The 227,450-nt window shown below is 60.5% G+C and carries 209 protein-coding genes, 11 tRNA genes, 1 pseudogene and 1 riboswitch (2 of these 222 cut by a window edge); of the genes and pseudogenes, 156 read left to right on the top strand and 65 right to left on the bottom strand.

Translation table 11 applies throughout. The features are described from left to right. From astA to astE, 5 genes are all read left to right on the top strand, one after another. On the top strand, positions 1-592 hold the 3' portion of the coding sequence (gene astA / locus CAF63_RS04910) for an arginine N-succinyltransferase (protein WP_011335534.1). Its footprint begins 434 nt before the window's first position; only the last 592 of its 1,026 coding nucleotides appear in the window; the start codon falls outside the window, past its left edge; its stop codon occupies positions 590-592. Then, complete coding sequence (gene astD, locus CAF63_RS04905) at positions 589-2,058, top strand: succinylglutamate-semialdehyde dehydrogenase (RefSeq protein WP_178081265.1); 1,470 nt, start codon at positions 589-591, stop codon at positions 2,056-2,058. The genes astA and astD overlap by 4 nt, the downstream gene beginning before the upstream one ends. A 163-nt stretch (positions 2,059-2,221) precedes the next feature. Then, entirely contained in the window at positions 2,222-3,568 is a 1,347-nt protein-coding gene (gene astB, locus CAF63_RS04900) for an N-succinylarginine dihydrolase (protein WP_085607454.1), read from the top strand. A 59-nt stretch (positions 3,569-3,627) separates the two neighbouring features. Beyond that, complete coding sequence (locus tag CAF63_RS04895) at positions 3,628-3,918, top strand: hypothetical protein (RefSeq protein WP_011335531.1); 291 nt, start codon at positions 3,628-3,630, stop codon at positions 3,916-3,918. Between the two features lie 12 nt (positions 3,919-3,930). Beyond that, a complete protein-coding gene (gene astE, locus CAF63_RS04890) occupies positions 3,931-4,941 on the top strand; it encodes a succinylglutamate desuccinylase (protein ID WP_085683604.1) in 1,011 nt (336 codons plus the stop codon). Between the two features lie 120 nt (positions 4,942-5,061). On the opposite strand, the gene CAF63_RS04885 is transcribed toward astE, so the two are convergent. Next, positions 5,062-5,571, bottom strand: coding sequence for a 6,7-dimethyl-8-ribityllumazine synthase (locus tag CAF63_RS04885; protein ID WP_039772077.1), 510 nt, complete (start codon positions 5,569-5,571; stop codon positions 5,062-5,064). A gap of 102 nt (positions 5,572-5,673) precedes the next feature. Continuing rightward, positions 5,674-5,845, bottom strand: a riboswitch (FMN riboswitch). A gap of 196 nt (positions 5,846-6,041) precedes the next feature. Between CAF63_RS04885 and ltaE the strand changes: the two genes are divergently transcribed. The 8 genes from ltaE (at position 6,042) to CAF63_RS04845 (ending at position 12,146) form a co-directional block, all read left to right on the top strand. After that, complete coding sequence (gene ltaE / locus CAF63_RS04880; protein WP_085683603.1) at positions 6,042-7,046, top strand: low-specificity L-threonine aldolase; 1,005 nt, start codon at positions 6,042-6,044, stop codon at positions 7,044-7,046. A gap of 146 nt (positions 7,047-7,192) precedes the next feature. Continuing rightward, positions 7,193-9,817 carry an alanine--tRNA ligase gene (gene alaS, locus CAF63_RS04875; protein ID WP_085683602.1) on the top strand — a complete coding sequence of 875 codons (2,625 nt, stop codon included), beginning with the start codon at positions 7,193-7,195 and terminating at the stop codon, positions 9,815-9,817. A 90-nt stretch (positions 9,818-9,907) separates the two neighbouring features. Further along, on the top strand, positions 9,908-11,149 hold the full coding sequence (locus tag CAF63_RS04870) for an aspartate kinase (RefSeq protein ID WP_007951048.1): 1,242 nt from the start codon (positions 9,908-9,910) through the stop codon (positions 11,147-11,149). Positions 11,150-11,323: 174 nt separating this feature from the next. Continuing rightward, positions 11,324-11,512 carry a carbon storage regulator CsrA gene (csrA, locus tag CAF63_RS04865; protein WP_002554426.1) on the top strand — a complete coding sequence of 63 codons (189 nt, stop codon included), beginning with the start codon at positions 11,324-11,326 and terminating at the stop codon, positions 11,510-11,512. 62 nt (positions 11,513-11,574) lie between these two features. After that, positions 11,575-11,665, top strand: a tRNA-Ser gene (locus CAF63_RS04860). A 107-nt stretch (positions 11,666-11,772) separates the two neighbouring features. After that, positions 11,773-11,849: transfer RNA gene (locus CAF63_RS04855), tRNA-Arg, on the top strand. Positions 11,850-11,920: 71 nt separating this feature from the next. Next, positions 11,921-11,997 (top strand) — tRNA-Arg (locus CAF63_RS04850). Positions 11,998-12,069: 72 nt separating this feature from the next. Next, positions 12,070-12,146, top strand: a tRNA-Arg gene (locus CAF63_RS04845). Between the two features lie 19 nt (positions 12,147-12,165). On the opposite strand, the gene CAF63_RS04840 is transcribed toward CAF63_RS04845, so the two are convergent. Continuing rightward, the gene (locus CAF63_RS04840) at positions 12,166-12,684 is read right to left on the bottom strand and encodes a cell envelope protein SmpA (RefSeq protein ID WP_085683601.1); all 519 of its coding nucleotides are present in this window, start codon (positions 12,682-12,684) and stop codon (positions 12,166-12,168) included. A gap of 320 nt (positions 12,685-13,004) precedes the next feature. Between CAF63_RS04840 and mgtE the strand changes: the two genes are divergently transcribed. Next, complete coding sequence (mgtE, locus tag CAF63_RS04835) at positions 13,005-14,447, top strand: magnesium transporter (protein ID WP_011335525.1); 1,443 nt, start codon at positions 13,005-13,007, stop codon at positions 14,445-14,447. A 114-nt stretch (positions 14,448-14,561) separates the two neighbouring features. Here mgtE and CAF63_RS04830 read toward each other — a convergent pair whose 3' ends face one another. Further along, the gene (locus tag CAF63_RS04830; RefSeq protein ID WP_003178899.1) at positions 14,562-14,888 is read right to left on the bottom strand and encodes an Arc family DNA-binding protein; all 327 of its coding nucleotides are present in this window, start codon (positions 14,886-14,888) and stop codon (positions 14,562-14,564) included. 112 nt (positions 14,889-15,000) lie between these two features. Between CAF63_RS04830 and CAF63_RS28790 the strand changes: the two genes are divergently transcribed. Both CAF63_RS28790 and phnN read left to right on the top strand, forming a co-directional pair. Continuing rightward, a complete protein-coding gene (locus CAF63_RS28790; protein WP_178081861.1) occupies positions 15,001-15,156 on the top strand; it encodes a hypothetical protein in 156 nt (51 codons plus the stop codon). 120 nt (positions 15,157-15,276) lie between these two features. Then, the gene (gene phnN / locus CAF63_RS04825) at positions 15,277-15,846 is read left to right on the top strand and encodes a phosphonate metabolism protein/1,5-bisphosphokinase (PRPP-forming) PhnN (RefSeq protein WP_085683600.1); all 570 of its coding nucleotides are present in this window, start codon (positions 15,277-15,279) and stop codon (positions 15,844-15,846) included. Here the strand turns inward: phnN and CAF63_RS04820 are convergent. Beyond that, positions 15,821-16,000 (bottom strand): PA3371 family protein, encoded by a 180-nt coding sequence (locus CAF63_RS04820; protein ID WP_085683599.1) that lies wholly within the window; start codon positions 15,998-16,000, stop codon positions 15,821-15,823. The genes phnN and CAF63_RS04820 overlap by 26 nt on opposite strands. Before the next feature lie 20 nt (positions 16,001-16,020). Next, positions 16,021-16,248, bottom strand: coding sequence for a hypothetical protein (locus CAF63_RS04815; RefSeq protein ID WP_085683598.1), 228 nt, complete (start codon positions 16,246-16,248; stop codon positions 16,021-16,023). Positions 16,249-16,532: 284 nt separating this feature from the next. Here CAF63_RS04815 and CAF63_RS04805 point away from each other — a divergent pair. Then, a tRNA-Arg gene (locus CAF63_RS04805) sits at positions 16,533-16,609 on the top strand. A gap of 43 nt (positions 16,610-16,652) precedes the next feature. On the opposite strand, the gene CAF63_RS04800 is transcribed toward CAF63_RS04805, so the two are convergent. Continuing rightward, positions 16,653-18,023 carry a lysozyme inhibitor LprI family protein gene (locus CAF63_RS04800; protein ID WP_085683597.1) on the bottom strand — a complete coding sequence of 457 codons (1,371 nt, stop codon included), beginning with the start codon at positions 18,021-18,023 and terminating at the stop codon, positions 16,653-16,655. Positions 18,024-18,245: 222 nt separating this feature from the next. Between CAF63_RS04800 and CAF63_RS04795 the strand changes: the two genes are divergently transcribed. The 4 genes from CAF63_RS04795 (at position 18,246) to CAF63_RS04780 (ending at position 23,451) form a co-directional block, all read left to right on the top strand. Beyond that, the gene (locus CAF63_RS04795) at positions 18,246-19,850 is read left to right on the top strand and encodes a tetratricopeptide repeat-containing response regulator (protein ID WP_085683596.1); all 1,605 of its coding nucleotides are present in this window, start codon (positions 18,246-18,248) and stop codon (positions 19,848-19,850) included. After that, positions 19,847-20,539, top strand: coding sequence for a sensor histidine kinase KdpD (locus CAF63_RS04790; protein WP_085683595.1), 693 nt, complete (start codon positions 19,847-19,849; stop codon positions 20,537-20,539). The genes CAF63_RS04795 and CAF63_RS04790 overlap by 4 nt, the downstream gene beginning before the upstream one ends. 219 nt (positions 20,540-20,758) lie before the next feature. Further along, positions 20,759-22,000 (top strand): glutamine synthetase family protein, encoded by a 1,242-nt coding sequence (locus CAF63_RS04785; RefSeq protein ID WP_178081264.1) that lies wholly within the window; start codon positions 20,759-20,761, stop codon positions 21,998-22,000. Positions 22,001-22,068: 68 nt separating this feature from the next. Beyond that, positions 22,069-23,451: an MFS transporter gene (locus tag CAF63_RS04780; RefSeq protein ID WP_085683593.1), complete on the top strand. Its 1,383-nt coding sequence runs from the start codon at positions 22,069-22,071 to the stop codon at positions 23,449-23,451. A gap of 59 nt (positions 23,452-23,510) precedes the next feature. On the opposite strand, the gene CAF63_RS04775 is transcribed toward CAF63_RS04780, so the two are convergent. From CAF63_RS04775 to flgA, 4 genes are all read right to left on the bottom strand, one after another. Further along, positions 23,511-24,257 carry a flagellar brake protein gene (locus tag CAF63_RS04775; RefSeq protein WP_085683592.1) on the bottom strand — a complete coding sequence of 249 codons (747 nt, stop codon included), beginning with the start codon at positions 24,255-24,257 and terminating at the stop codon, positions 23,511-23,513. Between the two features lie 95 nt (positions 24,258-24,352). Next, the gene (locus tag CAF63_RS04770; protein ID WP_085683591.1) at positions 24,353-24,820 is read right to left on the bottom strand and encodes a flagella synthesis protein FlgN; all 468 of its coding nucleotides are present in this window, start codon (positions 24,818-24,820) and stop codon (positions 24,353-24,355) included. A gap of 48 nt (positions 24,821-24,868) precedes the next feature. Next, positions 24,869-25,195 (bottom strand): flagellar biosynthesis anti-sigma factor FlgM, encoded by a 327-nt coding sequence (gene flgM / locus CAF63_RS04765; RefSeq protein WP_007960324.1) that lies wholly within the window; start codon positions 25,193-25,195, stop codon positions 24,869-24,871. Between the two features lie 205 nt (positions 25,196-25,400). Further along, positions 25,401-26,162, bottom strand: a complete 762-nt coding sequence (flgA, locus tag CAF63_RS04760; RefSeq protein ID WP_085683590.1) for a flagellar basal body P-ring formation chaperone FlgA — start codon at positions 26,160-26,162, stop codon at positions 25,401-25,403. An 82-nt stretch (positions 26,163-26,244) separates the two neighbouring features. On the opposite strand from flgA, the gene CAF63_RS04755 reads away from it, so the two are divergent. From CAF63_RS04755 to CAF63_RS04725, 7 genes are all read left to right on the top strand, one after another. Further along, positions 26,245-27,177, top strand: coding sequence for a chemotaxis protein CheV (locus CAF63_RS04755; protein WP_007960326.1), 933 nt, complete (start codon positions 26,245-26,247; stop codon positions 27,175-27,177). A 46-nt stretch (positions 27,178-27,223) separates the two neighbouring features. Next, entirely contained in the window at positions 27,224-28,051 is an 828-nt protein-coding gene (cheR, locus tag CAF63_RS04750; protein ID WP_085683589.1) for a protein-glutamate O-methyltransferase CheR, read from the top strand. 242 nt (positions 28,052-28,293) lie between these two features. Then, the gene (gene flgB, locus CAF63_RS04745) at positions 28,294-28,701 is read left to right on the top strand and encodes a flagellar basal body rod protein FlgB (protein ID WP_007960328.1); all 408 of its coding nucleotides are present in this window, start codon (positions 28,294-28,296) and stop codon (positions 28,699-28,701) included. A gap of 3 nt (positions 28,702-28,704) precedes the next feature. Then, positions 28,705-29,148 carry a flagellar basal body rod protein FlgC gene (gene flgC, locus CAF63_RS04740; protein ID WP_054593596.1) on the top strand — a complete coding sequence of 148 codons (444 nt, stop codon included), beginning with the start codon at positions 28,705-28,707 and terminating at the stop codon, positions 29,146-29,148. Between the two features lie 15 nt (positions 29,149-29,163). Beyond that, positions 29,164-29,892 carry a flagellar hook assembly protein FlgD gene (gene flgD, locus CAF63_RS04735; protein ID WP_085683588.1) on the top strand — a complete coding sequence of 243 codons (729 nt, stop codon included), beginning with the start codon at positions 29,164-29,166 and terminating at the stop codon, positions 29,890-29,892. 30 nt (positions 29,893-29,922) lie between these two features. Next, entirely contained in the window at positions 29,923-31,239 is a 1,317-nt protein-coding gene (flgE, locus tag CAF63_RS04730; protein ID WP_085683587.1) for a flagellar hook protein FlgE, read from the top strand. A 209-nt stretch (positions 31,240-31,448) separates the two neighbouring features. Then, entirely contained in the window at positions 31,449-34,079 is a 2,631-nt protein-coding gene (locus CAF63_RS04725) for a calcium-binding protein (protein ID WP_085683586.1), read from the top strand. Positions 34,080-34,243: 164 nt separating this feature from the next. On the opposite strand, the gene CAF63_RS04720 is transcribed toward CAF63_RS04725, so the two are convergent. Further along, positions 34,244-37,138, bottom strand: coding sequence for a ribonucleoside-diphosphate reductase subunit alpha (locus CAF63_RS04720; protein ID WP_085683585.1), 2,895 nt, complete (start codon positions 37,136-37,138; stop codon positions 34,244-34,246). Positions 37,139-37,873: 735 nt separating this feature from the next. Between CAF63_RS04720 and CAF63_RS04715 the strand changes: the two genes are divergently transcribed. Together CAF63_RS04715 and CAF63_RS04710 are read left to right on the top strand one after the other, a co-directional pair. Then, positions 37,874-38,596: a response regulator gene (locus CAF63_RS04715; protein ID WP_085683584.1), complete on the top strand. Its 723-nt coding sequence runs from the start codon at positions 37,874-37,876 to the stop codon at positions 38,594-38,596. Beyond that, entirely contained in the window at positions 38,593-40,203 is a 1,611-nt protein-coding gene (locus CAF63_RS04710) for an ATP-binding protein (protein ID WP_085683583.1), read from the top strand. The genes CAF63_RS04715 and CAF63_RS04710 overlap by 4 nt, the downstream gene beginning before the upstream one ends. A gap of 114 nt (positions 40,204-40,317) precedes the next feature. Here CAF63_RS04710 and CAF63_RS04705 read toward each other — a convergent pair whose 3' ends face one another. Together CAF63_RS04705 and CAF63_RS04700 are read right to left on the bottom strand one after the other, a co-directional pair. Further along, positions 40,318-41,043, bottom strand: a complete 726-nt coding sequence (locus CAF63_RS04705) for a 4'-phosphopantetheinyl transferase (protein WP_085683667.1) — start codon at positions 41,041-41,043, stop codon at positions 40,318-40,320. Positions 41,044-41,220: 177 nt separating this feature from the next. Continuing rightward, positions 41,221-42,012, bottom strand: a complete 792-nt coding sequence (locus CAF63_RS04700) for a dienelactone hydrolase family protein (RefSeq protein ID WP_085683582.1) — start codon at positions 42,010-42,012, stop codon at positions 41,221-41,223. A gap of 140 nt (positions 42,013-42,152) precedes the next feature. Here CAF63_RS04700 and CAF63_RS04695 point away from each other — a divergent pair, with 140 nt between their 5' ends. The 3 genes from CAF63_RS04695 to CAF63_RS04685 all read left to right on the top strand — a co-directional run bounded on the left by CAF63_RS04695 (position 42,153) and on the right by CAF63_RS04685 (position 44,930). Then, on the top strand, positions 42,153-42,758 hold the full coding sequence (locus CAF63_RS04695) for a hypothetical protein (protein WP_085683581.1): 606 nt from the start codon (positions 42,153-42,155) through the stop codon (positions 42,756-42,758). A gap of 151 nt (positions 42,759-42,909) precedes the next feature. After that, a complete protein-coding gene (locus tag CAF63_RS04690; protein ID WP_085683580.1) occupies positions 42,910-43,587 on the top strand; it encodes a response regulator transcription factor in 678 nt (225 codons plus the stop codon). Then, the gene (locus tag CAF63_RS04685) at positions 43,584-44,930 is read left to right on the top strand and encodes an ATP-binding protein (RefSeq protein WP_085683579.1); all 1,347 of its coding nucleotides are present in this window, start codon (positions 43,584-43,586) and stop codon (positions 44,928-44,930) included. The genes CAF63_RS04690 and CAF63_RS04685 overlap by 4 nt, the downstream gene beginning before the upstream one ends. 4 nt (positions 44,931-44,934) lie before the next feature. On the opposite strand, the gene CAF63_RS04680 is transcribed toward CAF63_RS04685, so the two are convergent. Further along, a complete protein-coding gene (locus CAF63_RS04680; protein WP_085683578.1) occupies positions 44,935-45,933 on the bottom strand; it encodes an AraC family transcriptional regulator in 999 nt (332 codons plus the stop codon). Between the two features lie 352 nt (positions 45,934-46,285). Here CAF63_RS04680 and CAF63_RS04675 point away from each other — a divergent pair, with 352 nt between their 5' ends. Both CAF63_RS04675 and CAF63_RS04670 read left to right on the top strand, forming a co-directional pair. Continuing rightward, positions 46,286-47,620, top strand: coding sequence for a dicarboxylate/amino acid:cation symporter (locus CAF63_RS04675; RefSeq protein ID WP_085683577.1), 1,335 nt, complete (start codon positions 46,286-46,288; stop codon positions 47,618-47,620). Positions 47,621-47,765: 145 nt separating this feature from the next. Further along, positions 47,766-48,947, top strand: coding sequence for a CaiB/BaiF CoA-transferase family protein (locus tag CAF63_RS04670; protein ID WP_085683576.1), 1,182 nt, complete (start codon positions 47,766-47,768; stop codon positions 48,945-48,947). A gap of 131 nt (positions 48,948-49,078) precedes the next feature. Here CAF63_RS04670 and CAF63_RS04660 read toward each other — a convergent pair whose 3' ends face one another. Then, positions 49,079-49,573 (bottom strand): SprT family zinc-dependent metalloprotease, encoded by a 495-nt coding sequence (locus CAF63_RS04660; RefSeq protein WP_007957760.1) that lies wholly within the window; start codon positions 49,571-49,573, stop codon positions 49,079-49,081. Positions 49,574-49,730: 157 nt separating this feature from the next. Continuing rightward, positions 49,731-50,333 (bottom strand): Yip1 family protein, encoded by a 603-nt coding sequence (locus CAF63_RS04655; protein ID WP_007957761.1) that lies wholly within the window; start codon positions 50,331-50,333, stop codon positions 49,731-49,733. A 289-nt stretch (positions 50,334-50,622) separates the two neighbouring features. Here CAF63_RS04655 and ttcA point away from each other — a divergent pair, with 289 nt between their 5' ends. After that, complete coding sequence (gene ttcA, locus CAF63_RS04650; RefSeq protein WP_011335493.1) at positions 50,623-51,447, top strand: tRNA 2-thiocytidine(32) synthetase TtcA; 825 nt, start codon at positions 50,623-50,625, stop codon at positions 51,445-51,447. A gap of 132 nt (positions 51,448-51,579) precedes the next feature. Beyond that, complete coding sequence (locus tag CAF63_RS04645; protein WP_085683575.1) at positions 51,580-52,254, top strand: DNA-3-methyladenine glycosylase I; 675 nt, start codon at positions 51,580-51,582, stop codon at positions 52,252-52,254. Positions 52,255-52,407: 153 nt separating this feature from the next. Here CAF63_RS04645 and CAF63_RS04640 read toward each other — a convergent pair whose 3' ends face one another. From CAF63_RS04640 to arsC, 3 genes are read right to left on the bottom strand one after another with little or no spacing between them, the layout of a single operon-like run. Further along, positions 52,408-52,833 carry a DUF2069 domain-containing protein gene (locus CAF63_RS04640; RefSeq protein WP_039772886.1) on the bottom strand — a complete coding sequence of 142 codons (426 nt, stop codon included), beginning with the start codon at positions 52,831-52,833 and terminating at the stop codon, positions 52,408-52,410. 1 nt (position 52,834) lies between these two features. Then, positions 52,835-53,431 carry an NAD(P)H:quinone oxidoreductase gene (wrbA, locus tag CAF63_RS04635; protein ID WP_085683574.1) on the bottom strand — a complete coding sequence of 199 codons (597 nt, stop codon included), beginning with the start codon at positions 53,429-53,431 and terminating at the stop codon, positions 52,835-52,837. Beyond that, positions 53,428-53,781: an arsenate reductase (glutaredoxin) gene (gene arsC / locus CAF63_RS04630; protein ID WP_085683573.1), complete on the bottom strand. Its 354-nt coding sequence runs from the start codon at positions 53,779-53,781 to the stop codon at positions 53,428-53,430. Before arsC ends, wrbA begins: the two co-directional genes overlap by 4 nt. Positions 53,782-53,895: 114 nt before the next feature. Here arsC and CAF63_RS04625 point away from each other — a divergent pair, with 114 nt between their 5' ends. Then, the gene (locus CAF63_RS04625; RefSeq protein ID WP_085683572.1) at positions 53,896-54,363 is read left to right on the top strand and encodes a TlpA disulfide reductase family protein; all 468 of its coding nucleotides are present in this window, start codon (positions 53,896-53,898) and stop codon (positions 54,361-54,363) included. 162 nt (positions 54,364-54,525) lie between these two features. On the opposite strand, the gene CAF63_RS04615 is transcribed toward CAF63_RS04625, so the two are convergent. Together CAF63_RS04615 and CAF63_RS04610 are read right to left on the bottom strand one after the other, a co-directional pair. Then, positions 54,526-54,930: an META domain-containing protein gene (locus CAF63_RS04615; protein ID WP_007957769.1), complete on the bottom strand. Its 405-nt coding sequence runs from the start codon at positions 54,928-54,930 to the stop codon at positions 54,526-54,528. Next, a complete protein-coding gene (locus CAF63_RS04610; protein ID WP_085683570.1) occupies positions 54,930-55,364 on the bottom strand; it encodes a hypothetical protein in 435 nt (144 codons plus the stop codon). Before CAF63_RS04610 ends, CAF63_RS04615 begins: the two co-directional genes overlap by 1 nt. A gap of 133 nt (positions 55,365-55,497) precedes the next feature. On the opposite strand from CAF63_RS04610, the gene CAF63_RS04605 reads away from it, so the two are divergent. Continuing rightward, positions 55,498-55,938: a hypothetical protein gene (locus CAF63_RS04605; RefSeq protein WP_085683569.1), complete on the top strand. Its 441-nt coding sequence runs from the start codon at positions 55,498-55,500 to the stop codon at positions 55,936-55,938. 10 nt (positions 55,939-55,948) lie between these two features. On the opposite strand, the gene CAF63_RS04600 is transcribed toward CAF63_RS04605, so the two are convergent. After that, positions 55,949-56,938: a 2-hydroxyacid dehydrogenase gene (locus CAF63_RS04600; protein ID WP_085683568.1), complete on the bottom strand. Its 990-nt coding sequence runs from the start codon at positions 56,936-56,938 to the stop codon at positions 55,949-55,951. Between the two features lie 83 nt (positions 56,939-57,021). Then, the gene (locus CAF63_RS04595) at positions 57,022-59,775 is read right to left on the bottom strand and encodes a response regulator (protein WP_085683665.1); all 2,754 of its coding nucleotides are present in this window, start codon (positions 59,773-59,775) and stop codon (positions 57,022-57,024) included. 216 nt (positions 59,776-59,991) lie between these two features. Between CAF63_RS04595 and CAF63_RS04590 the strand changes: the two genes are divergently transcribed. The 7 genes from CAF63_RS04590 to CAF63_RS04560 all read left to right on the top strand — a co-directional run bounded on the left by CAF63_RS04590 (position 59,992) and on the right by CAF63_RS04560 (position 68,294). After that, positions 59,992-60,714 carry a response regulator transcription factor gene (locus CAF63_RS04590; protein WP_085683567.1) on the top strand — a complete coding sequence of 241 codons (723 nt, stop codon included), beginning with the start codon at positions 59,992-59,994 and terminating at the stop codon, positions 60,712-60,714. Beyond that, positions 60,701-62,125, top strand: coding sequence for a sensor histidine kinase (locus tag CAF63_RS04585; RefSeq protein ID WP_085683566.1), 1,425 nt, complete (start codon positions 60,701-60,703; stop codon positions 62,123-62,125). Before CAF63_RS04590 ends, CAF63_RS04585 begins: the two co-directional genes overlap by 14 nt. A 141-nt stretch (positions 62,126-62,266) precedes the next feature. Next, complete coding sequence (gene cysM / locus CAF63_RS04580) at positions 62,267-63,169, top strand: cysteine synthase CysM (RefSeq protein WP_045121847.1); 903 nt, start codon at positions 62,267-62,269, stop codon at positions 63,167-63,169. Next, positions 63,169-64,554, top strand: coding sequence for a 23S rRNA (uracil(1939)-C(5))-methyltransferase RlmD (rlmD, locus tag CAF63_RS04575; protein ID WP_085683565.1), 1,386 nt, complete (start codon positions 63,169-63,171; stop codon positions 64,552-64,554). Before cysM ends, rlmD begins: the two co-directional genes overlap by 1 nt. Before the next feature lie 88 nt (positions 64,555-64,642). Beyond that, positions 64,643-66,886, top strand: a complete 2,244-nt coding sequence (gene relA / locus CAF63_RS04570) for a GTP diphosphokinase (RefSeq protein ID WP_085683564.1) — start codon at positions 64,643-64,645, stop codon at positions 66,884-66,886. Between the two features lie 5 nt (positions 66,887-66,891). After that, entirely contained in the window at positions 66,892-67,725 is an 834-nt protein-coding gene (mazG, locus tag CAF63_RS04565; protein WP_085683664.1) for a nucleoside triphosphate pyrophosphohydrolase, read from the top strand. 26 nt (positions 67,726-67,751) lie between these two features. Continuing rightward, a complete protein-coding gene (locus CAF63_RS04560) occupies positions 67,752-68,294 on the top strand; it encodes a DUF2058 domain-containing protein (protein WP_011335479.1) in 543 nt (180 codons plus the stop codon). 96 nt (positions 68,295-68,390) lie between these two features. Here CAF63_RS04560 and CAF63_RS04555 read toward each other — a convergent pair whose 3' ends face one another. The 6 genes from CAF63_RS04555 to CAF63_RS04530 form a co-directional block, all read right to left on the bottom strand. Further along, positions 68,391-68,579, bottom strand: coding sequence for a hypothetical protein (locus CAF63_RS04555; protein ID WP_039772867.1), 189 nt, complete (start codon positions 68,577-68,579; stop codon positions 68,391-68,393). Positions 68,580-68,973: 394 nt separating this feature from the next. Then, the gene (gene fabB / locus CAF63_RS04550) at positions 68,974-70,194 is read right to left on the bottom strand and encodes a beta-ketoacyl-ACP synthase I (RefSeq protein WP_007957797.1); all 1,221 of its coding nucleotides are present in this window, start codon (positions 70,192-70,194) and stop codon (positions 68,974-68,976) included. An 11-nt stretch (positions 70,195-70,205) separates the two neighbouring features. Continuing rightward, positions 70,206-70,721 carry a 3-hydroxyacyl-[acyl-carrier-protein] dehydratase FabA gene (gene fabA, locus CAF63_RS04545; RefSeq protein ID WP_003227150.1) on the bottom strand — a complete coding sequence of 172 codons (516 nt, stop codon included), beginning with the start codon at positions 70,719-70,721 and terminating at the stop codon, positions 70,206-70,208. Between the two features lie 247 nt (positions 70,722-70,968). Beyond that, the gene (locus CAF63_RS04540; protein WP_085683563.1) at positions 70,969-72,870 is read right to left on the bottom strand and encodes an ATP-binding protein; all 1,902 of its coding nucleotides are present in this window, start codon (positions 72,868-72,870) and stop codon (positions 70,969-70,971) included. Beyond that, positions 72,867-73,799 (bottom strand): ABC transporter substrate-binding protein, encoded by a 933-nt coding sequence (locus CAF63_RS04535; protein ID WP_085683562.1) that lies wholly within the window; start codon positions 73,797-73,799, stop codon positions 72,867-72,869. Before CAF63_RS04535 ends, CAF63_RS04540 begins: the two co-directional genes overlap by 4 nt. Beyond that, positions 73,800-75,863 carry a TonB-dependent receptor plug domain-containing protein gene (locus tag CAF63_RS04530; RefSeq protein WP_371807390.1) on the bottom strand — a complete coding sequence of 688 codons (2,064 nt, stop codon included), beginning with the start codon at positions 75,861-75,863 and terminating at the stop codon, positions 73,800-73,802. Positions 75,864-76,119: 256 nt separating this feature from the next. Here CAF63_RS04530 and CAF63_RS04525 point away from each other — a divergent pair, with 256 nt between their 5' ends. From CAF63_RS04525 to CAF63_RS04485, 9 genes are all read left to right on the top strand, one after another. Next, positions 76,120-77,145, top strand: coding sequence for an NAD(P)H-dependent glycerol-3-phosphate dehydrogenase (locus CAF63_RS04525; protein WP_007957803.1), 1,026 nt, complete (start codon positions 76,120-76,122; stop codon positions 77,143-77,145). 18 nt (positions 77,146-77,163) lie between these two features. Further along, the gene (locus CAF63_RS04520; RefSeq protein WP_007957804.1) at positions 77,164-77,511 is read left to right on the top strand and encodes a DUF4389 domain-containing protein; all 348 of its coding nucleotides are present in this window, start codon (positions 77,164-77,166) and stop codon (positions 77,509-77,511) included. Next, the gene (gene sixA, locus CAF63_RS04515; protein ID WP_007957806.1) at positions 77,508-77,960 is read left to right on the top strand and encodes a phosphohistidine phosphatase SixA; all 453 of its coding nucleotides are present in this window, start codon (positions 77,508-77,510) and stop codon (positions 77,958-77,960) included. Before CAF63_RS04520 ends, sixA begins: the two co-directional genes overlap by 4 nt. An 81-nt stretch (positions 77,961-78,041) precedes the next feature. Continuing rightward, the gene (locus tag CAF63_RS04510) at positions 78,042-79,697 is read left to right on the top strand and encodes an AMP-binding protein (RefSeq protein WP_085683560.1); all 1,656 of its coding nucleotides are present in this window, start codon (positions 78,042-78,044) and stop codon (positions 79,695-79,697) included. Positions 79,698-79,728: 31 nt separating this feature from the next. Further along, positions 79,729-80,172 (top strand): hotdog fold thioesterase, encoded by a 444-nt coding sequence (locus tag CAF63_RS04505; RefSeq protein ID WP_007957810.1) that lies wholly within the window; start codon positions 79,729-79,731, stop codon positions 80,170-80,172. A gap of 117 nt (positions 80,173-80,289) precedes the next feature. Then, a complete protein-coding gene (locus tag CAF63_RS04500; protein WP_085683559.1) occupies positions 80,290-81,096 on the top strand; it encodes an alpha/beta fold hydrolase in 807 nt (268 codons plus the stop codon). Next, positions 81,093-81,947: an alpha/beta hydrolase gene (locus tag CAF63_RS04495; protein WP_007957814.1), complete on the top strand. Its 855-nt coding sequence runs from the start codon at positions 81,093-81,095 to the stop codon at positions 81,945-81,947. The genes CAF63_RS04500 and CAF63_RS04495 overlap by 4 nt, the downstream gene beginning before the upstream one ends. Positions 81,948-82,074: 127 nt before the next feature. Further along, complete coding sequence (locus tag CAF63_RS04490; RefSeq protein WP_085683558.1) at positions 82,075-82,881, top strand: DUF4892 domain-containing protein; 807 nt, start codon at positions 82,075-82,077, stop codon at positions 82,879-82,881. A gap of 69 nt (positions 82,882-82,950) precedes the next feature. Next, positions 82,951-84,003: an AI-2E family transporter gene (locus tag CAF63_RS04485; RefSeq protein ID WP_064598612.1), complete on the top strand. Its 1,053-nt coding sequence runs from the start codon at positions 82,951-82,953 to the stop codon at positions 84,001-84,003. A gap of 496 nt (positions 84,004-84,499) precedes the next feature. Here CAF63_RS04485 and xopAW read toward each other — a convergent pair whose 3' ends face one another. The 3 genes from xopAW to CAF63_RS04470 form a co-directional block, all read right to left on the bottom strand. Continuing rightward, positions 84,500-85,357, bottom strand: a complete 858-nt coding sequence (xopAW, locus tag CAF63_RS04480; RefSeq protein WP_085722082.1) for a XopAW family type III secretion system calcium-binding effector — start codon at positions 85,355-85,357, stop codon at positions 84,500-84,502. Between the two features lie 110 nt (positions 85,358-85,467). After that, a complete protein-coding gene (locus CAF63_RS04475; protein WP_085683556.1) occupies positions 85,468-86,517 on the bottom strand; it encodes a cell wall metabolism sensor histidine kinase WalK in 1,050 nt (349 codons plus the stop codon). Beyond that, positions 86,517-87,266, bottom strand: coding sequence for a response regulator (locus tag CAF63_RS04470; protein ID WP_085607468.1), 750 nt, complete (start codon positions 87,264-87,266; stop codon positions 86,517-86,519). Before CAF63_RS04470 ends, CAF63_RS04475 begins: the two co-directional genes overlap by 1 nt. A 295-nt stretch (positions 87,267-87,561) precedes the next feature. Here CAF63_RS04470 and pyrF point away from each other — a divergent pair, with 295 nt between their 5' ends. Beyond that, positions 87,562-88,260 carry an orotidine-5'-phosphate decarboxylase gene (gene pyrF, locus CAF63_RS04465; protein ID WP_007960372.1) on the top strand — a complete coding sequence of 233 codons (699 nt, stop codon included), beginning with the start codon at positions 87,562-87,564 and terminating at the stop codon, positions 88,258-88,260. Positions 88,261-88,312: 52 nt separating this feature from the next. Here pyrF and CAF63_RS04460 read toward each other — a convergent pair whose 3' ends face one another. Further along, positions 88,313-89,317 carry an NADP-dependent oxidoreductase gene (locus tag CAF63_RS04460; RefSeq protein ID WP_085683555.1) on the bottom strand — a complete coding sequence of 335 codons (1,005 nt, stop codon included), beginning with the start codon at positions 89,315-89,317 and terminating at the stop codon, positions 88,313-88,315. Positions 89,318-89,545: 228 nt separating this feature from the next. On the opposite strand from CAF63_RS04460, the gene CAF63_RS04455 reads away from it, so the two are divergent. The 4 genes and pseudogenes from CAF63_RS04455 to CAF63_RS29140 all read left to right on the top strand — a co-directional run bounded on the left by CAF63_RS04455 (position 89,546) and on the right by CAF63_RS29140 (position 93,976). Further along, a complete protein-coding gene (locus tag CAF63_RS04455) occupies positions 89,546-90,307 on the top strand; it encodes an SDR family oxidoreductase (protein ID WP_085683554.1) in 762 nt (253 codons plus the stop codon). Between the two features lie 195 nt (positions 90,308-90,502). Then, the gene (locus CAF63_RS04450) at positions 90,503-91,903 is read left to right on the top strand and encodes a PLP-dependent aminotransferase family protein (RefSeq protein ID WP_085683553.1); all 1,401 of its coding nucleotides are present in this window, start codon (positions 90,503-90,505) and stop codon (positions 91,901-91,903) included. A 108-nt stretch (positions 91,904-92,011) separates the two neighbouring features. Next, positions 92,012-93,115: pseudogene (locus tag CAF63_RS29145) on the top strand (HAMP domain-containing protein); the annotation flags it as partial. Then, positions 93,095-93,976: a methyl-accepting chemotaxis protein gene (locus CAF63_RS29140; protein ID WP_371807389.1), complete on the top strand. Its 882-nt coding sequence runs from the start codon at positions 93,095-93,097 to the stop codon at positions 93,974-93,976. The pseudogene CAF63_RS29145 and the gene CAF63_RS29140, both read left to right, overlap by 21 nt. Before the next feature lie 517 nt (positions 93,977-94,493). Here the strand turns inward: CAF63_RS29140 and CAF63_RS04440 are convergent. Next, positions 94,494-95,252, bottom strand: a complete 759-nt coding sequence (locus CAF63_RS04440) for a hypothetical protein (protein ID WP_011335462.1) — start codon at positions 95,250-95,252, stop codon at positions 94,494-94,496. 389 nt (positions 95,253-95,641) lie between these two features. Here CAF63_RS04440 and CAF63_RS04435 point away from each other — a divergent pair. From CAF63_RS04435 to CAF63_RS04410, 6 genes are all read left to right on the top strand, one after another. Further along, a tRNA-Glu gene (locus CAF63_RS04435) sits at positions 95,642-95,717 on the top strand. 2 nt (positions 95,718-95,719) lie between these two features. Then, a tRNA-Gly gene (locus tag CAF63_RS04430) sits at positions 95,720-95,795 on the top strand. 104 nt (positions 95,796-95,899) lie between these two features. Beyond that, a tRNA-Glu gene (locus CAF63_RS04425) sits at positions 95,900-95,975 on the top strand. A 3-nt stretch (positions 95,976-95,978) separates the two neighbouring features. Continuing rightward, a tRNA-Gly gene (locus CAF63_RS04420) sits at positions 95,979-96,054 on the top strand. A gap of 60 nt (positions 96,055-96,114) precedes the next feature. Continuing rightward, positions 96,115-96,190 (top strand) — tRNA-Glu (locus CAF63_RS04415). Between the two features lie 2 nt (positions 96,191-96,192). Further along, positions 96,193-96,268: transfer RNA gene (locus CAF63_RS04410), tRNA-Gly, on the top strand. Positions 96,269-96,393: 125 nt separating this feature from the next. Here CAF63_RS04410 and CAF63_RS04405 read toward each other — a convergent pair. The 4 genes from CAF63_RS04405 to CAF63_RS04390 all read right to left on the bottom strand — a co-directional run bounded on the left by CAF63_RS04405 (position 96,394) and on the right by CAF63_RS04390 (position 100,456). Next, on the bottom strand, positions 96,394-98,133 hold the full coding sequence (locus tag CAF63_RS04405) for a dipeptidase (protein ID WP_085683551.1): 1,740 nt from the start codon (positions 98,131-98,133) through the stop codon (positions 96,394-96,396). A 195-nt stretch (positions 98,134-98,328) separates the two neighbouring features. Further along, positions 98,329-98,967 (bottom strand): LysE family translocator, encoded by a 639-nt coding sequence (locus tag CAF63_RS04400; RefSeq protein WP_085683550.1) that lies wholly within the window; start codon positions 98,965-98,967, stop codon positions 98,329-98,331. A gap of 1 nt (position 98,968) precedes the next feature. Further along, complete coding sequence (locus CAF63_RS04395; RefSeq protein WP_085683549.1) at positions 98,969-99,739, bottom strand: 2OG-Fe(II) oxygenase; 771 nt, start codon at positions 99,737-99,739, stop codon at positions 98,969-98,971. A 90-nt stretch (positions 99,740-99,829) separates the two neighbouring features. Then, positions 99,830-100,456 (bottom strand): hypothetical protein, encoded by a 627-nt coding sequence (locus CAF63_RS04390; RefSeq protein ID WP_085683548.1) that lies wholly within the window; start codon positions 100,454-100,456, stop codon positions 99,830-99,832. Between the two features lie 90 nt (positions 100,457-100,546). Here CAF63_RS04390 and CAF63_RS04385 point away from each other — a divergent pair, with 90 nt between their 5' ends. Further along, complete coding sequence (locus CAF63_RS04385) at positions 100,547-101,542, top strand: LysR family transcriptional regulator (RefSeq protein ID WP_085683547.1); 996 nt, start codon at positions 100,547-100,549, stop codon at positions 101,540-101,542. A 59-nt stretch (positions 101,543-101,601) separates the two neighbouring features. Here CAF63_RS04385 and CAF63_RS04380 read toward each other — a convergent pair whose 3' ends face one another. Together CAF63_RS04380 and CAF63_RS04375 are read right to left on the bottom strand one after the other, a co-directional pair. Further along, on the bottom strand, positions 101,602-102,009 hold the full coding sequence (locus CAF63_RS04380; RefSeq protein WP_007950758.1) for a PA2817 family protein: 408 nt from the start codon (positions 102,007-102,009) through the stop codon (positions 101,602-101,604). Positions 102,010-102,083: 74 nt separating this feature from the next. Further along, complete coding sequence (locus CAF63_RS04375; protein WP_085683546.1) at positions 102,084-104,531, bottom strand: acyl-CoA dehydrogenase; 2,448 nt, start codon at positions 104,529-104,531, stop codon at positions 102,084-102,086. A 248-nt stretch (positions 104,532-104,779) separates the two neighbouring features. On the opposite strand from CAF63_RS04375, the gene CAF63_RS04370 reads away from it, so the two are divergent. The 4 genes from CAF63_RS04370 to CAF63_RS04355 all read left to right on the top strand — a co-directional run bounded on the left by CAF63_RS04370 (position 104,780) and on the right by CAF63_RS04355 (position 107,948). Then, complete coding sequence (locus CAF63_RS04370) at positions 104,780-105,439, top strand: transglutaminase family protein (RefSeq protein ID WP_085683545.1); 660 nt, start codon at positions 104,780-104,782, stop codon at positions 105,437-105,439. Positions 105,440-105,482: 43 nt separating this feature from the next. Beyond that, positions 105,483-106,106: a glutathione S-transferase family protein gene (locus CAF63_RS04365; protein WP_085683544.1), complete on the top strand. Its 624-nt coding sequence runs from the start codon at positions 105,483-105,485 to the stop codon at positions 106,104-106,106. Positions 106,107-106,239: 133 nt separating this feature from the next. Beyond that, on the top strand, positions 106,240-107,172 hold the full coding sequence (locus CAF63_RS04360; protein ID WP_085683663.1) for an ABC transporter ATP-binding protein: 933 nt from the start codon (positions 106,240-106,242) through the stop codon (positions 107,170-107,172). Beyond that, the gene (locus CAF63_RS04355; RefSeq protein WP_007950763.1) at positions 107,169-107,948 is read left to right on the top strand and encodes an ABC transporter permease; all 780 of its coding nucleotides are present in this window, start codon (positions 107,169-107,171) and stop codon (positions 107,946-107,948) included. Before CAF63_RS04360 ends, CAF63_RS04355 begins: the two co-directional genes overlap by 4 nt. A gap of 54 nt (positions 107,949-108,002) precedes the next feature. Here CAF63_RS04355 and CAF63_RS04350 read toward each other — a convergent pair whose 3' ends face one another. Next, the gene (locus CAF63_RS04350; RefSeq protein ID WP_007950764.1) at positions 108,003-108,521 is read right to left on the bottom strand and encodes a DUF2062 domain-containing protein; all 519 of its coding nucleotides are present in this window, start codon (positions 108,519-108,521) and stop codon (positions 108,003-108,005) included. 136 nt (positions 108,522-108,657) lie between these two features. On the opposite strand from CAF63_RS04350, the gene CAF63_RS04345 reads away from it, so the two are divergent. The 12 genes from CAF63_RS04345 to CAF63_RS04290 all read left to right on the top strand — a co-directional run bounded on the left by CAF63_RS04345 (position 108,658) and on the right by CAF63_RS04290 (position 120,109). Beyond that, complete coding sequence (locus CAF63_RS04345; RefSeq protein ID WP_085683543.1) at positions 108,658-110,901, top strand: DNA internalization-related competence protein ComEC/Rec2; 2,244 nt, start codon at positions 108,658-108,660, stop codon at positions 110,899-110,901. A 78-nt stretch (positions 110,902-110,979) separates the two neighbouring features. After that, positions 110,980-111,615, top strand: coding sequence for a MotA/TolQ/ExbB proton channel family protein (locus CAF63_RS04340; protein WP_162803506.1), 636 nt, complete (start codon positions 110,980-110,982; stop codon positions 111,613-111,615). Continuing rightward, complete coding sequence (locus tag CAF63_RS04335; protein ID WP_064383505.1) at positions 111,612-112,040, top strand: biopolymer transporter ExbD; 429 nt, start codon at positions 111,612-111,614, stop codon at positions 112,038-112,040. The genes CAF63_RS04340 and CAF63_RS04335 overlap by 4 nt, the downstream gene beginning before the upstream one ends. Continuing rightward, complete coding sequence (gene lpxK, locus CAF63_RS04330; RefSeq protein ID WP_085683541.1) at positions 112,040-113,050, top strand: tetraacyldisaccharide 4'-kinase; 1,011 nt, start codon at positions 112,040-112,042, stop codon at positions 113,048-113,050. The genes CAF63_RS04335 and lpxK overlap by 1 nt, the downstream gene beginning before the upstream one ends. Before the next feature lie 24 nt (positions 113,051-113,074). Further along, entirely contained in the window at positions 113,075-113,260 is a 186-nt protein-coding gene (locus tag CAF63_RS04325) for a Trm112 family protein (RefSeq protein WP_003179363.1), read from the top strand. Beyond that, the gene (kdsB, locus tag CAF63_RS04320; protein ID WP_064383500.1) at positions 113,257-114,021 is read left to right on the top strand and encodes a 3-deoxy-manno-octulosonate cytidylyltransferase; all 765 of its coding nucleotides are present in this window, start codon (positions 113,257-113,259) and stop codon (positions 114,019-114,021) included. The genes CAF63_RS04325 and kdsB overlap by 4 nt, the downstream gene beginning before the upstream one ends. Then, positions 114,021-114,485, top strand: coding sequence for a low molecular weight protein-tyrosine-phosphatase (locus CAF63_RS04315; RefSeq protein ID WP_085683540.1), 465 nt, complete (start codon positions 114,021-114,023; stop codon positions 114,483-114,485). The genes kdsB and CAF63_RS04315 overlap by 1 nt, the downstream gene beginning before the upstream one ends. Beyond that, positions 114,482-115,501, top strand: coding sequence for a UDP-N-acetylmuramate dehydrogenase (gene murB / locus CAF63_RS04310; RefSeq protein ID WP_085683539.1), 1,020 nt, complete (start codon positions 114,482-114,484; stop codon positions 115,499-115,501). Before CAF63_RS04315 ends, murB begins: the two co-directional genes overlap by 4 nt. Positions 115,502-115,747: 246 nt before the next feature. Beyond that, positions 115,748-116,218 carry a (2Fe-2S)-binding protein gene (locus CAF63_RS04305; RefSeq protein ID WP_039770687.1) on the top strand — a complete coding sequence of 157 codons (471 nt, stop codon included), beginning with the start codon at positions 115,748-115,750 and terminating at the stop codon, positions 116,216-116,218. Continuing rightward, entirely contained in the window at positions 116,215-118,536 is a 2,322-nt protein-coding gene (locus CAF63_RS04300) for a xanthine dehydrogenase family protein molybdopterin-binding subunit (protein WP_085683538.1), read from the top strand. Before CAF63_RS04305 ends, CAF63_RS04300 begins: the two co-directional genes overlap by 4 nt. Further along, entirely contained in the window at positions 118,536-119,516 is a 981-nt protein-coding gene (locus CAF63_RS04295; protein ID WP_085683537.1) for an XdhC family protein, read from the top strand. The genes CAF63_RS04300 and CAF63_RS04295 overlap by 1 nt, the downstream gene beginning before the upstream one ends. Then, the gene (locus CAF63_RS04290) at positions 119,513-120,109 is read left to right on the top strand and encodes a nucleotidyltransferase family protein (protein WP_085683536.1); all 597 of its coding nucleotides are present in this window, start codon (positions 119,513-119,515) and stop codon (positions 120,107-120,109) included. Before CAF63_RS04295 ends, CAF63_RS04290 begins: the two co-directional genes overlap by 4 nt. Positions 120,110-120,290: 181 nt before the next feature. On the opposite strand, the gene rne is transcribed toward CAF63_RS04290, so the two are convergent. Next, the gene (rne, locus tag CAF63_RS04285; protein WP_085683535.1) at positions 120,291-123,527 is read right to left on the bottom strand and encodes a ribonuclease E; all 3,237 of its coding nucleotides are present in this window, start codon (positions 123,525-123,527) and stop codon (positions 120,291-120,293) included. 698 nt (positions 123,528-124,225) lie between these two features. Here rne and rluC point away from each other — a divergent pair. From rluC to CAF63_RS04270, 3 genes are read left to right on the top strand one after another with little or no spacing between them, the layout of a single operon-like run. After that, positions 124,226-125,188 carry a 23S rRNA pseudouridine(955/2504/2580) synthase RluC gene (gene rluC, locus CAF63_RS04280; protein WP_085683534.1) on the top strand — a complete coding sequence of 321 codons (963 nt, stop codon included), beginning with the start codon at positions 124,226-124,228 and terminating at the stop codon, positions 125,186-125,188. Beyond that, positions 125,175-125,837, top strand: a complete 663-nt coding sequence (locus tag CAF63_RS04275; RefSeq protein ID WP_064383488.1) for an HAD-IA family hydrolase — start codon at positions 125,175-125,177, stop codon at positions 125,835-125,837. The genes rluC and CAF63_RS04275 overlap by 14 nt, the downstream gene beginning before the upstream one ends. 25 nt (positions 125,838-125,862) lie before the next feature. Continuing rightward, complete coding sequence (locus CAF63_RS04270; RefSeq protein ID WP_085683533.1) at positions 125,863-126,852, top strand: S49 family peptidase; 990 nt, start codon at positions 125,863-125,865, stop codon at positions 126,850-126,852. Between the two features lie 46 nt (positions 126,853-126,898). Here CAF63_RS04270 and CAF63_RS04265 read toward each other — a convergent pair whose 3' ends face one another. Beyond that, positions 126,899-127,477, bottom strand: coding sequence for a nucleoside triphosphate pyrophosphatase (locus tag CAF63_RS04265; protein WP_085683532.1), 579 nt, complete (start codon positions 127,475-127,477; stop codon positions 126,899-126,901). 106 nt (positions 127,478-127,583) lie between these two features. On the opposite strand from CAF63_RS04265, the gene CAF63_RS04260 reads away from it, so the two are divergent. The 27 genes from CAF63_RS04260 to CAF63_RS04130 all read left to right on the top strand — a co-directional run bounded on the left by CAF63_RS04260 (position 127,584) and on the right by CAF63_RS04130 (position 152,288). Then, a complete protein-coding gene (locus CAF63_RS04260) occupies positions 127,584-128,111 on the top strand; it encodes a YceD family protein (protein WP_085683531.1) in 528 nt (175 codons plus the stop codon). Between the two features lie 13 nt (positions 128,112-128,124). Continuing rightward, entirely contained in the window at positions 128,125-128,307 is a 183-nt protein-coding gene (rpmF, locus tag CAF63_RS04255) for a 50S ribosomal protein L32 (protein ID WP_003179396.1), read from the top strand. 4 nt (positions 128,308-128,311) lie between these two features. Further along, positions 128,312-129,322 carry a phosphate acyltransferase PlsX gene (plsX, locus tag CAF63_RS04250; protein ID WP_085683530.1) on the top strand — a complete coding sequence of 337 codons (1,011 nt, stop codon included), beginning with the start codon at positions 128,312-128,314 and terminating at the stop codon, positions 129,320-129,322. A 125-nt stretch (positions 129,323-129,447) separates the two neighbouring features. After that, positions 129,448-130,386 carry an ACP S-malonyltransferase gene (fabD, locus tag CAF63_RS04245; RefSeq protein ID WP_007950787.1) on the top strand — a complete coding sequence of 313 codons (939 nt, stop codon included), beginning with the start codon at positions 129,448-129,450 and terminating at the stop codon, positions 130,384-130,386. A 16-nt stretch (positions 130,387-130,402) separates the two neighbouring features. Continuing rightward, positions 130,403-131,146 (top strand): 3-oxoacyl-ACP reductase FabG, encoded by a 744-nt coding sequence (fabG, locus tag CAF63_RS04240; protein ID WP_065257231.1) that lies wholly within the window; start codon positions 130,403-130,405, stop codon positions 131,144-131,146. A gap of 196 nt (positions 131,147-131,342) precedes the next feature. Next, positions 131,343-131,579, top strand: coding sequence for an acyl carrier protein (gene acpP, locus CAF63_RS04235; protein ID WP_003175607.1), 237 nt, complete (start codon positions 131,343-131,345; stop codon positions 131,577-131,579). Between the two features lie 108 nt (positions 131,580-131,687). Further along, the gene (gene fabF / locus CAF63_RS04230) at positions 131,688-132,932 is read left to right on the top strand and encodes a beta-ketoacyl-ACP synthase II (RefSeq protein WP_007908259.1); all 1,245 of its coding nucleotides are present in this window, start codon (positions 131,688-131,690) and stop codon (positions 132,930-132,932) included. Further along, a complete protein-coding gene (pabC, locus tag CAF63_RS04225; RefSeq protein WP_085683529.1) occupies positions 132,932-133,747 on the top strand; it encodes an aminodeoxychorismate lyase in 816 nt (271 codons plus the stop codon). Before fabF ends, pabC begins: the two co-directional genes overlap by 1 nt. A gap of 3 nt (positions 133,748-133,750) precedes the next feature. After that, positions 133,751-134,932, top strand: a complete 1,182-nt coding sequence (gene mltG, locus CAF63_RS04220) for an endolytic transglycosylase MltG (protein WP_085683528.1) — start codon at positions 133,751-133,753, stop codon at positions 134,930-134,932. A 19-nt stretch (positions 134,933-134,951) separates the two neighbouring features. Then, positions 134,952-135,584 (top strand): dTMP kinase, encoded by a 633-nt coding sequence (gene tmk / locus CAF63_RS04215; protein ID WP_007950797.1) that lies wholly within the window; start codon positions 134,952-134,954, stop codon positions 135,582-135,584. After that, a complete protein-coding gene (locus CAF63_RS04210) occupies positions 135,577-136,560 on the top strand; it encodes a DNA polymerase III subunit delta' (protein WP_085683527.1) in 984 nt (327 codons plus the stop codon). The genes tmk and CAF63_RS04210 overlap by 8 nt, the downstream gene beginning before the upstream one ends. 42 nt (positions 136,561-136,602) lie before the next feature. Beyond that, positions 136,603-136,959, top strand: coding sequence for a PilZ domain-containing protein (locus CAF63_RS04205; protein ID WP_039770657.1), 357 nt, complete (start codon positions 136,603-136,605; stop codon positions 136,957-136,959). 15 nt (positions 136,960-136,974) lie between these two features. Continuing rightward, entirely contained in the window at positions 136,975-137,760 is a 786-nt protein-coding gene (locus tag CAF63_RS04200; protein WP_064383477.1) for a TatD family hydrolase, read from the top strand. Positions 137,761-138,101: 341 nt separating this feature from the next. Next, the gene (locus CAF63_RS04195; RefSeq protein WP_007950805.1) at positions 138,102-138,740 is read left to right on the top strand and encodes a TetR/AcrR family transcriptional regulator; all 639 of its coding nucleotides are present in this window, start codon (positions 138,102-138,104) and stop codon (positions 138,738-138,740) included. 138 nt (positions 138,741-138,878) lie between these two features. Beyond that, on the top strand, positions 138,879-139,847 hold the full coding sequence (locus tag CAF63_RS04190) for a GTP 3',8-cyclase MoaA (RefSeq protein ID WP_085683526.1): 969 nt from the start codon (positions 138,879-138,881) through the stop codon (positions 139,845-139,847). A 168-nt stretch (positions 139,848-140,015) separates the two neighbouring features. Continuing rightward, complete coding sequence (locus CAF63_RS04185) at positions 140,016-140,621, top strand: DUF4823 domain-containing protein (RefSeq protein WP_007950810.1); 606 nt, start codon at positions 140,016-140,018, stop codon at positions 140,619-140,621. Positions 140,622-140,636: 15 nt separating this feature from the next. After that, positions 140,637-141,197 (top strand): DUF1285 domain-containing protein, encoded by a 561-nt coding sequence (locus tag CAF63_RS04180; RefSeq protein WP_085683525.1) that lies wholly within the window; start codon positions 140,637-140,639, stop codon positions 141,195-141,197. A 101-nt stretch (positions 141,198-141,298) separates the two neighbouring features. Continuing rightward, on the top strand, positions 141,299-142,015 hold the full coding sequence (locus CAF63_RS04175) for a FadR/GntR family transcriptional regulator (protein ID WP_064383471.1): 717 nt from the start codon (positions 141,299-141,301) through the stop codon (positions 142,013-142,015). A gap of 25 nt (positions 142,016-142,040) precedes the next feature. After that, positions 142,041-142,916, top strand: coding sequence for an SMP-30/gluconolactonase/LRE family protein (locus tag CAF63_RS04170; RefSeq protein WP_085683524.1), 876 nt, complete (start codon positions 142,041-142,043; stop codon positions 142,914-142,916). Between the two features lie 270 nt (positions 142,917-143,186). Continuing rightward, the gene (locus CAF63_RS04165; protein ID WP_011335425.1) at positions 143,187-144,005 is read left to right on the top strand and encodes an SDR family oxidoreductase; all 819 of its coding nucleotides are present in this window, start codon (positions 143,187-143,189) and stop codon (positions 144,003-144,005) included. Positions 144,006-144,148: 143 nt separating this feature from the next. Beyond that, positions 144,149-145,153 (top strand): substrate-binding domain-containing protein, encoded by a 1,005-nt coding sequence (locus tag CAF63_RS04160; RefSeq protein ID WP_085683523.1) that lies wholly within the window; start codon positions 144,149-144,151, stop codon positions 145,151-145,153. A 56-nt stretch (positions 145,154-145,209) separates the two neighbouring features. Further along, entirely contained in the window at positions 145,210-146,754 is a 1,545-nt protein-coding gene (gene araG, locus CAF63_RS04155; RefSeq protein ID WP_007950823.1) for an L-arabinose ABC transporter ATP-binding protein AraG, read from the top strand. A gap of 12 nt (positions 146,755-146,766) precedes the next feature. Next, positions 146,767-147,735 (top strand): L-arabinose ABC transporter permease AraH, encoded by a 969-nt coding sequence (araH, locus tag CAF63_RS04150; protein ID WP_011335422.1) that lies wholly within the window; start codon positions 146,767-146,769, stop codon positions 147,733-147,735. Positions 147,736-147,919: 184 nt separating this feature from the next. Next, positions 147,920-148,633, top strand: coding sequence for a GntR family transcriptional regulator (locus tag CAF63_RS04145; protein WP_085683522.1), 714 nt, complete (start codon positions 147,920-147,922; stop codon positions 148,631-148,633). Beyond that, positions 148,630-149,628 carry an ADP-ribosylglycohydrolase family protein gene (locus tag CAF63_RS04140; RefSeq protein ID WP_085683521.1) on the top strand — a complete coding sequence of 333 codons (999 nt, stop codon included), beginning with the start codon at positions 148,630-148,632 and terminating at the stop codon, positions 149,626-149,628. The genes CAF63_RS04145 and CAF63_RS04140 overlap by 4 nt, the downstream gene beginning before the upstream one ends. Positions 149,629-149,899: 271 nt before the next feature. Next, positions 149,900-151,366, top strand: coding sequence for a cytosine permease (locus CAF63_RS04135; RefSeq protein ID WP_085683520.1), 1,467 nt, complete (start codon positions 149,900-149,902; stop codon positions 151,364-151,366). Continuing rightward, positions 151,359-152,288 carry a PfkB family carbohydrate kinase gene (locus CAF63_RS04130; RefSeq protein ID WP_085683519.1) on the top strand — a complete coding sequence of 310 codons (930 nt, stop codon included), beginning with the start codon at positions 151,359-151,361 and terminating at the stop codon, positions 152,286-152,288. Before CAF63_RS04135 ends, CAF63_RS04130 begins: the two co-directional genes overlap by 8 nt. A 114-nt stretch (positions 152,289-152,402) precedes the next feature. Here the strand turns inward: CAF63_RS04130 and CAF63_RS04125 are convergent, their stop codons facing one another. The 5 genes from CAF63_RS04125 to CAF63_RS04105 all read right to left on the bottom strand — a co-directional run bounded on the left by CAF63_RS04125 (position 152,403) and on the right by CAF63_RS04105 (position 155,494). Continuing rightward, positions 152,403-152,783: a Rho termination factor N-terminal domain-containing protein gene (locus CAF63_RS04125; RefSeq protein ID WP_085683518.1), complete on the bottom strand. Its 381-nt coding sequence runs from the start codon at positions 152,781-152,783 to the stop codon at positions 152,403-152,405. A gap of 36 nt (positions 152,784-152,819) precedes the next feature. Next, positions 152,820-153,074, bottom strand: a complete 255-nt coding sequence (locus tag CAF63_RS04120) for a hypothetical protein (RefSeq protein WP_085683517.1) — start codon at positions 153,072-153,074, stop codon at positions 152,820-152,822. A 43-nt stretch (positions 153,075-153,117) separates the two neighbouring features. Further along, on the bottom strand, positions 153,118-153,450 hold the full coding sequence (locus CAF63_RS04115) for a hypothetical protein (protein WP_085683516.1): 333 nt from the start codon (positions 153,448-153,450) through the stop codon (positions 153,118-153,120). Between the two features lie 82 nt (positions 153,451-153,532). Beyond that, positions 153,533-154,729: an MFS transporter gene (locus CAF63_RS04110; RefSeq protein ID WP_085683515.1), complete on the bottom strand. Its 1,197-nt coding sequence runs from the start codon at positions 154,727-154,729 to the stop codon at positions 153,533-153,535. A 111-nt stretch (positions 154,730-154,840) separates the two neighbouring features. Then, complete coding sequence (locus CAF63_RS04105) at positions 154,841-155,494, bottom strand: HD domain-containing protein (RefSeq protein WP_085683514.1); 654 nt, start codon at positions 155,492-155,494, stop codon at positions 154,841-154,843. Between the two features lie 228 nt (positions 155,495-155,722). Here CAF63_RS04105 and CAF63_RS04100 point away from each other — a divergent pair, with 228 nt between their 5' ends. Then, a complete protein-coding gene (locus CAF63_RS04100) occupies positions 155,723-156,202 on the top strand; it encodes a GNAT family N-acetyltransferase (RefSeq protein ID WP_085607298.1) in 480 nt (159 codons plus the stop codon). Positions 156,203-156,205: 3 nt separating this feature from the next. On the opposite strand, the gene CAF63_RS04095 is transcribed toward CAF63_RS04100, so the two are convergent. Next, the gene (locus tag CAF63_RS04095) at positions 156,206-156,676 is read right to left on the bottom strand and encodes a hypothetical protein (protein ID WP_085683513.1); all 471 of its coding nucleotides are present in this window, start codon (positions 156,674-156,676) and stop codon (positions 156,206-156,208) included. A 190-nt stretch (positions 156,677-156,866) separates the two neighbouring features. On the opposite strand from CAF63_RS04095, the gene CAF63_RS04090 reads away from it, so the two are divergent. From CAF63_RS04090 to CAF63_RS04070, 5 genes are all read left to right on the top strand, one after another. Further along, on the top strand, positions 156,867-157,856 hold the full coding sequence (locus CAF63_RS04090) for a 2-dehydro-3-deoxygalactonokinase (RefSeq protein WP_085683512.1): 990 nt from the start codon (positions 156,867-156,869) through the stop codon (positions 157,854-157,856). Positions 157,857-157,875: 19 nt separating this feature from the next. Continuing rightward, positions 157,876-158,496: a 2-dehydro-3-deoxy-6-phosphogalactonate aldolase gene (locus tag CAF63_RS04085; RefSeq protein ID WP_085683511.1), complete on the top strand. Its 621-nt coding sequence runs from the start codon at positions 157,876-157,878 to the stop codon at positions 158,494-158,496. Between the two features lie 48 nt (positions 158,497-158,544). Further along, a complete protein-coding gene (gene dgoD, locus CAF63_RS04080) occupies positions 158,545-159,693 on the top strand; it encodes a galactonate dehydratase (RefSeq protein ID WP_007950849.1) in 1,149 nt (382 codons plus the stop codon). A gap of 185 nt (positions 159,694-159,878) precedes the next feature. Next, entirely contained in the window at positions 159,879-161,189 is a 1,311-nt protein-coding gene (locus CAF63_RS04075) for an MFS transporter (protein WP_011335406.1), read from the top strand. Positions 161,190-161,249: 60 nt separating this feature from the next. After that, the gene (locus CAF63_RS04070) at positions 161,250-162,053 is read left to right on the top strand and encodes an IclR family transcriptional regulator (RefSeq protein ID WP_007950852.1); all 804 of its coding nucleotides are present in this window, start codon (positions 161,250-161,252) and stop codon (positions 162,051-162,053) included. Here the strand turns inward: CAF63_RS04070 and CAF63_RS04065 are convergent. Then, complete coding sequence (locus tag CAF63_RS04065; protein ID WP_011335405.1) at positions 162,050-163,102, bottom strand: NAD(P)-dependent alcohol dehydrogenase; 1,053 nt, start codon at positions 163,100-163,102, stop codon at positions 162,050-162,052. The genes CAF63_RS04070 and CAF63_RS04065 overlap by 4 nt on opposite strands. Before the next feature lie 190 nt (positions 163,103-163,292). Here CAF63_RS04065 and CAF63_RS04060 point away from each other — a divergent pair, with 190 nt between their 5' ends. Then, positions 163,293-164,183 carry an AraC family transcriptional regulator gene (locus CAF63_RS04060; protein ID WP_011335404.1) on the top strand — a complete coding sequence of 297 codons (891 nt, stop codon included), beginning with the start codon at positions 163,293-163,295 and terminating at the stop codon, positions 164,181-164,183. Between the two features lie 182 nt (positions 164,184-164,365). On the opposite strand, the gene CAF63_RS04055 is transcribed toward CAF63_RS04060, so the two are convergent. Continuing rightward, positions 164,366-166,030 (bottom strand): electron transfer flavoprotein-ubiquinone oxidoreductase, encoded by a 1,665-nt coding sequence (locus tag CAF63_RS04055; protein WP_007950858.1) that lies wholly within the window; start codon positions 166,028-166,030, stop codon positions 164,366-164,368. A gap of 525 nt (positions 166,031-166,555) precedes the next feature. Between CAF63_RS04055 and CAF63_RS04050 the strand changes: the two genes are divergently transcribed. From CAF63_RS04050 to CAF63_RS04005, 10 genes are all read left to right on the top strand, one after another. Beyond that, positions 166,556-167,305 carry an electron transfer flavoprotein subunit beta/FixA family protein gene (locus CAF63_RS04050; protein WP_085683510.1) on the top strand — a complete coding sequence of 250 codons (750 nt, stop codon included), beginning with the start codon at positions 166,556-166,558 and terminating at the stop codon, positions 167,303-167,305. A 2-nt stretch (positions 167,306-167,307) separates the two neighbouring features. Continuing rightward, positions 167,308-168,237, top strand: a complete 930-nt coding sequence (locus tag CAF63_RS04045) for an electron transfer flavoprotein subunit alpha/FixB family protein (RefSeq protein WP_011335403.1) — start codon at positions 167,308-167,310, stop codon at positions 168,235-168,237. A gap of 80 nt (positions 168,238-168,317) precedes the next feature. Continuing rightward, positions 168,318-169,154, top strand: coding sequence for an ABC transporter substrate-binding protein (locus CAF63_RS04040; RefSeq protein ID WP_085683509.1), 837 nt, complete (start codon positions 168,318-168,320; stop codon positions 169,152-169,154). Positions 169,155-169,163: 9 nt separating this feature from the next. Then, a complete protein-coding gene (locus tag CAF63_RS04035) occupies positions 169,164-169,520 on the top strand; it encodes a DUF4398 domain-containing protein (RefSeq protein WP_170929392.1) in 357 nt (118 codons plus the stop codon). Continuing rightward, positions 169,517-170,329 carry an OmpA family protein gene (locus CAF63_RS04030; RefSeq protein ID WP_085683508.1) on the top strand — a complete coding sequence of 271 codons (813 nt, stop codon included), beginning with the start codon at positions 169,517-169,519 and terminating at the stop codon, positions 170,327-170,329. Before CAF63_RS04035 ends, CAF63_RS04030 begins: the two co-directional genes overlap by 4 nt. A 201-nt stretch (positions 170,330-170,530) precedes the next feature. Continuing rightward, the gene (locus tag CAF63_RS04025; protein WP_007950868.1) at positions 170,531-171,970 is read left to right on the top strand and encodes a PLP-dependent aminotransferase family protein; all 1,440 of its coding nucleotides are present in this window, start codon (positions 170,531-170,533) and stop codon (positions 171,968-171,970) included. Between the two features lie 74 nt (positions 171,971-172,044). After that, positions 172,045-172,524: a translation initiation factor 2 gene (locus tag CAF63_RS04020; RefSeq protein WP_085683507.1), complete on the top strand. Its 480-nt coding sequence runs from the start codon at positions 172,045-172,047 to the stop codon at positions 172,522-172,524. A 166-nt stretch (positions 172,525-172,690) separates the two neighbouring features. Continuing rightward, positions 172,691-172,945 (top strand): YkgJ family cysteine cluster protein, encoded by a 255-nt coding sequence (locus CAF63_RS04015; RefSeq protein ID WP_085683506.1) that lies wholly within the window; start codon positions 172,691-172,693, stop codon positions 172,943-172,945. A 41-nt stretch (positions 172,946-172,986) separates the two neighbouring features. Continuing rightward, entirely contained in the window at positions 172,987-173,592 is a 606-nt protein-coding gene (locus CAF63_RS04010; RefSeq protein WP_085683505.1) for an START domain-containing protein, read from the top strand. A 314-nt stretch (positions 173,593-173,906) separates the two neighbouring features. Next, positions 173,907-176,000 (top strand): LTA synthase family protein, encoded by a 2,094-nt coding sequence (locus CAF63_RS04005; protein WP_085683504.1) that lies wholly within the window; start codon positions 173,907-173,909, stop codon positions 175,998-176,000. Positions 176,001-176,060: 60 nt separating this feature from the next. Here CAF63_RS04005 and CAF63_RS04000 read toward each other — a convergent pair whose 3' ends face one another. Next, positions 176,061-176,219: a DUF3309 family protein gene (locus CAF63_RS04000; protein WP_169432680.1), complete on the bottom strand. Its 159-nt coding sequence runs from the start codon at positions 176,217-176,219 to the stop codon at positions 176,061-176,063. A 256-nt stretch (positions 176,220-176,475) separates the two neighbouring features. On the opposite strand from CAF63_RS04000, the gene CAF63_RS03995 reads away from it, so the two are divergent. From CAF63_RS03995 to csrA (CAF63_RS03985), 3 genes are all read left to right on the top strand, one after another. Beyond that, positions 176,476-177,291 carry an SDR family oxidoreductase gene (locus CAF63_RS03995; protein ID WP_085683503.1) on the top strand — a complete coding sequence of 272 codons (816 nt, stop codon included), beginning with the start codon at positions 176,476-176,478 and terminating at the stop codon, positions 177,289-177,291. Between the two features lie 64 nt (positions 177,292-177,355). Then, positions 177,356-177,688 carry a YnfA family protein gene (locus tag CAF63_RS03990; RefSeq protein ID WP_085683502.1) on the top strand — a complete coding sequence of 111 codons (333 nt, stop codon included), beginning with the start codon at positions 177,356-177,358 and terminating at the stop codon, positions 177,686-177,688. A 136-nt stretch (positions 177,689-177,824) separates the two neighbouring features. Next, positions 177,825-178,010: a carbon storage regulator CsrA gene (gene csrA, locus CAF63_RS03985; protein ID WP_085683501.1), complete on the top strand. Its 186-nt coding sequence runs from the start codon at positions 177,825-177,827 to the stop codon at positions 178,008-178,010. A gap of 5 nt (positions 178,011-178,015) precedes the next feature. Here the strand turns inward: csrA (CAF63_RS03985) and CAF63_RS03980 are convergent, their stop codons facing one another. The 4 genes from CAF63_RS03980 to CAF63_RS03965 all read right to left on the bottom strand — a co-directional run bounded on the left by CAF63_RS03980 (position 178,016) and on the right by CAF63_RS03965 (position 183,214). After that, positions 178,016-178,243 carry a YheU family protein gene (locus CAF63_RS03980; protein WP_003192759.1) on the bottom strand — a complete coding sequence of 76 codons (228 nt, stop codon included), beginning with the start codon at positions 178,241-178,243 and terminating at the stop codon, positions 178,016-178,018. Between the two features lie 59 nt (positions 178,244-178,302). Then, on the bottom strand, positions 178,303-179,493 hold the full coding sequence (locus tag CAF63_RS03975) for an osmoprotectant NAGGN system M42 family peptidase (protein ID WP_085683500.1): 1,191 nt from the start codon (positions 179,491-179,493) through the stop codon (positions 178,303-178,305). Between the two features lie 196 nt (positions 179,494-179,689). Continuing rightward, positions 179,690-181,438 carry an N-acetylglutaminylglutamine synthetase gene (gene ngg, locus CAF63_RS03970; protein WP_085683499.1) on the bottom strand — a complete coding sequence of 583 codons (1,749 nt, stop codon included), beginning with the start codon at positions 181,436-181,438 and terminating at the stop codon, positions 179,690-179,692. A gap of 3 nt (positions 181,439-181,441) precedes the next feature. After that, positions 181,442-183,214, bottom strand: coding sequence for an N-acetylglutaminylglutamine amidotransferase (locus tag CAF63_RS03965; protein ID WP_085683498.1), 1,773 nt, complete (start codon positions 183,212-183,214; stop codon positions 181,442-181,444). A gap of 296 nt (positions 183,215-183,510) precedes the next feature. Here CAF63_RS03965 and CAF63_RS03960 point away from each other — a divergent pair, with 296 nt between their 5' ends. Further along, positions 183,511-188,343: an NEL-type E3 ubiquitin ligase domain-containing protein gene (locus CAF63_RS03960; RefSeq protein ID WP_085683497.1), complete on the top strand. Its 4,833-nt coding sequence runs from the start codon at positions 183,511-183,513 to the stop codon at positions 188,341-188,343. A 20-nt stretch (positions 188,344-188,363) separates the two neighbouring features. Here CAF63_RS03960 and mnmC read toward each other — a convergent pair whose 3' ends face one another. After that, positions 188,364-190,343, bottom strand: a complete 1,980-nt coding sequence (gene mnmC, locus CAF63_RS03955; protein ID WP_085683496.1) for a bifunctional tRNA (5-methylaminomethyl-2-thiouridine)(34)-methyltransferase MnmD/FAD-dependent 5-carboxymethylaminomethyl-2-thiouridine(34) oxidoreductase MnmC — start codon at positions 190,341-190,343, stop codon at positions 188,364-188,366. A 173-nt stretch (positions 190,344-190,516) separates the two neighbouring features. Between mnmC and pap the strand changes: the two genes are divergently transcribed. Both pap and CAF63_RS03945 read left to right on the top strand, forming a co-directional pair. After that, positions 190,517-192,031 carry a polyphosphate:AMP phosphotransferase gene (pap, locus tag CAF63_RS03950; protein WP_085683495.1) on the top strand — a complete coding sequence of 505 codons (1,515 nt, stop codon included), beginning with the start codon at positions 190,517-190,519 and terminating at the stop codon, positions 192,029-192,031. Between the two features lie 102 nt (positions 192,032-192,133). Further along, entirely contained in the window at positions 192,134-193,318 is a 1,185-nt protein-coding gene (locus tag CAF63_RS03945) for a thiolase family protein (protein WP_085683494.1), read from the top strand. A gap of 129 nt (positions 193,319-193,447) precedes the next feature. On the opposite strand, the gene CAF63_RS03940 is transcribed toward CAF63_RS03945, so the two are convergent. Then, positions 193,448-193,642 carry a DUF6316 family protein gene (locus CAF63_RS03940; RefSeq protein ID WP_085683493.1) on the bottom strand — a complete coding sequence of 65 codons (195 nt, stop codon included), beginning with the start codon at positions 193,640-193,642 and terminating at the stop codon, positions 193,448-193,450. 213 nt (positions 193,643-193,855) lie between these two features. Between CAF63_RS03940 and CAF63_RS03935 the strand changes: the two genes are divergently transcribed. Continuing rightward, positions 193,856-194,815, top strand: a complete 960-nt coding sequence (locus CAF63_RS03935; RefSeq protein WP_085683492.1) for a DMT family transporter — start codon at positions 193,856-193,858, stop codon at positions 194,813-194,815. A 124-nt stretch (positions 194,816-194,939) separates the two neighbouring features. Here CAF63_RS03935 and CAF63_RS03930 read toward each other — a convergent pair whose 3' ends face one another. Continuing rightward, complete coding sequence (locus tag CAF63_RS03930; RefSeq protein WP_085683491.1) at positions 194,940-196,334, bottom strand: class II fumarate hydratase; 1,395 nt, start codon at positions 196,332-196,334, stop codon at positions 194,940-194,942. Between the two features lie 193 nt (positions 196,335-196,527). On the opposite strand from CAF63_RS03930, the gene CAF63_RS03925 reads away from it, so the two are divergent. The 5 genes from CAF63_RS03925 (at position 196,528) to CAF63_RS03905 (ending at position 200,874) form a co-directional block, all read left to right on the top strand. Next, on the top strand, positions 196,528-197,046 hold the full coding sequence (locus CAF63_RS03925) for a DUF2059 domain-containing protein (RefSeq protein ID WP_085683490.1): 519 nt from the start codon (positions 196,528-196,530) through the stop codon (positions 197,044-197,046). 12 nt (positions 197,047-197,058) lie between these two features. Next, positions 197,059-197,358, top strand: coding sequence for a BolA family transcriptional regulator (locus tag CAF63_RS03920; RefSeq protein ID WP_007950896.1), 300 nt, complete (start codon positions 197,059-197,061; stop codon positions 197,356-197,358). Between the two features lie 117 nt (positions 197,359-197,475). Next, the gene (locus tag CAF63_RS03915; protein ID WP_085683489.1) at positions 197,476-198,426 is read left to right on the top strand and encodes a rhodanese-related sulfurtransferase; all 951 of its coding nucleotides are present in this window, start codon (positions 197,476-197,478) and stop codon (positions 198,424-198,426) included. 35 nt (positions 198,427-198,461) lie between these two features. Then, positions 198,462-199,064 carry a DsbA family protein gene (locus CAF63_RS03910; RefSeq protein WP_178081263.1) on the top strand — a complete coding sequence of 201 codons (603 nt, stop codon included), beginning with the start codon at positions 198,462-198,464 and terminating at the stop codon, positions 199,062-199,064. Continuing rightward, complete coding sequence (locus CAF63_RS03905) at positions 199,057-200,874, top strand: ABC transporter ATP-binding protein (RefSeq protein ID WP_085683487.1); 1,818 nt, start codon at positions 199,057-199,059, stop codon at positions 200,872-200,874. Before CAF63_RS03910 ends, CAF63_RS03905 begins: the two co-directional genes overlap by 8 nt. A 1-nt stretch (position 200,875) precedes the next feature. Here the strand turns inward: CAF63_RS03905 and CAF63_RS03900 are convergent, their stop codons facing one another. Next, positions 200,876-205,009: a hypothetical protein gene (locus CAF63_RS03900; protein WP_085683486.1), complete on the bottom strand. Its 4,134-nt coding sequence runs from the start codon at positions 205,007-205,009 to the stop codon at positions 200,876-200,878. Positions 205,010-205,219: 210 nt separating this feature from the next. On the opposite strand from CAF63_RS03900, the gene CAF63_RS03895 reads away from it, so the two are divergent. Next, positions 205,220-207,682: an EAL domain-containing protein gene (locus tag CAF63_RS03895; RefSeq protein WP_085683485.1), complete on the top strand. Its 2,463-nt coding sequence runs from the start codon at positions 205,220-205,222 to the stop codon at positions 207,680-207,682. A gap of 46 nt (positions 207,683-207,728) precedes the next feature. Next, complete coding sequence (locus CAF63_RS03890; protein ID WP_085683484.1) at positions 207,729-208,523, top strand: TenA family transcriptional regulator; 795 nt, start codon at positions 207,729-207,731, stop codon at positions 208,521-208,523. A 62-nt stretch (positions 208,524-208,585) separates the two neighbouring features. Here CAF63_RS03890 and CAF63_RS03885 read toward each other — a convergent pair whose 3' ends face one another. From CAF63_RS03885 to CAF63_RS03865, 5 genes are all read right to left on the bottom strand, one after another. Next, on the bottom strand, positions 208,586-209,512 hold the full coding sequence (locus CAF63_RS03885; protein WP_085683483.1) for a GGDEF domain-containing protein: 927 nt from the start codon (positions 209,510-209,512) through the stop codon (positions 208,586-208,588). 362 nt (positions 209,513-209,874) lie between these two features. After that, positions 209,875-210,615: a YciK family oxidoreductase gene (locus CAF63_RS03880; RefSeq protein WP_085683482.1), complete on the bottom strand. Its 741-nt coding sequence runs from the start codon at positions 210,613-210,615 to the stop codon at positions 209,875-209,877. Between the two features lie 80 nt (positions 210,616-210,695). After that, positions 210,696-211,367: an N-acetylmuramic acid 6-phosphate phosphatase MupP gene (mupP, locus tag CAF63_RS03875; RefSeq protein ID WP_074688036.1), complete on the bottom strand. Its 672-nt coding sequence runs from the start codon at positions 211,365-211,367 to the stop codon at positions 210,696-210,698. Between the two features lie 4 nt (positions 211,368-211,371). After that, on the bottom strand, positions 211,372-212,070 hold the full coding sequence (gene ubiG, locus CAF63_RS03870; RefSeq protein WP_085683481.1) for a bifunctional 2-polyprenyl-6-hydroxyphenol methylase/3-demethylubiquinol 3-O-methyltransferase UbiG: 699 nt from the start codon (positions 212,068-212,070) through the stop codon (positions 211,372-211,374). Positions 212,071-212,127: 57 nt separating this feature from the next. Then, positions 212,128-213,462: a TRZ/ATZ family hydrolase gene (locus CAF63_RS03865; RefSeq protein WP_085683480.1), complete on the bottom strand. Its 1,335-nt coding sequence runs from the start codon at positions 213,460-213,462 to the stop codon at positions 212,128-212,130. A 108-nt stretch (positions 213,463-213,570) separates the two neighbouring features. Between CAF63_RS03865 and mtnA the strand changes: the two genes are divergently transcribed. The 12 genes from mtnA to rfbB all read left to right on the top strand — a co-directional run. After that, the gene (gene mtnA, locus CAF63_RS03860; protein WP_011335374.1) at positions 213,571-214,647 is read left to right on the top strand and encodes an S-methyl-5-thioribose-1-phosphate isomerase; all 1,077 of its coding nucleotides are present in this window, start codon (positions 213,571-213,573) and stop codon (positions 214,645-214,647) included. Between the two features lie 424 nt (positions 214,648-215,071). Next, positions 215,072-217,855, top strand: coding sequence for a DNA gyrase subunit A (gene gyrA, locus CAF63_RS03855; protein WP_085683479.1), 2,784 nt, complete (start codon positions 215,072-215,074; stop codon positions 217,853-217,855). Positions 217,856-217,919: 64 nt separating this feature from the next. Then, positions 217,920-219,005, top strand: a complete 1,086-nt coding sequence (gene serC / locus CAF63_RS03850) for a 3-phosphoserine/phosphohydroxythreonine transaminase (RefSeq protein WP_085683478.1) — start codon at positions 217,920-217,922, stop codon at positions 219,003-219,005. Continuing rightward, positions 219,005-220,099, top strand: coding sequence for a prephenate dehydratase (pheA, locus tag CAF63_RS03845; protein WP_007950913.1), 1,095 nt, complete (start codon positions 219,005-219,007; stop codon positions 220,097-220,099). The genes serC and pheA overlap by 1 nt, the downstream gene beginning before the upstream one ends. A 12-nt stretch (positions 220,100-220,111) precedes the next feature. Further along, positions 220,112-221,224, top strand: a complete 1,113-nt coding sequence (gene hisC, locus CAF63_RS03840; RefSeq protein WP_085683477.1) for a histidinol-phosphate transaminase — start codon at positions 220,112-220,114, stop codon at positions 221,222-221,224. 28 nt (positions 221,225-221,252) lie between these two features. After that, on the top strand, positions 221,253-223,460 hold the full coding sequence (locus CAF63_RS03835) for a bifunctional prephenate dehydrogenase/3-phosphoshikimate 1-carboxyvinyltransferase (protein WP_256574482.1): 2,208 nt from the start codon (positions 221,253-221,255) through the stop codon (positions 223,458-223,460). After that, positions 223,457-224,146 (top strand): (d)CMP kinase, encoded by a 690-nt coding sequence (gene cmk, locus CAF63_RS03830; RefSeq protein WP_085647507.1) that lies wholly within the window; start codon positions 223,457-223,459, stop codon positions 224,144-224,146. The genes CAF63_RS03835 and cmk overlap by 4 nt, the downstream gene beginning before the upstream one ends. 120 nt (positions 224,147-224,266) lie before the next feature. Next, positions 224,267-225,952, top strand: coding sequence for a 30S ribosomal protein S1 (rpsA, locus tag CAF63_RS03825; protein ID WP_085683475.1), 1,686 nt, complete (start codon positions 224,267-224,269; stop codon positions 225,950-225,952). Between the two features lie 203 nt (positions 225,953-226,155). Beyond that, positions 226,156-226,434 (top strand): hypothetical protein, encoded by a 279-nt coding sequence (locus CAF63_RS03820; protein WP_085683474.1) that lies wholly within the window; start codon positions 226,156-226,158, stop codon positions 226,432-226,434. A 152-nt stretch (positions 226,435-226,586) separates the two neighbouring features. Beyond that, positions 226,587-226,883 (top strand): integration host factor subunit beta, encoded by a 297-nt coding sequence (gene ihfB, locus CAF63_RS03815; RefSeq protein WP_007950920.1) that lies wholly within the window; start codon positions 226,587-226,589, stop codon positions 226,881-226,883. 27 nt (positions 226,884-226,910) lie between these two features. Further along, positions 226,911-227,150, top strand: coding sequence for a LapA family protein (locus CAF63_RS03810; protein ID WP_085683473.1), 240 nt, complete (start codon positions 226,911-226,913; stop codon positions 227,148-227,150). 230 nt (positions 227,151-227,380) lie between these two features. Next, positions 227,381-227,450, top strand: the 5' end (the start) of a protein-coding gene (gene rfbB / locus CAF63_RS03805) for a dTDP-glucose 4,6-dehydratase (RefSeq protein ID WP_085683472.1). It continues 1,007 nt past the right edge of the window; 70 of the gene's 1,077 nt are visible here — the first part of the coding sequence; its start codon is at positions 227,381-227,383; its stop codon lies beyond the right edge, outside the window.

The raw sequence follows: 227,450 nt of genomic DNA, 5'->3' as shown, positions 1-227,450 counted from the left end.
CATCGCCGAATTCCCTGAATTGTTCGGCAACAAGATCATTGCCGAGATGCGCGGTGTGTCGGATGACGCTGGCCGTTCGCCGTTCTGGGAAAGCCTGGGCCGTCACTTCTTCAAGATGGAATTCAGTCAGGCCGATTACCTGACCGGCGTCGGCAACAAGGCATTCATCGCTGAACTGATGCCGAAATTCCCGCTGTACACCTGCTTCCTGTCGCCAGACGCACGCAACGTCATCGGCCAGGTGCACCCGGACACCGAGCCTGCGCTGGCGATGCTCAAGAGCGAAGGCTTCAGCTATCAGGGTTACGTCGACATCTTCGACGCCGGCCCGGCCATCGAGTGCGAGACCAGCAAGATCCGCGCAGTGCGTGACAGTGAGGCGCTGGTACTGGCCATCGGCACGCCGGGCGACGACGCCACGCCGTTCATCATCCATAACCGCAAACGCGAAGACTGCCGCATCACGGCTGCGCCGGCTCGTCTGGCCGCCGGTACGCTGGTGGTCGATCCGCTGACCGCCAAACGTCTTCAACTCAACGCTGGCGATCAGGTTCGCGCCGTGGCGTTGTCCGCTGCACGGGAGTCGAAATAATGAATTCGCTATACATCGCAGGTGAGTGGCTGGCCGGTCAGGGCGAGGCCTTTCAATCGCTGAACCCGGTGAGCCAGCAAGTGCTGTGGTCGGGGGAGGGCGCTACCGCCGCTCAGGTCGAGTCCGCCGTGCAGGCTGCGCGCCAGGCGTTCGCGGGCTGGGCCCGTCGTTCCCTGGAAGATCGCATCAGCGTGCTCGAAGCGTTCGCCGCCGCACTGAAAAACCACGCCGACGAACTGGCCCGTACCATCGGTGAGGAAACCGGCAAACCGCTGTGGGAAGCCGCGACCGAAGTCACCAGCATGGTCAACAAGATCGCGATCTCGGTGCAGAGCTACCGCGAACGTACTGGAGAGAAGAGCGGCCCGTTGGGCGACGCCACTGCCGTGTTGCGCCACAAGCCGCATGGCGTGGTCGCGGTGTTCGGCCCTTACAACTTCCCCGGCCATTTGCCGAACGGCCACATCGTGCCGGCGCTGCTGGCCGGTAACAGCGTGCTGTTCAAGCCAAGCGAGCTGACCCCGAAAGTCGCCGAACTGACGGTCAAGTGCTGGATCGAGGCCGGTCTGCCGGCCGGCGTGCTGAACCTGCTGCAAGGTGCCCGCGAAACCGGTATCGCACTGGCGGCGAACCCGGGTATCGACGGTCTGTTCTTCACCGGCTCGAGCCGTACCGGCAATCACCTGCATCAGCAGTTCGCCGGTCGTCCGGACAAGATTCTTGCGCTGGAGATGGGTGGCAACAACCCGCTGGTGGTCGATCAGGTCGCTGACCTCGACGCCGCGGTGTACACGATCATTCAGTCGGCGTTCATTTCTGCCGGTCAGCGTTGCACCTGCGCCCGTCGTTTGTTGGTGCCGGAAGGCACGTGGGGCGACAGCCTGCTCAAGCGTCTGGTGGAAGTCAGCTCGACCATCGAGGTCGGCGCGTTCGATCAGCAGCCGGCGCCGTTCATGGGCTCGGTGGTTTCCCTCGGCGCGGCAAAAGCGTTGATGGATGCCCAGGCGCATCTGCTGGCCAATGGCGCAGTGTCGTTGCTGGCGATGACTCAACCTCAGGCGCAGTCGGCGCTGCTGACCCCCGGCATCGTTGATGTGACGGCGGTTGCCGATCGCTCCGATGAAGAACTGTTCGGCCCCCTGTTGCAGGTGATCCGCTACGCCGACTTCGCGGCGGCGATTGCCGAAGCCAATAACACCGCGTTTGGCCTGGCCGCCGGCCTGCTGTCGGATTCCGAAGAGCGCTACCAGCAGTTCTGGCTGGAAAGCCGTGCCGGGATCGTCAACTGGAACAAGCAACTGACGGGGGCTGCGAGCAGCGCACCGTTCGGCGGTGTCGGCGCTTCGGGCAACCACCGCGCCAGCGCCTACTACGCGGCGGATTACTGCGCGTACCCGGTGGCCTCGCTGGAAACCCCGAGCCTGGTGCTGCCGGCGGCCCTGACGCCTGGCGTGAAGATGGCGTGATGCTAATCGCCAGCAGGCTGGCTCCCACAGGATGGGCTGCGGACACGAATTTTGTGAACGACACAATCCACTGTGGGGGCCAGCCTGCTGGCGATGGCCGCGCCGCGGTCGTACTGAATAGTTACTGAAGCCTATAACAACAGATTCTCGTGGAGCCTCGCTGATGAAATCCTATGAAGTCAATTTTGACGGTCTAGTGGGGCCGACCCATAACTACGGTGGTCTGTCCTACGGCAACGTTGCGTCCCAGAGCAACAGCCAGCAGTCTTCGAATCCGAAGGAAGCGGCGCTGCAAGGCCTGGCGAAAATGAAAGCGCTGATGGAAATGGGCTTTCAGCAGGGCGTCCTCGCACCGCAGGAACGGCCGGACGTGGCAGCCTTGCGCCGTCTGGGTTTCAGCGGCACCGACGCTCAGGTGATCGAGCGCGCTGCAAAAGAAGCGATGCCGCTGCTGGTCGCCAGCTGCTCGGCGTCGAGCATGTGGGTGGCCAACGCCGCCACGGTCAGCCCGAGCGCCGACACCGCTGACGGTCGCGTGCACTTCACCGCCGCCAACCTGAACTGCAAATACCACCGCAGCATCGAACACCCGACCACCAGTCGCGTGCTGGGCGCGATGTTCGCCAACCAGCAACACTTCGCTCACCATGCCGCATTGCCGGCGGTGGCGCAGTTCGGCGACGAAGGCGCAGCCAACCACACGCGTTTCTGCCGTGAGTACGGCGAGGCCGGTGTCGAGTTCTTCGTGTTCGGTCGCAGTGCGTTCGACACCCGCTACCCTGCACCGCAGAAATACCCGGCGCGCCAGACCCTCGAAGCGTCGCAAGCGGTTGCCCGTCTGCACGGCCTGCGTGACGACGGCGTGGTCTACGCGCAGCAGAACCCGGCGGTGATCGATCAGGGCGTGTTCCACAACGACGTGATCGCGGTGGGCAACGGCGAGGTGCTGTTCTATCACGAGGACGCGTTCCTCGACACCGATCAGATGCTGGCTGAACTGCAAGCCAAACTGGCCAAGGTCGGCGGCAACTTCCAGTCGGTCTGCGTGCCGCGTTCGGCGGTCACTGTGGACGACGCGGTACGTTCCTACCTGTTCAACAGCCAGTTGCTGTCGCGTCCAGACGGTTCGATGCTGCTGATCGTGCCGGAAGAGTGCCGTGGCAACGAGCGCGTGTGGAATTACCTGCAAGGCCTGACCAGCTCCGGCGGCCTGATTCGCGAAGTGAAAGTCTTCGATCTCAAGCAAAGCATGCAGAACGGCGGTGGCCCGGCGTGCCTGCGACTGCGCGTCGCGCTCAACGAAACCGAGCTGGCGGCCGTCAACCCAGGGGTTATCATGACCGCCCCGTTGTACGGTTCGTTGACCGCATGGGTTGAAAAGCACTATCGCGACCGCCTGACCGAAAGTGATCTGGCGGATCCGCAATTGCTGCTTGAATGCCGGACGGCACTGGATGAACTGACGCAAATCCTTAAACTGGGCGCGGTTTATCCATTCCAGATCAATTGATGACCGGTGCGCCGCTTCGTCGCGGTGCACGGTTCCATCTCCCCAAGAGAGCGTAAAACATGAGCGATTCCCTGCAGCTGATCCTTGAAGACACTGACGGCACGCAACTGCAAACTTCCTGCACCCGCGTCGCGGTCATGTGGCAAGGCAAAGAGCTGTGGATCCAGCAGGACGGCCGCGGCCAACTGTTGATCGGCGTGGACGTCGAAGAGGGCGACGAAGAGTACGCCAACCTGCTGTTGCGCCCATTGGCGACTAATCTGGTAAGTCTGCAACTGGAGATGGAACCGGCTGATCTCGGCGACGATGACGGCCATGTGCACGGCCCGGATTGCAATCACGACCACTAAGGAAACCGCTCTATGCTCGCCCTCGGCAAACTGCTTGAACTGACCCTCGCCGGCCGCGAACCGGCGGAGAAGACTCAACTGACTGTCGAAGGCGTGCGCATGCGCTGGTTGAGCGAGGGTGCGCTGGAAGTCCGGCCACCCGAAGCACGCGACAATGGCCTGGACCTGCTGCTGTCGGCAGGCATCCACGGCAATGAAACGGCACCGATCGAATTGCTCGACCGGTTGCTGCATGACATCGCCCGCGGCGATCTGAAGCCGCGCGCACGTATTCTGTTCCTGTTCGGTAACCCGGAAGCGATTCGCAAGGGCGAGCGTTTCATCGAGCAGGACGTCAATCGGCTGTTCAACGGCCGTCACGAACAAAGCAGCGGTTCCGAAGCCCTGCGCGCCTGCGAGCTGGAACGTCTGGCGGCGAGTTTCTTCAGCCTTCCTGATCGTCAGCGCCTGCACTACGACCTGCACACCGCGATTCGCGGTTCGAAGATCGAGCAGTTCGCCCTGTATCCGTGGAAGGAAGGTCGCCAGCATTCCCGTCTTGAGCTGGCCCGTCTGCGCGCCGCCGGCATGGAAGCGGTGCTGTTGCAGAACAAACCGTCGATCGTCTTCAGTTCCTACACCTACGACAAGCTCGGGGCCGAGTCCTTCACGCTGGAACTGGGCAAGGCGCGGCCGTTCGGCCAGAACGCCGGGGTCAATGTGTCGCTGCTGGAGACCCGTCTGAAGCAGATCATCGAAGGCACGGAACCTGAGATGGCCGAGCAAGGCCTGGACGGTCTGCAACTGTTCAGCGTGGCACGGGAAATCATCAAGCACAGCGATGCGTTCCGCCTGAATCTGCCGGCGGACATCGAAAACTTTTCGGAACTGGACATGGGCTATGTGCTGGCCGAAGACCTGGCCAATACCCGCTGGATCATCGAAGAGCAGGGCGCGCGGATCATCTTCCCCAACCCCAAGGTCAAGAACGGCCTGCGGGCGGGCATACTGATCGTGCCGACCACTGACGAAAATCTTGCCTGATAGCACCGTATCACCAATGTGGGAGCGAGCTTGCTCGCGAATGCGATCTGATATTCAACACTGATGTTGACTGTCAGTCCGCTTTCGCGAGCAAGCTCGCTCCCACAGTTTTTATGATGCTTAGACCGCGACAGCACGCGGCTCGGTACGGCGCAACGCACGCACTTTCTGCAACGTGTCGGCGCATGTCTTCGCCGCTTCCTGACCCTTGTGCACGAAATGCTCGAAGAAGAACTTCTGGTGTTCTTCGCCGGCATGGAAGTGGTGCGGGGTCAGCGACACCGAGAACACCGGCACTTCGGTTTCCAGCTGAACCTGCATCAGGCCGCTGACCACCGACTGGGCAACGAACTCGTGACGGTAAATTCCGCCGTCCACCACCAGGGCGGCGGCAACGATACCGGCATAACGACCGGTCTTGGCCAGCAGCTTGGCGTGCAGGGGCATTTCAAAGGCGCCGCCGACTTCGAAGAAGTCGATGTCCGATTCTTGATAGCCCTGAGCGATCATTTCGGCGAGGAAACCTTTACGGCTCTGGTCGACGATTTCCTTGTGCCAGCAGGCCTGGATGAACGCGACGCGCTCGCCGTGAGGGTGTTTGCTTTTGCTGTCGATAGCGGTGGGTTGCATGTTCTGACTCCTGTTTGTGTGAAAAACAGGGCGTTATGAATCGAAAGGGATTCAAGGGTACGCACGCTCGCGCGAACACGGCGGGCGGCCCTTTGGCGTCAATCCCGTTCTCTCTTCATCCGGACTGTGACCGTCGGCCCCGGAATCACACCGGGTCTGCTGACCTTGCCGCCGCTCACGGCATTTGCCGTGTACGTCACCAAGCGCTCGCGGGCTATGCGCATTGCGCGCAATTACCGCCGGTGGGGAATTGCACCCCGCCCTGAGAACGTTTCGCCGCCCTTTATCGGGCGGCGCAGCGTTTTTAACACAGATTTCCGGGCAGTGCATTGCGCCTTTGTGATGTTGCCATCGAGTTTTTCGAAGCGCGCAAACGACTTTTCCTTGCTCAAGGGTTGATTAATCCGCGCCATGCCCGCAGTAATTCGTCTTCGTAAAGGGATTTCCCCTGCTGACCAGAGGCCAGGTTCATGAGCGTTATCGATCTTCGCAGCGACACCGTCACCCAACCGACTCCCGCCATGCTCGATGCGATGACTCGCGCCGATACCGGCGACGACGTGTATGGCGAAGATCCGACGGTCAATCGTCTGGAGACCGAACTGGCAAAACGGCTGGGTTTTGCTGCGGCGCTGTTCGTCCCGACCGGCACCATGAGCAACCTGCTGGGGTTGATGGCGCACTGCGAGCGCGGCGACGAATACATCGTCGGTCAACAGGCACACACCTATAAATACGAAGGCGGCGGCGCAGCGGTGCTCGGCTCGATTCAGCCGCAGCCGCTGGAAGTGCAGGCCGATGGCTCGCTGGACCTGGATCAGGTGGCAGCGGCGATCAAGCCTGACGACTTCCACTTTGCCCGCACCCGTCTGCTGGCGCTGGAAAACACCATGCAGGGAAAAGTGCTGCCGCTGGACTATCTGGCCCGGGCCCGCCAGTTCACTCGAGACAACGGCCTGCAACTGCATCTGGACGGCGCGCGGCTGTACAACGCAGCGGTCAAGCTCGGGGTCGATGCCCGGGAAATCACCCAATATTTTGATTCGGTCTCGGTGTGCCTGTCCAAAGGTCTTGGTGCGCCGGTCGGTTCGGTGCTGTGCGGTTCGTCGGCGTTGATTGCAAAGGCCCGGCGCCTGCGCAAAATGGTCGGTGGCGGTATGCGTCAGGCCGGATTGCTGGCGGCGGCGGGGCTGTATGCGCTGGATCACAACGTCGAGCGTCTGGCGGATGACCATGCCAACGCGCAGTTGCTGGCCGAAGGTCTGTGCGAGGCCGGTTTCAGCGTCGAGCCGGTGCAGACCAACATGGTTTACGTGCAGATGGGCGATCGTGCCGAGGCGATCAAGGCATTCGCTGCCGAGCGCGGGATCAAATTGAGCGCTGCGGCCCGGCTGCGGATGGTCACTCACATGGACGTCAACCGCGCGCAAATCGAGCAAGTGGTCGCGACATTCGTCGAGTTTTCGCGCAAGTGACAGCGTTAGCCACCCAATTGACCGTTTCTATCGTATAAACACGCTGTACCCCGCGCGCAGGGCCGATATAATGCGGCCCTTTGCCGTCGTTTCGTCTGTTGACGTTTCGTACAGGCCTTTGGCCGCAGCCTCCGTGGAAGAACCTAATGAAAAGCGCAGAAATCCGTGAAGCCTTCCTTCGCTTCTTCGAAGAGCAAGGCCACACCCGTGTAGCCTCCAGCTCTTTGATTCCGGGCAACGACCCAACCCTGCTGTTCACCAACGCGGGGATGAACCAGTTCAAGGACTGCTTCCTGGGCCAGGAAAAGCGCGCGTACACCCGCGCCGTCTCCAGCCAGAAATGCGTGCGCGCCGGCGGCAAGCACAACGACCTGGAAAACGTCGGTTACACCGCCCGTCACCACACCTTCTTCGAAATGCTGGGTAACTTCAGCTTCGGCGACTACTTCAAGCGTGATGCCATCACCTACGCCTGGAACTTCCTGACCTCCGAAAAGTGGCTGAACCTGCCGAAGGAAAAGCTGTGGGTCACCGTCTACGCCAGCGATGACGAGGCCTACGACATCTGGACCAAGGAAGTCGGTGTGCCGGCCGAGCGCATGGTGCGTATCGGCGACAACAAGGGCGCGCCTTACGCCTCCGACAACTTCTGGACCATGGGCGATACCGGCCCGTGCGGTCCTTGCACCGAGATTTTCTACGATCACGGCGCCGACATCTGGGGCGGCCCACCGGGCTCGCCGGAAGAAGACGGCGACCGTTACATCGAAATCTGGAACAACGTGTTCATGCAGTTCAACCGCACCGCCGATGGCGTGTTGCACCCGCTGCCAGCCCCGTCGGTGGACACCGGCATGGGCCTTGAGCGGATCAGTGCCGTGCTGCAGCACGTTCACTCGAACTATGAAATCGACCTGTTCCAGAGCCTGCTGGCCGCTTCGGCCAAGGCCATCGGTTGCAGCAACGACAATCAGGCGTCTCTGAAAGTCGTGGCTGACCACATCCGTTCCTGCGGCTTCCTGATTGCCGACGGCGTGCTGCCGTCCAACGAAGGTCGCGGCTACGTGCTGCGCCGGATCATTCGTCGCGCTTGCCGTCACGGCAACAAGCTGGGCGCCAAGGGCAGCTTCTTCTACCAGATCGTTGCCGCACTCGTGGCCGAGATGGGCGATGCCTTCCCTGAGCTGAAATCCCAACAGGCGCACATCGAGCGCGTACTGAAAGCCGAAGAAGAGCAATTCGCCAAGACCCTGGAGCAGGGCCTGAAGATTCTCGAGCAGGATCTGGCCGAGCTCAAAGGTGACGTAGTTCCGGGCGACGTGGTGTTCAAACTCTACGACACCTACGGTTTCCCGATGGACCTGACCGCGGACATCGCCCGCGAGCGCAGCCTGACCATCGACGAAGCCGGTTTCGAGCGTGAAATGGAAGCCCAGCGCGTCCGTGCACGTTCCGCCAGCTCGTTCGGTCTGGACTACAACAGCCTGGTCAAGGTTGACGTCGACACCGAGTTCACCGGATATCACGCCACCAGTGGTTCGGCGAAAGTCGTTGCTCTCTATAAAGATGGCCAGTCCGTGGACGTCTTGAGTGAAGGGCAGGAAGGCGTTGTGGTGCTGAACCAGACCCCGTTCTACGCCGAATCCGGTGGCCAGGTTGGCGATTGCGGTTACCTGCAGGCCGGCAACAGCCGTTTCGACGTGCGCGACACCACCAAGACCGGCGGCGCGTTCCTGCACCACGGCGTACTGGCGTCGGGCAGCCTGATCGTTGGTGCACCGGTGGAAACCCACGTCGAAGCCGACGTGCGTCACGCCACCTCGCTGAACCACTCGGCCACTCACTTGCTGCACGCTGCACTGCGCAAAGTGCTGGGCGATCACGTTCAACAGAAAGGCTCGCTGGTCGACAGTCAGCGCCTGCGCTTCGACTTCAGCCACTTCGAAGCGATCAAGCCTGAGCAGATCAAGGCGCTGGAAGACATCGTCAACGCCGAGATCCGCAAGAACTCCGCCGTTGAAACCGAAGAAACCGACATCGAAACCGCCAAGCAGAAAGGCGCGATGGCGCTGTTCGGCGAGAAGTACGGCGACAACGTGCGCGTGCTGAGCATGGGCGGTGATTTCTCCGTCGAGCTGTGCGGCGGTATCCACGCCAACCGTACCGGCGACATCGGCCTGCTGAAAATCATCAGTGAAGGCGGTGTGGCATCGGGCGTGCGTCGTATCGAAGCGGTCACCGGCGCTGCGGCGCTGGCTTACTTGAACGCTGCTGAAGAACAACTCAAGGAAGCGGCCAGCCTGGTCAAGGGCAGCCGCGACAACCTGATCGACAAGCTGTCGGCTGTGCTGGAGCGCAACCGTGCGCTTGAAAAGCAGCTCGAGCAGTTGCAGGCCAAGGCCGCTGCTGCAGCAGGCGACGATCTGTCGGCTTCGGCCGTGGACGTCAAGGGCGTGAAAGTGCTGGCCGTGCGTCTGGATGGTCAGGACGGCAAGGCGCTGCTGGCGCTGGTCGATCAGCTGAAAAACAAACTCGGCCGCGCAGTGATCCTGCTCGGCAGTGTCCATGAGGAAAAGGTCGTACTGGTTGCAGGCGTAACCAAGGACCTGACTGGCCAACTCAAAGCCGGTGATTTGATGAAACAGGCTGCTGCGGCAGTGGGCGGGAAGGGCGGTGGTCGTCCGGACATGGCGCAGGGCGGCGGTGTCGACGCCGGTGCACTGGATGGCGCACTGGCGCTGACCGTTCCATTCGTCGAGCAGGGTTTATAAGACGGCCCGTCGGGCCCGCAGTCTAGTGGCGGGCCCGGCGGCTGTTTGAGTGATTATTGGGCGCCCTTCATGGGCAGAGGCGGCTTTGAAATGGCTTTGATCGTACAGAAATTTGGAGGCACCTCGGTCGGCACTGTCGAGAGAATCGAGCAGGTCGCCGACAAGGTTAAGAAATTCCGCGATGCCGGCGATGACCTGGTGGTTGTGCTGTCTGCAATGAGCGGCGAAACCAACCGTCTGATCGATCTGGCCAAGCAAATCAGTGGCGAAGATCAACCGGTTCCGCGTGAACTGGACGTGATCGTTTCCACCGGTGAGCAGGTGACGATCGCCCTGTTGGCCATGGCGCTGATCAAGCGCGGTGTGCCGGCGGTGTCGTACACCGGCAACCAGGTGCGAATCCTGACGGACAGCGCGCACAATAAAGCGCGTATCTTGCAGATTGATGACCAGAAGATTCGCGGTGACCTGAAAGCAGGTCGCGTGGTGGTGGTCGCCGGTTTCCAGGGCGTCGACGAGCACGGCAACATCACGACCCTGGGGCGTGGCGGTTCCGACACCACCGGTGTGGCGCTGGCCGCTGCGCTGAAGGCTGACGAGTGCCAGATCTACACCGACGTCGATGGTGTCTACACCACTGACCCGCGCGTGGTCTCGGTTGCTCAGCGTCTGGACAAGATCACCTTCGAAGAGATGCTGGAAATGGCCAGCCTCGGTTCCAAGGTGCTGCAGATCCGCGCGGTGGAGTTCGCCGGCAAGTACAACGTTCCGCTGCGCGTACTGCACAGCTTCAAGGAGGGTCCGGGCACCCTCATTACTATTGATGAAGAGGAAACCATGGAACAGCCGATCATTTCCGGCATCGCTTTCAACCGCGATGAAGCCAAGCTGACCATCCGTGGCGTGCCAGACACCCCGGGCGTGGCGTTCAAGATTCTCGGCCCGATCAGTGCCGCGAACATCGAAGTCGACATGATCGTGCAGAACGTCGCGCACGATAACACCACCGACTTCACCTTCACGGTGCACCGCAACGACTACCAGTCCGCGCAGACCGTGCTGGAAAACACCGCTCGCGAGATCGGTGCCCGTGAAGTGGTGGGCGACACCAAAATTGCCAAGGTCTCGATCGTCGGCGTCGGCATGCGTTCCCACGCAGGTGTGGCCAGCCGCATGTTCGAATCCCTGGCCAAAGAAAGCATCAACATCCAGATGATCTCGACCTCGGAAATCAAGGTTTCCGTGGTGATCGAAGAGAAGTACCTGGAACTGGCTGTGCGCGCCCTGCACACAGCTTTCGAACTCGACGCTCCGGCCCGTCAGGGCGAGTAAGGCGTTGTCTTGAGGGCGCGGTCTGACCGCGCCCTTTATTTTTGATGGTGCGAAGCGTTTTGCTCGCGCTGGTCAATACTCAGGCATACAGGGCTACGATCGCTCCGGTTGTAGGTCGGGTGCCTTTTTTTTGCAGACTATTGTCCCTGAAATGATTCGCGTGAGGAGAAAGGTATGCTGATTCTGACTCGTCGGTGCGCAGAAAGCCTGATTATCGGTGATGGCGAAATCACCGTGACCGTGCTCGGCGTTAAAGGAAATCAAGTGCGTATCGGCGTCAACGCCCCGAAAGAGGTGGCCGTGCACCGTGAGGAAATTTACCTGCGTATAAAGAAAGAGAAGGACGAAGAACCAAGCCATTAATTTTTATCGATTTTTATGTTTGCAAACGGGGAAGAAGCTGGTTAATATACGCCCCGTGTTGCGGAGAGCTGGCCGAGTGGCCGAAGGCGCTCCCCTGCTAAGGGAGTACACCTCACAAGGGTGTCGGGGGTTCGAATCCCCCGTTCTCCGCCATTATTTGCTTAGTACGTTGTAATCTGGCTTTTTCTGTAAGTTGTTGAAATTTATAGAAAAAGTGGTTGGAATAGAGATTAGACGGGCTATAATGCGGCGCAACAAATGCACTCGTAGCTCAGCTGGATAGAGTACTCGGCTACGAACCGAGCGGTCACAGGTTCGAATCCTGTCGAGTGCACCATTTAAGAGTCATTTATAGCAATGTAAGTGACTCGGCTTCAGCCAGTTGTGATCTGGTTTAAAAACACAAATGCACTCGTAGCTCAGCTGGATAGAGTACTCGGCTACGAACCGAGCGGTCACAGGTTCGAATCCTGTCGAGTGCACCATTTAAGAGTTATTTATAGCAATGTAAGTAGCTCGGGTTCAGCCAGTTGTGGTCTGGTCTAAAAACACAAATTGCACTCGTAGCTCAGCTGGATAGAGTACTCGGCTACGAACCGAGCGGTCACAGGTTCGAATCCTGTCGAGTGCACCATATACCGAAAAGCCCGCGTTTAACGCGGGCTTTTTGCTGTCCGGGATTTGGCTTTTTCCGTCACGCATCCTTTCTCATCAAAATCGATTTGAGCACTGCGGCCTCGCTTGAGGTCGTAACGATAACTCGTTGCCGAATTACGGATGTTCACCTTGTCGGGTTTGCCCAGCGCGCTTTCAACATCCTGTTGGCTCATGCCGGCGATGATTCGTTGATTGATGATCGCCTCGCGTTTCTGTCGCGCGTCGATCAAATCTCCACATTTGTCCTGGGTGCGCCCGACGACGGCCATTTCTCGCTTTCTGATATTCATACCGGATATTTCTTCGTGCCGGGCTTCGGGTATCAGGGTGACTGTCGAGCCGGGCGAGTAGGGGTGAACTTCCTGCAATGAAAGGTGCTCATCGTTCGCGCAGCTCAATGTCGTGAACGTGACGCTACCATCAGAAGCTTCGCAGCGATGAAGTGTTGTTGCGCTCCCGACGGTGGGCAGGCAGAGCAGGGTGGTCAGCATTAATCGGGATGTTTTTGTTGGCATTTGGCGTCCTCCTTGACGATCCTCCTCAAGCGTAGCCGGCAGTTTTTTCACTGCCGGTGTGTTTTCTTTTCAGGATGAGTCGTCGCAATCAGAAGAGTCAGGACAGCGCTCAGCTTTGTCTCGCAAGCGCTTGTTTCAGCCACTATTTTTTAACGTTTAAAAACGGCAAGCGGTGTATCATTGCGCCCGTCAGCCCCGCCGGGGCTTATGGAAAAATTCCATGGACTTACCCAGTAGTTACTCAATAGCCCGTTTCACCAATCATGAATTGACTGATTGATCCTTCCGGCGTGCCCCGCTGCTGGGAGTGGAGTTCGCCTATGTCCGAAATCGAAGTAAAGAAAACACAGGAAAGCCTGCAGGATCGCTTGGCTCAGGTCGTCGAGCTGCTGCAGCGCCAGCGGGTCGTCGAAGACCTGACTCATCGCCAGGAAGGCCCGCATCATGACCGGGTCGAGAACCTGGTCCACCGGCAAAACCTCGTCGAGCTGCAACGCAAGCTCGATGATCTGCACTCCGCCGACGTCGCCTACATTCTTGAAGCCCTGCCGCTGGACGATCGTCTGACGCTCTGGCAGCTGGTCAAGGCCGATCGCGACGGCGACATTCTTCTCGAAGTATCCGATTCCGTCCGCGAGACGCTGATCGCCGACATGGACGATCACGAGCTCCTGGCTGCGGCCAAGGACATGGATGCCGACGAACTTGCTGACCTGGCCTCCGAGCTGCCGCGAGACGTCGTCCATGAACTGATGGAGACTCTGGATCAGCAGCAACGCGAACGTGTGCGTTCGGCGCTCTCCTACGACGAAGAGCAGGTCGGTGCGCTGATGGACTTCGAGATGGTGACCATCCGTGAGGATGTCAGTCTCGAAGTGGTTCTGCGTTACCTGCGCCGCCTCAAAGAGCTGCCGGGCCATACCGACAAACTGTTCGTGGTCGACTACGACGGCGTGCTCAAGGGCGTGCTGCCGATCAAACGTTTGCTGGTCAATGATCCGGAGAAACAGGTTTCCGAAGTCATGGCGAGTGACCCGGTGAGTTTTCACCCGGACGAAGACGCCTATGACGCCGCTCAGGCGTTCGAACGTTACGACTTGATCTCGGCCCCGGTGGTCGACAAGAACGGCAAGCTGATCGGCCGTCTGACCATCGATGAAATGGTCGACCTGATTCGTGAGGAAAGCGAAAGCGAAGTCCTCAACATGGCGGGTCTGCGTGAAGAGGAAGATATCTTCGCCTCGGTCTGGAAGTCCCTGCGCAACCGTTGGGCGTGGCTGGCGATCAACCTGATCACGGCGTTCGTCGCATCGCGGGTGATCGGCCTGTTCGAAGGTTCGATTGAGAAGCTGGTGGCTCTGGCGGCGCTGATGCCGATTGTGGCGGGCATCGGCGGCAACTCCGGCAACCAGACGATCACCATGATCGTTCGCGCCATGGCGCTCGACCAGGTCAGCACCGGCAACACCTCGCGCCTGATGCGCAAAGAGCTGGCCGTGGCGTTGATTAATGGCCTGGTGTGGGGTGGAGTGATCGGTGTGGTCGCCTACATGCTGTATGGCAGTTGGTCGTTGGGCGTGGTGATGACGGCAGCCATGACGTTGAACCTGCTGCTGGCAGCGTTGATGGGGGTGTTGATCCCGATGACCCTGGCCAAGATGGGCCGCGATCCGGCGATGGGTGCCAGCGTGATGATCACGGCCATGACCGACAGTGGTGGCTTCTTCATCTTCCTGGGGCTGGCGACGATCTTCCTGCTCTGACCGACTGCAATGAAACGGCCCGCCAATTGGCGGGCTTTTTTTCGCCCATGAAAAACCCGAATTGCGGGCAAAAAAAAGCCAGCATTGATGCTGGCTTGAGATGTTCGGTTTGACTCAGGATGCGTCTGCGGCCATTTCGGCGTCGTGGGCGATCAGAGAAACCAGCGCGTTCTGCTGGCGATGGGAGAGTTGGCGGAAGCGTTGCAGCAACTCGCGTTCGTGCAACGACAGCTCCGGGCTGTCCAGGCGCATGCTCAGCTCTTCGCCCAGTGCACCTTCCTGAATAAGACTCTGCTCAAGGCGCGCAATGATCTCGGAGTTCATGCTGCGATGATGATTGCGAGCCACCTCGGCAATGCGTTCACGCATTCCGTCTGGCAGACGTACGACGAACTTGTCAGCCGTACGGCTGGAATAAATTGCCTGTTTCAATGGGCGCATATATTTAACCGGTTAGTTCAGGGGAGCGGTTCTCGGGATTGGCCGCAGGATGTGTGGTAGGACAAGCATCCGCGCCAAATGGTTCAACCTGAATTGTTAAGAGGCGCGCATCATGCCTCAAAATTGCCAGATCATTGGCGTCAATTCTGTGACAAATATTGATCCGGGTAAAGGCGTAATGCCAGCACCAATTATCAGAAATGCGGACTGGTTTGAAAAGAAAGCATCGGCCCGTATCGCTGACCGCGTCCTGAAGCACATCGACTGATGCCCGAAGGCGTCAGAACGTGCATGCTATGCGGGTTGAATCGTTGTTCCTTACCTTGTACAGGATAGTGGCAAATGGCCGATTTACTAGGGCAAATGCCCGCCGGAGGGCGTTTTCAGGATGGATGGCAGGCTGATTTACCTCATGGGACCTTCCGGCTCCGGCAAGGACAGTCTGATCGAGGCTGCGCGTGAACCCTTGCGGGCATTGAACTGTGAAATCATCAGGCGAGTGATCACCCGTTCGGCCGAATCAGTGGGCGAGGATGCGATCGGCGTGACGCCGCAGGAGTTCGAGCAGCGTCAGCGCGCTGGCGAGTTTTCGCTGGCATGGGAGGCCAATGGTCTCGCTTACGGGATTCCGGTGGAAATGGATCAATGGTTGAAAACCGGCAAACACGTCCTGGTGAACGGTTCTCGGGCGAACCTTCGGCAAGCGCTGGAACGCTACCCGACGCTGGTGCCGGTACTGCTGACGGTCAGGGATGATGTCTTGCGTGAGCGCCTGCTCCGGCGTGGTCGGGAGACGCTTGAGCAGATCGATGCGAGGCTGGCCCGTAACACGCTGTTCAAGGACAGGCGTTCAGCAGACAGCCCTGTGCACCTGATCGACAACTCGGGCGACCTGGCCGTTGCCGTCAATCATCTGCTGGAGCTCGTCAGGTTCAGCGCAATACCGGATCAAACTTGATCTTGCGCCCGGCCACCAGCGCCAATACGAACAGTGCCGAAAAGACGCCGCATCCGATCAGGGGCAGGGATATTTCGGTTTCCTCGAATAGCGAAAAATGACTGAGGCCACTCAATAAGGCGAGGATCAGAAATCCTGCAGCTGACTTGGACATGCTGTACTCCTGAAGATATTTCAAAACACCAGACGTTCAGTCGAACGCGCCGGCAACGCCTGTTCAGACTCGCTGACGGCTTGTGGTGCGAAGCTCTGATCGCTCAACACCGCCCATTGCGGCGCCTTCTGCACTTGCAGGTAATGCGGCATGCGCGCGGCCACTTTCTCGTTGTCCTCGGGGACAAAGTGAAAGCCCACCAGGACAGCCAGTGCGATTGCGTTTGCGAACACGAGGGCGCTGTTCATCAGACGAGTCTCCGATTGTTCTTGTATAAGAACCGGTAAAGCAGCCGTCGTGCCAATAGTCTAACCGCTGTTAAGTCCTTTAAAAACAAGCATTTAACAGGGTTTTTCGGAAGGGTCGCATTGCATTCTGCAATGATGGCTTTTTGCGAGGATGCAAATTGCACGGTAAAACGTCCGGCACCCTTGCGAGGCGCCTGCCTACACTTAAAAAGCCCTGCGGACGACATGACAAATCAGGGCCCGGCCGTTAACATGCACGCCGTCTGTCGCACCGACAGTTCTGTGTCTCAGTAGCTCAATTGGATAGAGCATCCCCCTCCTAAGGGGAAGGTTGGCAGTTCGAACCTGCCCTGGGACACCATCTATTGAAAAGCCCCGCGCAGAGCGATCCAGGACGCTAAAGGCTAGATCCCGTCATCCGGCTCGACTTTTCCAATTGAAGTGCTTACTCCGGTCAGATGTCGACGCCCATTAACTTCGTAAGTGCGCCCATCTTCGTCTGAATCCGGTTTACGCAGTGCCAGCTGTGCTGAAAGCCCTCCGTTTTCGCTGTAATTGCCAAACCAGTCAACCAGCGCCCCGATGTAGCAATTGCTTCCGATGAACACGGGTAAATCGGCCACCATTTCGATGGTGTAATGCGTCGGACCATAACTGTAGTAATCGTTTTCCCCGGCTCCTTCTGGAGGAATGGGGCAGAGCGGACTCTTCTGAGCGGTGGCGTTCGCGGAATCGTCTTCGTTCAATTTTGCCAATGCCTGGTTGAGCGTCTGGCGCAGAGTCGGTTCGAGCTCGTAGGTAGTTGCACCATCCTCTTTGTGCTGGGTGAGGGGCACATCAAGGTCATACCGGTAACTCACCGTTAGGGTGGGAACGTCGCTGTTGATTTTCAGGGGGTTGAGCAAGTAGACCTGATCAATACCGTAGGATCCGTTGCGATAGGCCGAATACACTTTGCCGTTGACCTTGATCCATTCGTTGGATTGGTTTGCACCTCGATCGTTGGTGTAAAAAAGATAGCTCTCGGCGCTCTTTTCGGGGCCGAGCGCAACGGCTCTTCGAATGAACCGGTCTTGAGCGCGGCGGTAAGTTTCCGTGTAGGTGAACAACCCCGTGCCGCCGGCATAAGTCGACACAATCAGATCGCGCTGCTCATCGCCATCCAGTTCAATCAGGGTGTATGAGGTCTGCCCGAAATCAACCGCTCCGGTGATATCCGATGCGGTTAGCGCTTTCCACTCGTCCTTCGTGACATTTTTGGGCCGCGTCTTCGGAAAGAGGGTTTGGTCATCTTCACCGGTCTCGCCAGAGAATGAGGTCTCAGTGGTTTTGGTCCGCAGAGATTCAAGAGTTCGTTCCAGTGCAAACTCGGGATGGTTCTTGCTCATCTCCTGAATTTGTTGCTGCAGATCGGCCATTGCCTGTCTATCAGTCTCGTCTGGCTGGTAAGCCAGTACAGCAATCCACTGCGCGTTCAGAATCTTCAAACGCTCCTGATAACGCTGACTCAGGCAACTGACCTCCTCGCCACACCGATCACGCTCCTTCAGCCACTGACGCTGAGCCTTTTTCACTTCGGCCTGCGCCGGTGCAGCCTTCATCAATTTCCGGTAAGCCGCCCCCATCTGCGCATCCAGCTCATACAACGGTTTGTCCGCGCAAATCGCGTTCTCCACAACGCTCGCAGCCTTTGTGCAGTCCATTCCGCTCGCCAGTGCCTGCTGAAAAAACAGCAGCGCACAGGCCGACACGATGTAGCGTCCCTTGATGTACACGATGAATCCTTTGTATTTGGAAGGTTAGAGCAGGCGCGCAGGGTAATAGCAACGCAACGAATCTTGAACCCCCGCTTCAAGAGAACCGCTGATCCGGCCGATAACCCGTTCGGTGACTTCAGAGTCGCGCGAAATCGCTTGATAGCATTTGGCCGGCAGCTATCATCTGCGCGCCTGAATTTTGCCCTCGGCCCATCTACTTCAATTGCCTGGAAATCCTCGATGCTGTCGTATCACCAAAAGAGTTTTCTGATCGTCGATGATTTCTCGGATTTCCGCAGTTCCGTGCGTTCGATGTTGCGCGAGCTGGGCGTCAAGGATGTGGACACCGCCGACACCGGTGAGCAGGCGCTGAAAATGTGTGCGCAGAAGTCCTACGATTTCATCCTCCAGGACTTCCACCTCGGTGACGGCAAGAAGAACGGTCAGCAGGTGCTGGAAGACCTGATGATGGAGAAGCTGATCAGTCACGAAGCGGTGTTCGTGATGGTCACCGCCGAGACCAGTCAGGCGATGGTGCTCAGTGCCCTGGAACACGAGCCGGACGCGTACCTGACCAAGCCGTTCAACCGTATCGGCCTGGCTCAGCGCCTGGAGCGTCTGGAGCAGCGCAAGACCCTGCTCAAGCCGATCTTGCAGGCTCTCGACCGTGGCAAACCGGTCGAAGTGCTCAACGCCTGCATTGCTCTGTGCAAGCAGGACATCCGTTATTCGCCGCTGTGCCTGCGTTATCGCGCCGATGCATTGCGCGACATGAATCAGAACGAAGCGCTCGAGCGCCTCTACGACAGCATCATCGCCGACCGGCCGTTGCCGTGGGCGTTTGCCGGTTTGGGCAAGTTGCTGTTCAAGCGTGGTCAGGTCAGTCAGGCCAAGGGCGTTTACGAGAAAGCCCTGAAAACCTTCCCGATGATGCCGGCGCTGTATGACGGCATGGCTGACGTGCTGGTCGCCGAAGGCGATACCAAAGGCGCGCAACAGGTGCTGGAGGAGGCGATTCGCCTGTCGCCGCTGGCCGTGCGTAGACAGGCGCTGCTGGGCAAACTGGCGATGGCCAACGAAGATTTCGACACCGCCTCCCGGGCTTATCGCCAGGCGGTGAATCAGGGCGCGCAATCGCGGTTCAAGGATCCGGAAAGCAATCTGGGCCTGGCGCACGCGCTGATCAGCAAGGGCAGCGAGCGCGGGCTCGATACCCGTACGCGTCTGGAGATCAACACCACACTGAGTGCGGTGGCGAAAGAAAATCCGACCGATCCGGGCCTGCAGATTCGGGCGCGCCTGATGAAGGCCACGAGCCTGTTGCTCAACGATGCCGAGACCGCCGAAAAACTCACCGAACAAGCACTGATGCGCCTCGACGGCATGGAGCAGTTCATGAGCCCCGAGGCGGCGTTGCTGGTCGCCAAGCAATTGCAGATGCTCGGTCAGGCCGAGGCGGGCACCTCGATGCTCAAGAGCTGTGCGGAAATCTACGGCGATGACCCGACGGTGATGAAAGACATCGCCAAGCTCACCGACGACCCGACTATTCTCAGCTCCAGCAACGCTGCCGCCGACCTCAACCGTCAGGGCGTGCGCGTGTACAAGACCGGCAACCTGGTGGAGGCCCGCGAGGTGTTCCGCAAGGCGCTGAAGATGCAACCGAAGAACATCAGTATCGCGCTGAACATGGCCCAGTCGTTGCTGCACGGCACTGACACCAATGTGCCGTCGGCGGAGCTGGAAGAATGTCGGGCCTGCCTGAAACTGGTGGGCATGATGCCCGATACCGACGCGCGTTATCCGCGTTATCAGAAGCTGAAAAGCAAGGCGTTTGGCGAATGAACCAAGACGAGCAGGCACTGGATTTTTCCACGGTGATCGCCTCCACCGTGCACGACATGAAGAACTCTCTGGCGATGCTGATGCAGGCCCACAGCCAATGGCTGGCGCGTCTGCCCGACGCACAGCGTCAAGGGGCGGAGCAGGGCGTGATCGACTTCGAGTTCGCCCATCTCAACGGCATGCTGGTGCAGCTGCTCGGGCTGTACAAGCTTGGGGTGAATCAGATGCCGTTGCAGCCGGCCTATCATGAGCTGGACGATTTCATCGAGGCGCAACTGGCGGCACATCAGGAAGTGTTCGCCAGTCGTGGAATCATCGCCACTTACGAAGTCGACCCGCTGAGCCCGCTGGGTTTCTTTGATCGCGAACTGATAGCCTCGGTGCTGGGCAACTGCATCAACAATGCGATCCGCTACGCCCGTGAATCGCTGCTGATCACCGTCAGCGACGAAGCCGGGCAATTGGTGCTGAGCATCAATGACGACGGCGACGGTTACCCGGCCGAAATGCTCGAGCGCCAGTCCGATTATGTGCAGGGCATCAACCACAGCAGTGGCAGCACCGGCCTCGGTCTGTACTTCGCCGGACGCATTGCGGCACTGCATCAGCGCAACGGTGTTGGCGGCCGGACCGAGATCCGTAATGGCGGCCCGTTGGGCGGCGGTGTGTTCAGTATTTACCTGCCCTGAATCACGGATTCATCGACCGGAATTCTTTTTGTTGGCTGCTGCTTGATATTCCGAACAGCCGAAGCCTATTTTGTCCGGGTCGCCGTTCGCGGCTCGCACAATAACAAGGATTGCGTCATGACAACCGATGGCCAGCGTTCACTCGCGCAGCGATTGACGGGCATTGATGAGATTGAATGTGTCACGCCGGATTTGAACGGCGTGCCACGTGGCAAGGTAATGACCGCCGAGGGTTTCCTCGAAGGGCGGCGTTTGCAGTTGGCCCGGGGGGTGCTGCTGCAATGCATCATGGGCGGTTATCCCGCCGCGAAGTTCTATGGCAGCGATGACGGCGATCTGGCGCTGGTGGCCGATCCTGCGCAGATCCATCCGTTGCCATGGAGTGAAGAGCCACGGGCCTTTGCAATCTGTGATGCCGACGAGCTGACCGGCGAAAGCTCCAACCTGTCGACCCGTGGTCAGCTCAAGAAAGTCATTGCCCGCTACGCAGCCCTCGGTCTGGCGCCGGTGGTGGCGACCGAACTCGAATTCTTTGTGTTCGCTCCGAACACCGACCCGACCCAGCCGTTCCAGCCGCCCGTCGGTCTCGACGGTCGTCGCGAGGACGGTCATTCAGCGTTCAGCGTCAGCTCCAACAACGGTCTGCGGCCGTTCTTCAGTGAAGTCTATAAATGCATGGCGGCCCTCGGTCTGCCGCGCGATACCTTCATGCATGAAATGGGCGTCAGCCAGTTCGAGATCAACCTGCTGCACGGCGATCCGCTGCTGCTGGCCGACCAGACCTTCCTGTTCAAGCACCTGCTCAAGGAAGTTGCGCTCAAGCACGGCCTGACCGTGGTGTGCATGGCCAAACCGCTGGCGCATACGCCGGGCAGTTCGATGCACATTCACCAGAGCATCGTCGAAATCGGCAGCGGCAAGAATGTGTTCAGCGACGCGGACGGCCAGCCGACCGCGATGTTCCGCCACTTCATCGGCGGGCAGCAGGCGGGCATGGCTGACTTCACTGCGCTGTTTGCGCCGAACGTCAATTCGTACCAGCGCCTGTGCCATCCGTTTGCTTCGCCGAACAACGCTTGCTGGTCCCACGACAACCGCGCTGCCGGGCTGCGTATTCCGGCCAGTTCACCGGTTGCGCGTAGGGTCGAGAACCGTTTGCCGGGCGCCGATGCAAACCCTTATCTGGCGATTGCCGCGAGTCTGGCGGCCGGTCTGCATGGCATTGAGCATGAGCTTGAGCCCAGCGAAGCGATTCAGGGCGAGTTCGAAGTGCCGGACAATCTTTCGCTGCCGTGCACGTTGCACGCGGCGATTGAGCGTTTGAAGCGCAGCCAGCTTGCAAAGGAACTGTTCGGCACGGAGTTCATCGAAGGCTACATCGCTTCGAAGACCATGGAGTTGACCAGTTTCTTTGATGAAATCACTCCCTGGGAACGCCGTGTTCTAGCCGCCCAGGCCTGACGAAATGTTGCCGTCGGGCTATCGTTTGATAGCCCGATACTTACCGCAAGGAGCCGCTCGGAACGCCGATGCGCCAAATCTGGAAATCCTTTCGAGCGCTGTATTTCGCCTCGCTGATGATGTTGATCGGCTCGGGCCTTCTTTCTACTTATCTGGCTTTGCGTCTGGCTGCCGACCATGTCGACGGGTTGTGGGTCGGTGCGTTGATGGCAGCCAACTATTTCGGTCTGGTGCTGGGCGGCAAGATCGGTCACCGCCTGATTGCCCGGGTCGGGCATATCCGCGCTTACTCGGCGTGTGCCGGGATCGTCGGCGCGGCGGTGCTCGGTCATGGTCTGGTGGACTGGCTGCCGGCCTGGCTGGTGCTGCGGACCATCGTCGGCCTCGGCATGATGTGCCAGTACATGGTCATCGAGAGCTGGCTGAACGAGCAGGCCGACGCCAAGCAGCGCGGTCTGGTGTTCAGCGGCTACATGATCGCGTCGTATCTGGGGCTGGTGCTCGGTCAGCTGATTCTGGTCATGCACCCGGGCCTGGGCCTGGAACTGCTGATGTTGGTCGCGCTGTGCTTTGCCCTGTGTCTGGTGCCGGTGGCACTGACCCGGCGGATTCACCCGGCGCCGCTGCATCCGGCGCCGATGGAGCCGCGCTTCTTTATCAAGCGCGTGCCGCAGTCGTTGAGCACGGTGCTCGGGGCAGGGCTGATCATCGGTTCGTTCTACGGTCTGGCGCCGCTGTATGCTTCACAGCAAGGGCTGTCCACCGAGCAGGTCGGTCTGTTCATGGGTAGCTGCATTTTTGCAGGACTGCTGGTGCAGTGGCCGTTGGGTTGGTTGTCCGACCGCTATGACCGGGCGTTGTTGATCCGCAGCTTTGCGCTGGTGCTGGCGGTGGCCGCATTGCCGTTGGCGATACTGCCGCAGGTGCCGCTGGAAGTGCTCTTCATCGTTGGCTTCCTGTGCTCGCTGGTGCAGTTCTGTCTGTACCCGTTGGCGGTGGCGTTCTCCAATGACCATGTCGAAGGCGAGCGCCGGGTGTCGCTGACGGCGATGTTGCTGGTGACCTACGGCGTGGGTGCCAGTGTCGGGCCGCTGGCGGCCGGGGTGCTGATGAAGCTGTTCGGGCCACAGAGCCTGTATGCGTTCTTCACCTTTTTCGCGCTGGTACTGGTGTGGCGGATCCGGCCGAAAGCCGTGACCAATCTGCATCAGGTCGACGATGCGCCGCTACATCACGTGGCGATGCCGGACAGCATGTCCAGTTCGCCGCTGGTGGCAGCGCTTGACCCACGGGTCGACGAGCAGGTGGTGCAGGAGCAGATGCAGAATACGGTCGCTCCAGAACCTGAACCTGAACCTGAACCGGAGCCTAAGCCCGAGCCAGAACCTGTCACGCCAACCGACTCGACAGTCGAGGGCGAAGGGCCGGACATCAGCCCCGCCAGGCCTTGATCCGGGCATAAAAAAACGGGCAGTCACCGCAATGACTGCCCGTTTTTCATGCCTTCCGATCAGAAGTCGTCTTTATCAAACCGACGCGCTTCGCGTTGTAGCTGATAAACGAAACGCTCCACGTTGCGGGCCGCCGGGCCGCTGATGTTGTGAAAGCGCAGGCCGGCGAAGGTGATGTTGAGTTTTTCTTCGAAGTGCAGGTAGCGCAGCTCGACCGAGGCCGGTTGGTTGCCGAACAGCGGTGCGGCGATCAGGCGATCGTAGACCTGGCCCAGTTGCAGGCGGTCGGTGATGTCGCCTTCGAAACGCAGTTTGCAGCCAGTGGCGGAGATATCCAGCAGCTTGCCGTCGATCGGTGACTTGAGCTTTTCGCCACCGAGCACGACGCTGACCAGATCGGTCAGCTTCAGGGCTGCGCGGAAGGCGTTGCGGCGCTGGTGATAAACCACTTCGGAGGGCAGGTCGCCGGTGTAGAAGCGGTCGCCACTGGATTCTTCGATGTTCAGCTTGCCGTCGCATTCCCAGGCAATGCGCACGCCGTCATGAAAACCTTCGACCTTGAACGGTTCGCCGGCGAGCAGGAAGCGTTCGCCATCGCGCGGGATCATTTCGTCCAGGGCAATCGTGGCGGTTTCCCGATCAACCTTGATCAGGTAACTCTGGAAGCGCTGGCTGCGCTCGTGGAAGGTGATGATCAGCGGATCGTGGCTCTCTTGCAGCTGGCGCAGGTTGCTGGAGATTTCCAGAGGTGTGGTGAGCACCTTTGGGGGCTGCGGAGCATCATCCGCGCTGAGGACGTTGGACACGTTAAATCAATCTCCAGACAAAATTTGACTACGGCTGGCCAGTATTTTGCCAGCATGTTTCGCACGTTGATAGGGCGCAAGCATAGAAGAAAGCATCACGCCTGGCTGAGCGCGCGTGGTTTCTGCAGTTTGGAGAAGGTGCCACTGGCATCGTAGAGCGCGGGAGGCTCGCCGCCGGTGAGGATTTTCAGCTGATTGGCCGTGGCGGCCTGCTGCATGATGATCGACTGGCCGTTCTTGGCGTTGGCTGCCTGGCACTGGGCAATCAGGTCGGTCAGGACATCGCTCTGGCTCAGCAACTGGTCGCCGATGCTCGACTGGCTGGCCAGTTGTTCCAGGCCTGCGCGGTCGAGCGACAGATTGAGACTGGCGAGGATTTCGCTGCGCTTGCGGCCATGCTGTTCGAGCAGAATGATCAATGCCTGCTTGCGCGCCAGAATTTCTTCCAGCAGAGGCATGTCGCGACCGTGCAAGGCGAGGGACTCGGTTTGCAGTAACTCCAGCAATTGTTGCGCTGGAGCAAAGTCGTCGGTGATCAGTTGCAATAAATTAGTGTCGTGCATGGCTGGCCTTGGGTTTTAAGCGTCCAAAAGCCTGGCGCTGACCGAGGCCTAGCGCTGGGCTTCGAAATTAAGCAGTTTGCTGGCTACACGGTTGCTGTCGACCTTGTAGCTGCCATCGGCAATCGCTGCTTTCAACTCGGCCACGCGGGCCTTGTCGACGGCAGGCTGATCGCGCAGCTTGTCAGTGACCTTCTGCAACTGTTGAGCCTCATTGCTGAGGTGTACCGATTCCCCGCTTTTTGCGGTACTGGCCTGTTCGGCCGGGGTATTCAGCGGCGCGGAGGTGCCGGTTTCGGCGGTTTCCTTGGCGTTGCTGGTACGTGTACTGCCCGTAAGTGACGAGGAGCTGTTCAAACGGCTGAAATCGATGACCATGTTAAAAACCTCTGGGAATTTGGACGCTTGCCATGTTTTCGGCTATCCCCTGGAAAACTTTAGGCTCATTTGCCAATGAGCTTGCATGCGCCGTAGCAAACCCTGCTGCGGCACAGTTTAGGGAACAGCTCTGGTCAGCGCCAGTTTTCTGCCCGGGTGATTACGGTCTCCTCGTCTATCCGCCACGCCGCGCACTCACAGGCTCTCACATCGCCACTTCCACCTGGCCCGGCGCGATGACCTGCGCCTTGATGACCCGTTGGGAGTTGAGGTTTTTCACGCGAATCTGTTCTCTCAAGCCACCATTGGACAGGGCTTCGCCTGGCATGCGCACGGCGAGGGTGCCGCTGCGGGCCGTGATCACGACTTGATCACCTTTGCGAACCACTTCCGCCTGTTCCATGTGCACCAGGGTCAGTACCTGATCAGCGACCGTTGGTCGGGTTAATTTTTGCCCGATGGCTTCGTTTACCGACGTCAGGAAGCCCTGATTGATCTGACTCACATCATGCTCGCGCAAGGTCACATCCTGAGGCTCGATTATTCCGGCGCGCTTGAGGGGGCGAGTGGTGGTCACCACCTCGCGAAACAGGCGGACTTGAGCGGGCACGAACACTGTCCAGGGGGCAGCGCCTTCACAGCGGACCTTGACGGTCACGCGACCCAAAGGACGCCCCGGGCTTTCCAGCGAGGCTGTCAATTCCTTGTCGCACATGGGCATGCGCATGCGTGGATCGAGCTGCTTGACCTCGATTTCATAACGGCCTTCCGTTTGACTGGTAGCCAGATAGTCTTCTACGGTGAATTCAAGAAAGCCCTGAGTGACGCCGATAAGCATGTCAGGCAAGGTAACCGCATCAGCAACGGCAGGGCTGCCAGCGAAGCAGAGCCAAATGGCGGACACTGCACAGAGCCCTCTGCGGAGAGGGGATGTCAGGCGTCGGAAAAATGTCGTTTGAGCGTTCATACGAGTTAAAAAGCAAGCGCCGTGCCGTTTAGTAATGAATGTGCGTCGCAACAACACTTGGCGTTGGTGTAGGAGTCTGGGCATGGCTGGTGTAATGGATTCGGTGAACCAGCGCACGCAACTGGTGGGGCAGAATCGCCTGGAGCTGTTGTTGTTCCGTCTCGACGGCCAGCAGCTCTACGGGATCAACGTTTTCAAGGTTCGGGAAGTGCTGCAATGCCCGCAACTGACGCTGATGCCCAAGTCCAGTCCTGTCGTGTGCGGGGTGGCGAATATCCGGGGGGCGACCATTCCGATCCTTGATCTGGCGATGGCGACCGGCTCCGGTGCTTTGAAAGACAAGAACAGTCCGTTCGTGATCATCACGGAATACAACACCAAGACCCAGGGTTTCCTGGTGCGCTCGGTGGAACGTATCGTGAACATGAACTGGGAAGAGATTCATCCGCCGCCCAAGGGCACTGGGCGCGATCATTATCTGACTGCTGTGACTCGGGTCGACAATCAGTTAGTCGAAATCATCGACGTCGAGAAGGTGCTGGCGGAAGTCGCGCCGACGCCGGAAGCGATTTCGGTCGGCGTGGTGGATGTCGAGACCCAGAGCAAGGCATTGTCGTTGCGGGTGCTGACGGTCGATGACTCGTCGGTGGCGCGCAAGCAGGTGACGCGTTGCCTGCAGACGGTCGGCGTCGAAGTGGTGGCGTTGAACGACGGCAAGCAGGCGCTGGATTACCTGCGCAAGCTGGTCGACGAGGGCAAAAAGCCGGAAGAAGAGTTCCTGATGATGATCTCCGACATCGAAATGCCGGAGATGGACGGGTACACCCTGACGGCCGAGATCCGCAGCGACCCTCGCATGCAAAAGCTTCATATCATCCTGCATACTTCGTTGTCGGGTGTGTTCAATCAGGCGATGGTAAAGAAAGTCGGTGCCGATGACTTCCTGGCCAAGTTCCGTCCTGATGACCTGGCATCCCGGGTAGTCGACCGGATCAAAGCAGCAGATATCAGCTAAGGGCCTTCTGCCCTGGCGTTCAACACGATTTAAGAGGCGGCATCATTTGTCTACGGGTAATTTGGATTTCGAACAGTTCCGGGTCTTCCTGGAAAAAGCCTGTGGCATTTTGCTCGGTGAAAACAAGCAGTACCTGGTGTCGAGCCGTCTCAACAAACTGATGGAGCAGCAAGGCATCAAGTCCCTGGGTGAGCTGGTTCAGCGTATCCAGACCCAGCCGCGCAGCGGTTTGCGCGAGCAGGTGGTCGATGCCATGACGACCAACGAAACCCTGTGGTTTCGCGATACCTATCCGTTTGAAGTCTTGAAGAACAAGGTGCTGCCCGAGGCGATCAAGGCCAGCCCCAACCAGCGTCTGCGGATCTGGTCGGCGGCCTGCTCATCGGGTCAGGAACCCTATTCGCTGTCGATGTCGATCGATGAGTTCGAGCGGACCAACATCGGTCAGTTGAAGATGGGCGTGCAGATCGTTGCCACCGATCTGTCCGGCAGCATGCTGACCAACTGCAAGACCGGCGAGTACGACAGCCTGGCGATCGGTCGCGGTCTGTCCGCCGATCGTCTGCAGCGCTACTTCGACCCGAAAGGGCCGGGGCGCTGGGTGATCAAGGCGCCGATCAAGAACCGGGTGGAATTCCGCTCGTTCAACCTGCTCGACAGCTACGCAAGTCTGGGCAAGTTCGACATCGTGTTCTGCCGCAACGTGCTGATCTACTTCTCCGCCGAGGTGAAGAAGGACATCCTGTTGCGTATCCACAGCACGTTGAAGCCAGGCGGTTATCTGTTCCTTGGTGCTTCCGAAGCGCTGAACGGTTTGCCGGATCATTACCAGATGGTTCAGTGCAGCCCGGGGATCATCTACCAGGCGAAGTGATCAAGACCGGCAACACAAGAAGCGGGAGTCCTCAGGGGCTCTCGTTTTTTTATGCCTGAAGGTTTTGCCGGTGGTGGCAGGGCGGCAGAAAAGCGGCATCCGGCGGAAACCGGTTGCCGCTTTTCTGGCATTGCCGCGTTGCCGATTCCATGCAAAGCCCCGGATTATGGGGCTTTCTCAAACTGGCACGCCGCTTGCTACAACCCTGTTACGAAAAATCCGGTCACCTGAAGGTTCCCGACATGAGCATCAGCTTCGATAAAGCGCTCGGCATTCACGAAAAGGCTTTGGGCTTCCGCGCCCAGCGTGCCGAAGTGCTGGCCAACAACATCGCCAACGCCGACACCCCGAACTACAAGGCACGGGATCTGGAGTTCTCCAAAGTGCTCGAAGCACAGAGCCAGAAGAACGCCAACGGCACCATCGCCCTGAACATGACCAACAGCCGTCACATCGAAGCTGAAGGCCTGGGCAATGGCGACGAGTCGCTGATGTATCGCACGCCGATGCAGCCGTCGATCGACCAGAACACCGTGGACGCCCAACTGGAACAGTCGAACTACGCAGAAAACGCCGTCGGCTTCCAGGCCAGCTTCACCCTGCTCAACAGCAAATTCAAAGGGCTGGTGTCAGCCCTGCGCGGAGAGTAATCCATGTCCCTGTCCAGCGTTTTCAACATTGCCGGCAGCGGCATGAGCGCCCAGACCACCCGTCTCAACACCGTGGCGTCGAACATCGCCAACGCCGAGACCGTCTCGTCGAGCATCGACCAGACCTACCGTGCCCGTCACCCGGTATTCGCCACCATGTTCCAGGGCGGCCAGAGCGGCGGCAGCAATTCGTTGTTCCAGAACCAGGATGCAGCCGGTCAAGGCGTGCAAGTGCTTGGCGTGGTCGAAGACCAGAGCAACCTCGAAGCGCGCTACGAGCCGAACCATCCGGCGGCCGATGCCAAGGGCTACGTCTACTACCCGAATGTCAACGTGGTGGAAGAAATGGCTGACATGATTTCCGCGAGCCGGTCGTTCCAGACCAACGCCGAGATGATGAACACCGCCAAGACCATGATGCAGAAGGTACTGACCCTCGGTCAGTAATAAGGGGCGACTGCCATGAGTGTTACCGATACCACCAGCAGCCTGACGATGAACGACATACTGGCCAACTCTTCGAAGAAGACCAGTAGCACGACCACCGGCGGCATCGCTTCGGCCACCAACAGCTCGACTGGCGGCCAGGCCCTGGGCAAGGACGCGTTCCTGCAACTGCTGGTTACCCAGCTGAAGAACCAGAACCCGCTCGACCCGCAGGACAACAGCGCATTCGTTGCCCAGCTGGCGCAGTTCAGCAGCCTTGAGGGGATCACCACCCTCAACAGCACCGTCAGCTCGCTGGCCGGCAACTACAACTCGTCGCAAGCCCTGCAGGCTTCTTCGCTGGTGGGTCGCAACGTGATCGTGCAGACCAACACTGTTCAGCTGGATGACCCGAGCAAAGGCATGACGGGTTCGGTCACCGTTCCGTCGTCGATCGCCGGCGGTACCGTCTCCATCACCGACAGCAGCGGCGCCGTTGTTCGCACCATCGATCTGGGCAGTCGCGCCGCAGGCAATGCGAGCTTCACATGGGATGGCAAGGACAAGGACGGCAACCTGGTGAAAACCGGTACCTACACCGTCAAGGCGAACGCCTCGATCAACGGCACCGCGACCGATATGGCGACCTACCTGCCAGCCACGGTCACCAGCGTGACGATCAGCCAGACCGGCGGCGAGCTGATGCTCAACCTGTCCGGCAAGGGCACCGTTGCCCTGTCCAAAGTACAAACCATTGGTATATAGAGCCGACTAACCGGCACAAAGGAGTGGAATATGTCTTTCAATATCGGCCTTAGCGGTCTCTATGCAGCCAACAAACAACTGGACGTGACCGGCAACAACATCGCCAACGTCGCGACCGCCGGTTTCAAATCGTCCCGTGCAGAATTCGAAGACGTCTACTCGGCCACTCGCCTGGGTAGCGGCAGCAAGGTCATCGGTAACGGTGTGCGTCTGGCCAACGTTTCCCAGCAGTTCACCCAGGGCGACATCAACAACACCGGCAACGTGCTGGACATGGGCATCAACGGTTCGGGTTTCTTCACTCTGAGCAACAACGGTTCGATCTCCTACACCCGTGCCGGTACGTTCAAGGTCGACAAGGACGGTTTCATCACCAACACCGACTACACCTCGCGTCTGCAAGGCTACGGTGTGGACTCCAACGGCAAGATCATCAACGGCGTGTTGACCGATCTGAAGATCGACACCTCGAACCTGGCACCGAAGTCCACCTCGCTGGTGACCTCGACCATCAACCTGAACTCGACCGCTCCGGTGATCGACGATACGGCCGCAACTGGCGTACCGTTCGATCCAACGAATACCGCGTCTTACACCAAGTCATTCAGCACGCCTATCTATGACAGCCAGGGCAACCAGCACACCATGGATCAATACATGGTCAAGACCGGTGCCAACACCTGGAAGGTCTACACCCTGGTGGACGGTCGTAACCCGGACGCTACCGGCAGTGATCCAAAGGTCACCGCGCCAGTGGCTTCCACCATGACCTTCGACTCCACTGGCAAACTGACTCAGGTCAGCACTCCACCGGCTACGATCAGCAGTGACCTGAAGCTCACCGGCTGGGTGCCTGGGAGTGTGACCAACGGTGTATGGACTGCCAACGGCGCTTCGGCGAACCCGGCCGGCATCACCATCTCCATGGCCAAGACCACTCAGTACAACGCTGACACCGCGCGATCGATCCCGACTCAGGATGGCTACGCCACCGGCCAGATTACCAACCTGACCATCGATGGCACCGGTACGCTGTTCGCCAACTTCAGCAACAACCAGAGCAAGGCCATCGGCCAGGTTGCGCTGGCCAGCTTCACCAACGAACAGGGCCTGCAGCCTATCGGCGGTACCAGCTGGAAAGAGACTTTCGCTTCGGGTATCCCGGGCTACGACGCACCGGAAACCGGCACCCTGGGTTCGGTCGTATCCAACTCGCTGGAAGAGTCGAACGTTAACCTGACCAATGAGCTGGTTGATCTGATCAAGGGTCAGAGCAACTATCAGGCGAACGCCAAGACCATTTCGACCCAGAGCACTATAATGCAGACCATTATTCAGATGACCTGAGGCAAGGTACTCGCGACAAGGAAAACCGACGCTGTGGCGTCGGTTTTTTTATGTCTTTTTTTTGTGGAACTCATGACCTTTGCCGATAACGATTCGTGCGTATCGAATCCTGGTGCGCAACCTGCTCCATTGAGCCGGGAGATTATTCTGCGAGATGGAGATCAGGCATTTTTAGCCCTTCTGCTTCACACTTAAACAAGGACGATGTAATGGCGATAATCAACGGAACTCCCGGTGCAGATACTCTGACAGGAACTGCGGACGCTGATCAGATGCGAGGTTTAGCGGGGAATGATGTTCTGAATGCCGGAGACGGTAACGATGTATTAATGGGAGGGGACGGCGCTGACCAACTCATTGGCGGCGCAGGTTTTGACATCGCCAGTTATGAGGATGTGCCCACCAGCGTGGGTGTGAGCCTGAACCTGAAAACCGGTGTGCATACCGGCTTCGCGGCAGGCGATACCTTTGTCGGTATCGAAAGCTATCGAGGTTCGAACTACAACGATACGTTCTACGCCAGTGCTGCGGCCGACAACCTCGACGGCTACAACGGCACCGACACGCTGAGTTACGCGCAGTCGGAACAGGGCATCAACATCACCATGACGGCCGCGCGGTCGGGTACCGGTCTGGGTGGCGACGCTCAGGGCGACACTTTCTCCGACTTCGAAAACATTATCGGTACGAACTACAACGACGTGTTTACCGCATCGGCTGGTACCACAACCTTCTACGGCGGCGCCGGCAACGACGTGTACATCATCAACGGTTCCGCCAGTCAGAACGTGGTGGAAATGGCCGGTGGTGGTGATGATGAAGTCCGTACCACCCTGAACGTTATCACCCTGGTGTCGGAGGTCGAGCGCCTTACGTTCACCGGGACAGGTAATTTCATCGGGCGTGGCAATGCATCGGACAACGTCATCACCGGTGGTGCCGGAAATGACACCCTGATGGGCGGCGCAGGTGCCGACCAACTGATTGGCGGTGCAGGTTTTGACATCGCCAGTTATGAGGATGTGCCCACCAGCGTGGGTGTGAGCCTGAACCTGAAAACCGGTGTTCATACCGGCTTCGCAGCAGGCGATACCTTTGTCGGTATCGAAAGCTATCGAGGTTCGAACTACAACGATACGTTCTACGCCAGTGCTGCGGCCGACAACCTCGACGGCTACAACGGCACCGACACGCTGAGTTACGCGCAGTCGGAACAGGGCATCAACATCACCATGACGGCCGCGCGGTCGGGTACCGGTCTGGGTGGCGACGCTCAGGGCGACACTTTCTCCGACTTCGAAAACATCATCGGTACGAACTACAACGACGTGTTTACCGCATCATCTGGTACCACAACCTTCTACGGCGGCGCCGGCAACGACGTGTACATCATCAACGGTTCCGCCAGTCAGAACGTGGTGGAAATGGCCGGTGGTGGTGATGATGAAGTCCGCACCACCTTGAACATCATCACCCTGGCTCCAGAGGTCGAGCGCTTGACGTTCACCGGGACAGGTAACTTTATCGGTACTGGCAACGCATCCGATAACATCATTACCGGCGGTGCCGGCAATGACACCCTGAAGGGGGGGGCAGGTGCCGACCAGTTCAACGGTGGAGAGGGTTTCGACACAGTAAGTTATGCCGATAGCACGACAGGATTAACCATCAACACGAAAACCGGTCTTCATACCGGAATTGCGGCCGGCGATGTCTACTCCAGTATTGAAGCCATCATTGGTTCGAACTTCAGTGATGTGTTTGTTGGGGACGCGGGGGTCAACCGCTTCGACGGCGGTAGCGGCATGGACATGCTGAGCTTCGCCGACGAGAGTACCGGCATTGTTCTTGATTTGAGTGCGCCGATTCTGACCGGGATTGCTGCGGGCGATATCTATTCGTCCATCGAAATATTCCAGGGAACTTCTCAGACTGACAGTTTTACCGGCAGCGCGGCAGCAGCGGAAAACTTTGTCGGTGGCGCGGGCGCGGATCTTTTGACGGGCGTGGGACGAGGTGATGGTGCCTGGTATCTGACAAGTGCAGGGAGCGTGCAAATCAATTTGCTGGATGGAACTGCTTCGGGCGGTGACGCTCAAGGTGATGTATTAATCAATATCGATAATCTGATGGGGTCGAACTTCAACGATTCGCTGACGGGCAATGCCTATTCGAACAAGCTGGAAGGTGGAGCCGGTAACGACGTTATTTATGGCGGTGACGGAGATGACGTTATCTACGGCGGCACTGCCACCGATACCAGCGCTTTTGGTGGCCAGCCAATCAGAGGTGTTCAAGCCGATATGCTCTACGGTGGTAACGGCAACGACACAATGCGAAGCGCTGACGATGACGCTGGTAGCGTTCTATATGGCGAATCCGGGAATGACAATATCACTGTGTCGTCCGCAATTGCCGATGGCGGTGACGGCAACGATACATTGACCGGCACGGGGTATGGTTATGTGCTCCAGGGTGGGGCCGGTTCAGATATGTTGAACTTGCATGGTTCTGGTGACGCTTTGGGGGGCGAGGGTGGTGATGCTTACATCGTCTTCTCCAAAACTATGGTTGGTATTCAAGACCTGGGGAGCACGGGTATCGATACCGTTACCCTGAAGAACATCCAGAGCCTCAGTGAGGTCCGGATCGTCAAAAATGATCTGGGAGCTTATATCTTCAACGCAGCTGACCTGCAAAGCGGTAATCTGGACTCCGGCGTGTTCCTCAAAGACTGGTACAAAGGCGCCAACACAATCGAAACTTTCTACACCAACAACGGTGAGTCATTCACCATTCCGGTAGTAGGGCAGGCATCGGCCGAGCTGTCGATGGTCTGACGGTAAGTCGCTACTCGCAAAAAAACGGCGAACCTGTGATTCAGGGTTCGCCGTTTTTTTTTGCCTTGAGTTGTTTTCACCGGGCAAAAGAAACCCCCGACAAACCGGAAGTCTGTCGGGGGTTTCTCGGATCAGGCGTTTCGCAACGCCCGATTCAGCTCAGCTTATTGGCAAGCTTCGCAATCCGGCTCGTCGATGGCGCAAGCCTTCGGCACTGGAGCCGGGCCGGCAGGGGCTGCCAGGACCGAGTCGTCGCCGTGGTTGCCACCGGCGGAAACAGCGTTCAGCTTGCCGGTGTTGATGGTCGACTTCTCGGTGCTGGTCGCGGCCAGGGCACGGAGGTAGTAGGTGGTTTTCAGACCACGGTACCAAGCCATGCGGTAGGTCACGTCGAGTTTCTTGCCCGATGCGCCGGCGATGTACAGGTTCAGCGACTGGGCCTGGTCGATCCACTTCTGACGACGGCTGGCGGCGTCAACGATCCACTTGGTGTCCACTTCGAACGCGGTCGCGTAGAGCTCTTTGAGTTCTTGCGGGATGCGCTCGATCTGCTGAACCGAACCGTCGTAGTACTTCAGGTCGTTGATCATGACCGAGTCCCACAGACCGCGAGCCTTCAGGTCGCGAACCAGGTACGGGTTGATCACGGTGAATTCGCCCGACAGGTTCGATTTCACATACAGGTTCTGGTAGGTCGGTTCGATCGACTGCGATACGCCGGTGATGTTGGCGATGGTCGCGGTCGGTGCGATGGCCATGATGTTCGAGTTACGGATGCCTTTCTGCACACGGGCGCGAACCGGTGCCCAGTCCAGGGACTCGGTCAGGTCGACGTCGATGTACTTCTGGCCACGTGCTTCGATCAGGATCTGTTGCGAATCCAGCGGCAGTACGCCTTTGGACCACAGCGAACCCTGGAACGTCTCGTACGAGCCGCGCTCGTCGGCCAGGTCGCAGGAAGCCTGGATCGCGTAGTAGCTGACCGCTTCCATCGACTTGTCGGCGAACTCGACGGCAGCGTCGGAACCGTAAGGGATGTGCTGCAGGTACAGCGCGTCCTGGAAGCCCATGATGCCCAGGCCGACCGGACGGTGACGGAAGTTGGAGTTCTTCGCCTGCGGAACCGAGTAGTAGTTGATGTCGATCACGTTGTCGAGCATGCGCACGGCGACGTCGATGGTGCGCTTGAGCTTGGCGGTGTCCAGCTTGCCGTCGACGATGTGGTTCGGCAGGTTGATCGAGCCCAGGTTGCAGACCGCGATCTCGTCCTTGTTGGTGTTCAGGGTGATCTCGGTGCACAGGTTCGAGCTGTGAACAACGCCGACGTGCTGCTGCGGGCTACGCAGGTTGCACGGGTCTTTGAAAGTCAGCCATGGGTGGCCGGTTTCGAACAGCATCGACAGCATCTTGCGCCACAGGTCTTTGGCCTGGATGGTCTTGAACAGTTTGACCTTGCCCGGGTACTCGGTCAGGGCTTCATAGTACTCGTAGCGCTCTTCGAAGGCCTTGCCGGTCAGGTCGTGCAGGTCCGGTACTTCGGACGGCGAGAACAGGGTCCACTTGCCGTCATCGAAGACGCGCTTCATGAACAGGTCAGGGATCCAGTTGGCAGTGTTCATGTCGTGGGTACGACGACGGTCATCACCGGTGTTCTTGCGCAGCTCGATGAACTCTTCGATGTCCATGTGCCAGGTTTCCAGGTAGGCACACACAGCGCCTTTGCGCTTGCCACCCTGGTTAACGGCGACGGCGGTGTCGTTCACCACTTTGAGGAACGGAACCACGCCTTGCGATTTGCCGTTGGTGCCCTTGATGTACGAACCCAGCGCACGCACCGGAGTCCAGTCGTTGCCCAGGCCGCCGGCGAATTTCGACAGCATGGCGTTGTCGTGGATCGCGTGGTAGATGCCCGACAGGTCATCCGGAACGGTGGTCAGGTAGCAGCTCGACAGCTGTGGACGCAGGGTGCCGGCGTTGAACAGGGTCGGGGTCGACGCCATGTAGTCGAACGAGGACAGCAGGTTGTAGAACTCGATCGCACGGTCTTCTTTCTGCTTCTCTTCGATCGCCAGGCCCATGGCCACACGCATGAAGAAGATCTGCGGCAGTTCGAAACGCACGCCATCCTTGTGGATGAAGTAACGGTCGTACAGGGTCTGCAGGCCCAGGTAGGTGAATTGCTGGTCGCGCTCGTGGTTGATCGCCTTGCCCAGTTTTTCCAGGTCGAAGTCGGCCAGCACAGGGTTCAGCAGTTCGAACTCGATACCTTTGGCGACGTAGGCCGGCAGGGCCTTGGCGTACAGGTCGGCCATCTCGTGGTGAGTGGCGCTTTCGGCGACGTTCAGGAAGCCCAGGCCTTCGGCACGCAGGGTGTCCATCAGCAGGCGGGCAGTCACGAACGAGTAGTTCGGCTCGCGCTCGACCAGGGTGCGCGCGGTCATTACCAGGGCGGTGTTGACGTCGTTCAGGGCCACGCCGTCGTACAGGTTCTTCAGGGTTTCGCGCTGGATCAGGTCGCCGTCGACTTCGGCCAGACCTTCGCAGGCTTCGGTGACGATGGTGTTCAGGCGGCCCATGTCCAGAGGCGCAAGGCTGCCGTCGGCGCGGGTGATGCGGATCGACGGGTGAGCCTGGACCGGGGTTTCGGCGGTGGTGCGGGTGGCGCGCTCTTTCGAACGGGCGTCACGGTAGATCACGTAGTCGCGAGCCACTTTCTGCTCGCCGGCGCGCATCAGGGCCAGTTCGACCTGGTCCTGGATTTCTTCGATGTGGATGGTGCCGCCCGATGGCATGCGACGCTTGAAGGTCGCGGTGACCTGTTCGGTCAGGCGGGCAACGGTGTCGTGGATTCGCGACGAAGCGGCAGCGGTGCCGCCCTCAACTGCGAGAAACGCTTTGGTGATAGCGACGGTGATCTTGTCATCGGTGTAAGGAACGACAGTGCCATTACGCTTGATCACGCGCAGTTGGCCAGGCGCGGTGGCAGCCAGATCCGAATTCGAATCGGCGGCCTGCGGCAAGGTGCCCTGCGGGTTCTCGCGAGTTGTGTCGGTTTGCATGGGTGTCTCCACGTTCTCTATGTTTGTTTGGGCACCATCACGGTGCCCACCGTTCCGTCCTGAAGCACTACGACCGGCAGTTGCCGGGTAACGACTTCGGAACAGTTCAGGAAGGGGGCCTTGTGGGCGCCGCTTCCATGCCGAAGTCTTCGGTTCGCGCGATACGCGTGAAACCGCATTCCGTTCTGGGGGCAGTTTCGGACTGCAACACCCGTACCGTTATCGTCGTGGTCGACTGAAAAACGGCAGCCATCCGCAGGAGCGGTTTGGTCTACTGAAAATCTGTTTGGTTCCACCCGACAATGGCAATAAAAAGGCTTGAACTCACTGCCGGGTTTGTGATTGGTTTTTTAACGCCAACCCCTACATGTAGGGTTTTTTTTAGCGCGGGCTACAAGATAATGCGTTTTGGGGGGCGATTGCAACGGACAGCCTGTGGATAACCCTGTGCGTAAATTGTGTGCGAAACAGGGAAAACCTTTGTAGGCCGTGAACCTGCTGAGCTAGACCGTTTGTCACTGTTTTTTCTTCGGGAAAAACGCTTCAGCGGATTTTTAAGGGCGCGAACCCTATCACAGAATCCGAGCTTCTCCGAACGCATTTACCGACTTGTTTTCTCGCTGTACGCCGTTTATACAATCGGCCCATGCGCACGCATTCTTATCCTCCTTAAAGATGACAAAAAGACGGGAGGATCCTTCCTTTATAAGCAGCATCGGCAAGCAGAGGTCACCCGTGGAGCAAGAAGCCTGGCAGGTATTGATAGTCGAGGACGACCAGCGTCTGGCCGAACTGACCCGCGAATACCTGCAAGCCAACGGATTGCGCGTGGAGATCGAAGGCAACGGTGCACTGGCGGCGGCGCGGATCATCAAGGAACAGCCGGACCTGGTGATCCTCGACCTGATGCTGCCCGGTGAAGACGGCCTGAGCATTTGCCGCAAAGTACGCGACAAGTACGACGGGCCGATCCTGATGCTCACCGCTCGCACTGACGATGCCGACCAGATCCTCGGTCTCGATATCGGTGCTGATGACTATGTCTGCAAACCGGTGCGCCCACGACTGTTGCTGGCGCGCATCCAGGCGTTGCTGCGACGCAGTGACACACCGGAACCCGTTTCGGGGAATCCGCGCCGTCTGCAATTCGGCCCGCTGGTGGTGGACAACGCCTTGCGCGAAGCCTGGCTGAGCGACAGCGGCATCGAGCTGACCAGCGCCGAATTCGATCTGCTGTGGCTGCTGGTGTCCAACGCCGGACGGATCCTGTCCCGGGAAGAAATTTTCACCGCGCTGCGCGGCATCGGCTACGACGGCCAGGACCGCTCGATCGATGTGCGCATCTCGCGCATCCGTCCGAAGATCGGCGATGACCCCGATCACCCGCGCTTGATCAAGACCATCCGCAGCAAAGGCTACCTGTTCGTGCCGGAAGCCTGCGCAGACCTGCCGCTGTGAATTCGATCTTCCTGCGCATCTATGGCGGCATGTGCGCGGCGCTGATTCTGGTGGCGGTGCTCGGTGTGCTGGCGCTGCACCTGCTCAATCAGGTGCGCAGCGAGCAATACCGCGAGCGTCTGGCCCACGGCACATTTTCGCTGATGGCCGACAACCTGCAACCGATGAACGAAACAGAGCGCCATCGCGCCTTGCTGGTGTGGGAGCGGCTGCTCGGGATTCCGCTGGCGCTGAAGACCTTTGCCCAGACCGACCTCGACCTGACCCAGCGCACTCGGGTGCAGCGCGGGCAGGCGCTGGTCGAACAGACCGGCCCGCATGCGGCCAAGGTCTATCGACTGGTCAGCGACAAGGATCAACTGGTGCTGGTGGGCGAGGTGCAGCAGATCAGCGAGCAACTGGCCCGGGCAACCATTTACTTGTTGGCCGATGAACTGGTGCGGGTGCCGGTGGGCGAGCAGCCCAAACGGCTGGCGCAATTGAAGGAAGACAAAGGCTTCGGTTTCGACTTGCGGCTGGTCACCGTCAGCGATGCCGACATGGACGAAGACCAGAGCCGTCGGGTGGCCGAGGGCGATACGGTGATGGCGCTGGGCAAGGGCGGCGATTCGATCCGGGTGTTCGCCGGCATGGTCGGCACGCCGTGGGTGCTGGAAATCGGGCCGTTGTATCAGATGAATCCGTACCCGCCGGAGTGGCTGGTGCTGATCGCCGCCCTCGGCCTGACCCTGATCGGCCTGATCGTCTATTTATTGGTGCGCCAGCTCGAGCGACGTTTGCGCGGGCTCGAAGCCGCTGCCACGCGAATCGCCAAAGGCAGCCTGGAAACTCGCGTACCGGCCCGGGGTGCCGACTCGGTGGGCAAACTGGCAGCGGCGTTCAACGGCATGGCCGAGCACTTGCAGCAGTTGCTCGCCATTCAACGTGAACTGGTGCGCGCGGTGTCCCACGAATTGCGCACGCCGGTGGCGCGTCTGCGTTTCGGTCTGGAGATGATCGGCTCGGCCACCACCCCGCAGGCGCTGGAAAAATACCGCGAGGGCATGGATCACGACATCGAGGACCTCGACAAACTGGTCGACGAAATGCTCACGTACGCCCGGCTGGAGCAGGGGTCGCCGGCGCTGACGTTCCAGCGCATCGATCTGGATGCACTGGTCAATCAGGTGATCGAAGAGTTGGCGCCTCTACGCGCCGAAGTCACGGTGCAGCGCGGCCTGTGTCTGTCGGCAGCCGATTGCGACGATGCCTGGGTCGAGGCCGAGCCGCGCTATCTGCATCGGGCCCTGCAGAATCTGGTGGGTAATGCCATGCGCCATGCGCGCTCGAAGGTCACGGTCAGTTTTCAGGTCGGGCAGATGCGTTGCCGGGTGGATGTCGAGGACGACGGCCCCGGTGTGCCGGAAACCGCCTGGGAGAAAATCTTCACGCCGTTTTTGCGCCTGGACGACAGTCGTACCCGCGCGTCCGGTGGGCATGGCCTAGGCCTGTCGATCGTGCGCCGGATCATCCACTGGCATGACGGCCGGGCGCTGATCGGCAAGAGCAAGAGTCTGGGCGGGGCGTGCTTCAGCCTGAGCTGGCCGAGGAATCAGGAGCGGCGCTGAATCTCGCATTGGTCAAGCTGACCCATTCGCGAGCAAGCTCGCTCCTACAGGTCAGCGGGCTTCGGGTGGGAGCGAGCTTGCTCGCGATAGGGCCATTCCAAACAGTACAAACCTTCAGGCAGGAATGCTGACCAGGCTCAGCAACTGCCCGTCCTGCACCCCGAATTGCGCATCGAGTTCGGTGCCGTTGCGCCATTCGCTGGAAAGGTCCGTCAGCAACCGCAAACGCACATGACCGTGCTCATTCCACTCCAGCACCTCGGCGTGTTCGAAGTAGAAGCGCTGCTGCACGATCGGGTACAGCGCCTTGAACAGGCTTTCTTTCACCGAAAAGGTCAGGGTCACCCAGAGCGCGATCTGATCTCGAGAACCGGCGGCCATGCGCTGCATTTCCGGTGGGGTCAGGATCTCTGCGGCCAGTCGCTCGGCGCGTTCGGCGTTGAGCAGGTTTTCCAGGTCCATGCCCAGCCCGCGCCAGTGCTGTTTGTTGGCGACAATCGCCGCCGCGCGGCCGGTGCTGTGGGTGATCGAGCCGCAGATGTGTGCCGGCCAAATGGGCGCGCGATCCTCGCCGATCGCCGGAACGCTGCTTGAGCCTTCCAGCTGCTGCAACGCCGCCCGGGCGCAAATCCGCCCGGCGAGGAATTCCGCCTGCCGCTTGGCCACCGAACGCTGGATACTCGGCGGTGGCTCGATGGCGCTGCGGCGAAAGTCATCGCCGAGCAGTTGTGACGGATCGAAATGGGTGCTCAGCAGCACAGTGTCGGGCAATACCGTCGGCAGCGGCCAATGGGCATCGAGCGGCGTGCAGCAGGCGGGGAGGAATGGGCTGGCAGTCATGTCGGGCATTTTGCCGGGTTGTCTTCTGGCTGGATAGTGCCGACATGATCGTTCCCACGCTCTGCGTGGGAATGCCGCCCGGGACGCTCCGCGTCCCTTCGCCGGGTGACGCAGAGCGTCACTGTATGCATTCCCACGCAGAGCGTGGGAACGATCAGCGTTTGAGGGCGACCGGGTTCAGCCGAAAATCTTCTTGAAGAACGCCTGCATGTCCGCCCAGGATTTTTCATCGGCAGCCTTGTTGTAGCCGATATCCGGGCCACCGTGATCGCCGTGGCTCAGGCGATCCGCGTCGGGATTGCTGAACCCGTGCTTGGCGCCGTCGAGGCTGACGAATTGATAGTCGGCGCCGGCCTTGTCCATTTCCGACTTGAACGCCGCGACGTTGTCCGGGGTGACCATGCTGTCCAGCGCGCCGTGCTCGACGAGGACTTTCGCCTTCACGCTGCCAGGCGTGGCTGGGGTCTTGGTGGCCAGCGCACCGTGGAAACTCACCACACCGGCCAGCGGCACACCCTGACGCGCCGCATTCAGCACCACGCCACCGCCGAAGCAGTAACCGATGGCGGCGACTTTATCCTTGTCGGTCTGCGGCTGTTTCTTCAACAGATCCAGCCCGGCCTGAAAGCGCTTGCTGGCCGCATCAGCGTTTTGCGTAGCCGCCTGCATGAACGCCATCGCATCTTTCGGGTGCTCGGTGTTCTTGCCCTCACCGTACATGTCGATGGCCAGCGCGCTGTAGCCAAGCCCGGCGAGATCCCGGGCGCGGCGCTTGGCGTAGTCGTTCAGGCCCCACCATTCATGCACCACCACCACGCCGGGGCGCGGGCCCTTGATCGCGTCGTCGTAGGCGTAGTAACCGATCAGCTTCGTGCCGTCGGCACTCTGATAGGGGATTTCCTCGGTCTTGATCGCAGCCTGGCTGAGGCCGCTGAAGACGAGCAGGGCGAGGGTTAATAGCAGGCGCATGATCGGGTCTCCTGACAATAAAGGGTCAAAACAGCCTAGTTCATTTCATTCAGGCGAGGTTCAGAGAGCGTTCAGGGGCGGTACAGGGGAGGGCCAGTAACCTTGCGCCATACCCGAAGAGCACAACTGAGGAACACTCAATGACTCGTTTGAACAAACTGCTGCTGGCTTTCACCGTCATGAGCGCAAGCATCGCCGCCCATGCCGACACCACCACCAATTTCGCCGGCCTGACCTTTGGCCAGACCAGCGACAAGATCAAAAAATCCAACGCCCTGAACGACAACCTCGGCCACCCGGATGCCACTGCGGCCATCGACGGCAATAACACCTACGGCCTGCGCCTGGGTCAGCAAAATAGCCAGGGTCGCTACTACGCCACCTACGACAACGTGTCCGGCTCGCACAATGGCATTAAACTGCGCCAGGAAAACCTGCTGGGCAGCTACGATCTGTTCTACCCGGTGGGCGGCAGCACCAAGCTGTTCGGCGGTGCGACCGCGGGCCTGACCAAGCTGACTCAGGATTCGCCGGGCTACAGCCGCGACAGCGACATCGGTTACGCCGTCGGCGGCCAGTTCGGTGTGCTGCAGCAAGTCTCGCAGAACACCTCGGTCGAACTCGGTTACCGTTATCTGCGCAGCAACGCCAGCACCGAGATGAAAGAGAGCGGCGGCAGCAAGCAAGGCTCGCTGGATTTGACCAGCAGCGCCCAGACTTACCTGTCGGCCAACTACGCTTTCTAAAGCGCGGTTTGCTCTGGCCCCTGTGGGAGCGGGCTTGCTCGCGAAAGCGGTCTGTCAGTCGACAACAATGTTGGCTGATACATCGCCTTCGCGAGCAGGCCCGCTCCCGCAGGCGGTTGTCTGGAGATTTCGTTTTACCCGGGAGAAGGTTATGAAACTGTTGGTCGTCGAAGATGAAGCGCTGTTGCGCCATCACCTGCAAACCCGCCTGACGGAGAGCGGTCACGTGGTCGAGTCCGTGGCCAACGCCGAAGAGGCGTTGTACCAGACCGGGCAATTCAACTTTGACCTGGCGGTGATCGACCTCGGCCTGCCGGGCATGGGCGGGCTCGACCTGATCCGCCAGTTGCGCTCGGGCGGCAAGACCTTTCCGATCCTGATCCTCACCGCGCGCGGCAACTGGCAGGACAAGGTCGAAGGCCTGGCCGCCGGCGCCGACGATTACGTGGTCAAGCCGTTCCAGTTCGAAGAACTCGAAGCGCGGCTCAATGCGTTGCTGCGCCGTTCCAGCGGTTTCACCCAGTCGACCATCATCGCCGGCCCGCTGTTGCTGGATCTGAATCGCAAGCAGGCGACCCTTGATGAGCAACCGCTGGCACTGACCGCCTACGAATACCGGATCCTCGAATACCTCATGCGTCATCACCAGCAAGTGGTGCCCAAGGATCGGTTGATGGAGCAGTTGTACCCGGATGACGACGAGCGCGATCCGAACGTGATCGAAGTGCTGGTCGGCCGTCTGCGCCGCAAGCTCGAAGGCCCGGCGGGGTTCAAGCCGATCGACACCGTGCGCGGCCTCGGCTATCTGTTCAATGAGCGCTGCACTTGATCCGTTCCCTTCGCGTCCGGTTGATGCTCGCCGCCACCACCCTGGCGGTGTTGTTCATGCTCGCGTTGCTCCCGGCGATGCAGGGCGCGTTCAGCCTGGCGCTGCAGGACTCGATCGAGCAGCGGCTGGCGTCGGACGTCACCACGCTGATCTCCGCCGCGCGGGTTGAAAACAACCGCTTGATGATGCCGGCACAGTTGCCCGACGAGCGCTTCAACCTTACTGACAATCGCCTGCTCGGTTACATCTATGACCGCGAAGGGCATCTGGTCTGGCGTTCGAAGGGCACCCAGGAAGAGAAGATCAACTACACGCCGCGCTACGATGGCCTCGGCAACGAGTTCGCGCGGATCCGTGAGGCCAACGGTCAGGAATTCTTCGTCTACGACGTTGAAGTCAAACTGCTCGGCGGCAAGAGCGCGGCCTTCAGTATCGTGGCCCTGCAACCGGTGCGCGAATACGAAACCACCCTCGAAGGTCTGCGCGAAAATCTCTACCTCGGTTTTGGTGCGGCGCTGTTGGTGCTGCTCGCCTTGCTGTGGATCGGCCTGACCTGGGGCTTGAAAGCCTTGCGCCGGCTCAGTCAGGAACTCGACGAAATCGAAGGCGGAACCCTCGAAAGCCTCAGCGAACAGCACCCGCGCGAACTGCTGCGCCTGACCGGTTCCCTCAACCGCCTGCTGCACAGCGAGCGTCAACAGCGCAGCCGTTACCGCGATTCCCTCGACGATCTGGCCCACAGCCTGAAAACCCCGCTGGCGGTGTTGCAAGGTGTCAGCGAAGACATGGCCCAGCGTCCTGAAGACCGCGATCAGGCCTGGGTGCTGCAGACCCAGATCGAACGCATGAGCCAGCAGATCGGCTACCAGTTGCAACGCGCCAGCCTGCGCAAAAGTGGCCTGGTGCGCCATCAGGTTCGCCTGCGGCCGGTGCTGCAAAGCCTGTGCGACACACTGGACAAGGTCTACCGCGACAAACACGTACGCGTCGCCTTCGATCTGCCGGAGCACTGCTACGTGCCGATCGAGCAGGGCGCCTTGCTGGAAATGATGGGCAATCTGCTGGAAAACGCCTATCGCCTGTGCCTGGGCGAAGTGCGTATCAGCGTGCGCGAAAGCCATTCCGGAAGCGAACTGTGCATCGAAGACGACGGCCCCGGCGTACCACCGGATCAGCGTGCGCGCATTCTCGAGCGTGGCGAACGGCTGGATCGCCAGCACCCGGGGCAGGGCATCGGGCTTGCGGTAGTCAAGGACATCATCGAGAGCTACAGCGCCAAATTGACCCTAGGGGACTCGCCGATGGGCGGGGCGGCGTTCAGGATTCATTTTCCGGCGGTGTGACGGCCTACTGCTCCTGCGCCCGATACGCCCCCGGCGTCAGCCCCGTCCATTTCTTGAACGCCCGATGAAACGCCGACGGCTCGGAGAACCCGAGCTGTTCGGCGATCTGTTGCAACGACAGATCCGCTCGCCCCAGGTGATAAATCGCGATGTCCCGGCGCAACTGATCCTTCAATTCCTGAAAGCTGGTGCCTTCTTCGCGCAAATGCCGGCGCAGGGTTTGCGGGCTGATGTGCAGGTGCGCGGCCACCGCTTCGAGGTCCGGCCAGCGTGCGCTGTCATGGCTGAGCAAGCGTCGCAGTCGGCTGCTCAGGCTGTTGCCGTCGTCCGGGCGGGACAGCAGGTCGGCGGGGGAGCGTTCGAGGAAATGCTTGAGGGTGCGTTCATCCTGCAACAGCGGCATGTGCAGATAGCGGCTGTGAAACACCAGGCTGCTGTGCGTTGCCGAAAATTCCAGCGGGCAGGAAAACAGCAGATCGTATTCCGCCCCGTGCGCCGGTTTCGGGTAGCTGAAGCTCGCCTGTTCCAGACGAATCCGCTGGCCGATCAGCCAACTGCCGAGGCGATGCCAGATCACCAGCAGGCTCTCGCTGAGAAAGTGATCCGGGTCCCATAACTGCGCATCGTCGAGGCTCAGGCGCACCCATTCGTCTTCATGGGTCAGGGTCAGACGCGGGGCTTCGGGGAATAGGCTATAAAACAATAAGCCGCGTTGCAGAGCCTTCTCCAGGCTACGGCAATGAATGATGGCGTGGCACATCATGGCGAAGCTGCCGGGTTTGCTCGGTGCATTGCCAAAGCCCAGGTATTCGTCGTCCAGGGCCAGCCACAGGTTCTGGATCAGTTGGGTGAATTGCTCCGGGGCGATCCGCGCGCGCGGCTCGTCGAGCAGTTCGGGGCTGATGCCCAGTTGCTGCAGCAGGTCCGAATAGTCGTAACCCGAGCGCCGTGCGCCACCGAGGGCGGCGCGGGCAAAGTGACTGGCGATGGTGCGTTCGCGCATGGGCGGCAGATCCTTCCTCTGGCGACCGATGGTAGCGGCTGCCTTTGATCGGTAACAAGGCGGATTTCCGCCAAATTGTAGGACGAGGTCGGGTGAGTTGGCGGAAATCCGCCACACTCGAGTAACCGGTTAGTGACAAAAAAATACCCGCATCCCCTGATATCAAAAGGCTTGCAGCGATTTGCACCAAAGTGGCACGACGTTTGCGATAAGAGCGACAGAAGCGTGCGCCGAGCCGGTCCGGAAAGCGCCGTTCGACACAACAAATCCCTCCAGTGCAGGAGGGTTCGCAATTCAAGTGTCGCGTTCAACAGATGGATGTTGCTACGCGGGACTCTTGAGGAACTTTGCAATGACGACTCGTCAGCCACTGTACAAATCCCTGTATTTCCAGGTGATCGTCGCAATTTGTATCGGTATCGCGCTCGGCCACTATTACCCGCAGTTCGGCGTGGCGGTAAAACCGCTGGGTGACGGGTTCATCAAACTGATCAAAATGATCATCGCCCCGATCATCTTCTGCACCGTGGTCAGCGGCATCGCCGGCATGCAAAGCATGAAATCGGTTGGCAAGACCGGCGGTTATGCACTCCTGTACTTCGAGATCGTTTCGACCATCGCCCTGCTGGTCGGCTTGATCGTGGTCAACATCGTGCAACCGGGCAACGGCATGCACGTCGATGTCAGCACGCTGGACGCCTCGAAAGTCGCGACCTATGTACAACAAGGTGCTGACCAGAGCGTCGTCGGCTTCCTGCTCAACGTAATCCCGAACACCATCGTCGGCGCGTTCGCCACCGGTGACATCCTGCAAGTGCTGATGTTCTCGGTGATCTTCGGTTTTGCCCTGCACCGCCTGGGCGCCTACGGCAAGCCGATCCTGGACTTCATCGATCGCTTCGCCCACGTGATGTTCAACATCATCAACATGATCATGAAGCTCGCGCCGATCGGTGCCTTCGGTGCGATGGCGTTCACTATCGGTGCCTACGGCGTCGGCTCGCTGGTGCAGCTGGGTCAACTGATGATCTGCTTCTACATCACCTGCCTGGCGTTCATCCTGATCGTGCTCGGCGGTATCGCCCGCATGCACGGCTTCAGCGTGCTGAAGATGATCCGCTACATCCGTGAAGAACTGCTGATCGTGCTGGGTACTTCCTCGTCGGAATCGGTACTGCCACGCATGCTGATCAAGATGGAGCGTCTGGGCGCGAAGAAATCGGTAGTGGGTCTGGTGATCCCGACCGGCTACTCGTTCAACCTCGACGGCACCGCGATCTACCTGACCATGGCGGCCGTGTTCATCGCTCAGGCGACCGACACCCACATGGACATCACTCACCAGATCACTCTGCTGGTGGTGTTGCTGTTGTCCTCCAAAGGCGCAGCCGGTGTGACCGGTTCTGGCTTCATCGTACTGGCGGCCACCCTGTCGGCGGTAGGTCACCTGCCGGTGGCCGGTCTGGCGCTGATCCTGGGTATCGACCGCTTCATGTCCGAAGCCCGTGCCTTGACCAACCTGGTCGGCAACGCCGTTGCAACCATCGTTGTGGCCAAGTGGGTCAAGGAACTGGACACCGACGTGCTGGATGCCGAGCTGGCGTCGGGCGGTCGCGGTATCGCCGATACCCGGCCTGAAGATGACCTGGGCGTGGCCGAAGGCCCGACCCCGAGCAATGTGAAGTAAGCATCGCTTGAATGGAAAAACCCGCTTCGGCGGGTTTTTTCTTGCCTGCTGTATGAGCGCAACGGTCAGCGCAACTGATGGATCCGGTAATTGCCCCATCGCCGATGGCTGCCTAGGCTGCATGCATCGTTGATGGAGATCGCCCATGTCTGCACCGTTGGCCTCACTGAAGATTCTGGATTTCTCGACCCTATTGCCGGGGCCGTTCGCCTCGCTGCTGCTGGCGGACATGGGCGCCGACGTGCTGCGCATCGAATCGCCGACCCGCCTCGACCTGGTGCGGGTCTTGCCGCCCCACGATCACGGCGTTTCGGCCAGTCATGCCTATCTCAACCGCAACAAGCGCAGCCTGGCACTGGACCTTAAGCAGCCCGAAGCGCTTGAGCTGGTGAAGCAGTTACTGGCGGATTACGACATCGTGCTGGAGCAGTTTCGCCCCGGTGTGATGGAGCGGCTGGGGCTGGGTTACGAGGCGCTGAAGGCGATCAATCCGAAGCTGATTTATCTGTCGATCACCGGTTACGGCCAGACCGGGCCGTACAAGGATCGCGCCGGCCACGACATCAACTATCTGGCCCTGGCCGGGCTCTCCAGTTACACCGGGCGCGCCGACAGCGGGCCGTTGCCGCTGGGCATGCAGGTGGCGGATGTTGCGGGCGGCTCGCTGCACGGGGTGATCGGCCTGTTAGCGGCGGTAATTTCTCGCCAGCAGACCGGGCAGGGCACCCATCTGGACGTGAGCATGACCGACTGTGCATTCAGCCTCAACGCCATGGCCGGTGCCGGGTATCTGGCGTGCGGCGAGGAGCCGGGTTGGGAGGATCAGATGCTCAATGGCGGCAGCTTCTACGACTATTACCGCTCCCGCGACGGGCGCTGGATGTCGGTGGGCAGTCTGGAGCCAGCCTTCATGCAGCAACTGTGTGCGGCGTTGGGCCGGCCTGAGTTGGCGGCGCAGGGCTTGTCACCCAAGCCTGAGCAACAACGCGCGCTGAAGGACGCCTTGAAGGTCGAGTTCGAAAAGCATGATTTTGCCGAACTGTGCGAGCTGTTCGCCGGGATCGATGCCTGCGTCGAACCGGTGTTGAACCTGGGGGAAGCGGTGCAGCATCCGCAATTGCAGGCGCGGGAACTGGTGACGCAGGTGCCGCGTGGGGATGGCTCGGCGCAGGCGCAGATCGCTTGCCCGTTGAAGTTCTCCGAAGCATTGCCGGCGCCGCGGCATGTCGGCGCGGCGCTGGGGCAGCATACGGATCAGGTGTTGGCGGAGTTGGGGTTGAGTGCTGAGCGGATTGCCGAATTACGTGCCGCGAAAGTCGTCGCGTAGCTCGCGGCTCCCAGTTAGCGGATCATTCCCACGCTCTGCGTGGGAATGTATCCCGTGACGCTCTGCGTCACAGTGGACGCGGAGCGTCCATGGCGGCATTCCCACGCAGAGCGTGGGAACGAGATGGGGACTTACTCGACCCGCATCTCGCCACTGAACACCAATGTGTTCCGGCATCTGCGGCACAAATACCGCCGCCCCTGCCGGACCAGACTGTGACGCTGCGCCGAAAACGGAAAATCGCTATCCGCACACGGGCATTTATAGATGTAACGGGTCACGCTGCGGCGCTTGACTTCATAGGTATGGCAGCGGTCCGGCGGCAACTCATAGACCCCGCGCATGATCAATTGCCACTCCTCGCCATGGGGCTGGATGCGGTCGCCGAACAGTTGATGGGCGATCAGGTGCGCGACTTCGTGGGCCACGGTCTGCTTGAGGAAATGTTCGGTGTTTTCCCGGTACAGCTGCGGATTGAAGCGCAGCAGGTTCTCGTGCAGATGCGCGACCCCGGCTTTTTGCCCGCGCAGCTTGAGGCTCACCACGGGGCGTTTGAAGGGACGTTTGAAAAAGGATTCAGCGAGTTGGAAACAGTCTTCGACGCGGGTATTGAGTTGCTCGGGCATGCTTGATGGATCTCCAGAGGTTTGGAGTATGCCGCAACCGTCCGGTCTTGCGCATCGCCAGACTGCCGAATGGTCGCAACGTCTCTTTCAGGCATGAGAAGGCCGCCTCGCGGCGGCCTGTGTTGGCGGATCTTGTTCTTTTCGGCGTTGCAGCCAGCTAATTCGTGTAGACGGGACCCACGCCCAGTCCCCAGACAATCACGGTAAACGCCATGATGGCGACCAGCACCACCAGACCCACCGCCAGCACCGAGCTGGAAAACAGGAAACCCTCATCGGACGGAATGTTCATGAAGGTCGGCAGCCCCACATACAGCAGGTACACCGTGTAGCAGATGGCCGCCGTGCCGACGATCATCCCCAGCCACATGTGCGGATACAGCGCTGCCAGCCCGCCGACGAACAACGGTGTCGCGGTGTAGGTGGCAAATGCCACGCAACGGGCCAGGCTCGGGTTGGCGTCATAGGTGCGGGCCATCCAGTGCACGAAGGCACCCATGACCGCGACCCCGCCGAGCATTGCCAGGTAAGACATGATCGTCATCCACAACGCGCTTTCGACGGTGAGCATCACCGGTGCGCGGTTGCCGATCACCCAGCCGACCTGAGTGGTGCCGATAAAGGCCGAAACAGCGGGGATCGCCGCCAGAATCAGCGTGTGCGTCAGGTACATGTGGCTGATGCTTTCCTCTTGGTCGCCACGGATTTCCTTCCATTCCTGATCGGGGTGGGTAAAAAGTCCCACTACGTGATGGATCATGCCAGTCACTCCTCTCGTTATTGCCATCGCCCCCCAGCGGAGCGCCTACGGGCCAATGTGGCCCAGCAAATACAGGTCTTCAGATTGTGTGCGACCTTATGTCGCAGTATAGAAAGGTCTTAACCGCACAGGTGATAGGGGCTTAGAGCAAATCGCGCTGTAAAACCTCGGGGTAATCGCGTCGGGGTCTGTGCGGACGGGCATTTGAGGGGGCGACAACCTGTGGCCACAAACCCAGTGTTTTTGCGTAAAATGCCCGCCTTTCGTCACACCTCACGGATTTCGCGTCATGGGCACTCTTACGGTCAACCAGAACAAACTGCAAAAGCGCCTGCGCCGCCTGGCCGGCGAAGCCGTCACCGACTTCAACATGATCGAAGACGGCGACAAGGTCATGGTCTGCCTGTCCGGGGGCAAGGACAGCTACACCATGCTCGACGTGCTGATGCACCTGCAGAAGGTTGCACCGATCAAGTTCGAGATCGTCGCCGTGAACATGGACCAGAAGCAGCCGGGTTTCCCCGAGCACGTGCTGCCGGCCTATCTGAAAGAGCTGGGCATCGAGTACCACATTGTCGAGAAGGACACTTACTCGGTGGTCAAGGAGCTGATCCCGGAAGGCAAGACCACCTGCTCGCTGTGCTCGCGCCTGCGTCGCGGCACGCTGTACACCTTCGCCGACGAAATCGGCGCGACCAAAATGGCCCTCGGTCATCACCGCGACGACATCGTCGAGACGTTCTTCCTCAACATGTTCTTCAACGGCAGCCTAAAGGCGATGCCGCCGAAGCTGCGCGCCGACGACGGCCGCAACGTGGTGATCCGTCCGCTGGCCTACTGCAACGAGAAAGACATCCAGGCCTACTCGGACTTCAAGCAATTCCCGATCATCCCGTGCAACCTCTGTGGTTCTCAGGAAAACCTGCAACGTCAGGTGGTCAAGGAAATGCTCCAGGACTGGGAACGCAAGACCCCGGGCCGCACCGAAAGCATTTTCCGCAGCCTGCAGAACGTGATCCCGTCGCAGCTGGCTGACCGTAACCTGTTTGACTTCACCAGCCTGAAGATCGATGAAACCGCTGCTTCGCGTTTCGTCAACGTCGTAAACCTGTAAACACGATCCAAGTGGGAGCGGGCTTGCTCGCGAAGGCGGCGTACCAGTCGATGCATGAGTCGACTGACACTCAGTCTTCGCGAGCAAGCCCGCTCCCACATTGGTTTTTCGTTTCATTCAAAAGGAGAGGGCATGCGCGACTACAAGTGGCTGCACGAATACTGTCTGAACCGCTTCGGTTCGGCGGCTGAACTGGAAGCCCATCTGCCCGTTCCCAAGACCCCGGCGCAACTGCGCAAGATCAGCGACGACCGTTATCTCTCGACCATGGCTCTGCGGGTGTTTCGCGCCGGACTCAAGCACAGTCTGGTGGACGCCAAGTGGCCGGCCTTCGAGGAAGTGTTCTTCAAGTTCGACCCGGAAAAGGTCGTGCTGATGAGCGCCGAACACCTTGAGCGATTGATGCAGGATGCGCGGATCATCCGCCACCTGGGCAAGCTCAAAAGCGTGCCGCGCAATGCGCAGTTCATTCTGGATGTCGAGAAAGAGAAGGGCAGTTTCGGTGCATTGCTCGCCGACTGGCCGGTGACCGACATCGTCGGTTTGTGGACGTACCTGAAAAAGCACGGCCATCAATTGGGTGGGTTGTCGGCGCCACGGTTTTTGCGGATGGTTGGCAAGGACACGTTCGTGCCGAGCTACGACGTGGTCGCGGCGCTGAATGCGCAGAAGATCGTCGACAAGGTGCCGAGCAGTCTGCGGGATCTGGCCACCGTGCAGAACGCGTTCAACCAGTGGCATGAAGAGAGTGGTGGGCGGCCGATGAGCCAGATTTCGATGATGCTGGCTTACACCGTCAATCATTGAATTTAAAGCGATCGTTCCCACGCTCCGCGTGGGAATGCATAAAGAGACGCTCCGCGTCTCAGGGACGCAGAGCGTCCCGGGCGGCATTCCCACGCAGAGCGTGGGAACGATCCCGAAACCTGTGGGAGCTGGCTTGCCAGCGATAGCGGTCTGTCAGGCGACAGAGATTTCGCCTTCGCCCGCCAGTTTGCGATTCAACTGATACCGCCACCGCACATACAGCAACGCCGAGCAGAACACCGCCAGACTGGCAATCATCTCCAGCACGCCAAACAGCTGCCGGCTCGGGTCATACGCGGCCAGTGCGCCCTTGATGAAATACAGATTCACCACAAAGCACATCCACGAGTGCCCCCGTGCGCTGCCCATGATCATGCCCGGTGCGAGCACGATCCACGGGATCAGCTCGATCAGCAGAATCACCCACGGCCGCGCGCCGTGCAGGTCGGCGAACACCAGGTAATAAGCGGCGAGCAGTCCGGCCAGGCCGAAAAAGCACAGCAGACTGATCACCCGCATCGCCCGCACCCGTGGCTCCAGCCATTCGACGGCGGGCAGGACTTTCGGCTTTCTGGCCATCTCAGTTCCCCAGTTTCTGGGCCGTCTTGGCCAGGCGAGCGCCAAGAGCGCGGCACAGCGCCACTTCGTGCTGATCGAGACCGCTTTTACCGTCGGCCCCGGCGTGATGGCTGGCGCCGTAAGGCGTGCCGCCGCCCTGGGTTTCCAGCAGCGCCGATTCGCTGTAGGGCAGGCCGGTGATCAGCATGCCGTGGTGCAGCAGCGGCAGCATCATCGACAGCAGAGTGGTTTCCTGACCGCCGTGCAGGCTGGCGGTGGAGGTGAACACTCCGGCCGGCTTGCCGACCAGCGCGCCGGTCAGCCACAGGTTGCTGGTGCCATCGAGGAAATACTTAAGCGGCGCGGCCATGTTGCCGAAACGGGTCGGGCTGCCGAGGGCCAGGCCGGCACAGTTCTTCAGGTCATCCAAAGTGGCGTACAGCGCGCCTTCATCCGGAATGTCCGGCGACACCGCTTCGCACTCGGTGGAGATTGCCGGCACGGTGCGCAGGCGCGCTTCGAGGCCGGCCTGTTCGACGCCACGGGCGATTTGCCGGGCCATCTCGTTGGTCGAGCCGCTGCGGCTGTAATAGAGAACCAGAATGTACGGCGCACTCACGGCAGCAGCTCCAGGATCTGCTCCGGTGGACGGCCGATGACGGCTTTGTCGCCGGCTTCAAGAATCGGTCGCTCCATCAGCTTCGGATGTGCGGCGATCGCGTCGATCAATTGTTTCTCGGTGAGACTGGCATCGGCCAGGTTCAGGGTCTTGTATTCGTCTTCGCCGGTGCGCAGCAGTTGCCGTGCGCTGATTCCCAGCTTGCCGAGCAAGGCCTTGATCTGCACGGCGTCCAGCGGCGTTTCGAGGTAGCGCACCACGTTCGGCGTCAGGCCACGGGCTTCGAGCAGTTCGAGCGCACCGCGGGATTTCGAGCAGCGCGGGTTGTGATAAAGCGTCAGATCGGTCATGGGCGGGTCGCTTCTTGCGTAGAGTGGCGGCTATTCTAACTGTGCAGCGCGCAATCCAGAACCTTGAGAGGCGATGGGTCGCAGGCGCATTCAATTTTGCACAAGGAACACGACATGACACGGGCACTGGCAGCGGCATTGACGATCATCGGGGCGTTGATGCTCGGGGGCTGCGGTAACGACTACGGCATCGACCAGAACGGGCAGAAAGTGGCGTCCGAGCGCCTCGACAAACAATGGGTGGTAATCAATTACTGGGCCGAATGGTGTGGCCCGTGCCGCACGGAAATTCCGGAACTCAATCATCTGGCCGATGAACTCAAGGGCAAGAAGATCGGTGTGTTCGGGGTCAATTTCGACAACGTGCAGGGTGAAGAGCTGAAGAGCGCCAGCGAAAAACTGGGCATCAAATTCACCGTGCTGGCGCAGGATCCGGCGGATCTGTTCGAACTGCCGCGCAGTGAAGCCTTGCCGGTGACCTACATCATTGACAACAAGGGCAAGGTACGGGAACAGTTGATGGGCGAGCAGACGGCGGCGGGGGTGATGGCGAAGCTTGAGGCGTTGCAGGCGACCAACTGATTCGCACTTGATGATCGCTGGTCTTCGCTGATCGTTCCCACGCTCTGCGTGGTAACGCCGCCCCGGACGCTCCGCGTCCGCTGTGACGCAGAGCGTCACTGGATGCATTCCCACGCGGAGCGTGGGAACGATCAAGCGCTATGCGTGGGAATGATCTAAGGATCAGCCTTCTTCCAGCCACCAGCGCAACGGCTTGCCTTCAGCCGGCCAGAAGCGCATCTGCTCGATCGGCGAGATGTCCCAGCGCTCCACGTGCTCCAGGGCCTGGAGGAAGCGTTGCTCCTGCTCCATGAGCGCCGGTGCGCAGAGTTTGCGGGTCTTGCCGATCTTGCCGAAGCTCAGCTTGTCGCCTTCCAGGGTGTACGGCGCAAACCAATGGTTGCAGCCGCCATTGCCATACGCCCGGCCATCATCGCCGAGGGTCACGGTCAGGTGGCTGTAGTCCATCAGCGGACGCTCGCCGATCCATTCCAGAATGTAGCTGCGGTTCTGTTGCAGTTGCACAGGCTCCGCGGCGCAACCCATCAGGCCGGCGCCGACAGCGGCGGTCAGGGCCAGGTGTTTCATCACGCCGGCTCCTGGCATTTCGGACACAGGTGCTTGTCGCCGACAGCTTTCCAGCCCAGTTCCGCGATGCGTGCCGTGGCGGCCGGTTTTTCCGCAGGCTTGCCCAGCTTGGCGTCCACCGCGAATTCGAAGCTCAGCTCCTTGGCGCAGCTGTCGCAGTTGACCTGCCAGGTGTGGATCGCCAGCTCACCGAACATCGGGCCGGTGGTCATGGCAGTCCATTGACCCGGCGGGTTGATCAGGTGGCGGACGGTGTCGACGGTCAGGCGCATGGACAAGTCCTTGCTGCCTTTGAGGGTCACGACCAGCACGTCGCCGATGCGGATCGAGCCACCGTTGCCGGTGACCTGATAACGGCCCGGAACCAGGGCGCGGCATTCGGTGAGAGTGTGTTGCGGGTTCATCAGGGTGTAGCGGAAATCGTGTTCGACCATGGGTCCTCCAAATATGCGCGACATGCTAGCACGGGCTTGATTGCAGAATGATGCGCACGTGCGACCTTCGATCCGGTTCAAATCGACACCGCAGTCGTGGCAAACTGCCGCCTTCATTTTCAAGGAACGGAACATGGCGCTGATCGAATGTTATGAATGCAAGCGGAGTATCAGTTCCGAAGCCACGGCGTGCATTCATTGCGGGGCTCCGCTGGCAGAGGCGCAGGCGCCTCAAGCCGAAAAAGGCACGTCGACGATTTCCTTTGGCAGCCTGCCGCGTAACAAGGCTGTGCCCGAGGCGCACGTTCCGCCGCCGGCCCCCGAACGGCCGAAGATCATGCCGGCCGCTGCGGGGCGACGCCGTCGAGCGCAGCTTGTCGAACCGGTGGTGAACCCGGATGGTTCGCGCCCGGTGGAAGGCTGGCTGAAGATCATGGCGTTTCTGATGCCGCTGGTGTTTGTCTGGTTCCTGCTGCGCAGCGGGCACTCCCTCAAGCAACGTTTACTGGGGTTCGGCTGGCTGGCGCTGTTGATCCTGTGTGTGGCGATTACCCCGACGCCGCCCCCGGTCTGAGTCCGATCGCTCAGCCTTCGACCTGGTTCTGCGGCGTACCCGCCGCCCAGGTCGCGATGTTGTGCAAGGTGGTCGCGGCAATCGCGCCCAGCGCCTCATGGGTCAGGAATGCCTGATGCGCGGTGACGATCACATTGGGGAACGTCAGCAGCCGCGCCAGCACGTCGTCCTGTAGCGGCAGGTCGGAACGGTCCTCGAAGAACAGCTGCGCTTCCTCTTCATACACATCCAGTCCCAGATAACCGAGCTGGCCGTCCTTCAGGGCGTCGATCAGCGCCGGCGTGTCTACCAGACCGCCGCGCCCGGTGTTGATCAGCATCGCCCCCGGTTGCATGTGCGCCAGCGAATCGCGGTTGATCAGGTGTTTGCTCTGTTCGTTGAGCGGGCAGTGCAGGCTGATGATCCGCGCTTGCGCCAGCAGATCCGGCAGGCTCAGGTAGCGCGCGCCCAACGCTTCGACGGCAGGATTTGGATACGGGTCGTAGGCCAGCAGCTCGCAGCCGAAACCGTGCATGATTTTCGCGAAGGTCGCGCCGATCTGTCCGGTGCCGACGATACCGACCGTTTTGCCCACCAGATCGAAACCGGTAAGACCGTGCAGGCTGAAGTCGCCTTCGCGGGTGCGGTTGTAGGCACGGTGCAGACGGCGGTTGAGGGAGAGGATCAACGCCACCGCATGCTCGGCCACCGCGTGGGGCGAGTAGGCCGGTACGCGCACGACGGCCAGTCCCAGACGTTTGGCGACGGCCAGATCCACATGGTTGTAGCCGGCCGAACGCAAGGCGATCAGGCGTGTGCCACCGGCGGCCAGACGTTCCAGCACCGGGGCGCTCAGGTCATCGTTGATGAAGGCGCAGACCACCTCGTGATGTTCGGCCAGCGCCGCCGTGTCGAGGCTGAGCCGGGCCGGCTGGAAATGCAGTTCGATCCCGGACGGGCGATCGGCGGCGAGGAAACTGTCGCGGTCATAGGTCTGGCTGCTGAAAACGATCGTGCGCATGAAATCCTCCTGGAGCATCGACGCGGGCGCAAATCACCCGCGACAACTGTAGCCGCGTCGGCGTTGACCGGCATTGCCGTGGATCAGGCGCTGATCTTCGCCTGGGCCGCCAGACGATTGATCGCCCGTTCCAGCTCGTCCAGGGCGGTCGAGGCCTTGGGGTCCTGCTGCTTGAGCAGGGTTTCGCTGCGCTGGCAGGCGGCGCGCAATTGCGGTACGCCGCAGTAACGGGTGGCGCCATGCAGGCGGTGCACCCGCTCCAGCAGACCGTTCTGATCCTGATTGTCGCGGGCGGTGCGGATGGCTTCGCGGTCGGCCTCGAGCGAAGCCAGCAGCATCGCCAGCATGTCTGCCGCCAGATCCGCCTTGCCGGCAGCCAGGCGCAGACCTTCCTCGTGATCGAGTATCGGCAGTTCCTGATTGCCCAGCAGACTCTCACCGCCACGTTCCGGCGCCTGATTGCGCAACGCAAGGCCCGTCCACTTCAGCACCACCTGCGCCAGTTGCCGCTCGCTGATCGGCTTGGTCAGGTAGTCGTCCATGCCGCTTTGCAGCAGCGCGCGTTTTTCATTGGCCATGGCGTGGGCGGTGAGGGCGACGATCGGCAACGGCGTGCAGTGCCGCTCGCTTTCCCACTGGCGAATGGTTTCGGTGCTCTGGCGTCCGTCCATGCCGGGCATCTGCACGTCCATCAGCACCAGATCGAAGGTTTCGTTCTGCACCGCCTTGACCGCCGCGTAACCACTTTCCACGGCCAGCACCTTGGCGCCCATGTCTTCGAGCAGCGTCTGCACCAGCAAAAGGTTGGCCGGGTTGTCGTCGACGCACAGCACTTTCGGCGCACGGCTCGACAACGGTTCGCCGGGTTCGCTGCGCGGCTGGCGCGGGTTGACCATGTCCGACAAGGCCCGGCGCAGTTTGCGGGTGCAGGCCGGTTTCGATTGCAGTTGGCTGTGAGGGTTGGGCACCGACAGGTGATACAGCGTCAGTTCGGTGGTCGGGCATAACACCAGAACCCGGCAGCCGAGGTGCTCGAGGTCCCAGATGTGTTGGTTGAGGCGTTCGGGCGGCATGTCGTTGCTGGTGATGCCGAGTACCGCCAGATCGATCGCCTGATCGGTCTGATGGGCGCCGGTGACGCCATTGGTCAGGCTTTCCAGGGTATTGAACGGTGTGACATCGAGGCCGCAATCCTCCAGTTGATGCTGCAGGGCCTGACGCGCCAGTTCGTGGTTTTCCAGCACCGCCACCCGGCGCCCGAGCAATGGCGCGGAAGGCAGGTCTTCGGCATCGTCGCGGGTCTTGGGCAGGTTCAGGCTGATCCAGAATTCCGAGCCTTCGCCCGGCGTGCTGTCGACGCCGATTTCGCCGCCCATCTGTTCGATCAGGCGCTTGGAAATCACCAGCCCCAGTCCGGTGCCGCCGGGTTGGCGCGACAGCGAGTTGTCAGCCTGGCTGAACGCCTGGAACAAGGCGCGCACGTCCTGGTTCGACAGGCCGATGCCGGTGTCCTGAATGCTGATGCGCAACTGCACGCTGTCGTCGTTTTCCTCTTCGAGCATGGCGCGGGCGACGATGGTGCCTTCGCGGGTGAACTTGATCGCGTTGCTCACCAGGTTGGTCAGGATCTGCTTGAGGCGCAGCGGATCGCCGACCAGCGACAGCGGCGTGTCGCGGTACACCAGACTCACCAGTTCCAGCTGCTTGGCGTGGGCAGCGGGGGCGAGGATGGTCAGTGTGTCCTGCAACAGGTCGCGCAGGTTGAACGGAATATGGTCGAGCACCAGTTTGCCGGCCTCGATCTTCGAGAAATCGAGGATCTCGTTGATGATCCCCAGCAGGCTGTCGGCGGATTTTTCGATGGTGCCCAGATAGTCGAGCTGGCGCGGGGTCAGCTCGCTTTTCTGCAACAGGTGGGTGAAACCGAGAATGCCATTGAGCGGCGTGCGGATCTCGTGGCTCATGTTGGCGAGGAATTCGGATTTGATCCGGCTCGCTTCCAGCGCTTCCTTGCGGGCCAGGTCCAGCTCGATGTTCTGGATCTCGATGGTTTCCAGGTTCTGGCGCACGTCTTCGGTGGCCTGATCGACACTGTGCTGCAATTCTTCGCGGGCGTTTTGCAGGGTACCGGCCATGCGGTTGATGCCGGACGCCAGTTCATCCAGTTCCTGACTGCCCAGCGGTGGCAGACGGGTTTCCAGGTGACCGTCCTTGAGCTGCGCGACGGCCTGTTTGATCTGGCTCAGCGGGCGGTTGATCGTGCGGCCCATGCGCAAGGCCAGTAGCGCGGCGCCGGCCAGTCCTGCGCCGATCAGCAGCAGGCTGGCGAACAGGCTTCGATAGCCGCGCAACAGCATGCCGTTGTGCGACAGCTCCAGTTCGACCCAGCCGAGCAGGCGGTCGGACTCTTGCGGGATCAGTTCGCCGGCGAGGTTGCGGTGTTTGCCGAACACCGGCAGCAGATAGCGGGTGGCGTCGTTGCCGCTGCGCCGCAACAATTGGGTGCTGTCACCGCTCGGTGCCTGATTGAGCATGGTCGGACCGGCATGCGCCAGAGGAGAACGGTCGGGCGCGAGGAACGTCACGGCGCGCACGTCCGGTTGTTCGAGGGACTGGGTGGCGATGCGCTCGAGCAGTTCGGCATCGCCATGGCCCATGGCCGGCGCCACCAGCGGAGCCAGTTGTTCGGCGATCATTTCGCCGCGCTGCATCAGTTGGGCTTGCAGGTCGGACTGCTGCGTCCAGGTGAAATACCCGCCCAGCACCAGTGCCATCAGGCTGGTCGGCAACAGGGTCAGCAACAATACGCGACCTTTGATTCCCAGTTTCTTGAGCACGCCTTTCTCCTGCATCCCGCTGATCGTTGACTCACACGTGCGTCCGGCACGCGGTATCGGCGCAGTGTAGCGATTTGCTCAGGGACGTTGTCGGGAAAAATGATGTCGTTGTTCTTCGCTTGGGCACCTGTCATCTGTCCGACAGGTCAAGCTTGGGTTGCCGGGCGCGGGGCAATCTTGAATAATCGCCCAACTGAGAATTATTTGCAGATAGTCATGACTCCTGTCTCTATTGGCCAACCCCGCATTCTTTCCATCGAAGATGATCCCGTCCTCGGTGCCTATGTCCATGAACAACTGGGTCGCAGCGGCTTCCAGGTCACCTGGTGCCAGAACGGCAGCGAAGGCCTGAGCATCGCCCGGCGCCAGCCGTTCGACGTGGTGTTGATGGATATTCTGTTGCCGGGACTCGACGGATTGAATGTCCTGACCCAACTGCGTCAGAGCCATTCCACGCCGGTGCTGCTGATGTCAGCCCTCGGTGCCGAAGCCGACCGTATCAGTGGGTTTCGCCTCGGTGCCGACGACTATCTGCCCAAACCCTTCAGCATGGCCGAGCTGCATGTGCGGATCGAAGCGATCCTGCGCCGTGTTGCTCTCGATCGTCGTCCGGCTGCCGTCACCCCAGTGGTGCCAGTCGGCGGGCTGCGTTTCGACGACGATCAATGCGACGTGTTCTACCTCGACCAGCCCGCCGGCCTGACCCGCAGCGAATACCGCCTGCTGGAAACCCTCAACCGCAACGACGAGGAAGTGCTGAGCAAGGCCTTCCTTTATCAGCACGTTCTTCAGCGCGGTTACGCGGCCCACGATCGCAGCCTCGACATGCACATCAGCCAGATCCGCCGCAAACTCAAGTCGGTCGGCTACACCGAGCGGGAAGTGCGCACGGTGTGGGGCAAGGGTTACGTCCTGAGTGCCGTCGATGAAAGTGTCTGACCTGCCGGGCCGGCACTCGCTGTTCTGGAAACTCGCCTGTCTGCTGGTGGCGTTCTGTCTGCTGATGATCTGGCTGAGCTGGTCCTGGGGCCGGTACATGGAACAGCGCAATCAGTTCCTCTCCGATGACGCCCGTCGCACGCTGAGCCGTTATGCCGCCGAGGCCGAGCGCGCCTGGCAGCAGGGCGAGCGTGATGGCATCGATAGCTGGTTGCAGAGCATGGAGTTGCGCGAAGCCGGCTGGGTCGGCGTGATCGGTGGCAACCTGCAGTCGCTGGGCAGCCAGCCGTTCAATGCTCAGGAGCTTCAGCACCTGACCTTCCTTCGAGGCCTTGACTGGCCGATTCACAAAAAGGGTCGGCCGTGGCTGCGCGTACCGTTCCCCACTGACCCGACTGCCGGCAGTCTGGTCATCGAGTTGCCCGAGCGTTTCCTGCCGGGGAAATACCGGGTTTTCTGGCGCGTCATCACCAACGGTGTGATTCCCGGTCTGTTCACCTTGCTGCTGTGCGTCGGCCTGTATCGCCTGCTGGTTGTCCCGCTGAACAATCTGCGCGAGCAGGCCAATGCGTGGCGCGCCGATCAACTGAATGTGCGATTGTCGAGCGGCATCACCCAGCGCCCTGATGAGCTCGGTGAACTGGCCCGCGCCTTCGACTCGATGTCCGAACGCTTGCAGTCCACCGTGGCCCTGCAACAGCAATTGCTGCGCGACCTGTCCCACGAACTGCGCACGCCCCTGAGCCGGTTGCGAGTTGCCAGCGAAAGCGAGCAGCAGCTGCAACCGTTGCGCGAACGCATCGGTCGCGAAGTCGACGTGATGCAGCGATTGGTGGAGGACACCCTGCAACTGGCCTGGCTCGACACCGAGCGCGCACCGTTGCCGGACGAAGCGATCCAGATTCAGGCGCTGTGGGAAATGCTCACGGAAAACGCCTGTTACGAAAGCTGCTGTCCGGTGGGGCAGTTGCAGTGCGCGGTGGAAGCTTCCTGCTGGGTGCGCGGCAATCTCAACACCCTGGCCCAGGCCCTGGAAAACATTCTGCGCAACGCCGTTCGTCATTCGCCAGTGGGCGGTATCGTGCGACTCGATGGTCGACGGGACGGCGATTACTGGCACCTGTGGCTGGAGGACGAGGGTGGCGGCGTGGCCGAGGCGGATCTGGAGCGGATCTTCTCGCCCTTCATCCGACTCGACGGTTCGCGGCCGGGGGACGGCGGATTTGGTCTGGGGCTGAGCATCGCGAGGAACGCGGTGCAACGCCAGGGCGGAACATTGTGGGCCGAGAACGGGCCATCGGGATTGCGACTGAATCTGCGGTTGGTGGCGGATGACAGTGCTGTCAGTCCCGACGTCTTCGCTGGCAAGCCAGCTCCCACAGTGGACATGGGCCGCCCGCAGATTGTGTGAGCGGTACAGGAAAGTCTCACCGCTGGTGAGACTTTTACTGCTTATTCCAAGAAACCATAAGCACCACACTTTGCGTGATATGGCCTGCGCAGGTTTGCCGGTATGATAGGCGCCCCCGCTGTCCGGATTGCGAAAAACGCCATGACCTTGCAGTACCCAACCATCGCCGATTGCGTCGGCAACACGCCGCTGGTGCGTTTGCAGCGCCTGCCCGGTGTCACCAGCAACACCCTTTTGCTCAAGCTCGAAGGGAACAACCCGGCGGGTTCGGTCAAGGATCGTCCGGCGCTGTCGATGATCACCCGTGCCGAGTTGCGCGGGCAGATCCACGAAGGCGATACGCTGATCGAAGCGACCTCGGGCAACACCGGGATCGCCCTGGCGATGGCCGCCGCGATCAAGGGTTACAAGATGATCCTGATCATGCCGGACAACTCCAGTGCCGAACGTAAAGCGGCGATGACCGCGTACGGCGCGGAGCTGATTCTGGTCAGCCAGGAAGAGGGCATGGAAGGCGCTCGCGATCTCGCCCAGCGGATGGAAGCCGAAGGCCGTGGCAAGGTGCTGGATCAGTTCGCCAACGGCGACAATCCTGAAGCGCACTACACGACCACCGGCCCGGAAATCTGGCGTCAGACCCAGGGCTCCATCACCCATTTCGTCAGCTCCATGGGCACCACCGGCACCATCATGGGCGTGTCGCGCTACCTCAAGGAGCAGAACGACAACGTGCAGATCGTCGGCCTGCAACCGATGGAAGGCTCGGCCATTCCCGGCATTCGCCGCTGGCCGCAGGAATACCTGCCGAAGATCTATCAGGCCGAGCGCGTCGACCGCATCGTCGACATGGCGCAAAGCGAAGCCGAGGACGTCACCCGTCGTCTGGCCCGCGAAGAAGGCATTTTCTGTGGCGTGTCCTCGGGCGGTGCGGTGGCAGCGATGCTGCGCCTGTCCAAAGAAGTTGAAAACGCGGTGATCGTCGCGATCATCTGCGACCGTGGCGACCGTTACCTGTCGACCGGCATTTTCGACGCGCCCAACTGATGGCCAAGCACGAGAGAGGCCTGCGTTTCCAGCCCACCGGCGGCAGCAAGGCCCCGCAAATCCCGACCGGCAAAAAGCAGCGCTTGAGCATCGAGCGCCTGGCCAATGACGGTCGCGGCATCGCGTTTTTTGAAGGCAAAACCTGGTTCGTCCTCGGCGCCCTCGCCGGTGAAGAGGTCGAAGCGCGGGTGCTCGGCGCCCACGGCAAAGTGGTCGAGGCGCGCACCGAACGAGTGTTCAGCTCCAGTGAATTGCGTCGTCCCGCACCTTGTCAGCACGCCGGCCGTTGCGGCGGTTGCAGCGTTCAGCATCTGCCCCACAACGAACAGCTTGCCCTGAAACAGCGCATGCTCGCCGAGCAGTTGTCGCGAGTCGCCGGTGCCGAACCGGAGGAGTGGGCGGCGCCGTTGACCGGTCCCGAATTCGGCTACCGTCGCCGCGCCCGGATCGCCGTGCGCTGGGACAGCAAGGCCAAAAAGCTTGAAGTCGGTTTCCGTGCCGCCGGCAGCCAGGACATTGTCGCGATCAGCGAATGCCCGGTGCTGGTACAGCCCTTGCAGCCGATCATGACCCGCTTGCCGGAGATGCTTCGTCGCCTGAGCAAACCTCAGGCGCTGGGGCATGTCGAATTGTTCAGTGGCTCGTCACTCGCCGTTCTGCTGCGTCACGTGGCGCCGCTGTCCGAGGCTGACCTGGCGATCCTCAAGGATTTCTGCGCGTTCCATGAAGCGCAGCTCTGGTTGCATGGCGAAGGCGAACCGCAGCCGGTGGATGAGGCGCAGTCGCTCGGTTACCGCCTGGAACAATGGGACCTGCAACTGGCCTATCGGCCGGGGGATTTCATCCAGGTCAATGCCGGGGTCAACGAGGCCATGGTGGCGCAAGCGCTGGACTGGTTGAAACCGAAGAGCGATGAGCGCGTACTCGATCTGTTTTGCGGTCTGGGCAACTTCGCCCTGCCGCTGGCGAAAGCCGCGCGTGAAGTGGTGGCGGTCGAAGGCGTGCAGACCATGGTCGATCGCGCGGCGGCGAATGCCGCTAGCAACAATTTGCATAACACAAAGTTTTTTCAGGCCGATTTATCCCAGCCTTTGACCGATGCCCAGTGGATCGGAAACGGCTTTTCTGCGGTACTCTTGGACCCACCGCGCGACGGTGCTTTCGAGGTGGTGCGCAAACTGGCGACCCTGGGCGCCGAACGGTTGGTGTACGTGTCGTGCAACCCTGCAACTCTGGCGCGCGATACGGTCGAATTGATCAAGCAGGGCTACCGGTTAAAACGTGCCGGGATTCTCGATATGTTTCCTCAGACGGCGCATGTCGAGGCCATGGCGTTATTTGAAGCGAGCCAGGATGGCTCGTCTGATCCGACTGGTCGTCCGTAGCGCTCGCATTGGCCCCGCGAGCGCGAACGGGCATTGAAGGTCAGTGATTTGACGCATTGAATCTGCGTCGTAGGGAAGGTAAAGCAAGATGGTACAGGTGAGAGCACACCAGCCGATCAACACTGACGGCAGTATCAATCTCGAGGCTTGGCTCGATCATGCGGTCAGTGTCGATCTGGCACTGGATCGCGAAGCCTTGAAAGAGGCCTGCGAGTACGCTCGCCAGGCCGAGCAGCAATCCAATGCGGCGAAGAATCTCTGGTCCGAAGGCAGCGGCAGTTTCAGCACGGGCCTTGAGATCGCCGAGATCCTTGCCGACCTCAAGCTCGATCAGGATTCGCTGGTGGCTGCGGTTCTCTATCGCGGCGTGCGCGAAGGCCAGATCGAGCTCGCGGCGGTCAGCCAGCGCTTCGGGCCGGTGGTCGCCAAACTGATCGACGGCGTGCTGCGCATGGCGGCAATCAGTGCCAGCCTAAGCCCCCGCCAGTCGATGGTGCTCGGCACCCAGGGCCAGGTGGAAAACCTGCGCAAAATGCTGGTGGCGATGGTCGACGACGTGCGTGTCGCGCTGATCAAGCTCGCCGAACGAACCTGCGCGATCCGCGCGGTGAAAACCGCCGACGACGAAAAACGTAACCGGGTCGCCCGGGAAGTGTTCGACATCTATGCGCCGCTCGCGCATCGACTCGGCATCGGTCATATCAAATGGGAGCTGGAGGACTTGTCCTTCCGTTACCTTGAACCCGATCAATACAAACAGATTGCCAAGCTGCTGCACGAGCGGCGGCTGGATCGTGAGCGTTTCATCTCTGACGTGATGACCCAGCTCAAGGACGAATTGCAGGCCACTGGCGTCGAAGCCGACATCAGCGGCCGGGCGAAACACATCTATTCGATCTGGCGCAAAATGCAGCGCAAGGGTCTGGAATTCAGCCAGATCTACGACGTGCGTGCGGTCCGCGTGCTGGTGCCGGAAATGCGCGACTGCTACACCGCGCTCGGCATCGTCCACACCCTGTGGCGGCACATCCCGAAAGAGTTCGACGACTACATCGCCAACCCGAAAGAAAACGGCTACCGCTCGCTGCACACGGCGGTGATCGGTCCGGAAGGCAAGGTGCTGGAAGTCCAGATCCGGACCCATTCGATGCACGAAGAGGCCGAGCTCGGCGTCTGCGCGCACTGGCGCTACAAGGGCACTGACGTCAAGTCCGGCTCGAATCACTACGAAGAGAAAATCTCCTGGCTGCGTCAGGTCCTCGAGTGGCACGAAGAGCTGGGTGACATCGGCGGTCTCGCCGAACAGCTGCGGGTCGATATCGAGCCGGACCGGGTCTACATCTTCACCCCGGACGGTCACGCCATCGACTTGCCGAAAGGCGCGACGCCGCTGGACTTCGCCTACCGTGTGCACACCGAAATCGGCCATAACTGCCGTGGCGCGAAGATCAACGGGCGCATCGTTCCGCTCAACTACAGCCTGCAGACCGGTGAACAGGTCGAGATCATCACCAGCAAGCACGGTACGCCGAGCCGTGACTGGCTGAACTCGAACCTCGGTTACGTCACCACGTCCCGGGCGCGGGCCAAGATCGTTCACTGGTTCAAGTTGCAGGCCCGCGATCAAAACGTTGCGGCCGGCAAGACTCTGCTCGAACGAGAACTCACTCGCCTCGGCCTGCCGGCGGTGGATTTCGACAAGCTGGCCGACAAGGCCAACATGAAAACCGCCGAAGACATGTTCGCCGCCCTCGGGGCCGGCGACCTGCGTCTGGCGCAACTGGTCAACCTGGCGCAACAGCTGGTCGAGCCGGAACGCGGCAACGAACAGCTGGAACTGATTCCGCGCAAGGCGACCGGCTACAAACCGGGCAAGCGCGGCGACATTCAAATCCAGGGCGTCGGCAACCTGATGACCCAGATGGCCGGCTGCTGCCAGCCGTTGCCGGGCGATGCGATCGTCGGCTACATCACCCAGGGCCGTGGCGTGAGCATTCACCGTCAGGACTGCGCCTCGGTGCTGCAACTGGCCGGGCGCGAGCCGGAGCGGATCATCCAGGTCAGCTGGGGCCCGGTGCCGGTGCTCACCTATCCGGTGGACATCGTCATCCGCGCCTACGACCGTTCCGGTCTGTTGCGTGACGTCTCGCAGGTGCTGCTCAACGAGCGGATCAACGTGCTGGCGGTCAACACCCGCTCGAACAAGGAGGACAACACCGCACTGATGTCCCTGACCATCGAGATCCCGGGGCTGGACGCGCTGGGGCGGTTGCTGGGGCGGATTTCCCAATTGCCGAACATTATCGAAACGCGGCGTAACCGGACTCCATGAAACCGATCTACAGCCTTGAAGACCTGTTGCACTTGATGAACCGTCTGCGCGACCCGCAATACGGTTGCCCATGGGACATCAAACAGACTTACACGACTATCGTCCCGCACACCCTTGAAGAGGCCTACGAAGTCGCCGACGCCATCGAGCGCGGCGACTTCGATCACTTGCAGGGCGAGTTGGGCGATCTGTTGTTTCAGGTGGTGTATTACAGCCAGTTGGCGCGGGAGGAGGGGCGGTTCGAATTCGCCGGCGTGGTCGACAGCATCACCCGCAAACTGATCCGTCGCCATCCGCATGTGTTCCCCACCGGCGATCTATACGCGCCGCTGGATGTGCCGCGCCTGAACGAAGAGCAGGTCAAGCAGCGTTGGGAGGAGATCAAGGCCGAAGAGCGCGCCGAGAAATCCGCCGAGCCGCAGCAACTGTCACTGCTCGACGATGTGCCGGCTGCGTTGCCGGCGTTGTCCCGCTCGGCCAAGTTGCAGAAGCGCGCAGGGCAGGTCGGTTTCGACTGGCCGGATGCGTTGCCGGTGCTGGACAAGGTCCGTGAAGAGCTTGATGAAGTGCTCGAAGCCATGTCCGAAAATGACCCGCAAGCGGTGGCCGACGAGATCGGCGACCTGCTGTTTTCCGTGGTCAATCTGGCCCGGCATCTGAAGGTCGATCCGGAAACCGCATTGCGTGGCGCCAACGCCAAGTTCGAGCGACGTTTCCGTTTTATCGAACAGGCATTGCGCGACACCCACCGACCCATGGAAGATTGCACCCTCGAAGAGTTGGACGCCCTGTGGGGCGAAGCCAAACGTCAGGAAAAGAATTTGCCCAGCTGCGGCTGAGCCGTTGCCCAAGTGAGTAAGCATCAATGAGCCTTTCCCTTCGCGATCAGTTGCTCAAGGCAGGACTGGTCAACCAAAAGCAGGCCAAACAGGTCAGCAAAGACAAACAGAAACAGCAGCGTCTGGCCCACAAAGGCCAGATCGAACTGGACGACTCCCAGCAGCGTGCTGCCCAGGAAGCCATGGCCGAGAAGGTCAAGCGCGACCAGGAGCTGAACCGTCAGCAGCAGGAGAAGGCTGAGGCCAAGGCCCGCGCCGCCCAGGTCAAGCAGTTGATCGAAGTCTCGCGTCTGCCGAAGCTGACCACCGAGGACTACTACAACTTCGTCGACGACAAGAAGGTCAAGCGCATCTCCGTCAACACGCTGATGCGCAACAAGCTCAGCAGCGGTTCGCTGGCGATCGTGCACCATGCCGGCGGCTACGAAGTGATTCCTCGTGAGGCGGCCCTGAAGATTCAGGAGCGCGATCCACAGCGCATCGTACAGCTCAACGAGAAGGTCGAAGAGGTCAATGCCGAGGACGATCCGTACGCGGCCTACGTGATCCCTGATGATCTGATGTGGTAATCGGGTCTCGCCGGGCTGCGAAGCGGCCCTGAAGCACTCAACAACGACAAACCCCGCTCTGGCGGGGTTTGTCGTTTTCAATGCTGTGGTTTTGTTTCAGGCGGATTTCCGATCCCGCTGCTGTTCCTGCAGTTCCAGTTCGGCCTTGTAGTTGTGGGCATCGATCTCGTTGTGGAACATGCCGACCAGCAAGTCTTGTTGATGCACATCCCAGATCCGTACGCCGGCGGCTACGCCTTCATGGGACATGTGTGAATCGTCGCGTTCAGTTACTTTTACAGTCATCTGCTAGCTCCAAATCTCAAGTTATCTGCAGCAAGGCGTGTGCAGGACTCTGTTATAGATTTTGTTAGCCTGCTAAGTAAACGCCCGATTCGTGCAATGTATTCTTGCGAAATCTGCAACAGCGCTGGAGCCCGCAGAAACCGCGACATTCAGTCGCAGGGCATTGAGTTCCATGACAAAAGCTTCATGTTCCTGACGGCGATTTTCAAGCAATACACCGACCCTGTGGGAGCGGGCTTGCTCGCGAATGCGATTTAACATTCAACATTTTTGTCGACTGACCCACCGCTTTCGCGAGCAAGCCCGCTCCCACAGGAGGTTGTGTTTATGGCTGGCGAAAAAAAACGCCCCGAACCAGTCGGGGCGTTTTCATGTGCGGCTCAGCGGGAGGGAATTACTTGCCTTCCCAGCGCTTCAGTACGAGGGTGGCGTTGGTGCCACCGAAGCCGAAGCTGTTGCTCATCACGGTGTTGATGGTGGCGTTTTCGCGGGTCTTGGTCAGCACCGGCAGATCGGCCACTTCAGGGTCCAGTTCGTCGATGTTGGCGGAGCCGGCGATGAAGTTGCCTTCCATCATCAGCATGCAGTAGATCGCTTCGTGAACGCCGGCGGCGCCCAAGGAGTGACCCGACAGGCTCTTGGTGGAGCTGATGGCCGGGGCCTTGTCGCCGAACACTTCACGCACACCTTTCATTTCCGCGACGTCGCCGACCGGAGTCGAAGTGCCGTGGGTGTTCAGGTAGTCGATCGGGGTGTCGACGGTGGACAGCGCCTGCTGCATGCAGCGGATTGCGCCTTCGCCGCTTGGAGCCACCATGTCGTAGCCGTCGGAAGTCGCGCCGTAGCCAACGATCTCCGCGTAGATCTTCGCGCCACGGGCCAGAGCGTGTTCCAGCTCCTCGACCACGACCATGCCGCCACCGCCAGCGATGACGAAACCGTCACGGTCGGCGTCGTAGGCGCGGGAGGCTTGTTCCGGGGTGTCGTTACGCTTGCTGGACAGAGCGCCCATTGCGTCGAACAGGAACGACTGGCTCCAGTGCTCTTCTTCACCGCCACCGGCGAACACGATGTCCTGCTTGCCCATCTGGATCTGTTCCATGGCGGTACCGATGCAGTGAGCACTGGTGGCGCAGGCAGAAGCGATGGAGTAGTTCAGGCCCTTGATCTTGAACGGCGTGGCCAGGCAAGCCGAAACGGTGCTGCTCATGGTCCGCGTTACACGGTATGGGCCGACGCGCTTGACGCCTTTCTCGCGCAGGATGTCCAGCGCTTCCATCTGGTTCAGGGTCGACGCGCCGCCGGAACCTGCGATCAGGCCGGTACGCGGGTTGGACACCTGCTCTTCGGTCAGGCCGGAGTCAGCGATGGCGTCTTTCATGGCCAGGTAGGCGTAAGCCGCTGCGTGGCCGACGAAGCGATAGATCTTGCGATCGATCAGCTCTTCAAGGTTGAGGTCGATGGAGCCGGAAACCTGGCTACGCAGACCCATTTCGGCATATTCCGGGTTGAACCGGATGCCAGGGCGGCTTGCACGCAGGTTAGCGGAGACGGTCTCTTTGTCATTGCCCAGGCACGAAACAATGCCCAGACCAGTGATAACGACGCGGCGCATGCGAATAACCCTTAGAAGTTGTCAGTGGAGGTGAACACGCCGACGCGAAGGCCTTCGGCGGTGTAGATTTCGCGACCGTCGACAGTCACCGAACCGTCGGCAATGGCCAGGTTCAGCTTGCCCTTGAGGACGCGCTTGATATGAATGTTGTAGGTGACTTTCTTGGCGGTCGGCAGGACCTGGCCGAAAAATTTCACTTCGCCCGAACCCAGCGCACGGCCGCGGCCCGGCAGACCTTGCCAGCCCAGGAAGAAGCCGACCAGTTGCCACATGGCGTCCAGACCCAGGCAGCCCGGCATCACCGGATCGCCTTCGAAGTGGCACGCGAAGAACCACAGGTCAGGGTTGATATCCAGCTCGGCGACCAATTCACCTTTGCCGTACTTGCCGCCTTCTTCGCTGATCAGGGTGATGCGATCCACCATCAGCATGTTCGGGGCGGGCAGTTGCGCGTTACCTGGGCCGAACAGCTCACCGCGACTGCAGCGCAGCAGGTCTTCCCGAGTAAAGGCGTTTTGTTTGGTCATGCGAGCTCCTCAATAATCCCATGCGGCAGGTGGGGCAAATCTTCCCGGCCGATCGACGCGTTCATGCCTCGAACCGGCAGCCTACTCATAGACTATTGCGTTGTGGTGAAAGTCACAGCACCAAGGACATGAATGTACACTTGTGCACTGAAATTTTTAATCAAGCCCCTTTTGAGGCTCGTTCGGGTGCCTAAGACTGCCGCACTTTCGCTTTTCATGCCAGTCGCAGATGGTCGAAAGGGCTTCACTACTGCACCCAACGCTGCAGAATCTGCTGCAGATCATTGCGTTTGAATGGCTTGGCCAGGTAATCGTTCATGCCCGCCGACAGGCAGTTTTCGCGATCACCCTGCAACGCATTGGCGGTCAGGGCGATGATCGGCACCTGACCGCCGCCGGGCAGGCCCCGGATCTGCCGGGTCGCCTCGTAACCGTCGATGATCGGTAGCCGGCAATCCATCAGGATGGCTTCGAAACGGTTTTCCCCGGCACTTCGCACCGCCTGCAAACCATCGGTGGCGACGCTGACAGTAAACCCCAGACTGCGCAGCATGGCTTCGATCACTGTCTGGTTGACCGGGTTGTCTTCCACCAGCAGTACATTACGGCCCTCGCCGTGGCCGGTACCGTTCAGCGTGCGGGGTGCGTCCAGCGCGGGCAGGTCCTGCTTATATAAAGCCAGTGGTATTTCCAGGGTGAATACTGATCCGCGACCTTCCTCGCTCTGAGCGCGCAAGGTGCCGCCCATCCGTTCGGCGAGGGTGCGGGCAATCGGCAGGCCTAGACCGGTGCCGCCATAACGACGGGAAATCGAACTGTCGGCCTGCTGGAACGCGTTGAACATCAGCTCAAGGCTCTCCGAGGAAATACCGATGCCGCTGTCACGCACCGCGCAGGTGAACCACAGCAATTCGTGATCCAGCGACTGCCACTGCGCCTCGATGCTGACGCGCCCCTGTTCGGTGAACTTCAGCGCATTGCCGACCAGGTTGACCAGAATCTGCCGGATCCGCGTCGGATCGCCCTGTACCTGCAAGTCGCGCATGTCTTCGGGGATTCGCAGTTGCAGGGCCAGCCCGCGTTGCGCCGCGCTGTGCTGGAATGACTGGGCGCACGCGCCGATCAGGTCGGCGAGGTTGAACGGAATGTGCTCCAGCTCCAGTTCCGAACGCTCGATGCGCGAGAAATCGAGAATATCGTTGATCACCTTGAGCAAATGCTCGGTGGACTCCGAAGCCAGCGCCGCATACTCGACCTGCTCCTCGGTCATGTCGGTGGTTTCCAGCAATTGCAGCATGCCCAGCACGCCGTTCATCGGGGTGCGCAGCTCATGGCTCATCATCGCCAGGAAATCCGATTTGGCGTTGTTGGCCTTTTCCGCCTCTTCGCGGGTCTGGATCAGTTGCGCCATCGCCTGATGCTGTTCGCGGCTGGCCTGCTCCAGCGCCTGGGCCAGGTTGTTGATGTGCTGGGACAGTGCGCCCAGCTCGGTGTCATCGACGATCGGCAGCGGGGTCTTGTAGTCGCCCTCCTGAATCGCCTTGACCGCATTGCCGATGTCGCGGATCGGCTGCGACAGGCTGCCGGCCAGTCGCCGCGCCAGAACAAAGGTGAAGAGCAGGGCGAACAAGGCCAGAATCCCGGCCTTGAGCAGGATCTCCTGTTGGCGCTGACTGAAGGCATCGTTGGACAGACCGACGATCACCCGCCCCAGATAATCCTCGCTGGCCACCCCGGAGCTGCTCTTGCCGTCCTGAAAGAAATCGTTGTGCAAGGCGATGCGTTGCAGCCGCACCGGCGCCTGAAACACTTCGACCTGATGCGGACGGTTGTGCGCATCCGCCGGCTGTTCGACGTAGGCCAGAATCCGGTTGGCGCTGTCCTGCACTTCCAGAAACCGCACGTTCGGCGTGGCCAGCGTGGCCTTGAGCAGGCTTTCCAGGACTTCGTTGTTGCCGGAAATCACCCCGTACTCGGTGGCCGGTGCGAGTTGGTTGGCGATCAACTGGCCGGTGTGGTTCAGCTCCTGACGCAAATCCTGAATGCGCACGAAGGTGAAAAAGCTGATCAGCAGCAAGGTCAGCAACAGCGCAGGGCCCAGACTGATCAACTGAGTGCGGGTGTTGATGTCCCAACGGCGGAAAATCATGGGCGGCGCTCTCCTTCGGCCAGCTCTGCGGCGACAGACGCTTCATTGATCGGTTCTATCCCTAAGGAACGAGCCACCTGCGCATTACTTGAGACTTTAAAACGCCCGGGGTAGAGCGTGCGCGGCCAGGTGCCCGGTGGCCGGTCCAGCAATTCGTCGAGGACGGCCAGCCAGTCGTTCTGATCGCTGTAGGTACTGGCCAGGCTGCCGGCGCGAACGAACGCGATATTCGGCCCGATCAGCGCCAGTTGCCGAGAGTAACTGCTGAGCAACAGGTTCTTCGCGGTTTTCGGGTTGTACAGGTCGGGGTCGTCGAGGCCCAGTAGCACGTCGCTGCTTTTCAGCACGGTCTGCAAGGGGCGGCTGTCATGGGTGTTGTCCCAGCGCTGCGGGACGATTTGCAGATTCAGCGGCTGGGCGGCCGATTGCAGCTCCTTGAGCAGGAACTCGCTGTGCTGATCGAACAGCACGCCGACGCGCCCGGCCTGGGGCAGGATCCGGCGGATCAGTTGCAACTGACGGCTCAGCGGCGGATCGGCCCACAGCAGGCTCAAGTGGGGTGGTTGCGCGTCGCCGAAGCGTTGCCGGGCTTGCAGGCGGCTGATGCGCAGGACCAACGTCGCCGGGCCTTGGCTTTCCTGCATGCGCCAGTCGAGACTCGGGAGATCCAGCAGGATCAGGCGCAGGCTCGACGGCAACTTGCCCGGCGCCGGCAAACTGGCCAGCGGCTGGAAATGCACGCGGTCGGTCGGGCGCAGTTCGCTCAGGGCCTGAACGAAGGACTGCACGCCGGGGCTTTCCTCGGCGCCGGTCAGCAAAATGTCGGCCGCCTGCACCGCCACGCCATGCAGCCACGCTGTCAGGAACAGACAAAGCCCGGCCAGCCATTGGCCGAGTGTTGGCATCTTCCGTGACATGGCGTAGCGCATCTAGAACTCCAGCTCGGCGCTGAAATACACCACGCGGCGTTCGTCGTAATTGTTGTCGACGAAGGTGGTCGGCTCATGGTCGAGGCGTTGTTGCAGCACGCCGGCCAGTTGCAGTTGGGCCTTGCCCAAGGCGATGCGTTTGGCGATGCGCGTGTCGACCCGCTCGAAGCGGTAACCGTTGAGCGCGTTGTCACCGTAATAGAAGAGGGCGCTGTTCCAGCCGTGGCCCCAATCGCGCAGCCAGCCCGCCGAGCCGCTGTTGCGCGCGGTGAATTGCTGGTCCAGTGGGTTGCTCGCCTCGGCGTCGACGAAGGCGTAGGTCAGGCGCAGGCGGTCGGCCGCACTCAGGCGCCAGTCCAGTTGCGTCTCAGTGCCGCGAAAGCGCGAATCGTTGGCGTTGCTGGCAATGTATTGATTGTTGCGCAGCGGCTCGCTGATCATCCCGGTGATTTCGTCGTAGAACAGCTTCACATCCAGCGCCAGGCCCCATTCCGGGAAAAAGCCGTTGTAGCCCAGTTCCCGCGAGCGCATGTGTTCCTGGTCCAGATCGCCGGGGCCCCGGGTCTTGACGAAGTAGCGGGCCGAAGACTGGCCATAGGCGGCGGGCCGCAGGTTGGTCACCTGATAACTCCAGTTGACGTTGTTCTCGAACATGTCCGGCGAACGGATGGCTTCCGAATACACCGCGCGCAGGCTGTGGCGCGGATTGAACAGGTAGTTGACCGCAAACCGGGGCGTCAGCGAGCTGCCGATCAATTGCGTGTCTTCGAACATGGTGCCGCCCTGCAACAGCCAGTGTTCGCTGGCGCGCCATTCCAGCTGGCCGAAGGCGCGCCAGGTGGTGTCGTCCAGCGTGCCGTTGAAATAGGTCTCGGAATCGGCACGGTCGTAACGATAGTTCAGGCCGCTGACCAGACGCAGGCTATCGGACAGGCTGAGGGTGTCCTGCAACTCCAGGTCGTAGCGCGATTCCCGGGCACTCTGGTCGATGTCGCCGCACAGGGTCTGGCGCGCGCCGTTGCGCCACTGATCCAGCACCTGATTGGCCAGGGCCATTTCCTGCGGCGTGCCGGCGGGTGCGCCGGGGCCGGTGAACAGGGTCATGTTGCGGGCCAGGCGTTCGGTGTAGTTCGGGTTGAGTTGCCACAGCTCCGTGAGCTGCGGGCTGAACGACACCTCGGCGTCACAGGCGCGCCAGGTTTGCTGACGATCCCAGTGTTGTGCCGAGCCCTGCACATAAAGACTGTGATCGGGGTTGAGGTCCAGATTCCAGCGCACCGAACCGGCATAGTCCTTGGCAACCACGTCGGAATTGTTCCCGGCAGCCGTAATCCCGGAGAACACCGGACGGTAGGTATAGGGCCGTTGATTGGCCCCGTCCTTGGCGTTGATCTGCCAGTCCAGGCTCTGGTTGTCGCTCAGGGTCTGGCTGACGGCGAGGCTGAAGCGGTTCAAGCGGCGGCTGTCGCGGTAATCGGCGCCGGTGCGGTCGCTGTCGAAGCCGTCGTCTTCCTGGCCGGACAGCGACAGACGCAGGTCGCCGCCATTCCAGCCGGTGCTCTGGCTGGCATAGAAGTCGTTGATGCCGCGTTGGCCGCGCGTCAGCTTCAGCCGCGTGCCGTGGCTGTCCGCCGGGTTGCGGGTGATGATATTAACCACTGCCATCAGCGCGTTGGCGCCGTAGCTGACGGTGTTGGGGCCGCGAAAGACTTCGATGCGCTCAATGTCTTCCATCGCCACCGGGATGTCGCTCCAGTCCACGGTCGCCAGACCGGCGCGGTACACCGAACGGCCGTCGATCAACACTTGCATGCGTCGGGCTTCAGTGGCGTTGGTCCCGTGGTAGTTCACCGCCGCCTGATTGCCGCTGATATTGCCGACCATCATCCCCGGCACCAGCCGCAACAGTTCGCTGATGTCCCGGGCACCGCTGGCGGCGATCAGTTCGCTGTCCAGTACGGTCATGCTGCCCGGGACTTCCGCCGGCGACTGTTTCAGGCGCGTGGCGGTCAGGATCTGCGGCAAGGCCTCACTGTCGACAAACAGGTCGTCCGCCAGCAGCATCGGGCTGAACAGCAGCGCCAGCAGCAGGGACGAACGCGGGGAAGGGGGGCCAGAAAACACGACGCAGCCTTGATAGCAAAGAATTGGCGCGCATGTTAACTGAGGTCGACGACTTTTCCAGTCACGTTGCAGGCATTTTCCTCGGTTTTATTGGTCTTCTTCCTACAAGTGCGGGTAATTGACGCCGGGGCTGTCCGAGAAGGGGACGCTCCGTATAATGCCGGCATCGCCACTGGTATGGATTAACGGATTACATATGACTGAACAGCGCCCGATTGCGGTCCTGGGAGGCGGAAGTTTCGGTACCGCCGTGGCCAATCTGTTGGCCGAGAACGGCCATCAAGTCCGGCAGTGGATGCGTGACCCCGAACAGGCCGAGGCCATCCGGGTCAATCGCGAGAACCCGCGTTACCTCAAAGGCATCAAGATTCTGCCGGGCGTGACCGCGGTCACCGACCTGCAGGAAACCCTCGACGCCTGCGATTTGTGTTTCGTCGCGTTGCCGTCCAGCGCGCTGCGTACGGTACTGGCGGCGCACGCCGAACGCCTGAGCGGCAAGATGCTGGTCAGCCTGACCAAGGGCATCGAAGCCCACACCTTCAAACTGATGAGCCAGATCCTCGAAGAGATTGCCCCGCAGGCGCGCATCGGCGTGCTGTCCGGGCCGAACCTGGCGCGGGAAATCGCCGAGCACGCACTGACCGCCACCGTAGTCGCCAGCGAAGACGAAGAACTCTGCAAAGCCGTGCAGGCTGCATTGCATGGCCGCACCTTCCGTGTCTACGCCAGCGCCGACCGCTTTGGCGTGGAGCTGGGCGGCGCACTGAAAAACGTCTACGCGATCATTGCCGGCATGGCAGTCGCGCTGGAGATGGGCGAGAACACCAAGAGCATGCTGATCACCCGTGCACTGGCCGAGATGACCCGGTTTGCGGTGAATCAGGGCGCAAACCCGATGACCTTCCTCGGTCTGGCCGGAGTTGGTGACCTGATCGTCACCTGCTCGTCGCCGAAAAGCCGCAACTATCAGGTCGGTTTCGCCCTCGGTCAGGGCTTGAGCCTCGACGAAGCGGTGTCGCGCCTCGGCGAAGTGGCCGAAGGGGTCAACACCCTGAAAGTGCTCAAGGCCAAGTCCCAGGACGTCGGCGTGTACATGCCGCTGGTCGCCGGACTGCATGCAATCCTGTTCGAAGGGCGCACGCTTGAACAGGTGATCGGTCTTCTGATGAGAGGCGAGCCGAAAACCGACGTCGACTTTATTTCCACCAGTGGTTTCAACTGATTCAGCAGGGAGCAGGGCATGAACGATCCGAAAACCGAAGCCAAATATGAATCCATCCTCCTGCGGGTGTTGTGGATGATCGTCTACGTGCTGGTCTGGCAGGTAGCGCAGTTCATCCTCGGCGCGGTGGTGCTGGTGCAGTTGATCTATCGTTTGATCTATGGCGCCCCGAGCGCCAGCCTGATGAATTTCGGCGACAGCCTGAGCCAGTTTCTGGCGCAGATCGGTCGTTTCGGCAGTTTCCACAGCGACCAGAAACCCTGGCCGTTCGCCGACTGGCCGACGCCGCGTACCCCGGAAGGTGAAGCGCCACACGTTGTCGCGCCGGCACCGCATCCGGCCCGGGATGAGGAACCCAAGCTATGAAACTCTGGGTATTGCGTCACGGTGAGGCCGAGCCCTATGGCTCGCGTCCCGACTCCGAGCGGGAACTGACCGCCCACGGTCGCAAGGAAGTGTTGAGCAGCGCGGCCCGTTTGATGGGCCAGCCTCTGACCGCCATCTACGCCAGCCCGTACCTGCGGGCGCAGCAGACGGCGCAACTGGTGCGCGAAGCCCTGGGCTTCGAGCCGGAGATCCGCACAGTCGAGTGGCTGACCCCGGAAGTTGACCCGGACCGTGTGGCCGAACAACTGGTGTCGGTGAGCAACGTGCTGTTGGTCAGCCACAATCCGCTGGTGGGAAACCTGCTCAGCTACCTGCAACACGGTGCGGGCTATCCGCCGGAAAAGGTCAGCACCGCCGGGTTGGCCGAGCTTGAACACAGCGAATTGCTGATCGGTTCGATGACGCTCAACAGCCTTAAACATCCCTGAAATTTTTTGTACGAAATAGTCAACCAAGCACTTGCTTGGTTGACTACGCTTGCTCCAGACCAAAAAACAGGAGCGAGTCGAATGTCTTCCGCCTTCCGTTTGCCGCTGGACGTGTTTTACGAACGCGAGGCCCGGCACCCGCGTCAGCGTTTCCTGGTGCAGCCGATCGGCGGCGGGCAGGTCGAGACGCTGACCTGGGCCGACGTCGGCCATCAGGCCCGCTGCGCCGCGCACTGGTTACGGTCCCGGGAATTGCCGCAAGGCAGCCACATCGCCCTGATCTCGAAAAACTGTGCGCACTGGATCATCGCCGACCTGGCGATCTGGATGGCCGGGCATGTCTCGGTGCCGCTCTATCCGAACCTCACCGCCGAATCCGTGAATCAGGTGCTGACTCACTCGGAAAGCGTGCTGGCGTTCATCGGTAAGCTCGATGACTGGCCGGGCATGTCGCCAGGCGTGCCGGCCGGCCTGACCACCGTCAGCCTGCCGCTGCATCCGCCGGGTACGTTCGATTTCAACTGGGACGATGTGCAGCGCAGCTCGCCGATCCAGGACGATCCGCGTCCCGCCGCCGAGCAACTGGCGACCATCATTTACACCTCCGGCACCACCGGCCTGCCCAAGGGCGTGATGCACAGTTTTGCCAACCTCGGGTTTGCGACGACGCGTGGCACGCAGTTGTTCGGTCTTAATGAAAACGACCGGCTACTTTCATATTTGCCGCTGTGCCATGTGGCCGAGCGGATGTTCGTCGAGCTGGCTTCGATCTACACCGGGCAGACGGTGTTTTTCGCCGAGAGTCTCGACACCTTCCTCGCCGATCTCAAGCGGGCGCGGCCGACGGCGATGTTCGGTGTGCCGCGGATCTGGACCAAGTTCCAGATGGGCGTCTACAGCAAGATCCCGGCGAAACGTCTGGATTTCCTCCTCGGTCTACCCTTCATCGGCAAGCGGATAGGCCACAAGGTGTTGGCCGGGTTGGGGCTGGATGCCCTGCGCGTGGCGCTGTCCGGTGCGGCGCCGGTGCCGCTGACCCTGTTGCGCTGGTATCAGAAACTCGGGCTCGACGTGCTGGAGGTCTACGGCATGACTGAAAGCTGCGGGTATTCGCACATCTGCCTGCCGGGGCAATACAAGGAAGGCTGGATCGGTCGGCCGTGCCCCGAAGTTGAGGTGCGGATCGACGAGTCCGGCGAAGTGCAGGTGCGCAGCCAGGCGAACATGCTCGGCTATTTCAAGGAACCGCAGAAAACCTCCGAGACCCTCACCGAAGACGGTTTCCTGCGCACCGGCGACAAGGGCGAGCAGGACGCTGAAGGACGTTTGCGCCTGACCGGGCGGCTCAAGGAAATCTTCAAGACCAGCAAGGGCAAATACGTCGCCCCGGCGCCGATCGAAAATCGGCTGGCGGTGCACTCGCGGATCGAGCAGGTGTGCGTGGTCGGCGATGGCCTGAGCGCGCCGCTGGGGTTGTGCGTGCTGTCGGCCGTGGGCCGGGAAGAGGCCCGCGCGCCGCTGCATTCGAGCCTGGAAAAACTGCTGGAGGAGGTCAACGCCGTACTCGACAAGCACGAGCGCCTGCGCCGGCTGGTGGTGGTCAAGGACAGCTGGGCGGTGGAGAACGGTTTTCTCACGCCGACTTTGAAGATCAAACGCAACATCATCGAAGACACCTACGGAGCACGTTTCGAAGAATGGAGCGAGCGCAGCGAGGCGGTGCTGTGGCAGGATTGAGCGTCGATCAAAACAACAAAGGAAGCCTGCGATGACCTTGTGGCGCACCACTCCGAACATCGAGCAGTTGAACGCAATCCAGAAAAACACCATCGGCGAAGTGCTGGACATCCGCTTCGAATCCTTCGACGAGGAGTCGCTGACGGCCAGCATGGTCATCGACCATCGCACCCATCAGCCTTACGGCTTGTTGCACGGCGGCGCCTCGGTGGTGCTGGCGGAAACCGTCGGTTCGATGGCCAGTTACCTGTGCATCGACGCCAGCAAGTTCTATTGCGTGGGCCTGGAAATCAACGCCAACCATTTGCGCGGCCTGCGCAGCGGACGGGTGACGGCGGTGGCCAAGCCGATTCACATCGGCCGCACCACCCACGTCTGGGACATCCGCCTGACCAGCGATGAAGGCAAGGCCAGCTGTGTATCGCGCCTGACCATGGCGGTGGTGCCGCTGGGAGAACAACCGCCGGCGCGTTGATGCCGAAGCGTCATAGCCCTGACCGGACTGTCATCATTCCTGGCAGTTACGGTCATTGCTGTAGGACGCGGTCTTACGGACAATCAACGCCTGTTTTCCGCTCATGGATTTGCCGGTATGTCGCAACCGATCTTCTTCGCCCACGCCAACGGTTTCCCTTCGGGCACCTACGGCAAACTGTTCGCGGCGCTGGCGCCCGAGTACCGGGTCGCGCATCTGGAACAACACGCCCATGACCCGCGTTTCCCGGCGGGTGACAACTGGTACCACCTGGTCGATGAGCTCATCCACCACCTGCAACAGCAAGATGAACCGGTGTGGGGCGTCGGCCATTCCTTCGGCGGCATGCTGCATTTGCACGCCGCACTGCGTTGCCCTGAACTGTATCGGGGCGTGGTAATGCTCGACTCACCGGTGCTGACTCGCACCGATCAATGGGTGATCCGCGCCGCCAAGCGTTTTGGTTTCATCGACAAACTGACCCCGGCCGGCCGCACGCTGGGGCGCCGCGAAGAGTTTGCCGATCTGGACAGTGCCCGTGGTTATTTCGCTGGCAAGACGTTGTTCCGCAGCTTTGATCCGGAATGTTTCGATGCCTACCTGCAGCACGGTCTGCACAAGGTCGGTGACAAGCTGCGTCTGCGCTTCGATCCCGCGACCGAGATCAGTATCTATCGCGGCGTGCCGCACACCAGTCCTGCGCATACCCGGCAATTGAAAGTGCCGCTGGCGGTGGTACGTGGACACAAGAGCCGCGTGGTGATGAACCACCACACCCGGTTTGTCGGACGCCTGCCTCAGGGCGAATCGCTGACTGTGCCTGGCGGGCACATGTTTCCGCTTGAACGCCCACAGGACACCGCACAATTACTGAAAAACCTGTTCGATCGCTGGGAGCGCCGGCAAGACAAGGATTGCGCATGAACCCCGCCGTCGAAGAAGTGCGCCTGAGCCTGCCGCATATCGAACTGGCGGCGCACCTGTTCGGCCCGGAAGACGGGTTGCCGGTGATCGCCCTGCACGGCTGGCTGGACAACGCCAACAGCTTCGCGCGCCTGGCGCCGAAGCTCAAAGGCTTGCGCATCGTGGCGCTGGACATGGCCGGTCACGGGCACTCCGGGCACCGCCCGAACGGCGCCGGTTACGCACTGTGGGATTACGCCCATGACGTGCTGCAGGTCGCCGAACAACTGGGCTGGAAACGTTTCGGCCTGCTGGGGCATTCCATGGGCGCGATCGTGTCGCTGGTGCTGGCCGGCTCGTTGCCCGAACGCATCACCCATCTGGCGTTGATCGACGGGGTGATTCCTCCTACCGACAAAGGCGAAAACGCCGCCGAGCGCATGGGAATGGCCCTGCAGGCGCAGCTCGATCTTCGGGAAAAGCGCAAACCGGTCTACAACACCCTCGACCGGGCCATCGAAGCGCGGATGAAAGGGTTGGTGGCGGTCAGTCGCGAAGCCGCCGAACTGCTGGCGCAACGCGGTCTGATGCCGGTGCCCGGCGGTTACACCTGGCGCACCGACAACCGCCTGACCTTGCCGTCGCCGCTGCGTCTGACCCAGGAACAGGCGATGGCGTTCGTGCAGCGCATTGCCTGCCCCGCGCAATTGGTGGTTGCCGCCGACGGCATGCTGGCCAAACATCCGGAGCTGCTGGAGCGTCTACCCTTTGACCGGGAACAGCTGCCGGGCGGGCACCATCTGCACCTGAACGATGAGGCCGGGGCCGACCTTGTCGCAGACTGTTTCAATCGGTTCTTCGCCATTCCTTGACTTGCTCCCGGCAACTGTCGAGGCTGGGCGGGTTGAAATGGGAGACAACCAAGATGGATTTCTACACCGCTGCGACTTCGAACTGCCCCAAAGGCACCCAGGCCATGCCCCTGCGATGAGCCTGTCCATGCGATCTATCAGTCTGCTGGCGCTGTGCTGTTTCAGTCCCTTTCTATTCGCTGCCGACTTGCCGGGCAGTCAGGACCTGCCGATCGTGCCGCGTGTGGCCGATGCGCAGATCGTCGACTATCGCCCCGCCGTGGAGCTGGAGCGGATCTACCCGCTCGGCTCGATCCGCAAGATCAGCGGCCAGTTGCGTTTCGACGGCCAGGTCAGCGCCCGGGGGCAAACCACCTCGGTGACCTATGAATTGCCGCCGGAACATTCCGCCACCGAAGCTTTCACCCTCGCTCGCGAAGCCCTGCAAAAGCAGGATGCCCAGCTGTTGTTCTGGTGTCAGGCCCGGGATTGCGGCGAGAGCAGCCTGTGGGCCAACGAGGTGTTCGGCAACGCCAAGCTGTACGGTGCCGACGAGCAGCAGGCCTATCTGCTGTTGAGGCTCGCGGCCCCGCACGACAACACGCTGGTGGCGCTGTACAGCATCACCCGCGGCAATCGCAAAGCTTATCTGCACGTTGAACAGTTTGAAGCACTGGCACCGCTCGGTGAGCTGCTGCCGACCTCGGCCACGCTGCTGCGGGAGCTGAAAAGCACCGGCGAACTGGATTTTCCAAAGCTGGCTGGCGATCCGGATGACACCTGGCTGCGCTTGTTGTCCCGTGGTCTGAACCTCGACACCACGTTGCGGGTGACAGTGTCCGGGCCGAAAGCCGAGGCCTGGCGGCAGGCGCTGATCGGGCAGGGCGTGCGCGCCGCGCGAATGGAAACCGGCAGTGTCGACGGCGAAGGCCTGCGCATCGATCTGTTGCGATAAGGTGTCTTTGGCGGACACGCTCGACGTGTTCGCCTACTCTTTGCCTGACTGATTTTTTCGAGATTTCACATGCCCAACAATGATCGTCTACTGGTGCAGATTCTGTTGCTGGTGCTGTTTGGTGCCAGTTTCTGGGTGATGGCGCCGTTCTGGTCGGCGCTGTTCTGGGGCGCGGTGCTGGCGTTTGCCAGCTGGCCGCTGATGCGCTTGCTGACCCGCTGGCTCAATGGCCGGGAATCCCTCGCGGCTCTGGTTCTGACCATGGGCTGGATGTTGCTGGTGGCGGGGCCGCTGGTGTGGCTCGGCTTTAACCTGGCCGATCACGTGCGTGATGCCACGGCGTTTATCAAGGATGTGCAGGTCGACGGATTGCCAGAGGCGCCGAGTTGGCTGGGCGGCGTGCCGTTGGTGGGTGAGCGTCTTGTCGGGATCTGGAACAGCATCGATCAGCAGGGCGCGGCGCTGATGGTGACTGTAAAACCTTATCTGGGGCAGGTCGGCAACTGGTTGCTGGCGCGCAGTGCGCAGATCGGCAGCGGGATTCTCGAGCTGACCCTGAGCATTGTCTTCGTGTTCTTTTTCTACCGCGACGGGCCGCGACTGGCGGCGTTCGTGCACAGTCTGCTGGAGCGTTTGATCGGTGATCGGGCCGGGTACTACATCGATCTGGTGGCGGGTACGGTGCAGCGGGTGGTCAACGGGGTGATCGGTACGGCGGCTGCGCAAGCGGTGCTGGCGCTGATCGGGTTCCTGATCGCCGGGGTGCCCGGGGCGCTGGTGCTGGGGATTGTGACGTTCCTGCTCAGCCTGATTCCGATGGGGCCGCCGCTGGTGTGGATTCCGGCCACGGCGTGGCTGGCCTGGAAGGGCGAGTACGGGATGGCGGTGTTTCTCGGGATCTGGGGGACGTTCATCATCAGTGGCGTGGATAACGTGCTCAAGCCGTATCTGATCAGCCGGGGCGGGAATCTGCCGTTGGTGATTGTGCTGCTTGGGGTGTTTGGCGGGTTGATTGCGTTTGGGTTTATCGGGTTGTTTATCGGGCCTACGCTTTTGGCTGTTGCTTATAGTTTGTTGACGGATTGGAGTAAGAGTCAGGCTCGGGTCGACGATCGGCGTTGATGGTGAACCTTGGCGGCCGTTGGGCCGGCCAGGCTCTGGTTCTACTGTGTACATATCCGTTTCTACGGGTGCTGCCGCTGACGGTTTCGCCCTTACGGCGAGTCCCTTTTTCAAACGCCAAAAAGGAACCAAAAGGCTGGGCCCCTGCGTTCGGCCTCTCGCTGAGGCTCGAGGTTCCTTCGTTCCGGGATTCATCCGCGGGCATCGCCTACGGTTTGCTTCGCTGCACCTCCTCTCGATGCATGCGGCTGCGCCGCACGGTCGCTGCGCTCCCACCCCCGGATAAATCCCTCCACTCAGCCTTCCAATGGGGCCGGTACGTCAAGAGCGATACTCGAGCTAACGCTCATTGTGTTGAGTGGTGAGGGGCTTTTGCTCTTGCTCTTATGTGGGAGCTGGCTTGCCAGCGATGGCTGCGTGACAGTCAGGCCATGTCCAGCTGAATGTACGCTCCCCTGCAGGAATCGCTGCAGGGGAAGCGTTTTAACTCATGGCTTCAGGTCGCCACATTCAAATACTTGCCCACCGATGCGGTGTTTTCGAGCGAGTACTGCTTGCTCAGGTTGGCGATCATGCGGTTCAGCGCTTCGGTGGTGGTCTGGGTGGTGCTGGCGGTTTGTTCGTCATCCGGGCGCTCACGACCTGCATGAAGCGCAGCTTTCAGTTCGTCGCTGCTGACGCCTCCGCTGCTGTCGCTGTCCAGAACCTTGAGGAGGGCGGTGGCGGTGTCGGTGGTGTTCGAGGAGGTGCTGTCGCTGATCTGCAACGCGTTGTTCAGTTCGGTGGCGGTAACAGTGCCGTCGCCGTCTGCATCGAGTTGGCTGAACAGTTCGTCGCTGGAGGCTTGCGGCGGTGGGGGTGGCGGTGGGGTGAGGCTGGTGGCGAGTTCGTCCTGGCTGACGACGCCGTCTTCGTTCTTGTCCAGGGCCGAGAAGATTTTGCTGCTGTCGGCGGCGCTGCCGGCGCTGGTCAGGCCGTTGCTCAATTCGTCGCTGCTGATGGCGCCGTCGCCGTCGGCGTCCAGGGCGCTGATCAGGGCGTCGGCCAGTTCGGTGTTGGGGGCCTGGTCGCCTGAGGGTGGTGGGGGTGGGGCCATGGCGGTCATTTCTTCGGCGCTGAGGCTGCCGCTGGCGTCGCTGTCCAGATCGCCGAATTGTTTGCTCAGGCTGACCAGCAGGCCGTCGTTGGACTTTTGCGACAGGGCGCTGCCGAGTTCGTCCTGATCCACCGCGCCGTCGCCGTTGCTGTCGAGTTTGGCGAACAGTTCCTTTTGCAGTTGCTGGCTGCGGGCGTTTTGGGTGGAGGTGCTGCTGGTGCTGGTATAGCTCGTGTAGTTGCTGACGCTACCGATCATCGGGCTCACTCCTTGGACTGGAAAACCGGTGGGTGTACCGGCTTATGCAGCCTCCAGTCGCAAGGTGTCGTGGGTATGTGGGGTTTGTACCGGCCGGTACACAGTCGGGATCAGTGGCGGGGCAGTTGGATCACGGCGGTCAGGCCGCCGCCGGGTGTTTCTTCCAAGGTCAGTTGTCCGCCCTGGCGTTGCGCCGCTTCCCGGGCGATGGTCATGCCCAGACCGACGCCGCCGGAGTTGCGGTTGCGTGAGCCTTCGAGGCGGAAGAACGGCTCGAACACGGCTTCGCGCTTGTCCGCCGCGATGCCTGGGCCGTGGTCGATGACGCGGATCAGCAGTTGTTCGCGCTGGTCTTGCAGTTCGATGTGCGCTTGGCCGGCGTAGCGCAAGGCGTTGTCCATCAGGTTGTTGATGCACGAGCGCAGTGCCATCGGTTGCACCTGCAAAGGAGCGCAGTGGCCGCTGACCTGAACGTCGGCGCCTTGATCCTGGGCGTTTTCGCACAGTGATTCGACCAGTGCCTGCACGTCCATCAACTGCAAGGCTTCGCTGGTGCGCTGTTCGTGCAGGTAGGTGAGGGTGGCGTCGAGCATGCCGATCATGTCGTCCAGATCCTGGCGCATCTGGCCTTGCAGCTTGTCGTCGTTGATGTTTTCCAGGCGCAGTTTCAGTCGCGACAGCGGGGTGCGCAGGTCGTGGGAGACGGCACCGAGCATCCGCGCCCGTTGCTGCACCTGTTCGCGGATGCGCTGCTGCATCAGGTTGAACGTATGCGCAGCCTGCCGTGCTTCCCGAGGGCCGGTTTCGTCCAGCGGCGGGCTGTCGAGGTCTTCGCTCAGGCGTTCGGCTGCGTCGCTCAGGCGCTGGATCGGCCGGGTCAGCAGCTTGGCGCCGTACCAGGCGGCGATGATCAGCGAGATGAACTGGAAGGTCAGCGGCACGATCGGCCCGCCGAACCAGGGTCGCGGCGGACGGGGCGGGTAACGCGGATCCTGAGCTGGCTGTTTGCCGTCGATGTTTTCCGAAAACTCCGGTGGGGGTGGCGGTGGTGGCGGGCCGTAGAGGCGGAACCAGGCAAAGGCCAGCAAGTGCGCCAGGACGATCGCCACCAACAGCACGCCGAACAGGCGGCCGAACAGCGTGTCGAAGCGCGCCCGCATCAGCCGATGTCCCGCGCGTCGAACAGGTAGCCTTCACCGCGAACGGTCTTGATCAGTTGCGGGGCTTTCGGGTCGTCGCCGAGTTTTTGCCGCAGACGCGAGACCAGCAGGTCGATGCTGCGGTCGAAGGCTTCGATCGAGCGGCCACGGGCGGCGTCCAGCAACTGTTCGCGACTGAGCACCCGGCGCGGACGTTCGATGAACACCCAGAGCAGGCGGAACTCGGCGTTGGACAGCGGCACCACCAGGCCATCGTCGGCGATCAATTGGCGCAGGACGCTGTTCAGGCGCCAGTTGTCGAAGCGAATGTTCGCACGCTGTTCGGTACGGTCGTCGCGCACCCGGCGCAGAATCGTCTGGATTCGCGCCACCAGTTCCCGAGGCTCGAACGGTTTGGCCATGTAGTCATCGGCGCCGAGTTCCAGGCCGATGATGCGGTCGGTGGGTTCGCAGCGGGCGGTGAGCATCAGGATCGGGATGTCGGATTCGGCGCGCAGCCAGCGGCACAGCGACAGACCGTCTTCGCCGGGCAGCATCAGGTCGAGCACCACCACGTCGAAATGTTCGGCCTGCATCGCCTGACGCATCGCCGCGCCGTCGGTGACGCCGCTGGCGTGAATGTTGAAGCGGGCCAGGTAGTCGATCATCAGTTCGCGGATCGGCACGTCATCGTCGACGATCAGGGCGCGGATGCTCCAGCGCTTGTCGTCTTTCTGCTCGTCGTTCACGGAGGCTTGGGAGTTGTGCATGAGGCTGTTCATCTGCCAGTAGGCCGCCAACCACAAAGATAGGCTGCGAGGTTGTGGTTTCAGCATAGGCGTCCGGCCGTGAGGCGGGAAGGGCTGCTGTAAGGACTTGTTGCGGCTGGCGAGGCTAGCGCGGGCGCATGTTGCCGGCGTGTCGGTTGTGTATCGGCTTCGACACAATATCCTGCAGGGCTATGCTGATCACGGTTGGCGCGACGATTTACCGATCATCGGGTGCCGCGCCGCCGCCGGTTCCGCTACAATGCGCGCCGATTTCGACTTGCCTGAGAGCCCATCCATGTCCGCCTGCCAGACTCCTATCATCGTCGCCCTGGATTTCCCCACCCGTGACGCCGCACTGAAGCTGGCCGACCAGTTGGACCCGAAACTGTGCCGGGTCAAAGTGGGCAAGGAACTGTTCACCAGTTGCGCCGCGGAAATCGTCGGCACCCTGCGTGACAAGGGTTTCGAAGTATTCCTTGACCTGAAATTCCACGACATTCCCAACACCACGGCAATGGCGGTCAAGGCCGCTGCCGAGATGGGTGTGTGGATGGTCAACGTTCACTGCTCCGGCGGCCTGCGCATGATGGCGGCCTGCCGTGAAGAGCTGGACAAGCGCAGCGGCCCGCAGCCGTTGCTGATCGGCGTGACCGTGCTGACCAGCATGGAACGTGAGGATCTGGCGGGTATCGGTCTGGACATCGAGCCGCAGGAGCAGGTGCTGCGTCTGGCGGCACTGGCCGAGAAGGCCGGGATGGACGGTCTGGTGTGCTCGGCGCTGGAAGCCACTGCGCTGAAAACCGCGCATCCGTCGCTGCAACTGGTGACCCCGGGGATTCGTCCGGCGGGCAGCGCCCAGGACGATCAGCGTCGCATCCTGACCCCGCGTCAGGCGCTGGATGCCGGTTCCGACTATCTGGTGATCGGCCGTCCGATCAGCCAGGCGGCGGATCCGGCCAAGGCACTGGCCTCGGTGGTTGCCGAACTGGCCTGAGCGAACAGCTGAAGCATCAAATAAGGGAGCCCGATAGCTCCCTTCTTTGTTTTCAGACCTTCAACACCAGTTTGCCGAAGTTCTCGCCGCTGAACAGTTTGCCCAGTGTCTCAGGGAAGGTTTCCAGGCCTTCGACGATATCTTCCTTGCTCTTGAGCTGACCCTTGGCCATCCAGCCGGCCATTTCCTGGGCGGCGCTCGCGTATTGTGCGGCGTAATCCATCACCACGAAGCCTTCCATCCGCGCGCGGTTGACCAGCAGCGACAGGTAGTTGGCCGGGCCTTTGACCGCTTCCTTGTTGTTGTACTGGCTGATCGCGCCGCAGATCACCACCCGCGCCTTGAAGTTCAGGCGGCTCAGTACCGCGTCGAGGATGTCGCCGCCGACGTTGTCGAAATACACGTCCACGCCTTTCGGGCATTCGCGTTTAAGGCCGGCCAACACGTCTTCGCTCTTGTAGTCGATGGCGCCGTCGAAGCCCAGTTCATCGATCAGAAACTTGCACTTGTCGGCGCCGCCGGCAATGCCGACCACCCGGCAACCCTTGATTTTGGCAATCTGCCCGGCAATGCTGCCGACCGCGCCCGCTGCACCGGACAACACCACGGTATCGCCGGCCTTCGGTGCGCCGACATCCAGCAGGGCGAAGTAGGCGGTCATGCCGGTCATGCCCAGTGCGGACAGATAAACCGGCAGCGGTGCCAGTTTCGGATCGACCTTGTAGAAACCTCTTGGCTCGCCGAGGAAATAATCCTGCACGCCAATGGCACCGTTGACGTAGTCGCCAACGGCAAACCCCGGATTGTTTGACGCGATGACTTTGCCTACGCCCAAGGCACGCATGACTTCGCCCAGACCCACCGGCGGAATGTAGGACTTGCCTTCATTCATCCAGCCGCGCATGGCCGGGTCGAGGGACAGATATTCGTTCTTGACCAGAATCTGCCCCGCCGCCGGTTCGCCGACCGGTACTTCCTGATAGGTGAAGGTCTCGCGGGTGGCGGCGCCCACCGGGCGTTTGGCGAGCAGGAACTGGCGATTGGTCTGGTTGGTCATGACAGGCACTCGAAATGAATGAAGCCTTGTTGATAGACCTTCATGCGCGATGCCGCAAGGTTGGCTCACGGGGCGAATGCAGGTTGATCCAGTACGGTGATAGTCCCCGGCGGGGTTTCATCACTGCGATTCATGAACGGCTAACCGGCCTTTTGATAGTGCTGACGTCACTCAGGCCCCAGTGGCTATGCTGCCTTCATCAATCCCCCCGCATTCGAGGACATAACAATGAGCATGACGTTTTCCGGTCAGGTAGTCGTCGTCACCGGCGCGGCCAACGGCATCGGCCGCGCGACGGCCCAGGCATTCGCCGCCGAAGGTCTGAAAGTGGTGGTGGCCGATCTGGATGCGGCCGGGGGCGAGGGCACCGTGGCGCTGATTCGTACAGCCGGTGGCGAAGCGACCTTCGTGCGCTGCAACGTGACCGTCGAAAGCGAAGTGAAAAATCTGATGGACGAGGTGATCAATACCTACGGCCGTCTCGACTATGCCTTCAACAACGCCGGGATCGAGATCGAGAAGGGCAAACTGGCCGAAGGCTCGATGGACGAGTTCGACGCGATCATGGGCGTCAACGTCAAAGGCGTCTGGCTGTGCATGAAGTATCAATTGCCCTTGCTGCTGGCCCAGGGCGGTGGGGCGATCGTCAACACTGCGTCGGTAGCTGGATTGGGCGCCGCACCGAAGATGAGCATCTACGCCGCCTCCAAGCATGCGGTGATCGGCCTGACCAAATCGGCTGCGATCGAATACGCCAAGAAGAAAATCCGCGTCAACGCCGTATGCCCGGCGGTGATCAACACGGACATGTTCCGTCGCGCCTATGAGGCAGACCCGAAGAAAGGCGAATTCGCCAACGCGATGCACCCGGTCGGTCGCATCGGCAAGGTTGAGGAAATTGCCAGCGCCGTGCTGTACCTGTGCAGCGACGGTGCAGCCTTCACCACCGGCCATTCGCTGGCGGTGGATGGAGGCGTGACTGCTTTCTAAGATTGCGTCGACTGATACAGAAAAGGACCCGCCCACCGGCGGGTTTTTTTTCGCCTCGGGAGCGGTTCCGTGAATCCGCTAAACAATGTGTTTCAAATGGTGAGAACGGAGGCTTTTGGCGGTTTTGTCGCACAGCCTCAAGAGCGTGGCTGTGATTTACTGCCGCCAGCAAAACGGACAGGAGTTTGCGTGCTCATGGAATTGAGAATTGACCGACTGGCAATGGTGCCGGTCGTACAGCAGATTGTTGACGGGTTGACCGAGTGGATCATGCAGGGGCCGGTGCCGCCGACGACGCGCCTGCCCTCCGTACGAGAGATCGCGCGGTGCAATCTGCTCAGCCAGTCCTGCGTCATGGAGGCTTGCGAGCGTCTGGTGGCGCAAGGGGTTCTGGCCTCGCGTCAGGGCTCGGGTTTCATGGTGGCGGCTTCGTTGCCCGGGTGTTGCAAGGCGGTCGATGGCTCAGGGTGTGAAGGGGAGCGCAGCGGGGGCGATCCAGCCGCCCGATGGCGCGGCGGTTTGACGCTGGGAAGTGGCGTCCTGCCGGAGAGTTGGCGCGAGCCCGATGATCTCGGTTATGCGATCCGCGAGGTGACACGCGCCGACATGGCCAGCCTGTTCAACTACAGCACGCCTCTGGGGCTGCCGGCGTTGCGCGAACAGACCGTCAAACGCCTGGGGTTGCTGAGTATCAAGGCAGTTGAAGAACAGGTGATGACCACCGCTGGCGCCAGCCACGGACTGGATTTGATCGTGCGTACCCTGCTCAAGGCCGGTGATTGCGTCGTGGTCGAGACCCCCGGTTATGCGCCGCTGTTCGATCTCCTGCGCTTGCATGGCGTACGTATGCTGGAGGTTCGCCGCACGCCGGGCGGGCCGGATCTCGAGGCGCTCGAAGCGTTGCTGCAGCAGTTTCGGCCCACCGCGTTGTTCATCAACAGTCACCACCACAATCCCACGGGCAGTTGCCTGCTGCCGGCGGTCGCCCGACGTATCCTGGAGTTGAGCAGGATCTACGATCTGCGGTTGATAGAAGATGATGTCTACGCTGACCTGCACAACGGCAGCGGCACTCGACTGGCAGCGCTGGATGACGAGGGACGGGTGATTTACGTCGGCAGTTTTTCCAAGACCCTGAGCAGTTCGCTGCGGGTGGGTTTCGTGTTGGCCGATGGCGAGCTGATCGAGCGGATGGCGCGGGTCAAAATGATCAGTTGCATGGGCACCTCGAGGTTCTGCGAGGCGGTGCTGGCCGGGATGCTGGCCAGTGGCGCCTATCGCAAACTGGTTCAGCGCCAGCGTCAGCGGCTCAATACCGATCGTGCGGCTGCGTTGCAGGCCCTGGAAGATGCCGATTGGGAAGTATTCGGCAAGCCCACGGGTGGCCTGTTCATCTGGGCGCGCGCGCCGCTGGCCGATGAGTCGCACTTGCGCAGGCAAGCCGCGCGGTGCGGGGTGCAGCTGTCCTGCGCAACCTCGTTCAGCCCCAGTGGCGAAGCCTGCGAATGGCAGCGCATCAACGTGGCTTACGCTTGTGATCCCCGGGCGCGACAGTTTTTTCGCAGCACCACCGTGGATCGACCTCAAGCGTTCTGAAAACGACGCCTGCGTAGCTTTTTGCCATTATTCCGACGCCAGAGACTTGTGCTGGTTCAAGGCCGTTGCGAATCTTCGACAACAGACTATGGCGGGGGGCTACGCGCAATGATTTCGGCCGTGCAAGGACGTTTTGCCAACCTCGGTATGGCAAAAAAACTGGGTATCGGGTTTGTGCTGGTGTTGCTGCTGACTGCTCTGGTGGCAGCCATTGGCGTCTGGTCCCTGCAAACCATCAGTCATCGCTTCGACGGCCTCAAGCAGATGTCATCGCTCAACAGTGGCCTGCTCAAGGTGCGGCTGCTGGAGCAGGACTACGCCTTGCATGGCAACCCGAAAACCGTCGATGCCTTGCACGAGGGTGTCGACGGTCTGATCGCCATGGCCGACCAGCTCAAGATTTTGTCGCCGGGCAATGAGTCGGTCATGAACGACGTCCAACAGTCATTGGGCGCTTACCGCAAGGCGTTCGATGAATTCGTCTCGTTGTCTCAGGCCAAGGATCTGGCGCTGGAGATGGCCAGTTGGTCGGTGTCCAGCGTCGCCAACAATCTCGATGTGTTGCAGGCCGGTCTGGCCGACGACGGTGCTTACACGCTGAAAGACAGCGAGGGCAAGGACGGGTCGCAGTTCATCGAGCAGGCTGGTCAGGTCAGTCAGGTCTCACGCTTGATGTTGCAGGCAATGAACGAGGCGCGGGTACGCCTGGATCAAAGCCGCAAGGGTGATGACAGTGCCGGTCAGGGCAATATCGAGCAGGCTGCCCAGGCTCAGGTTCAGGCTGAACAGCTCAAGTCCACGGTCAAGGACGAGGGTTACCTGACGGTACTCAATGAGGTCTCCGGGCACATCGCCGGTTTCAGCGACAAGCTCGCCGAGTACACCGGGCTGCTGGCCCAGGAAAAGACTGTCTATCAGCAGTTGCACCAGCGGGCCGACGAAGTCGTGGCGCGGGTCGATCAGGCGTATGTCGCGCAAGATGGCGCCATGCAGGGCGAACTGAAAAAGAATTCGGTGCTGATCATTGGCTCATCGGCGCTGGCGTTGCTGGTCGGGCTGATTGCGGCGTGGGTGATTACCCGGTTGATCGTCGCGCCGTTGCGCAGTGTTATTCATGTGGCGCAACAGATTGCGGCTGGCGATTTGAGCGCAACGATCGAGGTCTCCCGACGCGACGAAATCGGCCAGTTGATGCTGGCCATGCAGCAGATGGGCGCGGGTTTGAGCACGATTGTCAGCGGGTTGCAGGCGGGGATCGAACAGTTGGCCAGTTCGGCGCAATCGCTGTCGGCGGTGACCGAGCAGACCAACCTTGAGGTCAGCAGCCAGAAAGAGGAAACCGAACAGGTCGCCACGGCAATGAACCAGATGACTGCCACCGTGCACGATGTGGCGCGCAATGCCGAAGAGGCGGCGCTCGCGGCGCAGACCGCCGATGGCAAGGTCGAAAGCGGCCAGCAGGTGGTGCGTCAGAGCATGGCGCGGATCGAGCAGTTGGCGGATTCGGCGACGTCGGCCAGTTCGAGCATCGAAAGCCTCAGTGCGGAAATCCAGAATATCGGCACGGTGCTTGAGGTGATCAAGAGTGTTGCCGAGCAGACTAACCTGCTGGCGCTCAACGCGGCGATCGAAGCGGCGCGGGCGGGCGAGCAGGGCAGGGGCTTTGCGGTGGTCGCCGATGAAGTGCGGGCGCTGGCTCGGCGCACTCAGCAGTCGACCGAGGAGATCGAGCGGCTGGTCAGTGCCTTGCGTTCGGCGGCGCATTCGTCGGTGCAGCAGATTCAGAGCAGCGGCGAGCTGGTGAAGCTGGCGGTGAGTGATGCGTTGCAGACCGAGAGTGCGTTGGGGAGTATTGCGGCGGCGGTTTCGTTGATTCAGCAGATGAATCAGCAGATTGCGGCGGCGGCGGAGGAGCAGAGTTCGGTGGCGGAGGAGATCAATCGCAGTGTGACGAGTATTCGGGCGAGTGCGGATCAGTCTTCGATTGCCATGCGGGGGAATGCGGCTTCGAGTGTTGAGCTGGCGCAGTTGGGGAGTGAGCTCAAGGGGATGGTTGGGCATTTTCGGCTTTGATTTGGATTTGACCTTGGCGGCCTTTGGGCCGACCAGGTTGCTGGTTGTTTGGTGTGAATATCCGTTGCTTCGGGTGCTGCCGCTGGCGGTTTCGCCCTTACGGCGAGTCCCTTTTTCAGACGCCAAAAAGGAACCAAAAGGCTGGGCCCCGGCGTTCGGCCCCTCGCTGGGGCTCGGGGTTCCTTCGTTCCGGGATTGATCCGGGGGCATCGCCTACGGTTTGCTTCGCTGCACCTCCTCTCGATGCATGCGGCTGCGCCGCACGGTCGCTGCGCTCCCACCCCCGGATAAATCCCTCCACTCAGCCTTCCGATGGGGCCGTCACCTCAAGAGCGGTACTTGAGCTAACGCTCATCGTGGTGAGTGGTGAGGAGTGGGTGCGGGATGCTTTTGCTTTCTGTGGGAGCGAGCTTGCTCGCGAATGCGGTTTGCCAGTCGGCTGAGGGTTATCTGGTTCACTCCGGAACTTAAGCCAATAAAAAAGCCACCTTCCGGTGGCTTCTCTTTTTGACTACACTCAGTCGTAAATCACTTTTTTCTTCCAGTCTGCATCGGCTTCGACATCTTTGAGGCCGGCGGTCAGTTGGTTTTCTTCGCCTTCGACCGGGGCGATTTTGTCCATGACCTGGGCGTTGGCGCGGGCCAGGAGTTTTTCCAGGTATTGGAGTTGTTCGGCGTAGATTTGCGGGTCCTGCTGTTTGCGCAGGTATTGCACGCCGCGTTCGAAGGCGAGGCGGGCCTGGCCTGGCTGATTTTGCTGGAGGGCGTGTTGGCCGAGGTTGTTGAAGAACTCGATGTGCAGCAGCACAAGGATGTGGCGGACTTCGCGGATCCAGTGTTTGGCTTCGTTCGGTGGCAGGAAGCCGTCCTGGGCGGCACGGGTGATCTGGCCGTGGAGGGCTTCGAGGAGGAAGCGAACGTCTTTGGCCTTGGCTTCGGTCTGGATCGGCGCCGGTGGGTTGTTGACCGGGATCGATTCGCCCTGGGCGACGAGGGCGCTCAGTTCGGTGATGCGGGCCTTGGTGGTGGCGCTGGTTTTTTCCAGGTTCAGCAGGCGCTGGCAGACATTCAGCTCAAGGCGGGTCAGCAGCAGCTTGAGGGCCGGGGTCATGAACTGGCCGGGGAAGGTTTCGGTCAGTTCGCCGCAACGGCGCAGGCGGTCGTTGAGTTCGACCTTGGTGCGGGCCTTCTCCAGTTTGGTGTTTTCCACCACATGGTTCATGTAGCCAATGGCGATCAAGATTGCGATCCCGGCTATGACTAGCAGGGTGATCATGAGTGGTGTCACCGGTAAGACCTCTTTATAGGGTTCGCGTGCGAGTGTAGTGGCTTGGCATGGAGGAGCCTAGCGCCGCTCGACGGGTTTGGATCGGCGAAGCTGTTATCTGTATCGGCCAAGGAGCCGCTTATATAAATGCTGGCCCTTGGGGTGCAGATTGCCATCACCTTTGCGGTGGACTATAACGCCTTGGCGAGTGTCGGAATATAGGCGTCAATCGTCGGGCGACGCAAAAGCCGGAAACGGCCGGTAAAGCAGGTCGAAGTCATTGATTTAAATAAATTTATATCTGGGGGTTGACGACCTTTCAATCCATCCATAGAATGCGCGCCACTTGCAGCGTAAAGCACACAGCGAAACGCGGCAGGGAGTGAATGTTGTAGTGTGTCCCCTTCGTCTAGTGGCCTAGGACACCGCCCTTTCACGGCGGTAACAGGGGTTCGAGTCCCCTAGGGGACGCCAATGCGGGAATAGCTCAGTTGGTAGAGCACGACCTTGCCAAGGTCGGGGTCGCGAGTTCGAGTCTCGTTTCCCGCTCCAATTTTAAACAGCAACGCTTTCGGGCGGTGCTGAGTGAAACCAGAACCGAATCTTCGGAGGCGGATCTGGACACCGAAACACACACCATGTGTTCCGGGTAGCGTGTCCCCTTCGTCTAGTGGCCTAGGACACCGCCCTTTCACGGCGGTAACAGGGGTTCGAGTCCCCTAGGGGACGCCATTTGCGGGAATAGCTCAGTTGGTAGAGCACGACCTTGCCAAGGTCGGGGTCGCGAGTTCGAGTCTCGTTTCCCGCTCCAAATTCAAAAAGCGCCGCTTTGCAAAGAGCGGCGTTTTTATTAGTGAAAGTTGTAGCCTGTGTCCCCTTCGTCTAGTGGCCTAGGACACCGCCCTTTCACGGCGGTAACAGGGGTTCGAGTCCCCTAGGGGACGCCATTGCGGGAATAGCTCAGTTGGTAGAGCACGACCTTGCCAAGGTCGGGGTCGCGAGTTCGAGTCTCGTTTCCCGCTCCAAATTCACAAAAACGCCGCTCAGTGATGAGCGGCGTTTTTGTTTGTGCTGTTTTTGTCAGGCAATAGAAAAGGACCTCACGGTCCTTTTTTTGTGGGCCCGCCAATGTGGCGAGCCCGGTACGTGATCAGAGCTTCGGCAACTGCCCGATGCGTCCCATCATTTCGGTGACGATCTGCAGGTCCAGCAGGAACTGGTCAACGGTCTTGAATTCGCCATCGGTGTGACCGGTGTACTTGACCTCGGGTCGCGCCAGGCCGAATTGCACGCCGTTCGGCAGTTCATGCACCGAGGTGGCGCCGGCCGAGGTGCCGAATTCGTGTTTCATGTCCAGGTTTTCGGTGGCCACGGCCAGCAGCGCCTTGACCCACTCACCTTCTGGGTTGCGGTACATCGGTTCGGCGATCGAATAGTCGAAGTTGACCGCGACATGGGTCTTCTTGCTCCAGGCCGCCAGTTTGTCGGCGATTTCGCGCTTGAGCACTTCCGGCGACTTGCCCTTCGGCACGCGCAGGTTGACCGCGAGTTTGAAGGTTTTGTCGTCCATGCCGACGTAGGTCGGGGACGTGGTCAGCGGGCCCATGAAATCATCGGCGAAACCGACGCCCAGCTTGCTGCCCTTGTAATCCAGGCCCCAGTTGTCGGCGGCGTAGTGCGCAGCGTCGGTGATGTGGTTGTGCTTGAAGGCAATCTTGCCATCCACGCTGTGGATGAAGTCGAGCATGCGAGCGACCGGATTGACGCCGGATTCAGGCTCGGACGAATGCGCAGAAACACCGGTGACGGTGAGTTTGACGTCTTTGCCATCGACCTTGGCGTTCACTTCGAAATCGCCGCCATTGCGTTTGGCGTATTCGGTGCCGGCCTTTTGCAGGCTGGCCGCCAGGTCGGCGGGTTTGTCGGTCACCAGCGTGACGACCGAAACAGAAGGGATCTGGTTGGTCGCCAGGCCACCGGTCATCGAGATGAGTTCTGCGCCTTTGCCCTCGGCGTTGCGCTTGGCGAACTTGGCCATGACGGTGCCGTAGCCTTTTTCCGCAATCACTACGGGATAGCCGCCATCCAGTGCCAGGTTGTACTCCGGCGTCGGGTTGCGTTCGAAGTAGTAGGGAATCGCGTCACCGGTGGTTTCTTCGGTGGTGTCCACCAGCAGTTTGAAGTTGCGCGCCAGTGGCAGCTTCTCTTCCTTGATCACCTTCATGGCGTACAGCGTCACAACGATGCCGTTTTTATCGTCCTCGGTGCCGCGGCCGTACATGCGGTCGCCGATCAGCGTGACCTTGAACGGGTCGAGTTTTGTGCCGTCCTTCAGCACCCAGTTCTCCGGCGTTACCGGCACCACGTCGGCGTGTGCATGAATGCCGACGACGTCCTTGCCGTTGCCGTCCAGGGAGATTTCGTAAACGCGGTTGTCGATGTTGCGATACTTCAAGCCGAAAGACTCGGCCAGCTCCTTGATCTTGGCGGCGATCTTGATGAATTCGGGATTGTTGTGCTGATCGACACCGTCCTTGCGGAAGGTCGGGATTTCCACCAGTTCACGCAGGGTTTCCAGGGCGGCTTTGCCGTACTTCACGCGAGTGTAGAGACCGAGCAGGCGATGGATTTCGTTCTGCTGTTCGGCAGTCAGCGTCTTGTTGTCGAGGAAAGCGCTGATGGCTGGACGCAGATCGTCGGCCTTGCTCAGGTCGTTCTTGGCCAGATCACCGAGAAATGCTCTGAAATCACTGACCTTTGCCTCATTGAATGTCTTGAGGATGGTCGCGCTCTGCTGCTCGGTAAGGTTGGCGTGGGCTGGCAGTGTGACAGACGAAAGGCTGGCCAGAATCAGCGTCGACGCGGCCAGTTGCTTGAGTGAAAAGTCCATTGCTAAGGGCATTCCTTTGCAGGCAGTGAGTAGGAGGTGTCTGATCGAAGCGTCAGACGGTTTCGCAAACTAACACCACCAGCGAGTGATAGGGGAGCCCCCGAAGTGGGACGCGTCGCACAGAAATGCAAAAGCGGCGCAGAAATGAAAAAGCCCGTCCAATCCGTCTGGATCGGGCTTCTCCGATCAATGCGCTTACATCGACAACACCAGCCGCCCGGCAAACAGGATCAGAATCACCCCCATGCTGCGTTCGAACCAGTGCCCCATGCGCATGAACAGCACGCGCACTTTGTTGCTGGAAAAGAACAGCGCGACGATCACGAACCACAGCGCATTCACCCCGCACATCCACAACCCGTACAGGGCCTGGATTTGCAGCGGCGTGCTGGCGCTGATGATTGTGGTGAAGATCGCCAGGAAAAACAGCGTGGCCTTGGGGTTGGTGGCGTTGGTCAGGAAACCGGTGGAAAACGCCTTGAACAGCGATTGCTCGACCAGCGGTTCGTCGCTGGTCTTTTCGCCTTCCATTGTCGTCTTCGGTTTGCTGCGGATCAGGCTGACGCCCAAGTAAAGTATGTAAGCACCGCCGACCACTTTGGCGACGGTCAGCAGCCAGGGCGTGGTGTGCATCAAGGCGCCGACGCCCAACAGGGTGTACAGCACGTGCACGGAAATTCCCGCGCCGATGCCCAATGCCGTGCAGATGCCGACCAAGCGGCCGAAACGCACACTCTGGCGTATGGTCACGGCGAAGTCCGGTCCGGGAGCGACTACGGCCAGAAAGTGGATGGTGGCCAGCGCCAGAAACTCGCCCAGGTAATTCGATGTCATTTCAGCTCCAGAAAGTCAGGGGTGAAGCATTGCCGCGATAGCCGACAAAAAACGAAAGGCTCAAGCGCGGGTCGGCCACGCCCGGCGTGACCGAGTGCATGCGACGCGAATTGAACATGATGAAATCCCCCGGTTCCGGGCGCACTTCGAGGGCGGGCGGGCCGAGCAGCGCCGGGTCGATGCCGTAGCTGTCGCCGCGCATTTCGTCGAAGCGGTCCGGCGAGATGTCGTCTTCCCACATCTGCAACGCGCCGCCCTCGGTCGGCATGTTCAGGTAGACGTTGCAGGCGAACTGCGCCTCCAGACTACGGGCCTGAAAACTCTCCGGCGCGTCCTTGGCGAAGATGTCGTGGTGGGCCAGGAAGCACACGCCAGGTTTCACTACTCGGGACAGGCCGACATACATCTTGCGACCGTAGAGGTTTTCCAGGTGGGCGCCCGCCGGCCAGGATTCGTCGAGCATGCAGCGCAGGGTGTCGACCGGCGACGAGTAGGGCGCGCAGCGGTTACGCAGTTCGGCGATGTTGCTGGTGGCGCGCTCGAAGTAGTCTTCGATCAGCAGGGGCTGGTTCTCCGCCTCGTAGAACGCCATGCCGATGCGACCGATGCTGGGCGCGTTGATGTAGCCCTCGAAGCCGGGGGCGAGGATCTTGTCGCCAATCCGGATCGCCTGCGCCTGGGGCAGAAAACCTTTGACGCGGATGGCGAGGACTTCTTCGTTGGCCAGTTTTTTTATGCACGTCTCATCGAGACGCTCGACGTCAAGCATCATGGTGTCAGGTCCATCTATCGAATAGTCAACGGAACCGGCGAATGCGGTTCCCCCGGCGTCGGACGCTGCATCTGGCAGCGTCCGAAATCCTCAATCCACGCTGTAGTGGACGGACAGCGTGCCTTTCTTCTGCGAAAGGGACGCGATCGTGACTGTGCCCAGATCCTTCAGGCTGCGTACATGGGTGCCACCGCAGCCATAGGCTGGCAGTTCACCGAAACCGATTTCCCGCGCGCCTTCGCGCAGGGACGTCAGGCGTGGCAGATCGTGCTCGATCCACTGGCCGATGCCGTATTGAACGATTTGTGCATCGACTTCCTGGGCAGAATCACCGGGTTTGAACTGCACCCGGCCCTCGTCCGGCCAGTGGTGGGCCTTGATCGGCATCCAGCCCATGGCCTGGACAAAGTGGCCGATCAAATGCCCGGCAGAGTGCATGCGGGTGTTGAAGCGGCGACGATCTTCGTCGACGCGAATCTGGGTCATGCCCAGCGGCACCGGTTGATCGACGAAATGAATGATCCGGTCCGGTTCCTGGACGACCCGCAGCACCTGGCTGTCGCCAATCCAGCCGGTATCACAGGGTTGGCCACCGCCCTGGGGATGAAAAAGCGTGGCGCGCAACACAACGGCGAATTCGTTCTCGTGGGGCGTGCAGTCGAGGACTTCCACATTGGCCTTGAGGTCATCACTATGGAAAAAGAGGCGAAGCGTCATATTCCATGCCCTTATTAAAGTTTCTTTTTTAATTATATGAATCGTGCAATAACGTGATAATCCGTTCAAACATCAAAGGACTGTTGCGCTGTGAGCATAAATCTCCCACTGCCGCTGCTCGGTGAAATGGCGATTTTCGTCAAGGTCGTCGAGACCGGCAGCTTCTCCGAAGCCGCTCGCCAATTGGGCTCATCGCCGTCGGCGGTCAGCCGCAGCATTTCCCGGCTGGAGAAGGCGCTGGCCACGCGGCTGCTGCAACGCACCACGCGCAAACTGCGCTTGAGCGATGGCGGGGAAGAGGTGTTCAAGCGCTGCCAGGAAATGGTCAGCGCGGCGAAGTCGGTGATGGAGATCAGCGGCCAGTTCACCCACGAAGCCGAAGGTCTGGTGCGGGTCAGCGTGCCGAAAGCGGTGGGGCGCTTCGTGATTCATCCGCACATGCCGGAATTTCTGCGGCGCTATCCTAAGGTTGATGTGGAGTTGTTGCTGGAAGACCGCCAGGTGGACTTGATCGACGACCATGTCGACCTGGCGATTCGTATTACGGAGCGGCCGCCGGCCGGACTGGTCGGGCGACAGTTGCTGACCATCGACCATTTGCTCTGCGCGACGCCGCAATACCTGGCCGAACATGGCACACCGACGCATCCCCATGACTTGCTCAATCACAGTTGCATCTATCTGGGCGAAACCCCGAGCGATGCGCGCTGGAAATTCAAGAAAGGCACGAAAGCCGTCACCGTCGGCGTGCGCGGGCGCTATGCCGCCAATCACACCGGCGTGCGTCTGGGCGCGGTGTTGCAGCACATCGGTATTGGCAGCTTGCCGTATTTCACCGCGCGTTATGCCCTGGAGCAGGGGCTGATCGTGCAGGTGCTGCCGGACTGGACATTCCTGGCGTCGTACCACGGCGGATTGTGGTTGCTGCATTCGCCGACGCGCTATCTGCCGCCGAAGTTGCGGGTGTTCATCGACTATCTTGTGGAATGCCTGGAGAAAGAGCCGACATTGAGTAAACCGGGGAAAACCACCGGTTCAAAAGCGTTGGCTGAATATGAATTGCCCGAGAGTGAAGGGCTGCTTTAACAGATCAAAAAAAGGCCCGCATGGATCACCATGCGGGCCTTTTCCTTACCGGGCGAAAATCAGTGCTTGCTGTCCTGGGCGGACATCGCCAGCAGCTGCTTTTCCTGATTCCAGTCGAACGGCTCGTCGTTCTGTTCGGCTTCGTAGCGGCGTTCTTCCAGCGCCTGATACATGTCGATTTCTTCGTCGGACAGGTAATGCAGGCAGTCGCCGGCGAAGAACCACAGCAGATCTCGCGGGATCAGGTGGGCAATTTGCGGGTAACGGGTAATCACTTGAGTCAGGATGTCCTGGCCCAGATATTGGCTTTCGATCGGCTCGATCGGCAGTGACGCCAGCAGTTCGTCGAAACGCTCCAGGAACAGGGCATGGCTTTCTTCGGGAACCTGATCGGCCTCACCTACGGCGACCAGGATACTGCGCAGGTGGTCGAGCAAAACCAGATGATCGGCAACGACGTTGGACACGAGATAAGTCCTCAAGAGCAAAACGGGCGCGGGAGTATAAAGCCCCTGCGCCCGTTTTTCACTGATTGAAGGGATCAGCGGATTTTGCCTTCCGCGGGTTTCAGTTGCTCCTTGTCGAAATCATCGACATCGATCACCTTGCGTCGCGCCGCTTCGGCATCACGCAGGGTCTGGGCTTCCACGGCTTGCAACACCCCGGCTTCCAGTGCCGCATCGATGGCGTGTTCGCCAGCTACCGGTTTGACCTGACCGCTTTTGAGCGAGGTGTGCAGTTTCTTGTGCAACGGTTGCGCCGCGTTCAACTGATCGCAGGCGTGTTGCAGCGCACCGACCGCATCGTCGGCCGATTGCGGGCGATAGCAGCCGGCAAGCAGTTCTTCCAGCGCCGGATCGCCCTTGGCCCGGCCGATGACCGCAGCCACCTCGGCACCGAGTTTGTCCGAAGGCCCTTTGTGACGGCGGCCGAACGGGAACACGATCACGCGCAACAGGCAGGCAAAGGCCCGGTTCGGGAAGTTGGTCAGCAGTTCATCCAGCGCTTTTTCCGATTGGCCGAGGCTTTCTTCCATGGCCCATCGGAACAGCGGTTCCATGTACGCCGGGGAATCGAGGTCGTGGTAACGCTTGAGCGCCGCCGAGGCCAGATACAGGTTGCTCAGCACATCACCCAGACGCGCCGACAGACGTTCGCGGCGCTTCAGTTCGCCGCCCAGCAGCATCATGCTCAGGTCGGCGAGCATGGCAAATGCGGCAGCCTGTCGGTTGAGGGCGCGGAAGTAACCCTGGCTGAGTTTATCTCCCGGCGCATGTTCGAAATGGCCGAAGCCAAGGTTCAGCACCAGCGTGCTGGCGGCGTTGCTCACGGCAAATCCGATGTGCTTGAGCAGCAGGCCATCGAATTCCTTGAGTGCCTGATCCTTGTCCTCGCGCCCGGCGAGGGCCATTTCCTTGAGCACGAACGGATGGCAGCGGATTGCGCCCTGGCCAAAGATCATCAGGTTGCGCGAAAGAATGTTTGCGCCTTCCACGGTGATGAAGATCGGCGCACCGTTCCAGCTGCGGCCCAGGTAGTTGTTCGGGCCCATGATGATCGCCTTGCCGCCGTGCACGTCCATCGCGTGGCTGATGCACTCGCGACCGCGTTCGGTGAGGTGGTATTTGAGGATCGCCGACAGCACCGACGGCTTCTCGCCCAGATCCACCGCGTTGGCGGTCAGCATCCGCGCGGCGTCCATCATCCACGCGTTGCCGCCGATCCGCGCCATGGCTTCCTGAATGCCTTCGAAGGCAGACAGCGGCACGTTGAACTGCTCGCGAATCTGCGCGTATTGCCCGGTCACCAGACTGGTGAACTTGGCCGCGCCGGTACCCACTGCCGGCAACGAGATCGAACGCCCGACCGACAGGCAGTTCATCAGCATCATCCAGCCTTTGCCGAGCATGTCCTGGCCGCCGATGAGGAAGTCCAGCGGGATGAACACGTCCTTGCCGGAGTTCGGGCCGTTCATGAATGCGGCGCCCAGTGGCAGGTGGCGACGGCCGATTTCCACGCCGGGAGTATCGGTCGGGATCAGCGCGAGGCTGATGCCGAGGTCTTCCTTGTCGCCGAGCAGGTGATCCGGGTCATAGGCCTTGAAGGCCAGGCCGAGCAAGGTCGCGACCGGGCCCAGGGTGATGTAGCGTTTTTCCCAGTTCAGGCGCAGGCCGAGGGTTTCCTGGCCTTCCCATTCGCCCTTGCAGATGATCCCGGTGTCGGGCATGGCGCCGGCGTCGGAACCGGCAAGCGGGCCGGTCAGCGCAAAGCACGGAATGTCGTCGCCCCGGGCCAGCCGTGGCAGGTAATGATTACGTTGTTCGTCGGTGCCGTAATGCAGCAACAGTTCGGCCGGGCCGAGGGAGTTGGGCACCATCACGGTGGAGGCGAGGTCACCACTGCGGGTCGCCAGTTTCATCGCCACCTGGGAGTGGGCGTAGGCGGAGAAACCCTTGCCGCCGAACTCCTTGGGAATGATCAGGGCGAAGAAACCGTGTTCCTTGATGTGGGTCCAGGCTTCTGGCGGCAGATCCATCGACTGGCCGATCTGCCAGTCGGTGACCATCGCGCAGAGCTCTTCGGTCGGGCCGTCGATGAACGCTTGTTCCTCGTCAGTCAGTTGCACTTTTGGATAAGACAGCAGTTTGTCCCAGTCCGGACGGCCGCTGAACAATTCGCCGTCCCACCACACCGTGCCGGCGTCGATCGCGTCGCGTTCGGTCTGCGACATCGGTGGCAGGGTTTTCTGGAACCAGCTGAACAGCGGCGCGGTGAAGTGTTTGCGGCGCAGGTCAGGCAACAGCAACGGGGCGGCAACCAGCGCCAGCACAACCCAGAAAATCAGCAGCAACCAGCCCGGTGCGTGGCTGAAAATCCCCATCGCCAACAGGTAAGCGGCAACGATGCCCAGTGCAGGCAACGGGGCGATGCGCCGGTGGGCCAGATACGCCACGCCGACGATCAGAACCAGTATCCACAACAACAGCATATTTAATCCTCCGTGAACCAGGGCGAACCGACCCAACAGAGCTTAGACGGCATCTGCAAAACGGGCAGGTCAGAGCAAGGTGATTGAAATCGTGGGAAACCCCGGATGTCTTTTGTAGGTTCGGTGGGCAACACGCGTGGGAAATCGTTCGCAGCTTCCGCGTCTTTGCGTGCATGTTTGGCCGAAACGTCGTTATCTCTGTGCTGAACCTCTCGCTAGACTCGGGGCTCAACCAGGAGAATGTCGTCATGCACGAGTATCTGAGCCCCGGCCGCTTCATCGATAGTGACCACCCCTCGGTGGTGGAGTTCGCCGAGCAGCACCGTGGTGCCAGCCGCGATCCGCTCGCGCAGGCGATCAGTCTTTATTACGCCGTGCGCGAGGCGGTGCGTTACAACATGTACACCTTCAGCCGCGACCCGCAGACCTTGCGCGGCAGCTACGCGCTGGCGGCGGGTGAAAGTTATTGCGTGCCCAAGGCCACGTTGCTCGCCGGTTGTGCGCGCCATTGCGGGATCCCCGCACGCATCGGTCTGGCGGATGTGAAAAATCATCTGTCGACGCCGCGTCTGCTTGAACTGCTGAGAAGCGAGGTGTTCGCCATGCATGGTTATACCGAGCTGTTTCTCAATGATCGCTGGGTGAAGGCTACACCCGCGTTCAACCAGAAGCTCTGCGAAATGTTCAACGTTGCGCCGCTGGAATTCGACGGCATGAACGACAGCGTTTTCCACCCGTACAACAGCGATGGCGCGCTGCTGATGGAGTACCTGGTCGATCACGGTCAGTTCGCCGATGTACCGGAATCCTTTTTCTTCGAACATCTGCAGAAATGTTATCCGCACCTGTTCAACGACCAGCAGACGCCACTGTCCAGTGACATGCGCGGTGATGTCGGCAGCCTCTGATCCGGCGTATGCTGCCTGCCCATTTACTGGAAAAGAGGCGGTCATGCTGAAGATCTGGGGTCGCAAGAATTCGTCGAATGTCAGAAAGCCGTTGTGGGCTGCCGAAGAGCTCGGGCTGGCCTACGAGGCCATCGATGCCGGTGGCGCGTTTGGTGTGGTCGACACGCCGGAGTACCGGGCAATGAACCCGAACGGGCGGGTGCCGGTGATTCAGGACGATGGCTTTGTATTGTGGGAATCGAATGCCATCGTGCGTTACCTGCTGGCAAAACATGCGGCCGACACGGCGTGGTATCCGGCGGATCTACAGGCCCGCGCCACTGCCGACAAGTGGATGGACTGGACGACTTCCAGTTTTGCCGGACCGTTTCGCACGGTGTTCTGGGGCGTTCTGCGTACCCCGGCAGACAAGCAGGACTGGCCGGCAATTCATGCTGGGATCAAGGAATGTGATGGTTTGCTGGCGATGGCCGATCAGGCGCTGAAGCATCAGCCGTATCTGTCCGGCAATGAAATCGGTATGGGCGATATCCCGCTCGGCAGTTTCATTTACGCCTGGTTCGAGATGCCGATCGAGCGCGCGCCACAACCGAATCTTGAAGCCTGGTACGCGCGGTTGAAGCAGCGTCCGGCGTATCAGAAAGCCGTCATGACCGCGTTGACTTAATACCTACTATCGACACACTTGACTGTACTTGTGCGGCGACGGCAAGCACCATTGCGCTCGAGCGCTGCGGTTGTCTTCCTCGCCGCCGGCTTTTTATCAGTCCTTTTTTCCTTACTGGGTGCGTAAATCCGATATGAGTTCCGCTCTGTCCATCCGGCAGCTAACCAAAACCTACGGCAACGGGTTCCAGGCCTTGAGTGGTATCGATCTGGACGTCGCCGAAGGTGACTTCTTCGCCTTGCTCGGCCCCAACGGCGCCGGCAAATCCACGACCATCGGCATTCTCTCGACCCTGGTCAACAAGACCAGCGGCACCGTGAACATCTTCGGCCACGACCTGGACAAGAACCCGGCGGCGCTCAAGCGCTCCATCGGCGTGGTGCCCCAGGAGTTCAACTTCAACCAGTTCGAAAAGACTTTCGACATCGTCGTGACCCAGGCCGGTTACTACGGCATTCCGGCAAGGATCGCCAAGGAGCGCGCCGAGCAATACCTGACCCAGCTCGGCCTGTGGGACAAGCGCGATGTGCCGTCGCGTTCGCTGTCCGGCGGCATGAAGCGTCGCTTGATGATCGCGCGGGCGCTGGTGCATGAACCGCGTCTGCTGATCCTCGACGAGCCGACTGCCGGCGTCGACATCGAACTGCGTCGCTCGATGTGGACGTTCCTCACCGAACTGAACCAGAAAGGCATCACCATCATCCTCACCACGCACTATCTGGAAGAGGCTGAGCAGTTGTGCCGCAACATCGGCATCATCGATCACGGCACCATAGTCGAGAACACCAGCATGCGTCAGCTGCTCGGGCAACTGCATGTGGAAACTTTCCTGCTCGATCTGAAGGGCGATCTGGAAGTCGCGCCGCAACTGGTCGGTTACCCGGCCCGTCTGGTGGATGCGCATACCCTGGAAGTCCAGGTCGACAAGTCCATGGGCATCACCGCGCTGTTCGGCCAACTGGCCCTGCAGAACATCGAAGTGCTGAGCCTGCGCAATAAAACCAATCGCCTCGAGGAGCTGTTCGTGTCCCTGGTGGAGAAAAATCTGTCGAAGGTGGCGGTATGAGTTCCGAGCTGCGCCCCAACCTCGTTGCCCTTAACACCATCGTTTACCGCGAAGTCAGACGCTTCACCCGGATCTGGCCGCAGACCCTGCTGCCGCCGGCGATCACCATGGTTCTGTACTTCGTGATTTTCGGTAACCTGATCGGCCGGCAGATCGGCGACATGGGTGGCTTCACCTACATGGAGTACATCGTGCCGGGTCTGATCATGATGTCGGTGATCACCAACTCCTACGGCAACGTGGTGTCGAGTTTCTTCGGCAGCAAGTTCCAGCGCTCCATCGAAGAACTGATGGTCTCGCCGGTGTCGCCGCACACGATTCTGATCGGTTACACCATTGGTGGCGTACTGCGCGGCCTGATGGTGGGTGTGATCGTGACGATTCTGTCGCTGTTCTTCACCCATTTGCAGGTTCACCATCTCGGTGTGACGGTGCTGGTGGTGGTGCTGACGGCGACGATCTTCTCGCTGCTGGGCTTTATCAACGCGGTGTTTGCGCGCAACTTCGATGACATCTCGATCATCCCGACCTTCGTGCTGACCCCGCTGACCTACCTCGGTGGCGTGTTCTACTCAATCACCTTGCTGCCGCCGTTCTGGCAGACCGTGTCGCTGGCCAATCCGGTGTTGCACATGGTCAACGCCTTCCGTTACGGCATCCTCGGTGTGTCGGATATCCGCATCGGTATCGCGATCACCTTCATGCTGGTGGCGACGGTGGTGCTGTACATCGGTTGTTCGCGGTTGCTGGTGAGCGGGCGCGGAATGCGCACCTGATCCCTTCGATGCTGCAATGAAAAACGGCCTCCCACAGTGGAGGCCGTTTTGCATTCACGCCTGACGTCTTTTCTTGCGCCGCGCCCATTGTCGGGCCACCCACCAGCGCCAGTACATCATCACCAGACAATAGGCGAGGGCGCCCAGTGCCAGTCCGACCACCACCGAACCCAGCAGGAACGGTTGCCACAAGGTCGAGAGTTCGCCGCTGATCCATTCCCAGGTCAATTCGTCGGGGAGCGTGCGGGCGGGTACATCCATCAGCCAGGCCCCGGCCTGATACGTGCAGAAGAACACCGCCGGCATGGTGATCGGATTGGTCAGCCAGACCAGGCTCACGGCAATCGGCATGTTGCCGCGCACCATGATCGCGAGGACGGCGGCCACCAGCATCTGTGCGGGAATCGGCAGGAATGCGGCGAACAGGCCCACGGCCATGGCGCGGGCTACCGAGTGACGATTGAGGTGCCAGAGGTTCGGGTCATGCAGCAACGTGCCGAGAAAGCGTAAGGATTTGTGTTCCCTGATGCTCGTCGGGTCGGGCATGTAACGTTTGAATAAGCGCCGGGGCATAAGGCTTCTCGGTCGGTCAAGGCGGCAAGTATGTCTGGATTCTATGAACCGCCCATTCAGACTTTGTGACAATTGATAACGACGCACGTGCTCCGCAACCGCTATGCCTGAGGGTGGGACTCTCAAGGACGGGCTTATGCGCACAGGGATGATGGCGCTGGCAGTCGGTCTGCTGGCCCCGGTTTTTTTACCGGTCTTGCCGCCGGTCGGGTTATTGCTGGTATTGCCGTGGGTGGCGCTGATGCTCCTGCCGTTTCGCAGCTATCCACTGGCGTTTTTACTGCTTGGATTTACATGGGCGAGCTTCAGCGCGCATCTGGCGTTGAATGATCGACTGCCTTCTCGGCTGGATGGCGAAACGCGCTGGGTGGAGGGGCGGGTCGTTGGCTTGCCGCAGAATGCCGAAGGTGTCGTGCGCTTCGAACTGGCCGATGCGCGCTCGCGTCGCGAGAAACTGCCATCGCTGATGCGTCTGGCCTGGTATGCCGGGCCTGAGGTCAAAAGTGGCGAACGCTGGCGACTGGCGGTCAAGCTCAAGCGTCCCGGCGGCCTGCTCAATCCGGATGCGTTCGATTACGAAGCCTGGCTGCTGGCGCAACGCATCGGCGCTACCGGGACGGTGAAGGATGGCGAGCGCCTGGCGCCGGCGCAGTGGGCCTGGCGCGACAGCATTCGCCAGCGCCTGTTTGCAGTGGATGCCCAGGGACGCAACGGAGCCTTGGCTGCGCTGGTGCTCGGTGATGGTTCGGGACTCGGTCGCGAGGATTGGCAGACTTTGCAGGACACCGGCACCGTGCACCTGCTGGTGATTTCCGGCCAGCACATCGGGCTGTTGGCGGCGTTGATGTATGCGCTGGTCGCCGGGCTGGCGCGGGTCGGGATCTGGCCGTTGCGTTGGCCTTGGCTGCCTTGGGCGTGCGGTCTGGCAGTCACGGCGGCGCTGGGTTATGGCCTGCTGGCCGGATTCGATGTGCCGGTGCGGCGGGCCTGCGTGATGGTTGCGTTGGTGCTGCTGTGGCGTTTGCGTTTTCGCCACCTCGGTGCGTGGTGGCCGTTGTTGCTGGCCTTCAATGGTGTGCTGTTTATGGATCCGCTGGCCAGTCTGCGTCCGGGGTTGTGGCTGTCCTTTATCGCGGTCGCCGTGCTGATCTTCACCTTCGGCGGCCGTCTGGGCCCGTGGCGCTGGTGGCAGACCTGGACGCGCGCGCAGTGGCTGATTGCGATCGGATTGTGCCCGGTGCTGGTGGCGCTGAGCCTGCCGATCAGCCTCAGCGGACCACTGGCCAATCTGCTTGCGGTGCCGTGGGTCAGTTTTGCGGTGCTGCCGCCGGCGTTGCTGGGGACATTGCTGTTGCCGATCCCCTATGTCGGGGAAGGGCTGCTGTGGCTGGCCGGTGGCCTGATCGATGGATTGTTCCGGGCGCTGGCCCTGATTGCCGGGCGCTGGCCCGCGTGGGTGCCGACGACGATGGAATGGTGGGTCTGGGCGCTGGGAGGTCTTGGTGCCTTGTTGTTATTGCTGCCCCGAGGCGTTCCCTTGCGTCCATTGGGCTGGCCGTTGCTGCTGGTGCTGGCATTTCCGCCCCGGGAGCGTCTGGCCGAAGGCGTGGCCGATGTCTGGCAACTGGATGTCGGCCAGGGCCTGGCGATTCTGGTCCGCACCCGGCATCACACCTTGTTGTACGACAGCGGCCCGCGTTTCGGCGATTTCGACCTCGGTGAGCGAGTGGTGCTGCCGGCGTTGCACAAACTGGGGGTGGAACACCTCGACCTGATGCTGCTCAGCCATGCCGATGCCGATCACGCGGGTGGCGCACTCGCGGTGGCGAAAGGATTGCCGGTCAGCCGGGTCATCAGCGGCGATCCGCCGGGGCTGGCCGAAGAACTGAACGCTGAGGCCTGTGAAAGTGGCCGGCAATGGCAGTGGGACGGCGTTGCCTTTCATCTATGGCAGTGGACCGACGCCCATGACAGCAACCAGCGTTCCTGCGTGTTGCAGATCGAAGCCAGCGGCGAACGGTTGCTGCTGACCGGCGACATCGACAGCGCCGCCGAGCGGGACCTGCTCAATAGTGTGCTGGCAGTTCCCACCCAGTGGCTGCAAGCCCCGCACCATGGCAGCCGCAGTTCCTCATCGATGGCTTTGCTCAAGGTTTTGCAGCCTCATGCCGTGCTGATTTCCCGGGGGCAGGGCAATTCGTTCGGCCATCCGCACCCGACGGTCATCGCCCGTTACCGCAAACAGGGAATACACATCCATGACAGCGCCGAACAGGGCGCCATTCATCTGCAACTGGGGCGGTTTCAGCTGGCCCGGTCGATGCGTCAACAACGCCGGTTCTGGCGCGACCCGCCGTTGCCGGGGGCGGAGTACCGTTGAGCACGGTCGTCGGGGCGACGAGTCTTTATCGCGAACCGGTATGGTAAAGTGGCGCACTTTTTCGAGGGGGCTGTCACTGTGTGGGAATTGGTCAAATCCGGCGGCTGGATGATGTTGCCGATCATTCTGAGTTCCATCGCCGCCATGGCGATCGTCGCCGAGCGCCTGTGGACCCTGCGCGCCAGTCGCGTCACCCCTGAGCATCTGCTGGGTCAGGTCTGGGTCTGGATCAAGGACAAGCAGCTCAACAAGGAAAAACTCAAGGAATTGCGCGCCAACTCGCCGCTGGGGGAAATCCTCGCCGCGGGCCTGGCCAACTCCAAGCATGGTCGCGAGATCATGAAAGAGTGCATTGAAGAAGCCGCCGCCCGGGTGATCCACGAACTGGAACGCTACGTCAACGCGCTGGGCACCATCGCTGCCATGTCGCCGCTGCTCGGTCTGCTGGGCACGGTGCTGGGCATGATCGACATTTTCAGTGCTTTCACCGGTTCCGGCATGACCACCAACGCTTCGGTATTGGCCGGTGGTATCTCCAAGGCGCTGATCACCACGGCAGCGGGCCTGATGGTCGGTATTCCGTCGGTGTTCTTCCACCGTTTCCTGCAACGCCGCATCGATGAACTGGTGGTGGGCATGGAACAGGAAGCGATCAAACTGGTGGAAGTGGTGCAGGGCGACCGTGACGTCGATCTGGCCGGGGGCAAAGCGTGAAATTCCGTCGCAAGCCCCGGGAAACGATCGATATCAACCTCGCGTCGCTGATCGACGTGGTGTTCATCCTGTTGCTGTTTTTCGTCGTGACCACCACCTTCACCCGCGAAACCCAGTTGCGCGTCGATCTGCCGGAAGCGGTGAGCGGCTCGCCGGCCGAGGATCAGCAGGTCAAACAACTGGACGTGGCCATCAGCGCCGAAGGCGTGTTCTCGGTGAACAACAGGATTCTGCCGAAAAACGATCTGGCCACTCTGATGGAAGCCATGCAGAAAGAATCCAACGGCGACACCAACATGCCGTTGTCGATCAGTGCTGACGGCAAGGCTCAGCATCAATCCGTGATCACCGCCATGGACGCGGCCGGCAAGCTCGGTTTCAGCCATCTGCGCATGACCACGGTCGAGGCGGCGCCCAAATCCTGATGGCCATGTCCGATCGTCTGCTCGCCGCGTGGTATCAGGGGCACCCGGCCCTGACGCTGTTGCGGCCGCTGGAGTGGCTGTACCGCCGCGTCGTGGCCGGCAAGCGTCAGCGCTTTCTCGATGGCGAAGGTGAGATCTACCAGTCGCCGGTGCCGGTGGTCGTGGTTGGCAATATCACTGTCGGCGGCACCGGCAAGACCCCGATGATCCTTTGGCTGATCGAGCACTGCCGACGCCACGGGCTGCGGGTCGGTGTGGTCAGTCGTGGTTACGGCGCCAAACCGGCGCAACTGCCATGGCGAGTCCAGGCCGATCAGACTGCCGACATCGCCGGCGACGAACCTTTGCTGATCGTGCAGCGCACCGGCGTACCGTTGATGATCGATCCCGATCGCAGCGCCGCTGTCAGGGCCTTGCTGGACAGCGAGCCGCTGGACCTGATCCTGTCCGATGACGGCATGCAGCATTACCGCCTCGCGCGGGATCTGGAACTGGTTCTGATCGACGCCGCCCGTGGCCTTGGCAACCAGCGCTGCCTGCCCGCCGGCCCCCTGCGCGAACCGGCCGAGCGCCTGCAAAGCGTTGACGGTGTGCTGTTCAACGGCGCCCTTGAGGATCGCGACGGCGGTTTTGCTTTCCGTCTGCAACCTTCGGCGCTGGTCAATCTGCACAGCGGTGAACGCAAGCCCCTCGATCATTTTCCACCCGGTCAGGCCGTGCACGCGGTCGCCGGGATCGGCAACCCGCAACGTTTCTTCAATACCCTCGAAGCGCTAGACTGGCGGCCTGTGCCCCACGCCTTCGCCGACCACGCCGAATACAGCGTGCAGGCCTTGAGTTTTACGCCGTCATTGCCGGTGGTGATGACTGAGAAGGACGCGGTGAAGTGCCGTGCCTTCGCCGCCGTCGACTGGTGGTACCTGGCGGTCGATGCCGTGCCGTCGCTGGCCTTTGTGGCCTGGTTCGACACACAGTTGATGCGCCTGTTGCCGGATCGTCTTTTGCCTTAATCCGTTTTTATCCAGGGAATGTTCATGGACACCAAATTGCTCGACATCCTCGCCTGCCCGGTCTGCAAAGGCCCGCTCAAGCTCAGCGCCGACAAGACCGAATTGATCAGCAAGGGCGCCGGTCTGGCGTACCCGATCCGCGACGGCATCCCGGTGATGCTGGAAAGCGAAGCCCGCACCCTGACCACCGACGAGCGTCTGGATAAATGACCACCGCCTTCACCGTTGTCATCCCGTCGCGTTATGCCTCGACCCGTCTGCCGGGCAAACCGCTGCTGGACATCGCCGGCAAGCCGATGATCCAGCACGTCTGGGAACAGGCCAGCAAAAGCAGCGCCAGCCGTGTGGTGGTGGCGACCGACGATGCGCGCATCGTCGAAGCCTGCAAGGCCTTCGGCGCCGAAGTGGTGCTGACCCGTGAAGATCACAACTCCGGTACCGATCGTCTGGCTGAAGTGGCCGCGAAGCTCGGTCTGGAGCCGGATGCCATCGTGGTCAACGTGCAGGGTGACGAACCGCTGATCCCGCCGAGCGTGATCGATCAGGTCGCCGCGAATCTTGCGGCCCACACCGAAGCGCGCATGGCCACTCTGGCCGAGCCGATCGAAGACGTGGAAACCCTGTTCAACCCGAACGTGGTCAAGGTCGTCAGTGACCTCAACGGTCTGGCGCTGACCTTCAGTCGCGCGACCCTGCCCTGGGCCCGCGATGCCTTCGCCAAGAGCCGCGATGTACTGCCGGAGGGCGTGCCGTACCGTCGCCACATCGGCATTTATGCCTACCGTGCAGGCTTCCTTCAGGACTTCGTGAGCTGGGGGCCGTGCTGGCTGGAAAACACCGAATCCCTCGAACAGCTGCGTGCCCTGTGGCACGGCGTGCGGATTCACGTGGCTGACGCGTTGATCGCGCCGCCGACCGGGGTCGACACCGCCGAAGACCTCGAGCGCGTCCGTCGCCTGCTGGAGGCCTGATGCGCGTTCTGTTCGTGTGCCTGGGCAACATCTGCCGTTCGCCCACCGCCGAAGGCGTGTTGCGCCACAAGTTGCGCGAAGCGGGGCTGGCGGATCAGGTCGAAGTGGCCTCCGCCGGCACCGGTGACTGGCACGTCGGCAATCCGCCGGACAAGCGCAGTCAGGCTGCGGCCAAGGTGCGCGGTTATGACCTGTCGGCGCAACGCGCCCAGCAGGTCAGCCGCGCCGATTTCGCCAGCTACGATCTGATCCTCGCCATGGACAACAGCAACCTGCGCAACCTCAAGGCCTTGCAGCCGTCCACCGGCAAGGCCGAGCTGGACCTGTTCCTGCGCCGCTATGCAGGCGTGGTCGACGAGGTGCCGGATCCGTATTACGACGGTGATCAGGGCTTCGATCAGGTGCTGGATCTGATCGAGCGTGCCTGCGATCAGCTGTTGATCGAAGTGAAGGGGCGGTTATGAGTTTGCAGGTACAGCCGCAGGTTTCCCTGAAACCCTTCAATACCTTCGGCGTCGACGTTCGCGCGCAGCTGTTTGCCGAAGCCCACAGTGACGCCGATGTGCGCGAAGCCCTGGCTTACGCGACTGCCCACGACGTGCCGTTGCTGGTGATTGGCGGCGGCAGCAACCTGTTGCTCACGGCGGACATCCCGGCGCTGGTGCTGCGCATGGCCAGCCGTGGCATCCGCGTCATCAGCGACGACGGCAACCGCGTGGTGATTGAAGCCGAAGCTGGCGAGCCGTGGCACCCGTTCGTGCAGCACACACTGGCGCAGGGGTTTTCCGGGCTGGAGAATCTCAGCCTGATCCCCGGCACTGTCGGCGCCGCGCCGATGCAGAACATCGGTGCCTACGGTGTCGAGATCAAGGATGTGTTCGCCGGCCTGACGGCGCTGGATCGCCAGACCGGCGAGTTGCGCGACTTCAGTCTGGAGGAGTGCAACTTCGCCTACCGCGACAGCGTGTTCAAGCAGCAGCCGGGTCGTTGGCTGATCCTGCGGGTGCGCTTCGCACTGGATCGAGTCGCGCATCTGCACCTTGAATACGGCCCGGTGCGTCAGCGCCTGACCGAACAGGGCATCGAGCAGCCAACGCCGACGGATGTCAGCCACGCGATTTGCAGCATCCGCAGCGAGAAACTGCCGGACCCGGCCGTGCTGGGCAATGCCGGCAGCTTCTTCAAAAATCCGTTGGTGTCAGCGGCGGTGGTTGCGCAGATCAAGGCGCAGCACCCGGATCTGGTGGCCTATGCGCAACCGGACGGGCAGATGAAGCTGGCGGCGGGTTGGTTGATCGAGCGAGCGGGCTGGAAAGGTTTCCGTGAGGCCGATGCCGGCGTGCATAAATTGCAGGCGCTAGTGCTGGTCAATTACGGCGCGGCAACCGGGCTACAATTGCTCGATCTGGCCCAGCGCATTCAGAAAGACATTGCAGAACGTTTCAATGTCGAGCTGGAAATGGAGCCCAATCGCTATTGAGGCTACGCTTTCAAGTCTGGACCCAAAGCCCTGCACTATTAAAAAATTGCAGGGCTTTTTTGTTAATCGCGGGTTAACGTAGCCAGCTAACGATACCAACTATTTGCTCCACCAAAGGCCCGGTGCAGACGTTCCCGTCGGCACAAGAGAGCCTGATTAGCCTGAGCCGATCTGCGCGAACCACTACCGTCCCTGCGGTGGCAGATGGCTCGACCCCATAACCTCCAAGAATATGCGGGCATGCCCATGATTACCCTGAAACTCAATGGTCAAGATCATCCACTCGATGTCACCGAGGACATGCCACTGTTGTGGGCGATCCGTGACGTCGCCGGTTACAACGGCACCAAGTTCGGCTGCGGCATGGGCCTGTGCGGTGCATGCACCATTCATATCGACGGCGCGCCAGCGCGCAGTTGCATCACCCCGATCGGTTCGGTGGTCGGGCAGAACGTGACCACCATCGACAACCTGCATGCCGACCCGGTCGGTCAGATCGTTCAGCAAGCCTGGCTCGATACGGCTGTGGCCCAATGCGGTTACTGCCAGGGCGGGCAGATCATGTCCGCCACCGCGTTGCTCAAGACCAACCCGAACCCGAGCGACGAGCAGATCGAAGAGGCGATGGTCGGCAACATCTGCCGCTGCGGCACCTACAACCGGATTAAGACCGCGATCCGTCAGGCATCCACTCACCTGAAGGAGGCCAAGGCATGAGCCGTCTACCGAACGATTTCGCCCTGAGCAACCTCAGTCGCCGGGGCTTCCTCAAGGGCGTCGGCGCTACCGGCGCGTTGGTGCTGGCGGCGAGCTGGGGCTGGCAGGATGCGCTGGCCGAAGACAAGCCGAAGCAGTTTGGCGCAGACGGCATGCCCAACGGCTGGATCGACGATCCGAAGGTTTACGTCAGCATTGCCGCCGACGGCACGGTGACCGTGGTCTGCAACCGTTCGGAAATGGGCCAGGGCGTGCGCACCAGCCTGACCATGGTGGTCGCCGATGAACTGGAAGCCGACTGGGCGCACGTCAAGGTTCAGCAGGCGCCGGGTGATGAGGTGCGCTTCGGCAACCAGGACACCGACGGCTCGCGCAGCATGCGTCACTGGTACGAACCGATGCGTCGTTGCGGCGCTGCCGCGCGGACCATGCTGGAGCAGGCCGCCGCCGCGCAGTGGAAGGTGCCGGTCGGCGAATGCCGCGCGCAACTGCATAAAGTCATTCACACACCGTCCGGTCGCGAGCTGGGTTACGGTGAGCTGGCCGCTGCGGCCAGTGCGTTGACGGTGCCGGCCCGTGACAGCCTGCGACTCAAGCAACCGTCGGAATTCCGCTACATCGGCAAGGAAGGCACCAAAGCCATCGACGGTGCCGACATCGTCAATGGCCGCGCGGTGTACGGGGCCGACGTGCATTTCGACGGCATGCTGTTCGCGGTCATTGCGCGTCCGGCTGTGTACGGCGGCAAGGTCAAGTCGGTCGACGACAGCGCCGCGTTGAAAGTGCCGGGCGTCCTCAAAGTCATCCAGATCGAACCCCGGCCATTGCCTTCGGAATTCCAGCCTTTGGGTGGCGTGGCCGTGGTGGCCAGCAACACCTGGGCGGCATTGAAGGGCCGTGAAGCGCTGAAAATCGAGTGGGACGATGGCCCGAACGCCACTTATGACTCGGTCGCCTATCGCAAGGAGATCGAAGCCGCTTCGCTGACGCCGGGCAAAGTAGTGCGCAATACCGGCGATATCGACAAAGCCATCGGCAGTGCCGCCAGCACGCTCGAGGCCTCTTATTACTTGCCGCATCTGGCCCAGGCACCGATGGAACCGATGGTCGCCATCGCCCGTTACAAGGATGGCACCTGTGAGGCATGGGCGCCGAGCCAGGCGCCGCAGGTCACCCGCGAGCGCATCGCCGAACGCCTGGGGCTGCCGTTCGATAACGTCACCTTCAATGTCACACTGTTGGGCGGTGGTTTCGGCCGCAAGTCCAAACCGGACTTCGTCGTTGAAGCTGCCGTGCTCGCCAAGGAATTTCCTGGCAAAGCCGTGCGCGTGCAATGGACCCGGGAAGACGACATCCACAACTCGTATTTCCACACGGTGTCCGCCGAATACCTCAAGGCCGGTGTGGGCAAGGACGGCTTGCCGTCCGCCTGGCTGCACCGCACGGTAGCGCCGAGCATTACCGCGCTGTTTGCGCCGAGCATGAATCACGAAGCTGCGTTCGAGCTGGGCATGGGCTTTACCAACATGGCCTACGCGATTCCCAACGTGCGCCTGGAAAACCCTGAAGCCACGGTGCATACGCGGGTGGGCTGGTATCGCTCGGTGTCGAACATTCCTCATGGTTTTGCGATCCAGAGTTTCGTCGACGAACTGGCGCACAAAGCCAAGGAAGATCCGCTCAAGTACCAGATCAAGCTGCTCGGCCCGGATCGGCAGATCGACCCGCGCACGCTCAGTGAAGAGTGGAACTACGGCGAATCCCCCGAGCGTTATCCGATCGACACCGGGCGCATGCGCACCGTGCTCGAAACCGCGGCCAAGGCGGCGGGTTGGGGGCGTCAATTGCCTAAGGGCCGTGGTCTCGGATTGGCCGTGCATTACAGCTTCGTCACCTACGTGGCGGCGGTGATCGAAGTCGAGGTCAAGGACGACGGCACGCTGATCGTGCACAAGGCCGATATCGCCGTGGATTGCGGCCCGCAGATCAACCCCGAGCGGATCCGTTCGCAGTTCGAAGGCGCGTGTGTGATGGGCCTGGGCAACGCCGTGTGGGGCGAAATCAGCTTCAAGGACGGCAAGGTGCAGCAGGACAACTTCCATATGTATGAAGTGGCGCGCATGTCGCTGGCGCCGAAGGAAGTCGCGGTGCATCTGGTGACGCCGCCGGGCGAGGTGCCATTGGGCGGTGTCGGTGAGCCGGGCGTGCCGCCGATTGCGCCGGCGCTGTGCAACGCGATCTTCGCCGCCACCGGTCAGCGCATCCGCAACCTGCCGGTGCGTTACCAGTTGCAGGGCTGGCAAAAGGCGCAAGCGTGATGGACAGCGCTGATCTCAATGTCCTGCGCAGCGTGCTCGAATGGCGCCGCGCCGGGCAGCGGGTGGTGTTGTTTTCGGTGGTGCAAACCTGGGGCACCGCGCCCCGGGCGCCCGGCGCGATGCTGGCGTTGCGTGAGGATGGCGTGGTGATCGGCTCGGTGTCCGGCGGTTGCGTCGAGGACGATCTGATCGCCCGGCTGCACGATGGGCGGATTCCCGCCAACGGGCCGCCGGTGCAGTTGATCACCTATGGCGTGACGCAGGAAGAAGCCGCGCGCTTCGGCCTGCCTTGCGGCGGCACCCTGCGCCTGACCGAGGAGCGAGTCGGCGATCCGGCGTGGGTCGCCGAGTTGCTGGATCGCTGCGAGGCCCATGAAATCGTCGCGCGTGAGCTGAATATCGGCACTGGCGAGGTGGTGTTGCGACCGGCCGGCAAGACTGACACCTTGAACTTCGACGGCCAGAGCCTGCGTGCCATTTACGGCCCTCGCTGGCGCCTGCTGTTGATCGGTGCCGGGCAGTTGTCGCGGTATGTGGCCGAGATGGCGCAACTGCTGGATTTCGAAGTGCTGATCTGTGATCCGCGAACCGAGTTCGTCTATGGCTGGGAAGAGCAGCATGGACGGTTTGTGCCCGGCATGCCGGACGAGGCGGTGCTGAATATCCAGACCGATGAACGCACGGCGATTGTCGCGCTGACTCACGATCCACGGCTGGATGACATGGCGTTGCTCACGGCGCTCGACTCCAAAGCGTTCTATGTCGGTGCGCTTGGCTCACGGGTCAATAGCCGCAAGCGTCGGGAAAATCTCGCTGAGCTAGGCTTGTCAGAAGCGGCCATCGCCCGTTTGCACGGGCCGATCGGTTTGCATATTGGCAGCCATTCCCCGGCGGAAATCGCCTTGTCGCTGTTGGCGGAAATCGTCGCGATCAAGAATGGTGTCGAGCTCAAGCAGAAGAAAACAGTGGAGAGTGTATGAGCCGATCCATCGGAGTGATTGTGCTGGCGGCGGGCGAGGGCAGCCGCTTTCGCGAGGTGGCGGGCGCCGACAAGGACAAGCTGCTGGCCGATTGCACCGGGCGTGATGGCGCGGTGCGTTCGGTGATCGAGCAGGTGTTGGTGAACCTGCCGGCGAGTCTCGACAAACGAGTGCTGGTGACGACCGAGGCGCGTCCGCAGGCGATACGCATGGGGCAGGCTTACGGGTGTGACATTGTCTCGATCGAGACCACGGGAATGGGCGACAGCATCGCGGCGGGTGTGGCGGCTTTTCCGGATGCCGATGGCTGGCTGATTGTGCTGGGCGATATGCCGTTCATCCTGCCATCGAGTATTGAGCGGGTCGTGGCGGCGATGGCCGAGGATGCGGTCAGCGTACCGACGTTGAACGGTGACTATGGGCATCCGGTCGGGTTTGGTCGCTCGTTCGCCGCAGGGCTGATGGCTTTGTCCGGTGACCGGGGCGCCAGACCTTTGTTCAAGCAGGGTCGGGTGGTGGAAGTGGTGGTAGATGATCCCGGCGCTCTATGGGATATCGATGTGCCGCAAGCACTGGTTTTCCCTCAAGTTTGAAGTACGCACAGATTCCTGTGGGAGCGGGCTTGCCCGCGATGGCGGAGTGTCAGGTAGTGGAGCAGGTATAGACAGACCCTATCGCGAGCAAGCTCGCTCCCACAATTGAGTTGTGTGAATTTTGAGGCATAAAAAAGCCCCGCCTGGATTACCAGGCGGGGCTTTTTATTGGCTTTTGGAATCAGACGAGGGGTTTAGGCTCGTGTTCTTTTTCCTGGGCCTCTTCGTGTTGCTCGACCGCTTCCTGAACGGAGCGTGGAGCTTCGGCAATCACGGCTTCAACGGCAACTTCTTCAGCGACCGGGGCAGGAGCTGCCTCGACCACTTCAGGAGCTGGAGCAGCAGCGGCGGCAGCGGCAGCCAGTTCGGCTTCCTTCTGCAGACGCTCTTCTTCACGCTTGCGACGACGCACTTCACGCGGGTCGTTCGGCGCGCGGCCGCTTGGGGTCAGGGCGCTGACCGGGGCGCTGACCGGAGCAGCTTCAACCACTGGCGCTGGTGCTTCGGCGACAACAGGCGCTTCAACCACAGGGGCTTCAACGACCGGTGCCGGTTCAGCAACAACTACTGGCTCGGCAGCCTTGGCTTCTTCAACGACAGGCGCTTCAACCACTGGCGCTGGTGTTTCAGCGACAGCCGGCTCGGCGACCCAGTTGAAAGCGGTCTGCTCTTCGCGAACTTCACGCACGGTTTCGGTCACGGTTTCAGCGACGGTCTCGACAACCGACTCTTCGACTGCGGCTGGTGCTTCGAAGGTCACCGCTGGTTCAGCGGCTGCTTCAACCAGGGGCTGAGCTTCGCGAGCCGGAGCCACTTCGACTTCCGGAGCGGCAACTACTTGTACCGGAGTGGTTGCTTCAACAACCGGCGCTTCTACTGGAGCAGTTTCCAGCGTTGCAGCGGTAGCGCGTTCAGCTTGCTCGTGGGCCTGAGCTTCAGCCGGAGCGCTGATCACGGTGCTGGCAACAGCAGCGGTAACAGCCAGACCAGCAGCCAGATCGGCAGTGCTTGGCGCCTGGGCGTTTTCGCCGGACTCTTCCGAACCTTCGATCACGTTGCCGTTGGCATCACGCTGACGCTCGCGACGGTTGCTGCGACGACGCTGACCACGGGAGCGGCGGCGTGGACGATCGCCTTCGGCGTTCTCCGAACCGTCTTCCGGCAGTTGCTCTTCGTTGGTGGTGATTTCTTCTTCAGCGACGGCAGCAGCGGCCTGTTCGGCACGCGGTTGACGCTCTTCACGCGGAGGACGTGGCGCACGTTCTTCACGCGGCTGACGGGCCGGACGCTCTTCAGCGGTGGCGGCGGCAGCAACGGCCGGAGCGGCATCCAGAGGCTCGCGCAGTTCACGTACGCGCTCTTCACGCTCGCCACGTGGCTTGCGATCTTCACGCGGAGCACGTGGTGCACGTTCTTCACGAGGGGCGCGTGGTGCGCGTTCTTCGCGGGCTACCGGTGCTTCGTCACGGGATTCGCGTGGCTCGCGGACTTCACGTGGTTCGCGCGGTTGACGCTCTTCACGCGGCTCACGTGGGGCGCGCTCTTCACGCGGTGCACGTTCTTCGCGCGGCTTGCGTTCTTCATCGCGGCGACCGTTACGGTTGCGGCTCTGCTGACGACCGTTGCGACGCTCTTCGTTGCGGGCCGGACGCTCGGCGGCAGGTTTTTCAACCACAACCGGAGCAACTGGCTCTTCCTTGGTGGCGAACAGACTGACCAGCGACTTCACCAGGCCTTTGAACAGGCTTGGCTCTGGCGCGGCAACCGGAGCAGGTGCCGGGGCCGGCGCTGCGACTTCGGTGGGAACCGGAGCGTTGGCGCGGGCCGGAGCGGTCTTGACGGCGGCTTCCTGGCGAACCAGAGTGCGGGTCGCGGCGGCTGGCTGGACATCTTCGACATCGGCAGCGGCGGCAGCGATTTCGTAGCTGGACTGGTTGGTCGCGGCTTCCGGGCTGTCATCACGCAGGCGCTGAACTTCGAAATGCGGCGTTTCGAGGTGATCGTTCGGCAGGATGACGATGCGGGCGCGGGTGCGCAGTTCGATCTTGGTGATCGAGTTGCGTTTTTCGTTGAGCAGGAACGCGGCCACCGGGATCGGCACTTGAGCGCGAACTTCGGCGGTGCGGTCTTTCAGGGCTTCTTCTTCGATCAGGCGCAGGATCGCCAGGGACAGCGATTCGACGTCACGGATGATGCCGGTGCCGCTGCAGCGCGGGCAGACGATGCCGCTGCTTTCGCCCAGCGAAGGACGCAGGCGCTGACGGGACATTTCCAGCAGGCCGAAGCGCGAGATGCGGCCGATCTGCACGCGGGCGCGGTCGGCTTCCAGGCATTCGCGGACTTTCTCTTCCACGGCGCGCTGGTTCTTGGCAGGGGTCATGTCGATGAAGTCGATGACGATCAGGCCGCCGATGTCGCGCAGGCGCAACTGACGGGCGATTTCTTCAGCCGCTTCAAGGTTGGTCTGCAGGGCGGTTTCTTCGATGTCGCTGCCTTTGGTGGCGCGCGCCGAGTTGATGTCGATGGACACCAGGGCTTCGGTCGGATCGATGACGATGGAGCCGCCGGACGGCAGTTCGACGACGCGCTGGAAAGCGGTCTCGATCTGGCTTTCGATCTGGAAACGGTTGAACAGCGGAACACTGTCTTCGTACAGCTTGATCTTGCTGGCGTACTGCGGCATCACCTGGCGGATGAAGGTCAGGGCTTCGTCCTGGGCTTCAACGCTGTCGATCAGCACTTCGCCGATGTCCTGGCGCAGGTAATCGCGGATGGCGCGGATGATCACGTTGCTTTCCTGGTAGATCAGGAACGGCGCGGAACGATCCAGCGAAGCTTCTTTGATGGCGGTCCAGAGTTGCAGCAGGTAATCGAGGTCCCACTGCATTTCTTCGCTGCTGCGGCCAAGGCCTGCAGTGCGCACGATCAGACCCATGTCGGCCGGAGCGACCAGACCGTTCAGCGCTTCACGCAGTTCGTTGCGTTCTTCGCCTTCGATGCGACGGGAGATGCCGCCGGCACGCGGGTTGTTCGGCATCAGCACGAGGTAACGACCGGCCAGGCTGATGAAGGTGGTCAGGGCTGCGCCCTTGTTGCCACGTTCTTCTTTTTCGACCTGAACGATGACTTCCTGGCCTTCGCTCAGGACGTCCTTGATGTTGACGCGGCCTTCAGGGGCTTTCTTGAAGTATTCGCGGGAGATTTCTTTGAGGGGCAGGAAGCCGTGGCGCTCGGAGCCGAAATCGACAAAGGCAGCCTCAAGGCTTGGTTCAATGCGAGTGATACGGCCTTTATAGATGTTGGCCTTCTTCTGCTCGCGTGCACCGGATTCGATGTCCAGGTCGTAGAGGCGCTGGCCATCTACCAGTGCAACACGCAACTCTTCGGGTTGAGTTGCGTTAATCAGCATTCTTTTCATGTAGTACCGTCGGTTTCCGGGCTGCCGGAAACGGCGTTCGGCACACACGACTTCTCACGGTCGGTGTCAGGTGCGTCGGGAGTGGTTGGCCATTCCCGTGTCCAGCGATGTCCGGCCAATTGGGCCGTTATCGCGACGTACGCGTCCTGCTTGCTGTGGCTACTTAAGCACTCAGTCAGGAGGAGGAATCAACCGGTGGCTGTGGACGAGATGAAGCGTCTTGATAAAGCCTGTTGCTACACAGTCCAGCGGTTGTGCATCTCCACCCTACACGTATCCCTGATAATTCGGGTGCTGCCGCGCGCAGAATCCGCAGCGGGTTGGCATTTACCGTGAGCTCCGAAAGGGGAGGTCACGCATCATGGCTAATTCAGGCGGTGTTTCCGGAGCCTTCGCTCGGGGTCATCCGCGGCTGACTGCACTTTGTGAACTGGCCGTGAATATGGCTCGCGTGGCGAGTGAAAACTCTGCTTTGCGGCGTGATTCAGGCCTCATGTCACCTGCGCTTGTTACAGCTGCAAACTCCACCGTTACGTAGCAGAAGCCCCGTAGGACGGCCTCGCGTCCTGGTGAATTGCGTTGGTCAGGGCCGGTTTTTGACCGTGGTTCCGCTGTCCAGGCCGCTTTTGGCGGCGTTCGCGACTATAGCAGCAATGATTAAGTGCTTCAATTCCATAAAAATTGTTATCATCCGCGCCATGACGACTACTGCCCCTTCGACTCCAGGCGTTCAATTGCTTGAGGTCTCGCCGGAATATGCCGGCCAACGAATCGACAATTTCCTCCTCGCCCGGCTCAAAGGCGTGCCCAAGACCTTGATTTACCGCATTTTGCGCAAAGGCGAAGTGCGGGTTAACAAAGGTCGGATCAAGCCCGAATACAAGCTGCAGGCCGGTGATATCGTGCGCGTGCCGCCGGTTCGCGTGCCTGACCGTGACGAACCGGTGCCTTTGGCCCAAGGCCTGTTGCAGCGCCTGGAAGCCTCGATTGTCTACGAAGACAAAGCCCTGATCGTGATCAACAAGCCCGCCGGCATTGCGGTTCACGGTGGCAGCGGCTTGAATTACGGCGTTATCGAAGCCTTTCGTCAGTTGCGCCCCGACGCCAAGGAGCTCGAGCTGGTTCACCGTCTCGATCGCGACACCTCCGGCCTGCTGATGATCGCCAAGAAACGCAGCATGTTGCGTCATTTGCATGCCGCGTTGCGCGGTGACGGTGTCGACAAGCGCTACATGGCCCTGGTTCGCGGCAACTGGGCGACCTCGATCAAGCAGGTCCGTGCGGCGCTCGGCAAGAGCAATCTGCGCTCCGGTGAGCGTATGGTCGAGGTCGACGAGGAGGAGGGCAAGGAGTCTGTGACCGTGTTCAAGGTCCTGCGTCGCTTTGGCGATTTTGCCACTTTGATCGAGGCCAAGCCGATTACCGGTCGCACGCACCAGATCCGCGTCCACACGTTGCACGCCGGACACTGCATTGCCGGTGACACCAAATACGGCGATGACAATTTCAGCAAGGAAATCCGTGATCTGGGCGGCAAACGCCTGTTCCTGCACGCCTACATGCTGACCGTGCCGCTGCCCGACGGCGGTGAGCTCAAGTTGCAGGCGCCGGTCGATGAAATGTGGGCCAAGACTGTGGAGCGATTGAGTGCGCCCATCTGATTACAAGCTGCTGATTTTTGATTGGGACGGCACGCTGGCCGATTCCATTCATCGGATTGTCGAGGCAATGCATTCGGCATCCGGGCGTTCAGGTTTCGAGTTGCGTGATGATTTTGCCGTCAAAGGCATCATCGGTCTGGGGTTGCCCGAGGCGATCCGCACGCTGTATCCGGAAATCAGCGATGCCGAAATGACCTTGTTTCGCGAGTATTACGCGGATCACTACATCGCCGCGGAGGCCGTGCCTTCGCCGTTGTTCGAGGGCGTAGTCGAGTCGATGGCGTCCTTTCGCGAGCAGGGCTATCACCTGGCTGTCGCGACCGGCAAGAATCGTCGCGGGCTGGATCGGGTGCTCAAGGCCAATGGCTGGGAAGATTATTTCGATATCACCCGTGCTGCCGATGAAACTGCAAGCAAGCCGCACCCTCTGATGCTGGAGCAGATCCTCGCTCACTGCGGTGTGCGTGCCGAGCAGGCGCTGATGGTCGGTGACTCGTCCTTCGATCTGTTGATGGCGCGCAATGCGGGGATGGATTCGGTGGCGGTCAGCTATGGCGCGCAATCGATCGAATCTCTGCAACAGTTCGCGCCGCGACTGTCGATTGACCATTTTTCCGAATTGCATGCCTGGCTGGGGCAGCAGGCTTAATACGTTTTTTGCTGGGGTGGATGGCATGACCGACGAATGGAAAGCACCGGCCAAGGCAACTGCCGACGACGGTGATGCGAAAAGCTGGAAGCTGCTGGAAAAGACCCTGCTGGCCGGCGTGCAGGAGCAGCGTCGTTCGCGCCGCTGGGGCATCTTCTTCAAGCTGTTGACCTTTATTTATCTGTTTGTTGCGTTGATCCTGTTTACGCCGTTGATGGATATGGAGAAAAGCGCCACGCGCAGTGGCAATTACACCGCGTTGATCGACGTTACCGGCATGATCGCTGATAAAGAACCTGCCAGTGCCGACAATATCGTAGGTAGTCTGCGCGCGGCGTTCGAGGACAAGAAGGTCAAGGGCGTAATCCTGCGCATCAATAGTCCGGGTGGCAGTCCGGTGCAGTCGGGTTATGTGTATGACGAGATCAAGCGCCTGCGCGGTCTGCATCCCGACACCAAGCTGTACGCTGTGATTTCCGACCTGGGCGCTTCCGGTGCCTATTATATCGCCAGCGCGGCGGATCAGATCTATGCCGACAAGGCCAGTCTGGTGGGCTCCATTGGTGTGACGGCAGCCGGTTACGGCTTTGTCGGCACCATGGAGAAGCTTGGCGTCGAGCGTCGCACTTACACCTCTGGCGAACACAAGGCGTTCCTCGACCCGTTTCAGCCGCAGAAGCCGGAAGAGGCGGCGTTCTGGCAGGGTGTGCTGGATACCACGCACAAGCAGTTCATCAACAGCGTCAAGCAGGGGCGTGGCGACCGTTTGAAGGACAAGGAGCATCCGGAGTTGTTCTCCGGGCTGGTCTGGTCTGGCGAACAGGCGCTGCCGCTGGGGCTGATCGACGGTCTGGGTAACGCCAGTTCGGTGGCGCGTGACGTGATTGGCGAAAAGGAGTTGGTGGACTTCACCGTTCAGGAATCGCCGTTCGACCGCTTCTCGAAGAAGCTCGGCGCCAGCGTTGCCGAGAAACTGGCAATGTGGATGGGTTTCAATGGCCCGTCGTTGCGCTGATCGAATGCTGCAAGAAAAACCGGCCTGAGGGCCGGTTTTTTGTGGGTCAGGGAAGCTCTACGCCTTCTGCCAGCAGCATGTCGATCAGGCGAATCAGTGGCAGGCCGATCAGGCTGGTCGCGTCCGGGCCTTCGGTGGATTGAAACAGGCTCACGCCCAGCCCTTCGGCCTTGAAGCTGCCGGCGCAGTCGTAGGGCTGCTCGGCGTGCAGGTAGCGCTCGACGCGAGCGTGATCCAGTACTCGCATGTGCACGGTGAAGGGTACGCAGTCGACCTGGCAGTGGCCTGTCTGGCTGTTGAGCAGGGCCAGGCCGGTGAGGAAGGTCACGCTGGCGCCGCTGGCGGCCATCAGTTGTTCGCGGGCGTTTTCGAAGGTGTGTGGCTTGCCGATGATGCGCTCGCCGAGTACCGCAACCTGATCGGAACCGATGATCAGATGAGCGGGGTGGCTGTCGGCGAGGGCTCGGGCCTTTTGTTCGGCGAGGCGCTTGACCAGCTCGATTGCCGACTCGTCCGGGCGGTGGCTTTCATCGATGTCCGGCGAGCTGCAGACGAACGGCAGGCGCAGGCGGCTGAGCAATTCCCGACGATAGGTCGAGCTTGAAGCGAGTAATAAAGGCAGCATTCGCATCTCCAGAGGCAGGCGACAGATTCTAGCGGAGCTGCGCAAGTGACGGACAGGGCACAATTTCCTTTGACATGGGTGGGTGCATCCCTATAATGCTGCGCCTATGTTGAATGACCCGATTCCACCTCACGTTGACCCGCGCAAATTGGCTGACCGTGGCACCACCCTTCAAGGTGAACTGCTGCTGGCCGATTTGAAGAGACTCTGCGACCCGCTTTCCGACGATGTCGGTATGGTGCAGGCAAAATTCGTTTTTGAACGAGATGAACGTAAATCTGTGGTGATCCACAGCTTTATCGACACCGAAGTCAAAATGGTTTGCCAGCGTTGTCTTGAGCTGGTCACCCTGCCGATCCACAGCGAATGCAGTTACGCTGTTGTGAAGGAGGGTGCGAATACCCAGTCGTTACCGAAAGGTTATGACGTGCTGGAACTGGGCGAAGATCCATTGGATCTGCAGTCACTGATCGAGGAGGAGCTTCTGCTCGCCTTGCCCATTGTGCCTGCTCATCATCCGGAAGAATGCCAGCAGCCGGCGGGAGCAGATGAGCCCGAACCGAGCGAGGACGAGGTAACGCGGTCCAACCCGTTCAGTGTATTGGCGCAGTTAAAGCGTGACCCAAACGTTTAGGAGTTAATCAATTATGGCTGTTCAGCAGAACAAAAAATCCCGCTCTGCCCGTGACATGCGCCGTTCGCACGACGCTCTCGAGGCTAGCACCCTGTCTGTAGAAAAAACCACTGGTGAAGTTCACCTGCGTCACCACGTATCGCCAGAAGGCGTATACCGTGGCCGTAAAGTGATCGACAAGGGCGCTGACGAGTAATCACTTGTCCGCTCAAGTCATCGCGATTGACGCAATGGGCGGGGACTTCGGTCCCCGCAGCATTGTTCAGGCCAGCCTTGCTTGCCTTTCTGCTACACCTTCGCTGCACCTGACCCTCGTCGGTCAACCCTCCCTTCTTGAAGAATTGATCACCGGCCAATCGGCTGCCGATCGCGCGCGCCTGACGATTATTCCGGCGTCCGAAGTCATCACCATGGACGAAAAACCTGCCCAGGCCTTGCGTGGCAAGCCGGATTCGTCGATGCGTGTCGCTCTCGAATTGCTGCGTGACGGCAAGGTTCAAGCCTGTGTCAGTGCCGGCAATACCGGTGCATTGATGGCGCTGTCGCGATTTGTGCTCAAGACTCTTCCGGGGATTGATCGTCCGGCCATGGTCGCGGCGATCCCTACTCAGAAGGGCTACTGTCAGTTGCTCGATCTGGGCGCCAACGTCGATTGCAGCGCTGAGCATCTGTTGCAGTTCGCCGTGATGGGTTCCGTGGCGGCGCAAACCCTGGGCATTGCTCGCCCGCGTGTCGCGTTGCTGAATATCGGCACCGAAGACATCAAGGGCAATCAGCAGGTCAAGCTGGCTGCGACGTTGCTACAGGCTGCCCGAGGCATCAATTACATCGGCTTCATCGAAGGCGACGGCTTGTATCGCGGCGAGGCGGATGTGGTGGTTTGCGACGGTTTCGTCGGCAATATCCTGCTCAAGTCCAGCGAAGGTCTGGCGACGATGATCGCCGCACGCATCGAGGCCCTGTTCAAGAAAAATCTGGCTTCCCGTGCTGTCGGCGCCCTGGCGCTGCCATTGATGAAGCGTCTGCAGGCTGATCTGGCGCCGGCGCGGCATAACGGCGCAAGCTTCCTCGGTTTGCAGGGTATTGTCGTGAAAAGTCACGGTTCGGCCGGAGTTCAGGGGTTTCAGAGTGCCATTCAGCGAGCGCTGATCGAGATTCAGGAGAATCTTCCCGAGCGCCTGCACGGCCGTCTGGAGGATTTGTTGTCTTAGGCGTTTTCGTCGGACAATGCTTAAATGTGACCGCCCGGTTCAAAGGGCCATCCAACTGTCAGTTTCTTGCGTCCCTCTAGCGGGATGCCATTTTTCCGACGACAAGATCATTAGGGGCTTGTTACATGTCTGCTTCCCTCGCATTCGTCTTTCCAGGACAGGGTTCGCAGTCCCTCGGCATGCTGGCCGAGCTGGGCGCGCAACATCCGCTGATCCTCGAAACTTTCAAAGAAGCTTCCGATGCTCTGGGCTACGACCTGTGGGCGCTGACCCAGCAGGGTCCGGAAGAGCTGCTCAATCAAACCGATAAAACCCAACCGGCCATTCTGACCGCTTCGATCGCCCTGTGGCGTCTGTGGCTGGCAGAAGGTGGTGCGCGTCCGGCCTTCGTTGCCGGTCACAGCCTGGGTGAATACAGCGCGCTGGTCGCTGCCGGCAGCCTGAGTCTGGCTGACGCGGTGAAGCTCGTCGAGCGCCGTGGCCAGTTGATGCAGGAAGCCGTTCCGGCCGGGCAGGGCGGCATGGCTGCCATCCTCGGTCTGGAAGATGCCGACGTTCTCGCTGCCTGTGCCGAAGCGGCGCAAGGCGAAGTGGTCAGCGCGGTGAACTTCAACTCCCCGGGCCAGGTAGTGATCGCCGGTGCCAAGGCTGCCGTTGAGCGCGCCATCGAAGGCTGCAAGGCCCGTGGCGCCAAACGTGCCATGCCGCTGCCGGTCAGCGTGCCGTCGCACTGCGAACTGATGCGTCCGGCTGCCGAGCGCTTCGCCGAGTCCATCGCTGCCATCGACTGGCAGGCGCCGCAGATCCCTGTGGTACAGAACGTCAGTGCTCAAGTGCCGGCGGATCTGGAAACCCTCAAGCGTGATCTGCTCGAACAGCTCTACAAGCCGGTACGCTGGGTCGAATCCGTACAGACTCTGGCCGCCAAAGGCGCCACCAATCTGGTCGAGTGCGGCCCTGGCAAAGTGCTGGCAGGTCTGAACAAACGTTGCGCCGAAGGCGTTTCGACTTCCAACCTCAATACCCCAGACGCTTTCGCTGCTGCTCGCGCAGCGGCTGTCTGAATCAGGAGAAGCTTGCATGAGTCTGCAAGGTAAAGTTGCACTGGTCACCGGCGCAAGCCGTGGCATCGGCCAGGCTATCGCACTGGAACTGGGTCGTCAGGGCGCCATCGTTGTTGGCACCGCGACTTCCGCTTCGGGCGCCGAGCGTATTGCTGCGACCCTGAAGGAAAACGGCATTCAGGGCGCAGGTTTCGAACTGAACGTCACCAGCGACGAATCGGTCAGCGCAGTGCTTGCGAGCATCCAGGAGCAGTTCGGTGCGCCAGTCGCGATCCTGGTCAACAATGCCGGCATCACCCGCGATAACCTGATGATGCGCATGAAAGACGACGAGTGGTACGACGTGATCGATACCAACCTGAACAGTCTGTATCGCCTGTCCAAGGGCGTTCTGCGCGGCATGACCAAGGCGCGTTGGGGCCGAATTATCAGTATTGGCTCGGTGGTGGGTGCCATGGGCAACGCTGGCCAAGTAAACTATGCAGCCGCCAAGGCCGGTCTGGAAGGTTTCAGCCGTGCCATGGCGCGTGAAGTCGGTTCGCGTTCGATTACGGTCAACTCGGTAACCCCAGGGTTCATCGACACCGATATGACTCGCGAGCTGCCTGAAGCACAGCGTGAAGCCTTGCAGACGCAGATTCCGCTGGGCCGTCTGGGACAAGCTCAAGAGATCGCGTCCGTGGTCGCTTTTCTTGCGTCCGACGGTGCGGCATACGTGACCGGGGCTACAATCCCGGTTAACGGCGGGATGTACATGTAATTCAAATGTGACGGATTGCTTCAAAAAAATGTCATACGAGCTGTCTAAAATCCGTTATAAAGCTGCAATCTATTTATAGGCAGAGGGCCGCAGGGTTTGAGGAGTGAAGCTTTCAGTTGAAAAGCTGAAAAGTCTTTCTATACACTTACCCACTGGCCAGCTGCCTGAATTTGTCCATTAGGAGTGAAAACAAGGTATGAGCACCATCGAAGAGCGCGTCAAGAAAATCGTTGCCGAGCAACTGGGTGTTAAAGAAGAAGAAGTGGTCAACACCGCTTCCTTCGTAGAAGACCTGGGTGCCGACTCCCTTGACACCGTTGAGCTGGTGATGGCTCTGGAAGAGGAATTCGAGACCGAAATCCCTGACGAAGAAGCTGAGAAGATCACTACTGTACAAGCTGCAATCGACTACGTTACTAGCCACCAGGCGTAATAGTTTGTAATCGTTGCTTGCTGTCATGGAAAAACCGCACTGCCATCATGGCGTGCGGTTTTTTCTTTAGGCCTGATGCAAAGTCGTCATTTGAAAAAGGAGAGTGCTGTGTCGCGTAGACGCGTCGTAGTCACCGGTATGGGTATGTTGTCGCCACTGGGCACGGATGTGCCGAGCAGTTGGCAGGGCATTCTGGCTGGCCGCAGTGGCATTGGTCTGATCGAACACACCGACCTTTCTGCCTATTCCACCCGCTTTGGCGGCTCGGTAAAGGGCTTCAATGTCGAGGAATACCTGTCGGTCAAGGAAGCGCGCAAGCTCGACCTGTTCATTCAGTACGGTCTGGCGGCCGGCTTTCAAGCCGTACGCAATGCCGGTCTGGAAGTCACCGATGCCAACCGTGAACGCATTGGCGTGGCCATGGGTTCGGGTATCGGCGGTCTGACCAACATCGAAGAAACCAGCCGCACCCTGCACGAGACTGGCCCACGCCGGATTTCTCCGTTCTTTGTGCCTGGCTCGATCATCAATATGATTTCAGGTTTCCTGTCCATCCACCTGGGTGCACAGGGGCCTAACTACGCCATCGCCACGGCGTGTACCACGGGTACGCACTGCATCGGCATGGCGGCGCGCAACATCATGTACGACGAAGCCGACGTGATGATTGCCGGCGGTGCCGAGATGGCGGCGTGCGGTCTGGGCATGGGCGGCTTCGGTGCTTCCCGTGCGCTGTCGACCCGCAACGACGAGCCGACCCGCGCCAGCCGTCCGTGGGACAAAGGCCGTGACGGCTTCGTGCTGTCCGACGGCGCCGGTGCCCTGGTGCTCGAAGAGCTCGAACACGCCAAGGCCCGTGGCGCGACCATCTACGCCGAACTGATCGGTTTCGGCACCAGTGGCGACGCCTTCCACATGACTTCGCCACCTGCCGACGGCGCCGGTGCGGCACGCTGCATCACCAACGCGCTGCGCGATGCGAAGATCAACGTCGATCAAGTGCAATACATCAACGCCCACGGCACTTCGACGCCGGCCGGCGACCTTGCTGAAGCCAACGCGATCAAGTCGGTGTTCGGTGATCACGCGTACAAGCTGGCGGTCAGCTCCACCAAGTCCATGACCGGTCACCTGCTGGGTGCGGCAGGCGCGGTCGAGGCGATCTTCAGCGTGCTGGCGATCAACAGCCAAGTGGCGCCACCGACCATCAATCTCGATGAGCCGGACGAAGGCTGCGACCTCGATTTCGTGCCGCACACCGCGCGCAACATGGATATCGATGTCGTGCTGTCCAACTCGTTCGGGTTTGGCGGCACCAACGGTACGTTGGCGTTCCGTCGGTTCGCCGGCTGATGGACTGCTGGGTCGACGGTCTGCCGGCTGACGCTCTGTCGCTGAAAGATCGCGGCCTGGCTTACGGCGACGGTCTGTTCGAGACCATCGCCGTGCGTGCTGGCCAGCCGTTGTTGCTGGATCGGCATCTGATGCGACTGGCCGACGGCTGTGCGCGTCTAGCCATCGCATCCGACATCGAACGGGTTCGTCATGAGCTGCAATCCTATGCCACCGCGATGGGCGAGGGCGTGCTCAAGCTCATCCTTACTCGTGGTGACGGATTGCGCGGTTATGCGCCGGACCCTTCGGCGCAGGGCCGACGCATTCTGCAAGGCAATCCTCCCGCGGCGTATCCAGCGGCCCACGCCGAGCAGGGCGTTCGCCTGTTTCCGTGCAGCACGCGCCTGTCCAGGCAGCCGTTGCTCGCCGGGCTCAAACACCTCAATCGACTGGAACAGGTCATTGCCCGTGCCGAATGGCAGGACAGTGAGCATGCCGAAGGTTTGATGCTCGACCAGGCCGGTCGGGTAATCGAAGGTGTGTTCAGCAATCTGTTCCTGGTGCGTGACGGTGTGCTGATCACGGCGGACTTGAAACGCTGCGGCGTGGCCGGTGTGATGCGCGCAGAAATATTGTTTCAGGCCGAGTCCCTGGGCATTCCTGTGCAAATCACCGACATCCCCCTCGAACAGCTGCAATGGGCCGATGAAGTCTTTGTCTGCAACAGCGTGTATGGCGTCTGGCCGGTACGCGCCTGTGCTGCTCTGAGCTGGCCGGTTGGCCCGCTCACCCGTAAACTGCAAACCATTGCCCGCGCGCTACTGGATGCCTGATTCGTGAGACGTAAACTTTTGCTGCTGCTGGAAACCGGACTGGTTCTGGCAGGGCTGCTGTTGGGCGCCAGCGCCTGGAAGATTCATTCGGCACTGGAACAGCCCCTGAACATCACGCAGGAAGAACTGCTGGATGTGCCCAAGGGATCCACCCCGACCCGTACTTTTCTTGGACTCGAAGCCGATGGCGTCATCAAGGACGCGTTCTGGCTGCGGGTCTATTGGCGTTTCAATCTTGCCGGCACGCCGATTCACAGCGGTGAATACCGCATGCAGCCGGGCATGACCGTCAACGGCCTGATTGACCTGTGGAAGCGCGGCGATGTGGTTCAGTACAGCCTGACCCTGGTCGAAGGCTGGAATTTCCATCAAGTGCGCGCCGCGCTGGCCAAAGATGAAAAGATCGAGCAGACCCTCAACGGCCTGAGCGACAGTGATGTGATGGCCAAAATCGGCCACAAGGGCCTGTTCCCTGAAGGCCGCTTCTTCCCCGACACCTACCGCTTCGTGCGCGGTGTGACCGATACCGAACTGTTGAAAAAGGCCTTCGACCGCCTCGACGAAGTGCTGGCCAAGGAGTGGGAAAAACGCTCCGCCGACGTGCCTTACACCGAGCCCTATCAGGCGCTGATCATGGCGTCGCTGGTGGAGAAGGAAACCGGCGTGCCTCAGGAGCGTGGCCAGATTGCCGGCGTCTTCGTGCGTCGCATGGCACTGGGCATGCAGTTGCAGACCGATCCGACGGTGATCTATGGCCTGGGCGACCGCTACAACGGCAAGCTGACCCGTGCTCATCTCAAGGAAGCCACGCCGTACAACACCTACATGATTCCCGGCCTGCCGCCGACGCCGATCGCCATGGTCGGACGCGAAGCCATTCACGCCGCGCTCAATCCGGTGGATGGCACCAGCCTCTACTTTGTTGCCCGTGGCGATGGCAGCCATGTGTTCTCCGATGATCTGGATGCGCACAACAATGCGGTGCGCGAGTACCAGCTCAAGCGGCGCGCGGATTACCGCTCGAGCCCGGCGCCTGCGACAGCGCCCGAAACCGCTCCGGCAGCCGAGGAGGCGATTCCTGCCGCCTCACCCGATACCGCACCGGAATCATTGCCGCAGCCGCCTGCTCAAGAGCCTGCGCCGACGCCGGAACCGGAAGCGTCCGCTCCCCAAAACACGCAATGACTTTGATTAAGGACTGCCTGTGACTGGCTTGTTTATTACCCTGGAAGGCCCGGAAGGCGCCGGCAAAAGCACCAACCGCGAATACCTCGCCGAGCGCCTGCGCGCCGCCGGTATCGAAGTGGTGCTGACCCGCGAGCCCGGCGGTACGCCGCTGGCCGAGCGCATTCGTGAGGTGTTGCTGGCCCCGGTCGACGAAGTGATGAACCCGGACACCGAGCTGTTGCTGGTGTTCGCCGCCCGTGCCCAGCATCTGGCTGAGGTCATTCGCCCGGCGCTGGCCCGTGGCGCGGTGGTGCTGTGTGATCGTTTCACCGATTCGACTTACGCCTATCAGGGCGGCGGTCGCGGCTTGTCGCTGGAGCGCATCGCGGCGCTGGAGACTTTCGTGCAGGGCGACCTGCGTCCCGACCTGACGCTGATTTTCGATCTGCCGGTGGAAATCGGCCTGGCCCGCGCCAGTGCCCGTGGACGTCTGGATCGTTTCGAATTGGAAGGCCGTGAGTTTTTCGAGGCCGTGCGCAGTGCGTTCCTCAAGCGCGCCGAAGCCGATCCGGCGCGTTACGTGCGGATCGACGCCGGTCAGCCGTTGGCCAAGGTTCAACAATCGCTGGATACCCTGATTCCGAACTTGCTGGAGTTAAGCCGTGGCTGAGGCCTATCCGTGGCAGGACAGCCTCTGGCAGCAACTGGCCGGTCGCACTCAGCACGCCCACGCGTATCTGCTGCACGGGCCAGCCGGGATCGGCAAGCGTGCGCTGGCCGAACGACTGATGGCCAGTCTGCTGTGCCAGCATCCGACGCCTGAAGCCTGCGGTGAGTGCAAATCCTGCCTGCTGCTCAAGGCCGGCAGTCACCCGGACAATTACATCCTCGAACCGGAAGAAGCGGACAAGGCGATCAAGGTCGACCAGGTGCGCGATCTGGTCAGTTTCGTGGTGCAGACCGCGCAACTGGGCGGGCGCAAGGTGGTGCTGATCGAGCCGGTGGAGTCGATGAACATCAACGCTGCCAACGCTTTGCTCAAGAGCCTTGAGGAGCCGTCCGGCGACACCGTGCTGTTGCTGGTCAGCCACCAGCCGAGCCGGTTGTTGCCGACCATCAAGAGCCGCTGCGTGCAGCAGGCCTGCCCGCTGCCGAGCGAATCCATGAGTCTGCAGTGGCTGGCTCAGGCACTGCCGGAATGTTCCGAAGACGAACGGGTCGAACTGTTGACCCTGGCTGCCGGCTCGCCGTTGGCCGCCGTCACGTTGCAGGGGCAGGGCGTACGTGAACAGCGCGCACAGGTGGTGGAAGGCGTGAAGAAGCTGCTCAAACAGCAGCAATCGCCGACGCAACTGGCCGAGGAGTGGAAAAACATTCCGATGCTGCGTCTGTTCGACTGGTTCTGCGACTGGTCGAGCCTGATCCTGCGCTATCAATTGACCCAGGATGAATCGGGTCTCGGCCTGACCGACATGCGCAAGGTCGTGCAATATCTGGCGCAGAAAAGTGCCCAGCCTAAAGTGCTCGATATCCAGGACTGGATTCTCGCCCAGCGCCAGAAAGTCCTGAGCAAGGCCAACCTCAATGCGGCGTTGCTGCTGGAAGCGTTGTTGGTGCAATGGGCGAGCTTGCCTGGTCAAAGATAAGAATGTGTACCTAGACTCTGAAAATCAGCAGTGGAGGTCAATATGAATGAACCTGTCAGCCCGGGGCCGCGCAACGGCATCTTGTCCCTGACCATCAAGGACAAGTCGGTCCTCTACGCCGCCTACATGCCGTTCATCAAGAACGGCGGTCTGTTCATCCCGACCAACAAGAACTACAAGTTGGGCGACGAGGTGTTCATGCTGCTGAACCTGATGGACGAGGCGGAGAAGATTCCGGTGGCCGGCAAAGTGGCCTGGATCACCCCCAAAGGCGCCCAGGGCAACCGCGCAGCCGGCGTCGGCGTGCAATTCAACGATGGCGACAATACCGCGCGCAGTCGCATCGAAACTCATCTGGCCGGAGCCCTGAAGTCCGACCGTCCCACTCATACGATGTAAGTTGCAGTCTTTTTTATGCTCGTAGATTCCCATTGTCACCTTGATCGCCTCGACCTTGCCGTTCACGACGGTTCCCTGGATGCCGCGCTGGATGCGGCCCGTCAGCGCGGAGTCGGACACTTCCTGTGCATTGGCGTCAGCGCCGACAACGCGGCCGACGTCAAAGCCCTCGCCGAGCGTTACGACGACGTCGATTGCTCGGTTGGCGTGCATCCGCTGGATGTGCAGCCGGGCGCGGCGCCGGCGCTGGATTGGCTGCTGCACGAGCTCAATCACCCGAAAGTGGTGGCGATCGGCGAAACCGGTCTGGACTACCACTACGAGCCGGAAGCCGCCGAGTTGCAGCAGGAATCGTTCCGTCTGCACCTGCAAGCCGCGCAGCAGACCGGCAAACCGGTAATCATCCACACCCGTGGCGCCCGCGCCGACACGCTCGAATTGCTGCGCGAAGCCGCGTTGCCCCAGGCCGGCGTGTTGCATTGCTTCACCGAAGACTGGGACATGGCCAAGGCAGCGCTGGACATGGGTTATTACATTTCCCTGTCGGGCATCGTCACCTTCCGCAATGCCGATGCGCTGCGCGATGTGGCGAGCAAGGTTCCGGCCGATCGCCTGCTGGTGGAAACCGATTCGCCGTACCTGGCGCCGATCCCTTATCGCGGCAAACCGAACCTGCCGCAATACGTGCGGGAAGTGGCAGAGTTTCTGGCGATGCTGCGCGGCGAGAACTACGAGCGTTTTGCCGAGCAGACCACCGAGAACTTCAAGCGACTGTTTCCGCTGGCGAATGTAAAAGCCTGAATCGCAGGCAAAAAAAACCCGGGTTCTGGGGGGTGAATCCGGGTTAAGACCATTAGGAGTAAAACAAAGGCACGCGGTCCCTTGGTACCTTTACCGGCGCGACACTTGGGGGAGATGTCGCCCGACAGTTCAAGTATTGATCAGTCTGGCGCCGAGTCCAGTTGGCCGGCCGGGGTTTTTAAACAAATTTGGAATACGTTCGCTTCGGTTATGTTCTCATTGCCCCCGAAACGTTCGTGAAATGAACAAGAAACACAGATATGGTCGGATGATCCGTGCATTTTTGCGCAAGTTAGGCATAATACGCGGCTTCGAATTTTGACCCCTACAGACCTTTTCTTATGCACAAAGAACCTCGTAAGGTCCGTGAGTTTCGTCGCCGCGAGCAAGAAATTCTCGATACCGCGCTCAAGCTGTTCCTCGAACAAGGTGAAGACAGTGTCACCGTCGAGATGATTGCTGATGCCGTGGGTATCGGCAAAGGCACGATCTACAAGCATTTCAAGTCCAAGGCCGAAATCTATCTGCGCCTGATGCTCGATTACGAGCGCGACTTGAACGAGCTGTTGCATTCGGCCGATGTCGACAAGGACAAGGAAGCGCTGTCCCGTGCCTACTTTGAATTCCGCATGCGCGACCCGCAGCGCTATCGCCTGTTCGATCGCCTGGAAGAGAAGGTGGTCAAGGGCAATCAGGTGCCGGAGATGGTCGAGGAGCTGCACAAGATCCGTGCCTCGAACTTCGAACGCCTGACGCTGCTCATCAAAGGCCGCATCAGCGAAGGCAAGCTCGAAGACGTGCCGCCGTACTTCCACTACTGCGCATCCTGGGCGCTGGTGCACGGCGCGGTGGCGCTGTATCACTCGCCGTTCTGGAGCAATGTGCTGGAAGATCAGGAAGGTTTCTTCCAGTTCCTGATGGACATTGGCGTGCGCATGGGCAACAAGCGCAAGCGCGACCCTGAAACGCCGAGCAGCTGAATCATTCAGTTGCCTTATGCGCCGTGTTTTTCGCTACATGGCGCAGTACCGCAGGAATATACTCAGGCATAGGGCTTGCTAAAACTTGAATTGTGAGTCAAGTTTTAGCCGCTCGATTTTCCATCGCCGGAGTGCTTCATGATCGTTGACCGTCAAGGCAGGCGTTTTCGCAATTTGCGGATTAGTCTGACTTCAGCCTGCAATTACGCCTGTACCTACTGCGTGCCCAACGGCAAGCGGCTGGTGGCTGCGCAGGATGAACTGTCGGCCGAGGCAATGGCGCGTGGCGTTGCCTATCTGATCGAAGCCGCCGGCATTGAGCGCCTGCGCATCACCGGTGGCGAGCCGCTGGTCAGTCCAAAACTCGAATCTTTCATTAGCGCCGTCGGCAAGATGGGCCTGGAAGACATCAGTCTGACAACCAACGGCCAGCTCCTGGCGAAAAAACTCCCATTGCTGGTCGATGCCGGCCTGCGACGCATCAACGTTTCCCTCGATACCCTGGACGCCGGCGCGTTCCGCAGCATTGCCCGTGGCGGCGATCTGGCCACCGTGCTGGATGGCATGGATCAGGCGGCAGCGGCGGGGATGAAGATCAAGGTCAACATGGTGCCGTTACGCGGGCAAAACCTCGATCAGGTGATGCCGCTGCTCGATTACTGCCTCGAGCGTGGCTTTGAACTGCGCTTCATCGAATTGATGCGCATGGGCCACCTGGCCACCGATTCCAACGCCTTCCTGCAACAGTTCGTCAGCCTGCAACAGCTGCTGAGCCTGATCGGTGAACATTACGAGTACGCGCAAACCGACGCGCCGGTGGATGCCACGGCGGTTCGCTATGCGATTCCCGGTCGGGGCAACTTCGGCGTGATCGCCAACGAAAGCGTGCCGTTCTGCCGAACCTGCTCGCGCCTGCGCCTGTCGTCCACCGGATGGCTGCATGGCTGCCTGTCGTCGAGCAACCGCCACTACGTCGGTGACCTGCTCGACAAACCACGTCACGAGGCGCTGCCGGCGTTGCAACGGCTGCTGGTCAAGGCGCTGGGCGACAAGCAGGAAGTCGCGTTCTCCGGCGGCGCCACCGTCATGAAGATCATCGGCGGCTGAAAATCCTCATCGCGAGCAGGCTCGCTCCCACAGGTAAATGCTATTTCCTGTGGGAGCGAGCCTGCTCGCGATTACGATCGAAAAAACGACGAAGATCTGGAGGTGGCGCAAAAGCTGCATCTTACGGCCATTCGCCGGTTTTCCGTCACCGGCTTCTGGAGGATTAGGATGCGTAGCCTGGTTTTGCTGCTGGCCGTTTTGGCGCTGGGCGGCTGTATGACTGTCAGTGACATGGCCGAAGGGACTCGCTACCAGATGAGCGACGCGGGTTTGCTGGACCACAGCGACAGCCGTCGCGTAAACAATTTCCGCATTCAGCCGGATTCGTTCATCTACATTGCGCAAGGCTCGTTCGCGCCGCCGGGAGGTTCCTACCCGCGTCCGAACGTCGTGGCCGAAGAAGCTTTCAAAGGTTTCGTCGAATACTTCCCGATGGTCCGCCGCGCCCGTGCGCCGGAAGGCCTCGACCAGGCGATGGGCGAAGCCCGCGACGCTGGTGCTCACTACCTGTTGTACACCCGTTTCGCCAAGGCCGACGACCGCATCGGCAACTCCGATGAGTGGCTCGATCAGGAAGCCGTGGATCGTCTCGGTATCGACGGCGGCGTGATTCAGATCATGTTGATCGAGACCAGCACCCAGTATTTGATTGATACTGCACGGATCAAGAGTCGTGGCGGTTTACTGACGTTCCACGACAACAAACCCGAAGACCTGATCGGCCCACCGCTGGCGCAATACGCGCGCAGCCTGCTGGGCGTCGGGGACCAGTAATTCAAGGAGTACGCCATGAGTGGCCCGCAAAAAGCCAATGACCTGCTGGGGCAAATCCCCAAAACCAAAGGCTTGCCGCCGGTGCACTTGTGGAACCCGGATTTCTGCGGCGACATCGACATGCGCATCGCCCGTGACGGCACCTGGTATTACCTGGGCACGCCGATCGGGCGCAAGCCGATGGTCAAGCTGTTCTCCACCATCATCCGCCGCGATGGCGATGATTATTTCCTGATCACCCCGGTGGAGAAGGTCGGGATCAAGGTCGATGACGCGCCATTCGTGGCGATTGCCGTCGAGGTGGAAGGCGAGGGTGAGGCGCAACTGCTGCGTTTCACCACCAACGTCGATGAAACCACCGAGGCCGGCGCGGAACATCCGATCCGCGTCGAGATTGATCCGACAACGCAAGAACCCGCGCCCTACGTGCATGTGCGCACCAACCTCGAGGCGCTGATCCACCGCAACGTGTTCTACCAATTGGTCGAGCTGGCAGTCTGCCGTGAAATCGATGGCCAGCGCTGGCTTGGTGTCTGGAGCGGCGGCGAGTTCTTTCGCATCGGCCTCGAACCTTAAAAAACCGCAGTCTGTGAAAGCAGGCTGCGGTTTTTTGTCGTTGACTCTCAATCGTATGATGATTAGCGTAGGCACCCACAGCGAAGGGTTTCGGGGTGTCCATGTCGAGCAGTTTTCACGCATCAACGGTTGACTGGCTGGGCGCCTGGATTGCCGCTGGCCAAGTCAAACCGGGGCAGGCGATCAAGGTCGAGGCCGATCTGGGCGAGCAGCTCGGTGTCAGTCGCACCGTGATTCGCGAAGCCATCAAGACCCTCGTCGCCAAAGGCATGCTTGAAGTCGGGCCGAAAGTCGGCACGCGGGTGCTGCCGATCAAGCGCTGGAACCTGTTCGACCCGCAAGTCGTAGGCTGGCTGTCGCGCAGCGGCCTGCCGGAAAACTTCGTCGATGACCTGCTCGACCTGCGCCGCACCATCGAACCGATGGCGGTGCGCTGGGCCTGCGAGCGGGCGACCGTCGAACAGGTGCAAGCCGTGCGGCAGGCCTACAACGCGCTGGAGCGGGCGGTGGACAGCGGCATCGATTACAACCGCGCCGACCAGTTCTTCCACGAATGCATTCTCGCTGCCAGCCACAATCAATTCATCGAGCAGATGGTGCCGGCCCTCGGCGCATTACTCGCGGTGTCCTTCGAAGTTTCTGCGGCCGACCCCGATGAATTGCGCCGCACTCTGCCCATCCATAAAGACATGGCCGACGCCATCGCCGCCCGGGATGCCGCGCGCGGTGTATGGGCCTGCATGACCCTGATCGACAATGCCGACCTGGCCATCAAGCGGTTTTACCCGCAGGTGATGGCCGACAAGAAAGCCAGCTGACAAAAACAACAAGACAGGAGGTTGCATGACGTGGACTGCGGTGACAGAGCATCGGGCGCAACTGGGCGAGGGACCGTTCTGGGACGCACCGACCCAGGCGCTGTATTGGGTCGACATTGCCGGCAAGCAGGCGCTGCGCCTGATCGGGCAGAACGTGCAGATCTGGCAGATGCCGGAGCACGTTTCGGCGTTCATTCCCTGCGCCAGCGGCGACGCACTGGTGACCCTGAGCAGCGGCGTCTACCGACTGGATCTGGATTCCCCCGGACTTGAACCCCGACTGACACTGTTCTGTGTCGCCGATCCGCAACCGGGCAACCGCGCCAACGAGGCACGTTGCGATGGCCAGGGCCGTTTGTGGCTCGGCACCATGCAGAACAACATCGGCGAGCAGGGCGAGGATCTGCCGATCACGCGTCGTTCCGGCGGTCTGTTCCGGGTTGATCCGGATAAACGCGTCACACCATTGTTGCGCGGCCTGGGCATTCCCAACACGTTGCTCTGGAGCGACGACGGCACCACGCTGCTGTTCGGCGACAGCCTCGACAGCACTTTGTACCGCTACTTCATCCACACCGACGGCAACCTCGACACGGCCCAGCCCTGGTACAGCGCCGATCAGCACGGTGGCCCGGACGGCTCGGCGATGGACGCCGAAGGCTACGTGTGGAACGCCCGCTGGGACGGCAGCTGCCTGCTGCGTTTGACGCCGGATGGCCAGATTGATCGCAAGATCGACCTGCCGATCAGTCGCCCCACCAGTTGCGTTTTCGGCGGTGCAGATCTGAAAACTCTGTACATCACCAGCGCCAAAAGTCCGATGAATCATTCGCTGGACGGCGCCGTACTGTCGCTGGAAGTGGATATCGCCGGAAAGCGGTGCACGCGATTCGCCAATTAAATCCCAAAATATGGGACGCAAAATTATATATTGAGATTATTTGGCGGTCGGGTTTATAGTCGGCTCCAGCAGTAACACGCACTCACACTTAAAAAGAACAAAACAGGTGAAGTGATGCAGCGAATTTCCATCGCACTCCACAGCGGAGTCAGCGCTTCGGGCCGTTCCGGTACCGCGGCGTGCGCTCGCCTGTTTTGTTCCAGAAGCCTTCCAGACCGGACATCGTCAGATGCCCGGTTTTTTTATGCTTTCGAACAGGAGTCCTGATTCATGGCTGAACCACTATCCTTGCCACCGGTGCCCGAGCCACCGAAAGGTGAGCGCCTGAAAAACAAGGTCGTGCTGCTGACCGGCGCCGCCCAAGGCATCGGCGAAGCAATCGTCGCGACCTTCGCCTCGCAGCAGGCCAAACTGGTGATCAGCGATATCCAGGCCGAGAAGGTCGAGAAAGTCGCCGCGCACTGGCGCGAGCAGGGCGCCGATGTGCAGGCGATCAAGGCCGACGTCTCGCGTCAGCAGGATCTGCACGCCATGGCCAAGCTGGCCATCGAGCTGCACGGTCGCATCGATGTGCTGGTCAACTGCGCCGGGGTCAACGTGTTCCGCGATCCGCTGGAAATGACCGAAGAAGACTGGAAACGCTGCTTCGCCATCGACCTCGACGGCGCCTGGTATGGCTGCAAAGCCGTATTGCCGCAGATGATCGAGCAGGGCATCGGCAGCATCATCAACATTGCCTCGACCCACTCGACCAACATCATCCCCGGCTGCTTTCCGTACCCGGTGGCCAAGCATGGCCTGCTCGGGCTGACCCGCGCGCTGGGCATCGAGTACGCGCCGAAGGGTATTCGGGTCAATGCGATTGCACCGGGCTACATCGAAACCCAACTCAACGTCGATTACTGGAACGGCTTTGCCGACCCGCACGCCGAACGCCAGCGCGCTTTCGATCTGCATCCGCCAAAACGCATTGGCCAGCCGATTGAAGTGGCGATGACCGCCGTGTTCCTGGCCAGCGATGAAGCGCCGTTCATCAATGCCTCGTGCATCACCATCGATGGTGGCCGCTCGGTGATGTACCACGACTGAGTAAGCGGATTTCAGGTGGAAAGGTCCGCCTGAAATTCAATCATCATACGATATGACTATTGTCGTCATGATTCGCAGGAAACGCTTCGACCGCTTTAACGTTTTTCAAATAACGCTCAAGAAAAATAACAAGGAGTCTGCTTATGAAACGTCGTTTCGGGATTCGTACCCTGTGCAGTACCGCGCTGGCGGTCACTGCGTTCAGCCTGAGCAGTTCGCTGCTGGCCGCCGATCCGGTGAAGATCGGTTTTCTGGTCAAGCAGGCCGAAGAGCCGTGGTTCCAGACTGAATGGGCCTTCGCCGAGAAAGCTGCCAAGGACAAAGGCTTCGAGCTGATCAAGATCGCCGTGCCGGACGGCGAGAAAACCCTCTCCGCTATCGACAGCCTTGCGGCCAACGGCGCCAAGGGCTTCGTCATCTGCCCGCCGGATGTGTCCCTCGGCCCGGCGATCATGGCCAAGGCCAAACTCAATGACCTGAAAGTCATCGCCGTCGACGACCGCTTCGTCGACGCCAACGGTAAGTTCATGGAAGAGGTGCCGTACCTCGGCATGGCCGCTTTCGAAGTCGGCCAGAAGCAGGGCGCCGCCATGGCCGCCGAGGCGAAAAAGCGTAACTGGGACTGGAAAGACACCTACGCGGTGGTCAACACCTACAACGAACTCGACACCGGCAAGAAGCGCACCGACGGCTCGATGAAGGCGCTCGAAGATGCCGGCATGCCGAAAGACCACATTCTGACCGCCGCCCTGAAAACCCTCGACGTACCGGGCAGCATGGACGCCACCAACTCGGCGCTGGTCAAGCTGCCGAGTGCGGCGAAGAACCTGATCATCGGCGGCATGAACGACAACACCGTGCTGGGCGGCGTGCGCGCCACTGAAGCCGCCGGGTTTGCCGCGGCCAACGTGATCGGTATCGGCATCAACGGCACCGACGCGATCGGCGAGCTGAAAAAGCCCAACAGCGGCTTCTACGGTTCGATGCTGCCGAGCCCGCACATCGAGGGCTACAACACCGCGAGCATGATGTACGAGTGGGTCACCACCGGCAAAGAACCGCCGAAGTACACCGCGATGGACGACGTCACCCTGATCACCCGCGACAACTTCAAGCAGGAGCTGGAGAAGATCGGCCTGTGGAACTGACGGCAGCGGCGGCCTGGGCAGCCGGGCCGCTTGAACGGTGTGATGAGGTGGCTTAAATGCACGCGCAAGTACAGACACAAGAACACAGCGCCAGCGGCAGCCTGCGTTTCAACGGGATCGGCAAGACCTTCCCGGGCGTAAAGGCGCTGGACGGCATCAGTTTTGTCGCTCACCCCGGGCAGGTTCACGCCTTGATGGGCGAGAACGGCGCTGGCAAATCGACCCTGCTGAAGATCCTCGGCGGCGCCTACATTCCGAGCAGCGGCGAGCTGCAGATCGGCGAGCGGACGATGGCCTTCAAGTCGACCGCCGACAGCATCGGCAGCGGCGTGGCGGTGATTCACCAGGAGCTGCATCTGGTGCCGGAAATGACCGTGGCCGAGAACCTGTTTCTCGGTCACCTGCCGGCCAGTTTCGGCCTGATCAATCGCGGCGCGCTGCGCCAGCAAGCCTTGGCTTGTCTCAAAGGTCTGGCCGATGAAATCGACCCGCAGACCAAGGTCGGGCGGCTGTCCCTCGGCCAGCGGCAACTGGTGGAAATCGCCAAGGCACTGTCCCGTGGCGCGCATGTGATTGCCTTTGACGAACCGACCAGCAGCCTCTCGGCGCGGGAAATCGACCGCTTGATGGCGATCATCGGCCGGCTGCGCGACGAGGGCAAAGTGGTGCTCTACGTCTCCCATCGTATGGAAGAAGTGTTCCGCATCTGCGATGCGGTGACGGTGTTCAAGGACGGTCGCTACGTGCGCACCTTCGACGACATGAGCCAGTTGACCCATGATCAACTGGTGACCTGCATGGTCGGGCGTGACATTCAGGACATCTACGATTATCGCGGTCGTCCGCGCGGTGCCGTGGCGCTGAGAGTCGATGGATTGCTCGGCCCGGGCCTGCGCGAGCCGATCAGTTTCGATGCACACAAAGGCGAGATTCTGGGCCTGTTCGGACTGGTCGGGGCAGGGCGCACCGAGCTGTTCCGGCTGCTGAGCGGCCTGGAGCGCAACACCGCCGGACGCCTGGAATTGCGCGGCCATGAACTGAAGCTGCGTTCGCCTCGCGATGCGATTGCCGCCGGGATTCTGCTGTGCCCGGAGGATCGCAAGAAGGAAGGCATCATCCCGCTGGCCAGCGTTGCCGAGAACATCAACATCAGTGCACGGGGCGCGAACTCCGGCCTCGGTTGCCTGCTGCGCGGGATCTGGGAAAAGGGCAACGCCGACAAACAGATCAAGGCCCTGAAGGTGAAAACGCCCCACGCCGGGCAACAGATCAAGTTCCTGTCCGGCGGTAATCAGCAGAAAGCCATTCTCGGTCGCTGGCTGTCGATGCCGATGAAAGTCCTGCTGCTCGACGAGCCGACCCGGGGCATCGACATCGGTGCCAAGGCCGAGATCTACCAGATCATCCATAACCTGGCCGCCGACGGTATTTCGGTGATCGTGGTGTCGAGCGATCTGATGGAAGTGATGGGTATTTCCGACCGCATTCTGGTGCTGTGCGAGGGCGCCTTGCGTGGCGAAGTCAGCCGCGACCAGGCCAACGAATCCAACCTGCTGCAACTGGCTTTGCCGCGCCACCGCGCTGACGGCGTGGCGAACTGAGAGGTGACTATGATGACAACCCAAAACGAAACCCTGCCGACCGAGCGCAAACCTCTGGATATGCGGCGCTTCCTCGATGACTGGGTGATGCTGCTGGCGGCGGTGGGCATTTTTGTCGCCTGCACCTTGCTGATCGACAACTTCCTCTCGCCGCTGAACATGCGTGGCCTGGGCCTGGCGATTTCCACCACCGGGATTGCCGCGTGCACCATGTTGTATTGCCTGGCGTCGGGGCATTTCGACCTGTCGGTGGGTTCGGTGATTGCCTGCGCCGGCGTGGTTGCGGCGGTGGTGATGCGCGACACCAACAGCGTGTTTCTCGGCGTCAGCGCGGCGCTGGTGATGGGGCTTATCGTCGGGCTGATCAACGGCATCGTGATCGCCAAGTTGCGGGTCAATGCGCTGATCACGACGCTGGCGACCATGCAGATCGTCCGTGGCCTGGCCTACATTTTTGCCAACGGCAAAGCGGTGGGCGTGTCGCAGGAATCGTTCTTCGTGTTCGGCAATGGCCAGTTGTTCGGCGTGCCGGTGCCGATCCTGATCACCATCGTCTGCTTCCTGTTTTTCGGCTGGCTGCTGAATTACACGACCTACGGGCGTAACACCATGGCCATTGGTGGCAACCAGGAAGCGGCGCTGCTGGCAGGGGTGAATGTTGACCGGACGAAGATCATCATCTTCGCGGTGCATGGGGTGATCGGTGCACTGGCGGGTGTGATTCTGGCTTCGCGGATGACTTCGGGTCAGCCGATGATCGGGCAGGGGTTTGAGTTGACGGTGATTTCGGCTTGCGTGTTGGGTGGGGTGTCGTTGAGTGGCGGGATCGGGATGATCCGGCATGTGATTGCCGGAGTGCTGATTCTGGCGATTATCGAGAATGCGATGAATCTGAAGAATATCGACACGTTTTATCAGTACGTGATTCGGGGTTCGATTCTGCTGTTGGCTGTCGTCATCGACCGTCTCAAGCAACGGTAATCTGCAATACCCTGTGGGAGCGAGCTTGCTCGCGATAGCGGTAGATCCGGCACTTTGATGTCGGATGTGCAGGCCTTATCGCGAGCAAGCTCGCTCCCACAGGTCACGTATCTACCGAACCTTCCGTCACTTCCAGATAAATACTCCTTGCTCGTCCTGTCTTGTTTCGGTTATCACTTTGTACATGATTAGACAGGTACGATTTGACAAGAAACAACGGGTGGTCGACGAACTCATCCGGCGCATCGAAAGCGGCCTCCTGGAGGACGGCTTTCTGTTGCCCGGCGAACATCAGTTGGCTCAGGAATTCAACGTCAGCCGTGGCACGTTGCGCGAAGCGCTGGCCGAACTGAAGCGGCGCAAATACATCGCCACGCAAAGTGGAGTCGGTTCTATTGTCACTTTCGACGGCGTGGTGCTCGACCAGCAGAGCGGCTGGGCCCAGGCGCTGGCCGATAGCGGGGCGCTGATCAACACTGAAGTGCTGCGTCTGGAAGCCGTGACTCGCGAGGATCTGCTGCCGCGTTTCGGTTCCGATCAATTCATTCTGCTCGAACGTCGCCGCCGTTCCAACGATGGCACGGCGGTCTCCCTTGAACGCTCTCTGATGCCCGCGAGTGGAGGCCTGGAAAGCCTGCCGCGAGTCGGCCTGATCGACAATTCCCTGACCATCACCCTGGCCGCCTACGGTTACGTCGGTGAGCGCGGCGATCAATGGATCGGCGCCGAACCGCTCAACACTGTGGACGCCGAACTGCTCGGCCGCGCTGAGGGCTCGGTGTTCCTCAAGGCATTGCGCACCACCTACGACCGGCAAAACCGTTTCATGGAACAGGTCGAAAGCCTGCTCGACCCGGTGCATTTCCGTCTGCACCTGCAATTTGGAGAATCAAAATGACCGCCCTCGACCGTGCCCTGGGCGCGTTTTACGGCCTGGCCCTCGGCGACGCGCTGGGCATGCCGACGCAATCCCTGAACCGCGAAACCATCAAGCAGCGCTTCGGCCAGATCACCGATCTGCAAGACGCCGGCCCCTTGCAGCCGATTGCCGCGAACATGCCCAAGGGCTCGATCACCGATGACACTGAACAGGCGATTCTGGTCGGCGAGTTGCTGGTCGAAGGTCGCGGCCGGATCGAACCGGCGGTGCTCGCGCAACGGCTGATCGAGTGGGAAGCCGAGATGCAGGCCAAAGGCTCGCAGGACTTGCTCGGCCCGTCGACCAAACGTGCGATCGAAATGATCCTCGCCGGCCATTCGCCCGAAGAGGCTGGCCGCTACGGCACCACAAACGGCGCAGCGATGCGCATCACCCCGGTGGGAATCGCGGCGGATGTCGCCGATCCCGAGCGCTTTATCGCGGCGGTGGTGCAGGCGTGTCAGGTCACTCACAACACCACACTGGGGATTTCCAGCGCGGCGGCGGTGGCGGCGGTGGTTTCGGCCGGCATCAACGGCCTGGATCTGGGCGAGGCGCTGAACCTTGGCCAGCAGATCGCCCAGCAAGCGGAAGCGCACGGGCACTGGGTAGCCGGTGGGCGCATCGCGTCGCGGATCAGTTGGGCGCGCAGCATCAGTGTCGAGAGCGACCCGATGTTGCTCGCGGATCTGCTGTACGACGTGATCGGCACTTCGGTGGCGTCGCAGGAATCGGTGGTGGTTTCGTTCGCCCTCGCGCAGCAAGTCGCGGTCGGTGAAATGACGCCGTTCGATGCGCTATGCATGGCCGCGAGCCTGGGTGGCGACACCGACACCATCGCTGCGATTCTCGGCGCCATGCTCGGGGCCTGCCTGGGCCTGCAGAGCTGGCCGGCACCGATGATTGAAACGGTGAAGGCCGTCAATGATCTGGAGCTGGAACCGTTGGTGCAGGGGCTTTTGGCCCTGCGTTGATTGGACTGTCGCCTTCGCTGGCAAGCCAGCTCCCACAGGGACCGTGCAAACCTCAAGGTTCACTTTGAACCTGAGGGAGCTTCCACAGGGACGGTGCAAATCTCAAGGTTCACTTCGAACCTGTGGGAGCGAGCTTGCTCGCGAAAGGCGCACCACAAGTCTTGAATATTCACCCGCAATGGATCGCGCAGACAGGCCCAGGAAGGGCAGGATGTCTTGTCGTTCTGCGTCATTGCCACAACCACAATAAAGGCAAACAGGAGCATTTTTCATGAGTTCATCGAACGCCGGGCAAAGCGCCGGGCAACTGGAAACCCGGGGCATCGAACCGGTGCCGGAAGGCGAGTGCAACGGCCATCCGCTGCAACTGTTCTGGGTCTGGTTCGCTGCCAACATTTCCATCCTCGGCCTGCCGCTGGGCGCCACGCTGGTTGCGTTTCGCGGCCTGGCGATCTGGCAGGCGATCATCGTCGCGATCCTCGGCGCTGCCGGTTCGTTCGCGGTGGTGGGGATCATCTCGATTGCCGGTCGTCGCGGTCGTGCGCCGAGCCTGACCCTGTCGCGGGCAATCTTCGGTGTACGCGGCAATATCGGCCCGACGCTGGTGTCGCTGATGTCGCGCCTGGGCTGGGAAACCGTCAACACCACCACCGCCGCGTTCGTGCTGCTGTCGTTGTGTTCGATCCTGTTCGGCTCGCCGGTGGAAGCCAAAAGCGCGCCGGTGCTGACCCTGATTTTTATCGCGATTTTCGTGCTGCTGACCCTGTCGGTGTCCGGCCTCGGCCACGCCACCTTGCTGGTGATCCAGAAGTGGGCGACCTACGTGTTCGGTGCGCTGAACATTCTGGTCGGCGGCTTCCTCTGCGCGACCATCGACTGGAGCGCGGTGTTCAACGCCACACCAGCACCGATGAGCGCGATGATCATCGGCATCGGCACCATGGCCGCCGGCACCGGGATCGGCTGGGCCAACGCAGGCGCCGACATGTCGCGCTATCAGCATCGCAGCGTCAAAGCCGTGCGCCTGGTCGCTTCGGCGGCGTTCGGCGCGGGGATTCCGCTGGTGCTGCTGATCACCCTCGGCGGCCTGCTGTCGGTGGGCAACAACGATCTGGCGTCGGCGACTGACCCGATTGTGGCGATCCGCGACATGCTGCCGACCTGGATGGCCGTGCCGTACTTGATCACCGCATTCGGTGGTCTGCTGCTGTCGAACAACCTGTCGGTGTACTCCGCCGGTTTGACCACGCTGACCCTCGGCCTGAAGGTCAAGCGCGTGTACGCGGTGGTCGTCGATATCGTTGCGATCTTCGCCGGTTCGATCTACTTCATGCTGATCGCCGACAGCTTCTACGGCCCGTTCATTACCTTCATTTCCCTGCTGGCGGTGCCGATCACTGCGTGGGTCGGGATCTTCGTCGTCGACCTGATTCACCGTCACTACTACAGCCCGAAAGACCTGCTCGACGTCAGCCCGAGCAGCGCCTACTGGTACAGCGGCGGCATCGAGTGGCGCGCGTTCGGCGCGTGGGCGATTGCGATCGTGCTGGGCTTCAGTTTCACCACCATCGGCACCACGGCTGAAAATGTCTGGTTCAAGGGCTTCCTGTCCGACTCCTGGCTGGGCCACAACGGCCTCGGCTGGATCGTGACGTTCGTGGTCGCCGGCGGCATTTACTTCGTACTCGGCGGGGCGAGAGATCGCCGCGCCGCGCAATCCGAGAATGCTCATGCCTAAGATGTTGCACACCGGCCAGGTCATCATCGACTTGGTCATGGCCGTGGAGGCGCTGCCGCAAATCGGCGGTGACGTGCTGGCGCAGTCCGCCAGTTTCGAAGCTGGCGGCGGCTTTAATGTGATGGCCGCCGCCGCGCGCAATGGCTTGCCGGTGGTCTATCTGGGTCGCCACGGCAACGGTCGGTTCGGCGATCTGGCGCGCCAAGCGATGAGCGCCGAAGGCATCCGCATCGGCATCGATCAGCCTGCAGAGCGTGACACCGGCATCTGCGTGGCGCTGACCGATGCGTCGGCCGAGCGCAGTTTCATTTCCTACATCGGCGCTGAAGGCGAGGTCACGGCGGCGGAGCTGAACAGCGTTGCCGCCGAGTCGGGGGACTACGTCTACGTCAGCGGCTACAGCCTGCTGCACAGCGGCAAGGCTCAGGCGTTGCTGGACTGGACGCTGGCGCTGCCGAAGACAATCAATGTGGTGTTCGATCCCGGCCCGCTGGTGGAGTCGCCGGACTCACCGATGATGCAGGCGTTGCTGCCGCGCATCGACGTGTGGACCAGCAACAGCGTCGAGGCGCTGCGTTTCACGGGCGCGGCGGACATCGAAACAGCACTGGACCGCTTGGCCGTGCACCTGCCCAAGGACGTGCTGATGGTTGTGCGCGATGGTCCACAGGGTTGCTGGATTCATCAGCGTGGAGAACGTCAGCATGTACCGGGTTTCAAGGTGCAGGCGGTAGACAGCAACGGCGCGGGTGACGCGCATGCCGGGGTGTTCGTTGCCGGGCTTGCGCAAGGACTCGCGGCTCACGAAGCCGCAAGGCGCGCCAACGCTGCGGCCGCGTTGGCCGTCACCCGTTGGGGCCCGGCGACATCACCGGGCACTGCCGAAGTCGATGCATTGATCCTTGATACTTGCGATCACTGATCGATCGCTTTCGCGAGCAAGTTCGCTCCCATATGGGAACTGTGGTGTTCACACATACCCTGTGGGAGCGAGCTTGCTCGCGAAGAGGCTAGAAGATTCAGCACAAAGCCTGATTCAACTCGCCTTGCGCAACGCGGCTATCAACTCATCCTTGCGCATGGTCGAGCGCCCGGGAATCTTCCGCTCACGCGCCTCTTTCCTCAGGCTGTCGACCGTCTGCACTTCGCGCGAAGCCTTGCTGTCGCGCGAGCGTCCCTCGCGGCTCACCGCCGCGCGTCGCGCCGACTCCTTGCGATCCTCAGACTTGGCACTCGCCGGTTTCCGGTGCCCGGAACCCCCCGTCTTTTCGCCGCCGCCAGACTGTTTGTTGACAGTCGCCCAGGCCCGCGCCTCGGCTTCGTCCTTCGGAACGCCTTTCTGTTCATAGCTGTCTTCGATGTGCGCGGCCTTGCGCTTTTGTTCGGCGGTGTATTTGGCTTTGCTTCCACGAGGCATTGGATTTCTCCTTGCACCAGGTTTTGAGTGCTGTGGTCAGCTGTCGAGTTTGCGGGCCGCTTCCACGCCTGCGGCACTGAGTTTGATGGGCAGGTTCAATGAGTGCTCGCCTGCTTCGTTACAGGTCACGTGGCCATGGTGGATAAGTCCACGGTCTTGCAGCGCGGCGAGGGCGCTGGCCACGACCTTCTCGCCACGATAATTGTCCAGCACTTCCTTGCCCAGTCCGTTCGGGTGGGCATGCAACAAACGGGTGAGGACTTCTTTTTCCAGGTTTTTATCGTCGTTCATGGTTACCTCTTCCTGAATGTGAATCGGGCTTCGAGAGGGCGAACTACTTTCCGGCTCCTTCCGAGCCCGAGCCACCAGTGGTGGTTTTCGAGTCGGTACCGGCTCCGGAGTTATCCGGCGGCAGGGGATTGCCGGAAGTGCCACCCTGACGGCCAGGATCATTGCCCTGGGTGCGCGGGTCGGTGCCGGTCGCCGGTGGCAGGGCATTTTCCACCCCTGAGCCGTCAGTGTTCATGCCGGGGGCACTCTGGATGGCAGGGGCTTTCGGGCGCTCGACCGGGTCGGTGGGACCGGTGCCGGCGGCGGTGGTGGCGGCAAAAACCGCAGGACTGAGCAGTGTGGCGAATACCAGGGCGGTCAACCTTGACGAGATCATGGGGTGTCTCCAGTGATTGGAATCCTTACATGATCTTGGTCTGCCCTCGCTCCGCAATGGTGCCTGATGAGCGACGAACGGTTCAGTTGGCTGGCGCGGTTTTGCTTTCGGCCTGTCTCCACAGCAGGCGCCCGATCGTGATCAACCAGTTCGATACGGCCACCGCCAGCACGGTCAGCAACAGCGTCGCCATGCCGTGCTCGACGATGATTTTCCCGGCCAGCAGCGGGAAACCGAACACGCCGATGAAGTACGAAAGACTGAACAACAGCAATGCTTGGGACGTGGTGCCGGCCGGCGCTTCGTTGGCCGCCAATCCGTTGATCACCGAGTAGGTAAGGCCGTAACCGACACCCAGCATCACCGCTGCCAGCAGATAGCTGAAACCACTCTGCACGCCGAACGCGAACAACACGATCGAGCCGAGCATCAACCCCGACAACAGGCACGACGCGCGCAGCGGATCACGTTTGACCACATAGCCCGCGATCAACATCCGGCTGCTGATCGCAGCGCTCATGAAGCCCAGGAAGAACAGCGAATAATCCAGCGAACGGGCGGCGGCATAGCTGGTCTGGAAACTCGACAGCCCGCCGAATACACAACCGCCGAGGCCGACCATGATGATCGGAAACACCGCTCGGGAACTGAGCACCTGAGCAGTCGCCTGCCAGCTGATTTTTGCCGCTGACGCGGCTTGTGTACTTTTCAGACGGGCACCGAGACGCCAGAACAACAGCACGCCAACCAGACTCGCCGCAGCCGCCAGATAGAACGCCGACGTCACCGGCAAACCCAGCGCACTCGCTGCACGTCCGAGCAACGGGCCGCTGCCGATCCCGGTCATCATGCTGCCGGACAGCAGCGCAAAGTATTTCGCCCGCTGCGCCGGGCTTACCAGACTGGCGACGATGATCGGCCCCAGCGTGTAGAACACGCCCCAGCCCAACCCGAGCAGCAAGCCGAAAAACAGCAGCCAATGGCCGAAGCCCGGCGTCGTCGCAAACCCCAGACTCGCCGCCACCAGCAACAGCCCGAACAACGCAATCGAACGCGCCGCACCCAGCCAGTCGGACAGGTGTCCGGACACCAGCACCGCAACGAAGGTGCTGAGCATCGCCGCACTGATCACGCTGCCGGCATCGTGCTCGTTGCCGCCGCGAGAACCGATCAACAGCGAGAGCAAAAACGTCGAGCCGTAGGACAGCGACAACAGATAACTGGCGAGGCAGAACAGGCCGAACAGTTTGCCCGAGACCTGAGGTGTTGCTTGAGGCATGACGCGGTTCCTTGACCGAAAAAATTGAGCGTCATCTATCTATCACGTCATGCCTGCGGCTTAGGTCTGAGCTTGGTGATCTCAGGATCGTGAATGACCGGAGTAACACCTTCAGACCACGCCGATCTCTTCCTTGAACTGCTCCATGAAACCCTTCAGGCGTTGATGACGAATTTGCGCCAGACGCTGACCGGCAACGGTCTGGAAACCGTCGGCGAGGTGCAGCAGTTTGGTCTGGAAATGATCGAGGCAGAATCGCTTGTCGTCGTAGTCCCTTTCCTTGGCCTCGGGGTCGTGCGGGTCGTATAGCGAGCTGCCCATGCGCCCAGCGGTGTAGAAGGTGCGGGCGACGCCGAGCATGCCAATGGAGTCGAGACGGTCGGCGTCCTGCATCAGTCGCGCTTCGAGGGTGAGCGGGGTGATGTTGGCGGAAAAACTGTGGGCTTCGATGGCGTGGGTGACGGCGTCGATTCTGGCTTCGGGCCAGTTCACGTTTGCCAACACCTTTGAGGCTTTTTCCGCTGCCAGTCGCGATGCCTGTGCACGTAGCGGCGAGTTCTTTTCCACCGCGACGCAATCGTGCAGCAACACCGCCGCCAGCAGCACCTCAAGGTCGCCACCTTCCTCGGCCTGCAAAGTGCGCACGTTGTGCCAGACCCGTTGCAGGTGCGATAGATCATGGGCGCCATCCTCCGACGGTTCCAGCGCATGGGGCAGCAGTTCGGCGGCGAGTGAGGCCAGTGGTTCGAAAGCGATCGTGTTCATGCATGTCCTATAAAGCAAACAACAGTCCTTGTGGGAGCGAGCTTGCTCGCGAAGACCTCGGCACAGGCAATACCTCCATCGACTGGCGGGACGCCTTCGCGAGCAAGCTCGCTCCCACACGGATCGCCGTGTTTCTGTAATTGAGTAGGGTAGTGTTTGCTTTGCCATGTGACGAGCGCCGCGCGCCGCCTTAGTATGGCGTTTTCCTTTTTCCGACAAGGCCCGTCCATGACGATCGAAATCCGCCCGGCGACCCCCAGCGATGCTCCGCAAATCCTCGCGTTCATCACCGAATTGGCAGACTTCGAAAAGGCCCGTCACGAAGTCATCGCCAGCGTCGCCGACATCGAGCGCAGCCTGTTCAGCGAAGGCGCCACCGCCCATGGTCTTATCTGCCTGCGCGATGGCGTGCCGATCGGTTTCGCGGTGTTCTTCTTCAGCTATTCGACCTGGCTGGGCAGCAACTGCCTGTACCTCGAAGACCTCTACATCACCCCGGAACAACGGGGCGGCGGCGCCGGTAAAACCCTGCTGCGCCACCTCGCGAAAATCGCCTGCGCCAACGACTGTGGCCGGTTCGAATGGAGCGTGCTGGACTGGAACACCCCGGCCATCGAATTCTACAAATCCCTCGGCGCCCAGCCACAGGAAGAGTGGGTGCGTTACCGCATGGATGGCAAGGTGTTGCGCGAGTTTGCCGAGGGTTGATCGTCAGGGCTTTTGTCTGGTTTTGGCTGTTTTCTCATCGGTCGCTTCCCAATTGCCACTCAAAAGACCATCAAGTGCCTGACGTACGGAAATCTTGAAGGCTCCGGCCTTCCCTTCATCGAAGGCCGCTTTCCAATACTCGTAGCCCTGACTGAAATCCGGAATCTGCGCAGCCTCTCCCACGCGTCGGGTGAGGCTTTGTTGCAAGGCTTTGGCATGGAAGGGCAGATGAGGCATTTCATTGATTTCATTACCCGCCACCGGGTTGATCATGCGGATGCCGTCGACCCGGATGTGCACAACCTTGCCGTATGCCGGGTAGTCCTCGATTTTCAGGATGGTCAGTGTCGACTGCTCTTCTCCCGACCGGGTCTTGTAGGCCCAGATATCGCCTTCCTTCAGCGATGGTGCAGCGCTGACGACTGAGCTGAAGCAAAGTGCGCCCAGCAGCGCCAACGTTTTCAGTACCTTCATTTTTCATCCTTGAGCATTCGAGTGCGTGCGCCGCCGGGGGCGCGAGGCGGCATTTTAGAGTGTTGGTGGAGAAAATCTTGTCACACTTGAAAGTCCCACAATATGGGAATGATATTTATATATTGAGATTTTGCATTCGCCGGGTTTATAGTCCGTTTCACTCACTGCCAATAACAAAACAGGTGAAGCGATGCTGGCGCAATTGATCGCGCTCGATTGGGGGACGACCTCACTACGTGCTTACAAACTCGCGGCGGGCAGGCAGGTGCTGGCGCAGCGTTCGCTGTCGTTCGGGATCATGCAGTTGCCGAAGACGCCGCGCGTCATCAACGGTCGCGAATGCGCCGACGGTTTTGAACTGGCGTTCGACGAGGCTTGCGGCGACTGGCTCGACGCGCAGCCCGATTTGCCGGTGATTGCCTGTGGCATGGTCGGTAGCGCTCAGGGCTGGCGCGAAGCGTGCTACCGCGATACGCCGGCCAACGTGGCCGATCTCGGAAAATCCCTGCAAACCGTTCGCAGCATCCGCGGTGTCGATGTGCACATCGTGCCGGGTGTGATTCAGCGCTCGGCGCTGCCGAACGTGATGCGCGGCGAGGAGACCCAGGTTCTCGGCGTCCTGCAGAGTCTGCCGGTCGAGGCGGGCAACAATCTGCTGATCGGTCTGCCGGGCAGTCATTCGAAATGGGTGGAAGTGGCCGACGGCTGCATCACCCGTTTCGACACCTTCATGACCGGCGAAGTGTTCGCCGTGCTCAGCGAACACAGCATTCTCGGTCGTACCCAACAGCACAGCGCGACGTTCGACGCCGAGGCATTCGATCGCGGCGTGCAGGTGGCGTTATCGGCGGAAGGAGAGATCGGCGTGCTGTCGACGCTGTTCAGCGCCCGCAGCCTCGGCCTGACCGGTGAACTCAGCACCACCGCGCAACCGGACTATCTGTCCGGCCTGCTGATCGGCCACGAGCTGACAGCATTGGCCGCCGTGCAACGGCACCGGCGCAACAGCACAGACCTTCCATCAATCATCCTCATCGGCAACGCGCAATTGTGCGCCCGTTACAACCGGGCCCTCGACGCCTGCGGTTTCGCCCGGGTGACTCTGGCCGAGCAAGCCACCGAGCGTGGTCTGTGGCAACTGGCGCTCGCCGCCGGACTGATCGATTCCTCATCCCGTTAACCCTGACTGGAGGCCTGACATGCTCAAGCAAGCACTGGCGCAAAACGGTCTGATCGCGATCCTGCGCGGCCTGCATCCGCAGGAAGCCGCCGCTGTCGGAGAAGTCCTGTACGCGGCCGGATTTCGCGTCATCGAAGTACCGCTCAATTCCCCTGCACCGTACGAAAGTATCCGCATTCTGCGTAATACGTTGCCCGCCGATTGCCTGATCGGTGCCGGCACGGTTCTTACTCCGGAACAGGTCGAACGGGTGAAGGAAGCCGGCGGTCAGGTCATCGTCATGCCCCACAGCGATGCCAAGGTGTTACGCGCAGCGAAAGCGGCGGGATTGTACCTGTCGCCGGGCGTCGCAACGCCGACCGAAGCCTTCGCGGCACTGGAGGAGGGCGCGGACATTCTCAAGCTGTTCCCGGCCGAGCAGATGGGCCCTGCGGTGGTGAAAGCCTGGCTGGCGGTGTTGCCGGTCGGGACGATTCTGGCACCGGTCGGCGGCATCACGCCGGACAACATGCAGGCGTTCATCGATGCCGGCGTCAAAGGCTTCGGCCTTGGCTCCGGACTGTTCAAACCGGGCATGACGACTGAGCAAGTCGCGGCCAATGCCAAGGCCTACGTGGCGTCCTGGAAAGCCCTTCGCTAAGACTTTTCCGGCGCTGCGTGCGCTGCATCTAACAAGAGAGACAAGCAGATGAAAATCACCAAACTCACCACCTTCATCGTCCCGCCGCGCTGGTGCTTCCTGAAAGTCGAAACCGACGAGGGCGTGACCGGTTGGGGCGAGCCCGTGGTCGAGGGCCGCGCCCACACGGTCGCCGCAGCGGTTGAGGAATTGTCCGACTACCTGATCGGCAAAGACCCACGCAATATCGAAGACATCTGGACCGTGCTGTATCGCGGCGGCTTCTACCGGGGCGGCGCGATCCACATGAGCGCACTCGCCGGCATCGATCAGGCGCTCTGGGACATCAAGGGCAAGGCGCTGGGCGTGTCGGTCAGCGATCTGCTCGGCGGTCAGGTGCGGGACAAGATCCGTGTGTATTCGTGGATCGGCGGCGACCGCCCGGCGGACACCGCGCGGGCCGCAAAGGAAGCGGTGGGCCGTGGTTTTACGGCGGTGAAAATGAACGGCACCGAAGAGCTGCAATTCCTCGATACCTTCGAAAAGGTCGATCTGGCACTGGCCAACGTTGCCGCCGTGCGCGATGCGGTCGGGCCGAACGTCGGCATCGGCGTCGACTTCCATGGCCGGGTGCACAAACCCATGGCCAAGGTGCTGATGAAGGAGCTCGACCCGTACAAACTGATGTTCATCGAAGAGCCGGTGCTCAGCGAAAACTACGAAGCGCTGAAAGAGCTGGCACCGCTGACCAGCACGCCGATTGCCCTCGGCGAGCGGCTGTTTTCGCGCTGGGACTTTAAACGGGTGTTGAGTGAAGGTTACGTCGACATCATCCAGCCGGACGCGTCCCATGCCGGCGGCATCACCGAGACCCGCAAGATCGCCAACATGGCCGAAGCCTACGACGTGGCGCTGGCACTGCATTGCCCGCTGGGGCCGATTGCGCTGGCGGCGTGCCTGCAACTGGACGCCGCTTGTTACAACGCCTTTATCCAGGAGCAGAGCCTGGGCATCCATTACAACGAGAGCAATGACCTGCTCGATTATGTGAAAGATCCACGGGTGTTTGACTACGACAAAGGCTTCGTGAAAATCCCCAACGGCCCGGGCCTGGGGATCGAGATAAACGAGGAATACGTGATCGAACGCGCGGCGGTCGGCCACCGCTGGCGCAACCCGATCTGGCGTCATGCCGATGGCAGTTTTGCCGAGTGGTGAGTCTTTCCTGACCCAACACCAAACACTGTGGGAGCGAGCTTGCTCGCGAAGAGGGCGGCACATTCGAAACCGATGTCGCCTGATAGATCGCTTCGCGAGCAAGCTCGCTCCCACAGGTTGATCTCCATGGAGCGGAGATCTGCATACCTCCCCGACCTCAATAAACATAAGAAGAGGCGCTCCCCATGCAACCGCAAACCCTCACCGGGCAAGCGACGTTAGTCACGCCCAGCCGCAAGCGATTTTTCATCATGGTGTTGCTGTTCATCACCGTGGTCATCAACTACCTCGACCGTAGCAACCTGTCGATTGCCGCCCCGGCACTGACGACGGATCTGGGCATCGATCCGGTGCACGTCGGGCTGATCTTCTCCGCGTTCGGCTGGACTTACGCGGCCATGCAGATCCCCGGCGGCTGGCTGGTGGATCGGGTGCCGCCGCGCATCCTTTATAGCGTCGCGCTACTGTTGTGGTCGCTGGCTACCGTGATGCTCGGTTTCGCCGCCAGTTTCATCGCACTGTTCGTGCTGCGCATGGCGGTCGGTGCGCTGGAAGCGCCGGCGTATCCGATCAACAGCCGCGTGGTGACAACCTGGTTCCCCGAGCGCGAGCGGGCTACAGCCATCGGTTTCTACACGTCCGGCCAGTTTGTCGGGCTGGCGTTCCTGACCCCGGTGCTGGCGTGGCTGCAACACGAATTTGGCTGGCACATGGTGTTTGTCGTGACCGGCGCAGTGGGCATCATCTGGGCGGCGATCTGGTACGCGGTGTATCGCGAACCGCGTGATTTCAAAGGCGCAAACCAAGGCGAAATCGATCTGATCCGTGAGGGTGGCGGCTTGGTGGATATCGCCGCTGAAACCGCCAAAGTGAAGGCGAAGTTCAGCTGGACCGATCTCGGCATCGTCCTGAGCAAACGCAAGTTGTGGGGGATCTACCTCGGCCAGTTCTGCCTGAACTCGACGCTGTGGTTTTTCCTGACGTGGTTCCCGACCTATCTGGTGAAATATCGCGGCATGGACTTCATCAAGTCCGGCCTGCTGGCGTCGCTGCCGTTTCTCGCCGCGTTCATCGGCGTGCTGTGCTCCGGGTTCTTTTCCGACTTCCTGATTCGTCGTGGTTGCACCGTTGGGTTTGCGCGCAAGTTGCCGATCATTGGCGGGCTGCTGATTTCCACCTCGATCATCGGCGCCAACTTCGTTGAGTCGACGCCGCTGGTGATTGCCTTCCTGGCGTTGGCGTTTTTCGGCAACGGGCTGGCGTCGATCACCTGGTCGCTGGTCTCGACACTGGCACCGGCGCGCTTGCTGGGCTTGACCGGTGGGGTGTTCAATTTCATCGGCAATCTGTCGGCGATTGCCACGCCGATTGTCATCGGCTTCCTGGCCAGCGGCGATTCGTTCGCCCCCGCGATCACCTACATCGCGGTTCTGGCATTGATCGGTGCTTTGTCCTACGTGCTGCTGGTGGGCAAGGTCGAGCGCATCGAGTTGTAGTCGGCCATCTCGGGCGACCATAATGCCGCCCGTTCCCTCGCTCAACGCTAAAGGCTGGATATGCAGGAAGACGCCCCAAAAACCGCCAAGGACGCCGCGCCGACTGGCACCCAGACCCTGCTTCGCGGGTTGGGTGTGGTGCAGGCCGTCGCCAGTGGCGCCCGCGATCTCAAAGAGATTGCCCGCCTGATCGGCACCACGCGCAGTACCACGCATCGTCTGGCCAGTTGTCTGGTGGACGAGCGCTACCTGCGCGTTGTGCCGCAAGTCGGTTATCTGCTGGGGCCGAAGCTGATCGAACTGGGTTTTCAGGCGCGCGAAGAGTTGCCGCTGGTGACCCTGGCCGGGCCTTATCTGGACGAGTTGTCGGCGCTGACCGGCGACACCGTTCACCTGGGGATTCGTGAAGGCGACGAGGTGCTTTATTTGCTGAAGAATCCGGGGCGTAACGGCCCGGAAATGCGCTCACGGGTTGGCCATCGCATGCCGTTGGCGCGGACCGGGATCGGCAAGGCGCTGATGCTGGATGACGCGCCGCAGGACTGGCAGCGTCTGTACGACATCAGTCTGCCGGCGGGTGGGAAAAGTCAGTTCTGGCCGCAACATCCCCAGCAGTCGTGGGAGCAGCTGGAGCAGCGGATGACCGAATACGTGGCCGGCGGCTACGCGTTCGATCTGGAAGATAACGAGCCGTCGATCCGCTGCGTGGCGGCGCCGATCCGCGACGCGAGCAAGCGCATCGTCGCAGCGATCAGCATCGCCAGCACCGTGCCGTACATGCCGCTGGAAAAAATGGCCGAGCTGATTCCCCTGATCAAAGGGGTCACGGCCCGGCTCTCGGCGGAGCTTGGCTTGAAGGTTTAAAGCTTTAAGGTCGCCATGTCGATCACGAAACGATACTTCACGTCGCCGGCGATCATCCGCGCGTAGGCTTCGTTGATCTGGCGAATGTCGAGCATTTCGATGTCGCAGCTGATGTTGTGCTCGGCGCAGAAATCCAGCACTTCCTGGGTTTCTGCGACGCCACCGATCAACGAACCGGCCAATACGCGACGACCCAACACCAGTTTGGCGGCGTGGACCGGCGGATCGATCGGTTCGATCAGACCCACCAGAATGTGCACGCCATCGAAGCGCAGAGTGTCGAGGTACGGGTTCAGATCGTGCTGCACCGGAATGGTGTCGAGCAGGAAGTCAAAACGACCGGCTGCAGCTTTCATCTGTTCTTCGTCAGTGGACACGATCACATGATCGGCGCCTTGGCGACGTCCTTCCTCGGCCTTGCTCGCCGAACGGGTAAACAGCGTCACTTCGGCGCCCATGGCCTTGGCGAACTTGATGCCCATGTGGCCGAGGCCACCCATGCCGAGAATTCCGACCTTGTCGCCGGCCTTCACGCCGTAGTGCTTGAGCGGCGAGTAGGTGGTGATGCCGGCGCAGAGAATCGGCGCGGCAGCCGCCAGATCCAGCTTCTCGGGGATGCGCACCACAAAGTGCTCGCTGACCACGATGCTGTCCGAATAACCGCCCATGGTGTTGCTGCCATCGACCCGATCCGGGGTGGCATAAGTCATGGTCGGGCCTTCGAGGCAGTATTGCTCGAGATTCGACTGGCAGGCTTCGCAGGTCCGGCAGGAGTCGACCATGCAGCCAACGCCGACCAGATCGCCTACCTTGTGCTTGGTGACATTCGCACCGACGGCGGTGACTTTTCCGACGATCTCGTGGCCGGGCATCAGCGGGTAAACGGCGATGCCCCATTCATTGCGCGCCTGGTGGATGTCGGAGTGGCAGACGCCGCAGTAAAGGATTTCGATGGCGACGTCGTCCGCCCGTGGGCTGCGGCGTTCGAACTTCATCGGGGCGAGGGGAGTGGTGGCCGTTTGAGCGGCATAGCCGATGGCGGTGTACATGTGAAACCTCGCAAAAGCAGTGACAAGTGAGGCGGCGCATTCTGGGCGCCGTCCGGTCGTCCGGCCATGGCGATTCCTCCGGGTGTCATGCCTAATCCTCCGGCATGCGGGCTTGATCGGTCGCATTGGCAAAAGGATCTGCGATGATGCTTTTATCCCTTTTTCCGTGATTTTTCTGAAGAGCCACCCGATGCAATTGACCCGTCACCTTGATGCCAACGCCACCCTGGTTTCGCTGATCGAACCGCTGGCGCTGCGCGATGGTTACAGCCAGACCGGGCTGCCGGGCGTGCAGGTGTTGCGCGCCAGTTGCGACGTCGCCCGTGGCCCGCACATTTATGAACCGAGCCTGATGATCATCGCCCAGGGCAGCAAACTGGCGTATCTGGGGCCGCGCACCATGGAGTACGGCGCCGGGCATTATCTGATACAGGCGTTGCCGGTGCCGTTCGAGTGCGAAACCTATGCGTTGCCGGACGCGCCGTTGCTCGGCGTGTCGGTGGCGATCGACCGGGTGCTGCTCGGTGAACTGGTTCTGGCGATGGGGCTGGCGCCGGGGCGGCATATTCCGGCGCAGACACCGGAATCGATGACTTCGGTGGTGCTCGACGATGACATGCGCGGTTGCGTCGAGCGCCTGCTGCGTTGTCTGCACGATCCGCTGGAGTGCCAGATTCTGGGGCCGGCGCGGGTGCGTGAATTGTTGTTCGTCGCGTTGCGCGGCCCCCAGGCTGATGTCCTGCGAGCGCTGGTGGAGCAGCAGGGGCAGTTTGCGCGGGTGGCGGCTTCGATCAGTCATCTGCATGCGCATTACACCGAGCCGTTGAATGTCGAGACATTGGCCAGTTGCGCGAACATGAGCGTGTCGACCTTTCACGAGCACTTCAAACGCAGCACATTGTTGTCGCCGGTGCAGTATCTGAAGCGTTTACGTTTATTGAAGGCGCAGACTTTGTTGATTGCCGAGGGGTTAGGCGTGGCGCAGGTGGCGCATCGGGTGGGGTATCAGAGCACGTCGCAGTTCAGCCGCGAGTACAAACGCTATTTCGAACGCAGCCCCGGGGATGAGCGCGCTGCCTGAGTTGCCACAGTACCTGTGGGAGCGGGCTTGCTCGCGAATGCAGTGTGTCAGTTGACAGATATGCTGCCTGACACGACGCCTTCGCGAGCAAGCCCGCTCCCACATTGGTTTTGTGGCGTTGCAGCAATAGTGGGCAACAAAAAGGCCCCCATATAGGGAGCCTTGATGTTCAGCGGTTCGACTTACATGTTCGGGTAGGTCGGGCCGCCGGCGCCTTCCGGCGTCACCCAAGTGATGTTCTGCGAAGGGTCCTTGATGTCACAGGTCTTGCAGTGCACGCAGTTCTGGGCGTTGATCTGGAAGCGTTTCTCGCCGTCTTCCTTGGTGATCACTTCATACACGCCGGCCGGGCAGTAGCGCTGCGCCGGCTCGTCGTACAGCGGCAGGTTTTTGCTCAGCGGGATGGTCGGGTCGGTCAGTTTCAGGTGGCACGGCTGTTCTTCTTCATGGTTGGTACCGGAGATGAACACCGAGCTCAGCTTGTCGAAGCTGATCTTGCCGTCGGGTTTCGGGTAGTCGATCTTCTTGCAGTCGGCCGCGAGCTTGAGGCAGGCGTAGTCCGGCTTGGTGTCGTGCAGGGTGAACGGCAGTTTGCCGCCGAAGATGTTCTGATCCAGCCAGTTGAAACCGCCGCCGACGATGGCGCCGAACTTGTGGATCGCCGGGCCGAAGTTGCGGCTGGCGAACAGCTCTTCGTAGAGCCAGCTCTTCTTGAAGGCGTCGACGTAGGTGGTCAGTTCTTCGGTGCCGTCCTTTTCAGCGAACAGCGCGTCGGCCACGGATTCAGCGGCGAGCATGCCGGACTTCATCGCGGTGTGGCTGCCTTTGATCTTGGCGAAGTTCAGGGTGCCGAGGTCGCAACCGATAAGCGCGCCGCCCTTGAACACCATTTTCGGCAGCGAGTTCAGGCCACCCTTGCAGATCGCACGTGCGCCGTAGCTGATGCGCTTGCCGCCTTCCAGATATTGTTTCAACACCGGGTGATGCTTGAGGCGCTGGAATTCGTCGAACGGCGACAGGTAGGTGTTGCTGTAGGAAAGATCGACGATCAGGCCGACCACCACCTGATTGTTTTCCAGGTGATAGAGGAAGGAGCCGCCGGTGTTCTCGGTGCCCATGATGTCCATCGGCCAACCGGCGGTGTGCACCACCAGGCCTGGCTGGTGTTTGGCCGGGTCGATTTCCCAGATTTCCTTCAGGCCGATGCCGTAGTGCTGGGCGTCGGCATCGCTGTCGAGGTTGTAGCGTTTGATCAGTTGCTTGCCGATGTGGCCACGGCAGCCTTCGGCGAACAGCGTGTATTTGCCACGCAGTTCCATGCCCGGGGTGTACAGGCCTTCCTTCGGGTGACCTTCGCGGTCGACGCCGAGGTCGCCGGTGATGATCCCGCGCACCACACCGTTTTCATCGATCAGCGCTTCCTGAGCGGCGAAGCCCGGGTAGATTTCCACGCCCAGGTTTTCAGCCTGCTGAGCGAGCCAGCGGCACAGGTTGCCGAGGGAGATGATGTAGTTGCCTTCGTTGTGCATGGTCTTGGGCACAAAGAAGTCAGGAATTTTCTGCGCGCTTTCGGCGTTTTTCAGCACGAAAATGTCATCACGGGTGACGGGCGTGTTCAGCGGAGCGCCGAGTTCTTTCCAGTCCGGGAACAGTTCGTTCAGGGCCCGTGGTTCGAATACGGCACCAGACAGGATGTGCGCGCCGACTTCGGAGCCTTTTTCGACCACGCAGACGCTGATTTCCTTACCGGCTTCGGCGGCCTTCTGCTTCAGACGGCAGGCGGCGGACAGGCCAGCGGGGCCGGCACCGACGATGACCACGTCGAATTCCATGTATTCGCGTTCCACAGGCTATCTCCTACTCAAGGCTCAACAGTTTTTTTTCTAATTTGGAGGTTCGGTGTCGTATCCGTTATTGCCTTTACGTTAACGTCAAGGCTAATAATGGGCAAACCACCTTTCTCTCTAGGCGGCGCATTATATCTACACCACTCTTAGCGTCCAATACAAACGTTTGTTTGAATCGGCTCCAGCCCAGAGAAATCAAAGAAGCGCGGCTTATGACAGGGCATTTTGGCGTATTGACCAGAATGGGCGTTCCGGTCAAGATACGGGCGGTTTTGCGCTCGCCGTAGGCTGAATGGTGGTTTCAAGAGCACCTCTAAAGACAGGGCGTAGGCGGTAACCGGTGGTGCGCAGCGCAGGTTCGGCGCGCAGTTTACACACCGCGAAGCGGCATGACTCGTCGGTCACGACTGACGAACGGTCATCCCGCTCAGCCGGCGTTTTTAGAGGTGCCCTTGTGCCCGATGAGCATCAACCGCCAGGTTCGCCTAGGCGACTTTCTTTTCACCGGAGAGTAACGAGGAATCCATGAAGGTTCTTGTAGCTGTCAAACGCGTTGTGGATTACAACGTCAAGGTTCGCGTCAAGGCGGACAATTCCGGCGTAGACCTCGCCAACGTCAAGATGTCGATGAACCCGTTCTGCGAAATCGCAGTGGAAGAAGCCGTACGCCTGAAAGAGAAAGGCGTTGCGACTGAAATCGTCGTCGTTACCATCGGCCCGTCCACCGCTCAGGAACAGCTGCGTACCGCACTGGCTCTGGGTGCCGACCGCGCCATCCTCGTCGAATCCGCTGAAGACCTGACTTCCCTGGCTGTGGCCAAGCTGCTCAAGGCCGTGGTCGACAAGGAACAGCCTCAGCTGGTGATCCTGGGCAAACAGGCCATCGACAGCGACAACAACCAGACCGGCCAGATGCTCGCTGCACTGAGCGGTTACGGTCAGGGCACTTTCGCCTCGAAAGTCGAAGTCTCCGGCGACAGCGTTGCCGTGACCCGCGAAATCGACGGCGGCGCGCAGACCGTTTCCCTGAAACTGCCAGCGATCGTCACCACCGACCTGCGTTTGAACGAGCCGCGCTACGCGTCCCTGCCAAACATCATGAAAGCCAAGAAGAAGCCTCTCGAGACGCTGACTCCGGACGCTTTGGGCGTTTCCACCGCCTCCACCAACAAGACCCTGAAAGTCGAAGCGCCGGCTGCACGCAGCGCGGGCATCAAGGTCAAGTCGGTGGCTGAACTGGTCGAGAAACTGAAAAACGAAGCGAAGGTAATCTGATCATGACTATCTTGGTAATCGCCGAACACGACAACAAGGTGCTGGCTCCGGCCACCCTGAACACCGTGGCTGCCGCTGCCAAAATCGGCGGCGACATCCACGTTCTGGTTGCAGGCCAGGGCGCTGGCGCCGTGGCTGAAGCCGCCGCGAAAATCGCTGGCGTGAGCAAAGTCCTGAACGCTGACAATGCTGCCTACGCGCATCAGCTGCCGGAAAACGTTGCTCCACTGGTTGCAGAGCTGGGCGCTGGCTACAGCCACATCCTGGCTGCCGCCACTTCCAACGGCAAAAACATCCTGCCGCGCGTTGCCGCCCAGCTGGACGTTGACCAGATCTCCGAGATCATCTCGGTAGAAAGCGCTGACACCTTCAAGCGTCCGATCTACGCCGGTAACGCCATTGCTACCGTGCAATCGACCGCTGCGATCAAAGTGATCACCGTACGTGCCACCGGTTTCGACCCGGTTGCCGCTGAAGGTGGTTCGGCTGCCGTTGAAGCAGTTGCTGCTGCTCACAACGCCGGCACTTCCAGCTTCGTCAGCGAAGAACTGGCCAAGTCCGATCGTCCTGAGCTGACCGCTGCCAAGATCGTCGTTTCCGGCGGCCGCGGCATGCAGAACGGCGACAACTTCAAACACCTGTACGCTCTGGCCGACAAGCTGGGCGCTGCCGTGGGTGCTTCCCGCGCCGCGGTCGACGCAGGTTTCGTACCGAACGACATGCAGGTTGGTCAGACCGGCAAGATCGTCGCACCACAGCTGTACATCGCCGTCGGTATCTCCGGCGCGATCCAGCACCTGGCCGGCATGAAAGACTCCAAAGTGATCGTTGCGATCAACAAGGACGAAGAAGCGCCGATCTTCCAGGTGGCCGATTACGGCCTGGTGGCGGATCTGTTCGAAGCCGTACCTGAGCTGGAGAAGCTGGTCTAATCCGGCAGCTTCACTTATAAAGAGCCCGGCCTGTTGGTCGGGCTTTTTTTTGTCTTGGATTTGAGTGGGAGCGTTTCGCCATGGATCTGCATCGTCGGTTGGGCTGCTCGTGGTTGCTGGGGCTGGCATTGTTGCCGGGCCTGTCGGTGGCGGCGGGCAAGTGCGAGCAGCTCGTCGTGACCGGCAGCCCGGATGCACCGCCGTACCTCTGGCAGGATCCGCAGAATCCCAAACAACTGATCGGTGCCAGTGCCGACCTGTTGCAACAGGTGGCCAAGGATCTGGGCATCAAAGTCGAACTGCTGTATGCCGGCAAGCGTTCCCAGGCCCTCGACGAAGTGCGCAGCGGGCGCATGGACATGCTGGCCGACACGCCGCTGGACTTCAACGAGCTTGAAAACCTCGACTACATTCATCCGTCGCTGCTGGAAAACGACTATCTGGTATGGACCCGCAAGGGCTCGACTCTGGTCTACAGCGAAGCGAAGGATCTTCAGGGCCATCAAGGAGGATTGTCGGAAAAGTCTCGAATGACCCCGGCATTCGGCACTTTCGCCGAGCAGCAATTGACCCTGATCCGTACGGCAAACCTGACCCAGGCGTTTCAGAAACTTCTGCTGGGCGAGGTGGAATATGTACTCGCCGGCCGCTACTCGGGGATGGCGGCCGCGCAGGCACTGGGCATGGCCAATGATCTGCTGGCTTTTGAACAACCCATCGACCGGCCCGGTCTGTTCCTCGCGGTTTCGCACAACTCGGCCTGCAACGATCCGTGGTTGCGCGGACAGCTGGCCAAAAAGATGACAGAATTGCCCGCGTCCGGCCTGACGGAAGCCGCGCTGCAACGCAACATCGAGCGCTGGAAGGCGCAGCAGCAACAGCCGCCGCAACCACCTGTCAGCGCCCCAAAACAGTAGGGATTCTTAGTGAGTAATCGACTTCTTTTCGCGGCCATGGCCGTTCTGGCTCTGGCCGGTTGCGCCAGCGATCCGGCACCCAATGAACAAATGCGCCTGACCGAGCAGGCCCTTGAGCAAGCCAAAGCTGTGGGCGCCACCGCCGAAGACGTGCCGGAAATGAAACTGGCAGAAGACAAGTTCAACCGGGCCAAAGGCAGCATGGCGGGTGAGTCTTACAAGAATGCGCGGATGCGATTCGAACAGGCTGAACTCGACGCACGTCTGGCAGAAGCCAAAGTGCTGACCCAGAAGAGCGAAGAGCAAGTGAACGTGCTCAACACCCGCATCGTCCGACTGCGCAAGCAACTGGGAGATGCCCAATGAGCCTGACGTCCAAAGCCCTCGGCGCTCTGATCCTCGCCGGTTGTGCCAGTCTTTACGGCTGCGCAGGTCAACACAGCGAATCCGCATTGCAGCAGGCCGGCGCCGATTTCCAGAAGGTCAAGGAAGATTCCAACGTGTTGCGCATCGCGCCAAAAGACGTGATTCGCGCTGGCGAGTCCCTGGCCCGTGCCGATCGTCTGTCGACGTATTGGGGCAGCGGCTCGGACGTGGTGCATTACGCCTATCTGAGTCAGCGCTACAGCGAAATCGCCCGTGAGCACACCAATCAGGTACTCAACGAAGAACGCGCTGCGAAGCTGGAACTGGAGCGCCAACGCCTGCAACTGGCCCTGCGCGAGTCGAAACTGTTGAGCGTGCAACAGCAGGGCAAATGGCTGGAAGAGCAGATCGTTGCGCTGGCCACGACACAAACTGACCGTGGTCTGGTGATGACCCTGGGTGACGTGCTGTTCGATACCGGTGAAGCCGAGCTGAAAAACTCGGCCAACCGCGTGGTGCTGAAGATCGTGCAGTTCCTGCAACTCAACCCGAAACGCATCGTGCGCATCGAGGGCTACACCGATAGCACCGGCGGCAAGCAGGAAAACCTCAAGCTGTCCCGCGATCGCGCGCAGTCGGTAGCGGACGTGTTGACGGACCTGGGCATCGATGAAAAACGCATTCAGGTCGAAGGCTACGGCGACGAATACCCTGTGGACGCCAATGCTTCGGAGCGTGGGCGCGCGCAGAACCGTCGGGTGGAAATCGTGTTCTCCGACGAAAAAGGCCAGCTCGGCGCCGCCCGCTGAGGGTGGCGTTACTGGAAAGCCCGGGCTGTCAGGCAGCGCCGGGCTTTTTTACGTCTGTCGATTACCTCACAAAGCAGTACAGATTTAACCGGCACTGCACTGTATGGTTGACTAATATGGCAACTGTCCCAGTACACTTCCAAACTGTTCCGGTATTGTTTCACACAAGAATAAAACGCCCGTGAAATCGAGTGCTGCGTCATGACCAATCTCTTGCTCTACCAACGTATTGCTCAACAGCTGGCCGAAGATATTCGCCGTGGCGTTTATCAACCGGGCGAGCGCGTGCCTTCGGTGCGCAAGATGAGTTCGCAGCTCAACGTCAGCCATGCCACGGTGTTACAGGCTTACGCCAACCTCGAAGATCAGGGCCTGATCCGTGCGCGGCCGCAGTCTGGCTACTACGTGCACCAGACGCCGGCGCTGACCGCGCCTACGCCGGATATCGCCCGGGTCGAACGACCAGGCCTGGTTACCCGCAGCAGCATCATTCAGCAAGTATTGGTCGAATCCCGTCGTGAAGGCGTATTCCCGCTGGGGGCGGCGGTGCCGAGTGTCGATTACTTGCCGGTGCGCGCCCTGCATCAGCAACTGGCCAAGGTCACCCGCTTTCACAGCCCTCGGGCATTCAGTTACATGTTCAGCCCCGGTTTCGAACCGCTGCGCCGGCAGGTGGCGATTCGTATGCGCGATGCAGGCGTGGTCGTTGACCCTTCGGAAGTGGTGATCACTCACGGCTGCGTCGACGCCTTGCAGATGTCGTTGCGGGTGCTGACCCGCCCCGGCGACCTGATCGCCGCCGAATCACCGACTTATTACGGACTGCTGCAACTGGCGGATCTGCTGGGCCTGAAAGTCATCGAGATCCCCAGCGACCCCGCCACCGGCATGAGCCTAGAAGCCCTGCAACTGGCGGCCAACCAATGGTCGATCAAGGCGCTGGTGCTGACCACGCGCCTGAGTAATCCGCTCGGCGGCACCATGCCAGAGGAGCGTCAAAAACAACTGCTGAGACTGGCTTCGGACTTCGATATCCAGATTGTCGAAGACGACATCTATGGCGAGTTGATGTTCGAGCAGGGCCGCACCAAGTCGCTCAAGGCCTACGACCGGCTCGATCGGGTGATCTATTGCTCGAGTTTTTCCAAGACGTTGTCCCCCGGTGTGCGCATCGGCTGGATGATCGCCGGCAAGTATCAGCAGGAAATCCAGCGCTTGCAGACCTTCAGCACCCATTCGGCGTGCAGTGTCACGCAAATGGCCATCGCGGCTTACCTGGAAAACGGTGGTTATGACCGGCATTTACGGTACATCCGCCAGGAATACCGAAAAAATCTCAGTGCGTTCCAGCTGGCGGTTCAGCAGTACTTTCCCGAAGGCACCCAGATGACCCGGCCGACCGGCGGATTCATTCTGTGGGTCAGTCTGCCGGGGCGGGTCAACACTCAGGAATTGCACGTGCGGGCGCTGCAACAGGGCATCAGCATTGCGCCGGGCCTGATTTTCAGCAACACCGAGCAGTTTAACCACTGCATCCGGTTGAACTGCGGCATACCGTGGAATCGTGAAGCTGAACGGGCGCTGATGACCCTTGGCATGTTGGCGACCCAGCTCTGCCAGGAGATGGCCGGTGGATTTTGAAACAATGGCGGAGCTTGTCATGTGACGTCCAACAAGCGAGCATATGGCCCTCTGCCGTTAGCTTCGTTGGGTTCATGAAAGCGAAATTTTCTGCCGTCTGGGTTGTGCTCTGCCTGCTGATGATGGGTCATGTGCCTGGCGCCATGGCGGCCGCGGCCCAGGAAAAGACGCCGGCTGCTGCCTCCGCGAAAAAACCGGTCACGGCCAAGAAGACCGTTCCAGCGAAAAAAGCACCGCAGAAAAAGGCTGCTCCCGCCAAGAAGCGCGCCCCGGTCGCTTCCAAGTCAAAGTCGGCGAAAGAAGTGGCCAAGACGCCGTTGCCGTCCACGAAGCTCGATTTGAGTTTGCCCAAAGACATGGTTCAGGAATTGAAGCCGCCAGGCTCCGTGACGCTGCCCAAGCGTGAACCGATCCTGCCGCAGATGTTCGGCGACAAGAACAGCGGGTTCCAGCTCAACGGCCGTTTGCTCAGCAACGAAATGCAGTTGCAGCTGCGCAATGAGGAGCGTCGGGAAGTCGAAGGCGCGGCGCTGGATTTCGAGTTCAAGCAATAAATCGCCCCCATCGGTGACCCGCAGACCAGACGCTTTGTCGGAGACTGGTCAGTCACTTTCGTTTCTGCGTAAAAACCCCGGTTCAGGGAATTTAAAACAGCCGTTTAAGCGGTTACCCTGTTCCGCGTCCCTTTAACACATTGCCCGCTGCGAGGAACGCGTCGTCATGAAATGCCGTGAAGGCTGTGGCGCCTGCTGCATTGCCCCTTCCATCAGTTCGCCGATTCCAGGCATGCCCGATGGCAAACCTGCCGGTGAACGCTGCGTTCAGTTGTCGGTCGATAACCTGTGCAACATTTTCGGCCGACCGGAGCGTCCGGCGGTCTGCTCAGGATTCAAGGCCGATCCCGACGTCTGCGGTAGCAGCCAGGAAGACGCGATCAGATTGCTCGGCTGGTGGGAGCAGATGACGGCGGCGTGAAGTGTCAAACGAACGGAACTTCAACAATAAGGAATAAGACTATGGGTTCGCTGCATCGTATCGCTGTGTTGTGTGGTTTGACGGCCGTGCTGGCCACCTCGGCCGCCCAGGCTGAAGACTGGAAAGTCGCCAAGAACGAGGACGGCATCAAAGTCTCCCTGAGCGAAGTGCCGGGTTCGGACTACAAGTCTTATCAGGGCGTGACCGTGATGAAGACCACTGTCGCCAAACTGCGCGCCTTGCAGGAAGACGTCTCCGGTGCCTGCGCCTGGATTCACGAATGCAAGACCCAGAAACTGCTCAAGCACGAAGGTGACCAGAGCTGGACCTACACTCAGTTCAACACGCCATGGCCTGTCACCCCGCGCGATTCCATCCTGCATGTCACCACCGTTGAAGGCGCCGATGGCAGCCTGACCCGCAATCTGGAAGGCGTGCCGAAATATCTGCCTGAAGAAAAGGGTTTTGTTCGGGTTGCTCAAGTCAAAGGCTTCTGGAAGTTCGTGCCAAAAGGCGATCAGGTTGAAGTGACCTATCAGGTTCACACCGAGCCAGGTGGCAGCGTGCCTTCGATGATCGCCAACAAGTTTGTGGTCGACGCACCGTTCAACACCCTGAAAGCCTTGAAAGAACGCGCCGAGAAGTAAGTATCGCGTTCACCTGCAGACGCCCCGAGGTATTCGGGGCGTTTTGTTTTCCAGGTTTATTGTGTTTTCGGATATGCGTTGAACGAAATTTTCACAAAGTCTCCAAGACAATTCGCCCGCGTTGTTTGCACCTGTCCCGGTATGCCGTGTCTTCAAATGAAACAGTCCGGCGGTGGACAGTAATCAATGGCAATGCCATCGGTGATCGTGCAACATTTGCGCACCGCGCAATCCCCGGGGCCTGGAATGGCCAACAGAGGGCAGGGCGCAGCTGTATTTTTGCAACTTCAACTTCCAATGGGTCCTAAAACGACATGGCAAACCCGGACGCCCTGAATCAGCAGCGATCTTCCAGTCGCCTGCTGCAACCGACCGTCAAATCGCATCTGGCCTACACGCTGCTGTGCGCGCTGGTCATGATGGTGATGTTTTCCGTGCTGCGCCTCGCGCTGCTGGTCTACAACCGCGAGATGATCCTCGACACCCCGGCCTCGACTTTCCTCGAAGCCTTCGCCAACGGCCTGCGTTTCGACCTGCGCCTGGTGGTTTACCTCTGCATTCCACTGGTGCTGGCGCTGTTCAGCGCCCGGGCCATGGCTGCGCGCGGGTTCTTCCGTTTCTGGTTGACTGTCGCTTCGAGCATAGCGCTGTTCCTCGGCCTGATGGAGATGGACTTCTATCGCGAGTTCCACCAGCGCCTCAACGGCCTGGTGTTCCAGTACGTGAAGGAAGACCCGAAAACCGTGATGAGCATGCTCTGGTACGGTTTCCCGGTGGTGCGTTACCTGCTGGCGTGGGCCGTGGGCACGCTGATCCTGACCCTGGCGTTCAAGGGCGCCGACCGTCTGACCCGTCCGCGCGGTCCGTTCAGCGGTGGTAACGTCGGCACCCGTCAAGTGGCGCCATGGTATGCGCGTCTGGCTGTGTTCGTCGTCTGCCTGCTGATTTGCGTGGTCGCCGCCCGTGGCACCCTGCGTCAAGGCCCGCCGCTGCGTTGGGGCGACGTCTACACCACTGAGTCGAACTTCGCCAACCAGCTCGGCCTCAACGGCACGCTGTCGCTGATCGCGGCGGCCAAGGACCGGATGGGCGAGGATCGCGACAATATCTGGAAAGCCACACTGCCGCAGGATCAGGCGCAGAAAGTCGTGCGCGAGATGCTGGTGATGCCGGACGACAAACTGGTGGATGCCGATATTGCCGCCGTACGTCGTGAATACACACCGCCTGCCGACAAGACCCTGCCGATCAAGAACGTCGTCGTGATCCTGATGGAAAGCATGGCCGGTCACTCGGTGGGCGCACTGGGCGCTCCGGGCAACATCACGCCGTACCTCGACAAACTGTCGAAGGAAGGCCTGCTGTTCGACCGCTTCTTCTCCAACGGCACTCATACCCACCAGGGCATGTTCGCCACCATGGCATGTTTCCCGAACCTGCCGGGTTTCGAATACCTGATGCAGACCCCGGAAGGCAGCCACAAACTGTCCGGCCTGCCGCAGCTGCTTAGCGCGCGCAAGTACGACGATGTCTACGTTTACAACGGCGACTTTGCCTGGGACAACCAGTCGGGTTTCTTCAGCAACCAGGGCATGACCAACTTCGTCGGTCGTAACGACTTCGTGAACCCGGTGTTCTCCGATCCGACCTGGGGGGTGTCCGACCAGGACATGTTCGACCGTGGTCTGGTGGAGCTCAAGGCGCGGGAAAACGGCAAGCCGTTCTATGCGTTGCTGCAGACCCTGTCCAACCACACGCCGTACGCTTTGCCGACGCCATTGCCGGTCGAGCGCGTGACGGATCGTGGCACGCTCAACGAGCACCTGACCGCCATGCGTTACGCGGACTGGGCGCTGGGCCAGTTCTTCGAGAAGGCCCGCAAGGAGCCGTACTTCAAGGAAACCCTGTTCGTGATCGTCGGCGACCACGGCTTCGGCAACGAGCGTCAGATCACCGAAATGGACCTTGGCCGTTTCAACGTGCCGATGCTGATGATCGCACCGGGCATCCAGGAAAAATTCGGTACTCGTGACCACACCGTGGGTACGCAGATCGACATCGTGCCGACCATCATGGGTCGTCTGGGTGGCGAGGTACGCCATCAGTGCTGGGGTCGTGACCTGCTGAACCTGCCGCAGGGTGACACCGGTTTCGGCGTGATCAAGCCGTCGGGCAGCGAGCAGACCACCGCCATCGTCACCTCCGACCAGATCCTGGTGCTGCCGAAAGAGAAGGAAATGGCACCGAAGATCTATCAGTACGAGCTGGGCGCGAACCCGCACGCCGAAGTGGTACCGGATGCACCGCGCACCGCCGAGCTGAAACTCAAGCTCGAAGCGTTCCTGCAAACGGCGACCAAGAGCCTGATCGACAACACCGCCGGTGTGGTTAACGGCAAGCCGGACTGATCAATCGGCGCAATAAAAAGAGGCCCTTTCGAAGGGCCTCTTTTTTTGTCGGTCAAACAGTCATATCCGACCGAGTAACAACAGCACCAACAGTACTACCAGCACCACACCGATAATGCCCGAAGGGCCATAACCCCAACTTCTGGAGTGCGGGAAGACCGGCAGACCACCGATCAGCAACAGGATCAGGATAATGATAAGAATTGTGCCCATGTCTATTTCCTTGTTGATAGTGTCTGAGAGGTCTTGGTGTTCAAGGGCCGCTGGAAGTTGAACTAAACCCGGCCGGCTTACAAATTCCGACTGGCGCCAGTGAAAGAAAATTCAATGTTTTTTTAATGTATTTGGATCACGCTCTTATTTCGTTTGATGCCGTGGTTTGCCCTCGCCATTCAGCAATCTGATGGAGCGTGGGTCGCTGCGGATCCTTCGCTACACTCCGCGCATCTTCCCCGGAACAACAAGGCTGTCTGCTATGCAAAATCGCATGATGATCACTGGCGCGGGCTCTGGCCTGGGTCGCGAAATCGCGCTGCGCTGGGCGCGTGAGGGCTGGCAACTGGCCTTGTCCGACGTCAGCGAACCCGGTTTGCAAGAGACCCTGAAACTCGTTCGCGAGGCTGGCGGCGACGGTTTCATCCAGCGCTGCGACGTGCGCGATTACAGCCAGCTCACCGCATTCGCCCAGGCCTGCGAAGAGAAGTTCGGCGGCATCGACATCATCGTCAATAACGCCGGTGTGGCCTCGGGTGGGTTTTTCAGCGAGCTGTCGCTGGAAGACTGGGACTGGCAGATCGCGATCAACCTGATGGGCGTGGTCAAGGGCTGCAAGGCGTTCCTGCCGCTGCTGGAGCAAAGCAAAGGCAAGATCATCAACATCGCCTCGATGGCCGCGCTCATGCAGGGCCCGGCGATGAGCAACTACAACGTGGCCAAGGCCGGTGTGGTGGCGCTGTCGGAAAGTCTGTTGATCGAACTGGCTCAACAGGAAGTCGGGGTTCATGTGGTCTGCCCGTCGTTCTTCCAGACCAATCTGCTGGATTCTTTCCGTGGCCCGACACCGGCGATGAAAGCCCAGGTCGGCAAGTTGCTGGAAAGTTCGCCGATTACCGCCAGCGATATTGCCGACTACATCTACAAACAAGTCGCGGTCGGTGAGTTCATGATCCTGCCCCACGAACAAGGGCGTATGGCCTGGGCGATCAAGCAGAAGAACCCGCAGTTGCTGTACAACGAAATGACTGCGATGGCCGAGAAAATGCGCGCCAAGGCCCGACAAAACAACGGCTGAACTTGCCCGGGGTTCGTCGCATCGTTAGGGTGGCCGCAACAGTCACCCTGACGAGATGTCTTGCATGCTCAACTACTTGTGGTTCTTCCTCGCCGCGCTGTTCGAAATCGCCGGCTGTTTCGCATTCTGGATGTGGTTGCGCCAGGGCAAGAGCGCCCTGTGGGTGATTCCGGGGCTGATCAGCCTGACTCTCTTTGCGCTGCTGTTGACGCGCGTCGAAGCGACCTACGCCGGTCGCGCCTATGCCGCTTACGGTGGCATCTACATCATTGCCTCGATTGGCTGGCTTGCGGTGGTCGAGCGCATCCGCCCATTGGGTTCGGACTGGATCGGTGTGGCGCTGTGTGTGATCGGGGCCAGTGTGATCCTGTTCGGCCCACGCTTTAGCGCCACCTGAAATGCCGATTTGCAGGAAATGTCTGACGGCTTTGTCGCGGGTGCGCGTAGGGGATGACTGATTTGCCCGACGCGCATTGTAGGGCGTCCGAAAGCCGCGCATCTTCAAGGCTCGCAAACCTTGAAAGGACACTCCCATGCTCGTACTCAGCCGTGTCGTCGGTGAACAGATATCCATCGGCGACAACATCACTTTGCGTGTTCTGTCAGTCAACGGCTCAAGCGTGCGGTTCGGCGTCGAGGCACCGGAGCAAGTCGATGTGCACCGTGCCGAGGTCTACCAGCGGATCCAGCGCAAACAGGCCAACAGCAAGGGCCGTTGATTTTCTCAGTCGAACAGATGTTTGGGCACATCGTGCTTGAGCATCAACTGGCATTGCTCGCTTTCCGGATCGAAAACAATCAACGCCTGGCCTTTGGTCAGCGCCTGGCGAACCCGCAGTACGCGGGTTTCCAGCGGCGTGTCGTCACCGTTGTCGGTACCGTCGCGGGTGACGAAATCCTCGATCAGGCGGGTGAGGGTGTCGACTTCAAGCGCGTCGTAGGGAATCAGCATGGGCACCTCGGCTAAATCAATGTCGGGATGCTACGGCGAATGAGCGCCGAGGGCCAGACTCAACTGTCCGAGCGTTGCCCCACCAGACTGTCCACCGACGGCACACGGGTGTCGCTCTCCATCTGCGTTTCGTGTTCGATCTGATGACTGAAGCGGTCCAGTGATCCGGTGGCCGGTTGTGCGTCGCTGGCGAACACCGGCGGACTCAGAATGTACGCCCCCAGCAAGCGACTGAGCGCGGCCAGACTGTCGATGTGCGTGCGCTCGTAGCCGTGGGTTGCGTCGCAGCCGAAGGCGAGCAGGGCGGTGCGAATGTCGTGACCGGCGGTGACCGCCGAATGGGCGTCGCTGAAGTAATACCGGAACAGGTCGCGGCGCACCGGTAGTTCGTGCTCACCCGCCAGCCGCAACAGGTGCCGCGACAGGTGATAGTCGTACGGGCCGCCGGAATCCTGCATGGCCACGCTCACGGCATGTTCGCTGGAGTGCTGGCCCGGCGCGACCGGGGCGATGTCGATGCCGACGAATTCACTGACGTCCCACGGCAAGGCTGCTGCCGCGCCGCTGCCGGTTTCCTCGGTGATGGTGAACAGCGGATGGCAGTCGATCATCAACTCCTGGCCGCTGTCGACGATCGCTTTCAGCGCGGCGAGCAGCGCTGCGACGCCGGCCTTGTCGTCCAGATGGCGAGCACTGATGTGGCCGCTTTCGGTGAATTCGGGCAAAGGATCGAAGGCCACCACATCGCCGACGCTGATGCCCAGCGAATCGCAATCGGCGCGGGTCGCGCAGTAGGCATCCAGACGCAGCTCGACGTGATCCCAACTGATCGGCATCTCGTCCACAGCCGTATTGAAGGCATGCCCGGACGCCATTAGCGGCAACACACTGCCGCGAATCACGCCGTTGTCGGTGAACAGGCTGACGCGACTGCCCTCGGCAAATCGGCTTGACCAGCAGCCCACCGGCGCCAGGGTCAGACGCCCGTTATCTTTCACCGCGCGTACGGCGGCGCCGATGGTGTCGAGGTGCGCCGACACTGCGCGGTCAGGGCTGTTTTTCTTGCCTTTGAGGGTGGCGCGGATCGTGCCGCGACGGGTCATTTCGAAGGGAATGCCAAGTTCCTCGAGACGCTCGGCGACGTAGCGCACGATGGTGTCGGTGAACCCGGTGGGGCTGGGAATGGCGAGCATTTCCAGCAGGACTTTCTGCAGGTAGTTCAGATCCGGTTCGGGAATGTTCGTTGTCATGGAAACTCCTGATGAGTTGCGCGCATCGATGGTTTCGATGAGGGAAATTTGTGGTGTCTGATTCGGCCTCTTCGCGAGCAAGCTCGCTCCCACATAAGCAGCGATACCCTGTGGGAGCAAGCTCGCTCCCACATAAGCAGCGATACCCTGTGGGAGCGAGCTCGCTCGCGAAGGCGTCAATACAGACACCGGGTGATCAAGAGACCGCCGGCTGACTGTGCGGAAACAACAGATCGACAAACCGCTCGGCCGTCGGTTGCGGCTCATGGTTGGCAAGACCCGCCCGCTCGTTGGCTTCGATAAACACGTACGCCGGTTGATCCGCCGCTGGCACCATCAGGTCGAGGCCGACCATCGGGATCTCCAGCGCCCTGGCCGCGCGCACGGCAGCGTCGGCCAGAGTCGGGTGCAGAATCGCCGTGACGTCTTCCAGCGTGCCGCCGGTGTGCAGGTTCGCCGTGCGCCGCACGAACAGATGCTCACCGGCCGGCAGGATGCTGTTGTAGTCATAACCGGCCGCGTGCAGGGTGCGCTGGGTTTCGTGGTCCAGCGGGATTTTGCTTTCGCCGCTGGTCGCCGCTTGCCGTCGCCGGCTCTGGGCTTCGATCAGCGCGCCGATGGAATGATGACCGTCGCCGACCACTTCTGCCGGCCGCCGGATTGCCGCTGCAACCACCTCGAAGCCGATCACCAGAATTCGCAGGTCTAGGCCTTCGTGGAAGCTTTCGAGCAATACGCGCGTGTCGAACTGCCTGGCGGCTTTGATGGCCTGCTGCACGTCCTCGATGGTCTGCAGATCCACCGCCACGCCCTGGCCCTGTTCGCCATCGAGCGGTTTGACGACTACTCGCTGGAATTCGTCGAGAAACGCCAGATTGTCGTCCGCGTTCCCCGCCAATTGCTGTGACGGCACATTCAATCCGGCAGCTTTCAACACCTTGTGGGTCAGGCTCTTGTCCTGACACAGGTTCATGCTGATGGCGCTGGTCAGGTCGCTCAGGGATTCGCGGCAACGCACCCGGCGCCCACCGTGGCTGAGGGTGAACAGCCCGGCGTCGGCATCGTCCACTTGCACATCGATGCCGCGCCGATGAGCTTCCTCGACGATGATCCGCGCATAAGGGTTGAACTGCGCCTCCGGCCCCGGGCCGAGGAACAGCGGCTGATTGATGCCGTTCTTGCGCTTGATGGCAAACGTCGGCAGGTTGCGAAAGCCGAGTTTGGCGTAGAGGTTTTTCGCCAGACGGTTATCGTGCAACACCGACAGATCGAGGTAACTCAGGCCGCGACTCATGAAGTGCTCGATCAGATGGCGCACCAGCACTTCGCCGACACCGGGGCGCGAACACTGCGGATCGACCGCCAGACACCACAGGCTGCTGCCGTTTTCCGGATCGTTGTAAGCCTTCTGGTGATTGAGCCCCATGACGCTGCCGATCACCGCGCCGCTGTCGTCGTCTTCTGCCAGCCAGTACACCGGACCGCCCTGATGGTGCGGGGTGAGCAGGGTGGCATCGATCGGCAACATGCCGCGCGCCTGATACAGCTGATTGATCGCCTGCCAGTCCGCGTCACTTTGCGCACGACGGATGCGGAAGCCACGGAATACGCGGGTTGCCTGACGGTAATCGCTGAACCACAAGCGAAGAGTGTCAGACGGGTCGAGAAACAGTTGGGTCGGTTCCAGACCGAGAATCTGCTGCGGCGCGGCGACGTACAACGCAATGTCGCGCTCGCCCGTCCGCTCGTTAAGCAGTTCCCGCGCAAGGCTCGCCGGGTCAGGAAAGGTGTGGCCGATCAGCAACCGGCCCCAGCCGCAATGCACCGCAATCGGCTCGGCGGCCGGCTCGCTGCCGTCCTCGGCCAGACGCGCCTGCAAGCGTTCGTAGGACGGTGTCTGACCGCGCAGCAGCCGTTGGCTGTAAGCCGTGGCGTGAGGTTTCATCGATCAGATTCCTTGTTCGCTGAGCCACAGGTTCAGGGCCGCCAGTTGCCACAGCTTGGAGCCGCGCAGCGGGGTCAACTGACCTTGTGGATCGGTCAGCAGTTTGTCGAGCATGGCGGGGTTGAACAGGCCGCGATCCTGGCTCGGATCGAGCAGCAGTTCACGCACCCAGTTCAAGGTGTCGCCCTGCAAATGTTTGAGACCCGGCACCGGGAAGTAACCTTTCTTGCGGTCGATCACTTCGCTCGGAATAACCAGTCGCGCGGCTTCTTTCAACACCTGCTTGCCGCCGTCCGGCAGTTTGAATTTGCCCGGAACTCGGGCCGACAATTCCACCAGGCGATAGTCGAGAAACGGCGTGCGCGCTTCCAGGCCCCAGGCCATGGTCATGTTGTCGACGCGTTTGACCGGGTCGTCCACCAGCATCACCGTGCTGTCCAGACGCAGGGCCTTGTCGACCGCCGCATCGGCGCCGGGTTGTGCGAAATGTTCCTTCACGAAGTCGCCGGCGGCGTCATTGGCTGTCAGCCATTTCGGCTGCACCGTGGCGGCGTAATCGTCGTAGCTGCGGTCGAAAAACGCCTCACGATAGGCCGCATACGGATCGGCCGCGCCGTCCACCTGTGGATACCAGTGATAACCGGCGAACAGTTCGTCGGCGCCCTGGCCACTCTGCACAACCTTGCAGTGCCTGGCCACTTCGCGGGACAGCAGATAGAAGGCGATGCAATCGTGGCTGACCATCGGCTCGCTCATGGCGCGGAACGCGGCGGGCAGTTGCTCGATGATCTCTTTTTCGTCGATGCGCAGTTGATGGTGCTGAGTGCCGTAATGCCTGGCGATCAGATCGGAATACTTAAACTCGTCACCGCGCTCGCCGCCGGCATCCTGGAAACCGATGGAAAAGGTCGACAGGTTTTCCACGCCGACTTCGCGCAGCAGACCGACGAGCATGCTCGAATCGACGCCGCCGGAGAGCAGTACACCAACATCCACCGCCGCCCTTTGGCGGATCGCCACGGCTTCGCGGGTGCTGTCGAGCACGCGGTCGCGCCAGTCTTCCAGGGTCAGGTTTTTCTCATCGTCGTGTGGGCCGTAGGGCAGGGTCCACCAGGTTTTCTGCTCGGTGGTGCCATCCGCTTCGATGCGCATCCAGCTCGCTGGCGGCAGTTTTTCGATGCCCGCCAATAAGGTGCGCGGCGCTGGCACCACGGCGTGGAAATTCAGGTAATGGTTGAGCGCCACCGGATCGAGGATCGGGTTGATGTCGCCGCCCTTGAGCAGTGCCGGCAGGGCTGACGCAAAACGCAGGCGCTGGCCGGTGCGCGACAGGTACAGCGGCTTCACACCGAGACGGTCGCGGGCGATGAACAGGCGCTGGGCGTCACGCTCCCAGATGGCGAAGGCGAACATGCCGTTGAGTTTCGGCAGCAGCGCTTCGCCCCAGGCGTGATACCCCTTGAGCAGCACTTCAGTGTCGCCGCCGGAATAGAAGGCGTAACCGAGCGCTTCGAGTTCGGCGCGCAGTTCCGGGAAGTTGTAGATCGCGCCGTTGAAGGCCAGGGACAGGCCCAGTTGGCTGTCGATCATCGGCTGCGCCGAGCCGTCCGACAGGTCCATGATTTTCAGGCGTCGATGGCCCAGGGCAATCGGTCCCTGTGCATGGAAGCCCCACGCGTCGGGGCCGCGAGGCGCCAGGTGATGGGTGATCCGCTCGATGGCTGCAAGGTCTGCAGGTTGTTGATCAAAACGTAACTCGCCAGCTAATCCGCACATAAAATCCTTACCGGTTTTTCCGTTGGGGAGGGTGTTGCCGCACCGTGCCGAAATGGCCGGTACTCAGAAACTGACCCCGGTAAGGATGTGGGAGTTTTAGATCGATCAGTTATATACCCGGTATCCAGTTCGCTAGATCCATATCACGCGAACAGGACAAGGGTGCGGTACATAGATATATGAAACATGGGAATTGCTGCTGGTTTCAGGGCCCGATTGCGCAAGTATTCATGTTTTTCATCCATGCTTCGGCTCGATAGGGTGTTGGCCTGAATATGCAATAAAGGACTATTGCCATGCCAAATGCACAAACAACCTCGTCAAACCCTCTGACACCAAAACAGGTGCTGGCCTATTTGCTGGAAGCCACTGGTGATCTGGAAAGCGCCCGGGTGCTGCAAAAAAACTTGCCTCCCCGATTGCTGAACTCCTCGGCCACGACTCTGGCGGCGTTGGATCAGACTGCTCGCGAGCTGCATGTGATCCAGGCAAAGGTCGAACTCGATCTGAGTCTGCTGAGCCCGTTGCGCGACTTTTGCTTCGTCAAGTTGAACAACGCCGTGGCGGCGCGATGGCCGGGGGAGATTGATATCGAAAAAGACGTTCTGGAACTGCCCGGAGCTGATTGTGGCTGCGAACCCACGACCCCGCCCGGCGGTGGTCCGCCGGTCATCGGGCCCGCCAGACTGACGCTGCTGGAGGCAGCGATGCAGAACTTCACGGCAGACGAGGCGTTGGAAAACGGTTTTCCTCAGGGCAGTGTGATTCGTGTCGCCAGTGAACCCGATGGCGTACCGGGACTGACGCCGGCGGCGTTTGCCGCACTCTGTCGCGAGCTGGATCTCGGGCAGCAGTATCAGCGGCATTTTCAGCATGTGTTTGGGTTGAAGGAAGTCGACGGCAAGACCATTGTCAGTAGCCCGATGATCCGTGACATCTCCACGTTGAAGAAGCTCTTGCTGCAATTCGATCTGCACCTGGCGTTGGTCAAGGATCACATCACTCGGGATGGCTTCGAGACCGTTCAGCGTTTGATCGATGCGAGAGGTCTCGTCGACGCGCAGAGTCTGCGATATCAAGACCGGCCCCTGATCATGCAGGGCATCGAGATACACGGCTGCTGCATCTGGGGTGTCGTTGTATTTTCGGAGCGCTCCGTCGAGCTGTACCCGGATGAGTGGTGTCTGGTGTACATGCCGGGCGAGCCGGATCAACCGCTGTACGAATACTCAAGCTTCACGGCGTTCGCGGAGTATCTGAGCTTCAAGCTGGGTATCGACAGCTACAAGGCGTATTTCACTCATTGCCTGGGCGAGGCCGACAAAGCGGATTTCTTCAGGGCCTTTGCGAGTGACCTGGGTTGCGGGCATATCAAACAGTTGGCGATGGCTGGCTCGCTGTTCGACTACTTGCTCAAAAGCCATGTTGCCAAACTGGAGTTCGACGCCAGAGCACTTGCCGTACCAACCGCCGATATCGATGAGGAGGAACGCGAGAAGCGGCTGCTCCACTACCTGGAAATCGGCATGACGGTCGCGAACCTGGCCGGATTGGTCGTGCCGGTGCTCGGGCAGTTGATGATGGGCGTCGCGGTGGGGCAATTGCTCGCCGAAGTCTATGAGGGGGTCGAGGACTGGAGCCGTGGCGACCGCCAGGAAGCGTTGTCGCACATGCTCAGCGTTGCAGAAAACATCGCGCTCATGGCCACCGTCGGCACAGGCATCAAGGGCCTGAAATCACTGGCGATCAAGACGGTTCGCAAGCATCCGGACTTCTTTGAACCGTTCACCTCGATTCTCGACCGGAAGGGGCAGGCCCGTCTGTGGAAAACCGAACTCGGCAAATACGAACAACCGTTGCCGGCAGGGGTGAATTTCGAACCCGATGCTGCGGGACTGTATCGCATCGATGGAAAAGTTTTCGTCCGCATGGACGGTCGGACGTATCAGGTGGAGCAGGATCCGGTATCCGGAGCCTGGCACATCCGGCATCCTCTGCGAGCAAATGCTTATACCCCGAGACTTGAGCACAATCAGCAGGGTGGCTGGCGTCATTCATCGGAGCCTACCGAGCAATGGACTGGCGCCTACACGTTGAAACGCATTGATCCGGCGCTGGCCACTTTCGAGGACAGTCGCCTGGACATGATCCGTCGGTTGAGCGGCACGCGATTCGATGAGCTGCATCGCTTGAGCGAGGACAATCGCCTGCTTCCGGCTCATGTGCAAGACACCATCGAGCGCTTCAGGCTGGAGCGCAGACTGCACGAATTCATCGTTGCGATGGAACGGGGAGACGCGACCGGCACCCGACATGTCCAGGAACAATTGCATGCCTTGCCCCGGCTTGCGAACTGGCCGATGGATCGCTACATCAAGGTCATTGACGGTCGGGGCAACATCAAGGCGACCTATCCAGCCAACGCGGTTGACGATGACACTGCGAGCATTATCGTGAGCCAGGAACAACTGAATAAAGGCGAACTTCTCAAGTCGGTTCTTGACGGCATGGACCCGCAGGAAAAGGCGTCATTGCTGGGGGGCGGTACGACCTCCGGAGATGAGGGCGCGCAACTGGGAAAAATCCTGGCCGCAGAGGTCAAGGCTGATCGCCGTCCTGTATTTGACCACTTGTATCAACAGTATGATCAAGGCGGCCCTGACAATCTTGCGCAAGTGCGCAGTGTTTATCCCGATGTGCCGGCACGTCATGTGCGAGAGCTGCTCAGGCGGGCACCCAGCGTGGAGCGGTCTCATCTGCGAGCTACCGGGCGAGTGCCGATGGGGCTGGCGCAAAAGCTTCGGCAGGCTTCGGTCACAGCACGGGTGGCGCGGGCGTTGACCGGTTTTTACCTGGCCGACATTGCCAGTCCCGATACCGAAAAACTGGCGATCCAGTTGTTGCCGCATCTCAGTGGCTGGGACCCGGAGATGCCGATTCAATTACGGGAACTGACGCTCAAGGGTTCTGTCCTGGAATCCGTTGGCCCACCTCCGTCCACGTCTTCTGAAGCCCGCACGCTGGTTAAACTGAAAAGGGGCTACGAAGTATTCGACGACCATGCCAAGTCGCTCGGTCGTGTCACGGAGGGCCCCGACGCCCTCTACCAGGCCATCCTGAAAAGTCTTCCAAGCGGGCAACGCAAGGCACTTGGATATGCAGAGGCGAAGGCAGAGGACGGCTGGCGCCTGCGCATTGATCTCTTGAATACTGCTCTGGATGAACGTGAAGGCTGCGCCCGGGCGTTGGCGGGTGAACCGTTCGAACTGCCGGCCTACGAGTCTGCATGCACCCTCGCCGATTCGCCGGTAGATCCGCAGGCTCACCCTCGGCGTTTGCTGCGCAAAGTGAAAAGACTTTTCCCGTTGTTCACCAACCAGCAGGCAAGGGACTTTCTTGACCGGTCGGGCAGCGATCATCTGACCCGGGCGATCCGCGTCAGAGAGTTGCAGGATGACCTGGGCAGGCTGCGTAATGTGCTGGATACCTGGTGCGAAGATGAAGTGTCCATGAAGGCTCTGGGAGGCGAGCTGAATGAAGTTCGCAATGGCCGGCAAATCGTGGCTGACGAGATCAAGGACTGCTTCAGGCACCTGGTTTTCCAGCGTGATGAATTTCAGCGTCAGGTCTATGGACTGAACCTTGATGGCATGCGACTCGGCAAACTGCCGACCCTGCCGGTCGGCCTGGCTTTTGACCATGTCAGGTACTTGTCTCTGCAAAACATGCAGCTCGACAACGATGTCGCTTACTTTCTCAAGGCCTTCACGCAGATCGAAACACTCACGCTGGACAGCAATCAGATTACCTTGCTCCCTGAGGTCATCTCGCATATGCCGAACCTCAAGCATTTGAGCATGGGAAACAATCGGATCCAGCTGACTGAGCAATCGCTGCTGAAGTTGTCCCGGCTCAAAACGTTGCAGAGCCTCAGCCTGAGCGGGAACCGTCTGGGGGCGACGGTGGATGTCGGCAAGCTGTTCGATCTCAACCACCTTTATTTGCGTAACACCCGTGCCACGGAAATGCCCAAGGGGTTGCAGTTTCTGCCGAACCTGAAACAGGTGGATCTGCGTGACAACGACATCAGTGATCTTCCGGCATGGCTCTTTCAGACCTCCAGACGTTTCAGTGAAACCATCAATTTGCGATACAACCCGATTTCCGACACCAGTAAAGTCCATCTTGACGCCTATCGCAGCTCGGTGGGTGTCGGAATGGGGGTTCTGGATAACGATCACGTGCGACTCGATGAAAACCTGGCGCGCTCTATCTGGCTGACGGAAACAGGAGGGGCGGTGGGCAACCGGCATCTGCAGACATGGACCGCGATCAAGGACGATCCTGGGGCCCAGGGGCTGTTTCAGCTGCTGGCGGAGCTGGGTAACTCTGCCGATTCTGAACATGTACGCGAAGACATGTCGCGTCGGGTCTGGACCGTTCTGGAGGCCACGCAGGCCGATGCTGAACTGCGACAGCAGATTTTCGATCTGGCGGCCAATCCGATCAATTGCACGGACAACGCGGCGCTGAACTTCAGCCATCTGGAGGTCGCGGTACATGTCCGTCGGGTAACCCGCATTTCCGGTAGTCGGCAGCCGTCGGCCACTGCGCTGATCAAGCTGGCAAAAGGACTGTTCCGTCTTGAACAACTGGACAGGATTGCAGCGGAGCATGCCGTGGCACATACGGCACCCGATCCTCTGGAAGTGGCCCTTGCCTATCGCTCAGGACTGGCGGAAGCACTCGAGTTGCCCGGGCAACCTTCGCACATGCGTTATGCGTCAATCGCGAACGTAAAGGGGGCGGACCTGCTGGGGGCCATCCATCAAATCCAGTCCGCCGAACTGTCTCCCGAATGGCTGAAGTTTCTTGTCCGCCAGCCCTTCTGGAGCGATTACGTAAAAAGTGGTTTTTCACAGCAGTTCGACGATGCCCGTTTACCTCATCACGAGGACGCCCAAGCGTTGTTCGAGAGGTCGGAAGAACTCAGTTCGGCCGACTACCTGAGTGAGATGAACCTGTGTGCCGAGCGGCTGGAGCTGGCCGAAAGTGCCTTGCTCGAACGATTGACCGAGCAAGTCATACGGCTGGTTGAGGGCAATGCCTGTGTATTGCCCTCAGGTTGATCCTGATTGAAGTTGTCCGGTCATTTACCCCGGATCAGTCGTCGCAAGGCAAACCGGTTCGGATGACAGGCTTCGGCCACACTTCTAGGCAAGGGTAACGGCTCATTATTCAGCCAGGCCGCAAGCAGTTCGCCTGACAGTGGCGCGGTGATCAGCCCTCGGGATCCGTGACCGCTGTTGACGTACAGACCATCGAGCCATGGGCAAGCAATATCCGGCACTTGTCGTGCATCCTTGCCCAGTGCGGCGTAGGCGCTGGCAAAGGCTTCGCGGTCGGCGAGGGGGCCGACAATCGGCAAGTAGTCAGGACTGGTACAGCGGAATGCGGCTCGACCGTGAAGATTGCCGGGATCCTTCCTGTCGATGTGCAGGCGTGAAACCAGATCGCTGGAAATCTCTTCGAGCATCGCCAGGTTGCCCAGGTGTTCGGCGGTGGTCGGTGTCAGGTCATCACTGTTGAAATCGAAACTGGCGCCGAGGGTGTGCTCACCCAGCCGTGCCGGTGCGACATAACCTTCGGCGCACACTACGGTGGCCAATGCCTGACTTTGCGTGGTTTGCGCCAGTCGGGTGATCTGCCCGCGAATGCGCTTGAGGGGCAGGTCTGCGCTGTGGGCAAAACGCTTGATTTCGGCGGCACCGGCCAATACCACAACCGGCGCTGCTGCGATCAATCGATCGCCGTCGAAGGCTTGCCACTGATCTTCCACCTTGCGCAGTTCCACGGCTTCCTGGTGAGTGAGCAATTCAATCCCCGACTGTGAGGCTTGCGCCTGACACAGCGCAGGTGGGTGCACCCAGCCGCCCTCGGGATAATACAAACCGCCGTGGGCCAGACCGATTCCGGCACGGGCCTGCGCCTCGGGTTGATCGAGCCATTGCAGCAGGTCTTCGGGAAACGCGGCCGCCAGTTGCGTCTGACGCTCGCGTTCCTTTTCATTGAACGCCAGTTGCAGCACGCCGCAGTCATCCCAGTCGGTGCCGCGTTGCAGGGTTTCCAGCAGGCGCCTGGTGTAGCCGAAACCGCTGACGATCAACTGCGACAGTGCGGTGCCGTGGGCGGACAGTTTCAGGTACAGCACGCCTTGCGGGTTACCCGAGGCTTCCTGGGCCACCGCGCCATGTCGCTCCAGCAGGCTGACCTGCCAGCCCCGCGCCGCGAGGCTGGCAGCGGTAGCGCAACCGGCCAGACCGGCGCCGATCACCAGCGCACGACGCTCACCGGTCAACGGAGCCGGGCGGGCGAACCACGGTTTGTCAGCAGCGGGTAACGGCATATCCTCGGGCCAGCCGAGAAATTCGCCGCGCAGGATTTCCCACTTGTGGCCAATGCCCGGCGTGCGTTTCATCTTGAAGCCGGCGGCGTTCAGCAGGCGTCGAACCCAGCCGGTGCTGGTGAAGGTGCTGATGGTCGAGCCGGGCGCCGCCAGCCGCGCCAGTTCGGCGAACAGTTCGGCAGTCCACATCTCCGGGTTTTTCGCCGGGGCGAAACCGTCGAGGAACCACGCGTCGATCTGGCCGTCCAGTTGCGGCAACTGCTCCAGTGCATCGCCGATCAGCAGCGTCAGGGTCACGCGACCGTTATCCAGAACAATGCGCTGAAAACCTTGATGGATTGCAACGTAATGCTTGAGCAACTGATCGGAGAATGGCTTCAGATCGGGCCACAACGCCAGCGCCCGTTGCAGGTCGGCAGGGCTCAACGGAAATTTTTCGACGCTGACAAAATGCAACCGCGCACCGGCCACCGCGTGCTGTTCGAACAACTGCCAGGCGCAAAGAAAATTCAGCCCGGTGCCGAAGCCGGTTTCACCGATCACCAGTCGGCCACTCGCCGATAGCGCGGCAAAACGCTCGGCCAGGCGGTTCTGTTCGAGGAACACGTAGCGGGTTTCATCGAGCCCCGACTGATCGGAAAAATACACATCGTCGAACACTCGCGAACGCGGGCGTCCCTGGTCATCCCAGTCGAGTTGGGCGTGGGGCATAACAGGTTTCATGGCAGGCTCGGCAACGACAAGGCGGCCATTCTAGCCGATCACGCAGACGGCGCTTGATCCATGGCAAGCGTTGCCGACGATCACTCAAGGACAATCCGCCGCCGGCGGGAATTTCTGTGCCGCGTCAGAGCCCAATCCGCTAGTCTTGCTGAATCCTGGAAGGAGCCGTCCCTATGTTCGAATCCGCTGAAATCGGTCATGCCATCGACAAAGACACCTACGAAGCCGCCGTGCCCGCCCTGCGTGAAGCCCTGCTTGAAGCCCAGTTCGAGTTACAGCAGCAGAAGCGCTTCCCGGTGATCATTTTGATCAACGGCATCGAAGGCGCCGGCAAGGGCGAGACGGTGAAATTGCTCAACGAGTGGATGGACCCGCGCCTGATCGAAGTACGCACCTTCGACCAACAGACCGATGAAGAGCTGGCGCGACCACCGGCCTGGCGTTACTGGCGGATGCTGCCGGCCAAGGGGCGGATGGGGATTTTCTTCGGCAATTGGTACAGCCAGATGCTGCAGGGCCGGGTGCATGGCTTGTTCAAGGATCCGCGTCTGGATCAGGCGATCGCCGGCGCCGAGCGCATGGAAAAGATGTTCTGCGATGAAGGCGCGCTGATCTTCAAGTTCTGGTTCCACCTGTCCAAGAAACAGATGAAGGCGCGTCTCAAGGCCCTGGCGGATGATCCGCTGCACAGCTGGCGCATCAGTCCGCTGGACTGGCAGCAGTCGCAAACCTACGACAAGTTCGTCAAGTACGGCGAGCGCGTGTTGCGCCGCACAAGTCGCGATTACGCGCCGTGGCATGTCATCGAAGGTGTCGATCCGTACTACCGCAGTCTGACGGTCGGCAAGATCCTGCTCGAAGGCCTGCAAAATGCGCTGAAACGTCGTGATGTGCATCCGCACGATGTCAGCGCCCAGCCGCTGGGCTCATCAGTGGATCAGTTGAACCTGCTCGATAGCCTCAACCTGAATCAGCGTCTGGAGAAGAAAGATTACGAAGAACAATTGATCACCGAACAGGCGCGGCTGTCCGGCCTGATGCGTGACAAACGCATGCGCCGGCATGCGCTAGTGGCGGTGTTCGAAGGCAATGATGCGGCGGGCAAGGGCGGCTCGATCCGCCGTGTGGCGGCGGCGCTCGATCCGCGTCAGTACAACATCGTGCCGATTGCCGCGCCGACCGAAGAGGAACGGGCGCAGCCGTATCTGTGGCGTTTCTGGCGGCACATTCCGGCGCGGGGCAAGTTCACTGTGTTTGATCGTTCCTGGTACGGCCGGGTACTGGTGGAGCGGGTCGAGGGCTTTTGCAGTACCGCCGACTGGATGCGCGCCTATGGCGAGATCAACGACTTCGAAGAGCAGTTGGCCGACGCCGGGGTGATCGTGGTCAAGTTCTGGCTGGCGATCGACAAGGACACGCAGATGGAGCGCTTCCAGGCGCGTGAAGAAATCCCCTTCAAGCGTTTCAAGATCACCGAAGACGACTGGCGCAACCGTGACAAGTGGGACGCCTACCGCGCCGCCGTCGGCGACATGGTCGACCGCACCAGCACCGAAATCGCCCCGTGGACCTTGGTCGAGGCCAATGACAAGCGCTGGGCCCGGGTCAAGGTGCTGCGCACGATCAACCGTGCGCTGGAAGACGCGTTCGAGAAGTCCGACAAACGAGCCAAAAAGCACAAGGACTGAACCGATGGGCCCGCATACGCGAGGTGAATGATTGTCGCGGTCGGCGATTGGGTGGACTTATGCTCGGTCCACTCTCAACCGACTGCAACAATGAGGTATGCCATGCGTGAAGTGGTGATCGTCGACAGCGTACGGACCGGCCTGGCCAAGTCCTTTCGCGGCAAGTTCAACCAGACCCGTCCCGATGACATGGCGGCCCATTGCGTCAATGCGTTGCTCTCGCGCAACGACATCGACCCGGCGAGCGTCGAGGACTGCATCGTCGGTGCCGGCTCCAACGAAGGCGCCCAGGGCTACAACATCGGCCGTAACGTGGCGGTGCTCTCGCAACTGGGCACTGGCACGGCGGGCATGACCCTTAACCGCTTCTGCTCTTCGGGCTTGCAGGCGATTGCGATCGCCGCCAACCAGATCGCTTCGGGTTGCAGCGACATCATCGTCGCCGGCGGCGTCGAGTCGATCAGTCTGACCCTGAAAAGCGTCAATACCGATCACCTGATCAACCCGTTGCTCAAGCAGCAGACCCCCGGCATCTACTACACCATGGGCCAGACCGCCGAAGTGGTGGCGCGTCGTTATGGCGTCAGCCGCGAGGCGCAGGATCGCTACTCGCTGCAAAGTCAGATCCGCACCGCCCAGGCGCAGGCAGCCGGCCTGTTCAACGATGAAATCGTGCCAATGGCGGTGAAGTACCGCGTTGAAGACAAGAACAGCGGTGAAGTGCAGATTCTCGATGGCATTGTCGGTCGCGACGACTGCAACCGCCCGGACACCACCTATGAAAGCCTCGCCGGATTGAAACCGGTGTTTGCCGAGGACGGTTCGGTGACTGCCGGCAACTCGTCGCAGTTGTCCGATGGCGCTTCGATGACGCTGGTGATGAGCCTGGAGAAAGCCCTGCAACTGGGGCTCAAACCGAAGGCGTTTTTCCGTGGGTTCACCGTGGCCGGGTGCGAGCCCGACGAAATGGGCATAGGCCCGGTGTTTTCGGTGCCGAAACTGCTCAAGGCCAGAGGCTTGCAGGTGGCAGATATCGATCTGTGGGAACTGAACGAAGCGTTCGCCTCGCAGTGCCTGTATGCCCGTGACCGACTGGAAATCGATAACGAGAAGTACAACGTCAACGGCGGCTCGATTTCCATCGGTCACCCGTTCGGCATGACCGGGTCACGGCAGGTCGGGCATCTGGTGCGCGAGTTGCAGCGGCGCAATCTGCGTTACGGGATCGTGACTATGTGTGTGGGCGGCGGGATGGGCGCGACCGGGTTGTTTGAAGCGGTGCGCTAAGTCCGGGAATTTGTTTTGCTCTCTCGATAGCTTTCGCGAGCAAGCTCGCTCCCACAGTTGACCCTATTCTTATTGAAGGAATGTGATCGAATGTGGGAGCGAGCTTGCTCGCGAATGGGGCGACCGGATCTACCTGCCGGAATCCAGCAACTGCATCCGAGCGATGTACGCGCGGATTTCCTGCTCGGCTTTCTCGGGGCTGTCGAACGGCCCTTCGAGGGTGTTTTCCCGGGTGCTGAAATAAAGTTCACCGTTGACCCGGCACACGCGGTCGCTGCGAAAGTGCGTGGCGGGGGCGGTGTCCTGGGCGCGCATGCCTAACATGACGGGTCTCCTTGGTGAGTGATGTCCCGGGCTGGATCCAATGAGCTTATGCCTGAACCACTTACCTTGCCCGGCCAGCCGATCAACGGCCCATCGTCAACTTTCTGCTGCGACCTGCACAGTTTCATTTGCGGCTTGAGCGCAACTGTCCCTGTGTCGGGCCGGTCTTCGCGCCTAGAATGAGCGCTCCTGTCTCTGGCGCTTGGGGTTCTCATGCACGTTTCATCGGGTCGTTGGGTGTACGGCATGTTCCTGGCGTTGTTGACGGCGTTTCTGTGGGGAATCCTGCCGATCAAGCTCAAGCAGGTGCTGGTGGTGATGGACCCGGTCACGGTGACCTGGTTTCGTCTGCTGGTGTCCGGCGGCTGTCTGTTCATTTATCTGGCGGCGACCAGGCGGTTGCCGAGTCGCAAGGTGCTCGGGCCGAAGGGCGGTTGGTTGGTGCTGATGGCCGTGCTCGGACTGGTGGGCAACTACGTGTTGTATCTGATGGGCCTGAACCTGCTCAGCCCAGGCACCGCGCAACTGGTGGTTCAGATGGGGCCGATCATGTTGCTGATCGCCAGTCTGTTCGTGTTCAAGGAACGCTTCAGTATCGGCCAGGGCATTGGCCTGGCGGTGCTGCTGATCGGCTTCACGCTGTTCTTCAATCAGCGTCTGGCGGAGTTGCTCACGTCTTTATCTGATTACACCGCTGGTGTGTTACTGGTGCTGTTGGCGTCGACCGTCTGGACCTTCTATGCGCTTGGGCAGAAGCAATTACTGACGGTTTGGAATTCGCTGCAGGTGATGATGGTGATCTACCTGTTCTGCGCCATGTTGCTGACGCCTTGGGTGCATCCGCTTGAGGCACTGTCACTGAGCCCGTTACAGGGCTGGCTGCTGCTGGCGTGTTGCATGAACACCCTGATCGCCTACGGCGCATTTGCCGAGGCGCTGGCGCATTGGGAAGCTTCTCGGGTCAGCGCAACGCTGGCGATCACGCCGTTGGTGACGTTCGGTGCGGTGGCCGTGGCGGCGGGGGTGTGGCCCGAGTATGTGCATGCCGAGCAGATCAATCTGCTGGGGTATGGCGGGGCGGTGCTGGTGGTGCTTGGGTCGGCGCTGGTGGCGCTGGGGCCTTCGCTGATTGCCGGGCTCAAGGCCCGGCGGATGAAGATGGCCGCCAGTTAAACCGCGTCAACCTCATTCGCGAGCAAGCTCGCTCCCACATTAAACCGCACTCCTGACAGGGGGAATGCGGTCAGCTGTGGGAGCGAGCTTGCTCGCGAAGACTGACTTAAAGACGCTGAAGATCTCAGCCCTTGGCACCGGCCTCAATCATATTTTCCGGCCGTACCCAGGCATCGAACTCCTCATCGGTCAGATAACCCAATTCCAACGCCGCTTCGCGCAGGGTCTTGCCTTCGCTGTAAGCCTTCTTGGCGATTTCCGCCGACTTGTCGTAGCCGATGTGCGGGTTCAGCGCCGTCACCAGCATCAGCCCGCGCTCCAGATGTTTCGCCATGACTTCGGCATCCGGTTCAAGCCCGGCGATGCAGTGCTGCTGGAAGTTGCTGCAACCGTCGGCCAGCAGGCGGATCGATTGCAGCAGGTTGTGGATGATCACCGGTTTGAACACGTTCAGTTGCAGATGACCCTGGCTGGCGGCAAAACCGATTGCCACGTCGTTGCCCAGCACCTGACAGGCGAGCATCGACAACGCTTCACACTGGGTCGGGTTGACCTTGCCGGGCATGATCGAACTGCCTGGTTCGTTGGCCGGCAGGCGAACTTCGGCAAACCCTGCGCGAGGGCCGGAACCCAGCAGGCGCAGGTCGTTAGCGATTTTCATCAGCGCCACGGCGAGGGTTTTCAGGGCACCGGACAACGTGGTCAGCGGCTCATGGCCGGCGAGGGCGGCGAACTTGTTCGGCGCGGTGACGAACGGCAGACCGGACAACGCCGCCAGTTCAGCGGCAATCGCTTCGCCGAACCCATGGGGCGAGTTGAGCCCGGTGCCGACAGCGGTGCCGCCCTGTGCCAGCTCGCAGACTGCCGGCAGGGCCGCGCGGATCGCCCGTTCGGCGTAATCCAGCTGCGCTATGAAGCCGGAGAGTTCCTGGCCGAAAGTGATCGGCGTGGCGTCCATCATGTGGGTGCGACCGGTTTTGACCAGCTTCATGTGCCGCGCCGACAGCTCGGCCAGACCACCCGACAGCTCGGCGATGGCCGGCAGCAATTGAGTCTGCACCGCTTGCGCGGTGGCGATGCTCATGGCGGTGGGGAAGCAGTCGTTGGAGCTCTGTGAGCGGTTGACGTGATCGTTGGGGTGCACTGGCGTCTTGCCGCCGCGCGGGTTGCCGGCCAGTTCGTTGGCGCGACCGGCGATCACTTCGTTGGCGTTCATGTTGCTTTGGGTGCCGCTGCCGGTCTGCCAGACCACCAGCGGGAACTGGTCGTCGTGCTGACCGTCGAGCACTTCGTCGGCGGCCTGTTCGATCAGGCGGGCGATGTCGGCGGGCAGGTCGCCGTTGCGGTCGTTGACCCGGGCCGCGGCTTTCTTGATCAGGGCCAGGGCGTGCAGGACCGGCAATGGCATGCGTTCCTGGCCGATGGCGAAGTTGATCAGCGAGCGTTGCGTCTGAGCGCCCCAGTATGCGTCGTCCGGGACTTCGATCTGGCCCAGGCTGTCGGTTTCGATACGGCTCATCGTGCACACTCCTGTTGGTCTGTTTGCGCAGTTTAGGCCGGTGTCGGCCCGGGTGGTTCCCTCCATTCGATTGTTGACCGGCAAATCCCCGCCAATCAAGCGCGGCAAGGGCCGGGGGTTGAGCCGCAGCGTTATTCAGGCGCAGAATGGTCGCCCTTGGGGTTTTACCTCGCCTAGCTGAAAAGGAAACTCGATGACTCGTCTTCGTGCCATCTGCACCGCGGTTGCCCTGGTTTGCGCCAGCGGCCAGGTGTTTGCCGATACCGCCAGCCACAACGCCAGTGCCGAAGCTTTCCTGACTCTGGCACACGCTGACAAGCTGGGCACTCCGGTGTACATGCAGGTACAGCAGATGTTCGCCCAGCGTTTTGAACAGACCAAGGCGCCGGAATCCAAGAAAGCCGTACTGGATACCTACCAGGCCAAGGCCAACGCCGCTCTGGACCAGGCCATTGGCTGGAACAAGCTGAAGCCGGACATGGTCAAGCTCTACACCAGCAACTTCAGCGAATCCGAGCTCAAAGACCTGGTCGCGTTCTACCAGTCGCCACTGGGCAAGAAAGTCCTGGAAAAAATGCCCCAACTGACCCAGCAATCGGCCCAGATGACCCAGGCCAAGCTGGAAAGCGCCGTACCGGTGGTCAACAAGCTGCTGGACGACATGACCAATGAGCTGGCACCGAAAGGCGCTGCTCCGGCCAAGAAGAAGTAAGCGGAGTTCGTGATGACCATGCAACAACGCATCGAATCGACGCTGGCACTGCTTCAGCCTGAGCATCTGCAAGTGCTGGACGAAAGCCACATGCACAGTCGCGGGTTGCAGACCCACTTCAAGGCAGTGGTGGTCAGTGCGCAGTTCGAAGGCCTGAACCGGGTCAAGCGCCACCAGAAAGTCTACGGCACGCTCGGCGAGCTGATGGGCGAGTTCCATGCGTTGGCGCTGCACACCTACACCCCGCAGGAATGGGCAGAGACCGGCGTCGCTCCGGCGTCGCCGACCTGTGCCGGCGGCAGCAAGCATTGAGCCTTGCAGCAATGAACTGAGGTTTTTTGCTAGAATCCGCAACGCGCCGCTTACCCGGCGCGTTTTTTTTCGCATCCGGTTCACCCTTTACGAGGGTAGCCACCTGGAGAAATACCCATGACACAACCGATTGTCGTGGCGGCACTGTACAAGTTCGTCACCCTCGAAGATTACGTCAACCTGCGCGAGCCCCTGCTGCAAGCGATGGTCGACAACGGCATCAAAGGCACCCTGCTGATCGCCGAAGAAGGCATCAACGGCACGGTTTCCGGCAGCCGCGAAGGCATCGACGGCCTGCTGGCCTGGCTGCGCAACGATCCGCGCATGGTCGATATCGACCACAAGGAATCGTATTGCGACGAGCAGCCGTTCTACCGCACCAAGGTCAAGCTCAAGAAAGAGATCGTGACCCTGGGCGTCGAAGGCGTCGACCCGAACAAGAAGGTCGGTACCTATGTCGAACCGCGGGACTGGAACGCGCTGATCAGCGACCCGGAAGTGCTGCTGATCGACACCCGCAACGATTACGAAGTCTCGATCGGCACCTTCGAAGGCGCCATCGATCCGAAAACCACCAGTTTTCGCGAATTCCCCGACTACATCAAAGAACACTTCGATCCGGCCGTGCACAAGAAGGTCGCGATGTTCTGCACCGGCGGCATTCGCTGCGAAAAAGCCTCGAGCTACATGCTGGGCGAAGGCTTCGAAGAGGTTTACCACCTCAAGGGCGGCATCCTGAAGTACCTCGAAGAGGTGCCGCAGGAAGAAACCAAATGGCAGGGCGACTGCTTCGTCTTTGATAACCGTGTGACCGTGCGCCATGACCTGAGCGAAGGCGACTACGATCAGTGCCACGCCTGCCGCACGCCGGTCAGCGTTGAGGATCGCGCTTCCGAGCATTACGTGGCCGGCATCAGCTGCCCGCACTGCTGGGACACCCTGAGCGAGAAGACTCGCCGTAGCGCCATCGACCGCCAGAAGCAGATCGAACTGGCAAAAGCGCGCAACATGCCGCACCCGATCGGCTACAACTATAAGCAAGATAAGCAAGCATCCACCGAGGCTTAATCATGTCTGCACGCCTGCTCTATGTGATGGATCCGATGTGTTCGTGGTGCTGGGGATTTGCCCCGGTGGCCAAGGCATTGGTGGAGCAGGCGCAGGCAGCCGGGGTGGAACTGCACCTGGTGGTCGGCGGATTGCGCACCGGCAGTGGTTCGGCGCTGGAGCCGACCACCCGGCGCTACATTCTCGAACACTGGCAGGCGGTCACCGAGGCCACCGGTCAGCCGTTCAAATTCGAAGGCGCGTTGCCGGACGGCTTTGTCTATGACACCGAACCTGCCTGCCGCGCCATCGTCACTGCGCGCAGCCTGGCGCCGGACTGTGCGTGGAAACTGGTCGGGTTGATCCAGCACGCGTTTTACGCCGAAGGTCGCGATGTCACCCAGGCCAGCGTTCTGGTGGAGCTGGCAGAGAAAGCCGGCGTCCCGCGCATCGAATTTGCTGCCCTGTTTGATCATGCCGATCAGCACAAGGCAACCCAGGCCGACTTCAGTTGGGTTCAGGATCTTGGCATCGCCGGATTCCCGACCCTGCTCGCCGAACGCAACGGCCAACTGGCGTTGCTGACCAACGGCTACCAGCCGCTCAGTGAATTGTCACCGTTGCTCGGTCGATGGCTGGAGCGCGCGGCCTGTGTCTGACCCGGCCGATGACACGTCAGCCGTCAAGCGTGTCGACCGGCTGAGCTGGGCTGAAGTCCGGCGACTGGCACTCCATCACAAAAAATCCCTGTGGATCGCCAACGGCGTGGCCGTACTGGCGACGCTGTGCAGCGTGCCGATTCCGTTGCTGCTGCCCTTGCTGGTGGACGAAGTCCTGCTCGGCCACGGCGATGCCGCGCTGAAAGTCATGAACCATGTGCTGCCTTCGATGTGGCAGCAAGCGGCGGGCAACATCGGCCTGATGCTGGTGGTGACGCTGACCCTGCGCTGTAGCGCCCTGTGTTTTGGCGTGTTGCAGGCGCGGTTGTTTGCGCGGTTGGCCAAGGACATCGTTTATCGCATTCGCGTGCGGCTGATCGAGCGTCTGAAACGGATTTCCCTCGGCGAATACGAAAGCCTGGGCAGCGGCACGGTCACCACGCACCTGGTCACCGACCTCGACACCCTCGACAAGTTTGTCGGCGAAACCCTCAGCCGTTTCCTCGTAGCGATGCTGACCCTGGTCGGCACCGCCAGCATCCTGATGTGGATGCACTGGAAACTGGCGCTGCTGATCCTGCTGTTCAACCCGCTGGTGATCTACGCCACCGTCCAGTTGGGCAAGCGGGTCAAACACCTGAAGAAACTGGAAAACGACAGCACCTCGCGCTTCACCCAGGCGCTGAGCGAAACCCTCGATGCGATCCAGGAAGTGCGCGCCGGCAACCGGCAGGGCTTCTTCCTCGGACGCCTCGGCCTGCGGGCTCAGGAAGTGCGCAACTATGCGGTCAACTCGCAGTGGAAGACCGACGCCTCGAACCGCGCCAGTGGTCTGCTGTTCCAGTTCGGCATCGACATTTTCCGCGCGGCGGCCATGTTGACGGTGTTGTTCTCCGACCTGTCGATCGGCCAGATGCTCGCGGTGTTCAGCTACCTGTGGTTCATGATCGGCCCGGTCGAACAACTGCTGAATCTGCAATACGCCTATTACGCGGCAGGCGGTGCGTTGTCTCGGATCAACGAACTGCTGGCCCGCGCCGACGAGCCGCAATACCCCGGCGGCGTCGACCCGTTCAAGGGCCGCGATACTGTCGGGATTCAGGTGCAAGGTCTGAGCTTCGGTTACGGCGACGAACTGGTGCTGGATCAGTTGAATCTGTCCATCGCCCCCGGCGAGAAAGTGGCGATCGTTGGCGCCAGCGGCGGTGGCAAAAGTACCCTCGTGCAATTGCTGCTGGGCCTGTACACACCGCTGGCCGGGACGATCCGTTTCGGTGGATCGACCCAGCAGGAAATCGGCCTGGAAACGGTTCGGGAAAACGTCGCGGTGGTGCTGCAACATCCGGCACTGTTCAACGACACCGTCCGCGCCAACTTGACCATGGGCCGGACCCGCAGCGACGAAGCCTGCTGGCAGGCACTGGAAATCGCCCAGCTCGAGCCCACCATCCGCGCCTTGCCGGACGGGCTGGACAGCATCGTCGGCCGCTCCGGCGTGCGGCTGTCCGGTGGCCAGCGGCAACGGTTGGCGATTGCACGGATGATCCTCGCCGAACCGAAAGTGGTGATCCTCGACGAAGCCACCTCGGCCCTCGACGCCGCCACCGAATACAACCTGCACCAGGCCATGGCGCGGTTTCTCAATGGCCGCACCACGCTGATCATCGCCCACCGCCTGTCAGCGGTGAAGCAGGCAGACCGGGTGCTGGTGTTCGACGGTGGGCAGGTAGCGGAGGACGGCGACCATCAGCAACTGATTGCCGATGGCGGTTTGTACGCCAAGCTGTATGGGCATTTGCAGCGGATGTAGGTCATTTCCATAGAACCTGCAACGCATCGGCTTCCCCTCTATGACCAAATTCCTTCATGACCAGTGAGCACGATTCGCAGGGTGGCATCGTGGTAGCGACGTCCACCGATTTCAGTTCAAGTGGATCGGTGTATTTCTCGCGAATCACGCGTATCAGCTTGCTTTCACTGTCCAGGGAGGTTGGTCGGGTAGCCAGTGCCGGTGTGTAGGTATCGATGTTCTTGATGGTCAGTGGGACTGCAACCAGGCGCCCTTTATCGGTCAACTCCAGGTTCGTCTTCCCGACAGTCAGGCTGAAGTCGACGTTGACGTACGTCGTGTCGCCGATCCGTACATGATTGCCGCCCAGGTGCCGAAACAGGGGCAGGTGTTTGGTTGTGCCATGAGCGCCGGAAACACTCACGTAAACTTCTCGCACGCCATTGGCAGTGATGACTTCGGCATAGGCAATGTTGCGAGCATTGTCTGTACGGTCAAATCGGCTCAGCAGGTGTTGCAGTTTTTGCATTGTGTCATTGATGCGCAGCGACGCATTGTCAAGGTTTGGCGTGGTCGTCGGTGACAGAAACAGAGTGTCGAAAATTTCCGCCGTTCGCTGCCGCAAAGCCTCTGGGGCGTCGTTGCTCCGTACCCAGGTTGTGGCACCTTCGGCGCGCTTCGCTACGATCATTCGCGTCGTGTGGTCGAACATCAGTGCTTCACCGGGGCTGGTGTCCACTTTCAGCCATTTCATGCCGGCAGGCGGATTGGAATTCGTGCCGAGCGGAATCGCGATGTCATCCATGGTTCTCAAGGCGCGCTCAACCTCTGGAGCCGTGTGGATCCGTGCCGTGTTGTTGGCATTGAGCGACCCGGTATAAACCGTCTTCAGTTCCTCCGTCAGTTCTGTAGGCAGGGTTTGCGCCTTGCGTAAAACCAGAGGATCGGAAAGAGCCTGTCCGGGCAAGCGTTCGGTGACGTAAAAATCCCCGGCGTTCAGGCGGGTGAATACATAGTGCTTGGAGTCATCTTTCGCGGGAACGATGATCGCTCCGACTTCAAGCGTATCGAACTTTTTTGAGCGATCGTAGGGCAGGCGAACCTTGAGGCGCGCGTAGATTCCCTTTTGAAACTCCAATGATGCATTGAGTTGCTTGTAGGTCTTGATGGCGCTTGTCAGCAATGGCTGCGATGAGATGGCCGGTGTGTAAATGGTATCGCCGAACCATGGCGCCCATCCCTTGCTTGTGTCCTGACTGTTCGGGGCAGGCGTCGGTGCTGGAGTCCGGATGACATAACTCGTTCTGCATACATCGCTGCTCGGTGTTCGTCGCGCCCGGCAAGGTATGGATTTGAACATCGACTTTTCATCGATCAGGTTCGCGCGGCGCAGGTGATCGCCGTCCAGACGATAGGGAATGTCATCGATCAGCAGGGTGGTGCGCCCGTCGATTTCGAGCATTTCACGGAGGCTGGCCTGTTCCGGGATTTCAGCGCGCGCATGAAGTTTGCCGGGGAGGAGCGTGGTGAAGCTGGATCGACCTGGTATGAGTTGCTTTCGATGGTTGAACAGGCGCGGACCGTAGGGAAGGGAGGTCACCGGGTCGACGAGGTGGAGCCGCTTCAGGTTCGTCGGACTCGTGTGGCGTACCGGCACATCATCGATACCTCTGACGGATGCCAGTTGATCTCCTCGTGTCAGCGCTTTCCAGCTCCCCGGATCGATGGTCTGCGGCAAGTTGTTGACCAGTCGGTAGCCGTCTGCATGACCCGCCAGCTGTTTCACTCCGCCTATAGTCAGACGCCCCACCCCGAGCAGCCTTCGGCCAACACCGCTGACTGTCGCCTTGAGCAGCGTTGGAATGCCGCTCAACGGGTTCAGATTGCTCACCGTCGCCGTCAGGAGCTTGCGAGTCAGCGTCGTAAAGGTAGGCAGACTCGCTTTGACGGCGATGCGTGTAACAGTGTTTACCGCTCTGATCAGGCGTACCGTCCCCGAGATAAATTTCCCGATGGGAAAGAGGAATGAAGCCAGATCCAGCAAGAGACCGCCTGCACCCATGACCCTTTTGGTGGTGTCGTCTGACAGGAGATCTTCAATGCTGCCCCAGAAGGGTACGAATCCTTTGACGATGGCATTGAAGGCGTTCAGCCGTTGCTCGGTTTTTGCCCGGTTGGCATCAAAAACGGTTTCGCCACGGGCCTGGATACGCAAATGTTCTTCATCAACGTAGAGGTATTTGCGGGCAATGAATTCGGCCAGCGTTTCAAGCCGGGAGGGCGTAGGGTCGGAGTCATGGGTGGCTGCAGCCGCGGGCATTTTCCCCTTCGAATCGAGAAACCCTATGAACGACCGTCGCTCTTTAGGGGATATACCGTGCAAGTGAGCCGACCAGTCGAGCAGCAGACTGGTGTCCAGATCCTTTTCAGGGTCATAGGTTTGTCCAGGGATCGAGGCGTGCAAAGGGAACTCGGTGCGTTCGCCCCCGGCGTACGAGAACCGCAGACCGGTTCGGCGCCGAATGACCCCGGCACTTGGAATGACTTCGTAGTAATTGATGTCGTCGCCGTTGGTAACTTGTAAGACAAACCCCTTTCTCGCCCGGGTATGTTCGAACCTGTTGTCGTTTCTGGCTTTCTGACGGAGACCGAGCAGGTTGATTGCACCTGTTTCAAACGTTCGACGTTCGGTCAGTGGCAAGGTGTTCAACAGACTCAGAATCAAGGTCTGATAGGCCGGTCTGATGGTTGCGAGATGGCGCGTGAATTCGGTTTCAAATCGAGCATTGATGTCCGGCAGAAACTTGCCCGACCAACTTTTATGATCCCGCTCATAACCCCCCCCTTCCGTCTCGCGCTCTGCACAGAGGTTTCTCTGGTCATCAAGTCTTAGCGATGTAGTGGAGCGCGTCTTGCCATCGGACATGGATACGGTCCACCTTCTTCCACCATCAAGTTGCCCGTCTGCATAAATATCCAGGAAGTCGTGGCCCTGGAGTTTCAAGTCAGGTGTGGATTTGAATCCGCTGTAGACAGGTGTTGCATCCAGCAACGTGCGGCCATCTCGCTCGAACGTATAACCTTTGAACAAGTCACTCATGACCTGTCCGGCCATGTGCAATCTTTCAGGTGGCCGAAGTTCAAGAGACTGCACCGCCTTGTTCAGGCTCTCACTGTGATTCTCCAGTGCCGCCAATGCCCGTTTGATGTCCTCTTCGTTGTAATCGGATGCCGCTCGTGGCTGAACGATACCCATGCAGACTGCCCAATCGAGCGCCGGGCTCAATCTCAGTCGCGTAATTTTTTCAAGCTCCTCGGTCGAAGCATTGACGCTGCGCTCCAAAGGCAAGTTGACTAGCTGTTGAAAGGAAAGTGGTTGCGCTCGATCGAGGCCGAGTTCGTCAGCCAGCAGCACGCCATGCATGAAATTGACCCACACCACCGAACTCTTGTAGCGAAGATCGGGCGGGACATCAGCGACCTGGAAGTCTTTCGACAGCCGGGTCTGGTAGATGTGTGCCAGTATGATCGACTCATTGGTCGTGGCGACTCGTTTGGTTTGCAGCAGGTGCCGGGCGAAATCATCGCGCAGGGTCTGGTAGCTTTTGCCCCAATGCACCGGGTCTTGCCAACTGAAACCAGCGAGTTCCTGAGATTCAACCGATGACGGGGCGTGCAGGTAAAGGCAGATAGCCTTGTTCAGCAATTGGTTACGTACTGAAGCAGGCGTTTGTTCTCCCGGGAGCGCGCCGTACCACTTGAGGGCCTTCAGCAGCCGGTCTGCCAAGTCCCGTGCCGGTGCCGATTCCAGAATCTGCTGAAGAAATACCGAAGGTGTCGCGCGCACTTCTTCAGCGCTGGCAGGAAACAGTGCCTCGGCACCCAGGCGACGAATCAGCAGGAGGCTGCCGGACATGAAGCTTTTTACGGTGGCCGTGATTTGCGCATTAATGAGTTTTGCCTTGTAGGTTTCCAGGGTATCGGTGGGGGCGGCACCGGGAGACGCACGGCGCAAGGCATTGAAGCGTTTCCGGTCCTTGGCTGTGGGCTGTACGAAACCCTCTATATCCGGGTCGCTGTCGAGCCCCAATGCCTGGCCGGCACGCAGCTCTCTGACGGCTGAGGTCTCGGTTGCATCAGTAATAGTCTCTGTCACGTCGCACTCCTTCGCACGGGTTCCTGTTACGGAAATGGGAGTGCGCAGTAAAAAGATCCGAAGCCTTGTGTTGGCGGTACATATCTATGCGCGGCACTTGTGCTGCACTGAGGCTGATCCGCCGCTTGCCGGAACCGGGATCGCCTCCTAGTCTTGGGGGGATGCTCACAAAGAGAAGGGCGATCAGGCAGAGCTCATGCAAGGAACCCCATGAAGCAAAAGCGGACTCTCGGAACGCCTCGGTTGTTGGGTATCGTCTGGCCATTCATCGCGGTCGTGTTGTTTCAGGCCTTGCTGGGGGGCGTGAGTCTTTACGTCCTGTCGGCCGTTCGCGGTTATGTGGCAGGCGAAAGTCTGTGGTCCAAGGGCCAGAAAGACGCCATCTATTACCTCAACCTGTACGCGGACAGTCGTGACGAGGCGATTTACCTCAAATATCAGAAGGCGATTGCCGTGCCTCAAGGCGGTCATCAGTTGCGTCTGGCATTGGACAAGCAACCGCCCGACCTGCAAGCAGCGCGCGAGGGCATCCTCAAGGGCGGCAACCATCCGGACGATGTCTCCAGCCTGATCTGGCTTTATCTGAATTTTCGGCACTTCAGTTATCTGGAAACCGCCATCGACCGCTGGACGCTGGGTGACGCGTATCTGGTGGAACTCGATGACGTGGCGCAGGAGATGCATCGGCGTATCACCACCAATGCTGCTACGGATGCCGATATCCGGCGCTGGAAGGAGCGGATTTTTGCAATCAATGATGGCGTGAGTCCGGCTGCCCGGGCTTTCAGTGATGCCTTGGGCGAAGGCTCGCGGGTGATCCTGCGTCTGTTGCTGTTCACCAATCTCGCCACGGCGATGGGCCTGATCGTGCTGGCGCTGCTGCGCACCCGCAAACTACTCAAGCAGCGGCATGCTTTCGCCGAGGCCCTGCAACTGGAAAAGGACCGGGCCCACGTTACCCTGCATTCGATTGGCGACGGGGTGATTACCACGGATGTAAACGGGGCCATCGACTACATGAACCCTGCCGCCGAGGCGCTGACTCACTGGAAAGCCGAGCAGGCCTCCGGTCTGCCGCTGGCGGCTTTGTTCAATCTGCTCGACGACAACGCCCAGACCGAGGGGCTGACCTTGATCGAGCATATTCTCAGCGGTCAGCTCAGTGGCAGCAGCGAGCATTCGAAGCTGATTCAGAGGCTCGATGGCAGTACCGTGTCAGTGACGCTGGTCGGCGCACCCATCCGTAATGCGGGCAAGGTCAGTGGCGCGGTGCTGGTGTTGCATGACATGACTCAGGAGCGGCAATACATCGCCAATCTGTCCTGGCAGGCCACCCACGATGCGTTGACCGGTCTGGCCAACCGTCGCGAGTTCGAATATCGCCTCGAACAGGCCATCCATAACTTGACGCGGCAACCTGCGCGGCATGCATTGATGTTTCTCGATCTCGATCAGTTCAAACTCGTCAACGACACCTGTGGGCACGCGGCCGGCGATGAATTGCTGCGGCATATCTGTGCGCTGCTGCAATCGGGCTTGCGTGAGGGTGATACGCTGGCGCGGCTGGGGGGCGACGAATTCGGCATTCTGTTGGAAAACTGTGCGCCAGAGGCGGCCGAAAAGATCGCCGAGAGCCTGCGCCAGACCGTGCAGAACCTGCACTTTGTCTGGAAAGGGCGGCCATTCCTGACCACCGTCAGCATAGGTCTGGTGCATGTCACCCAAAATCCGACGACTCTCGAAGCCTCTCTGCGCGCTGCCGACATGGCCTGCTACATGGCCAAGGAGAAAGGACGCAATCGGGTCCAGGTCTACCATGCCGATGACTCGGAACTGTCTCTGCGTTTTGGCGAGATGGCTTGGGTACAGCGTCTGCACCTGGCCCTGGAGGAAAACCGGTTTTGTCTGTACGCCCAGGAAATAGCCCCGCTGGGTTCTGTACCTGCGGGCACTCGCGGGCATATAGAGATTCTGCTGCGTCTGCATGACGAGGCCGGCAGGATGATTCTGCCGGACAGTTTCATTCCCGCGGCGGAACGTTACGGTTTGATGACCTCGCTGGATCGCTGGGTAGTGCAAAACGTATTCAAGGTTATTGCCCAATGCATTAATGAACAGTGCGAACGTCCGCTTGCAATGTGTGCGATTAATCTTTCAGGCATTACTATCGGAGATGACGCGTTCTTGCACTTTCTGCGGGAACAGTTTGATAACTATTCCATACCGCCTGAAATGATTTGTTTTGAAATTACAGAAACCAGTGCCATTGCAAATCTCGGCAGTGCAATCCGATTTATTAATGAACTCAAAGGCTTGGGTTGTTATTTTTCTCTTGATGACTTTTGCGCCGGAATGTCTTCATTCGCTTATTTGAAACATTTGCCTGTAGACTTCCTGAAGATCGACGGGAGTTTCGTAAAGGATATGCTGGACGACCCGATTAACCGCGCTATGGTCGAAGTGATCAATCACATCGGGCATGTCATGGGTAAGCAGACAATTGCCGAGTTTGTCGAAACAGCGCAGATCGAGCAGGCATTGCTTGAGATCGGTGTGGATTACGCTCAGGGTTATGTCATTGAACGCCCGCAGTTGTTTACCTGTGACAGTTTGCAAAGTCGCCCCGCCAGACCTCAGCCGTTGTTATTTAAGGCGCCTGGCACGTTCCGTTGAAGTCTCTTGCCGATCCGCACAATCACAAATCAAAAGGAGCCGAACAGTGATCGACACATTCAACCGAACCGGACCACTCATGGAAGCTGCAAGTTATCCCGCCTGGGCGCAACAGTTGATCCAGGATTGCAGCGAGAGCAAACGCCGGGTTGTCGAACATGAACTTTATCTGCGCATGCGTGATAACAAACTCAGCGCCAAAACCATGCGCCAGTACCTGATCGGGGGCTGGCCCGTCGTTGAGCAATTCGCGTTGTACATGGCGCAGAATCTCACCAAGACCAAATTTGCCCGTCATCCGGGGGAGGACATGGCGCGGCGCTGGCTGATGCGCAACATTCGCGTGGAACTCAACCACGCCGATTACTGGGTGCACTGGAGTCGGGCCCATGGTGTGAGTCTCGAAGACCTTCAGGCACAGCAAGTGCCACCGGAACTGCATGCCCTGAGTCATTGGTGCTGGCATACCAGTTCGGCGGATTCGCTGATCGTGGCCATCGCCGCCACCAACTATGCCATCGAGGGTGCGACCGGGGAGTGGTCGGCGCAGGTCTGTTCGACGGGGGTCTATGCCGCCGCCTTCCCTGAAGAAGATCGCAAACGGGCCATGAAGTGGCTGAAGATGCATGCCCAATACGATGATGCCCATCCTTGGGAAGCGCTGGAAATCATCTGCACCCTGGCCGGGATGAACCCGACAAGGGCGTTGCAGGCAGAGCTGCGTCAGGCCATTTGCAAGAGCTATGACTACATGTACCTGTTTCTGGAGCGCTGCATGCAGCTTGAGCTGTCGGAGCGGGTGATGGTCGGGCGTGAACGTCGGGCGCTGGTCGAGAGCTAGTTTCGGCGACATCAATAAAAAAACGGGAGCCTTGGCTCCCGTTTTTTGTTGGCGGCGAATATCTAGCCCGCCATGGTCAGGCGATTACGCCCCTCGCGTTTGGCCACATACAGTGCGCTGTCGGCGCGTCGCAGCAAACTGTCGGCAGACTCGCCAGGCAACAGGGTCGAGCAGCCGAGACTCACGGTCAGCTCGATCAATTGATTATTGGCGTAGTAATCCTGGGCCTGCGCCGCCTGACGCAGGCGCTCACCGACCATCGCAGCCGCATCGCGACTGGTGTTGGACAGCAGGATCAGAAACTCTTCCCCGCCATAACGGAACACCATGTCTACGTTACGCAACTGGCCCTTGATCGATGCAGCCACAGCCTTGAGCACGTCGTCGCCGGCGCTATGACCATGGAGGTCGTTGACCTGTTTGAAATGGTCGATATCCAGCATAAGCAACGACAAAGGTTGCAGGTGGCGGCGTGACATCTCGATTTCGCGGTGCAGCGTCTGCTCCATGGCAATGCGGTTGCCGGCACCGGTCAGTGGATCACGCAGCGCGCTTTGCGTGGCTCCGCGGTACAGCAGCGCATTGCGCATCGGGTACAGCAGGGCCGACAGCAATGATTCGAGATTCCCCAGCTCCTGTTCGCTGAAGCGCTGGTTGCGACGAAATACCAGCTCACCCATGTGCTCGCCTTCGTGGCTGAGGCTGTAGCTGGCCGAGTGGTGCCCACGGGCACCGAACTCTAGGCGCAAGTCGCTGCCACTGTGCACATAGGTCAAGGCGTCCAGCGGTACCAGACGCTGAACTTCGCGGAAAAACAGACCGAGGATACGTTGAGGCTCAAGGCTGGTTTGCAGTTGCAGGCTCATTTGCTGGCGCAATTGCGCCAGGCTGACAGGTCGCGCCAGGAGAGGCGGCTGCTGACCAAAGCCCAGGCGTTGCAATTTGGCACTGTCGAAGTCAATTGCAGTGGTCTGGGAGGGTGATTTCATATGGCGTGAGCCCCTAAGCAGTAAGTCTGTCTTACAGGCTGGGTGAGAGCGGCTATGGGCTGCGCGTCATACTGATCCATCAGTCCCGTAGGACATTTGGTACAAGTTTAGTCTGCCCGATGACGATTAGTCAGCTATCGAATCAGGCCTTGCCCGACTGCCTTCACTCGGCGTGCTTTGAGGAAATGTAGAGCGAAAGTCGTGCCATACGGTTCATATTTTATTAAAACCGTTTTGAATCAATAGTTTGAGATATTGATGGAAAGAGGGGTGATGGTTATTTGACTTGATTTGCCGTGCTCAAAGCGGCAATTGCATGCCGCGACGGGATTCCGCCACGGCAACAAATGCGACGTATGGCATTACTGGGCGTTGAAGGCCTGGCCATTGATACCGGTGCTGTCCGGGCCCATCAGGTACAGATAGACCGGCATGATCTCCTCCGGTGTCGGATTGTTCAGAGGGTTTTCACCCGGGTAAGCCTGGGCGCGCATGCTGGTGCGGGTGGCGCCCGGGTTGATGCTGTTGGCGCGTACCGGCGCCACGCCGTCGACTTCATCGGCCAGGGTTTGCATCAAACCCTCGGTGGCAAACTTGGACACGCCATAGGCGCCCCAGTAGGCACGGCCCTTGCGCCCGACGCTGCTGGAAGTGAACACCACCGAAGCGTCCTGCGACAGTTTGAGCAACGGCAGCAGGGTGCTGGTCAGCATGAACATCGCGTTGACGTTGACCTGCATGACGCGCATGAAGTTTTCACCGGACAACTGCTCGATCGGCGTGCGCGGACCAATGATTGAAGCGTTGTGCAGCAGGCCGTCGAGGTGGCCGAACTCGGTCTCGATCATCGCCGCCAGTTCATCGTATTGATGGGGCAGGGCGGTTTCGAGGTTGAACGGGATCACGGCCGGCTGCGGATGCCCGGCCGCTTCGATCTCGTCATAGACTTCGGTCAGGTTGGCTTCGGTCTTGCCCAGCAGCAGCACGGTCGCGCCGTGGGCGGCGTAGGTCTTGGCGGCAGCCGCGCCGATGCCGCGACCGGCACCGGTGACCAGAATGACCCGATCCTTGAGCAATTCGGGGCGAGCGGAGTAATCAAACATAAGAAACCTCTAATCCATTAACTTCTGATCGTTCCCGCGTCTTGCGCGGGAATGCAGCAATGGTCGCTTTGCAGCACCACTCAGCAACTGCACAGCGCATTGTCGAGTACCTTGCGCAGCTCCAGCGGATGATCCACCACCACGTCCGCGCCCCAGTGCCGAGGGTTGTCGTCCGGGTGAATGTAGCCATAGGTCACGGCAGCGGTTTTGGTGCCGGCGTCACGACCGGATTCGATATCGCGCAGATCATCGCCGATAAACAGAACGGTCGACGGATCCAGATCAAGCATCTTGCAGGCAAGGGTCAGCATCTCGGGATCCGGTTTGCTGTTCTTTACGTGATCCGGGCAGATCAGCAGCGCCGAGCGCTCGGCCAGCCCCAGTTGCTGCATGATCGGCTCGGCGAAGCGCAGCGGCTTGTTGGTGACCACGCCCCAGACCAGATTGGCTTTCTCGATATCGGCCAGCAATTCGCCCATGCCGTCGAACAGCTTGCTGTGCACGGCGCAACCGACGAGGTAGCGCTCGAGAAACTCCAGGCGCAATTCCTCGAAGCCCGGCGACTCCGGGTCCATCGAGAACGTCACCGCGACCATGGCCTTGGCGCCGCCGGAGATTTCATCGCGAATGTGTTTGTCGTTCATTGGCGGCAAGCCACGATCCGCGCGCATCGCCTGGCAGATAGCAATGAAATCCGGCGCGGTGTCGAGCAGCGTGCCGTCCATGTCAAAAAGGACTGCTCTGATAGCCATCGGCTTATTCCTCGCGCAGGGTCTGGATCATGTAGTTGACGTCAACATCCGCCGCCAGCTTGTAGTGCTTGGTCAGCGGGTTGTAAGTCAGACCGATGATGTCCTTGACGGTCAGACCAGCCATGCGGCTCCAGGCGCCCAGCTCGGACGGGCGGATGAATTTCTTGAAGTCGTGGGTGCCGCGCGGCAGCAGCTTCATGATGTATTCGGCGCCGACGATGGCGAACAGGTACGCCTTCGGGTTGCGGTTGATGGTGGAGAAGAACACCTGGCCGCCGGGCTTGACCATGCGGAAGCAGGCGCGGATCACCGAGGATGGATCCGGTACGTGCTCGAGCATTTCCAGGCAGGTGACGACGTCGAACTGCTCGGGCATTTCTTCGGCCAGGGCTTCGGCGGTGATCTGGCGGTACTCGACGTTCACGCCGGATTCCAGCTGATGCAGTTGCGCGACCGCCAGTGGCGCCTCGCCCATGTCGATGCCGGTCACGGTCGCGCCGCGCTGGGCCATGGCTTCGCTGAGGATGCCGCCGCCGCAACCGACGTCCAGAACCTTCCTGCCAGCCAGGTTGACGCGCTCGTCAATCCAGTTGACCCGCAGCGGGTTGATGTCGTGCAGCGGTTTGAACTCGCTTTCGCGGTCCCACCAGCGATGGGCCAGGGCTTCGAATTTGGCGATTTCGGCGTGGTCGACGTTGCTCATGATTCAATCCTCTAAAACTTGAAAAAGGCTGTAGCCCCGGAGTTTGCCCCGGAGTGTTTACGATTCGGTGTGGTCGCTGATGCGTCGGCCCCAGGCCCGGGCGGTTTCGCCGAGGTGTTGTTCGTCCAGTCGGGTCAGGCGGCGGTCGTCGAGCAACTGCTTGCCGGCAACCCAAAGGTGTTTCACGCAGTCGCGACCGGTGGCGTATATAAGCTGCGAGACCGGGTCATAAACCGGTTGTTGCGCGAGGCCGGACAGGTCGAATGCGACGATGTCTGCGGCCTTGCCGATTTCCAGCGAGCCGGTCTCGGCTTCGATCCCCAATGCTCGCGCGCCGTTCAACGTGGCCATGCGCAGCGCCCGATGAGCGTCCAGCGCGGTGGCCGAGCCAGCGACGGCTTTGGCCAGTAGTGCCGCTGTGCGGGTTTCACCCAGCAGGTCCAGGTCGTTGTTGCTCGCTGCGCCATCGGTGCCGACCGCGACGTTGACCCCGGCCTGCCACAGGCGCTCCACCGGGCAGAAGCCGCTGGCCAGTTTCAGGTTCGACTCCGGGCAATGGATCACGCTGGTGTTGCTTTCTACCAGCAACGCCAGGTCGTCATCGCTGATCTGGGTCATGTGCACGGCCTGGAAGCGCGGGCCTAGCAGGCCGAGGCGACCGAGGCGAGCCAGCGGGCGTTCGCCGCGCTGTTCGACGGCTTGCTGTACTTCGAAAGCCGTCTCGTGGACGTGCATGTGAATCGAAGCGTCCAGCTCTTCGGCGATCACGCGGATTTTTTCCAGGTTCTCATCACCAACGGTGTAGGGTGCATGAGGGCCGAAAGTGATCTTGATGCGTTCGTGATGTTTGAGGTCGCCGAACAGTTCGACGCCCTGACGAATGGCTTCATCGGCGCTGGCGGCGCCCGGAATCGGGAAGTCGAGGATTGGAATTGCGATCTGTGCGCGGATTCCGCTGTTGTGCACGCGCTCGCTGGCAACCTTCGGGAAGAAGTACATGTCCGAGAAACAGGTGATTCCACCTTTTATCTGCTCGGCGATGGCCAGATCGGTGCCGTCACGCACAAAATCTTCATCGACCCATTTGCCCTCGGCCGGCCAGATGTGGTTTTCCAGCCAGGTCATCAGCGGCAGATCGTCGGCCAGGCCGCGGAACAGAGTCATGGCGGCATGGCCATGAGCATTGATCAGGCCGGGGCTGAGCAGAACGTCCGGCAGTTCGCGGACTTCGGTGGCGTTACACTTCAAGGCTTCGGCGCGCGGGCCGATGAACACGATGCGGCCGTCGCGGATGCCCAGGCCATGCTCCTTGAGCACAACGCCAGCGGGTTCGACGGGTACCAGCCAGGTCGGCAGCAATAATAAGTCGAGCGCAATGGCAGGTTTCGGCATCGAGGGTCGGTTCCAGTGCTTTTGTAAAGGATGGCGAAGTATACCCGAGCGTCTTCGCGGGGGGATCGCTATAATCGGCGGCTTTTGTTCATGAGTGCGGGGTGAGGGATGCGCGATCGACTGTTGGCTGCGGAGAAAGTAAAGGCCATCGATTGGCGTGATGGCGCGCTCCACCTGCTGGATCAGCGCGTTTTGCCGTTCGAGGAAAACTGGATCGCCTACACCAGCGCCGCCGGCGTGGCAGAGGCAATTCGCTCGATGGTGGTGCGCGGTGCGCCGGCCATCGGCATCAGTGCCGCCTACGGCATCGTGTTGGCGGCCCGTGCCCGGATCGCCGAAGGCGGCGACTGGTACGCGGCTTTGGAAGAGGATTTCATGCTGCTGGCCGATTCCCGTCCGACCGCGGTCAACCTGTTCTGGGCGTTGAACCGCATGCACGATCGGCTGGACCGTTTGAAGGAAAACGCCGATCCGCTGGCGGCGCTGGAAGCCGAAGCTATCGCCATTCATGAAAGCGATCGCGAAGCCAACCTGACCATGGCCCAGCTCGGCGTTGATCTGATCCGCAAACATCAGGGCAATGCCCAGGCGATTCTGACCCACTGCAACACTGGCGCCCTGGCCACCGGAGGTTTCGGTACGGCGCTCGGGGTGATTCGCGCGGCGTTCATCGAGGGCATGGTCGAGCGTGTCTACGCCGACGAAACACGGCCGTGGCTGCAAGGCTCGCGACTGACCGCGTGGGAGCTGGCCAACGAAGGCATCCCGGTGACTCTGAACGCTGACTCTGCCGCTGCGCACATCATGAAAACCAAAGGCGTGACCTGGGTGATCGTCGGCGCCGACCGGATCACAGCCAATGGCGACGTGGCCAACAAGATCGGCACCTATCAACTGGCGGTCAACGCCATGCACCATGGCGTGCGTTTCATGGTGGTGGCACCGAGCTCGACCATCGACATGAATCTGGCCAGCGGTGATGACATCCCGATCGAAGAGCGCGACGGCGCCGAGTTGCTGGAGGTTGGCGGCAAGCGCGTCGGGGCCGACGTTGAAGCGTTCAATCCGGTGTTTGACGTGACCCCGGCGGATCTGATCGATGCGATCGTCACCGAAAAAGGCATCGTCGAACGGCCGGATACCGCGAAGATGGCGCAGTTGATGTGCCGCAAGCGCTTGCATTGATTGGCTTGATCTCTGCGGTGTCTCCATCGCGAGCAGGCTCGCTCCCACAGGTTTTGTGATCGCCACAGGATCTTGTGGGAGCGAGCTTGCTCGCGATGGGGCCTTGAAAGTCAATAAACATCCGCAATTTCGTCCCGGAATTTGCATTCAGGGAAGCTCTGAGCCTCTCTCGTCCCCGTTAAGCCTGTCATCGGTCATCTAACTATGCTCCATGCGCATCTGGGGGATAGGTGCGTGGCGGCTCTTGTGATAATATCCGGCGTTTTCCGAGGCAGTCCCACGGGGTTGTCTTCACTGCGCAAATCCAGGGTCAACTTGTCGATTTGTCGTAAGTCGGCGCATGGCACTCGGCCTGCGTCGACGAGCTTCGTGCGTCCCCTATGGATATGGCGAAGTTTCACCAGAAAAAGGAATCAGGCTTCTCATGGGCGAACTGGCCAAAGAAATCCTCCCGGTCAATATCGAAGACGAGCTGAAACAGTCCTATCTCGATTACGCGATGAGCGTGATCGTCGGCCGTGCACTGCCGGATGCGCGCGATGGCTTGAAGCCCGTGCACCGTCGCGTGCTGTTCGCGATGAGCGAGCTGGGCAACGACTTCAACAAGCCGTACAAGAAATCTGCCCGTGTCGTCGGTGACGTGATCGGTAAGTATCACCCGCACGGTGATACCGCGGTGTACGACACCATCGTTCGTATGGCGCAGCCTTTCTCGCTGCGCTACCTGCTGGTGGACGGTCAGGGCAACTTCGGTTCGGTGGACGGCGACAACGCCGCGGCCATGCGATACACCGAAGTGCGCATGACCAAGCTGGCGCACGAGCTGCTGGCCGACCTGCACAAGGAAACCGTGGACTGGGTGCCGAACTATGACGGCACCGAACTGATCCCGGCGGTCATGCCGACCCGCGTTCCGAACCTGCTGGTCAACGGTTCCAGCGGTATCGCCGTGGGCATGGCGACCAACATTCCGCCGCACAACCTCGGTGAAGTCATCGACGGTTGCCTGGCGCTCATCGACAACCCCGAGCTGACCGTCGATGAACTGATGCAATACATCCCCGGTCCGGACTTCCCGACTGCCGCGATCATCAACGGTCGCGCCGGCATCATAGAAGCCTACCGCACCGGCCGTGGCCGCATTTACATGCGTGCCCGTTCGATCATTGAAGACATCGACAAGGTCGGTGGTCGTCAGCAGATCGTCATCACCGAACTCCCTTACCAGTTGAACAAGGCGCGTCTGATCGAGAAGATCGCCGAGCTGGTAAAAGAGAAGAAACTCGAAGGCATCACCGAACTGCGCGACGAGTCCGACAAGGACGGCATGCGCGTCGTGATCGAACTGCGTCGCGGCGAAGTGCCTGAGGTGATCCTCAACAATCTCTACGCCCAGACCCAGCTGCAATCGGTATTCGGCATCAACATCGTGGCGCTGATCGACGGCCGTCCGCGGATCCTCAACCTCAAGGATCTGCTGGAAGCCTTCGTCCGTCACCGTCGCGAAGTCGTTACTCGCCGTACCGTGTTCGAACTGCGCAAAGCGCGCGAGCGTGGTCACATTCTCGAAGGTCAGGCCGTTGCCCTGTCGAACATCGACCCGGTCATTGCCCTGATCAAGGCTTCGCCGACCCCGTCGGAAGCCAAGGAAGCGCTGGTCAGTACGCCGTGGGAGTCCTCTGCTGTAGTCGCGATGGTCGAGCGTGCCGGTGCCGATTCGTGCCGTCCGGAAAACCTCGACCCACAATACGGTCTGCGCGACGGCAAGTACTTCCTGTCGCCGGAACAGGCACAAGCCATTCTGGAACTGCGTCTGCATCGCCTGACCGGTCTGGAACACGAAAAGCTGCTGGCCGAGTATCAAGAAATCCTCAACCAGATCGGCGAGCTGATCCGCATCCTCAACAGCGCCACGCGCCTGATGGAAGTGATCCGCGAAGAGCTGGAAGTGATCCGCGCCGAATACGGCGACGTGCGCCGCACCGAGATCCTCGATGCACGCCTCGACCTGACCCTGGGCGACATGATCCCGGAAGAAGAGCGCGTCGTGACCATTTCCCACGGCGGTTATGCCAAGACCCAGCCGCTGGCTGCGTACCAGGCCCAGCGTCGTGGTGGTAAAGGCAAGTCGGCGACTGGCGTGAAGGATGAGGACTACATCGCTCACCTGCTGGTCGCCAACAGCCACACCACGCTGCTGCTGTTCTCCAGCAAGGGCAAGGTGTACTGGCTCAAGACCTACGAGATTCCGGAAGCGTCCCGCGCCGCCCGTGGCCGTCCGCTGGTCAACCTGCTGCCGCTGGATGACGGTGAATACATCACCACCATGCTGCCGGTCGATCTCGAAGCCATGAAACGTCAGGCTGATGAAGAAGAAGCCGAAGGCGCCGACGCTGATGTAGAAGACATTGAAAACAGCAACGAAACCGAAGAAGAGCGCCGCGCGCGCATCAAGGCTGCCGACCGCAAGAAGGCACCGTTCATCTTCATGTCGACCGCCAACGGTACCGTCAAGAAGACCCCGCTGGTGGCCTTCAGCCGTCAGCGCAGCGTCGGTCTGATCGCGCTGGAGCTGGACGAAGGCGACATCCTGATCTCCGCTGCCATCACCGATGGCGAGCAGGAAATCATGCTGTTCTCCGACGGCGGCAAGGTGACGCGCTTCAAGGAATCCGAAGTTCGCGCCATGGGTCGTACCGCTCGCGGTGTGCGTGGCATGCGTCTGCCGGAAGGGCAGAAGCTGATTTCCATGCTGATCCCGGAAGAGGGCAGCCAGATCCTGACAGCTTCCGAGCGCGGTTACGGCAAGCGTACGGCGATCACCGAGTTCCCTGAATACAAGCGTGGCGGTCAGGGCGTTATCGCCATGGTCAGCAACGAGCGTAACGGCCGTCTGGTCGGTGCGGTTCAGGTGCAGGATGGCGAGGAGATCATGCTGATTTCCGACCAGGGCACGCTGGTGCGTACCCGTGTCGACGAAGTTTCCAGTCTGGGTCGTAACACCCAGGGCGTGACCCTGATCAAGCTGGCCAAGGATGAAACCCTGGTCGGTCTGGAGCGGGTTCAGGAGCCGTCGGAAGTCGAGGGTGAGGAGTTTGAAGGTGAAGAAGGTGTCGAACTGGAAGAGGGCGTGATCGGCGCCGAACCGGACGATGCGGTCGACAACCTGCAGGCGGACGCCGCAGACGAAGAAGAGTCGCAAGACTAACCAAATCGTAGCAGGGCAGAGTGTTTGCTCTGTCCGCTACCGTGATTGCATAGCGAGAGTGGATGTGAGCAAACGAGCCTTTAACTTCTGCGCAGGTCCCGCTGCGCTGCCTGAAGCTGTCCTGTTGCGTGCCCAGTCCGAGCTACTCGACTGGCACGGCAAGGGTCTGTCGGTCATGGAAATGAGCCATCGCAGCGATGACTACGTGGCCATCGCCGAGAAGGCCGAACAAGACCTGCGCGACCTGCTGTCCATCCCCTCCAATTACAAAGTGCTGTTCCTGCAGGGCGGTGCGAGCCAACAGTTCGCCGAGATTCCGCTGAACCTGCTGCCCGAGAACGGCACTGCCGACTATGTCGAAACCGGCATCTGGTCGAAAAAAGCCATCGAGGAAGCGCGTCGCTTCGGCAACATCAACGTTGCTGCCAGCGCCAAGCCTTACGATTACCTGGCCATTCCTGGCCAGAACGAATGGAAGCTGACCCCGGGTGCGTCCTATCTGCACTATGCGTCCAACGAAACCATCGGCGGCCTGCAGTTCGACTGGGTTCCCGAGGCCGGTGACGTTCCGCTGGTGGTCGACATGTCCTCCGACATTCTCTCGCGTCCGATCGATGTGTCGCAGTACGGCCTGATCTACGCCGGCGCGCAGAAGAACATCGGCCCGAGCGGTCTGGTCGTAGTGATCGTCCGTGAAGACCTGCTGGGCCGCGCCCGCAGTTCGTGCCCGACCATGCTCGACTACAAAATCTCGGCCGACAACGGTTCGATGTACAACACCCCGGCCACCTATTCCTGGTATCTCTCGGGTCTGGTCTTCGAGTGGCTGAAGGAGCAGGGCGGCGTCGCCGCGATGGAGCAGCGCAACAAGGCGAAGAAAGATCGCCTGTACGGCTTCATCGACAACAGCGACTTCTATACCAACCCGATCAGCACCAACGCCCGCTCGTGGATGAACGTGCCGTTCCGTCTGGCTGACGAACGTCTGGACAAAGCGTTCCTGGCTGGCGCCGACGCCCGTGGCCTGCTCAACCTCAAGGGCCATCGTTCGGTCGGCGGCATGCGTGCCTCGATCTACAACGCCCTGGGGCTGGACGCCGTCGAAGCCCTGGTTGGCTACATGGCTGAATTCGAGAAGGAGCATTCCTGATGTCCGAGCAGGAGCTCAAGGCGCTGCGCGTTCGCATCGACAACCTGGACGAGAAGATCCTCCAGTTGATCAGCGATCGCGCGCGCTGTGCCGAAGAGGTTGCCCGGGTCAAGATGGCCAGTCTGGCCGAAGGCGAGCAGCCGGTGTTCTATCGTCCTGAGCGTGAGGCGCAGGTCCTCAAGCGCGTGATGGAGCGCAACAAGGGGCCGCTGGGCAACGAAGAGATGGCGCGCTTGTTCCGCGAAATCATGTCTTCGTGCCTGGCCCTCGAGAACCCGCTGAAAGTGGCTTATCTCGGTCCGGAAGGCACCTTCACCCAGGCGGCGGCCATGAAGCACTTCGGTCACGCGGTGATCAGCAAGCCGATGGCAGCGATCGACGAAGTGTTCCGTGAAGTGGCGGCCGGTGCGGTGAACTTTGGCGTGGTGCCGGTGGAGAACTCCACTGAAGGCGCGGTCAACCACACCCTCGACAGCTTCCTCGAGCACGACATGGTGATCTGCGGTGAAGTCGAGCTGCGCATTCACCATCACCTGCTGGTCGGTGAAAACACCAAGACCGACAGCATCAGCCGCATCTATTCCCACGCCCAGTCGCTGGCCCAGTGCCGCAAGTGGCTGGACGCCCATTATCCGAATGTCGAGCGCGTGGCGGTGTCCAGCAACGCCGAAGCGGCCAAGCGGGTCAAGGGGGAGTGGAACTCGGCGGCGATCGCCGGTGATATGGCGGCCGGGCTTTACGGCCTGACCCGTCTGGCCGAGAAGATCGAGGATCGTCCGGACAACTCCACGCGCTTCCTGATGATCGGTAACCAGGAAGTGCCACCGACCGGCGACGACAAGACTTCGATCATCGTATCCATGAGCAACAAGCCCGGCGCGCTCCATGAGCTGCTGGTGCCGTTCCATGACAACGGGATCGACCTGACCCGGATCGAAACCCGTCCGTCGCGCAGCGGCAAGTGGACCTACGTGTTCTTCATCGACTTCGTCGGTCACCACCGTGATCCGCTGATCAAGGGTGTGCTGGAAAAGATCAGTCAGGAAGCAGTAGCACTCAAGGTGCTGGGTTCCTACCCGAAAGCAGTTCTTTAAGGGGTGGTAGCAATGAGTGGCAACTTCCTCGCTCTGGCACAGCCGGGCGTGCAACAACTTTCGCCATACGTTCCGGGCAAGCCCGTGGACGAACTGGCTCGCGAACTGGATCTGGATCCGGCAAGCATCGTCAAACTGGCGAGCAACGAAAACCCGTTGGGCGCCAGCCCGAAAGCGCTGGCCGCGATCCGCGAAGCGTTGGACGAACTGACCCGTTATCCAGACGGCAACGGTTTTGCCCTGAAATCCCTGCTGGCCGAGCAGTGCCGTGTCGAGCTGAACCAGGTGACCCTGGGCAACGGCTCCAACGACATTCTCGAACTGGTGGCGCGCGCCTATCTGGCACCCGGCCTGAATGCCGTGTTCAGTGAACACGCGTTCGCGGTCTATCCGATCGCGACCCAGGCAGTCGGGGCTCAGGCCAAAGTCGTTCCGGCCAAGGATTGGGGGCATGACCTGCCGGCGATGCTGGCCGCCATCGACGCCAATACCCGCGTCGTGTTCATCGCCAACCCGAACAACCCGACCGGCACCTGGTTCGGCGCCGAAGCGCTGGACGAGTTCCTGCAGGACGTGCCAGAGCACGTGCTAGTGGTGTTGGACGAGGCCTACATTGAATACGCCGAAGGCAGCGATTTGCCGGACGGTCTGGATTTTCTCGCGGCTTACCCGAACCTGCTGGTTTCGCGCACGTTCTCCAAGGCCTACGGTCTGGCGGCGCTGCGCGTGGGTTACGGCCTGTCCACGCCGGTGGTGGCGGACGTGCTGAACCGTGTACGCCAGCCGTTCAACGTCAACAGCCTGGCCTTGGCGGCGGCGTGTGCGGCGTTGAAAGATGAGGAATATCTGGCGCAGAGCCGTCAGCTCAATGAATCCGGCATGCAACAGCTGGAAGCGGGTTTCCGCGAGTTGGACCTGAGCTGGATCCCGTCCAAGGGCAACTTCATCTGCGTCGATCTCGGTCATGTGGCGGCTCCTGTGTTCCAGGGTCTGCTGCGCGAGGGCGTGATCGTGCGTCCGGTGGCCAACTACGGTATGCCGAACCATCTGCGGGTGACCATCGGTCTGCCGGCGGAAAACAGCCGCTTCCTCGAAGCGCTGCGCAAGGTTCTGGCTCGTGGGTGATGTCACTGCGCTGCAATCTGCTGCACCTATGATCGGGCGCCTGGTGGTGGTCGGTCTGGGGTTGATCGGTGGTTCGTTTGCCAAAGGCTTGCGTGAAAGCGGCGTGTGTCGCGAAGTGGTCGGTGTCGATCTCGACCCGCAATCGCGCAAGCTGGCGGTCGAGTTGGGCGTGGTGGATCGCTGCGAAGACGACCTGGTGGCGGCTTGCCAGAGCGCGGACGTGATCCAGTTGGCGGTGCCGATCCTGGCCATGGAAAAAGTGCTGGCCCGTCTGGCCAGCATGGATCTGGGGCAGGCGATCCTCACGGATGTCGGCAGTGCCAAGGGCAATGTGGTGCGCGCGGCGACCGAGGCGTTCGGCGGCATGCCGGCGCGTTTCGTGCCGGGCCATCCGATTGCCGGCTCCGAGCAGAGCGGGGTGGAAGCCTCCAACTCGGAGCTGTTCCGCCGTCATAAAGTGATTCTGACCCCGCTGGAGCAGACCGATCCGGCTGCCCTGGCGGTGGTTGATCGCTTGTGGCGCGAGCTGGGCGCCGATGTAGAGCACATGCAGGTCGAGCGTCACGATGAGGTGCTGGCCGCGACCAGTCATCTGCCGCATCTGCTGGCCTTCGGTCTGGTCGATTCGCTGGCCAAGCGCAATGAAAACCTTGAGATCTTCCGTTACGCTGCGGGCGGTTTCCGTGATTTCACAAGAATCGCCGGAAGCGACCCGGTCATGTGGCATGACATCTTTCTCGCCAACCGCGAGGCTGTCCTGCGCACACTCGATACATTTCGCAGCGATCTCGACGCCTTGCGCGACGCGGTCGATGCAGGGGATGGGCACCAATTGTTGGGCGTCTTCACGCGCGCCCGGGTTGCCCGCGAGCATTTCAGTAAAATCCTGGCCCGCAGGGCCTATGTGGACGCTATGAATTCCAACGATCTGATTTTCCTGGCTCAACCTGGTGGCCGCCTGTCCGGTCGGATTCGCGTACCGGGTGACAAATCGATTTCCCACCGTTCGATCATGCTCGGCTCCCTGGCTGAAGGCGTCACCGAAGTCGAAGGCTTCCTCGAGGGCGAAGATGCCTTGGCGACCTTGCAGGCGTTCCGGGACATGGGCGTGGTCATCGAAGGCCCGCATCACGGCCGCGTGACCATCCACGGTGTCGGCCTGCACGGCCTGAAACCTGCGCCGGGCCCGATCTATCTGGGCAACTCCGGCACTTCGATGCGCCTGCTTTCCGGCCTGCTGGCCGCGCAGGATTTCGACAGCACCCTGACCGGTGACGCGTCGCTGTCCAAGCGTCCGATGAATCGCGTCGCCAACCCGCTGCGGGAAATGGGCGCCGTGATTGAAACCGCTGCCGACGGTCGTCCGCCGATGACCATTCGTGGCGGTCACAAGCTCAAAGGCCTGACCTACACCATGCCGATGGCCAGTGCCCAGGTTAAATCGTGCCTGCTGCTGGCGGGCCTGTATGCCGAAGGCAAGACCACTGTCACCGAGCCGGCTCCGACTCGCGATCATACCGAGCGCATGTTGCGCGGTTTTGGCTATTCGGTGAGCGTTGACGGTGCCACGGCATCGGTTGAGTCCGGCGGCAAGCTGACCGCGACCCACATCGAAGTGCCGGGCGACATCTCGTCGTCGGCGTTCTTCCTGGTGGCCGCATCGATCGCTGAAGGCTCGGAGCTGGTACTCGAGCACGTCGGCATCAACCCGACCCGCACCGGTGTGATCGACATTCTGCGTCTGATGGGCGCCGACATTACCCTGGAAAACCAGCGTGAAGTGGGTGGCGAGCCTGTTGCAGACCTGCGCGTGCGGGCGGCTAAACTGAAGGGTATCGAGATTCCGGAAGCGCTGGTTCCGCTGGCCATCGACGAATTCCCGGTACTGTTCGTGGCCGCGGCCTGTGCCGAAGGGCGCACCGTGCTGACCGGTGCCGAAGAGCTGCGAGTCAAGGAGTCGGACCGTATCCAGGTCATGGCGGACGGTTTGCTGGCGCTGGGCGTCAAGTGCGAGCCGACCCCGGACGGCATCATCATCGACGGCGGCCAGATCGGCGGCGGCGAAGTGCATGGTCATGGCGATCACCGCATCGCGATGGCTTTCAGTGTGGCCTCGCTGCGCGCCACTGCACCGATTCGCATCCATGATTGCGCCAACGTCGCGACGTCGTTCCCGAACTTCCTGGCGCTGTGCGCGCAGGTCGGCATTCGTGTGGCGCAAGAGGCTCAGTCGTGAACAACATTGCACCGGTCATCACCATCGATGGGCCAAGCGGCTCGGGCAAGGGCACTGTAGCCGGAATTCTGGCCAAGCGTCTGGGCTGGAACCTGCTGGACTCCGGTGCGCTGTATCGCCTGTTGGCGTTTGCTGCGCACAACCATGGTGTCGACCTGACCAATGAAGAATTGCTGAAGAAGCTCGCCGCTCATCTGGATGTGCAGTTCATCGCGGCGACCGACGGTCAGCTGCAGCGCATCATTCTGGAAGGTGACGAAGTCAGCGACGTCATCCGCACCGAGAGCGTCGGTTCCGGCGCTTCCCAGGTGGCTGCATTGCCGGCCGTACGCGAAGCGTTGCTGCAACGCCAGCGTGCTTTCCAGGAATCGCCGGGCCTGGTGGCCGATGGTCGCGACATGGGCACGGTGGTATTTCCGAACGCGCCTCTGAAGATTTTCCTGACCGCCAGTGCCGAGGAGCGGGCTCGCCGTCGATATTTGCAGTTGAAGGGCAAAGTCGAGGGTGTTAGTCTGTCGAGTCTGCTAGATGAGATCCGTGCGCGCGACGAGCGTGATACCCAGCGAGCGGTGGCCCCGCTCAAGCCGGCGGCCGACGCCATACAGCTGGATTCCACGGAGTTGTCCATCGATCAGGTGCTTGAACGCATCATGAGCGAGATCGCCATTCGCGATATCGCCGGGTGACCAGGAAGGCCGCAGGGGACCAGTCATAGTCCTGCGGTGGCTTCCTTTAAATGAAACTGACCCGCATCGTCTGGGATGTGGAGACGGGCGTATTTTTCGCCCTAATCAACAGGAATTAAAATGAGCGAAAGCTTTGCGGAACTCTTTGAAGAAAGCCTAAAGACCCTGAACCTTCAGGCGGGCTCCATCATCGAAGGTCTCATCGTGGACATCGACTACCAAGCTCGCTGGGTAACCGTTCACGCTGGCCTGAAGTCTGAAGCGCTGATCCCTCTGGAGCAGTTCTACACCGACGCTGGTGACCTGACCATTAAGGTTGGCGACACGGTTCACGTTGCGCTGGATTCGGTTGAAGACGGTTTCGGTGAAACCAAGCTGTCCCGTGAAAAAGCCAAGCGCGCTGAATGCTGGATCGTTCTGGAAGCAGCCTTCGCAGCTGAGGAAGTGGTCAAGGGCGTTATCAACGGTAAGGTTAAAGGCGGCTTCACTGTCGACGTTAACGGCATCCGTGCGTTCCTGCCAGGTTCCCTGGTTGACGTCCGTCCAGTGCGCGACACTACGCACCTGGAAGGCAAAGAGCTGGAATTCAAGGTCATCAAGCTGGACCAGAAGCGCAACAACGTTGTCGTTTCCCGTCGCAGCGTCCTGGAAGCCGAGAACTCCGCCGAGCGTGAAGCTCTGCTGGAATCCCTGCAGGAAGGCCAGCAAGTCAAAGGTATCGTCAAAAACCTCACCGATTACGGCGCATTCGTCGATCTGGGTGGCGTGGACGGCCTGCTGCACATCACCGACATGGCCTGGAAGCGCATCAAGCATCCTTCCGAGATCGTCAACGTTGGTGACGAAATCGACGTCAAGGTTCTGAAATACGATCGCGAACGCAACCGTGTTTCCCTGGGCCTGAAGCAACTGGGCGAAGATCCATGGGTTGCTATCAAAGCCCGTTACCCAGAAGGCACTCGCGTTACCGCTCGTGTAACCAACCTGACCGACTACGGCTGCTTCGCTGAGCTGGAAGAGGGCGTTGAAGGTCTGGTACACGTTTCGGAAATGGACTGGACCAACAAGAACATCCACCCTTCGAAAGTCGTACAAGTCGGCGACGAAGTGGAAGTCATGGTTCTGGACATCGACGAAGAGCGTCGTCGTATCTCCCTGGGCATCAAGCAGTGCAAGTCGAACCCATGGGAAGACTTCTCTGGCCAGTTCAACAAGGGCGACAAGATCTCCGGCACCATCAAGTCGATCACCGATTTCGGTATCTTCATTGGTCTGGACGGCGGCATCGACGGTCTGGTTCACCTGTCCGACATCTCCTGGAACGAAACCGGCGAAGAAGCCGTGCGTCGTTACAAGAAGGGCGACGAGCTGGACACCGTTATCCTGTCGGTTGACCCGGAGCGTGAGCGTATCTCCCTGGGTATCAAGCAACTGGAAAGCGATCCGTTCTCCGAGTACGTCTCGGTTAACGACAAAGGCGCAATCGTTACTGGCACTGTGAAAGAAGTTGACGCCAAAGGCGCCATCATCGTTCTGGCCGACGATATCGAAGCGACTCTGAAAGCCTCCGAAATCAGCCGTGACCGCGTTGAAGATGCGCGCAACGTTCTGAAAGAAGGCCAGGAAGTAGAAGCCAAGATCATCAGCGTTGATCGTAAGAGCCGTGTAATTCAGCTGTCGATCAAGTCGAAAGACGATGCTGAAGAGAAAGAAGCCATCCAGAGCCTGAAAGCAGCTCCGGAAGGTGAAGCAGCAGACACCACCATGGCGGCACTGCTGCGTCAAGCAATGGCCAAACAGAACTGAGTTCTGCTTGATCATGAAAAAGGGCGACTTCGGTCGCCCTTTTTTGTGCCTGCGATTTGGTGGGGAACTGCTTTCCGGTCAATCAGTGAAACCATTACCTTCGCCGGGCGGTCTGTTTCTTTAATCGGATCAATCGCCTATTCGCGTCTAGGCTTAGTCTGAAGATCGCAGTAGTCGGGCAGGCGCCTGGCATAAGGAAGTGAATGAACAAGTTTATAGTTCTGTTGGGTTTGCTGGTGTTGGCAGGCTGTACTACCAGCGCCAAGACCCATGCAGTGCGCGGAGTCAGTGGAATTGAGGTTGACTGCTCAGGCTTGGGTTCGGGCTGGGAAAGGTGTCAGAAGCGTGCGGCCAAGGAGTGCAAGGGGGCGGGTTATAAGGTGATTACGCGATCTGACGATGCTCGGGATGAAGATGGGTTTCCCTTTGGCTTCAATCCTGCTGGCTACCTCACTCGAACCATGTTGGTGATTTGTCGGTGAGTGAGCGTTGCTCTGGCTTGCGAGCCGGTGCCCTGAAAATGGGCGTTTCGGCGAGCGGAAAGATATGTCAAGCCCTGGGCTGTTCAAAATCTTCCGGGCGTGCTAAAACCTTTCAAGCGCTGATCTAGCTGCTTGAAAAAGAAGGGAAAAATATGACGAAGTCGGAGTTGATCGAACGAATTGTCACCCATCAGGGGCTGCTCTCATCCAAGGATGTGGAGCTGGCCATCAAGACCATGCTTGAGCAAATGTCCCAGTGTCTGGCCACGGGTGATCGCATCGAGATCCGTGGTTTTGGCAGTTTTTCATTGCACTATCGCGCGCCGCGTGTCGGGCGTAATCCGAAAACCGGCCAGTCTGTCAGCCTTGACGGCAAGTTCGTTCCGCATTTCAAGCCGGGCAAAGAGCTGCGCGATCGTGTGAATGAAGAAGAGGAGGAGGGGGCTTGACGGTCACCGTTATGCAAGGAGCCGCTAATGAGTAATCTCAAGCGTATTTTTCTTTCCGTTTTAATTCTATTGCTTGTCTTGGCGATCCTTGCGTTCGTTCTCGAAAATCAGCAATCGGTCTCCCTGTTGTTTCTTGGCTGGGCGGGGCCTCAACTTCCGGTATCAGTGATCACGGTTGGTGCATTGCTGGCGGGTATGCTGATCGGGCCTGTTTTTGGCTGGTTTCTGGGACGTTCGTCCAGAGCTTCACGCAAGCGTCCAGTCTGATTGCGACATGGAAAGAAAGGCGAACTAAACTTTAGCCACAGCTTGTCTATATCCATTAGTAAAACGTTCATTAAGCTGTAAAATGCTGGGCTTGTCCGATAGTGGCATATTCCCACATCGGTTTAGACTGACATCGTCAGAAGCCACAGCTGAAATGATGGCTTTTGCATTCATGGATTAGACAGCGCTCGGTTGACGGCCCTGTCAGCAACTCAAGGGTATGGTTTCGCGTGAAAATTCTAGTAACCGGCGGCGCCGGGTTTATCGGCTCAGCTGTTATCCGTCATATCATCTCCAACA

The sequence above is a fragment of the Pseudomonas sp. B20(2017) genome (assembly GCF_002113125.1).
GTDB lineage: Bacteria > Pseudomonadota > Gammaproteobacteria > Pseudomonadales > Pseudomonadaceae > Aquipseudomonas.
Note: the sequence above shows the minus strand (reverse complement) of the source record. Positions and strands in the feature narration are given on the sequence as shown.

What these genes read in the sequence shown, in the direction of transcription:
- CAF63_RS03960 (WP_085683497.1), top strand. Translation starts at nt 183,511, where the DNA reads ATGCCAAATGCACAAACAACCTCGTCAAACCCTCTGACACCAAAACAG.
- CAF63_RS04840 (WP_085683601.1), bottom strand. Translation starts at nt 12,684, where the DNA reads ATGCCAACAAAAACATCCCGATTAATGCTGACCACCCTGCTCTGCCTG.
- CAF63_RS03975 (WP_085683500.1), bottom strand. Translation starts at nt 179,493, where the DNA reads ATGACAACGAACATTCCCGAACCGGATCTGAACTACCTGCAGAAAGTC.
- CAF63_RS04830 (WP_003178899.1), bottom strand. Translation starts at nt 14,888, where the DNA reads ATGCGCCCATTGAAACAGGCAATTTATTCCAGCCGTACGGCTGACAAG.
- CAF63_RS04525 (WP_007957803.1), top strand. Translation starts at nt 76,120, where the DNA reads ATGACTGAACAGCGCCCGATTGCGGTCCTGGGAGGCGGAAGTTTCGGT.
- mtnA (WP_011335374.1), top strand. Translation starts at nt 213,571, where the DNA reads ATGCGCGATCGACTGTTGGCTGCGGAGAAAGTAAAGGCCATCGATTGG.
- rpmF (WP_003179396.1), top strand. Translation starts at nt 128,125, where the DNA reads ATGGCTGTTCAGCAGAACAAAAAATCCCGCTCTGCCCGTGACATGCGC.
- sixA (WP_007957806.1), top strand. Translation starts at nt 77,508, where the DNA reads ATGAAACTCTGGGTATTGCGTCACGGTGAGGCCGAGCCCTATGGCTCG.
- CAF63_RS04390 (WP_085683548.1), bottom strand. Translation starts at nt 100,456, where the DNA reads ATGACGCTTCGCCTCTTTTTCCATAGTGATGACCTCAAGGCCAATGTG.
- fabG (WP_065257231.1), top strand. Translation starts at nt 130,403, where the DNA reads ATGAGTCTGCAAGGTAAAGTTGCACTGGTCACCGGCGCAAGCCGTGGC.
- murB (WP_085683539.1), top strand. Translation starts at nt 114,482, where the DNA reads ATGAGTTTGCAGGTACAGCCGCAGGTTTCCCTGAAACCCTTCAATACC.
- flgE (WP_085683587.1), top strand. Translation starts at nt 29,923, where the DNA reads ATGTCTTTCAATATCGGCCTTAGCGGTCTCTATGCAGCCAACAAACAA.
- CAF63_RS04870 (WP_007951048.1), top strand. Translation starts at nt 9,908, where the DNA reads ATGGCTTTGATCGTACAGAAATTTGGAGGCACCTCGGTCGGCACTGTC.
- CAF63_RS03835 (WP_256574482.1), top strand. Translation starts at nt 221,253, where the DNA reads ATGATCGGGCGCCTGGTGGTGGTCGGTCTGGGGTTGATCGGTGGTTCG.
- CAF63_RS04660 (WP_007957760.1), bottom strand. Translation starts at nt 49,573, where the DNA reads ATGCCCGAGCAACTCAATACCCGCGTCGAAGACTGTTTCCAACTCGCT.
- hisC (WP_085683477.1), top strand. Translation starts at nt 220,112, where the DNA reads ATGAGTGGCAACTTCCTCGCTCTGGCACAGCCGGGCGTGCAACAACTT.
- CAF63_RS04325 (WP_003179363.1), top strand. Translation starts at nt 113,075, where the DNA reads ATGGACACCAAATTGCTCGACATCCTCGCCTGCCCGGTCTGCAAAGGC.
- CAF63_RS04060 (WP_011335404.1), top strand. Translation starts at nt 163,293, where the DNA reads ATGCAATTGACCCGTCACCTTGATGCCAACGCCACCCTGGTTTCGCTG.
- CAF63_RS04015 (WP_085683506.1), top strand. Translation starts at nt 172,691, where the DNA reads ATGAAATGCCGTGAAGGCTGTGGCGCCTGCTGCATTGCCCCTTCCATC.
- rlmD (WP_085683565.1), top strand. Translation starts at nt 63,169, where the DNA reads ATGGCCAAGCACGAGAGAGGCCTGCGTTTCCAGCCCACCGGCGGCAGC.
- CAF63_RS04590 (WP_085683567.1), top strand. Translation starts at nt 59,992, where the DNA reads ATGACTCCTGTCTCTATTGGCCAACCCCGCATTCTTTCCATCGAAGAT.
- CAF63_RS04090 (WP_085683512.1), top strand. Translation starts at nt 156,867, where the DNA reads ATGCTGGCGCAATTGATCGCGCTCGATTGGGGGACGACCTCACTACGT.
- fabB (WP_007957797.1), bottom strand. Translation starts at nt 70,194, where the DNA reads ATGCGCCGCGTCGTTATCACTGGTCTGGGCATTGTTTCGTGCCTGGGC.
- CAF63_RS04115 (WP_085683516.1), bottom strand. Translation starts at nt 153,450, where the DNA reads ATGATCTCGTCAAGGTTGACCGCCCTGGTATTCGCCACACTGCTCAGT.
- CAF63_RS04160 (WP_085683523.1), top strand. Translation starts at nt 144,149, where the DNA reads ATGAAACGTCGTTTCGGGATTCGTACCCTGTGCAGTACCGCGCTGGCG.
- flgM (WP_007960324.1), bottom strand. Translation starts at nt 25,195, where the DNA reads ATGGTCATCGATTTCAGCCGTTTGAACAGCTCCTCGTCACTTACGGGC.
- cysM (WP_045121847.1), top strand. Translation starts at nt 62,267, where the DNA reads ATGACCTTGCAGTACCCAACCATCGCCGATTGCGTCGGCAACACGCCG.
- rpsA (WP_085683475.1), top strand. Translation starts at nt 224,267, where the DNA reads ATGAGCGAAAGCTTTGCGGAACTCTTTGAAGAAAGCCTAAAGACCCTG.
- CAF63_RS04295 (WP_085683537.1), top strand. Translation starts at nt 118,536, where the DNA reads ATGGACAGCGCTGATCTCAATGTCCTGCGCAGCGTGCTCGAATGGCGC.
- flgD (WP_085683588.1), top strand. Translation starts at nt 29,164, where the DNA reads ATGAGTGTTACCGATACCACCAGCAGCCTGACGATGAACGACATACTG.
- CAF63_RS04315 (WP_085683540.1), top strand. Translation starts at nt 114,021, where the DNA reads ATGCGCGTTCTGTTCGTGTGCCTGGGCAACATCTGCCGTTCGCCCACC.
- CAF63_RS04790 (WP_085683595.1), top strand. Translation starts at nt 19,847, where the DNA reads ATGAACCAAGACGAGCAGGCACTGGATTTTTCCACGGTGATCGCCTCC.
- CAF63_RS04270 (WP_085683533.1), top strand. Translation starts at nt 125,863, where the DNA reads ATGACCGACGAATGGAAAGCACCGGCCAAGGCAACTGCCGACGACGGT.
- CAF63_RS04785 (WP_178081264.1), top strand. Translation starts at nt 20,759, where the DNA reads ATGACCGCCGAGGGTTTCCTCGAAGGGCGGCGTTTGCAGTTGGCCCGG.
- CAF63_RS04585 (WP_085683566.1), top strand. Translation starts at nt 60,701, where the DNA reads ATGAAAGTGTCTGACCTGCCGGGCCGGCACTCGCTGTTCTGGAAACTC.
- CAF63_RS03810 (WP_085683473.1), top strand. Translation starts at nt 226,911, where the DNA reads ATGAGTAATCTCAAGCGTATTTTTCTTTCCGTTTTAATTCTATTGCTT.
- CAF63_RS04290 (WP_085683536.1), top strand. Translation starts at nt 119,513, where the DNA reads ATGAGCCGATCCATCGGAGTGATTGTGCTGGCGGCGGGCGAGGGCAGC.
- CAF63_RS04720 (WP_085683585.1), bottom strand. Translation starts at nt 37,138, where the DNA reads ATGCAAACCGACACAACTCGCGAGAACCCGCAGGGCACCTTGCCGCAG.
- CAF63_RS04600 (WP_085683568.1), bottom strand. Translation starts at nt 56,938, where the DNA reads ATGCGCACGATCGTTTTCAGCAGCCAGACCTATGACCGCGACAGTTTC.
- CAF63_RS04135 (WP_085683520.1), top strand. Translation starts at nt 149,900, where the DNA reads ATGAGTTCATCGAACGCCGGGCAAAGCGCCGGGCAACTGGAAACCCGG.
- CAF63_RS04460 (WP_085683555.1), bottom strand. Translation starts at nt 89,317, where the DNA reads ATGACCAACCAGACCAATCGCCAGTTCCTGCTCGCCAAACGCCCGGTG.
- CAF63_RS28790 (WP_178081861.1), top strand. Translation starts at nt 15,001, where the DNA reads ATGCCTCAAAATTGCCAGATCATTGGCGTCAATTCTGTGACAAATATT.
- CAF63_RS04025 (WP_007950868.1), top strand. Translation starts at nt 170,531, where the DNA reads ATGACCAATCTCTTGCTCTACCAACGTATTGCTCAACAGCTGGCCGAA.
- CAF63_RS04030 (WP_085683508.1), top strand. Translation starts at nt 169,517, where the DNA reads ATGAGCCTGACGTCCAAAGCCCTCGGCGCTCTGATCCTCGCCGGTTGT.
- CAF63_RS04070 (WP_007950852.1), top strand. Translation starts at nt 161,250, where the DNA reads ATGCAGGAAGACGCCCCAAAAACCGCCAAGGACGCCGCGCCGACTGGC.
- CAF63_RS04110 (WP_085683515.1), bottom strand. Translation starts at nt 154,729, where the DNA reads ATGCCTCAAGCAACACCTCAGGTCTCGGGCAAACTGTTCGGCCTGTTC.
- fabA (WP_003227150.1), bottom strand. Translation starts at nt 70,721, where the DNA reads ATGACCAAACAAAACGCCTTTACTCGGGAAGACCTGCTGCGCTGCAGT.
- CAF63_RS04095 (WP_085683513.1), bottom strand. Translation starts at nt 156,676, where the DNA reads ATGAAGGTACTGAAAACGTTGGCGCTGCTGGGCGCACTTTGCTTCAGC.
- pap (WP_085683495.1), top strand. Translation starts at nt 190,517, where the DNA reads ATGTTCGAATCCGCTGAAATCGGTCATGCCATCGACAAAGACACCTAC.
- CAF63_RS04700 (WP_085683582.1), bottom strand. Translation starts at nt 42,012, where the DNA reads ATGCGCCTGCTATTAACCCTCGCCCTGCTCGTCTTCAGCGGCCTCAGC.
- CAF63_RS04005 (WP_085683504.1), top strand. Translation starts at nt 173,907, where the DNA reads ATGGCAAACCCGGACGCCCTGAATCAGCAGCGATCTTCCAGTCGCCTG.
- CAF63_RS04560 (WP_011335479.1), top strand. Translation starts at nt 67,752, where the DNA reads ATGAGCCTTTCCCTTCGCGATCAGTTGCTCAAGGCAGGACTGGTCAAC.
- CAF63_RS04305 (WP_039770687.1), top strand. Translation starts at nt 115,748, where the DNA reads ATGATTACCCTGAAACTCAATGGTCAAGATCATCCACTCGATGTCACC.
- CAF63_RS04795 (WP_085683596.1), top strand. Translation starts at nt 18,246, where the DNA reads ATGCTGTCGTATCACCAAAAGAGTTTTCTGATCGTCGATGATTTCTCG.
- pyrF (WP_007960372.1), top strand. Translation starts at nt 87,562, where the DNA reads ATGTCCGCCTGCCAGACTCCTATCATCGTCGCCCTGGATTTCCCCACC.
- CAF63_RS04505 (WP_007957810.1), top strand. Translation starts at nt 79,729, where the DNA reads ATGACCTTGTGGCGCACCACTCCGAACATCGAGCAGTTGAACGCAATC.
- CAF63_RS04010 (WP_085683505.1), top strand. Translation starts at nt 172,987, where the DNA reads ATGGGTTCGCTGCATCGTATCGCTGTGTTGTGTGGTTTGACGGCCGTG.
- CAF63_RS03915 (WP_085683489.1), top strand. Translation starts at nt 197,476, where the DNA reads ATGACACAACCGATTGTCGTGGCGGCACTGTACAAGTTCGTCACCCTC.
- ubiG (WP_085683481.1), bottom strand. Translation starts at nt 212,070, where the DNA reads ATGAGCAACGTCGACCACGCCGAAATCGCCAAATTCGAAGCCCTGGCC.
- araH (WP_011335422.1), top strand. Translation starts at nt 146,767, where the DNA reads ATGACAACCCAAAACGAAACCCTGCCGACCGAGCGCAAACCTCTGGAT.
- CAF63_RS04120 (WP_085683517.1), bottom strand. Translation starts at nt 153,074, where the DNA reads ATGAACGACGATAAAAACCTGGAAAAAGAAGTCCTCACCCGTTTGTTG.
- araG (WP_007950823.1), top strand. Translation starts at nt 145,210, where the DNA reads ATGCACGCGCAAGTACAGACACAAGAACACAGCGCCAGCGGCAGCCTG.
- dgoD (WP_007950849.1), top strand. Translation starts at nt 158,545, where the DNA reads ATGAAAATCACCAAACTCACCACCTTCATCGTCCCGCCGCGCTGGTGC.
- CAF63_RS04705 (WP_085683667.1), bottom strand. Translation starts at nt 41,043, where the DNA reads ATGACTGCCAGCCCATTCCTCCCCGCCTGCTGCACGCCGCTCGATGCC.
- CAF63_RS04355 (WP_007950763.1), top strand. Translation starts at nt 107,169, where the DNA reads ATGAGTTCCGAGCTGCGCCCCAACCTCGTTGCCCTTAACACCATCGTT.
- CAF63_RS04690 (WP_085683580.1), top strand. Translation starts at nt 42,910, where the DNA reads ATGAAACTGTTGGTCGTCGAAGATGAAGCGCTGTTGCGCCATCACCTG.
- ngg (WP_085683499.1), bottom strand. Translation starts at nt 181,438, where the DNA reads ATGAAACCTCACGCCACGGCTTACAGCCAACGGCTGCTGCGCGGTCAG.
- CAF63_RS04395 (WP_085683549.1), bottom strand. Translation starts at nt 99,739, where the DNA reads ATGATGCTTGACGTCGAGCGTCTCGATGAGACGTGCATAAAAAAACTG.
- astB (WP_085607454.1), top strand. Translation starts at nt 2,222, where the DNA reads ATGAAATCCTATGAAGTCAATTTTGACGGTCTAGTGGGGCCGACCCAT.
- CAF63_RS04265 (WP_085683532.1), bottom strand. Translation starts at nt 127,477, where the DNA reads ATGCTGCCTTTATTACTCGCTTCAAGCTCGACCTATCGTCGGGAATTG.
- CAF63_RS03895 (WP_085683485.1), top strand. Translation starts at nt 205,220, where the DNA reads ATGAAGCAAAAGCGGACTCTCGGAACGCCTCGGTTGTTGGGTATCGTC.
- CAF63_RS03925 (WP_085683490.1), top strand. Translation starts at nt 196,528, where the DNA reads ATGACTCGTCTTCGTGCCATCTGCACCGCGGTTGCCCTGGTTTGCGCC.
- csrA (WP_002554426.1), top strand. Translation starts at nt 11,324, where the DNA reads ATGCTGATTCTGACTCGTCGGTGCGCAGAAAGCCTGATTATCGGTGAT.
- CAF63_RS04780 (WP_085683593.1), top strand. Translation starts at nt 22,069, where the DNA reads ATGCGCCAAATCTGGAAATCCTTTCGAGCGCTGTATTTCGCCTCGCTG.
- flgC (WP_054593596.1), top strand. Translation starts at nt 28,705, where the DNA reads ATGTCCCTGTCCAGCGTTTTCAACATTGCCGGCAGCGGCATGAGCGCC.
- CAF63_RS04175 (WP_064383471.1), top strand. Translation starts at nt 141,299, where the DNA reads ATGTCGAGCAGTTTTCACGCATCAACGGTTGACTGGCTGGGCGCCTGG.
- CAF63_RS04815 (WP_085683598.1), bottom strand. Translation starts at nt 16,248, where the DNA reads ATGAACAGCGCCCTCGTGTTCGCAAACGCAATCGCACTGGCTGTCCTG.
- kdsB (WP_064383500.1), top strand. Translation starts at nt 113,257, where the DNA reads ATGACCACCGCCTTCACCGTTGTCATCCCGTCGCGTTATGCCTCGACC.
- CAF63_RS04125 (WP_085683518.1), bottom strand. Translation starts at nt 152,783, where the DNA reads ATGCCTCGTGGAAGCAAAGCCAAATACACCGCCGAACAAAAGCGCAAG.
- relA (WP_085683564.1), top strand. Translation starts at nt 64,643, where the DNA reads ATGGTACAGGTGAGAGCACACCAGCCGATCAACACTGACGGCAGTATC.
- CAF63_RS04640 (WP_039772886.1), bottom strand. Translation starts at nt 52,833, where the DNA reads ATGGCCAGAAAGCCGAAAGTCCTGCCCGCCGTCGAATGGCTGGAGCCA.
- CAF63_RS04075 (WP_011335406.1), top strand. Translation starts at nt 159,879, where the DNA reads ATGCAACCGCAAACCCTCACCGGGCAAGCGACGTTAGTCACGCCCAGC.
- mgtE (WP_011335525.1), top strand. Translation starts at nt 13,005, where the DNA reads ATGTCCGAAATCGAAGTAAAGAAAACACAGGAAAGCCTGCAGGATCGC.
- CAF63_RS04020 (WP_085683507.1), top strand. Translation starts at nt 172,045, where the DNA reads ATGAAAGCGAAATTTTCTGCCGTCTGGGTTGTGCTCTGCCTGCTGATG.
- CAF63_RS04610 (WP_085683570.1), bottom strand. Translation starts at nt 55,364, where the DNA reads ATGGTCGAACACGATTTCCGCTACACCCTGATGAACCCGCAACACACT.
- CAF63_RS04300 (WP_085683538.1), top strand. Translation starts at nt 116,215, where the DNA reads ATGAGCCGTCTACCGAACGATTTCGCCCTGAGCAACCTCAGTCGCCGG.
- acpP (WP_003175607.1), top strand. Translation starts at nt 131,343, where the DNA reads ATGAGCACCATCGAAGAGCGCGTCAAGAAAATCGTTGCCGAGCAACTG.
- alaS (WP_085683602.1), top strand. Translation starts at nt 7,193, where the DNA reads ATGAAAAGCGCAGAAATCCGTGAAGCCTTCCTTCGCTTCTTCGAAGAG.
- CAF63_RS04520 (WP_007957804.1), top strand. Translation starts at nt 77,164, where the DNA reads ATGAACGATCCGAAAACCGAAGCCAAATATGAATCCATCCTCCTGCGG.
- CAF63_RS04140 (WP_085683521.1), top strand. Translation starts at nt 148,630, where the DNA reads ATGACCGCCCTCGACCGTGCCCTGGGCGCGTTTTACGGCCTGGCCCTC.
- CAF63_RS04540 (WP_085683563.1), bottom strand. Translation starts at nt 72,870, where the DNA reads ATGATTTTCCGCCGTTGGGACATCAACACCCGCACTCAGTTGATCAGT.
- CAF63_RS03885 (WP_085683483.1), bottom strand. Translation starts at nt 209,512, where the DNA reads ATGAAATCACCCTCCCAGACCACTGCAATTGACTTCGACAGTGCCAAA.
- CAF63_RS03910 (WP_178081263.1), top strand. Translation starts at nt 198,462, where the DNA reads ATGTGTTCGTGGTGCTGGGGATTTGCCCCGGTGGCCAAGGCATTGGTG.
- CAF63_RS03930 (WP_085683491.1), bottom strand. Translation starts at nt 196,334, where the DNA reads ATGAGCCGTATCGAAACCGACAGCCTGGGCCAGATCGAAGTCCCGGAC.
- CAF63_RS03965 (WP_085683498.1), bottom strand. Translation starts at nt 183,214, where the DNA reads ATGTGCGGATTAGCTGGCGAGTTACGTTTTGATCAACAACCTGCAGAC.
- CAF63_RS04130 (WP_085683519.1), top strand. Translation starts at nt 151,359, where the DNA reads ATGCCTAAGATGTTGCACACCGGCCAGGTCATCATCGACTTGGTCATG.
- CAF63_RS04345 (WP_085683543.1), top strand. Translation starts at nt 108,658, where the DNA reads ATGCGCACAGGGATGATGGCGCTGGCAGTCGGTCTGCTGGCCCCGGTT.
- CAF63_RS04400 (WP_085683550.1), bottom strand. Translation starts at nt 98,967, where the DNA reads ATGACATCGAATTACCTGGGCGAGTTTCTGGCGCTGGCCACCATCCAC.
- CAF63_RS04655 (WP_007957761.1), bottom strand. Translation starts at nt 50,333, where the DNA reads ATGATCCATCACGTAGTGGGACTTTTTACCCACCCCGATCAGGAATGG.
- flgB (WP_007960328.1), top strand. Translation starts at nt 28,294, where the DNA reads ATGAGCATCAGCTTCGATAAAGCGCTCGGCATTCACGAAAAGGCTTTG.
- rluC (WP_085683534.1), top strand. Translation starts at nt 124,226, where the DNA reads ATGACGACTACTGCCCCTTCGACTCCAGGCGTTCAATTGCTTGAGGTC.
- CAF63_RS04195 (WP_007950805.1), top strand. Translation starts at nt 138,102, where the DNA reads ATGCACAAAGAACCTCGTAAGGTCCGTGAGTTTCGTCGCCGCGAGCAA.
- CAF63_RS04675 (WP_085683577.1), top strand. Translation starts at nt 46,286, where the DNA reads ATGACGACTCGTCAGCCACTGTACAAATCCCTGTATTTCCAGGTGATC.
- CAF63_RS04085 (WP_085683511.1), top strand. Translation starts at nt 157,876, where the DNA reads ATGCTCAAGCAAGCACTGGCGCAAAACGGTCTGATCGCGATCCTGCGC.
- CAF63_RS04885 (WP_039772077.1), bottom strand. Translation starts at nt 5,571, where the DNA reads ATGCAACCCACCGCTATCGACAGCAAAAGCAAACACCCTCACGGCGAG.
- phnN (WP_085683600.1), top strand. Translation starts at nt 15,277, where the DNA reads ATGGATGGCAGGCTGATTTACCTCATGGGACCTTCCGGCTCCGGCAAG.
- CAF63_RS04895 (WP_011335531.1), top strand. Translation starts at nt 3,628, where the DNA reads ATGAGCGATTCCCTGCAGCTGATCCTTGAAGACACTGACGGCACGCAA.
- CAF63_RS04170 (WP_085683524.1), top strand. Translation starts at nt 142,041, where the DNA reads ATGACGTGGACTGCGGTGACAGAGCATCGGGCGCAACTGGGCGAGGGA.
- ltaE (WP_085683603.1), top strand. Translation starts at nt 6,042, where the DNA reads ATGAGCGTTATCGATCTTCGCAGCGACACCGTCACCCAACCGACTCCC.
- CAF63_RS04490 (WP_085683558.1), top strand. Translation starts at nt 82,075, where the DNA reads ATGCGATCTATCAGTCTGCTGGCGCTGTGCTGTTTCAGTCCCTTTCTA.
- CAF63_RS03935 (WP_085683492.1), top strand. Translation starts at nt 193,856, where the DNA reads ATGCACGTTTCATCGGGTCGTTGGGTGTACGGCATGTTCCTGGCGTTG.
- CAF63_RS04455 (WP_085683554.1), top strand. Translation starts at nt 89,546, where the DNA reads ATGAGCATGACGTTTTCCGGTCAGGTAGTCGTCGTCACCGGCGCGGCC.
- gyrA (WP_085683479.1), top strand. Translation starts at nt 215,072, where the DNA reads ATGGGCGAACTGGCCAAAGAAATCCTCCCGGTCAATATCGAAGACGAG.
- CAF63_RS04450 (WP_085683553.1), top strand. Translation starts at nt 90,503, where the DNA reads ATGGAATTGAGAATTGACCGACTGGCAATGGTGCCGGTCGTACAGCAG.
- CAF63_RS04495 (WP_007957814.1), top strand. Translation starts at nt 81,093, where the DNA reads ATGAACCCCGCCGTCGAAGAAGTGCGCCTGAGCCTGCCGCATATCGAA.
- arsC (WP_085683573.1), bottom strand. Translation starts at nt 53,781, where the DNA reads ATGACCGATCTGACGCTTTATCACAACCCGCGCTGCTCGAAATCCCGC.
- mnmC (WP_085683496.1), bottom strand. Translation starts at nt 190,343, where the DNA reads ATGAAACCTGTTATGCCCCACGCCCAACTCGACTGGGATGACCAGGGA.
- CAF63_RS04145 (WP_085683522.1), top strand. Translation starts at nt 147,920, where the DNA reads ATGATTAGACAGGTACGATTTGACAAGAAACAACGGGTGGTCGACGAA.
- CAF63_RS04200 (WP_064383477.1), top strand. Translation starts at nt 136,975, where the DNA reads ATGCTCGTAGATTCCCATTGTCACCTTGATCGCCTCGACCTTGCCGTT.
- CAF63_RS04615 (WP_007957769.1), bottom strand. Translation starts at nt 54,930, where the DNA reads ATGAAACACCTGGCCCTGACCGCCGCTGTCGGCGCCGGCCTGATGGGT.
- pheA (WP_007950913.1), top strand. Translation starts at nt 219,005, where the DNA reads ATGTCCGAGCAGGAGCTCAAGGCGCTGCGCGTTCGCATCGACAACCTG.
- ttcA (WP_011335493.1), top strand. Translation starts at nt 50,623, where the DNA reads ATGGGCACTCTTACGGTCAACCAGAACAAACTGCAAAAGCGCCTGCGC.
- CAF63_RS04205 (WP_039770657.1), top strand. Translation starts at nt 136,603, where the DNA reads ATGAATGAACCTGTCAGCCCGGGGCCGCGCAACGGCATCTTGTCCCTG.
- CAF63_RS04645 (WP_085683575.1), top strand. Translation starts at nt 51,580, where the DNA reads ATGCGCGACTACAAGTGGCTGCACGAATACTGTCTGAACCGCTTCGGT.
- CAF63_RS04605 (WP_085683569.1), top strand. Translation starts at nt 55,498, where the DNA reads ATGGCGCTGATCGAATGTTATGAATGCAAGCGGAGTATCAGTTCCGAA.
- CAF63_RS03820 (WP_085683474.1), top strand. Translation starts at nt 226,156, where the DNA reads ATGAACAAGTTTATAGTTCTGTTGGGTTTGCTGGTGTTGGCAGGCTGT.
- CAF63_RS04625 (WP_085683572.1), top strand. Translation starts at nt 53,896, where the DNA reads ATGACACGGGCACTGGCAGCGGCATTGACGATCATCGGGGCGTTGATG.
- rne (WP_085683535.1), bottom strand. Translation starts at nt 123,527, where the DNA reads ATGAAAAGAATGCTGATTAACGCAACTCAACCCGAAGAGTTGCGTGTT.
- CAF63_RS04510 (WP_085683560.1), top strand. Translation starts at nt 78,042, where the DNA reads ATGTCTTCCGCCTTCCGTTTGCCGCTGGACGTGTTTTACGAACGCGAG.
- xopAW (WP_085722082.1), bottom strand. Translation starts at nt 85,357, where the DNA reads ATGATCGGTAGCGTCAGCAACTACACGAGCTATACCAGCACCAGCAGC.
- CAF63_RS04260 (WP_085683531.1), top strand. Translation starts at nt 127,584, where the DNA reads ATGTTGAATGACCCGATTCCACCTCACGTTGACCCGCGCAAATTGGCT.
- CAF63_RS04180 (WP_085683525.1), top strand. Translation starts at nt 140,637, where the DNA reads ATGAGTGGCCCGCAAAAAGCCAATGACCTGCTGGGGCAAATCCCCAAA.
- CAF63_RS04350 (WP_007950764.1), bottom strand. Translation starts at nt 108,521, where the DNA reads ATGCCCCGGCGCTTATTCAAACGTTACATGCCCGACCCGACGAGCATC.
- CAF63_RS04440 (WP_011335462.1), bottom strand. Translation starts at nt 95,252, where the DNA reads ATGATCACCCTGCTAGTCATAGCCGGGATCGCAATCTTGATCGCCATT.
- pabC (WP_085683529.1), top strand. Translation starts at nt 132,932, where the DNA reads ATGGACTGCTGGGTCGACGGTCTGCCGGCTGACGCTCTGTCGCTGAAA.
- CAF63_RS03980 (WP_003192759.1), bottom strand. Translation starts at nt 178,243, where the DNA reads ATGCTGATTCCCTACGACGCGCTTGAAGTCGACACCCTCACCCGCCTG.
- astE (WP_085683604.1), top strand. Translation starts at nt 3,931, where the DNA reads ATGCTCGCCCTCGGCAAACTGCTTGAACTGACCCTCGCCGGCCGCGAA.
- CAF63_RS04050 (WP_085683510.1), top strand. Translation starts at nt 166,556, where the DNA reads ATGAAGGTTCTTGTAGCTGTCAAACGCGTTGTGGATTACAACGTCAAG.
- CAF63_RS04530 (WP_371807390.1), bottom strand. Translation starts at nt 75,863, where the DNA reads ATGCTGCTGGCGGACGACCTGTTTGTCGACAGTGAGGCCTTGCCGCAG.
- CAF63_RS04065 (WP_011335405.1), bottom strand. Translation starts at nt 163,102, where the DNA reads ATGTACACCGCCATCGGCTATGCCGCTCAAACGGCCACCACTCCCCTC.
- CAF63_RS04670 (WP_085683576.1), top strand. Translation starts at nt 47,766, where the DNA reads ATGTCTGCACCGTTGGCCTCACTGAAGATTCTGGATTTCTCGACCCTA.
- CAF63_RS04680 (WP_085683578.1), bottom strand. Translation starts at nt 45,933, where the DNA reads ATGCGCGAACGCACCATCGCCAGTCACTTTGCCCGCGCCGCCCTCGGT.
- fabD (WP_007950787.1), top strand. Translation starts at nt 129,448, where the DNA reads ATGTCTGCTTCCCTCGCATTCGTCTTTCCAGGACAGGGTTCGCAGTCC.
- mupP (WP_074688036.1), bottom strand. Translation starts at nt 211,367, where the DNA reads ATGGCTATCAGAGCAGTCCTTTTTGACATGGACGGCACGCTGCTCGAC.
- CAF63_RS04365 (WP_085683544.1), top strand. Translation starts at nt 105,483, where the DNA reads ATGCTGAAGATCTGGGGTCGCAAGAATTCGTCGAATGTCAGAAAGCCG.
- CAF63_RS03940 (WP_085683493.1), bottom strand. Translation starts at nt 193,642, where the DNA reads ATGTTAGGCATGCGCGCCCAGGACACCGCCCCCGCCACGCACTTTCGC.
- CAF63_RS04695 (WP_085683581.1), top strand. Translation starts at nt 42,153, where the DNA reads ATGACTCGTTTGAACAAACTGCTGCTGGCTTTCACCGTCATGAGCGCA.
- CAF63_RS04555 (WP_039772867.1), bottom strand. Translation starts at nt 68,579, where the DNA reads ATGACTGTAAAAGTAACTGAACGCGACGATTCACACATGTCCCATGAA.
- csrA (WP_085683501.1), top strand. Translation starts at nt 177,825, where the DNA reads ATGCTCGTACTCAGCCGTGTCGTCGGTGAACAGATATCCATCGGCGAC.
- CAF63_RS04500 (WP_085683559.1), top strand. Translation starts at nt 80,290, where the DNA reads ATGTCGCAACCGATCTTCTTCGCCCACGCCAACGGTTTCCCTTCGGGC.
- CAF63_RS04820 (WP_085683599.1), bottom strand. Translation starts at nt 16,000, where the DNA reads ATGTCCAAGTCAGCTGCAGGATTTCTGATCCTCGCCTTATTGAGTGGC.
- CAF63_RS03880 (WP_085683482.1), bottom strand. Translation starts at nt 210,615, where the DNA reads ATGTTTGATTACTCCGCTCGCCCCGAATTGCTCAAGGATCGGGTCATT.
- CAF63_RS29140 (WP_371807389.1), top strand. Translation starts at nt 93,095, where the DNA reads ATGCTGGCCATGCAGCAGATGGGCGCGGGTTTGAGCACGATTGTCAGC.
- CAF63_RS04040 (WP_085683509.1), top strand. Translation starts at nt 168,318, where the DNA reads ATGGATCTGCATCGTCGGTTGGGCTGCTCGTGGTTGCTGGGGCTGGCA.
- ihfB (WP_007950920.1), top strand. Translation starts at nt 226,587, where the DNA reads ATGACGAAGTCGGAGTTGATCGAACGAATTGTCACCCATCAGGGGCTG.
- CAF63_RS04045 (WP_011335403.1), top strand. Translation starts at nt 167,308, where the DNA reads ATGACTATCTTGGTAATCGCCGAACACGACAACAAGGTGCTGGCTCCG.
- lpxK (WP_085683541.1), top strand. Translation starts at nt 112,040, where the DNA reads ATGGCCATGTCCGATCGTCTGCTCGCCGCGTGGTATCAGGGGCACCCG.
- CAF63_RS04100 (WP_085607298.1), top strand. Translation starts at nt 155,723, where the DNA reads ATGACGATCGAAATCCGCCCGGCGACCCCCAGCGATGCTCCGCAAATC.
- flgA (WP_085683590.1), bottom strand. Translation starts at nt 26,162, where the DNA reads ATGAACGCTCAAACGACATTTTTCCGACGCCTGACATCCCCTCTCCGC.
- CAF63_RS04725 (WP_085683586.1), top strand. Translation starts at nt 31,449, where the DNA reads ATGGCGATAATCAACGGAACTCCCGGTGCAGATACTCTGACAGGAACT.
- CAF63_RS04475 (WP_085683556.1), bottom strand. Translation starts at nt 86,517, where the DNA reads ATGCGGGCGCGCTTCGACACGCTGTTCGGCCGCCTGTTCGGCGTGCTG.
- CAF63_RS04405 (WP_085683551.1), bottom strand. Translation starts at nt 98,133, where the DNA reads ATGGACTTTTCACTCAAGCAACTGGCCGCGTCGACGCTGATTCTGGCC.
- CAF63_RS03920 (WP_007950896.1), top strand. Translation starts at nt 197,059, where the DNA reads ATGACCATGCAACAACGCATCGAATCGACGCTGGCACTGCTTCAGCCT.
- CAF63_RS04755 (WP_007960326.1), top strand. Translation starts at nt 26,245, where the DNA reads ATGGCTGGTGTAATGGATTCGGTGAACCAGCGCACGCAACTGGTGGGG.
- CAF63_RS04105 (WP_085683514.1), bottom strand. Translation starts at nt 155,494, where the DNA reads ATGAACACGATCGCTTTCGAACCACTGGCCTCACTCGCCGCCGAACTG.
- CAF63_RS03995 (WP_085683503.1), top strand. Translation starts at nt 176,476, where the DNA reads ATGCAAAATCGCATGATGATCACTGGCGCGGGCTCTGGCCTGGGTCGC.
- CAF63_RS04190 (WP_085683526.1), top strand. Translation starts at nt 138,879, where the DNA reads ATGATCGTTGACCGTCAAGGCAGGCGTTTTCGCAATTTGCGGATTAGT.
- CAF63_RS04535 (WP_085683562.1), bottom strand. Translation starts at nt 73,799, where the DNA reads ATGCGCTACGCCATGTCACGGAAGATGCCAACACTCGGCCAATGGCTG.
- CAF63_RS04470 (WP_085607468.1), bottom strand. Translation starts at nt 87,266, where the DNA reads ATGCACAACTCCCAAGCCTCCGTGAACGACGAGCAGAAAGACGACAAG.
- CAF63_RS03945 (WP_085683494.1), top strand. Translation starts at nt 192,134, where the DNA reads ATGCGTGAAGTGGTGATCGTCGACAGCGTACGGACCGGCCTGGCCAAG.
- CAF63_RS04165 (WP_011335425.1), top strand. Translation starts at nt 143,187, where the DNA reads ATGGCTGAACCACTATCCTTGCCACCGGTGCCCGAGCCACCGAAAGGT.
- CAF63_RS04485 (WP_064598612.1), top strand. Translation starts at nt 82,951, where the DNA reads ATGCCCAACAATGATCGTCTACTGGTGCAGATTCTGTTGCTGGTGCTG.
- CAF63_RS04770 (WP_085683591.1), bottom strand. Translation starts at nt 24,820, where the DNA reads ATGCACGACACTAATTTATTGCAACTGATCACCGACGACTTTGCTCCA.
- CAF63_RS04360 (WP_085683663.1), top strand. Translation starts at nt 106,240, where the DNA reads ATGAGTTCCGCTCTGTCCATCCGGCAGCTAACCAAAACCTACGGCAAC.
- CAF63_RS03990 (WP_085683502.1), top strand. Translation starts at nt 177,356, where the DNA reads ATGCTCAACTACTTGTGGTTCTTCCTCGCCGCGCTGTTCGAAATCGCC.
- CAF63_RS04185 (WP_007950810.1), top strand. Translation starts at nt 140,016, where the DNA reads ATGCGTAGCCTGGTTTTGCTGCTGGCCGTTTTGGCGCTGGGCGGCTGT.
- CAF63_RS04370 (WP_085683545.1), top strand. Translation starts at nt 104,780, where the DNA reads ATGCACGAGTATCTGAGCCCCGGCCGCTTCATCGATAGTGACCACCCC.
- CAF63_RS03865 (WP_085683480.1), bottom strand. Translation starts at nt 213,462, where the DNA reads ATGCCGAAACCTGCCATTGCGCTCGACTTATTATTGCTGCCGACCTGG.
- CAF63_RS04375 (WP_085683546.1), bottom strand. Translation starts at nt 104,531, where the DNA reads ATGCTGTTGTTGTGGATACTGGTTCTGATCGTCGGCGTGGCGTATCTG.